This window comes from Conexibacter sp. CPCC 206217, from assembly GCF_030646165.1.
GTDB lineage: Bacteria > Actinomycetota > Thermoleophilia > Solirubrobacterales > Solirubrobacteraceae > Conexibacter.
The window spans coordinates 166,193-393,201 of sequence record NZ_JAUTDO010000006.1 but is presented as its reverse complement, the minus strand read 5'-3'; the positions used below and the strand labels follow the sequence as shown (position 1 = coordinate 393,201).

The 227,009-nt window shown below is 72.7% G+C and carries 201 protein-coding genes (2 of these 201 running past the window's edge); 74 read left to right on the top strand and 127 right to left on the bottom strand.

Annotated features, from left to right (window positions below; translation table 11 throughout):
* Positions 1-315 carry the final stretch of an endo alpha-1,4 polygalactosaminidase gene (locus tag Q7L65_RS18790; protein ID WP_304723458.1) on the top strand. Its footprint begins 492 nt before the window's first position, so 315 of the gene's 807 nt are visible here — the last part of the coding sequence; its start codon lies off the left edge, out of view; the stop codon is at positions 313-315.
* 12 nt (positions 316-327) lie between these two features.
* Here Q7L65_RS18790 and Q7L65_RS18785 read toward each other — a convergent pair whose 3' ends face one another.
* The 3 genes from Q7L65_RS18785 to Q7L65_RS18775 are packed head-to-tail and all read right to left on the bottom strand — an operon-like array spanning position 328 to position 3,539.
* Entirely contained in the window at positions 328-1,644 is a 1,317-nt protein-coding gene (locus Q7L65_RS18785) for a hypothetical protein (protein WP_304723457.1), read from the bottom strand.
* On the bottom strand, positions 1,645-3,126 hold the full coding sequence (gene pelF / locus Q7L65_RS18780; protein WP_304723456.1) for a GT4 family glycosyltransferase PelF: 1,482 nt from the start codon (positions 3,124-3,126) through the stop codon (positions 1,645-1,647).
* On the bottom strand, positions 3,126-3,539 hold the full coding sequence (locus tag Q7L65_RS18775) for a hypothetical protein (RefSeq protein ID WP_304723455.1): 414 nt from the start codon (positions 3,537-3,539) through the stop codon (positions 3,126-3,128). The genes pelF and Q7L65_RS18775 overlap by 1 nt, the downstream gene beginning before the upstream one ends.
* A gap of 407 nt (positions 3,540-3,946) precedes the next feature.
* On the opposite strand from Q7L65_RS18775, the gene Q7L65_RS18770 reads away from it, so the two are divergent.
* The 3 genes from Q7L65_RS18770 to Q7L65_RS18760 are packed head-to-tail and all read left to right on the top strand — an operon-like array spanning position 3,947 to position 5,958.
* Complete coding sequence (locus Q7L65_RS18770) at positions 3,947-4,609, top strand: sensor histidine kinase (RefSeq protein ID WP_304723454.1); 663 nt, start codon at positions 3,947-3,949, stop codon at positions 4,607-4,609.
* Complete coding sequence (locus tag Q7L65_RS18765; RefSeq protein ID WP_304723453.1) at positions 4,609-5,259, top strand: response regulator transcription factor; 651 nt, start codon at positions 4,609-4,611, stop codon at positions 5,257-5,259. Before Q7L65_RS18770 ends, Q7L65_RS18765 begins: the two co-directional genes overlap by 1 nt.
* A 54-nt stretch (positions 5,260-5,313) precedes the next feature.
* Complete coding sequence (locus Q7L65_RS18760) at positions 5,314-5,958, top strand: response regulator transcription factor (RefSeq protein ID WP_304723452.1); 645 nt, start codon at positions 5,314-5,316, stop codon at positions 5,956-5,958.
* Positions 5,959-6,031: 73 nt separating this feature from the next.
* On the opposite strand, the gene Q7L65_RS18755 is transcribed toward Q7L65_RS18760, so the two are convergent.
* Positions 6,032-7,012, bottom strand: a complete 981-nt coding sequence (locus tag Q7L65_RS18755) for a hypothetical protein (RefSeq protein WP_304723451.1) — start codon at positions 7,010-7,012, stop codon at positions 6,032-6,034.
* Between the two features lie 347 nt (positions 7,013-7,359).
* On the opposite strand from Q7L65_RS18755, the gene Q7L65_RS18750 reads away from it, so the two are divergent.
* The 11 genes from Q7L65_RS18750 (at position 7,360) to Q7L65_RS18700 (ending at position 19,394) form a co-directional block, all read left to right on the top strand.
* Positions 7,360-8,952, top strand: a complete 1,593-nt coding sequence (locus Q7L65_RS18750) for a helix-turn-helix domain-containing protein (RefSeq protein ID WP_304723450.1) — start codon at positions 7,360-7,362, stop codon at positions 8,950-8,952.
* A gap of 146 nt (positions 8,953-9,098) precedes the next feature.
* Positions 9,099-9,857: an IclR family transcriptional regulator gene (locus tag Q7L65_RS18745; protein WP_304723449.1), complete on the top strand. Its 759-nt coding sequence runs from the start codon at positions 9,099-9,101 to the stop codon at positions 9,855-9,857.
* Between the two features lie 62 nt (positions 9,858-9,919).
* Positions 9,920-11,569, top strand: coding sequence for a hypothetical protein (locus tag Q7L65_RS18740; RefSeq protein WP_304723448.1), 1,650 nt, complete (start codon positions 9,920-9,922; stop codon positions 11,567-11,569).
* A gap of 13 nt (positions 11,570-11,582) precedes the next feature.
* Positions 11,583-12,617, top strand: coding sequence for a 2Fe-2S iron-sulfur cluster binding domain-containing protein (locus Q7L65_RS18735; RefSeq protein ID WP_304723447.1), 1,035 nt, complete (start codon positions 11,583-11,585; stop codon positions 12,615-12,617).
* 33 nt (positions 12,618-12,650) lie between these two features.
* Positions 12,651-13,763, top strand: coding sequence for an aromatic/alkene monooxygenase hydroxylase subunit beta (locus Q7L65_RS18730; RefSeq protein ID WP_304723446.1), 1,113 nt, complete (start codon positions 12,651-12,653; stop codon positions 13,761-13,763).
* Positions 13,760-14,107: a propane 2-monooxygenase effector subunit MimD gene (gene mimD, locus Q7L65_RS18725; RefSeq protein ID WP_304723445.1), complete on the top strand. Its 348-nt coding sequence runs from the start codon at positions 13,760-13,762 to the stop codon at positions 14,105-14,107. The genes Q7L65_RS18730 and mimD overlap by 4 nt, the downstream gene beginning before the upstream one ends.
* A 22-nt stretch (positions 14,108-14,129) precedes the next feature.
* The gene (locus tag Q7L65_RS18720) at positions 14,130-15,182 is read left to right on the top strand and encodes an amidohydrolase family protein (RefSeq protein ID WP_304723444.1); all 1,053 of its coding nucleotides are present in this window, start codon (positions 14,130-14,132) and stop codon (positions 15,180-15,182) included.
* Positions 15,179-15,925: an iron-sulfur cluster assembly protein gene (locus tag Q7L65_RS18715; protein ID WP_304723440.1), complete on the top strand. Its 747-nt coding sequence runs from the start codon at positions 15,179-15,181 to the stop codon at positions 15,923-15,925. Before Q7L65_RS18720 ends, Q7L65_RS18715 begins: the two co-directional genes overlap by 4 nt.
* A gap of 82 nt (positions 15,926-16,007) precedes the next feature.
* Positions 16,008-17,042, top strand: coding sequence for an NAD(P)-dependent alcohol dehydrogenase (locus tag Q7L65_RS18710; protein WP_304723439.1), 1,035 nt, complete (start codon positions 16,008-16,010; stop codon positions 17,040-17,042).
* Positions 17,043-17,062: 20 nt separating this feature from the next.
* On the top strand, positions 17,063-18,712 hold the full coding sequence (gene groL / locus Q7L65_RS18705) for a chaperonin GroEL (RefSeq protein WP_304723437.1): 1,650 nt from the start codon (positions 17,063-17,065) through the stop codon (positions 18,710-18,712).
* A 31-nt stretch (positions 18,713-18,743) separates the two neighbouring features.
* Positions 18,744-19,394, top strand: a complete 651-nt coding sequence (locus Q7L65_RS18700; RefSeq protein ID WP_304723436.1) for a GPR1/FUN34/YaaH family transporter — start codon at positions 18,744-18,746, stop codon at positions 19,392-19,394.
* A 28-nt stretch (positions 19,395-19,422) separates the two neighbouring features.
* Here the strand turns inward: Q7L65_RS18700 and Q7L65_RS18695 are convergent, their stop codons facing one another.
* On the bottom strand, positions 19,423-20,928 hold the full coding sequence (locus Q7L65_RS18695; RefSeq protein ID WP_304723435.1) for a fused MFS/spermidine synthase: 1,506 nt from the start codon (positions 20,926-20,928) through the stop codon (positions 19,423-19,425).
* Positions 20,929-21,229: 301 nt separating this feature from the next.
* Between Q7L65_RS18695 and Q7L65_RS18690 the strand changes: the two genes are divergently transcribed.
* Positions 21,230-22,117 (top strand): 3-hydroxybutyryl-CoA dehydrogenase, encoded by an 888-nt coding sequence (locus tag Q7L65_RS18690; protein WP_304723434.1) that lies wholly within the window; start codon positions 21,230-21,232, stop codon positions 22,115-22,117.
* 63 nt (positions 22,118-22,180) lie between these two features.
* Here the strand turns inward: Q7L65_RS18690 and Q7L65_RS18685 are convergent, their stop codons facing one another.
* Entirely contained in the window at positions 22,181-22,687 is a 507-nt protein-coding gene (locus Q7L65_RS18685; RefSeq protein ID WP_304723433.1) for a MarR family winged helix-turn-helix transcriptional regulator, read from the bottom strand.
* Positions 22,688-22,770: 83 nt separating this feature from the next.
* On the opposite strand from Q7L65_RS18685, the gene Q7L65_RS18680 reads away from it, so the two are divergent.
* Positions 22,771-23,766 carry an LLM class flavin-dependent oxidoreductase gene (locus Q7L65_RS18680; RefSeq protein ID WP_304723432.1) on the top strand — a complete coding sequence of 332 codons (996 nt, stop codon included), beginning with the start codon at positions 22,771-22,773 and terminating at the stop codon, positions 23,764-23,766.
* On the opposite strand, the gene Q7L65_RS18675 is transcribed toward Q7L65_RS18680, so the two are convergent.
* The 8 genes from Q7L65_RS18675 to Q7L65_RS18640 form a co-directional block, all read right to left on the bottom strand.
* The gene (locus Q7L65_RS18675; protein ID WP_370552592.1) at positions 23,763-24,914 is read right to left on the bottom strand and encodes an acyl-CoA dehydrogenase family protein; all 1,152 of its coding nucleotides are present in this window, start codon (positions 24,912-24,914) and stop codon (positions 23,763-23,765) included. The genes Q7L65_RS18680 and Q7L65_RS18675 overlap by 4 nt on opposite strands.
* Before the next feature lie 97 nt (positions 24,915-25,011).
* On the bottom strand, positions 25,012-27,030 hold the full coding sequence (locus tag Q7L65_RS18670; protein WP_304723429.1) for a GAF domain-containing protein: 2,019 nt from the start codon (positions 27,028-27,030) through the stop codon (positions 25,012-25,014).
* Entirely contained in the window at positions 27,027-27,695 is a 669-nt protein-coding gene (locus Q7L65_RS18665; protein WP_304723427.1) for a response regulator transcription factor, read from the bottom strand. The genes Q7L65_RS18670 and Q7L65_RS18665 overlap by 4 nt, the downstream gene beginning before the upstream one ends.
* 124 nt (positions 27,696-27,819) lie before the next feature.
* Positions 27,820-30,006 (bottom strand): hydantoinase B/oxoprolinase family protein, encoded by a 2,187-nt coding sequence (locus Q7L65_RS18660; RefSeq protein WP_304723425.1) that lies wholly within the window; start codon positions 30,004-30,006, stop codon positions 27,820-27,822.
* 11 nt (positions 30,007-30,017) lie between these two features.
* Positions 30,018-32,120 (bottom strand): hydantoinase/oxoprolinase family protein, encoded by a 2,103-nt coding sequence (locus tag Q7L65_RS18655; RefSeq protein ID WP_304723424.1) that lies wholly within the window; start codon positions 32,118-32,120, stop codon positions 30,018-30,020.
* Positions 32,113-33,744: a class I adenylate-forming enzyme family protein gene (locus Q7L65_RS18650; RefSeq protein ID WP_304723422.1), complete on the bottom strand. Its 1,632-nt coding sequence runs from the start codon at positions 33,742-33,744 to the stop codon at positions 32,113-32,115. Before Q7L65_RS18650 ends, Q7L65_RS18655 begins: the two co-directional genes overlap by 8 nt.
* A 99-nt stretch (positions 33,745-33,843) precedes the next feature.
* Complete coding sequence (locus Q7L65_RS18645) at positions 33,844-34,911, bottom strand: phosphotransferase family protein (protein WP_304723421.1); 1,068 nt, start codon at positions 34,909-34,911, stop codon at positions 33,844-33,846.
* Positions 34,912-34,959: 48 nt separating this feature from the next.
* Positions 34,960-35,454 (bottom strand): VOC family protein, encoded by a 495-nt coding sequence (locus Q7L65_RS18640; protein WP_304723420.1) that lies wholly within the window; start codon positions 35,452-35,454, stop codon positions 34,960-34,962.
* Positions 35,455-35,558: 104 nt separating this feature from the next.
* Here Q7L65_RS18640 and Q7L65_RS18635 point away from each other — a divergent pair, with 104 nt between their 5' ends.
* Together Q7L65_RS18635 and Q7L65_RS18630 are read left to right on the top strand one after the other, a co-directional pair.
* The gene (locus Q7L65_RS18635; protein WP_304723418.1) at positions 35,559-36,275 is read left to right on the top strand and encodes a hypothetical protein; all 717 of its coding nucleotides are present in this window, start codon (positions 35,559-35,561) and stop codon (positions 36,273-36,275) included.
* A 201-nt stretch (positions 36,276-36,476) separates the two neighbouring features.
* Positions 36,477-38,270 carry a gamma-glutamyltransferase family protein gene (locus Q7L65_RS18630; protein WP_304723416.1) on the top strand — a complete coding sequence of 598 codons (1,794 nt, stop codon included), beginning with the start codon at positions 36,477-36,479 and terminating at the stop codon, positions 38,268-38,270.
* On the opposite strand, the gene Q7L65_RS18625 is transcribed toward Q7L65_RS18630, so the two are convergent.
* The 8 genes from Q7L65_RS18625 to Q7L65_RS18590 all read right to left on the bottom strand — a co-directional run bounded on the left by Q7L65_RS18625 (position 38,267) and on the right by Q7L65_RS18590 (position 45,218).
* Entirely contained in the window at positions 38,267-38,677 is a 411-nt protein-coding gene (locus tag Q7L65_RS18625; protein ID WP_304723415.1) for a hypothetical protein, read from the bottom strand. The two genes, Q7L65_RS18630 and Q7L65_RS18625, sit on opposite strands and share 4 nt — an antisense overlap.
* Positions 38,678-38,738: 61 nt before the next feature.
* Positions 38,739-39,146 carry a MaoC family dehydratase gene (locus Q7L65_RS18620; protein ID WP_304723414.1) on the bottom strand — a complete coding sequence of 136 codons (408 nt, stop codon included), beginning with the start codon at positions 39,144-39,146 and terminating at the stop codon, positions 38,739-38,741.
* Positions 39,143-39,601, bottom strand: a complete 459-nt coding sequence (locus tag Q7L65_RS18615; RefSeq protein WP_304723413.1) for a hypothetical protein — start codon at positions 39,599-39,601, stop codon at positions 39,143-39,145. Before Q7L65_RS18615 ends, Q7L65_RS18620 begins: the two co-directional genes overlap by 4 nt.
* A 40-nt stretch (positions 39,602-39,641) precedes the next feature.
* The gene (locus tag Q7L65_RS18610) at positions 39,642-40,715 is read right to left on the bottom strand and encodes an LLM class flavin-dependent oxidoreductase (RefSeq protein ID WP_304723412.1); all 1,074 of its coding nucleotides are present in this window, start codon (positions 40,713-40,715) and stop codon (positions 39,642-39,644) included.
* Between the two features lie 64 nt (positions 40,716-40,779).
* Positions 40,780-41,586: an enoyl-CoA hydratase/isomerase family protein gene (locus Q7L65_RS18605; RefSeq protein ID WP_304723411.1), complete on the bottom strand. Its 807-nt coding sequence runs from the start codon at positions 41,584-41,586 to the stop codon at positions 40,780-40,782.
* Positions 41,583-42,917: an acyl-CoA dehydrogenase family protein gene (locus Q7L65_RS18600; RefSeq protein WP_304723410.1), complete on the bottom strand. Its 1,335-nt coding sequence runs from the start codon at positions 42,915-42,917 to the stop codon at positions 41,583-41,585. The genes Q7L65_RS18605 and Q7L65_RS18600 overlap by 4 nt, the downstream gene beginning before the upstream one ends.
* A gap of 89 nt (positions 42,918-43,006) precedes the next feature.
* Entirely contained in the window at positions 43,007-44,068 is a 1,062-nt protein-coding gene (locus Q7L65_RS18595) for a hypothetical protein (protein ID WP_304723405.1), read from the bottom strand.
* Positions 44,069-44,180: 112 nt separating this feature from the next.
* A complete protein-coding gene (locus Q7L65_RS18590; protein ID WP_304723404.1) occupies positions 44,181-45,218 on the bottom strand; it encodes a zinc-binding dehydrogenase in 1,038 nt (345 codons plus the stop codon).
* Positions 45,219-45,308: 90 nt separating this feature from the next.
* Here Q7L65_RS18590 and Q7L65_RS18585 point away from each other — a divergent pair, with 90 nt between their 5' ends.
* From Q7L65_RS18585 to Q7L65_RS18565, 5 genes are all read left to right on the top strand, one after another.
* Entirely contained in the window at positions 45,309-46,967 is a 1,659-nt protein-coding gene (locus tag Q7L65_RS18585; protein WP_304723403.1) for a class I adenylate-forming enzyme family protein, read from the top strand.
* Entirely contained in the window at positions 46,964-47,410 is a 447-nt protein-coding gene (locus Q7L65_RS18580; protein WP_304723402.1) for a hypothetical protein, read from the top strand. Before Q7L65_RS18585 ends, Q7L65_RS18580 begins: the two co-directional genes overlap by 4 nt.
* A complete protein-coding gene (locus Q7L65_RS18575; RefSeq protein WP_304723401.1) occupies positions 47,407-47,799 on the top strand; it encodes a MaoC family dehydratase in 393 nt (130 codons plus the stop codon). The genes Q7L65_RS18580 and Q7L65_RS18575 overlap by 4 nt, the downstream gene beginning before the upstream one ends.
* A 62-nt stretch (positions 47,800-47,861) precedes the next feature.
* Positions 47,862-48,131, top strand: coding sequence for a DUF1778 domain-containing protein (locus tag Q7L65_RS18570; RefSeq protein ID WP_304723400.1), 270 nt, complete (start codon positions 47,862-47,864; stop codon positions 48,129-48,131).
* Complete coding sequence (locus tag Q7L65_RS18565; RefSeq protein WP_304723399.1) at positions 48,128-48,634, top strand: hypothetical protein; 507 nt, start codon at positions 48,128-48,130, stop codon at positions 48,632-48,634. The genes Q7L65_RS18570 and Q7L65_RS18565 overlap by 4 nt, the downstream gene beginning before the upstream one ends.
* A 29-nt stretch (positions 48,635-48,663) precedes the next feature.
* Here the strand turns inward: Q7L65_RS18565 and Q7L65_RS18560 are convergent, their stop codons facing one another.
* From Q7L65_RS18560 to Q7L65_RS18550, 3 genes are read right to left on the bottom strand one after another with little or no spacing between them, the layout of a single operon-like run.
* A complete protein-coding gene (locus tag Q7L65_RS18560; RefSeq protein ID WP_304723398.1) occupies positions 48,664-49,290 on the bottom strand; it encodes a carboxymuconolactone decarboxylase family protein in 627 nt (208 codons plus the stop codon).
* Positions 49,287-50,081 (bottom strand): hypothetical protein, encoded by a 795-nt coding sequence (locus Q7L65_RS18555; RefSeq protein ID WP_304723397.1) that lies wholly within the window; start codon positions 50,079-50,081, stop codon positions 49,287-49,289. Before Q7L65_RS18555 ends, Q7L65_RS18560 begins: the two co-directional genes overlap by 4 nt.
* Positions 50,082-50,088: 7 nt before the next feature.
* Entirely contained in the window at positions 50,089-50,982 is an 894-nt protein-coding gene (locus tag Q7L65_RS18550) for a CoA transferase subunit A (protein ID WP_304723396.1), read from the bottom strand.
* Between the two features lie 126 nt (positions 50,983-51,108).
* Between Q7L65_RS18550 and Q7L65_RS18545 the strand changes: the two genes are divergently transcribed.
* Complete coding sequence (locus Q7L65_RS18545) at positions 51,109-52,818, top strand: acyl-CoA synthetase (RefSeq protein WP_304723395.1); 1,710 nt, start codon at positions 51,109-51,111, stop codon at positions 52,816-52,818.
* Between the two features lie 95 nt (positions 52,819-52,913).
* Complete coding sequence (locus Q7L65_RS18540) at positions 52,914-53,693, top strand: TIGR01458 family HAD-type hydrolase (RefSeq protein WP_304723393.1); 780 nt, start codon at positions 52,914-52,916, stop codon at positions 53,691-53,693.
* Here Q7L65_RS18540 and Q7L65_RS18535 read toward each other — a convergent pair.
* Positions 53,677-54,450 (bottom strand): SDR family NAD(P)-dependent oxidoreductase, encoded by a 774-nt coding sequence (locus Q7L65_RS18535; RefSeq protein ID WP_304723391.1) that lies wholly within the window; start codon positions 54,448-54,450, stop codon positions 53,677-53,679. The genes Q7L65_RS18540 and Q7L65_RS18535 overlap by 17 nt on opposite strands.
* Positions 54,451-54,583: 133 nt before the next feature.
* Between Q7L65_RS18535 and mftR the strand changes: the two genes are divergently transcribed.
* The gene (mftR, locus tag Q7L65_RS18530) at positions 54,584-55,189 is read left to right on the top strand and encodes a mycofactocin system transcriptional regulator (protein ID WP_304723389.1); all 606 of its coding nucleotides are present in this window, start codon (positions 54,584-54,586) and stop codon (positions 55,187-55,189) included.
* A 32-nt stretch (positions 55,190-55,221) separates the two neighbouring features.
* Here mftR and Q7L65_RS18525 read toward each other — a convergent pair whose 3' ends face one another.
* Genes Q7L65_RS18525 through Q7L65_RS18510 form a run of 4 tightly spaced genes read right to left on the bottom strand, consistent with a single transcriptional unit; the run spans position 55,222 to position 60,211 of the window.
* Positions 55,222-56,790 (bottom strand): sugar ABC transporter ATP-binding protein, encoded by a 1,569-nt coding sequence (locus tag Q7L65_RS18525; RefSeq protein WP_304723388.1) that lies wholly within the window; start codon positions 56,788-56,790, stop codon positions 55,222-55,224.
* A 4-nt stretch (positions 56,791-56,794) separates the two neighbouring features.
* A complete protein-coding gene (locus Q7L65_RS18520; protein ID WP_304723387.1) occupies positions 56,795-57,874 on the bottom strand; it encodes an ABC transporter permease in 1,080 nt (359 codons plus the stop codon).
* A 14-nt stretch (positions 57,875-57,888) separates the two neighbouring features.
* Entirely contained in the window at positions 57,889-59,085 is a 1,197-nt protein-coding gene (locus Q7L65_RS18515) for a substrate-binding domain-containing protein (RefSeq protein ID WP_304723385.1), read from the bottom strand.
* Between the two features lie 13 nt (positions 59,086-59,098).
* A complete protein-coding gene (locus tag Q7L65_RS18510; RefSeq protein ID WP_304723383.1) occupies positions 59,099-60,211 on the bottom strand; it encodes an NDMA-dependent alcohol dehydrogenase in 1,113 nt (370 codons plus the stop codon).
* A 343-nt stretch (positions 60,212-60,554) separates the two neighbouring features.
* Here Q7L65_RS18510 and Q7L65_RS18505 point away from each other — a divergent pair, with 343 nt between their 5' ends.
* Positions 60,555-61,346 carry an SDR family NAD(P)-dependent oxidoreductase gene (locus Q7L65_RS18505; protein ID WP_304723382.1) on the top strand — a complete coding sequence of 264 codons (792 nt, stop codon included), beginning with the start codon at positions 60,555-60,557 and terminating at the stop codon, positions 61,344-61,346.
* Between the two features lie 66 nt (positions 61,347-61,412).
* On the opposite strand, the gene Q7L65_RS18500 is transcribed toward Q7L65_RS18505, so the two are convergent.
* From Q7L65_RS18500 to Q7L65_RS18475, 6 genes are read right to left on the bottom strand one after another with little or no spacing between them, the layout of a single operon-like run.
* Positions 61,413-62,186: a metalloregulator ArsR/SmtB family transcription factor gene (locus Q7L65_RS18500; protein ID WP_304723380.1), complete on the bottom strand. Its 774-nt coding sequence runs from the start codon at positions 62,184-62,186 to the stop codon at positions 61,413-61,415.
* Positions 62,187-62,229: 43 nt separating this feature from the next.
* Complete coding sequence (locus Q7L65_RS18495) at positions 62,230-62,994, bottom strand: enoyl-CoA hydratase/isomerase family protein (RefSeq protein ID WP_304723378.1); 765 nt, start codon at positions 62,992-62,994, stop codon at positions 62,230-62,232.
* A 39-nt stretch (positions 62,995-63,033) separates the two neighbouring features.
* Positions 63,034-64,632 (bottom strand): acyl-CoA carboxylase subunit beta, encoded by a 1,599-nt coding sequence (locus Q7L65_RS18490; RefSeq protein ID WP_304723376.1) that lies wholly within the window; start codon positions 64,630-64,632, stop codon positions 63,034-63,036.
* Positions 64,632-65,138 carry an acetyl-CoA carboxylase biotin carboxyl carrier protein subunit gene (locus tag Q7L65_RS18485; RefSeq protein ID WP_304723374.1) on the bottom strand — a complete coding sequence of 169 codons (507 nt, stop codon included), beginning with the start codon at positions 65,136-65,138 and terminating at the stop codon, positions 64,632-64,634. The genes Q7L65_RS18490 and Q7L65_RS18485 overlap by 1 nt, the downstream gene beginning before the upstream one ends.
* Positions 65,135-66,619 carry an acetyl/propionyl/methylcrotonyl-CoA carboxylase subunit alpha gene (locus Q7L65_RS18480; RefSeq protein ID WP_304723372.1) on the bottom strand — a complete coding sequence of 495 codons (1,485 nt, stop codon included), beginning with the start codon at positions 66,617-66,619 and terminating at the stop codon, positions 65,135-65,137. Before Q7L65_RS18480 ends, Q7L65_RS18485 begins: the two co-directional genes overlap by 4 nt.
* Positions 66,616-68,409: an acyclic terpene utilization AtuA family protein gene (locus Q7L65_RS18475; protein WP_304723370.1), complete on the bottom strand. Its 1,794-nt coding sequence runs from the start codon at positions 68,407-68,409 to the stop codon at positions 66,616-66,618. Before Q7L65_RS18475 ends, Q7L65_RS18480 begins: the two co-directional genes overlap by 4 nt.
* A gap of 64 nt (positions 68,410-68,473) precedes the next feature.
* Between Q7L65_RS18475 and Q7L65_RS18470 the strand changes: the two genes are divergently transcribed.
* The gene (locus Q7L65_RS18470) at positions 68,474-69,076 is read left to right on the top strand and encodes a TetR family transcriptional regulator (protein WP_304723367.1); all 603 of its coding nucleotides are present in this window, start codon (positions 68,474-68,476) and stop codon (positions 69,074-69,076) included.
* A gap of 15 nt (positions 69,077-69,091) precedes the next feature.
* Here Q7L65_RS18470 and Q7L65_RS18465 read toward each other — a convergent pair whose 3' ends face one another.
* The 7 genes from Q7L65_RS18465 to Q7L65_RS18435 form a co-directional block, all read right to left on the bottom strand.
* Positions 69,092-69,895, bottom strand: a complete 804-nt coding sequence (locus tag Q7L65_RS18465) for a hypothetical protein (protein ID WP_304723365.1) — start codon at positions 69,893-69,895, stop codon at positions 69,092-69,094.
* Positions 69,892-70,344 (bottom strand): autotransporter, encoded by a 453-nt coding sequence (locus tag Q7L65_RS18460; protein WP_304723363.1) that lies wholly within the window; start codon positions 70,342-70,344, stop codon positions 69,892-69,894. Before Q7L65_RS18460 ends, Q7L65_RS18465 begins: the two co-directional genes overlap by 4 nt.
* Before the next feature lie 158 nt (positions 70,345-70,502).
* On the bottom strand, positions 70,503-71,504 hold the full coding sequence (locus Q7L65_RS18455; RefSeq protein ID WP_304723361.1) for a hypothetical protein: 1,002 nt from the start codon (positions 71,502-71,504) through the stop codon (positions 70,503-70,505).
* Entirely contained in the window at positions 71,501-72,886 is a 1,386-nt protein-coding gene (locus Q7L65_RS18450) for an MmgE/PrpD family protein (protein WP_304723359.1), read from the bottom strand. Before Q7L65_RS18450 ends, Q7L65_RS18455 begins: the two co-directional genes overlap by 4 nt.
* Positions 72,883-73,116 carry a biotin/lipoyl-containing protein gene (locus tag Q7L65_RS18445; RefSeq protein WP_304723561.1) on the bottom strand — a complete coding sequence of 78 codons (234 nt, stop codon included), beginning with the start codon at positions 73,114-73,116 and terminating at the stop codon, positions 72,883-72,885. Before Q7L65_RS18445 ends, Q7L65_RS18450 begins: the two co-directional genes overlap by 4 nt.
* Before the next feature lie 5 nt (positions 73,117-73,121).
* Positions 73,122-74,120, bottom strand: coding sequence for an alpha-ketoacid dehydrogenase subunit beta (locus tag Q7L65_RS18440; protein WP_304723358.1), 999 nt, complete (start codon positions 74,118-74,120; stop codon positions 73,122-73,124).
* Positions 74,121-75,104, bottom strand: coding sequence for a thiamine pyrophosphate-dependent dehydrogenase E1 component subunit alpha (locus Q7L65_RS18435; RefSeq protein ID WP_304723357.1), 984 nt, complete (start codon positions 75,102-75,104; stop codon positions 74,121-74,123). It lies immediately after the preceding gene.
* Between the two features lie 171 nt (positions 75,105-75,275).
* Here Q7L65_RS18435 and Q7L65_RS18430 point away from each other — a divergent pair, with 171 nt between their 5' ends.
* The gene (locus Q7L65_RS18430; RefSeq protein WP_304723355.1) at positions 75,276-75,887 is read left to right on the top strand and encodes a TetR/AcrR family transcriptional regulator; all 612 of its coding nucleotides are present in this window, start codon (positions 75,276-75,278) and stop codon (positions 75,885-75,887) included.
* Positions 75,888-75,891: 4 nt separating this feature from the next.
* On the opposite strand, the gene Q7L65_RS18425 is transcribed toward Q7L65_RS18430, so the two are convergent.
* From Q7L65_RS18425 to Q7L65_RS18385, 9 genes are all read right to left on the bottom strand, one after another.
* A complete protein-coding gene (locus Q7L65_RS18425) occupies positions 75,892-77,463 on the bottom strand; it encodes an AMP-binding protein (protein ID WP_304723353.1) in 1,572 nt (523 codons plus the stop codon).
* A gap of 37 nt (positions 77,464-77,500) precedes the next feature.
* Entirely contained in the window at positions 77,501-78,238 is a 738-nt protein-coding gene (locus tag Q7L65_RS18420; protein ID WP_304723351.1) for an SDR family NAD(P)-dependent oxidoreductase, read from the bottom strand.
* A gap of 11 nt (positions 78,239-78,249) precedes the next feature.
* Positions 78,250-79,005 (bottom strand): SDR family NAD(P)-dependent oxidoreductase, encoded by a 756-nt coding sequence (locus Q7L65_RS18415; RefSeq protein WP_304723348.1) that lies wholly within the window; start codon positions 79,003-79,005, stop codon positions 78,250-78,252.
* Positions 79,005-80,150 (bottom strand): acyl-CoA dehydrogenase family protein, encoded by a 1,146-nt coding sequence (locus tag Q7L65_RS18410; RefSeq protein WP_304723346.1) that lies wholly within the window; start codon positions 80,148-80,150, stop codon positions 79,005-79,007. Before Q7L65_RS18410 ends, Q7L65_RS18415 begins: the two co-directional genes overlap by 1 nt.
* Entirely contained in the window at positions 80,147-81,184 is a 1,038-nt protein-coding gene (locus Q7L65_RS18405) for a zinc-binding dehydrogenase (RefSeq protein WP_304723344.1), read from the bottom strand. The genes Q7L65_RS18410 and Q7L65_RS18405 overlap by 4 nt, the downstream gene beginning before the upstream one ends.
* A 46-nt stretch (positions 81,185-81,230) precedes the next feature.
* The gene (locus Q7L65_RS18400) at positions 81,231-82,442 is read right to left on the bottom strand and encodes a sugar ABC transporter substrate-binding protein (RefSeq protein WP_304723343.1); all 1,212 of its coding nucleotides are present in this window, start codon (positions 82,440-82,442) and stop codon (positions 81,231-81,233) included.
* A gap of 63 nt (positions 82,443-82,505) precedes the next feature.
* Entirely contained in the window at positions 82,506-84,047 is a 1,542-nt protein-coding gene (locus Q7L65_RS18395; RefSeq protein WP_304723342.1) for a sugar ABC transporter ATP-binding protein, read from the bottom strand.
* Entirely contained in the window at positions 84,044-85,117 is a 1,074-nt protein-coding gene (locus Q7L65_RS18390; protein ID WP_304723340.1) for an ABC transporter permease, read from the bottom strand. The genes Q7L65_RS18395 and Q7L65_RS18390 overlap by 4 nt, the downstream gene beginning before the upstream one ends.
* A 136-nt stretch (positions 85,118-85,253) precedes the next feature.
* On the bottom strand, positions 85,254-85,598 hold the full coding sequence (locus tag Q7L65_RS18385) for a hypothetical protein (RefSeq protein ID WP_304723338.1): 345 nt from the start codon (positions 85,596-85,598) through the stop codon (positions 85,254-85,256).
* Positions 85,599-85,844: 246 nt separating this feature from the next.
* On the opposite strand from Q7L65_RS18385, the gene Q7L65_RS18380 reads away from it, so the two are divergent.
* Together Q7L65_RS18380 and Q7L65_RS18375 are read left to right on the top strand one after the other, a co-directional pair.
* Positions 85,845-86,522, top strand: coding sequence for a histidine phosphatase family protein (locus Q7L65_RS18380; protein ID WP_304723336.1), 678 nt, complete (start codon positions 85,845-85,847; stop codon positions 86,520-86,522).
* The gene (locus Q7L65_RS18375; protein WP_304723334.1) at positions 86,519-86,965 is read left to right on the top strand and encodes a nuclear transport factor 2 family protein; all 447 of its coding nucleotides are present in this window, start codon (positions 86,519-86,521) and stop codon (positions 86,963-86,965) included. Before Q7L65_RS18380 ends, Q7L65_RS18375 begins: the two co-directional genes overlap by 4 nt.
* 9 nt (positions 86,966-86,974) lie before the next feature.
* Here the strand turns inward: Q7L65_RS18375 and Q7L65_RS18370 are convergent, their stop codons facing one another.
* The 4 genes from Q7L65_RS18370 to Q7L65_RS18355 form a co-directional block, all read right to left on the bottom strand.
* Complete coding sequence (locus Q7L65_RS18370; protein WP_304723332.1) at positions 86,975-88,663, bottom strand: diguanylate cyclase; 1,689 nt, start codon at positions 88,661-88,663, stop codon at positions 86,975-86,977.
* Between the two features lie 69 nt (positions 88,664-88,732).
* Entirely contained in the window at positions 88,733-89,641 is a 909-nt protein-coding gene (locus Q7L65_RS18365) for a cyclopropane-fatty-acyl-phospholipid synthase family protein (protein WP_304723330.1), read from the bottom strand.
* An 8-nt stretch (positions 89,642-89,649) separates the two neighbouring features.
* Positions 89,650-91,002 (bottom strand): transaminase, encoded by a 1,353-nt coding sequence (locus Q7L65_RS18360; RefSeq protein ID WP_370552591.1) that lies wholly within the window; start codon positions 91,000-91,002, stop codon positions 89,650-89,652.
* A gap of 613 nt (positions 91,003-91,615) precedes the next feature.
* Positions 91,616-92,122, bottom strand: a complete 507-nt coding sequence (locus Q7L65_RS18355; protein WP_304723326.1) for a hypothetical protein — start codon at positions 92,120-92,122, stop codon at positions 91,616-91,618.
* Positions 92,123-92,208: 86 nt separating this feature from the next.
* Between Q7L65_RS18355 and Q7L65_RS18350 the strand changes: the two genes are divergently transcribed.
* From Q7L65_RS18350 to Q7L65_RS18340, 3 genes are all read left to right on the top strand, one after another.
* Positions 92,209-93,645 carry a sensor histidine kinase gene (locus tag Q7L65_RS18350; protein WP_304723325.1) on the top strand — a complete coding sequence of 479 codons (1,437 nt, stop codon included), beginning with the start codon at positions 92,209-92,211 and terminating at the stop codon, positions 93,643-93,645.
* Complete coding sequence (locus Q7L65_RS18345; protein ID WP_304723323.1) at positions 93,642-94,376, top strand: response regulator transcription factor; 735 nt, start codon at positions 93,642-93,644, stop codon at positions 94,374-94,376. The genes Q7L65_RS18350 and Q7L65_RS18345 overlap by 4 nt, the downstream gene beginning before the upstream one ends.
* A 66-nt stretch (positions 94,377-94,442) precedes the next feature.
* Positions 94,443-94,832 carry a hypothetical protein gene (locus tag Q7L65_RS18340; RefSeq protein ID WP_304723321.1) on the top strand — a complete coding sequence of 130 codons (390 nt, stop codon included), beginning with the start codon at positions 94,443-94,445 and terminating at the stop codon, positions 94,830-94,832.
* A gap of 95 nt (positions 94,833-94,927) precedes the next feature.
* Here the strand turns inward: Q7L65_RS18340 and Q7L65_RS18335 are convergent, their stop codons facing one another.
* The gene (locus tag Q7L65_RS18335) at positions 94,928-95,458 is read right to left on the bottom strand and encodes a helix-turn-helix domain-containing protein (RefSeq protein WP_304723318.1); all 531 of its coding nucleotides are present in this window, start codon (positions 95,456-95,458) and stop codon (positions 94,928-94,930) included.
* 49 nt (positions 95,459-95,507) lie between these two features.
* Here Q7L65_RS18335 and Q7L65_RS18330 point away from each other — a divergent pair, with 49 nt between their 5' ends.
* From Q7L65_RS18330 to Q7L65_RS18310, 5 genes are all read left to right on the top strand, one after another.
* Positions 95,508-96,920 carry an MFS transporter gene (locus tag Q7L65_RS18330; protein WP_304723316.1) on the top strand — a complete coding sequence of 471 codons (1,413 nt, stop codon included), beginning with the start codon at positions 95,508-95,510 and terminating at the stop codon, positions 96,918-96,920.
* Positions 96,921-97,084: 164 nt separating this feature from the next.
* Positions 97,085-97,906 carry an alpha/beta fold hydrolase gene (locus Q7L65_RS18325; RefSeq protein WP_304723313.1) on the top strand — a complete coding sequence of 274 codons (822 nt, stop codon included), beginning with the start codon at positions 97,085-97,087 and terminating at the stop codon, positions 97,904-97,906.
* Positions 97,907-97,988: 82 nt separating this feature from the next.
* Positions 97,989-98,774, top strand: a complete 786-nt coding sequence (locus Q7L65_RS18320) for an MBL fold metallo-hydrolase (RefSeq protein WP_304723312.1) — start codon at positions 97,989-97,991, stop codon at positions 98,772-98,774.
* A gap of 133 nt (positions 98,775-98,907) precedes the next feature.
* Positions 98,908-100,062: a D-Ala-D-Ala carboxypeptidase family metallohydrolase gene (locus Q7L65_RS18315; RefSeq protein WP_304723310.1), complete on the top strand. Its 1,155-nt coding sequence runs from the start codon at positions 98,908-98,910 to the stop codon at positions 100,060-100,062.
* A 168-nt stretch (positions 100,063-100,230) separates the two neighbouring features.
* Entirely contained in the window at positions 100,231-101,817 is a 1,587-nt protein-coding gene (locus Q7L65_RS18310; protein ID WP_304723308.1) for a L,D-transpeptidase family protein, read from the top strand.
* A 44-nt stretch (positions 101,818-101,861) separates the two neighbouring features.
* On the opposite strand, the gene Q7L65_RS18305 is transcribed toward Q7L65_RS18310, so the two are convergent.
* Entirely contained in the window at positions 101,862-102,098 is a 237-nt protein-coding gene (locus Q7L65_RS18305; RefSeq protein WP_304723306.1) for a hypothetical protein, read from the bottom strand.
* Positions 102,099-102,187: 89 nt separating this feature from the next.
* On the opposite strand from Q7L65_RS18305, the gene Q7L65_RS18300 reads away from it, so the two are divergent.
* A complete protein-coding gene (locus tag Q7L65_RS18300; protein ID WP_304723305.1) occupies positions 102,188-102,847 on the top strand; it encodes a hypothetical protein in 660 nt (219 codons plus the stop codon).
* Between the two features lie 138 nt (positions 102,848-102,985).
* On the opposite strand, the gene Q7L65_RS18295 is transcribed toward Q7L65_RS18300, so the two are convergent.
* Both Q7L65_RS18295 and Q7L65_RS18290 read right to left on the bottom strand, forming a co-directional pair.
* On the bottom strand, positions 102,986-104,275 hold the full coding sequence (locus Q7L65_RS18295; protein WP_304723303.1) for a hypothetical protein: 1,290 nt from the start codon (positions 104,273-104,275) through the stop codon (positions 102,986-102,988).
* A 183-nt stretch (positions 104,276-104,458) separates the two neighbouring features.
* Entirely contained in the window at positions 104,459-105,019 is a 561-nt protein-coding gene (locus tag Q7L65_RS18290) for a YceI family protein (RefSeq protein ID WP_304723301.1), read from the bottom strand.
* A gap of 94 nt (positions 105,020-105,113) precedes the next feature.
* Between Q7L65_RS18290 and Q7L65_RS18285 the strand changes: the two genes are divergently transcribed.
* Positions 105,114-105,710 carry a TetR/AcrR family transcriptional regulator gene (locus tag Q7L65_RS18285; RefSeq protein WP_304723299.1) on the top strand — a complete coding sequence of 199 codons (597 nt, stop codon included), beginning with the start codon at positions 105,114-105,116 and terminating at the stop codon, positions 105,708-105,710.
* A gap of 201 nt (positions 105,711-105,911) precedes the next feature.
* Entirely contained in the window at positions 105,912-107,180 is a 1,269-nt protein-coding gene (locus tag Q7L65_RS18280) for an LVIVD repeat-containing protein (RefSeq protein WP_304723297.1), read from the top strand.
* Positions 107,181-107,254: 74 nt separating this feature from the next.
* On the opposite strand, the gene Q7L65_RS18275 is transcribed toward Q7L65_RS18280, so the two are convergent.
* The gene (locus Q7L65_RS18275; protein ID WP_304723295.1) at positions 107,255-107,713 is read right to left on the bottom strand and encodes a hypothetical protein; all 459 of its coding nucleotides are present in this window, start codon (positions 107,711-107,713) and stop codon (positions 107,255-107,257) included.
* A gap of 85 nt (positions 107,714-107,798) precedes the next feature.
* On the opposite strand from Q7L65_RS18275, the gene Q7L65_RS18270 reads away from it, so the two are divergent.
* A complete protein-coding gene (locus Q7L65_RS18270) occupies positions 107,799-108,848 on the top strand; it encodes an NAD(P)-dependent alcohol dehydrogenase (RefSeq protein WP_304723293.1) in 1,050 nt (349 codons plus the stop codon).
* Here the strand turns inward: Q7L65_RS18270 and gndA are convergent.
* Complete coding sequence (gndA, locus tag Q7L65_RS18265; RefSeq protein WP_304723292.1) at positions 108,845-110,299, bottom strand: NADP-dependent phosphogluconate dehydrogenase; 1,455 nt, start codon at positions 110,297-110,299, stop codon at positions 108,845-108,847. The genes Q7L65_RS18270 and gndA overlap by 4 nt on opposite strands.
* Positions 110,300-110,384: 85 nt before the next feature.
* On the opposite strand from gndA, the gene Q7L65_RS18260 reads away from it, so the two are divergent.
* From Q7L65_RS18260 to Q7L65_RS18240, 5 genes are all read left to right on the top strand, one after another.
* Complete coding sequence (locus Q7L65_RS18260) at positions 110,385-111,314, top strand: NAD(P)/FAD-dependent oxidoreductase (protein WP_304723290.1); 930 nt, start codon at positions 110,385-110,387, stop codon at positions 111,312-111,314.
* 60 nt (positions 111,315-111,374) lie between these two features.
* Positions 111,375-111,875 (top strand): carbonic anhydrase, encoded by a 501-nt coding sequence (locus Q7L65_RS18255; RefSeq protein WP_304723288.1) that lies wholly within the window; start codon positions 111,375-111,377, stop codon positions 111,873-111,875.
* A 214-nt stretch (positions 111,876-112,089) separates the two neighbouring features.
* Positions 112,090-112,371 carry a hypothetical protein gene (locus tag Q7L65_RS18250; RefSeq protein WP_304723286.1) on the top strand — a complete coding sequence of 94 codons (282 nt, stop codon included), beginning with the start codon at positions 112,090-112,092 and terminating at the stop codon, positions 112,369-112,371.
* A 70-nt stretch (positions 112,372-112,441) separates the two neighbouring features.
* A complete protein-coding gene (locus tag Q7L65_RS18245) occupies positions 112,442-114,865 on the top strand; it encodes an EAL domain-containing protein (RefSeq protein ID WP_304723285.1) in 2,424 nt (807 codons plus the stop codon).
* Positions 114,866-114,994: 129 nt separating this feature from the next.
* Entirely contained in the window at positions 114,995-119,431 is a 4,437-nt protein-coding gene (locus Q7L65_RS18240) for a right-handed parallel beta-helix repeat-containing protein (RefSeq protein WP_304723282.1), read from the top strand.
* 153 nt (positions 119,432-119,584) lie between these two features.
* Here Q7L65_RS18240 and Q7L65_RS18235 read toward each other — a convergent pair whose 3' ends face one another.
* The 4 genes from Q7L65_RS18235 to Q7L65_RS18220 form a co-directional block, all read right to left on the bottom strand.
* Positions 119,585-121,654, bottom strand: coding sequence for an amidase (locus tag Q7L65_RS18235; protein WP_304723280.1), 2,070 nt, complete (start codon positions 121,652-121,654; stop codon positions 119,585-119,587).
* 98 nt (positions 121,655-121,752) lie between these two features.
* Positions 121,753-123,411, bottom strand: coding sequence for an FAD-binding dehydrogenase (locus Q7L65_RS18230; protein ID WP_304723279.1), 1,659 nt, complete (start codon positions 123,409-123,411; stop codon positions 121,753-121,755).
* Between the two features lie 182 nt (positions 123,412-123,593).
* Positions 123,594-124,820, bottom strand: coding sequence for a CdaR family transcriptional regulator (locus Q7L65_RS18225; protein WP_304723276.1), 1,227 nt, complete (start codon positions 124,818-124,820; stop codon positions 123,594-123,596).
* A gap of 56 nt (positions 124,821-124,876) precedes the next feature.
* Positions 124,877-127,912: a LuxR family transcriptional regulator gene (locus Q7L65_RS18220; RefSeq protein ID WP_304723274.1), complete on the bottom strand. Its 3,036-nt coding sequence runs from the start codon at positions 127,910-127,912 to the stop codon at positions 124,877-124,879.
* 117 nt (positions 127,913-128,029) lie between these two features.
* On the opposite strand from Q7L65_RS18220, the gene Q7L65_RS18215 reads away from it, so the two are divergent.
* On the top strand, positions 128,030-128,410 hold the full coding sequence (locus Q7L65_RS18215) for a hypothetical protein (protein WP_304723272.1): 381 nt from the start codon (positions 128,030-128,032) through the stop codon (positions 128,408-128,410).
* A 75-nt stretch (positions 128,411-128,485) separates the two neighbouring features.
* Here Q7L65_RS18215 and Q7L65_RS18210 read toward each other — a convergent pair whose 3' ends face one another.
* The 3 genes from Q7L65_RS18210 to Q7L65_RS18200 form a co-directional block, all read right to left on the bottom strand.
* A complete protein-coding gene (locus tag Q7L65_RS18210) occupies positions 128,486-129,328 on the bottom strand; it encodes a hypothetical protein (RefSeq protein ID WP_304723270.1) in 843 nt (280 codons plus the stop codon).
* 374 nt (positions 129,329-129,702) lie between these two features.
* Positions 129,703-130,782 carry a GDSL-type esterase/lipase family protein gene (locus tag Q7L65_RS18205; protein WP_304723268.1) on the bottom strand — a complete coding sequence of 360 codons (1,080 nt, stop codon included), beginning with the start codon at positions 130,780-130,782 and terminating at the stop codon, positions 129,703-129,705.
* 23 nt (positions 130,783-130,805) lie between these two features.
* Positions 130,806-132,200, bottom strand: a complete 1,395-nt coding sequence (locus Q7L65_RS18200) for an MBOAT family protein (RefSeq protein ID WP_304723266.1) — start codon at positions 132,198-132,200, stop codon at positions 130,806-130,808.
* 115 nt (positions 132,201-132,315) lie between these two features.
* On the opposite strand from Q7L65_RS18200, the gene Q7L65_RS18195 reads away from it, so the two are divergent.
* Entirely contained in the window at positions 132,316-132,864 is a 549-nt protein-coding gene (locus tag Q7L65_RS18195) for a hypothetical protein (RefSeq protein ID WP_304723262.1), read from the top strand.
* A 66-nt stretch (positions 132,865-132,930) separates the two neighbouring features.
* Here Q7L65_RS18195 and Q7L65_RS18190 read toward each other — a convergent pair whose 3' ends face one another.
* The 6 genes from Q7L65_RS18190 to Q7L65_RS18165 all read right to left on the bottom strand — a co-directional run bounded on the left by Q7L65_RS18190 (position 132,931) and on the right by Q7L65_RS18165 (position 140,065).
* Positions 132,931-135,021 carry a methyl-accepting chemotaxis protein gene (locus Q7L65_RS18190; RefSeq protein ID WP_304723260.1) on the bottom strand — a complete coding sequence of 697 codons (2,091 nt, stop codon included), beginning with the start codon at positions 135,019-135,021 and terminating at the stop codon, positions 132,931-132,933.
* Positions 135,022-135,524: 503 nt separating this feature from the next.
* The gene (locus Q7L65_RS18185) at positions 135,525-136,415 is read right to left on the bottom strand and encodes an ABC transporter permease (RefSeq protein WP_370552589.1); all 891 of its coding nucleotides are present in this window, start codon (positions 136,413-136,415) and stop codon (positions 135,525-135,527) included.
* Positions 136,416-136,420: 5 nt separating this feature from the next.
* Positions 136,421-137,518: an ABC transporter substrate-binding protein gene (locus Q7L65_RS18180; RefSeq protein WP_304723247.1), complete on the bottom strand. Its 1,098-nt coding sequence runs from the start codon at positions 137,516-137,518 to the stop codon at positions 136,421-136,423.
* A 129-nt stretch (positions 137,519-137,647) separates the two neighbouring features.
* Entirely contained in the window at positions 137,648-138,421 is a 774-nt protein-coding gene (locus Q7L65_RS18175; RefSeq protein ID WP_304723245.1) for an ABC transporter ATP-binding protein, read from the bottom strand.
* Entirely contained in the window at positions 138,418-139,539 is a 1,122-nt protein-coding gene (locus Q7L65_RS18170; RefSeq protein WP_304723243.1) for an acyl-CoA dehydrogenase family protein, read from the bottom strand. Before Q7L65_RS18170 ends, Q7L65_RS18175 begins: the two co-directional genes overlap by 4 nt.
* A complete protein-coding gene (locus Q7L65_RS18165; protein ID WP_304723241.1) occupies positions 139,529-140,065 on the bottom strand; it encodes a DUF4242 domain-containing protein in 537 nt (178 codons plus the stop codon). Before Q7L65_RS18165 ends, Q7L65_RS18170 begins: the two co-directional genes overlap by 11 nt.
* A 172-nt stretch (positions 140,066-140,237) precedes the next feature.
* Between Q7L65_RS18165 and Q7L65_RS18160 the strand changes: the two genes are divergently transcribed.
* Entirely contained in the window at positions 140,238-140,894 is a 657-nt protein-coding gene (locus Q7L65_RS18160) for a response regulator transcription factor (RefSeq protein ID WP_304723240.1), read from the top strand.
* A 12-nt stretch (positions 140,895-140,906) separates the two neighbouring features.
* On the opposite strand, the gene Q7L65_RS18155 is transcribed toward Q7L65_RS18160, so the two are convergent.
* From Q7L65_RS18155 to Q7L65_RS18130, 6 genes are all read right to left on the bottom strand, one after another.
* Complete coding sequence (locus Q7L65_RS18155; protein ID WP_304723239.1) at positions 140,907-142,022, bottom strand: PAS domain S-box protein; 1,116 nt, start codon at positions 142,020-142,022, stop codon at positions 140,907-140,909.
* A gap of 82 nt (positions 142,023-142,104) precedes the next feature.
* Positions 142,105-143,661 carry a lyase family protein gene (locus tag Q7L65_RS18150; RefSeq protein WP_304723238.1) on the bottom strand — a complete coding sequence of 519 codons (1,557 nt, stop codon included), beginning with the start codon at positions 143,659-143,661 and terminating at the stop codon, positions 142,105-142,107.
* On the bottom strand, positions 143,658-145,019 hold the full coding sequence (locus tag Q7L65_RS18145) for an adenylosuccinate lyase family protein (protein ID WP_304723237.1): 1,362 nt from the start codon (positions 145,017-145,019) through the stop codon (positions 143,658-143,660). Before Q7L65_RS18145 ends, Q7L65_RS18150 begins: the two co-directional genes overlap by 4 nt.
* Positions 145,016-145,978 carry a hypothetical protein gene (locus Q7L65_RS18140; RefSeq protein ID WP_304723235.1) on the bottom strand — a complete coding sequence of 321 codons (963 nt, stop codon included), beginning with the start codon at positions 145,976-145,978 and terminating at the stop codon, positions 145,016-145,018. Before Q7L65_RS18140 ends, Q7L65_RS18145 begins: the two co-directional genes overlap by 4 nt.
* A complete protein-coding gene (locus Q7L65_RS18135) occupies positions 145,975-146,919 on the bottom strand; it encodes a DUF2877 domain-containing protein (protein WP_304723233.1) in 945 nt (314 codons plus the stop codon). Before Q7L65_RS18135 ends, Q7L65_RS18140 begins: the two co-directional genes overlap by 4 nt.
* Entirely contained in the window at positions 146,916-148,328 is a 1,413-nt protein-coding gene (locus Q7L65_RS18130) for a DUF1116 domain-containing protein (RefSeq protein WP_304723231.1), read from the bottom strand. The genes Q7L65_RS18135 and Q7L65_RS18130 overlap by 4 nt, the downstream gene beginning before the upstream one ends.
* A gap of 25 nt (positions 148,329-148,353) precedes the next feature.
* Between Q7L65_RS18130 and Q7L65_RS18125 the strand changes: the two genes are divergently transcribed.
* Positions 148,354-149,316 carry an AIR synthase related protein gene (locus Q7L65_RS18125; protein WP_304723229.1) on the top strand — a complete coding sequence of 321 codons (963 nt, stop codon included), beginning with the start codon at positions 148,354-148,356 and terminating at the stop codon, positions 149,314-149,316.
* Here Q7L65_RS18125 and Q7L65_RS18120 read toward each other — a convergent pair.
* The 5 genes from Q7L65_RS18120 to Q7L65_RS18100 are packed head-to-tail and all read right to left on the bottom strand — an operon-like array spanning position 149,294 to position 152,976.
* Complete coding sequence (locus Q7L65_RS18120; RefSeq protein WP_304723228.1) at positions 149,294-149,806, bottom strand: MSMEG_0567/Sll0786 family nitrogen starvation N-acetyltransferase; 513 nt, start codon at positions 149,804-149,806, stop codon at positions 149,294-149,296. The genes Q7L65_RS18125 and Q7L65_RS18120 overlap by 23 nt on opposite strands.
* A gap of 4 nt (positions 149,807-149,810) precedes the next feature.
* On the bottom strand, positions 149,811-151,004 hold the full coding sequence (locus tag Q7L65_RS18115; RefSeq protein WP_304723227.1) for an MSMEG_0568 family radical SAM protein: 1,194 nt from the start codon (positions 151,002-151,004) through the stop codon (positions 149,811-149,813).
* Positions 150,997-151,857, bottom strand: coding sequence for an amidohydrolase family protein (locus tag Q7L65_RS18110; RefSeq protein WP_304723225.1), 861 nt, complete (start codon positions 151,855-151,857; stop codon positions 150,997-150,999). Before Q7L65_RS18110 ends, Q7L65_RS18115 begins: the two co-directional genes overlap by 8 nt.
* Before the next feature lie 2 nt (positions 151,858-151,859).
* Positions 151,860-152,486 carry a hypothetical protein gene (locus Q7L65_RS18105; RefSeq protein ID WP_304723224.1) on the bottom strand — a complete coding sequence of 209 codons (627 nt, stop codon included), beginning with the start codon at positions 152,484-152,486 and terminating at the stop codon, positions 151,860-151,862.
* A 1-nt stretch (position 152,487) separates the two neighbouring features.
* Positions 152,488-152,976: an MSMEG_0572/Sll0783 family nitrogen starvation response protein gene (locus Q7L65_RS18100; protein ID WP_304723222.1), complete on the bottom strand. Its 489-nt coding sequence runs from the start codon at positions 152,974-152,976 to the stop codon at positions 152,488-152,490.
* 176 nt (positions 152,977-153,152) lie between these two features.
* Here Q7L65_RS18100 and Q7L65_RS18095 point away from each other — a divergent pair, with 176 nt between their 5' ends.
* The 10 genes from Q7L65_RS18095 to Q7L65_RS18050 all read left to right on the top strand — a co-directional run bounded on the left by Q7L65_RS18095 (position 153,153) and on the right by Q7L65_RS18050 (position 162,966).
* Positions 153,153-153,761 (top strand): cupin domain-containing protein, encoded by a 609-nt coding sequence (locus Q7L65_RS18095; RefSeq protein ID WP_304723221.1) that lies wholly within the window; start codon positions 153,153-153,155, stop codon positions 153,759-153,761.
* Positions 153,762-153,783: 22 nt separating this feature from the next.
* Positions 153,784-154,758, top strand: a complete 975-nt coding sequence (locus Q7L65_RS18090; protein WP_304723220.1) for a carbamate kinase — start codon at positions 153,784-153,786, stop codon at positions 154,756-154,758.
* Positions 154,755-156,314, top strand: coding sequence for a hypothetical protein (locus Q7L65_RS18085; protein WP_304723218.1), 1,560 nt, complete (start codon positions 154,755-154,757; stop codon positions 156,312-156,314). The genes Q7L65_RS18090 and Q7L65_RS18085 overlap by 4 nt, the downstream gene beginning before the upstream one ends.
* The gene (locus tag Q7L65_RS18080; protein WP_304723216.1) at positions 156,311-157,483 is read left to right on the top strand and encodes an MSMEG_0565 family glycosyltransferase; all 1,173 of its coding nucleotides are present in this window, start codon (positions 156,311-156,313) and stop codon (positions 157,481-157,483) included. Before Q7L65_RS18085 ends, Q7L65_RS18080 begins: the two co-directional genes overlap by 4 nt.
* Entirely contained in the window at positions 157,480-157,917 is a 438-nt protein-coding gene (locus Q7L65_RS18075) for an OsmC family protein (protein ID WP_304723215.1), read from the top strand. The genes Q7L65_RS18080 and Q7L65_RS18075 overlap by 4 nt, the downstream gene beginning before the upstream one ends.
* Positions 157,914-159,275 (top strand): FAD/NAD(P)-binding oxidoreductase, encoded by a 1,362-nt coding sequence (locus Q7L65_RS18070; RefSeq protein WP_304723213.1) that lies wholly within the window; start codon positions 157,914-157,916, stop codon positions 159,273-159,275. The genes Q7L65_RS18075 and Q7L65_RS18070 overlap by 4 nt, the downstream gene beginning before the upstream one ends.
* Entirely contained in the window at positions 159,272-159,550 is a 279-nt protein-coding gene (locus Q7L65_RS18065; RefSeq protein WP_304723210.1) for a hypothetical protein, read from the top strand. Before Q7L65_RS18070 ends, Q7L65_RS18065 begins: the two co-directional genes overlap by 4 nt.
* Complete coding sequence (locus Q7L65_RS18060; RefSeq protein WP_304723208.1) at positions 159,529-160,320, top strand: phosphosulfolactate synthase; 792 nt, start codon at positions 159,529-159,531, stop codon at positions 160,318-160,320. The genes Q7L65_RS18065 and Q7L65_RS18060 overlap by 22 nt, the downstream gene beginning before the upstream one ends.
* A 169-nt stretch (positions 160,321-160,489) precedes the next feature.
* Complete coding sequence (locus Q7L65_RS18055; RefSeq protein WP_304723207.1) at positions 160,490-162,331, top strand: histidine kinase; 1,842 nt, start codon at positions 160,490-160,492, stop codon at positions 162,329-162,331.
* Positions 162,319-162,966, top strand: coding sequence for a response regulator transcription factor (locus tag Q7L65_RS18050; protein ID WP_304723205.1), 648 nt, complete (start codon positions 162,319-162,321; stop codon positions 162,964-162,966). Before Q7L65_RS18055 ends, Q7L65_RS18050 begins: the two co-directional genes overlap by 13 nt.
* A 4-nt stretch (positions 162,967-162,970) precedes the next feature.
* On the opposite strand, the gene Q7L65_RS18045 is transcribed toward Q7L65_RS18050, so the two are convergent.
* The gene (locus tag Q7L65_RS18045; RefSeq protein ID WP_304723203.1) at positions 162,971-163,483 is read right to left on the bottom strand and encodes a sulfurtransferase; all 513 of its coding nucleotides are present in this window, start codon (positions 163,481-163,483) and stop codon (positions 162,971-162,973) included.
* A 162-nt stretch (positions 163,484-163,645) separates the two neighbouring features.
* On the opposite strand from Q7L65_RS18045, the gene Q7L65_RS18040 reads away from it, so the two are divergent.
* A complete protein-coding gene (locus tag Q7L65_RS18040) occupies positions 163,646-164,614 on the top strand; it encodes an aldo/keto reductase (protein ID WP_304723201.1) in 969 nt (322 codons plus the stop codon).
* A 70-nt stretch (positions 164,615-164,684) separates the two neighbouring features.
* Here the strand turns inward: Q7L65_RS18040 and Q7L65_RS18035 are convergent, their stop codons facing one another.
* The gene (locus tag Q7L65_RS18035) at positions 164,685-165,254 is read right to left on the bottom strand and encodes a TetR/AcrR family transcriptional regulator (RefSeq protein ID WP_304723200.1); all 570 of its coding nucleotides are present in this window, start codon (positions 165,252-165,254) and stop codon (positions 164,685-164,687) included.
* 49 nt (positions 165,255-165,303) lie between these two features.
* On the opposite strand from Q7L65_RS18035, the gene ilvD reads away from it, so the two are divergent.
* Positions 165,304-167,208: a dihydroxy-acid dehydratase gene (gene ilvD / locus Q7L65_RS18030; RefSeq protein ID WP_304723198.1), complete on the top strand. Its 1,905-nt coding sequence runs from the start codon at positions 165,304-165,306 to the stop codon at positions 167,206-167,208.
* Positions 167,209-167,212: 4 nt separating this feature from the next.
* Here the strand turns inward: ilvD and Q7L65_RS18025 are convergent, their stop codons facing one another.
* On the bottom strand, positions 167,213-169,300 hold the full coding sequence (locus Q7L65_RS18025; RefSeq protein ID WP_304723196.1) for a methyl-accepting chemotaxis protein: 2,088 nt from the start codon (positions 169,298-169,300) through the stop codon (positions 167,213-167,215).
* Between the two features lie 196 nt (positions 169,301-169,496).
* Between Q7L65_RS18025 and xylA the strand changes: the two genes are divergently transcribed.
* Complete coding sequence (gene xylA / locus Q7L65_RS18020; RefSeq protein WP_304723195.1) at positions 169,497-170,657, top strand: xylose isomerase; 1,161 nt, start codon at positions 169,497-169,499, stop codon at positions 170,655-170,657.
* Positions 170,658-170,684: 27 nt separating this feature from the next.
* Here the strand turns inward: xylA and Q7L65_RS18015 are convergent, their stop codons facing one another.
* The 5 genes from Q7L65_RS18015 to Q7L65_RS17995 form a co-directional block, all read right to left on the bottom strand.
* Positions 170,685-171,788, bottom strand: a complete 1,104-nt coding sequence (locus Q7L65_RS18015) for an AI-2E family transporter (RefSeq protein WP_304723194.1) — start codon at positions 171,786-171,788, stop codon at positions 170,685-170,687.
* 90 nt (positions 171,789-171,878) lie between these two features.
* Positions 171,879-173,471, bottom strand: a complete 1,593-nt coding sequence (locus Q7L65_RS18010; protein ID WP_304723192.1) for an NAD(P)/FAD-dependent oxidoreductase — start codon at positions 173,469-173,471, stop codon at positions 171,879-171,881.
* Positions 173,472-173,558: 87 nt separating this feature from the next.
* A complete protein-coding gene (gene cysC / locus Q7L65_RS18005; protein WP_304723190.1) occupies positions 173,559-175,478 on the bottom strand; it encodes an adenylyl-sulfate kinase in 1,920 nt (639 codons plus the stop codon).
* The gene (cysD, locus tag Q7L65_RS18000) at positions 175,478-176,383 is read right to left on the bottom strand and encodes a sulfate adenylyltransferase subunit CysD (RefSeq protein WP_304723188.1); all 906 of its coding nucleotides are present in this window, start codon (positions 176,381-176,383) and stop codon (positions 175,478-175,480) included. The genes cysC and cysD overlap by 1 nt, the downstream gene beginning before the upstream one ends.
* Entirely contained in the window at positions 176,380-177,189 is an 810-nt protein-coding gene (locus tag Q7L65_RS17995) for a Stf0 family sulfotransferase (RefSeq protein WP_304723186.1), read from the bottom strand. Before Q7L65_RS17995 ends, cysD begins: the two co-directional genes overlap by 4 nt.
* Positions 177,190-177,227: 38 nt before the next feature.
* Between Q7L65_RS17995 and Q7L65_RS17990 the strand changes: the two genes are divergently transcribed.
* Together Q7L65_RS17990 and Q7L65_RS17985 are read left to right on the top strand one after the other, a co-directional pair.
* Positions 177,228-178,532, top strand: coding sequence for a sulfatase (locus Q7L65_RS17990; RefSeq protein WP_304723184.1), 1,305 nt, complete (start codon positions 177,228-177,230; stop codon positions 178,530-178,532).
* Positions 178,533-178,609: 77 nt separating this feature from the next.
* Entirely contained in the window at positions 178,610-180,022 is a 1,413-nt protein-coding gene (locus Q7L65_RS17985) for a rhodanese-like domain-containing protein (protein ID WP_304723182.1), read from the top strand.
* A 68-nt stretch (positions 180,023-180,090) separates the two neighbouring features.
* Here Q7L65_RS17985 and Q7L65_RS17980 read toward each other — a convergent pair whose 3' ends face one another.
* The 16 genes from Q7L65_RS17980 to Q7L65_RS17905 all read right to left on the bottom strand — a co-directional run bounded on the left by Q7L65_RS17980 (position 180,091) and on the right by Q7L65_RS17905 (position 200,634).
* Positions 180,091-180,396 carry a DUF2149 domain-containing protein gene (locus tag Q7L65_RS17980; protein WP_304723180.1) on the bottom strand — a complete coding sequence of 102 codons (306 nt, stop codon included), beginning with the start codon at positions 180,394-180,396 and terminating at the stop codon, positions 180,091-180,093.
* Positions 180,393-181,070 carry a MotA/TolQ/ExbB proton channel family protein gene (locus Q7L65_RS17975; protein WP_304723179.1) on the bottom strand — a complete coding sequence of 226 codons (678 nt, stop codon included), beginning with the start codon at positions 181,068-181,070 and terminating at the stop codon, positions 180,393-180,395. Before Q7L65_RS17975 ends, Q7L65_RS17980 begins: the two co-directional genes overlap by 4 nt.
* Positions 181,067-181,786, bottom strand: a complete 720-nt coding sequence (locus Q7L65_RS17970; RefSeq protein WP_304723177.1) for a hypothetical protein — start codon at positions 181,784-181,786, stop codon at positions 181,067-181,069. Before Q7L65_RS17970 ends, Q7L65_RS17975 begins: the two co-directional genes overlap by 4 nt.
* Positions 181,738-184,461 (bottom strand): prenyltransferase/squalene oxidase repeat-containing protein, encoded by a 2,724-nt coding sequence (locus tag Q7L65_RS17965; protein ID WP_304723176.1) that lies wholly within the window; start codon positions 184,459-184,461, stop codon positions 181,738-181,740. Before Q7L65_RS17965 ends, Q7L65_RS17970 begins: the two co-directional genes overlap by 49 nt.
* The gene (locus Q7L65_RS17960) at positions 184,458-184,976 is read right to left on the bottom strand and encodes a DUF4395 domain-containing protein (RefSeq protein WP_304723174.1); all 519 of its coding nucleotides are present in this window, start codon (positions 184,974-184,976) and stop codon (positions 184,458-184,460) included. Before Q7L65_RS17960 ends, Q7L65_RS17965 begins: the two co-directional genes overlap by 4 nt.
* A gap of 135 nt (positions 184,977-185,111) precedes the next feature.
* The gene (locus tag Q7L65_RS17955) at positions 185,112-187,256 is read right to left on the bottom strand and encodes an NEW3 domain-containing protein (RefSeq protein WP_304723172.1); all 2,145 of its coding nucleotides are present in this window, start codon (positions 187,254-187,256) and stop codon (positions 185,112-185,114) included.
* Between the two features lie 153 nt (positions 187,257-187,409).
* Positions 187,410-188,069 carry a hypothetical protein gene (locus Q7L65_RS17950; protein WP_304723171.1) on the bottom strand — a complete coding sequence of 220 codons (660 nt, stop codon included), beginning with the start codon at positions 188,067-188,069 and terminating at the stop codon, positions 187,410-187,412.
* A gap of 154 nt (positions 188,070-188,223) precedes the next feature.
* Positions 188,224-189,390, bottom strand: a complete 1,167-nt coding sequence (locus tag Q7L65_RS17945; RefSeq protein ID WP_304723169.1) for a hypothetical protein — start codon at positions 189,388-189,390, stop codon at positions 188,224-188,226.
* A gap of 418 nt (positions 189,391-189,808) precedes the next feature.
* Positions 189,809-190,237, bottom strand: a complete 429-nt coding sequence (locus Q7L65_RS17940) for a hypothetical protein (protein ID WP_304723167.1) — start codon at positions 190,235-190,237, stop codon at positions 189,809-189,811.
* The gene (locus Q7L65_RS17935; RefSeq protein WP_304723166.1) at positions 190,238-190,924 is read right to left on the bottom strand and encodes a TetR/AcrR family transcriptional regulator; all 687 of its coding nucleotides are present in this window, start codon (positions 190,922-190,924) and stop codon (positions 190,238-190,240) included.
* A 137-nt stretch (positions 190,925-191,061) separates the two neighbouring features.
* Positions 191,062-193,134 (bottom strand): RCC1 domain-containing protein, encoded by a 2,073-nt coding sequence (locus tag Q7L65_RS17930; RefSeq protein ID WP_304723165.1) that lies wholly within the window; start codon positions 193,132-193,134, stop codon positions 191,062-191,064.
* Positions 193,135-193,215: 81 nt separating this feature from the next.
* Positions 193,216-193,923 (bottom strand): hypothetical protein, encoded by a 708-nt coding sequence (locus Q7L65_RS17925; protein ID WP_304723164.1) that lies wholly within the window; start codon positions 193,921-193,923, stop codon positions 193,216-193,218.
* 66 nt (positions 193,924-193,989) lie between these two features.
* The gene (locus tag Q7L65_RS17920; protein WP_304723162.1) at positions 193,990-195,111 is read right to left on the bottom strand and encodes a hypothetical protein; all 1,122 of its coding nucleotides are present in this window, start codon (positions 195,109-195,111) and stop codon (positions 193,990-193,992) included.
* Between the two features lie 215 nt (positions 195,112-195,326).
* On the bottom strand, positions 195,327-196,772 hold the full coding sequence (locus Q7L65_RS17915) for an FAD/NAD(P)-binding protein (RefSeq protein WP_304723161.1): 1,446 nt from the start codon (positions 196,770-196,772) through the stop codon (positions 195,327-195,329).
* A gap of 177 nt (positions 196,773-196,949) precedes the next feature.
* Entirely contained in the window at positions 196,950-197,894 is a 945-nt protein-coding gene (locus Q7L65_RS17910) for a linear amide C-N hydrolase (protein ID WP_304723158.1), read from the bottom strand.
* Positions 197,895-198,156: 262 nt separating this feature from the next.
* A complete protein-coding gene (locus Q7L65_RS17905; RefSeq protein ID WP_304723156.1) occupies positions 198,157-200,634 on the bottom strand; it encodes a protease pro-enzyme activation domain-containing protein in 2,478 nt (825 codons plus the stop codon).
* Positions 200,635-200,832: 198 nt separating this feature from the next.
* Between Q7L65_RS17905 and Q7L65_RS17900 the strand changes: the two genes are divergently transcribed.
* Positions 200,833-201,882 carry an LLM class flavin-dependent oxidoreductase gene (locus Q7L65_RS17900; protein WP_304723154.1) on the top strand — a complete coding sequence of 350 codons (1,050 nt, stop codon included), beginning with the start codon at positions 200,833-200,835 and terminating at the stop codon, positions 201,880-201,882.
* Here Q7L65_RS17900 and Q7L65_RS17895 read toward each other — a convergent pair.
* The 6 genes from Q7L65_RS17895 to Q7L65_RS17870 form a co-directional block, all read right to left on the bottom strand.
* Positions 201,852-202,433, bottom strand: coding sequence for a putative glycolipid-binding domain-containing protein (locus Q7L65_RS17895; RefSeq protein ID WP_304723152.1), 582 nt, complete (start codon positions 202,431-202,433; stop codon positions 201,852-201,854). The two genes, Q7L65_RS17900 and Q7L65_RS17895, sit on opposite strands and share 31 nt — an antisense overlap.
* Before the next feature lie 101 nt (positions 202,434-202,534).
* Positions 202,535-202,930, bottom strand: coding sequence for a PIN domain-containing protein (locus tag Q7L65_RS17890; RefSeq protein WP_304723150.1), 396 nt, complete (start codon positions 202,928-202,930; stop codon positions 202,535-202,537).
* Positions 202,918-203,178 carry a type II toxin-antitoxin system Phd/YefM family antitoxin gene (locus Q7L65_RS17885; RefSeq protein WP_304723149.1) on the bottom strand — a complete coding sequence of 87 codons (261 nt, stop codon included), beginning with the start codon at positions 203,176-203,178 and terminating at the stop codon, positions 202,918-202,920. Before Q7L65_RS17885 ends, Q7L65_RS17890 begins: the two co-directional genes overlap by 13 nt.
* Positions 203,179-203,253: 75 nt before the next feature.
* Positions 203,254-203,739, bottom strand: coding sequence for an SRPBCC domain-containing protein (locus Q7L65_RS17880; RefSeq protein ID WP_304723147.1), 486 nt, complete (start codon positions 203,737-203,739; stop codon positions 203,254-203,256).
* The gene (locus Q7L65_RS17875; protein WP_304723145.1) at positions 203,739-204,158 is read right to left on the bottom strand and encodes a helix-turn-helix transcriptional regulator; all 420 of its coding nucleotides are present in this window, start codon (positions 204,156-204,158) and stop codon (positions 203,739-203,741) included. The genes Q7L65_RS17880 and Q7L65_RS17875 overlap by 1 nt, the downstream gene beginning before the upstream one ends.
* Before the next feature lie 91 nt (positions 204,159-204,249).
* Positions 204,250-204,858: a TetR/AcrR family transcriptional regulator gene (locus Q7L65_RS17870; protein ID WP_304723142.1), complete on the bottom strand. Its 609-nt coding sequence runs from the start codon at positions 204,856-204,858 to the stop codon at positions 204,250-204,252.
* Positions 204,859-204,968: 110 nt separating this feature from the next.
* Here Q7L65_RS17870 and Q7L65_RS17865 point away from each other — a divergent pair, with 110 nt between their 5' ends.
* On the top strand, positions 204,969-205,931 hold the full coding sequence (locus Q7L65_RS17865) for an SDR family NAD(P)-dependent oxidoreductase (RefSeq protein ID WP_304723140.1): 963 nt from the start codon (positions 204,969-204,971) through the stop codon (positions 205,929-205,931).
* Between the two features lie 54 nt (positions 205,932-205,985).
* On the opposite strand, the gene Q7L65_RS17860 is transcribed toward Q7L65_RS17865, so the two are convergent.
* Positions 205,986-210,032 carry a family 78 glycoside hydrolase catalytic domain gene (locus tag Q7L65_RS17860; RefSeq protein ID WP_304723138.1) on the bottom strand — a complete coding sequence of 1,349 codons (4,047 nt, stop codon included), beginning with the start codon at positions 210,030-210,032 and terminating at the stop codon, positions 205,986-205,988.
* Positions 210,033-210,217: 185 nt separating this feature from the next.
* Positions 210,218-210,793 (bottom strand): phosphatase PAP2 family protein, encoded by a 576-nt coding sequence (locus Q7L65_RS17855; RefSeq protein WP_304723135.1) that lies wholly within the window; start codon positions 210,791-210,793, stop codon positions 210,218-210,220.
* A 102-nt stretch (positions 210,794-210,895) separates the two neighbouring features.
* Between Q7L65_RS17855 and Q7L65_RS17850 the strand changes: the two genes are divergently transcribed.
* Positions 210,896-212,125 carry a cyclopropane-fatty-acyl-phospholipid synthase family protein gene (locus Q7L65_RS17850; protein WP_304723134.1) on the top strand — a complete coding sequence of 410 codons (1,230 nt, stop codon included), beginning with the start codon at positions 210,896-210,898 and terminating at the stop codon, positions 212,123-212,125.
* Positions 212,126-212,176: 51 nt separating this feature from the next.
* Positions 212,177-213,550: an FAD-dependent oxidoreductase gene (locus Q7L65_RS17845; RefSeq protein ID WP_304723131.1), complete on the top strand. Its 1,374-nt coding sequence runs from the start codon at positions 212,177-212,179 to the stop codon at positions 213,548-213,550.
* Here Q7L65_RS17845 and Q7L65_RS17840 read toward each other — a convergent pair.
* Entirely contained in the window at positions 213,547-214,716 is a 1,170-nt protein-coding gene (locus Q7L65_RS17840; RefSeq protein ID WP_304723129.1) for a M28 family peptidase, read from the bottom strand. The two genes, Q7L65_RS17845 and Q7L65_RS17840, sit on opposite strands and share 4 nt — an antisense overlap.
* 136 nt (positions 214,717-214,852) lie before the next feature.
* Here Q7L65_RS17840 and Q7L65_RS17835 point away from each other — a divergent pair, with 136 nt between their 5' ends.
* Complete coding sequence (locus Q7L65_RS17835; RefSeq protein WP_304723127.1) at positions 214,853-215,398, top strand: hypothetical protein; 546 nt, start codon at positions 214,853-214,855, stop codon at positions 215,396-215,398.
* A 54-nt stretch (positions 215,399-215,452) separates the two neighbouring features.
* Here the strand turns inward: Q7L65_RS17835 and Q7L65_RS17830 are convergent, their stop codons facing one another.
* The 7 genes from Q7L65_RS17830 to Q7L65_RS17800 are packed head-to-tail and all read right to left on the bottom strand — an operon-like array spanning position 215,453 to position 225,257.
* Positions 215,453-217,597 carry an NAD-binding protein gene (locus Q7L65_RS17830; protein ID WP_304723125.1) on the bottom strand — a complete coding sequence of 715 codons (2,145 nt, stop codon included), beginning with the start codon at positions 217,595-217,597 and terminating at the stop codon, positions 215,453-215,455.
* The gene (locus tag Q7L65_RS17825) at positions 217,594-218,439 is read right to left on the bottom strand and encodes an SDR family NAD(P)-dependent oxidoreductase (RefSeq protein ID WP_304723123.1); all 846 of its coding nucleotides are present in this window, start codon (positions 218,437-218,439) and stop codon (positions 217,594-217,596) included. Before Q7L65_RS17825 ends, Q7L65_RS17830 begins: the two co-directional genes overlap by 4 nt.
* The gene (locus Q7L65_RS17820; RefSeq protein ID WP_304723120.1) at positions 218,423-220,252 is read right to left on the bottom strand and encodes an adenine deaminase C-terminal domain-containing protein; all 1,830 of its coding nucleotides are present in this window, start codon (positions 220,250-220,252) and stop codon (positions 218,423-218,425) included. The genes Q7L65_RS17825 and Q7L65_RS17820 overlap by 17 nt, the downstream gene beginning before the upstream one ends.
* A 59-nt stretch (positions 220,253-220,311) precedes the next feature.
* Positions 220,312-221,676, bottom strand: a complete 1,365-nt coding sequence (locus tag Q7L65_RS17815; protein ID WP_304723119.1) for a sugar ABC transporter substrate-binding protein — start codon at positions 221,674-221,676, stop codon at positions 220,312-220,314.
* 41 nt (positions 221,677-221,717) lie between these two features.
* Complete coding sequence (locus tag Q7L65_RS17810; RefSeq protein WP_304723117.1) at positions 221,718-222,707, bottom strand: ABC transporter permease; 990 nt, start codon at positions 222,705-222,707, stop codon at positions 221,718-221,720.
* On the bottom strand, positions 222,708-224,339 hold the full coding sequence (locus Q7L65_RS17805; RefSeq protein WP_304723114.1) for a sugar ABC transporter ATP-binding protein: 1,632 nt from the start codon (positions 224,337-224,339) through the stop codon (positions 222,708-222,710).
* A 12-nt stretch (positions 224,340-224,351) separates the two neighbouring features.
* The gene (locus tag Q7L65_RS17800; RefSeq protein ID WP_304723112.1) at positions 224,352-225,257 is read right to left on the bottom strand and encodes a 3-keto-5-aminohexanoate cleavage protein; all 906 of its coding nucleotides are present in this window, start codon (positions 225,255-225,257) and stop codon (positions 224,352-224,354) included.
* A 168-nt stretch (positions 225,258-225,425) separates the two neighbouring features.
* Between Q7L65_RS17800 and Q7L65_RS17795 the strand changes: the two genes are divergently transcribed.
* Complete coding sequence (locus tag Q7L65_RS17795) at positions 225,426-226,208, top strand: IclR family transcriptional regulator (protein WP_304723110.1); 783 nt, start codon at positions 225,426-225,428, stop codon at positions 226,206-226,208.
* Positions 226,209-226,295: 87 nt separating this feature from the next.
* Here the strand turns inward: Q7L65_RS17795 and Q7L65_RS17790 are convergent, their stop codons facing one another.
* Positions 226,296-227,009, bottom strand: the end of a protein-coding gene (locus Q7L65_RS17790; RefSeq protein WP_304723108.1) for a GMC family oxidoreductase. The gene runs 954 nt beyond the window's last position; only the last 714 of its 1,668 coding nucleotides appear in the window; the start codon falls outside the window, past its right edge; the stop codon is at positions 226,296-226,298.

Here is a 227,009-nt window from a genome sequence, read left to right as displayed (position 1 = left end):
CTGACCGCGCGCGACCAGCTGCGCTTCAACCGCTGGCTCGCGCAGACCGCGCACGCGCACGGGCTCGCGGTCGCGCTCAAGAACGATCTCGAACAGGCGCGGGCGCTGCAGCCGAGCTTCGACTTCGCCGTCCTGGAGCAGTGCTTCCAGTACCGCGAGTGCGGGCGCGCACGGCCGTTCCTGCGCGCCGGCAAGGCGGTCTTCGACGCCGAGTACGCGCTGCCGCGCGAGCGCTTCTGCGAGCCGGCGAAGCGACTCGGGATCAGCGCGATCCGCAAGCGGATGGGGCTCGGCGCGTGGCGCGACGCCTGCTGAGCGGGCGCGGCGTCACTGAATCCACAGCGCCGTCGCCAGCACCCGCCCCGGAAAGCGCAGCAGGCCGACGAGCGGCGCGAGCGCGAGCAGCGTGCCGACCGTCCCTCCCGCGATCAGCCCGGCGCCCGCGACCGGCGCGCCGAGCCAGTGGCTGACGAGCAGCTCGACCGCCACGCTCGCGCCGGCGCACAGCAGCGCCCAGCGGTCGTAGCCGAGCGACTCCAGCAGGCTGACGAACATGCAGACGAGCGCGGCGAGACCGAACGCGACGAACAGGCTCGGCGCGTCGGTGCCGGAGGTCCAGCGCGAGATCAGCAGCACCACCAGCGACAGCGCGACGGTGATCCCGATCAGCCGCACCAGCGCCTGCAGGACGATCTCCGTCGCCGGCCCGCGCACCATCGAGGCGCTCGCGCGCGACAGCTCGACGCCGCGCAGCCCGCGCGGGATCTCCTCGTGGAACTGCCACAGGTGGTAGCCGCCCCAGAAGCTGCCGACGACCGACGGCACCAGCGTCAGCGCCGGGAAGGTCCCGTGGATTCCCCAGCCGAGGCTCGGGTCGCCGACCAGCAGGCAGCCGAGCAGCCCGCCGATGACGCCGGCGGCCAGCGCCCGCGTCAGCCGTCCCGGCGGCATGACCGCCGTCTCGTGCGCGCTCACGACCGCGTACACGACCGTCGCCAGCGTCACGACCGTCAGCACGACGAGCGACGCCAGCGCCGGCAGCCCGAGCACGAGCCACAGCGCCTCGACGGCCAGCAGCCCGCCGTAGAGCAGTCCCCAGCCGCGCCGCGTCAGGACCGTCCCGCCGCCCCAGATCGCGACGAGCATCGCGGCGATCGGGCCGCCGTCGGGCACGGCCGCGACGCAGGCCGCCAGCGCGACGAGCGCGAGCGTGAGGCCGACGCGGTTCTCCGCCAGGCAGGCGAGGCCGGCGCGGCGGCTGAGGTAGCGGCTGCGGATCGTCCACTGCAGCGCCAGCGTGATCGGCAATGCCAGCCGCAGCGCGCGCTCGAACGTGGTGTCGCCGAGCGCGGCGCTCAGCGGCCCGGCCCAGACCGCGATCGCGAGGATCGCCGCCAGCAGCGCGACGCCCTCGGCGACGACGGCCCTGCGGCCTTCGCGGTCGACCGGCTGCCACCGGCGCGGATCGGTGCAGCGCAGCGCCGGCAGCAGCACGCGCGGCCCGATCCGCAGCGCGGACTCGGCCGTCATGCCGCCCCACGCCTCCAACACGACCGCGGCCTCCAGCACGTCCTGCGGCGGCCGTCCCAGGCGTGCGTGGATGACCGCGCCGGCCCCGTCCGCGCCCACGTCGCCGACGCTCATTCAGGCGACCTCGCAGAGCGCCGCGCGCAGCTCCTCGACCGGCTCACGCGCGGAGGCCGGCGACTGCTCGGCGCGCGGCGCGGCGCTCAGCTGACCCAGCAGCTCGCGGTAGCGCGCCAGGCAGAGCGACTGCGTATAGCGCTCGCAGACGCGGTCGAACGCGCGCTGGCCGAGCTGAGCCGCGAACTGCGGGTCGCGCAGCAGCGTCGTGACGCCGCTGGCGAGACCGTCGACGTCGCCGGAGGGGACGACGACACCGCAGCCGCGCAGCACGTCCGGGACGCCGCCGACACCGGTCGCGACGACCGCGCGCCCCTGCGCCATCGCCTCCAGGATCGCCATCGGCATCCCCTCGGAGATGCTCGTCAGCAGCACCACGTCGGCGTCGCGCAGGACCTCGTCGGGCGTCTGCGTCGACCCCATGAAGCGGAAGCGGTCGCCGAGGCCGAGCTGTTGGCGCAGCTGCTCGCAGGCGCGCGCATAGGCCTCCTGGCCACGCGTCGCCGGGCCCCAGTATTCGAACCGCGCCTGCGGGACCCGCTCGCACACCTCGACCGCAACGTGCAGCATCGTCTGGACGTCCTTGAGCGGGTCGATGCGGCCGATCGAGACGACCTTCAACCCGCCGGGCGGCGCGATCGAGCCGAGCGGCGCGGGGATCCCGTTGTGGATCACGCAGATCTTCGCCGGGTCGACCCCGAGACCGACCTCCCACGCCGCGTTCGCCTCGGTCACCGGGGCGATCACGTCGGCGGCGGCGTACGCGGCGAGGCTGAGCCCGCGCGCCAGCCGCGTCGCGAGGAAGCGCTCGCCGGCGGAGGCGTCTGCGCGTGCGGCGGCCAGATACGCCTCGCGCACGTAGACGCCGTGCTCGGTCAGCAGCAGCGGCGTCCCGCGCAGGTGCCGGTCGACGAGCGCCGGCAGCGCGGCCCAGCCGGCCGCGGTCACGTGCAGCACGTCGCAGGGCGGCGTCGCGACGGCCGCGGTGCGGGCGATCCAGTACAGCCGCTGGTACAGCATCGCCGCGTCGACGGCGTCGAGCTCGGGCGCCGGCGCGGCGTCCGGATGGCGCTCGGCGACGACCAGCTGCAGCTCGGCGACGAACTGCTCCCAGGCCTCGATCGAGCGGAACGTCGGGCGCAGCGCGTCGGGATGGGCGCGCGCCCAGACGAGCCCCTCGACGAGCGCGCGCTGGTCGCCGCGCCAGCCGATCAGCGCGCGTGCGAGGTCGCCCGGCAGCCCGGGCCGCACCTCGCGGCGCAGCCCGGACGTCCGGCGCCGCCGCGGCAATTGCTCGGACCAGACGTCGATCCGGCCGGCCAGCGCGGCGTTCGGTGCCAGCTCGTAGAGCTGGACGGGCCGGCGGCCGCCCGCGTGGATGGGAAGGATCCGCCACGTGAACTCGGGCAGGCCGCCGACCACGACATGGCACCAGGAACTGACCCCGCCCACGGCGAACGGGTAGGTGCCTTCGGTCGTCATCAAGATGCTGGGAGGCACCCGTCGACCCTTTGCAGTGCCACCTCGAGGTCGCGGCACGCATCGACGAGCGCAGTGCGCAGCAGCCGGCACTCGGTCACCAGCTCCCAGACGTCGTCGCCCGGGCCGTCGGAATGGGTCGCGCGCGGGACGACGCGGTCGCGCACGCGTTCGTCCCACGGCCGCTCCGGTTCGCGTGCGGCGCGGATCTTCAGCCGCGCGTTCTCCTCGCGCAGCAGCGCCAGCTCCGCCTCCAGCTGCTCGACGTGCGAGGCGCCATCGCGCTCGTCGGCGCCCGCGGTCGCCCCGCGCAGCCAGCCGCCGGCCTTCGCGCGGCGACCGACGCGACCCGGGGCGGGTGTGCGAGCGTCGTCCGGGGTTGCGCCCCTGCTCGCATCTACCGTCCTGGCCTGCATGGTGCCCGTCACCTCCGGGGGACGACCTCGATGAAGTCCGTCATCGAACGGGAACCAGTGTCGAGGGTCCTCGGAGAAACCCCAATGGGCCGCCTGTCCCATCTGGTGTTCAAGCGCTGAACGACGCGTCCGCACGTCGCGCGAAGCGCCCGATCCGGCGAGTTCGCACGCGCCATCTTCACCCGAAAGGTATGGATCGCGTTTCGATCGCCCCTCCCACCGGTTTCGGGACCGTCGATGCGGTACGGTCGTCCGAAATTCCTCATGGCAGAGGTTGAAGGAGACCGCGAGTGATGGCACGAAGAGTGCTCGCCGGTCGGGCACGATGCTCTCCGAAGGATCGCTTCCAGGACGGCCGACGGGCCCAGGTCAGGCGCGCGAAGCCAAGACCGCGACCACAGGACGCGGTGGCGAAGACCGCACGGCGCGAACGCGGCGCGGCGAAGACCGCACGACGGGAGCGCGAGCGGCGGTCCGCCGCGCTGGCCGAGCAGCGGCGCGCGATCGCGCGCGACGTGCACGACGGCCTCGCGCAGGAGCTGGCGTTCATCGCCGCGCAGCTGCAGCGCCTCGACGGCGCGGCGCCCGATCCCGACCTCGTGCGGGAGCTGCGGGCGGCGTCGCGACGGGCGCTGATCGAGGCGCGGCTGACGATCGACACGCTGCGCGCGCCGTCCGACGTGCCGCTCGGGACGCTGGTGGAGCAGGCGGTCGCGTCGTTCACGGCGCGCTTCGGCGTCGCGGTCGAGCTGCGGCTGGAGCTGGCCGGCGCCGCCGCGAGCGACCGCGCGCGGCGAACCGCCGTCCTGCGGATCCTCGGCCAGGCGCTCGCCAACGCCGTCGAGCACGGCACCGCCGAGCGCGTCCGCGTCTGCCTGCGCACGTGCGCCGGCGGGCTGTCGTTGAGCGTCGCCGACGACGGACGCGGGTTCGCGCCGCCGGTCGGCGCTCCCGCCCCGCGCGGCTGGGGACTCGTCTCGATGCGCGAGCGCGCCGAGCTGCTCGGCGGCAGCTTCCGCGTCAGCGCGCGGCCTGGCGAGGGCACCGAAGTCGCGGTGGTGCTGCCCTGATGGACCAGCCGCGCGTGCTGCTGGCGGACGGTCAGCCGGTCACGCGGCTGGGGCTGCGGATCGCGCTCGAGCACGACGGCCTCGCGGTCGTCGCCGAGGCCGTCGACGCGCGCGGCGCGACCGTCGCCGCGCAGCACCACGCGATCGACGTCTGCCTGCTCGACGCCGGCCTGCCGGGCGGCGCGATCTCGACCGTCGCCGAGATCTCGGCCCGCTGCCCGCGCGCGCGGATCGTGCTGCTCGCGGCCAGACACTCCGACGACGAGCTGCTGGCGGCGTTGCGCGCCGGCGCGGTCGGCTACCTGCTGAAGGACATCGCCCCGGCTCCGCTCGCGCGCGCCGTCCGCGGCGCCGCGCGCGGCGAGGCGCCGCTGTCGCGGACGCTCGTGGCGCGCGTCGTCGAGGAACTGCAGACGCGCGGCGGCGCGCGGCGCGTGCGGCTCTCCGACGGCGCCGTCGTGACGCTGTCGCCGCGCGAGTCCGCATCGCTGGAGCTGCTGCGCCGCGGCCTCTCGACGAAGCAGATCGCGCAGCAGCTCGGCGTCTCGCCGGTGACGGTCCGCCGCCACCTCTCGACCAGCGTCCGCCGCCTCGGCGCCAGCGATCGCGACGCGGCGCTGCGGCTGACAAGCCATGCGATGGCGACGTGAGGCGTGCGCCGTGACGACCGCTGCGAGCGACCCGCGAGGCGGTGGCGACAACCGATGACTGACGCGATCACCGTCGTGTTGGTCGACGACCACACGATCTTCCGCGCCGGGCTGCGCGAGCTGCTGACGGCGCACGACATCGCCGTCGCGGGCGACGCGCCGACGGTCGCCGGCGGCGTGAGGCTGGTGCAGCGCTACGCGCCCGACGTCGCGGTCGTCGACCTCGACCTGCCGGATGGCACGGGGATAGAGACGATCCGCCAGATCGCCGCCTGCGCGCCGGCGACCGCGGCGCTCGTGCTGACCGTCTCGGCGGCGGAGGACGACCTGACCGACGCATTGCTCGCCGGCAGCCGCGGCTATCTGCTGAAGGACGCCGCGATCGAGACGATCGTCGCCGGCGTGCGCGCGGTCGCGGCGGGCGAGGCGATGCTCTCCCCGCGCGTGGCGGCCACCGTGCTCGGGCGGATCCGCAGCAACGGCCGGCCGCACCCCCCGCACGACGACGACCCGCTGTCGCCGCGCGAGCACGACGTCCTGCGCCTGGTCGCCGACGGCAAGGACAACGCGGCGATCGCCGCGCAGCTGTTCATCAGCCCGCACACGGTCAAGAACCACATCTCGAGCATCCTCACCAAGCTGCACGTCGCCAACCGCATCCAGGCGGCGGTGCACGCGGTCCGCGAGGAGCTCGTCTGACGGCCGCGGCCCACGCGGCACGTCCGACCGCCGCCCACCCGGCATCGCGCGGCCCGCTCGAGGCGCCCGCCGCTCAGCCGTACACGCAGTAGGAGCCGGTCGGCTGAGCCGCGACGAACGAACGCGCGTAACGCCACACGTAGGTCGGCCGGCCGCCGTACCAGTAGATCACCTCGAAGACGCCCAGCGCATATGACCGCGCGCCGCCGGGCACGTCGATCGGCCCCCACGTCCACGGGTTCAGCGCACCGGCGGGCTGCAGCCATTGCGCGACGCCGGCCGGGGTCGCGATCAGTTCCAGCCAGCGGCTGGCGTCGCGCCCCCGCAGGCCGAGCCAGCGCCAGCCGCCGTCGGCGGTGTACGAGGCGACCCATGGCCGCACGGCGATCGAGGTCGACGGCGTCACCGTGAAGTTCGGCGCCACCAGATACGCCTGCGCCGGGCCTGGCGAGGCGCATTGCAGGCCGCCGTCGCTCCAGAACCCCGGCGACCACGAGCGGCCGGCTGCGGCGAGCGCGACCGACAACCGCGCCGTCGTGGCGCCCTGGCGCAGCGTCACGCGCCCGAGCGCGGGACTGATCGGCGCGAGCCGTCTCGCGTCGGCGCTGTCGATCCGCAGCCGCACCGCGGCGCGGCCGCCGTGGCAGCCGTACGCCGCGCGCGCCAGCGTCACCGAGCGCAGCGCGGCGACGCTCAGGCTCGCCCGTCCGCTCGCGCCGCACGCGACACGCAGCGTGAGCCGGCCGGCGGCGGTGACCTGCGCACCGCCGTCCACAAGTGCCGGGCCCGCGGGCGCGGGGATCGCGGTCGATGCACCGGGCGCCGGAGCGAGCGGGACGGCGCCCGCCGACGGCGGCAGCGGAAAGCCGGCGCCGGCGCCGGGCGGCGGCCCGGGCAGCGACGGCGGTGACTCGGCGGCCGTCGCGGCAGCAGGCGGCACAGCGTCGGCCGCCCTCGCGGCAGCAGGCGGCAGAGCATCGGCCGCCCCCGCGACCACCGGCATCGCTGCTCCCGCCGCCGCGCACGTCAGCAGCATGACCGCCGCGTGCGCCATGACCGGTCTCGTTCGTCGCACCACGAAGCCTCCATCTTGCGGAGGTCGGCAGCGCCGGCCAAGGGCCCGGACGGCCCCTTCGGCGTTCAACGCCTGAACGCCGGCCGAGCGCGGGCGCTCGCACGCCGCGCGGCTCATGCTCGCCTCATACCGGACGACGGAGTGACCGACGTCGAGCCCTTTCGCGACACGCGGGTTACGCGCTAGAGTCGTTTCAGCGACCATCGCTGACCGCTCAGGCGCGGCGCAGCGGGGTCGAGGAGCGAGGAGAGGGATCCCCGGATGACGCTGTCTCGCCAGGACGTGACCGCTGCTGCGCTCTGTCGTCCCGCGACGGCCGGAGTCACGTGACCGCGAATCCGTGGCTTGCCGTCGACGCCGCGACGGTCCCAGCCAAACGCGCGCGCGAACTGCGCGACGCGTGGGAGGACTTCGTCGCGCAGCCGTCCTCGCAGGCCGACGACGGCCTCGCCGGTGCGGACACGACCGACGGCACCGAGTCGATCCACGTGCGGCTGCCGATCGCCGACTCGTGGCGGCGCTCGCGCGACGCCGGCGTCGACCCCAGCGGCCGTCACAGCGCGCCGTCGGTCGCCGACCTCTCCGACGCCCGCTCGCTGTGGCGCGGCCACCCGCTCGCCGCCGCCGCGCCGATCATCCGCGAGTGCCTGTCGGAGGCCGCGGGCGAGGCCGACCACCTGATGGTCGTCAGCGACGCGGACGGCGTCCTGCTGAGCGTCGAGGGCAGCACGTACACGCGCGGGCGCGCCGCCGACATGATGAACTTCGTCGAGGGCGCGCTGTGGAGCGAGGCGGGCGCCGGCACCAACGCCGTCGGCACCGCGATCGCCGCCGGCCACGCCGTGCAGGTCTTCGCCGCAGAGCACTTCACCGAGCCGGTGCAGCGCTGGACCTGCTCCGCCGCGCCCGTGCGCGAGCCCGAGAACGGCAGCGTGATCGGCGTGATCGACCTGACCGGCGACTTCACCGGCGTGCATCCGCACAGCCTCTCGGTCGTCGTCGCGACCGCGCGCGCGGTCGAGGGGTTCCTGCGGCTGGCGCTGCTGGAGCGCGACGACCTGCTGCGCACCCGCCACGGCGAGCGGCTCGACCCCGGCGCGGTGCGGCGCGCGCTGGTGACCGAGTCCGGCCGCGTCCTGATCGGCCATCCCGAGCACTGGGATCCCGCGCGGCGACTGGTGATCCCGAGCGGCGGCGGTGCGCTGACGCTGCCCTCCGGCGTGCAGGCGATCGCCGAGCCGGTCGGCGACGACGCCTACGTCGTCGCGCGCGCGGACACCTCGGCGCGCGCGACCGCGACGCCGCACGTCAGCGAACTTCAGCTCTCGCTGCTGGGCCCGGAGCAGCCGCGCGCGGTCGTCGACGGCAGAGCCGTCCCGCTGCGCCGCCGCCACGCCGAGCTGCTGGCGCTGCTGACGGTCCGCCCGCGTGGCGCCAGCGCCGAGGTGCTGTGCGCCGACCTCTACGGCGACGATGGCCACCCGGGCGCGATCCGCGTCGAGATGTCGCGCCTGCGCAAGCTGCTCGGCGATGCGCTCGACGGCTACCGCTACCGCCTCTCCCCCGCCGTCAGCAGCGACGCCGAGCGCGTCCGCGCGCTGCTGCGCGCCAGCGACGTGCGCGCCGCGGCGCGGGCGTACACGGGCCCGCTGCTGCCGGACTCCGAGGCGCCGGGCGTCGCGCGCGAACGTGACGAGCTGGACGGCTGGCTGCGCCACGCGGTGATCAGCTCCGACGACGCTGAGGCGCTGTGGTCGTGGGTGCAGTGCGCCTCCGGCACCGACGACCTGCTGGCGTGGTCGCGACTGCTGTCGCACCTGGATGCGGAGGATCCGCGCCGCAGCTTCGCCGCCGCCCGCACGCACGCGCTGCGCGAGGCGCTCAGACAGACCACTCAGCTGCCGCCGCCGTCGCTGTAACGGCCTTGTAACGCCGCCCTGATCGACTGAATCTGCCGGCATCCGCCGGCAGGGGCAGTTCGAGGAGAGGGACGACGATCGACGCGCACGCCACGACCACGGGCGCAATCGCGCCGCGAGCGCGCGGGCTCAGCACGGCACGCGCCGTGCTGCAACTGCTCGCGCTGCTGGGCCGCAGCGAGCACGGGCTGCGCGCCGACGAGGCCGCGCGGGCACTCGGCAAGAGCGTCTCGACCGCCTACAACCTGCTCGACAGCCTCTGCGCGGAGGGCTTCGCGGTTCACGCCGACCGCGGCGTCTACCGCCTCACGCGCGACGCGCTGGAGCTGGGCGCCTCCGAGGCGGCCGCGCCGCAGCCGCTGAGCGGCTTCGCCGACGTGCTCGACAGGCTCTTCGCGCGCACGCGCAAGCGGGCGTACGTCGCGGCCGGTCAGGAGGGGCGGATCGTGATCCCGCTCGTGCGCGGGCGCCAGGGGATCCGCAGGCTGCCGGGCCTCGACGGCGAGATCCGCGGCAACGCGCACGCGCTGGCGCTCGGCAAGGTCGTGCTGGCGCTGCAGGACCGCGAGCAGGTCGAGAGCTACCTCGACGAGGGCCTGACCGCCTTCACCCCGCACACGATCGTCGACCCGGACGTGCTGCTGGCCGAACTGGACGAGGTCCGCCGCCGCGGCGTCGCCTCCGACCGCGAGGAGTTCGGCGACGACTTCTGCTGCATCGCGGCACCGGTCTTCAACGCGCGCCGCCAGGCCGTCGCGGTGCTGGGCATCTCGATGACGACGCACTGCTTCGAAGCCGAGCGCGAGCTGCTGGAGCGCGAGGTCGGCGCCGTCGCGAGCGCCGCCACGGCGGCGCTGTCGGGGGCGCCGGTTCCAACGATCTCGGAATTCGCGGGGCGTTCTTGAATGACCACAGCCGCCACACATAACGTCGAAGTGCCGCGTAATTCGGAGAAGGAGGTCTCACCATGAGTCGGGCGAGCATCACGAAGGCCCACCAGAAGATCCAGGAGCTCTCCTGGGATCCGACGTTCGTCGAGCCGGTCGACAAGTACCCGACCGACTACACGTTCGAGAAGGCGCCGAAGAAGGACCCGCTGAAGCAGGTCCTGCGCTCCTACTTCCCGATGGAGGAGGAGAAGGACAACCGCGTCTTCGGCGCGATGGACGGCGCCATCCGCGGCAACATGTTCCGCCAGGTGCAGCAGCGCTGGATGGAGTGGCAGAAGCTGTTCCTGTCGATCATCCCGTTTCCGGAGATCTCCGCGGCGCGGGCGATGCCGCTGGCGATCAACGCGGTCCCCAACCCCGAGGTCCACAACGGGCTGGCGATCCAGATGATCGACGAGGTTCGTCACTCGACGATCCAGATGAACCTCAAGCGCCTCTACATGAACCACTACATCGACCCCGCCGGGTTCGACATCTCCGAGAAGGCGTTCTCCAACTGCTACGCGGGCACGATCGGCCGCCAGTTCGGCGAGGGCTTCATCACCGGTGACGCGATCACCGCCGCCAACATCTACTTGACGATCGTCGCCGAGACGGCCTTCACCAACGTCCTCTTCGTCGCGATGCCGGGCGAGGCCGCCGCCAACGGCGACTACCTGCTGCCGACCGTCTTCCACTCGGTCCAGTCCGACGAGTCGCGCCACATCTCCAACGGCTACTCGATCATCCTGATGGCGCTCGCCGACGAGCGCAACCGCGCCCTGCTGGAGCGCGACCTGCGCTACGCCTGGTGGAACAACCACGCCGTCGTCGACGCCGCGATCGGCACCTTCATCGAGTACGGCACGAAGGACCGCCGCCTGGAGCGCGACAGCTACGCCGAGTCGTGGCGCCGCTGGATCTACGACGACTACTACCGCTCCTACCTCGTGCCGCTGGAGAAGTACGGCCTCGAGATCCCGCACGACCTCGTCGAGGCGTCGTGGGACCGCATCTGGAACAGAGGCTACGTCCACGAGGTCGCGCAGTTCTTCGCGACCGGCTGGCCGTTCAACTACTGGCGCATCGACGCGATGGACGACAGAGACTTCGAGTGGTTCGAGCACAAGTACCCGGGCTGGTACGACAGATACGGCAAGTGGTGGGAGAACTACGCCGACCTGTCGAGAAAGAACGGCCACAACCCGATCGCGTTCGAGGACGTCGACTACCAGTACCCGCACCGCTGCTGGTCGTGCATGGTGCCGTGCCTGATCCGCGAGGACATGGTCGTCGACGAGGTCGACGGTCAGGTCCGCACGTACTGCTCGGAGACCTGTCACTGGACCGACGCCGTCGCGTTCCGGCCCGAGTACGAGGGCCGCCCGACGCCGGCGATGGGCAGACTGACCGGCAAGCGCGAGTGGGAGACGCTCTACCACGGCGTCGACGTCGCGGAGGTCGTGAAGGACCTCGGCTACGTGCGCGACGACGGCGAGACGCTGGTCCCGCAGCCGCACCTCGACCTCGACCCGAAGAAGATGTGGAGACTGTCGGACCTGCGCGGCAACACGCTGCAGAGCCCGAACGTGCTGCTGAACGAGATGACGCCGGAGGAGCGCGAGGCGCACGTCGCGGCGTACAAGGCCGGCGGCCCCGCCGGCAGACCGGCCCCGGCGACGGCGTAGGCAGGCAGGCGTCATGGGCGAAAAGCACACCGTTCGCCTCGAGCCGGTCGGCATCGAGATGGAGGTCGACGAGGACGAGACGATCCTCGACGCCGCCTTCAGACAGGGCCTGATGCTGATGCACGGCTGCAAGGAAGGGCAGTGCGCGGCGTGCAAGTCGTTCCTGCTCGACGGCGAGGTCGACCTCGATCGCTACTCGACGTTCGCGCTGCCCGACTACGAGGAGCAGGAGGGCTACACGCTGCTGTGCCGGGCGCATGCCCTCACCGACCTCGAGATCGAGCTGATCAACTTCGACGAGGAGGTGCTGCGCTCCGGGGTCCCGCTCCAGGTGCTCAGCGCCCGCGTCGAGGCGATCGAGGAATTGACCAGCGACATCCGGCGCCTGGTGCTGAAGCTGGCGCCGGGCGAGTCGATGGCGTTCCACGCGGGTCAGTACGTCGACATCTCGATCCCCGGCCATCCGCAGGAGCACCGCTCGTTCTCGATGGCGAACACCTGCGCCGCCGGCGACGAGCTGGAGTTCATGATCAAGCTGTACCCCGGCGGCCGCTTCTCCGGGCTGCTGAGCGACGGCTCGATCTCCGTCGGCGACGAGTTGCAGGTGACGGGGCCCTACGGCGTCTTCACGCTGCGCGACAGCTCGCCGCGGCGGCTGGTCTTCATCGGCGGCGGGGCCGGCATGGCGCCGGTCCTGTCGCTGCTGCGCTCGATGGTCGAGAAGAACTGCGAGCGGCCGGCCGTCTACTACTACGGCGCGCGCGGCGAGGAGGACCTGTTCCACCTCGGCGAGCTGCAAGAGCTGGCCGCCAAGCTGCCCGACTTCCGCTTCGTGCCGGCGCTCTCCAACGCCGACACGAACGGCTGGGGCGGCGAGAAGGGCCTCATCACCGACGTCGTCGACCGCCTCGAGGGCGATCTGGCCGACGTCGACGCCTACCTCTGCGGCCCGCCGCCGATGGTCGACGCGGCGATCGCGCTGCTGATGAGACGCGGCACCGCCGAATCGCACATCTACTTCGACAAGTTCACCACCAGCGCGGACTGACGTCCCCGCGTCACGAGTGAGAGGAGATCCCCGATGGCTGAGGACACAGAACCGGCGGTGAAGGAGCGCAACGTCCCCAAGCCGGTCTTCACCGACGCGGAGGCCGGCGCGCTGGAGTTCCCTTCGTCGCGCAGCCGCTCGTACAACTACTTCACCCCCGCCAGACGCCGCGCGAGCGTCTACGAGGACGTCACGGTCGACGTCCAGCCGGACCCGGCGCGGCACCTGTCACAGGGCTGGATCTACGGCTTCGCGGACGGATCGATGGGGTATCCGCATGAGTGGACGGCGTTGAAGTCGTCCAACTGGCATGCCTTCCTCGATCCCAACGAGGAGTGGGAGCAGACGATCTTCCGCAACGGTGCGGACACGGTGCGCCAAGTCCAGGCGTCGCTCGTCAACGCCAGAGCCGCCGATGCCTATCGCGGCTGGAGCCGCAGCTGGGCGAGAATCGTCGAGCGCCACGTCGGCGCGTGGGCCCACGCCGAGCACGGCATCGGGATGCACGTGTACACGTCCGCGCAGCGCGACGGACCGACGAACATGATCAACAACGCGCTGTCGGTCGCCGCGGCGCACAAGCTGCGCTTCGCGCAGGACCTCGTGCTCTACAACCTCGAGGTCAGCGAGCAGGTCGAGGGCTTCGACGGCTCGGCGCACGTGCAGACGTGGCAGTCGGACCCGATCTGGCAGGCGACGCGCGAGAACGTCGAGCGGCTGACCGGGGTGCGCGACTGGGCGGAGGCGTTCTTCGCGACCGCGGTCGTGTTCGAGCCGCTCGTCGGCGAGCTGTTCCGCAGCGGCTTCGTGATGCACGCCGCCGCGCCGCAGGGCGACTTCGTCACGCCGACGATCATGGGCACCGGCGAGGCCGACTGCGCCAGAGAGCAGCGCGGCGCGCGCGCCCTCTTCCGCATGCTCGCCGACGACGAGACGCACGGCGCCGTCAACCGCGAGCTGATGCAGGCGTGGCTGGCGGAGTGGGTGCCGCGCAGCCTCGAGGCGGCCCGCCAGCTGCAGCCGATCTGGTCGCAGCCGGCGGAGAAGCTGGTGAGGTTCGACGACTCGCTCGCGCGCTCGCGCCAGCGGCTGGCGGACCTGTTGGAGGACATCCGTCTCGAAGCGCCCGCGGAGGTGCAGGCATGAGTGCTCAATTCGCAGCCGATCGCAGCTCGTCCAACAAGGCCGGCGTGACGCTGATGAACAACCAGGTGGGCCACGTCGTCGCCCAGCTGATGCAGGAGAAGGGCGACGTCGAGGTCGTCGAGCTGCCGTCGATGATCCGGCTCGACGGCGTCAACAAGATCGACTTCGACTTCGCCGAGATCGCCGAGGCGCTCGGCTGGGCCGACTTCGGCCAGGACGACTTCGAGGAGATCATGTCGACCCACTACGGGCGCATGGTGGTCCTCGACGACCGCGTGCTGCTGTTCGCCAACCCGGAGGACGCCGCCGAGTACATCGGCTTCGACCTCACGCCGGTCGAATAGCCGCGCCGAGAGGGAGATACCCATGTACGAGAAGGACGGCGAGAAGTACTTCGTCCTCGACAGCCATCTGCACTTCTGGGACGCCAGCCCCGCGAACTGGGTCAAGGGGCAGGAGCAGTATGCGAAGGGCTGGATCGAGTGCTTCCATGCCTACCAGTCGCTCGGCCCGCCCGCGACGCACTGGTCGATCGAGCACTTCCAGAAGTACAGCGAGGACGACTTCGAGAAGGACGTCTTCCAGGACGGCCACGTCGACATGGGCATCTTCCAGTCGACCTACCTGAAGCAGTGGTACGAGAAGGGCTTCAACGCGATCGAGCAGAACGCGTCGCTGTTGGAGCGCTTCCCCGGCAGACTGCGCGTCAACGGCCGCTGGGACCCGCGCGAAGGCGAGGCGGGTCTCCAGCAGCTGCGCGCCGACCACGCCCGCTACGGGCTCAAGGGCGTGAAGCTGTACACGGCCGAGTGGCTCGGCAGCTCGCGCGGCTGGACGCTGAGAGATCCCGAGGCGGTGCCGTTCCTGGAGCTGTGCCAGGAGCTCGGGATCAAGAACATCCACATACACAAGGGCCCGACGATCTGGCCGCTGGACAAGGACGCCTTCGACGTCAGAGACGTCGACTTCGCCGCGACCAGCTACCCGGACCTCAACTTCGTCGTGGAGCATGTCGGGTTGCCGCGGATCGAGGACTTCTGCTTCATGGCGACGCAGGAGCCCAACGTCTACGCAGGCCTCTCGGTCGTCGTCGGCGGGCTGATGTACGCGCGCCCGCGCTTCTTCGCGAAGGTGATGGGCGAGCTGCTGTTCTGGGTCGGCGAGGACAAGATGCTGTTCGGCTCCGACTACGGCATCTGGGAGCCGAGATGGCAGGTCGAGGGACTGGTCGACTGGGACTACCCCGACGACACGTTCTCCGACTACCCGCGCTGGACGACGGCGGCGAAGAAGAAGGTGCTCGGCCTCAACGCGGCCAAGCTGTACGACGTCGAGGTGCCGGCCGAGTTCCGGCTTCCCGACGAGGCCGGCACGCCGGCCGCGCGCGATGACGCACAGCTGGTGGAGGGACGCGCGTGACCGCGAAATCCCACGGCCAAAGGCCTCGGATTCCGTTACGGGCACAGGCGCTGGCGGCGCTGGCGACGGTCTACGACCCGGAGCTGGACGAGCCGATCACGACGCTCGGTTTCGTCGACGCGTGCGACGTGTCGGCGGACGGGGACGTCGCGGTGCGCCTGCGCCTGCCGACACCGCAGTGCGCGCCGAACTTCGCCTTCCTGATGGCCGCCGACGCCCGCGACGCGCTGCGTCGCGGCGTGCCGGCGGCTCAGGCGATCAGCGTCGTGCTGCGCGACCACTACACCGGTGAGGAGATCAACGCCGCCGTCGGGCGCGGCGGCGGCTTCGAGGACGCGTTCCCAGGCGAGAGCGACGGCCCGGCCGACTTGGAGGCGCTGCGAGAGCTGTTCCAGCGCAAGGCGCTGCTGGCCCGTCAGGGGCGCGTCGCACAGGCGCTCCTGGCGGCCGGCACCGCGCCCGAGCAGGTCGTCGCCGCGCGCGTCGGCGACCTGCCCGACACGCCGGACGCGCACCGCTGCGTGCAGCTGCGGCGCGAGCTGGGGCTGTCGTGCGACGCCGACGCGCCGGCGCTGGTGGCCGGCGAGGACGGGGCCCCGATCCCGCCCGAGCAGCTCAGCCCGTGGCTGCGGCGCGCGCGGCTGGTGAGCCTCAGCCTGGAGAGCAACGGCGGCATCTGCCGCTCGCTGCTGCAGGTCCGCTACGGCGTCGAAGACCCGACCGAGGAAGGGGTGGCGGCATGACTCGCGCAGAGCGCTCGCATGCCGGGCGCGAACTCGCCCAAGGGCTCGCTCGCGCGTCCCAGCAGACACGGGAGGTGGCGGCATGATCGCCGCGCGTTTGCACAAGTACCACGACCCGCTGACGGTCGAGCAGATCGCCGAGCCGACGATCACCGGCCCGCACGACGTGATCGTGCGGATCGGCGGCGCGGGCCTCTGCCGCACCGACCTGCACGTGCAGGAGGGGCAGTGGAAGGAGAAGTCCGGCGTCGTCCTCCCCTACGTGCTCGGCCACGAGAACGCCGGCTGGGTCCACGAGGTCGGCTCCGCCGTCGACAACGTCGCCGTCGGCGACACCGTGATCGTCCATCCGCTCGTGACGTGCGGCCTCTGCCGCGCCTGCCGCGCCGGTGACGACGTCCACTGCGAGAACAACAGCTTCCCCGGCATCTCCGTCGACGGCGGCTTCGCCGAGCTGCTGAAGACCAACGCCCGCTCCGTCGTCAAGCTCGACCCGTCCCTGCACCCGAAGGACATCGCCGCGCTCGCCGACGCCGGCCTGACCGCCTACCACGCGGTCAAGAAGGCCGCGGCGCTGACCTACCCCGGCACGCGCGCGGTCGTGATCGGCACCGGCGGCCTCGGGCACATCGGCATCCAGGTGCTGAAGGCCCTGACGCCGGCCGAGATCGTCGTGCTCGACCCGTCGGAGGAGGCGCTCGCGCTGGCCAGAGAGTCGGGCGCGGACCGCACGATCAAGGTGGACGGCAGACACGTCGACACCGTCATGGAGCTGACCGACGGCAAGGGCGCCGAGGTCGTGATCGACTTCGTCGGCGAGCGCGGCGCGATCGAGGACGGCGTCGCGATGCTGCGCAACGCCGGCTCGTACTTCGTGATCGGCTACGGCGAGAACGTCAACGTCCCGACGATCGACATCATCTCCCGCGAGATCAACTTCATCGGCAACCTCGTGGGCTCCTACAACGACCTCGCCGAGCTGATGACCCTGACCGCGCAGGGCAAGGTCACGCTGCACACGAGCGCCTACCCGCTCGACGCCGTCAACGAAGCGATGACCGACCTCGACCAGGGGCGGCTGCACGGCCGCGGCATCCTGGTCGCCGACGCCGCCTAGCCGAGCATCGAGGAGATCCCATGGGCAAGATCCTGTACTTCAACCACGACGCGCGCCTGCTGCTGCAGGCCGGCGTCGACGAGCTCGCCAACACGGTCAAGGTGACGCTCGGGCCGAAGGGGCGCAACGTCGTGCTCGAGCGCCTCACGGGCGTGCCGATGATCACCAACGACGGCGTCTCGATCGCGCGCGAGATCGAGCTGAGCAACCAGTTCAAGAACATGGGCGCGCAGCTCGTGCGCGAGGTCGCCGACAAGACCAGCGACATGACCGGCGACGGCACCACGACCGCGACGGTGCTGGCGCAGGCGCTCGTGCGCGAGGGCATGAGAGTGCTCGACGAGGGCGCCAACCCGATGATGCTGCGGCGCGGGATCGAGGAGGCGGTCGAGCTGGTCGTCGCCGACCTGCTGAAGATGGCGACGCCCGTCACCGGGCGCGACCACCTGCGCCACGTCGCGACGATCGCGGCGAAGGAGGACGAGCGCATCGGCGAGGCCGTCGCGGACGCGCTGGAGCGCGTCGGCGAGGAGGGCGTCGTCTCCGTCGAGGAGGCCGACGTGCCCGGGATCGCCGTCGACTTCGTCGAGGGTCTGCACGTCGAGAACGGCCACGCCTCGCCGTACCTGATCCGCGACCAGGTGCGGATGGAGACGGTCTTCGAGAACCCGTACATCCTGATGACGACGAAGCCGATCACGTCCGTGCAGGACCTGATGCCGGCGCTCGACCATGTCATGCGCGACCCGCGCCCGCTCGTGATCCTCGCGGAGAAGATCGACGGCGCCGCGCTCGGGATGATCGTGCAGAACAACCAGCACGGCACGCTGCAGGCGGTCGCGGTGCGCGCGCCCGGCTTCGGCCACCGCCGCATCGCCTACCTGGAGGATCTCGCGGCGTTCACCGGCGGCGAGGTGATCAGCCCCGACGCCGGCCGCTCGCTCGACAGAATCACGAAGGAGAGCTTCGGCAGCGCGCGCCGGGTGATCGTCAACGAGGACTCGACGACGTTCGTCGAGGGCGCCGGCAGCGCGGCCGGCGTCGACGCGCGGATCGGCCAGATCCGCGTCGAGTTGGAGCGCGCGACGCAGGAGAACGACGTCGACGCGCTCAAGGAGCGGCTCGCGCGGCTGGCCAGCAAGCTCGCCGTGATCCGCGTCGGCGGCGCGACCGACGTCGTGCAGAAGGAGCGGCTGCGCCGCACCGAGGGATCGCTCGCCGCGACGCGCGCGGCGATGGCGGAGGGGATCGTGCCCGGCGGCGGCACCGCGCTGCTGCGCGCGGAGCGGGCGCTCGACGGCGTCGAGCTGGACGGCGACGCCGGGATCGGCGTCGACGTCGTGCGACGGGTGCTCGGCGAGCCGCTGTTCTGGATCGCCGCCAACGCCGGCTACGACGGCTCCGCCGTGGTCGACCAGGTCCGCGCGATGGAGGACGGTCACGGGCTCGACGCGCTCACCGGCGAGTTCGGCGACCTGCTGGAGGCGGGCGTGATCGACCCGGTCCGCGTCAACCGCCTCAGCTTCCAGCACGCGGCCTCGGTCGCGGCGCTGCTGCTGACGACCGAGGCGCTCGTCGCCGAGGAGCTGATGGCACAACCCGGCGCGATCATCGCGCCCGGCTTCGGCGACCTCGCCGAGGGCATGGCGCGCCCGTCCTCGCCCGTCTGACCCGAGTCCGACACCAACAGGAGGAGGAGAGATGTCTGCAGTACACGCAGAGACGACCGCCCCTGCGGCGACCGCACCCGCCCAACCCGCCGCGACCCAGGCCGAGGCGCCGCCGGGCGACCCCGCCGTACTCGGCCTGCCGGCGTTCGCGGTCGGCTCGATAGCGCTCGGGCTCGCGCTCGTCGGCTACGTCTCGCCGGCGGCGCAGGGCAGCGCGCTGCCGATCATCTTCGCGATGACCGGCCTCGGCCTGCTGCTCTCGACGGTCTGGGCGGCGTCGCTGGGCCAGACGATGGTGGCGACGATCTTCGGGCTGTTCGCCGGCTTCTGGCTCAGCTACACCGTGCTGATCGCGAGCCTCACGCACGGCTGGTTCCCGGTCCCGCCGGCTGATGTCCAGCACACCGTCGCGCTGTTCCTGATCAGCTGGGCGGTGATCATGGCCGCGCTGGCGCTGGCGACGGTCCGCCTGCCGGTCGCCTTCACCGCCGTCGTCGCGCTCGTCGTGCTGGCGCTCGTGCTGCTGATCTTCGGCACGCTCAACACCAGCGAGACGCTCACGAAGGCTGCGGGCTGGGTCACGCTCGTGTTCGCCGCGCTCGGCGTCTACCTGTTCCTCAGCGCCGCCTCGGCGGCAGGCGGCGGGAAGTCGTACCCGCTCGGGCCGCCGCTGGTGAAGTAGGTCGTCGCGTCGCGTCGTTCGCGGGCCGTCAGGCTCTGGCGTTCAGCAGCTGGTCCACCGGCGCGTTGTCGTCGGTCAGCTGCTGGGCGCCTGCGGCCCACTCGACGAGCGCTCTGCGGTCGTAGGCGGTGCCGCCCTCCGCGGCCGCCCCGCCTATGTCGTCCGGCAGCTTGCGGTCGGACGCGAACAGGACCGCGTTGCCGCCGCCGGGCAGCGTGTCGGGGCCGGGTATCGTCACCAGCTGGACGTCCTCGAACAGCGGCAGCAGCGTCGCCGTCTCCGCCCGCAGCAGGTCCAGCGGCAGCATGTCTATGACGTTGAGCGCGTACAGGCCGTCCGGCCGCAGCACGCGCTTGATCTCCTCGGTCCACTCGCGCGTCGCCAGATGCCACGGCACGGCGTAGCTGCCGAAGGCGTCGCCCACCAGCAGGTCGGCGCTTGCATCCGGCTCGTCACGCAGCGTCATGCGCGCGTCGCCGACCGTCGCCGTCAGCCGCGGCGACGTTCTCAGGCCGAGCCGCTGCTTGTCGAAGTCGACCAGCTCGCCGTCGACCTCCAACACGTGCGCGTTGCCCTGCGGGCGCGTCGCGACCAGCCAGCGCGGGAGCGTGAAGCCGCCGCCGCCGACGAAGACGGCGTCGAGCGGCCGGTTGCGCGGGTAGATCGCGTCGACCGCGTGGCCGATCCACTGCGTGTAGCCGTACACGAGGTTCGTCGGGTTGGCGAGGTCGACGTAGGAGTGGTGGATGTCGTCGAGCATCAGCTCGCGGCCGTTGGGGTTCTGCGCGTCGACGAGCACGCTCGCGCAGTGGTAGGTCGTCTCGGTGTCGCACGGCGAGTCGCGCGTCGCCGCGAGCAGCGCGAGCGCGGCCGCCGTCGCGACCGCAGCGCCCGTCGCACCGCGGCTGAGCGCTCTTGTGTGCCAGCCCAGCAGCAGCCCGACGAGCACCAGCAGCAGGCCGGTCGCGAGCACCGCGGTGCTGACCGACAGCAGCGGCACGAGCACGAAGCCGGTGCCGAACGTGCCGACGAGCGCGCCCGCGGTCGCCCACGCCGACAGCCGCCCGACGATCGTGCCGCTTGCGTGCAGGTCATGCAGCTGGATCCGCGCCATCGTCGGCGAGACGGCGCTCAGGACGGCCGCGCTGGGGACGAGCGCGAGCAGCGTGATGCCGAGCGCGGGCAGGTCGCCTCCCCCACGCGCGCCAGGTCCGAGCGCGCGCACGATCGGGACCGTCAGCAGCGCCAGCAGGCCGCCGCCGATCAGCAGGCCGGCGGCGAGCCGGTGCGGGTCCTGCCGGTCGGAGACCCAGCCGCCGAGCGCGGCGCCGACGGCGATCCCCGCGAGCACGGCGCCGATGATCGACGTCGTCGTCTCGAGCGTCAGCCCGACGTACGGCGCGAGCAGCCGGACGGCGAGGATCTCCAGCACGAGCACGGCGCCCGAGGCTGCGAAGACGGTCCCCGCGGCGATCGCGGGAGCGAGCGCGACGGGGTTCGTTTGAGCACCCTTGCGGGTGGACACGGTGGCCATGGAGGTACGTTAGTGAACTGGCGATCGCTTTGCACGATTTAGTTGCTTTACATCGCGCTTCTTTCTTCGGAATTGCGGGAATTGAATGCCTGTCGAGCCTCGGGCCAGCAGACTCGTCTCATGTTATGCGCCTTTTCGGTCTGTTGAGTCGCTGGATCCCTCCGCCGGCCCGGCGACAACGCACGATCGCGCCGCCCGATCGGTCAGTCGGCGAACCCTCGCACGATTATCGGGGGTGCGATAGTAGGATTCCCTCATATCTGCATCGCAGCGTCCACATCCTGCGGAGGGTGAGCAAGAAATGAGCGATCACGTATCGATCGAGAGCGTCGGCGTCGTCGGCGCCGGGTTCATGGGCTCCGGCATCGCGGAGTCCTCGGCGCGCGCGGGTGCGCGGGTGCTGGTCTACGAGCCGCAGCAGGCCCCGCTGGACCGCTCGCGCGAGGCGATCTCGACCTCGGTCGCGAAGGCCGTCTCGAAGGGCAAGCTGAGCGACGACGAGGGCAATGCGCTGCTGGCGCGGATCGACTGGACGACCGACCTCGGCGCGCTCAGCGCCTCGACGCTGGTGATCGAGGCCGTCGTCGAGGACGAGGACGTCAAGCGAGAGCTGTTCGGCCGTCTCGATGCCGTCCTCGGCCCCGACGCGCTGCTGGCCTCCAACACCTCCTCGATCCCGATCGCCCAGTTGGCCGCCGCCACGAGCCGGCCCGACCGCGTGCTCGGCCTGCACTTCTTCTCGCCCGTGCCGGTGATGAAGCTGGTCGAGATCGTCGTCGCGCTGGACACCTCCGACGCGACCGTCGCGCGCGCCCAGGCGTTCGCGACGGCGATCGGCAAGACGGCCGTGCGCACGAAGGACCGCTCCGGCTTCATCGTCAACATGCTGCTGGTCCCGTACCTGATGGCCGCGGTCAGAATGTACGAGGAGGGCTTCGCCTCCGCCGAGGACATCGACGTCGCGATGCAGCTCGGCGCCGGCCACCCGATGGGCCCGCTGACGCTCGCGGACTTCATCGGCCTCGACGTGCTGTACGCCGTCTGCAACTCGCTCTACGAGGAGTTCAAGCGCGACGAGTACGCCCCGCCGCCGCTGATGAAGCGCATGGTCGCCGCGGGTCGCCTGGGCCGCAAGAGCGGCCGCGGCTTCTACGACTACTCCCCGGCCGCGGTCGCGGCCCGCCCCTGACCCGATCGAACACGGCAGGTTTGGTGTCGTCTGACGACATCAAACCTGCCCTCTTCCCGGAGCTCAGTCCGTGAAGTCGCCGGCTGCTTGGCGCAACTGGCGCAGGACGTCGGTCATCTCTCTCAGGTCGGCGGCTCTCAGGGGGGCTGTGCCGAACCTCTCGCCGTTGAGGGCGGCGGTCGCCTGCTCGGCGACCTCGCGGCCGCGCGCGGTGATCGTCGCGAGCGTCGCGCGGCGGTCGGTCGGGTGCGGTGAGCGGGCGGCGTAGCCCTGCTTCTCGAGGCCGTCGATCAGGCTCGTGACGCTGGTCGGGTGGACCTGCAGCCGCGAACCGATCTTGCCGAGCGGCAGCGAGCCGCGTCTGCTCAGGAACAAGAGCATCAGCGCCTCGTAGCGCGAGAACGACAGCGCGAACGGCGTCAGCAACTCGTTCAGCCGCGCCAGCACGACCTGCTGCACCCGCATCAGCGACGTGACCGCCATCATCGGCGTCGCCGCCGGACCGCCCCAGTGCTTGCGCCACTGGCGGCCGGCTTCCTCGATCGGGTCGAACGGCAGGGGATCGCTCACAGCGCGGGCGAGTGTTGCACACCAAGGCCCGACTGGCGCTTACGCCAGTCCCCGCGGGTGTCGCGGTACAAGAAGGTGGGGCGATGGAGATCGGGTTCATGGTGCTGCCGCGCTCGCTGGAGGAGACGCGAGCGGTCGCGCAGTTGGGCGAGCGGCTCGGGTTCAGCTGGATCAGCGCGGCGGATTCGCCGACGGTCTACCAGGACTCGTACCTGCATCAGCTCGAGATCGCGCGCGCGGCGCCGTCGGTGAAGGTCGGGCCGATGGTGAGTCACGTCGTCGCGCGCCACCCGGTGATCGTCGGCAACCTGCTCTCGACGCTCAACAGCTTCACCGGCGGCCGCGCGATCGGCACGCTCGCGACCGGCAACAGCGCCGCCCGCGGGCTCGGCATGAAGCCCGCCCGCCTCGCCGACCTGGCCGACGCGGTGACCGCGATCCAGGGCTATTGGCGCGGCGAGGGCGGCCGCTTCCGCGACACGCAGATCCCGGTCAGCGGCCTCGTCCGCGACGCCTGCCCGCTCCTGATCGCCGCCGACGGCCAGAAGGGCGCCGAGCTGTCCGGCCAGGTCGGCGACGGCCTGCTGTACGGCGGCACGATGGCGCCGGAGGTGCGGCAGCGGCGGCTGGCGGCGTCGCAGGCGAGTACACCCCGCACCGCCTGGATCGCTCCCACCGTCTCGCTCGCCGAGGACCGCGCCTCCGTGCGCGACGACCTCGGCGCGATGGTGGTCGCGATGGCGAACCGGGCGATGCGCGGCGATCTCGACGAGCGCGCGGTGCCGGCCGCCGTGCAGGCGGACGTGCTGGAGATGCGGCGCGCGTACGACTACGGCTTCCACGCCGACAACTCGCGCCCGCGCAACACCGGCGTCGTCAGCGAACGGCTGACGAACCACCTGATCGACAGCCTCTGCGTCTGGGGCGACGAGGCGCGCTGGGCCAAGACGCTCGACGAACTGGCCGCCGACGGCTGGTCCGGCGTGATGCTGATCCTCGGCCAGGCCGAGCAGATCTCCGTCGTCCAAGCGGTCGGCGAGCGCCTCCAGCGCCTCGGCTGGATCCTGCCGCGCTCCTAGTAGGAGCGCGGCAGGCCCAGGGAGTGCTGCGCGACGTAGTTCAACACCATCTCGCGGGAGACCGGGGCGATTCTCAGCAGGCGGACGATCCACCACAGGTCCGCGAGGCCGTATTCGACCGACAGGCCGTTGCCGCCGTGGGTCTGGATCGCGCGGTCCAGGCAGGATGCGCCGGCGTCGGCCGCCAGCAGCTTGGCCATGTTCGAGGCCTCGCCGGCGGGGGCGCCCGCGTCGTGCAGGACGGCCGCCTTCCACGTCATCGTGCGCGCGGCCTCCAGCCACACCTTCCCCTCCGCGAGCGGATGCGCGACGCCCTGGTGGGAGCCGATCGGGACGCCCCAGACGGCGCGCTCGTTGGCGTATCTCGACGCCTTCTCCAGCGCGTAGCGGGCGATCCCGTTGCAGGTCGCGGCGGCCATGATCCGCTCGGGGTTGAGGCCGTCGAAGGCGACCTTCAGCCCCTCGCCCTCGCCGCCGAGCAGGCGGTCGCCGTCGATCGCGACGTCGTCGAAGAAGAGCGTCCACTGCTGCTCGGGCGCCTGCATCACGGTCTCGATCGGCTGGCGCTGCATGCCGGGCGCGTCGACGTCGACGAGGAAGACCGACAGTCTGCCGCGGCCGTCGGAGCGCTCGCTCGTGCGCGCCATCACGACCAGCAGCTGCGCGTCCTCGACGCCCGAGATGTAGGTCTTCGTGCCGTTCAGGATCCATTTGTCGCCGTCGCGCCGCGCGCGCGTGGAGATGTTGTGCGAGTTGGAGCCGGCGTCGGGCTCGGTGATCGCGAACGCGTAGTGCGCGGCGCCCGTGCCGAGGCCGCGCAGCCAGCGGTCCTTCTGCTCGGCCGTGCCGTGGCGCGTCAGCAGCGTGCCGGCGATGCCGGGCGAGACGAGCAGCGGCAGCAGCGGGCAGCCGGCCGCGGCCAGCTCCTCCCCCACGATCGCCAGCTCCAGCAGCCCGAGCCCGCCGCCGTCGTACTCCTCGGGCACGTTGACGCCGAGGAAGCCGTGCGCCGCGAGTGCTCTCCACAGCTCCGTCGGCGGCTCGCCGGCCTGCGTGACGCGGACGTAGTACGAGTGGCCGAAGTCGCCGGCGATTCCGGCGACCGAGGCGCGCAGCGCGCGGTGCTCGTCGCTCTCCACGAGCGGCAGCGCGGGCGCGGGAAGGGGTGTCTCCTGCATCGTCCCGACGCTAGGTGCGCGGCGGTCGCCGCGGAACTGTCGGCAACGCCAGTCCGCCCGCCGGCCGCTACGCCAGAGCGGTCGGCTCACGCGGCGCCGCGGCGAGATCCGGCGCGCCCGCGAGCGGCACACTCGCGGTCACCCGCGTCCCGCCACCATGCCCGCGCGTCACGCGCAGCGTACCGTCCTGCTCGCGGATCGAGCGCCGCAGGGCGAGCAGACCGTGATGGTGCTCGCCGTCGCCGGCCGCAGCCGCCCCCGCCGAAGCCCGTCCGCAGCCGTCGTCCTCGACCACCAGTCGCAGCCGATCGCGGGGCGCCAGCTCCAGCCGCACGTCGACGTGACACGGCCCCGCGTGCTTCGCGGCGTTGACCAGCGCCTCGCGCGCGACCTTCACCAGCGCGTCGCTGGTGGTTCGCGGCAGCTCGCGCGCCCTCACGGCGGCGTCGTCGTCGACCACCAGAGCAGCCGCGACCGCGAACTCGTCCTCGACGCTCGACACCACGCTTGCCAACCGCGTCCCGATGTCCGCCGCCGGCGGGCTCGACAGGCGGTGGATGACGGTCCGGATCGCGGTGTCGCCGCGGATCAACAGCCCGCGCGCCCGGGCGATCCCGGTCACCGCGTCGTCGTCCAAACCCCCGCGCTGGAGGATCGCGTCGAGGCTCAGCTGCGCCGCGAACAGTATCTGCGCGACGTCGTCGTGGAGGTCGTCCGCGATCCGCTGGCGCTCCTGCATCCGCGCCAGCTCCGCACGCTGGCGCTGGTAGCGCTCGGTTGCGCGCGCGAGCGCGGCGAGGTTCGCCATCCGCGCCAGCGCGCGGCGGTCGGCGCGCGCGAACGGCTCGCCGCGCAGGCGATAGGCGGCGAGCGTCCCCATCCGCTGCCGGCCGAGGTAGACCGGCACGTAGAACGCCGCCCAGCCGGGGTCGCCGGCCTTCTCCGGGCCGATCACATAGGCGCGGATGCCGGGCTCGTCGCCGGCCTCGTCCAGCACGGTCTGCTCCAGCACGACGTCGCGCTCGCCGCGGCGAGCGAGGATCGGCGGCCCGTCGTCGGGCACGATCGCCAGCAGGCTCGCCTCCGTCACCTCGCACAGCTCCTGCAGCGCCGGCACGAGGAAGTCGTGCGCGTCGGCGCCGGAGGCGACCGCGACCGCCACGCGCGCGAGGATCCCCTCCAGCCGCTGCTGGCGGCGCAGGCGGAACAGCGTCGTCGCCAGCTCCACGACGCTCGCGATCCGCGGCGCCAGCGCCAGCGCCCGCTCGACGTCGGCGAGCGTGAAGCCATCGGGCTTGTTGGCGATGTGCAGCACCCCGACCTGGCGCAGCGGCACCGTCAGCAGGCGGTGGATGCCGAACACGTCGACGTACTCCTGGCGGATCCCGGCGTCCTCCTCGGAGGTGTTGCTGAGGTGCGGCTGGCCGGTCGTGAAGACCCGCGCGGAGTTGCTGCGCGGGTCGAAGATCGAGACCTGGTGCGACGCCGCGACCTCTCTGTCGGCGCCGAACGAGCCGGGGATCATCTGCAGCACGTTGCGCTGCGAGTCGGCGACCATGAGGCCGCTGATCGCACCGTCGAACAGCGGCGCGATCACGCCCGCGAGCGCGCTGCTGAGGTCCTCGAGGTTGTGGACGGAAAGGACCAGCTGGTCGAGCTCGCCGAGCATCTCGTCGCGCTCGGGCGCAAGCGCGCCGGTGGTCGCCGCCGGGCGCCGCCGCAGCCCGAACGCGATCGCGACCTGGACGGCGAAGTTCGCGATCAGCGCGGCGTTCTCGAACGGGTCGCCGTCGCGCTTGAGCGCGTGGATCGCACCGAGGCGCTCGCCGTCGTGCACGACCGGCGCGCTCAGCACGCCCTCGAACTCGCGCTGCAGGTACGCCTCGCCGCTGTCGCTGAGGCCGCGCTCCAGCCCGGCCAGCTCGCCCGCCGCCAGCCCTTCGGCCGCGACGACGACGGGCGGCCGCGTGCCGGGCTCGAAGACGATCACGATCGCCTCGCTGCCGAGTGTCCGCCGCGCCGCGGCGGTGAGGCCGTCGAAGCCGGCCTGCCCCTCGCCGAGGGGCGGGGAGACGAGCGTGATCATGCCTCGGGCTGGATCCCTCCGGCCTCGCCGGCCGGCGCGATGAAGCCGGTCCGGATCGCCTTCGCGATCAGCTCGGTCTTCGTGCGCGCCTCGAACTTCGCCTTCAGCTTCTGCACGTGGAAGCGGACGGTCGACTCCGAGATGAACAGCCGGCTGCCGATCTCGTTGTTGGTGAAGCCCTGCGCGGCCAGCTCGAGCACGCGCTCCTGCTGCGGCGTCGGGCGCGCGCCGTCCATCCGCGTCTCGACGAGCGCATGCAGCTGCTTGACGATCTGCGGACCGGCCGCCGCTCCCGGCTTGGTCGTGCCGTCCATCACGCGCTCCAGCGCCGCCATCAGCTCCGGCAGTCCCGCCGCCTTCGTGACGTAAGCGGTCGCGCCGGCCTCCAGCGCCCCGCGCACGGTCTCCTCGCTGAGGTACGTCGTGAGGATGATCACGGCGGTGCTGGGGAAGTCGCGCGTCAGCTCGCGCGTCAGGTCCTCCCCGCGCATGTCCGGCAGGCGCAGGTCCACGAGCGCGACGTCGGGCAGCGTCTGGCGCACCAACCGCAGCGCCGCTCTGCCCGTCGCGGCCTCGCCGACGACGTCGATCCGGGGGTCGCTGGACAACGTCGCACGGACGCCTTCACGGACGATCTCGTGATCGTCGACGATCATCACCCGCATCGCTCTCTCTCCTCCTGCTCGACTGACGTCCCGCCGTTCCTACCGAGCGGTCGGTTCGCCTGCGACCGACCATACAGCGCGGCAGCGGGCGACGCCAGTGGCGCCGCCCGAAGCCGTTCCCCTCTCACACTGCGGCGACCTGCTGCAACATGCTCGCCGCCGGCAGCGTCTCCAGCTCGTCCGTCGCCACGTCGACACCGAGCGACGCCGCGCAGGCCGGGCAGAAGTGCTCGCGCATCGTCACGCGCGGCGCCTCGAGCCGGTCGCGGACGATCATCCCGAGGTCGTCGTAGCGCTCCGCGATCGGGTGCTCCGACAGGATCGCGCCGTCGCGCCAGTTGCCGTCCACGTCGGCCAGCTTCTCGTCGCACGAGGCGCACGACCAGCTGCCGCCCGCGCGCGTCAGCGAGATGCCGACGCTCGGCGGCGCGCTGAGCGGCTTGCTCGGCCTGCCGCCGATCCGCGCGCTGCGGATCTGCTCGCGCCGCTCGCCCGTCTTCTGCTCGTCGACGTTCTGCTCGCCGTCGACGACGACGCCGTAGATCGCGTCCGCGTGCTCCGCCGTCACATAGCCGGCGCGCACGTCCTGCGCGACCAGCGCCGCCGGACGCAGCAGCGGATCGCCGAGGCCGGCGCCGCCGCCGGCCGTCGCGACGAAGACGTCGCCGACCGCGAGGTTGATGTGCGTCAGCTTCGAGCGCACTCTCTCCGCGCGGCCGTCCAGGCGCGCCATCGTCGGCTGCGTGCCGTCCTGCACCAGCGCCGGCACGTTGCTCTCGCGGACCGGGTGGAAGGTGCCGGACGAGCCGGGGTAGCCGCCGCCGACGCCGTGCGGCGGGACCTGCGCACAGGCGTTGAAGCACGGGCCGGCCATGCCGCTGCCCTCGGTGATCGCGTACGCCTGCTCCAGCGACTGGCCGCCGCGGAACTGGCCCGGACCGCCCGAGTTGGAGACGAGCCGGCGCCACAGGAACAGGACCGGGTCGGCGCCCTCGTGGTTCTCGATGTCCGGGATGCCGCCGCCGGTCGTGCAGGTGAGGCCGTAGGCGTCCTGCCCGTCGGCGATCGTCTGCGCGCCGCCGCCGGAGCCGATCGCGTTGTCCGGGTAGAAGATCACCGAGACGCCGCCGTGCTGGTTGGTGCCGAACAGCGCGTTGCCGGGGAAGCCGTCCTGGTGCTGACCGGCGATGCGGCTGCGCAGGACCGGGTCCTCGCTGAGCGCGAGCGCCTGGCAGAGCACGTCCTTGCTCAGCTTGCAGGCGCGCATGCCGACCTCGGAGTGGGCGTTGGAGACCGGCGCCGGCGGCACGCTGTTGACGATCGTGCCGGGGTCGCCGATGTCGACGCTGATCGGGCGCCAGAGCCCGCCGTTGACCGGCAGGTCGCCGTAGACGAGGACGGTCATCAGGCCCGTCATCGCCTGCCCGAACATCGGGCCGCGGGTCGAGTTGACGAACGCGTCGATCTGCGGCACGCCGGTGAAGTAGTAGCGCAGGTCGGTGCCGTCGACTTCGAGGCGGCAGCGCAGCTCCAGCAGCCGGTCGGGACCCTCGTGGCCGTCGAACTCGTTCCAGTCGACCGCCTCGTAGACGCCGTCCGGGATCTTCGCGATGCGGTCGCGCAGCACCTGCTCGGACAGGTCCTTGTTGATCTCGCAGTAGCGCTTGTGGTTCTCGAGGCCGAACTCGTCGATGATCTGGTTGAGCTTGCGCTCGCCCGTGCGGTTGGACGCGACCATCGAGCGGATGTCGTTCAGGACGGCGCCCGGGGCGCGCACGTTGGCGGCGATGTACGTCTCCCACTCGGGGTCGATCACGCCGTCTCTGATGATCTTGACCGGGGGGAAGCGCATTCCCTCCTGGTAGACGTCGTGCGCGCCCGGCGCGTAGCCGGAGATGCCGACGCCGCCGACGTCGAGCACGTGCATGTTCGCGAACGACCAGCCGAGATGCTCGTCGCCGTAGAACGTCGGCATGATGATCGAGACGTCGCCCTGATGCATCGCGCCCGCGGTGTGCGGGTCGTTGACGATCCAGCCGTCGCCGGGGCGCAGGTCGGAGCCGTCGCCGACGAGGTCGATGATCGCCTGCGTCCCGATCAGCGACGAGCCGACGTGGAACAGCACGTAGGAGGAGAACCCGAGGTGCTCGCAGTCCTTGTCCATCAGACAGGTCGAGAAGTCCTTGCTCTCGGTCACGATCGGCGACCCGGAGGTGCGCACGAGCGTGATCGCCATCTCGTCGGTGAGGTTCTGCAACGCCTTGCGGTGGACCTCCGCGGCGATGACGTCGTAGTCGGCAGTGCTGCTCATCTGTCCGCTCCTCACCGTGTCAGGACGTAGTTCATGTACTCGTCGCGCTCCGCGGTGGTTCCCGGGGGCACGTAGATCGTCGTGTCGACCGCGTCGATGATCGCCGGGCCTTCGACGCGGGCGCCGACGGTGAATCTGGCGTCGTCGATCACCGGCACGCGCTCGCGCCGGCGCTCGGCCGGCAGGAACACTTCGCGCGTTTCGCGCACGAGGTCCTCGGCGGGGCCGCCGTTGCGCTCGGCGGTGCCGAGCGCCGGGCGCTCCTGGCGACCCGTCACCGTGACGCTGTAGTTGATCAACGACGCCGGCACGCCCTTCCAGGCCGTGCCCTCGCCGTAGGTGCGCTCGTAGGTGGCGTGGAAGTCGTCGAAGATCTGCTGCGCGTCGTCTTCGGTCAGCGTCCGCGCCGGCATCGGCAGCGTCAGCTCGTACGCCTGGCCCTGGAAGCGCACGTCGGCGCTGCGCTGGACGTCGATCTGATCGCGCGGGAAGCCCTCGGACTCCATCTGCTCGATCGCCTCGGCGACCATTCTCTGCGCGATCGCGTTGACGCGCGCGACGCCCTCCGGCTTGGAGAGGTCCCAGTTGACGCCCTGGTCGTTGCGCAGGACGTAGTCCGAGGACAGCAGCCCCAGCGCGCAGAAGACGGAGCTGTTGGCGGGGATCACGATCGTGTTGATCGAGAGCCGCTCGGCGATCTGCGACGCGAACAGCGGCAGCGTGCCGCCATAGGCGAGGAACAGGAACTCGCGCGGGTCGTGGCCCTTGCCGACGCTGACCTCGCGCACGGCGTTGGCCATGTTGACGACGACGAGGTCGTGGACGGCCGCGGCGGCCTCCTCCGTCGTCCAGCCGAAGCGCTCGCCGAAGACGCTGTCCAGCGCCGTGCGCGACAGCTCCGGCTTCAGCTGCACGCGGCCGCCGAGGTAGTTGTCGGGGTCGATGAAGCCGAGCGTCACCATCGCGTCGGTGACGGTCGGCTGCTCGCCGCCGCGGTCCAGCGCCGCCGGGCCGGGGGTCGAGCCGGCGCTCTGCGGGCCGACCTGCGGCACGCCGCGCTCGGAGACCCAGCCGATCGAGCCGCCACCGGCGCCGACGGAGATCACGTCGACGATGTTGACGCCGGTCATGAACGGACCGAGCTCGAGGTTCTTGTCGATGTGGATCTCGTTGTCGACGATGATCCCGGTGTCGAAGCTGGTGCCGCCCATGTCGCCCAGCAGCACGCGCTTCTTGCCCATCCGCTTGGCCAGCTCGTTGGCACCGATCGCGCCGCCGGCCGGGCCGGAGCCGAGCAGGCCGAGCGGATACTGGCGCGCCTTGTCGAGGCTGATGCCGCCGCCGAGGCCCTGGAAGAAGGCGAGGCCGCCGTCCAGGCCGGAGGAGCGCAGTCTCTCGTTCAGCGAGGTCAGGTAGACCTCGGCGCGGTCCTGCACGAACGAGTTGAGGATCGCCGTCGTCCAGCGGCGCGTCTCGCCCTCGACCGGGAAGACGCGGTGCGACGGCGTCACGAACAGATCCGGGTAGATCTCCTTGACGGCCGCCTCGGCCGCAAGCTCGTGCTCCTCGTTGGCATGGCTCCAGAGGAAGCAGATCGCGATCGCGTCGACGCCGACCTCTTCAACGAGGTGTCTCGTCTGCGCCTTGACCTGCTCGAGGTCGAGCGGGACCAGCACTCTGCCGGCCCAGTTGACGCGCTCCTCGATCTCGGCGATCGCCTTGCGATCGACGAGGTCGGGCACGTTGACCTGGAGGTGGTCGTCGATCTCCGTCGTGCGCGGCCCGCCCGCAAGGCGGAACGCGTCTCTGAAGCCGCTCGTGATCAGCACGCCGACGCGGGAGCCGCGCAGCTGCGTGATCGCGTTCGTCACGACCGTCGTGCCGTTGATGAAGAGCTGCGTGCGCTGCAGCAGGTCCTCCATCCCCAGCTCATAGTTGGAGGCGGCCACTCCGACCGCTTCCAGCACGCCGCGACTGAAGTCGTCGTAGGTGGTGAGCGCCTTGCCGCGCTCGACACGCCCCTCGTAGACGACGGAGACGTCGGTGTGCGTGCCGCCTACGTCGACGCCGATGAAGGCGCTGCGGCCGTTGCCGTTGCCCACGCTGTTACTCATCTCTCTCCTCGACCGATGTTGCGAACATCGACTCCGCCACGTTGGTGAACCGCTCTCGCAGCAGGAACTTCTTCGGCTTGCCGCCGGCCGTGCGCGGAAGCGCATCGACGACGTGGACGACGGCCGGCTTCTTGTAGCCGGCCAATCGTTCGGTGCAGAAGACGATCAGCTCCTCCTCCTGCACGACGTGTCCGTCAGCGCTCTCGACGACGGCGCAGACGGTCTCCCCCCACTTCTCGTGCGGCACCCCGATCACGGCGACGTCCGCCACCGCCGGGTGCTCGCGCAGCACGTCCTCGATCTCGGTCGGGAAGATGTTCATCCCCCCGCTGATGATCATGTCGCCCTTGCGACCGGAGATGAAGAGGAAGCCGTCCGCGTCGAAGCGGCCCATGTCGCCGGTGTGCAGCCAGCCGTCGACGATCTGGCGCTCGGTCAGCTCCGGGTCGTCCCAGTAGCCGGCCGTGACCGACGGGGCGCGCACGAGGATCTCGCCGTCCTTGCCCTGCGGGACCTCGAGTCCCTCCGGGTCGGCCAGTCTGATCTGCACGTGCTGGGACGGCTTGCCGGCCGAGCCGGGCTTCGCGCGCGCGTCCTGGGGGCGCACGAAGGTGACCGAGCCGCCGCCCTCGGTGAGGCCGTAGACCTGGATGAAGTCGGCCGACGGAAACGCCGTCTGGGCGCGCTCGGTCGTCGCGACGGAGACCGGCTGGCCGCCGCACATGATCATTCTCAGGGCGCTGAAGTCGTAGTCGCCGAGCGTCGGCAGGCGCAGGATCTCGTACAGCATCGTCGGCACCCACAGCACGTGCGAGATCCTCTGCTCGGCGACGTAGCGGACGACCTCCTGCGCGTCGAAGCCGCTGGAGCGCTTCACGTGCACGGTGCCGCCTTGGTGCAGGATCGGCCACGTGAAGTCGTGGCGGCCGCCGATGTAATAGAGGTCGATGATCGCGTAGGTGGAGTGCTGCGGCCCGAGCTGGTAGTCGGTCACCTGCTGCAGCGAGTTCCACATCAGCGTGCCGTTGGTCCACACGACGCCCTTCGGCTTGCCGGTGGTGCCCGATGTGAAGATGATCTCGTGCGGGTCGTCGAGCAGGCCCTGGCGCGGCGGGCGCTCCGCCGAGGAGGAGCCGCACAGCTCGTCGTAGGAGAGGTCGCCGGCGCTGCCGTCGAGCGTGATCACGCTGCGCAGGTCCGGCAGCTCGCCGCTGCGGCGCAGCTCCAGGATCGTGCCGAGGAAGCGCTCCTCGACGAAGATCGCGCGGGCGGCGCAGCGGCGCAGCAGGTTCGCCAGCTCGCCGGCGCGCAAGCGCCAGTTGAGCGGGACCATGATCCCGCGCGCGGCCGAGATCCCGACCTCCAGCTCGATGAACTCCAGCCGGTTGGCGCTCAGCACCGCGACGCGGTCCATCTCCTCGATGCCGAGGCCGATCAGCGCGTTGGCGACGCGGCGGGCGGCGTCGCGCAGCTCGCCGTAGGTGCGCGAGCGCTCCTCGAAGACGATCGCCGGCTTGGCCAGGTCGAGGCCGTCGCGCTCCAGCAGGTACGGCAGCGCGAGGTCGTTCCAGCGCGCCGCGCGCGACAGGTCGAGCTTCACGTTCCCCGGGGCCAGTTCACCCATGCGACCCTCCCTCGTCCCAGTCAGCATGCTCAGCGAGCTTGCCAGCGGCTGCCCGTCGCGGCTACTGGCGCTAGTGCCAGTCACCTCGGTCACCTCTGCTCACCAGCCCATCAGCGCGGCGAGGTCCTGCCGCAGGCCGGGCAGCACGAAGCGGCCCCAGGCCATCCGGATGTCGGTCGTCGCGCCGCTGGCGTAGACGTTGATGCCGGTCGTCATGATCGCGAACAGCATCAGCGCGCCGAGCGCGGTGAACGTCCGCACCACTTCCGGGTCCGTCGGACGGCCGGACAGCTCGCTGTAGCGCGTGTGAAACCAGTCGCGCTCGGCGCTGCTGTTGAGCAGTCTCGATCCCGGCGTGGTGAACTTACCGGCGTGGTACTCCAGCGCCATGTAGCCGAGGTCGAAGCGCGGGTCGCCGACCGAGCACAGCTCCCAGTCGAGGATGCCGCTGATGCGACCGCCGTCGATCAGGCAGTTGCCGATCCGGTAGTCGCCGTGCACGAGGCAGGGCGCGACGGGGTCGGGCTCGCGCTCGCGCAGCCACGCGTACGCCTCCTCGACGACCGGGTCGCGCACGAGCCGCATCTGCTGGTAGACGCCCTCCCAGCGGTCGATCGTCCGCTGGAACGTGCGCGGCGTCGCGGCGGTCGCGGCGCGCTCGCCGCCGATCGCATGGATCCCGGCGAGGTGGGCGGCGAGGTCGTTGGCGATCCCTCTCGCGCCTGCCCAGTCCTGCTCCAGCTCGACGCGGTCGCGTCTGCGCCAGACGTTGACGGCGTGGCCGCTGAGGCGGTCCATCACGAAGAACGGGCCGGTGAAGGGCGTCTCCTCGGAGGGCTCGAAGCCGCGTGGGGCGGGCGTCGGCAGCGGCTCGGGCACGAGCAGCTCGAAGACGCGGAACTCCTCGCCGAGGTCGGTGTCCAGCAGCGAGCCCTGCGGCCGCACGCGGACGATGTAGGCCTCTTCGCCCGTCTCGTTCGCGGCGGTCGCCCGGTCCGGGTGCGTCACCCGCGCGGCGTAGGAGTGCCGCGACCAGCCGCCCTCCAGCTGCTCCAGGTAGGTGATCCGGCTGCTGTCGTCCGCGTCGCCGGCCGCGCGCATGGTCGCCAGCACGGCGTCGGCCTTCGCCGCGTCGATGCTGGCGCTCTCCTCCGTCTCCATCGCCATTGGGACGACGGTACCGCCCGCCGGGCGCCCGGCCCATTGGCGAAAGCGCTAGCTGGCGGGTTGCGGCGCTCCCTCCGCGGCGGCCTGCAGCGTGGCGACGTCGAGCTTTCTCATCTCCATCATCGCGGCCATCGCGCGCTGGGCCCGTGTCGGATCGGCGTCGGCGAACAGCTCCGCCATCCCGGTCGGGACGACCTGCCAGGAGAGCCCATAGCGGTCCTTGCACCAGCCGCACTGGCTCTCCTGCCCGCCGCCGGAGGTCAGCTCGTCCCAGAAGTAGTCGATCTCGGCCTGGTCCTCGCAGTCGATCTCGAACGAGACCGCTTCGTCGAATCTGAAGTGCGGACCCCCGTTTATCGCGGTGAAGCGCACGCCGCGCAGCTCGAACTCGACCGTCAGGATCGTGCCGGCCGGCCGCATCGAACCCTCGGTGTAGTGCGTCACGTTGACGATGCGCCCTTCTCTGAAGACGGAGACGTAGTACTCCGCGGCTTCCTTCGCCTCGTTGTCGAACCACAGGTTGGGGATGATCTTCTGGGGCACGGTGGCGTCCTTTCGGTCGGGCTGTGGAGTGAAGACCGGCCGCACGTTCGGAACTCATCGCAGGCCTCGGGTCCGACGACGCGATGAGGGTAGGGTGCGGCGCCATGTTCTCCGCGACCGCGACGCGCCCGCCGGAGCCCGGCACCGCCGCGGTCGACCTGTTCTGGCTCCCGCTCGGCGCCGGCGGGTGGTTCGTGCGGCGCAACGGCCGCGCCTACGAGGCGCTGATGGCGCGGATCGAGCACCGACCTCGCTTCGACCTGTACCACTCGGCGTTGGAGGTGCGGGTCGACGGTGAGCGGTTCGTGATCGAGATGACCCCGGTGCGGGATGACGGTGGCGATGGCCATGTACGGCGCGGCGGTGCGGGCGATGACGCGCGGCGCGGCGCCGTTGGCGGCGACCACGTTGATGGCGCCCGGCGGCGCGGCGCGGTTGCCGGCGGCGCCGTCGGCAGCCGCTGGGCCGGGCGGCTGCGGATCTTCCGCTACGAGGTCCGCCGCTGGCGCGACGGGCTCATTCCCGACGTCGGTGAGGCGGTCGACAGCCCGCGGCGGCTGTCAGCGGATCCCGTCGTCGCGCGGCGGGTGCTGGAACTGGTGCTGCAGGTCCCGACCCCCGTCTGGGGCCGCGACGAGCTGCGCGCCGGCGACATGTGGAACTCGAACTCGCTGATCGCCTGGCTGATCGAGTGCAGCGGGCTCGATGCGGCGTCGATCGAGCCGCCGGTCGGAGGCCGGGCGCCGGGGTGGGACGCGGGCGTGGTGGTCGCGGGCCGCAGCCGCGCCGCGGCACGCGTCCCGCCGCCCGATCAGCCGTGAGGAGCGGTGATCCACGGCACGCCCCCACCGCCCGGTCAGCGGCGAGGAGCGCCAATCTACTGCTGTAGAGCAGCAGTAGATTGGCGCTCCTCCCCGTGCTCGGCTGACGGCGACGCGCAGGGCTGGCGCCGCGGCGCTAGGATCGCCGCGCCTGGCCGGCCATCACCCGCGATGGCGGCCGCGAGGAGGAACCGCGTCCCCATGTCCGAGTACGCCATCGCCACGCCCCAGCTCGACGCGACCGCCGCCGGCGTCGCGGCGTTCGACGCGGGCGGCAACGCGATCGACGCCGCGCTCGCCGCGGCCGCGACGCTGTGCGTCACCTACCCCCACAACGTCGCGCTCGGCGGCGACCTGTTCGCGCTCGTGCGCACGCCGGCGGGCGAGACGACCAGCGTCAACGCGAGCGGCCCGGCGGGGCGCGCGGCGGATGCGGAGACGTTGCGGCGGCGGATTTGCGGCGGTCCGACGACAGGGTCACCGCGCGTTAGCGCCGCGGCGCCAGGTCCGAATGCGAAAGGGTCAGGGGCGCGAGAGCGCGAGGCCGGCCGGCCCGAAGCGCGCCGACGTGACGGTGCCGCGATGCCCACCTACAGCCCGGACGCGATCACGGTCCCCGGCCTCGTCGCCGGCTGGGAGGCGCTGCACGGGCTCGGCGCGACGCGGTCGTGGGCGGACACGCTCGGCGCCGCGATCGGACATGCCGCGGATGGCTTCGCGGTCGGCCGCTCGCTGGCGGCGGCGATCGACGCGGCGCGCGGCGCGCTCGACGGCGATCCCGGCCTGCGTGCGCTGTTCGTCCCGGGCGGCCGCCAGCTGGTGGAGGGCGACACGCTGCGCCAACCAGCGCTCGCGAGCACGCTGCAAACGCTTGCCGCCGAAGGTCCGCGCGCGTTCTACGAAGGAGCGCTGGCCGAGCGTCTGATCACGGGGCTGCGCCGTGCGGGCTGCTCCCTCGACACCGGGGACCTCGCCGCCTTCGGCCCCGAGCTGACTGCCCCGCTGCGCCACCGCTGCGGCGATCTCGACCTGCTCACCAGCCCGCCCAACTCGTCCGGCGTCCTACTGTTGCAGGCGCTCGCGGCGTTGTCATCGGCCGGCGTTCCCGACCCACTCGGAGCCGACGCCGCTGTCCTGGCCGAGCTGCTGCGCCTCGGCGCCCAGCAGCGTGACGACGCCCTCGGCGATCCGCGTGCTGTCTCGGTCGAGTTGGAGGCGTGGCTGGGATCGGAGCGGATCGCAAGGTTGGCGGAGGCGGCGCTGGCGCGGGTCGCGGACGGTGCAGGTGCGGCGGACGTGGCCGGGTCGGACGTGGCCGGGTCGGACGTGGCCGGGTCGGACGTGGCCGACAAGGGCGCGGCCGGCACGGGCGCGAGCGCCGCAGCCCAGACCGCTCGCGGAGAGCGGTCGCCCCATCCCGACGGCGACACGATCGCGATCGTCGCGGTCGACGGCGAAGGGCGGGCGGTGTCGTTGATCCAGAGCGTCTTCCACTCGTTCGGCGCGCGTCTGCTGGAGCCGGAGACGGGCGTGCTGATGCACAACCGCGGCTCGTTCTTCTCACTCGTCCCCGGCCACCCGAACGAGCTGGCGCCGGGCCGCCGCCCCGCCCACACGCTGATGCCGGTGATGGTCGAGAGCGACGGCGAGCTGCGCCACGTGCTCGGCACGATGGGCGGCAAGGCGCACGCCCAGATCCACGCCCAGGTGCTGCTGCGCCTGCTCGCCGGCGAGCACCCGCAGGCGGCGGTCGCCTCGCCCCGCTGGATCGTCGGCGGCGCAGACGTCGGCGACCCCGACGACACGGTCCTGATCGAGGACGACGTCACCCCCGCCGCCCGCGCGTCGTTGCAAGCGGCTGGCATGCGCCTCGTCCCCGCCGGCACCCGCAGCGAACGCTGCGGCCACGCCCAGGCGATCGCCTTCACCCCCACCGGTCTGCAGGCGGGCAGCGACCCTCGCGCCGACGGTGCCGCGGTGGTCGGCTCGCGCTAACCCGGCAGCGGCGCCGCGAGCGCGGCCTGTTCGCGGTCGGTCAGCTCGCGCAGGACGTGCTGGACCGCGGTGCGGGTCTCGTCGGCGGGGTCGCGCGGGAGGGCGGCGAGCAGGTCGGCGACCGCCTCGCCCAGCTCGACCCCGTTCGCAGCGACCGCGATCCGCTCGCGCGCCTCGCCGACGCGGGCGCGGTCGTCGCCTCTGAGCGCCGTCGTCAGCTCGGCGCGGGTCCACGCGAGCAGCTCGGTGGCGCCCGCCAGCTCCGCCGCCAGCAGACGCGTCACGCTGTAGGCCGACAGGGTCTGGCTGCGCTGGTAGTCCTCGAGCGTGCCGTTCGCGTCGGCGGCGGACCGCAGCACGCGGCCGACCCCGACGAGCAGTTGCTCGGAGCTGAGAGCGTTGAACACGCCCGTCATCTCATCGCGGACGGCGCCCGCGTGCAACTGGCGGATGCGCCAAAGGGGCTGCTCACCCCCGCGGCACGAGACCGCGCGGGGCGATCACGAGCGCCTGCAGGATCTCTTCGCCGCGCTGGTTGGTGCAGACCAGCGGGAGCGTCACGGCGGCGGCGTGGTCGAGCGGGTCGGCGGTCGCGCGGCAGGTGACGGTGTCGCCGGCGCGGACCGGTCCGCGCAACGCCACGTCGACGACGACGCCTGGCGGCAGGCGATCGTGGCCGAGCCAGCGCGCGACCGCGTCGAAGATCGTCTGCAGGCCGATCGGGCCGTGCGCCACGATCCCGCCGAACGGGCCGGTAGCGGCGTACTCGGGATCGACATGCAGCGGATTGCGGTCGCCGGACAGCTCGGCGTAGGAATCGATCGCCGCCTGGTCGATCGTGCGCGCGAGCTCGGGGAACGGCGCCCACGTCGTCATCTGCGGCTCGCTTCGTCCGGCGGCGCCAGGATCGTCCACTCGACCGTCGCGGCGAGCGCGCCGGCATGAGCGGACGAGCCGCCGCCTTCCGGCGAACGGACGCCGTCTGCCGCGCCCGTACTCGCGAGCGCGAACGTGAACGTCGTCGCGAGGCCGCGCGGTCGCTGCTCCTGCGCGGTCACGACGACCTCCGCGCTCAGCACGCACTCCGCCGGCAGCTCCACGTGCGCCGCGAAGCGCTGGCGCAGCAGGACGCCGCCGGGCGGGATCCCGTCGAGCGCGCGGCGCAGCACGCGCAGCGTCACGAGCGGCAGCACGCCTGCGCCCAAGCGCTCGCTCACCTCCGCGCTCACGCGCTCCTCGAACGGCCCGAAGCGCTGCCCGAGCGACAGCTGCTCGTAGCGCAGCTCGGACAGCAGCGGGACGCCGGCGAGGGTGTCGACGCGCTCGCTCACGGCAGCCGCGGCAGACCGGCGCGTGTGTCGCAGCTGCGGCTCACGCCGGCCGAGCGCCGATCGCGTCGCTCCCCGCGTCCAGCGCCACCGGCGCGTCGGTCGCGCAGGCGTCGATCAGCGCCAGCGCGCTCTCGCGCACGCGCTCGGGTGAGAGCGTGAACGAGGGGGTGTAGAGGATCGCGTGGTCGAGCACGCCCTCGTAGCGGCGCAGGGCGCAACGGACGTCGTCCGGCGTGCCGGCGACCGCGAGCGCGTCGACCATCGCGTCGGGGACGGCGGCGATCATCGCGTCGAGGTCGCCGCGTGCGAACGCCTCGCGGATCGTCTCGCCGACCTGTGCGAAGCCGATCGTCTCCAGCAACGGGGCGTACGTCTTCGCCGACGCGTAGAAGGCGATCTGCGCCGCGACCTCGCGCCGCGCAACCTCGGCGTCCTCGTGCACCGACGCGAACAGGAGGCTCGCCAGCTTGATCGAGGACGGATCGCGCTCGGCCCGCAGCGCGCCCTTCTCGATCGCGGGCTTCACCACGTCCTCGATGTATCTGACCGTGAAGAGCGTATGGCCGAGCAGGCCGTCGGCGACCCGTCCCGCGACCTCGACCATGCGCGGGTTGACGCCCGCGGTCCAGATCGGGATCCGCTCGCGCAGCGGCGGCAGCAGCTCGCCGGTCGGCGCGATCCTCACGCGGTAGAAGCGGCCCTCGTGCGCGACCGGGCCCTCGTGCAGCCGCCACAGCCGCCGCAGCAGCACGACCAGCTCCTCCATCCGCACCGCCGGCGCGTCGCCGTCGAGGCCGTGCCAGTCGGCGATCATCCGGCGCGTGCCGTTGCCGAGGCCGAGCACGAGCCGGCCGTCGGAGAGCTCGTCGAGGTCGCGCGCCTCCGCCGCGAGCGTCAGCGGGCTGCGCCCGACGCCGTACGCGATCGCCGTCCCAACCGTGCAGCGCGTCGTGCGGTGCGCCATCTCCGCGAGCGTGATCGTCGCGGAGCGGTTGTACAGCTCGGGCGTCCAGGCGGCGGTGAGGCCCGCCGCGTCGGCCGCGGCCGCGATCTCGCCCATCGCGCGGACCGACGTGCCCTGCGGCTCGATCCCGACCGTCAGCGGGCCGGTCATCGCGCGACCGCCACGCGCGAGCGATTGGCGCGTGACCCGTGACCGGCGCGCGTGCGCACCACCATCACCGCGCCGTGAACGTCGCCGGCCGCTTCTCGCGGAACGCGGCGAGCGCCTCGCGGAAGTCGTCGCCGCGGGTCGCGAGCGTCTGGCCGCGGTTCTCGACCTCGACCGCCTGCGACAGCGAGCCGGCGTCGACGTTCGCGTTCAACACGCGCTTGGTCAGCGTCACGCCGAACGGCGTGTTCGAGGCGATCTGCGAGGCGAGCTCGAACGACTCCTGCAGCAACGACTCGGCCGGCACGACGCGGTTGACGAGCCCGATCGTCGCCGCCTCCGCGGCGTCGACGAAGCGCCCGCTCAGCATGATCTCGGCCGCGTGCCCGAGCCCGACGACGCGCGGCAGCGACCACGAGACGCCGACGTCCCCTGCCGACAGGCCGATCTTCACGAATGCGGCGTTGAAGCGCGCGGCCGGCGAGGCGAGGCGGATGTCGGCGGCGAGCGCCAGACCCAGCCCGCCGCCGGCGGCAGCCCCGTTGACGGCCGCGATCACCGGCTGCGGCAGCTCGTGGAAGTTGACGAACGCGCCGGCCCAGTACTGCTGGCCGAGCATCATCTCGTGCGGGCTCATGTCGGGCAGGGTGACCGCGTCGTCGAGGTCGAGGCCGGCGCAGAAGCCTCTCCCCTCCCCCGTCACGACGACGACGCGCGCCTCGCGGTCTCTCAACAGGCGGCCGCAGACGTCGTGCAGCTCGTCGAACATCTCGAACGTGATCGCGTTCATCCGCTGCGGGCGCGCGAGCGTGATCAGCACGACGCCGTCGCGCGGGCGCTCGACGCGCAGCGTCGCGTAGTCGAACTCGCTCATGCCCGCTGCCCCGCGCTCGCGCCGGCACCGTTGGAGCCGGCAGCCGGCGCGCCGCCCGCGGCCGCGGCGGCGGCCGCGATCCGCGCCGGCGGACCCCAGCCGGCGTCCGGCCCGATCCCGTCGATCGGCTGGACCTTGCGCAGCTCCATCCGCGCGATCACCTGCTTGTGGACCTCGTCGGCGCCGTCGCCGATCCGCAGCATGCGGTTGTAGCGGTACATGCCCGCCAGCGGCGTGTCCTCCGAGACGCCGGCGCCGCCCCACACCTGGATCGCGCGGTCGATCACTCTCAGCGCCATGTTCGGGACCGCGACCTTCGTGATCGACAGCTCCTCGCGCGCGAGCCGGTTGCCGACCTGGTCGAGCTTCCAGGCGGCGTGGGAGGTGACGAGCCGCGCCTGGTCGATCTCGATCCGCGAGGTCGCGATGAACTCCTGCACGAACTGCTTGTCGGCGAGCGTGCCGCCGAACATCTCACGCGACTTCGCGCGCTGGCACATCAGCTCCAGCGCGCGCTCGGCGACGCCGATCAGCCGCATGCAGTGGTGGATGCGGCCGGGGCCGAGGCGGTCCTGCGAGACCTTGAAGCCGCCGCCGCGCGGGCCGAGCGTGCACAGCTCGGCGGGGACGCGGCAGTTGTCGTACTCGACCTCCCAGTGGCCGGGTCCCTCGACGTGGCCGAAGTTCGACAGCGGCCGCACGAGGTTGAAGCCGGGCGTGTCGGTCGGGACGAGGATCATCGTCGCGCGACCGTGCGCGGGCGCGTCGGGATCGGTCACCGCCATCACGATCGCGACCTGCGCGCCGAGCGCGTTGGTCGTCCACCACTTGCGGCCGTTGATGACCCACTCGTCGCCGTCGAGGGTTGCCGCGCAGGCGAGCCCGGTCGGGTCCGAGCCGGCCGTGTCGGGCTCGGTCATCGAGTAGCAGGAGCGGATCTCACCCTCCAGCAGCGGCTGCAGCCAGCGCTCGTTCTGCGCCTGCGTCGCGTGCTCGCCGAGGATCTCCATGTTGCCGGTGTCCGGCGGCTGGCAGTTGAAGGCGTACGGCGCGACCAGCGTCGCGCGGCCCATCTCCTCGCTCAGCACGCCGTACTCGGCGTTCGTCAGGCCCGGGCCGTAGCGCTCGTCGGGCAGCGCGAGGTTCCACAGGCCGGCGGCCTTCGCGCGTTCGCGCATCTCGACGATGATGGCCGGGAAGGGCGTGTCCGCGTCGACCTCGCGATCGAGCGCCGCCTCCGCCTCGCGCTCGTTCGGGTACACGTGCGCGTCCATGAAGTCGCGCACCCGTTCGAGCAGCGCCTTGCAGCGATCCGTCGGCTCGAAGTCCACGGTCGGGTCCTCCTCGGGTCGTCTCCCTCTCGGCATTGACCCTATTGGCCCCGCCGAAGCGGGGCCATTGGCAGAAGCGCTAGTGGTCGCTAGGCGGCCGCGAGGCTGACGCTGCTCTGCAGCGGGACGGTGTTGATCAGGGTGACCCCCGTGGCGGTGATGGCGACCGCTACGACGCCGACGGTGCCGGCGGAGATCGGGATCGCCAGACCGCTCGTCTGGCACGAGGAGACGATGCCGCCCGGAAGGCTGCCGGTCAGCTGCGGCGCGGCGATGCAGATCGCCCCGGGCACCGGCGTCAGGATGGTGGAGCCGGCGGGCGCGGTGAACAGCTGCGCCTGGATCGTGACCGTCGTGCCGACGAGGTTCAGCGCGGCCGTCGTGACGAACCGCCCCGTCATGTCCGTCAACGTCGCGTCGCGCGGAAAGCTCTGCGTCTGCGCCTGCACGTCCGGACCGGACAGGACCGGGCCGGACAGGGGCACGACGGGCGCCTCGCCGAGCTGGCCGGACAACGGCAGGACGCCGACGCCGCCGACGAGGCCGCCGGCGACAGTCGACGGCGCGGTGTGCCCGCCAGCGGTCAACATCGCGCCCGTCCCCGGGGCGCCCTGCGGGCCCGGGGCGCCGTCGTCGCCCGGCGCGCCCTGCGCCCCTCTCTCGCCCTGCGGTCCTCTCTCGCCCTGCGCGCCTCTCTCGCCCTGCGGCCCTCTCTCGCCCTGCGCGCCTCTCTCGCCCTGCGAGCCCGCCGGCCCGCGCTCGCCCTGTGCGCCGCGCTCGCCCGGCGAACCGGCGGGCCCCGGCGCACCGGCCGGGCCGGCATCGCCGCTCGGGCCGGCCGGCCCGACGGGACCGGGGGCGCCCGCGGGCCCCCGCGCGCCGGCGGCGCCTCTCGCGCCTCTCGCGCCGGTGAGCCCGCGCGCCCCCTCCGCGCTCCACGAGATCTTGTGCTGACCTGGCGCGCATCTGCGCGTCGCGGAGGAGAGGTTGAGCGTGCCGTACCGTGCGGTCACGCAGGCGTAGATCTGCTCAGGCGGCCGCGCGCTTGACGTGACCCGATCGGCAACCGCGTACGCGGATCCTCCCATCAACAGGAACAGCGCCACGAATGCCAGCACGTGGCGGCGGACGAGCGTCAGCAACTTCGACATGTGGGGCCCTCCAAAGGCCGTTGGCGTGACGATCGCCCCTGCGACCGCACCCGCCGTGCGAAAGAATCGCTGGCACGCTACCGCTCGCGTGACGCTGCGTCGAACTCGTGCCTCAGACGAGTCGCACGACGACCTTCCCCGTCAGCCTGCGCGACTCGATCAGCTCGTGCGCGTGGGCGATCTGCTCAGGCGGCAGGACCGTGATCTGGGGGCGCAGGCGGCCGGCGCGGACGCGCTCCTGGATCGCGTCGAAGGCGCGCTGGGGCTCGGCCGGATCCTGCTCGGCGACGCGCGCGACGACGAAGCCGGCGATCGTCTGGCCGCGCGGCATCAGTGCGCGCACGTCAAGCGTCGCGGGCGCCTGGCTGGCGGATCCGGCGACGACGTAGCGGCCGTTGAAGGCGAGCGCGCGCAGGCTCGGCGTGAAGAGCGGGCCGCCGACGCCGTCGATCACGGCGTCGGCGCCGCGACCATGCGTCAGCCCGCGCACCTGCTGCGCGAGCGTGTCCGGGTCGGAGATCAGCGTGTGGGCCGCGCCGTGGTGCTCGCGTGCGATCGCGAGCTTCTGCTCCGTCGAGGCGGTCGCGATCGTCGTCGCGCCGTGCTCGGCGGCGAGCTGCACGGCGAGACCGCCGAGGCCGCCGGCGGCGGCGTGGACCAGGACCGTCTCGCCCGCTGCAAGCCGGCCGTAGCGATGGACCGCGTACCAGGCGGTCACGCCCTGGGTGAAGATCCCGGCCGCGGTGACGTCGTCGACGCCGTCGGCGACCGTGTAGACGTGGTCGCGCGGGACGACGACCGCGTCCGCGTAGCCGCCGCCGTGCTCGGTGAAGGCGACGACGCGGGTGCCGGGGGCGAGCGGCTGCCGGCCGTGCGCGGGATCGCCGCCGGCCGCACCGCGCGAGTCCTCGCCGGCCGGCGCTTCGACCACCCGCCCCGCCACCTCGAACCCGGGCGTGAACGTGAGCGGCTGCTCGCGCCGGTACTCGCCGCGGCGCACCATCGTGTCGCCGAAGTTGACGCCGATCGCCTCGACCGCGACGAGCACGTCGTCCGGTCCCCGCGGCGGGACGGGGCCGTCGTCCCAGCGCATCACCTCGGGCGGACCGAAGCGGTCGAGCACGATCTGGCGGCGGGTCTCGATCTCCATCTGCCGCACGCTCGCAGACGCCGCCGCTGACCCACAACTGGCGCTTGTGCCAGCGGCGCCGGGCCCCGCCGGCACCTAGCGTGCCCTCCCATGACGGACGTGACGAACCTCTCAAACCGTCGCGCGGTGGAGCGCTGGGAGCGCGTCAGCGTGGGCGACCTGTTCGAGCGGCTGACGTGGAGCTACCCCGACAAGGAGGCGATCGTCGCGTGCGACGGCGCCTTCGCCGACCCGGCGCTGCAACGCGTCACCTATCGGCAGGCCGACGCGATCGCCAACAGGATCGCGAACGCCCTGCTGGCGCGCGGCCTGCAGCGCGACGACCGCGTGCTGCTGTTCTGCGAGAACTCCGTCGAGGCGTATCTGACGAAGTTCGGGATCGCGAAGGCCGGCCTCACCTGCGTGCCGATCAACCCGCTGCTGGCGCCGGACGTGATCGGCCACCTGATCGACCGCGTGCAGCCGCGCTTCGCGATCGTCGACGCCGTGCTGTGGCCGAAGGCGCAGGAGGCGTTCGCCGCGCACGGGGTGAATCCCGACGTGACGATCGAGATCGGCGGCGGGATCGTTCCCGGCGGCGTCTCGTTCCGTGAATTCATCGCCGACGCAGACACCGCCGAACCGGATGTGGAGATCCACGCCGACGACGTCTGGCAGATCATCTTCACCTCCGGGACGACCGCGCTGCCGAAGGGCGCGATGGTCTCCCACAACTACAGCTACCTCGCCGCCTACTCGTTCGCGCTGACGCTCACCCGCGGTCTGAAGTTCGAGTGCGACCTGCGGCTGTGCAGCTTCCTGCCGCTGATCTACCACATCGCCGACCAGATCTTCAGCTTCCCCGCGTTCCTCTCCGGCGGGACGCTGATCATGGGCCGCGGCTATGACCCGGCGAAGATCGCCAGCGCGGTGACGAAGGAGCGCGCGACCGCGCTCTGGAGCGGCTCTCCCGCGATGCTGACCGACCTCGTCGCGGTGCTCGAGCGCGAGCCGCTGTCCTACGACGTCAGCAGCCTCACGACCGCCGTCTACGGCTGGACGGCGGCGCCTCCCGGCCTCCTCGCGGCGCTCAAGCGCCACTGCGGCGACGACCTCGTCGTGTGCGAGATCCTCGGCCAGACGGAGGCGATCTCCTGTCACCGCTTCTGGCCCGACAAGTGGCGCGACACGTTCCTGGCGACCTCGCCGGCGCATAATTACGTCGGCGTGCCGAACCCGCTCGTGGCGGGCGACGTCGTCGACGACGAGGGCCGTTCGCTGCGCGACCGGCCGGGCGTCCCGGGCGAGGTCGTCTACCGCTCGCCGGTCGTGACGGCCGGCTACTACAAGGACGAGGCGGCGACGCAGGAGGCGTTCCGCGGCGGCTGGTTCCACTCCGGCGACGTCTGCGAGTACGACGCCGACGGGCTGCGGATCATGGTCGACCGCTCCAAGGACATCGTCAAGTCCGGCGGCGAGAACGTCTCCAGCCTGCGCGTCGAGGCGGTGCTGCACCAGCATCCGGACGTGCAGAAGGCGGCCGTGGTCGGCCTCCCGCACGAGCACTGGGGCGAGGCGGTGACGGCCTTCGTCGTCGCCGCGCCCGGCAGGGCGCCCGATCCCGACGCGCTGATCGCGTGGTCGCGCGGGACGCTCGCCGGCTTCGAGGCGCCGAAGCGGATCGTGCTGGTGCAGGAGCTGCCGGTGACCGTCGGCGGCAAGGTCCTGAAGTACAAGCTGCGCGCCGAGAACAAGGAGCTGTACGAATGAGCGACGCCCCCGCCCTGTCGGCGATCACCTACGACGAGCTGGTCGTGGGCGAGCGCAAGGGCCCGTACGCGGAGTCGGTCACGGCCGACCTCGCCGGCCGCCTCGCCGGCCCGATCGGCACGCCCGTCGCGGTCGCCGCCGCTCCCCCGGCGGTCTTCCCGGTGCTGTTCCTGCGCGCGCTGCGGCGTGCGATGGGCGGCATCCCCGCCGGCGCGATCCTGGCCAAGCAGGAGCTCGAGTTCCACGCCGTGTTGGCAGTCGACTCCGAGGCGAGCGTGACGACGTGGGTCGGCGCGAAGGAGGTCCGCCGCGAGCGCCCGTTCGTGACGATCGAGTTCGACATCCGCGACGCGGCCACCGACGAGCAGATCGTGACCGGCCGCAAGGTGATCGTCTGGCCGACCGGTCCGGGCGAGACGGCGAGCACGGAGGCAAAGGCATGAGCACGCGCGGAGAATTCACCTCGGTCACCGACACGGTGACGCAGGCGTCGATCGACGCCTACGCCGAATTGTCGGGCGACTTCAACCCGCTCCACGTCGACCCGGTCGCGGCCGCCGCCTCCGAGTTCGGCGGCATCATCGCCCACGGCCCGATCGCACTCCATTCCTTCTTCCGCTCCGCGACCGACTGGCTCGGCACCGACGCCCTGCCCCCCGGCAGCAGCGTCCAGATCACCTACCGCGCCCCCACCCGCCCCGGCGACGCGGTCGCGTGCGAGGTGACGTCGTCGGAGGACTCCGAGGACGGAACGACCACGAAGGTCGAAGCCGCCTGCGTCAAGCAGGACGGCACGACGGTCGTGACGGTGAAGGCGACGCTGCCGAAGTAGAGGTCGTCCCGCGCCGCCGATGCGGTACCGTACATCTGTACGGTACTTCGAGGAGGCGTGGAATGGCGACGAAGGCAGAACGTGTGGAAGCCCGACTGACGCCCGTCCAGCGCCGGCAGATCGAGCAGGCCGCCGCGCTCTCAGGCGAGTCGATGTCGGCTTTCATGGTGCTGGCGGCGCTCGAGCGAGCTGAGACCGTTGTCGTCGAACAGGCGACGACGGTCGTCCCGGCCGCGTACTTCGACCGGCTCGTGGCTTCGCTCGACCAGCCCGACGATGCCCCGCGCCTCGAGCGGGCAGCGAGATCCGCCAGCCGGATCAAGGCGGCGTGAGCTACCGGCTCGCACCGCTCGCCCCTGAACACGAACTCGACGACTTCCGCTGCGGTGAGCCAGCGCTCGACGAGTGGCTGCGCAAGCACGCGCGAAACGCCGCGGGCCAGGGAACGCGCACGTACGAGCTGCTGAACGAGCGGACGAACGGGACGGCCGGCTACTTTGCGATCGCACCGCACCTGCTCGGCCGCGAACAGGCACCGAGACGCATCGGCCGCGGTGCCCCAGCCCGCATCCCGGCGATCCTGCTTGCGAAGCTCGCGCTGGACGCTCGCCTTCACGGCGAGGGGCTCGGTGCGGAACTGCTCGTGCACGCGCTGCGCGTGATCGTCGGAGCGGCACGCACGGCGGGCGGACGCATCGTCGTGGTCGATGCGATCGACGAGGACGCGGCCGCCTTCTACGCGGCGCACGACTTCACGCCGACACCGAACGATCCGCTGCGGCTGGTGATGAAGCTCAGCACGGCGGCCAGCGCGCTGGGACTGCCTTGGCCGTAGGCCGTAGACCGTAGACGCGCGGGCAGCGCCTACGTCGCCGGTCTGAGCGGGTCCAGTTCGATGCCTGCGGCGTCGATGACGCCGGCGAGCATCGCGTAGAAGCCGACGAGGACGAGCAGTTCGAGCCGCTCTTCGTCGTCGTGGGTCGCGCCGAGCGCGGCCCACGTTGCGTCCGTGACAGTGCGCTCGGTCGCCAGCTCGTCGGCTGCTCGCAGGAGGGCGGCGTCGGCCGGGCTCCAAGGGTGAGCGGTGGCGGGCGAGGCGTCCGCGTCCGCTGAGGCCGTGCGCTCGACGGCCAGCGCGGCCTCGATCTCTTCCGGCGTCAGTCCAACCGCCGCGCCGATCGTGCGGTGGTGCTCGGCTTCGTAGGTGCTGCCGGTGAGCGCTGCGGTGCGCAGGACGACCAGCTCGCGGTCGCGCGCCGGCAGCTTGCCGTGGACGGCGAAGTAGCCGCCGAGGCCGTTGACGCGTCTCAACAGCCGCGGGACGTGCGCCAGCGTCGCGAAGATGTTCAGCGGCGTGCCATCCGTGCGCGGGAGCGCCTTCGCGAGGGCGGCCGCCTGGTCCGCGTCGGGGGTGGTGACGGGCGGGATGCGGGGCGTCGCGACCACGCCCCGCGGCGCGAGCGGCTCGCCCCGCGGAAGCTGCTCGCTCAAGCCAGTGTCCCGTGCACGTCCACGCGCTCGCGCAGCAGCGCCAGCTCCTCGGCGGTCGGCGCCGGCGTCGTCGGGACGTCGTCGGGGATCTGGAGGTCGAAGCCGGTCTTCTCGCGCACGTCGTCGACGCTCACGCCTTCGTGGAGGCTGCGCACGCGCATGTCGCCGTCGTCGCCGAAGTCGAACACGCCGAGCGGCGAGAGGACCATGCGGATGCCGCCGCCGGGGAGTCTCAGGCGCGTGCGCTCGCTGCGGTCGCCGAGGGCGGAGATCAGCGCGACTCGCTCGACGAACGTGCGCGGGTCGTGGCTCGGCATCACGACGTAGTAGCCGCGGCAGTGGGCGCTCATCGTCGCCAGCGCGATCGAGCCGGGGCCGCGCATCTTCCAGCCGCCGTCGCCGTCGGGGATCCCGAACAGGTTGAGGTTGCCGCGCTTGTCCAGCTGCAGGCCGCCGATGAAGAAGACGTCCGGGCGGCTCATGTCGTCGAACACGCGCCCCTGGTACATCAGCGCCTCGGCCGCGAGCGTGCGCGGGTCGAACACGAACGGGTGGACCGCCGGCGGCGGCGCGCCGTCGCCGAGGTTCTGCACGCCGAGGCCGATCAGGATCCGCGCGTCGGGATGCGTCGTCAGGTTCGCCAGCACCGCCGCCGCGCGCGCCATCGGCATGTTGGCGCCGACCATGATCGTGCGGTCCTCCGGGCGCAGGTCGCGCGCGAGCAGGATCGCGAACAGCTCGTTGGTGGAGGCGGTCGCGGCAGCAGCAGTCGTCTCGGTCATCTCGCTCATCTCCCGCTCACACCAGCAGCGAGGTCAACCGGCGGATGCCGATCGCCTCGAGGTAGTCGTCGTGGTCGGCCGTGTCGCGGACATGGCGGGCGAGGTACTCGTCGAGCGCCTCGCCGCCCGCGCGGCCGGCTTTCGCGAACGCGCGCAAGTGCTGCTCGTCGGCGGCGATGTGGGCGTTCGAGTACGGGTGCGTGCCGAACGGCGCGCGCGTGACGACCGTGTCGCGCCAGTAGACGGTCCGCTCCGGCTGCGCGCGGATCGTCTCGTTGGAGACGATCCTGTCGACCTGCAGCAGGACGCGCTCGGCCGCCGCGCCGAGCAGCTGGTCCATGTGACCGGTACCGATCCACTGGGCGTTGCCGTAACGATCGGCCGTCTCGGCGTACAACAGCGCGAAGTCGAGTCTGATCGCGGGGATCGCCAGCAGCGGCTCGCCCGCGACCGGGTCGTCGAACTCGATCAGCGTCGGGTTGAGCTGCGGAAAGGACGTCCCGACCCCGCCGCGCCACGGCAGGAACGGCAGCTCCTGCCCGGCCGCGCGCAGACCCTGGACGCAATGCGCCTCGTCGAGGTCGATCACCTCGACCTCGCCGGCCTCGACAGCGCGCCGGAAGACCGGGCCGACGCCGGCGACGACCTCGATCCCGACGTAGGAGCCGATCACCGCTCTGACGCTGCCGGCGGCGATCAGCAGGTCGACCTCGATCCCGCCGGTCGGCGCGACGAGCGTCAGGTCCCTCGCGCCGCGCCGCGCGAGCGCGCGCACGAGCGCCATCGGATGCCCGGCCGTGACCGCCCCGCCGAGTCCGACGACCGCGCCGTCGAAGATCTGCGCGACCGCTTCCTCCAGCGTCGCGACGACGGGGCGACGCCCGCCCGCTCCCTCTCCCGCTCCACTCATGCGAAGCACTCCACTCCAGCGGGGCGCCCGCGGCCACTGTCAGTTCCGCCAATACGCTCGCTGCGGCGGGGCGCTAGCGTCGTCTGGGAACCTGGTTCGCGTACGACGCGAGGAGAGACTGCACCGATGTCCGAGCACCCACGGCCCGACCGGTCGGCGCCACCGAACATGAGCTCCTACGAGCAGACGCGCGCGGCCTACGCGCCCGTCGTGCCGGAGCGCTTCAACCCGGTCGTCGACATCGTCGAGCGATGGGGCCTGGAGGCGCCGGACGACCTCGCGCTGGTCTCGCTCGGGCCGGCCGGCGAGACGGTCGCGGAGCACACCGCCGCGCAGCTCGCGGAGCTGGCCCGCCGCGCCGGCCGCGCGCTGCTGGCGCTGGGCGTTGAGCCAGGTGACCGGATCTTCGTGATGCTGCCGCGCGTGCCCGCCTGGTACGCGGCGATGCTCGGCGCGATCCGCATCGGCGCGGTGCCGATGCCGGGCACCAACCAGCTGACCGCGCGCGACATCGGCTACCGGATCGAGGCCGGCGGCGCGGTCGCGGCGATCACGAGCGCGGAGGGCGCCGCGAAGCTCGGCGCGGCCGATCGCGACATGCCGACGCTGCGTCACCGGATCGCGTGGGAGCCCGGCGCCGCGGCGACCGCGGCCGGCTGGCACGACTTCGACGCGCTGATCGACGCGGCCGGCGACGGCGACGGCGCGTCGCCGCTGCCCGGCTCGCCGACGGCGAAGGACGATCCGCTGCTGCTGTTCTTCACCAGCGGCACCGTCAGCTACCCGAAGATGGTCATCCACTCGCAGGGCTACGGCCTCGGCCACGTCTCGACCGCGCGCTTCTGGCACGACCTGCGCCCGGGCGACCGCCACTGGACGGTGACCGACACCGGCTGGGCGAAGGCGGCCTGGGGCGGCCTCTTCGGCCAGTTCCACGAGCGCGCCACCAACGTCCAGGTCGCGCTCGGCAAGCCCGACGCGGACACGATCCTGAGACTGCTGAAGGACGCGCGGATCACCTCGTTCTGCGCGCCGCCGACGCTCTACCGCCTGCTCGTCCAGGCCGACCTGAGCGCGTACGACCTGTCCGGCCTGCGCCACTGCACGAGCGCCGGCGAGCCGCTCAACCCCGAGGTGATCCGCGCGTGGCGCGAGGGCACCGGCGGGCTGACGGTGTATGACGGCTACGGCCAGTCGGAGACGACGGTGCTGGTCGCCAACTACCGCACGATGGACGTGCGACCGGGCTCGATGGGCAAGCCGGTGCCGGGCTGGACGGTCGACGTGCTCGACGAGAGCGGCGCGCCCGCGCCCGACGACACCGTCGGCGCGATCGCGGTGAAGCTCGGCGCGACGCCGCAGGAGCGCCCGGTCGGCCTCTTCACCGAGTACGTCGACGACCCTGACGCCAACCGCGGCGCCTTCCGCGACGGCTGGTACTACACCGGCGACAAGGCGTGGCGCGACGGCGACGGGTACCTCTGGTTCGAGGGCCGCGACGACGACGTGATCACCTCCTCCGCCTACCGGATCGGCCCGTTCGAAGTCGAGTCGGCGCTGATCGAGCATCCGGCCGTGATGGAGGCGGCGGTGGTCGGCAAGGACGACCCGGAGCGGACCCAGATCGTCTGCGCGTTCGTCGTGCTGGCGGCCGGCTACGAGGCCGGCGACGAGTTGTCGGCCGAGCTGAAGCGCCACGCGAAGGAGCTGACCGCACCGTACAAGTACCCGCGCGAGATCCACTTCGTGACGGAGCTGCCGAAGACGGTCAGCGGCAAGATCCGCCGCAGCGAGCTGCGCGGCTGGCTGCGCGACGGAGCGCCGGCGGGGGCGTGACACGCGCCGAATCGGGGAGGACCGCAGGATTACTGCCGTAGAGCGGTAGCAATCCTGCGGTCCTCGGCCGTTTCGACGCGCTAGCGTGATCGCGCATGGACGTGCGCGCGATCCTGCTGGACATCGACGGGGTGCTGTACGTCGGCGACGAGCCGATCGAGGGAGCACACGCGGCGTTGGACGAGCTGCGTGCGCTGGTCGACGGGCGGCTGCGACTGGTCACCAACACGACCTCGAAGTCGCGGCGGGAGATCGTCGAGCATCTCGGTGAACTCGGCTTCACGGTGTCGCCCGAGGAGGTCCTGACACCGGCCGCGATCGCGCTGCAGCTGTGCCGCGAGCGCGGGTTCGAGCGGGTCGCGCTGCTGGTAGCGGACGGGCTGCGAGCGGACCTGGCGAAGCTGCGGGAAGCGGGCGGCGATCCTCCCGACGCCGTCATCCTCGGCGACCTCGGCTCCGCCTTCGACGACGCGATCCTCAATCGCGCGTTCCGCTGGTTGATGGATGGCGCCGAGCTGGTCGCGCTGCAGCACAACCGCTTCTACCGCCGCGGCGGCGGGCTCGTGCTCGACGTCGGCGCCTACGCGGCGGCGCTGGAGTACGCGACCGGGCGCGAGGCGATCGTCGCGGGGAAGCCGTCGGCGGCGTTCTTCGGCGCGGCGCTCGCGGCGGTGGGCGTCGATGCGCCAGACGCCGTGATGGTCGGCGACGACGTCGAGGCCGACGTCGGCGGCGCGCTCGACGCCGGACTCAACGGGATCCTCGTCAGAACCGGCAAGTACCGCGTCGAGCTGATCGACGCCAGCGGCGTCTCTCCCACGGCCACCGTCGGCTCGATCGCGGACGTCGCGGAGCTGCTCAAACCCCCGTCGTGACGCCGCCGTCGACGGAGATCGCGGCTCCGGTCACGTATCTCGACGAGTCACCCAGCAGGAAGTGGACGACGTCGGCGATCTCCTCGACGGTGCCGTAGCGCTTCAGCGCCGTCGTGCCCTCGAACATCGCTCTGGCGACCGTCGGGTCGGTGGGGCTGACGAGCTCTTCGATCCCGCGCATCAGCGGGGTGTCGACCGGGCCGGGGCAGACGCAGTTGGCGCGGATCGGGACGTCGGCGTTCTCCAGCGCGATCGAACGCGTGAGGCCGAGCAGGCCGTGCTTGGACGCGGTGTAGCCGCCGAGCATGCCGTAGCCCTGCAGGCTCGCGGTCGAGCCGATGCTGACGATCGCGCCGCCGCCCTGCGCGCGCATGATCGGGATCGCGGCGTGGACCGCGTAGAAGGCCGACAGCAGGTTGGTCGCGACGACCTGCTCGAACTCGGCGATCGCGTACTCCTCGATCCGCGCCGAGCGGCCGTTCATGCCGGCGTTGTTGACGAGCCAGTCGAGTCTGCCGAAGCGCTCGGCGGTGTCGCGGACCCAGGCCTGCACCTGCTCGGCCTCGGTCACGTCGAGCGAGGTGAAGAACGCGGTCCCGCCCTCGTCCTCGATCTGCGCGACGGTCTCGCGCCCGCCGTCCTCCCCGCGTGCCGCGACGGCGACCGCCGCACCCTCGGCCGCGAGTCGTAGCGCGATCGCGCGCCCGATCCCACCGGACGCCCCGGTGACGGCGGCGACATGCTCGAACTGCGGCACGGACTTCCTCCTCGCTCCAACGAAAACCGGTCGCACGACGCTATCCCGCGCCTCGTGCGGCGGACACCGGCGCTTCCGCCAGTTCCCACGTCTGTCGGGTCGAACACGACCCGCGCGCGGTTACGCTGCGGGCATGAGAGCGAACGGCACGCCCGTCGCACGCGGCCGCCCCAAGCGCACCACCCCTGCCGAGGTCTCGCGCGCGGCGCTGGAGCTGTTCGCCGCCAACGGCTTCGTCGAGACGACGGTCGACGACATCGCGTCCGCGCTCGGCGTCGGGCGGCGGACGCTGTTCCGCTACTTCTCGTCGAAGAACGACACCGTCTGGGGCGACTTCGACTGGGTCCTGGACCGCCTTCGCGGCGAGCTGGCGAAGAGCTCGCCGGACGAGCCGCTGATGGGGGCGCTCGGCCGCGCGATCGTCGCCTCCAACAGCTATCCCTCCGAGGAGCTGCCGCAACTGCGGCTGCGCATGACGCTGATCACCGCCGTGCCCGCTCTGCAGGCGCACTCGATGCTGCGCTATCAGGCGTGGCGCGAGGTCGTCGCCGAGTACGCGGCGCAGCGGCTCGGGCTCACGCCCGAGCACCACGTCCCGCAGACGATCGCCCACACCGCCTTCGGCACCTCGATGGCCGCGTTCGTCACCTGGGTCGGCGACCCGGACGCGGACCTCGAGGCGTCGCTGCGCGAGGGCTACCGGCTGCTGGCGACCGGCTTCGACGTCACCGGCAGCTGAGCGGCGCCGCGCGCGCCGCTCAGCGCCGAACGTCAGACGCCGGCCGGCGCCAGCCGACCCGGCGCCTCCTCCCCCAGCGAGGCGTGCCCGATCGCGGTCTCGCTGATCTGATCCGATCCCAGCTCGTGCGTCACGACGCCGCCGCGCATCACCAGCACGCGGTCGCTCATCAGCGCGACCTCCTCGACGTCGGACGACGACAGGATCACCGCCACGCCTCTCGCCGCCAGCCCGCGGATCAGCTCGTGCACCTGCGCACGCGCGACGACGTCGATCCCCTCGGTCGGCTCGTCGAACAGGAAGACGCGCGCGTCGTGCATCAGCCAGCGCGCCAGCACCGCCTTCTGCTGGTTGCCGCCCGACAGCCCGCCGATCGCCAGCCGCGCCGCGTGTTTGGGCTCGATCTGCAGCTCCGCCAGCGTCGGCGCGACCGCCGCCCGCTCGGTCCGCGGACCGATGAACGGCAGCGCCGGGAACGGCCGCGCCGGCCGCTTGTCCGGCAGCGTCACGTTCGACGCGACCGACATCCGCGGGATCACCGCCAGCCGCGCGCGATCCTCCGGCACGTGCGCGATCCCGGCCGCGATCGCCTTCTTCGGCGAGCGCGGCGTGACGTCCTCACCGTCGATCAGGACGGCGCCCGAGTCGGCCTTCTCGACCCCGCAGATGGTCCGGATCAAGCTCGTGCGGCCGGAACCGACGAGCCCTGCCAGGCCGAGGATCTCACCAGGCCGCACCTGCAGGTTGATGCCCGCGATCTTGGGGCTGCGCGTCAGGTCCCGGCATTCCAGCCGCGGTGCGGCGGACGTGTCGACCGCCAGCGCGCCCTCGCGCCGTCTGGGCTGCTCGACGACGCCGCCGACCATCAGCCCGGCGAGTCTGCCGGTGGTCGTCTGCGACGCCTCCTCGGTCGCGACCAGCTGGCCGCCGCGCATCACCGCGATGCGGTCGGCCAGCGCCAGCACCTCCGGCAGCCGGTGCGAGATGTAGACGATCGTCTGCTGCTCGGCGCGCAGCGAGCGCAGGATCTCGAACAGCCGCTCGACCTCCGCGCCCGCGAGGATCGCGGTCGGCTCGTCGAGGATCAGCAGGCGCGGGCGCCGCAGCAGGCCGGCGCCGATCATCAGCAGCTTCAGCACCGCCGGCGACAGCTCGCGCGCCTTCACGTCGAGGTCGACCTGCAGGCCGAGCCGTCTCAGCACGCCCTCGATCTCGCCCTCGACGTCGCCGAGGCGACGCCCCTCCCCCGGCAGCCGGCGCCGCTTGTCGAGCCCCAGCATCAGGTTCTCGCGCACCGTCAGGTTCGGCACGACCGAGAGGTGCTGGGAGACGAGCACGACGCCGTTGGAGATCCCGTCGGCGGCCGAGCGCAGCGAGACGCGCTCGCCGTCGACCTCGAGGTGCCCGGAGTCCGGCGACTCGCCGCCGGAGATCATCCGCATCAGCGTCGACTTGCCGGCGCCGTTGGCGCCGACGATCCCCAGCGTCTCGCCGCGGCGCACGTCGAGCGTCACGTCGCGGACCGCCCTCACGCCCGGGTAGCTCTTGGAGATCTGCGCGATCCGCAGGATCGGTCCCGCCTGCGCCTCAGGAGTGCTCACGCGATCACATCCCCTGCGGCGATCCGGTCCGCGCGACGATCCGCGCGAACAGCAGCGCGACGAGCAGGATCGCTCCCTGGAAGATGTAGACCGCCCACGAGGCGACGTTGATCAGCAGCAGGCCGTTGTTGATGATCGACGCGATCAGGATCCCGACGACCGTGCCGGGGATGTTGAACTCGCCGATCTTGAACGCGGCCGCGCCGATGAAGACCGCCGCGAACGACGGCAGCAGCACGTTGAGGCCGGTCAGCGGATAGGCGACCGCCTGCTGGCCGGCGTAGAGGATGCCGGCCGCCGCCGCCAGGCCGGAGCAGAGCATGAAGCCCAGCAGCCGCACCTTGCGCACGTCGATGCCGGCGATCCGCGTCGCCTCGGCGTTGCCGCCGATCGCGCGCATGTTGCGCCCCAGCGCGGTGCGCTCCAGCATCACCCAGATCACGACGGCGATCGCGATCGCGATCACGAACAGCGTCGGTATCGGGCCGATCATGCTGCGGGCGAAGCTGACGAAGCCGGGCGGGAAGCCGCTGCTGATCTGCTGGCTGCCCGCGAACGCGAACTCGAGCCCGTTGAGGACCGAGCCGACCGCGATCGTGACGACGAGCGCCGACATCCCGATCCACGCGACGAGGATCCCGTTGAAGAAGCCGATCCCGAGCCCGATCAGCAGCAGCAGCGCGATGCCGACGATCAGCGGCATGCCCTCGCGTGCGATCAGGACGGAGACGACCGTCGTCGCAAAGCCTGCGACGGCCGCGATCGAGAGGTCGAAGTCGCCCATGATCAACGGGACGGTCAGGCCGACCGCGACGATCAGCGACAGCGCCGACTGGCGCAGGATGTCCTGCAGGTTGGCGCTCTGGAGGAAGTCGTCGGACAGCAGCGAGAAGACCGCGATGATCACGAGCGTGATCGCCGGGACCCCGAACGGCCCGAGCTTCTGACGCAGCGCCGCGCCGCGGTCGGCGGCGGCGGCGTCGCGCGGCTCGGCGCGCACGGCCTCGGTGGTCGCGCGCGCCCGGTCCTCGCCGGGTCCCGAAGGACCCGGCGAGACCGCTTGGGTGGATGGAATGTCGGACACTGGTCTCTCCTCGCTCAGGCGAACTTCTCGCCCCATTCCGCGATGAAGCCCTCGCGGTAGGTGGCGCCGCCGAAGACCCACGTCGTGCCGTCGCCGGGGATCTGCTCTCTGATCGTCGGACGCGCGAGGACCGTGACCGGCACCATGTTGGTGTAGGACGCCGTGCGCTGGACCTCGTTGCCGGCGACGACGTCGAGCATGTAGCCGATCGTCGCGTAGGCGGTGTAGATCAGGTCGATCCACGAGGTCGCGCTCATCGGGCTGTTGGGGTCGCGCAGCGCCTCGATGCCGGCGGCGTTGGCGATGTGGCCGTAGACGCCGACCTGTCTGACCTTGTTCTTCTGCGCGATCGCGTTCGCCGCGGCGACCGCGGAGTTGGGGTAGTTGGCCCAGATCGCGTCGAGGTCGGGGAACTGCGTCAGGAACGACGACGCGATTCTGGACGAGCTGCCGTCCGGGTCGGCGAGGTCGATGTTCTGCGCCCCGACGATCTTGACCTTTCTGTACGCCGGAAGTCTGACCAGCGCCTCCAGCAGCTTCGTGCGGCCGACGACGACGTCGAGGTCGGAGTCGACGAGCGCGACCTGGATCTCGTCCTTGTCCGCGTGAAGGGTGCTCAGCTCCGTGAGCATGTAGAAGTCGAGCGGGACCGAGTCGCTCTCCAGCACGGCCGCGTAGTCGAACTGGATCAGCGGATCCAGCGGCGCGGCGGTGAAGCCGCCGATCACGGGGATGCCGGCGTCCTTCGCACGCTGCAGCTCCGACTGCACGAGCCGCGGCGGGATCCCCTCGAGGTAGATCAGGTCGACTCTCTTGGAGATCAGCGACGCCAGGCCGACCTGCGCCTGGTTGGGCTTGCCCTGGCCGTCGACGACGTTGAATCTCCAGCCGAGGCCGGCGCGTCTGTCGGCCTCCTCGAACGTCTGCTGTATCAGCGAGGCGTTCGGGTCGGCGAGCGTCAGGTACGCGCAGCCGATCGAGAGGCCTCTGTATCTGTCGCCGACCGGTCTCGCCGCGGCGGCGCCGGCACCGGCGCCCGCCGTCGTCGAACCGCCCGCGTCGCCGCCGATCTGCGAGTCGACGGAGGCGTCGCTGTCGCCGCCGCAGGCGGCCAGCAGGCCCGCGGAGCCGATGCCGGCGCCGAGCAGGCCGGCGGCCCTGAGGAAACGGCGGCGATCGACGCCCGCCGCGTTGTCGTCATCTGAATTCATCGGACGCCTCTCGTCAGTGCTCATGGATGATCACGCCGCGGACGTTCTTGCCGTCGAGCAGGTCCTGGTAGCCCTGGTTGACCTCGTCGAGTCTGTAGCGGCGCGTGATCGTCTCGTCGAGTTGCAGCTTTCCGGCGCGGTAGAGACCGACCAGGCGCGGGATCTCCTCGAACGGGTTGCCGCTGCCGTACAGCGAGCCCTGGATGCGCTTGTTGAAGAGCGTCAACTCGAAGCCGTGCACGTGGATGTTGCGCAGCTCCGCGTCGGCGACGGAGGTGACGACCGCCGTGCCGCCCTTCGCGAGCACGCTGAAGGCGGAGCTGACGACCTCCTCTCTCAGCACGTCCATCGTGATGATCGACTGGTCGGCGCCGACGCCGTGGGTGATCTCGTGGACGATCTGCTGCGCCTCCTCCGCCGTCGCGGCGACGTGCGTGGCGCCGAAGCGGCCCGCAGCCTCGCGCTTGAACGGAATCGGGTCGACCGCGACGATGTTCTGCGCGCCGGCGTAGGCCGCGCCCTGCACGGCGTAGTTGCCGATGCCGCCGGTGCCGTAGATGACCGTCGTGTCGCCCGGCTGCACCTCGCCCGCCTTGACCGCGCTGCCCCAACCGGTCGGCACGCCGCAGCCCAGCAGCACGACGACGTCGAGCGGCAGGTCCTTGTCGATCACGATGCACGAGTCCTCGCGGATCACGGCGTACTGCGAGAACGTGCCGAGCAGGTCCAGCGCGCCGAAGTCCTCGCCGTCGGCGTGGAAGCGGAACGTCCCGTCGGGCATGCTGCCCTCGAGGATCGTCGCGCCGAGGTCGCACAGGTAGCTCTTGCCGCGAGCGCAGAAGCGGCAGTGGCCGCAGACCGGCAGGAACGAGCAGATCACATGATCGCCGACTCTTACGCGTGAGACGCCCTCACCGACCTGCTCGATCACGCCCGCGCCCTCGTGGCCGCCCACGATCGGGAAGCGCACGTCGAGATCGCCGTGACGGATGTGCTCGTCGGAATGGCACAGTCCTGCGGCGACGAAGCGGATCAGCACCTCGTTCGCCTTGGGCGCGTCGAGGTCCGCTTCGATCACCTCCCAGTCCTGTCCGACGCCGCGGATGACCGCTGCCTTCGTCTTCATGAACTCTCCTCTGGAGTCGTCGACCGGGCGGCACCGTACAGGGAGTGAAAAGTGATGGTCAAGCCTTCCGAGCGGTAGGCGTGAAGTGAACGGATCGGTCCCGGGGAGCGTTCTGGAGCCGATCGCGGACGGGGATCTCTGGCACCAAGTGCCGTAAATGCCCGATCTACGGCGAAATCTGGAGTTCCGGGATTCTGGACCGACCCTCGGAGAAGCTCGCCGAGCGTGTCTCGGAAGGGCGAGAGCTGGAACCGAGGACTATCACTAGCGATAGGCGACTGAGGGGTAGGCTCGCGCCGAGCCACGACGGACTTGAATCGATCAATCGAGGAACGGGAGCACGATGTCAACGCAGTCATCGAGCCTTGCGGGCAAGGTCGCGATCGTCACCGGCGCGGCCGGTGGCATCGGCGGCGCCAGCGCGGCCGAGATCGGTCGCCACGGCGCGAAGGTGCTGCTGGTCGACAACCGCGACGACGCGGTGCGGCAGAAGGCCGACGAGCTCGCCGCCGAGGGTCTCGACGTCGCCGCCTTCACGGCCGACGTCAGCGACGTCGCGCAGGTCGACGCCTACGTCGCGGACGCGATCGCGCGCTGGGGCAGAATCGACCTGTTCCACAACAACGCGGCGATGGAGGGTCCCTTCCTGCCGATCCAGGACTACGACGTCGACGTCTTCGACCGGCTCGTCGCGGTCAACGTGCGCGGCGTCTTCCTCGGCCTGCGCGCGGTCCTGCCGAAGCTGCTCGCTCAGGATTCCGGCGCGATCGTCAACACCTCCTCGATCGCCGCCTGGGTCGGCTTCGGCAACCTCGCCGCGTACACCGCGACCAAGCACGCCGTCGCCGGCTTCACGCGCGCGGTCGCGGCCGAGATCGCGACCACGAACGTGCGCGTCAACGCCGTCTCCCCCGGCGTGATCGAGACGGAGTTCGTCAAGCGGATCGAGCGCGTCGTCGCCGCGCCGGGTGACCCGACCGAGGGCCACGGGCTGTTCATGCCGTCGGTGCCCAAGCAGCGCTACGGCCAGCCGGAGGAGATCGCGAAGGTCGTGCGCTTCCTGCTGTCCGACGACGCCAGCTACGTGCTCGGCGCCAACTGGCTCGCCGACGGCGGCATGCAGGCGACCGGCTGAGCCGAGCGGCGCGCGCCCGGCGGGCGACCGGACGGTCGGCCAGCCGCCGCGGCGCTGTCCGGTTCGCTACCGATCCTGGTACATCAGCGACCCGGGCGTCGTCAGGTCCTCGCCGGTCTCGAGCAGCGTCTTGAGGCCGGAGAGGATCATCGGCCAGCCGCCGTAGAGCTGGTCGTTGGCCCCCTCGCGCAACTGGTCGTGCGTCACCGTGAGGCGGCACGAGTCGCCGACGGGCTCGATCTCCCACGTCACGCGTGACGTCCCCTCGGCCTTGACGTCCTCGCCCCACAGCGCGTTGAAGCTCTGCACCAGCCGGCGCGGCGCGTCGACCTCGAGGTTCTCCCCCGCGCTGATCGGCACCTCGCCGTTGGCGCCGTCCTGCGCGGAGGCGCGGTAGGTCGACCCGGTCGTCCAGTCCGACTCGACGCCGGCGCCGAACGTGTAGCGCGCCCGCAGCGCCGGATCGGTGATCGCCTCCCACAGCCGCTCCGGCGTCGTCTTGATGTAGATCTCGAACACCTTCTCCATCAGGCCCTCCGTTTCGAGGTCGCGCTTGAGACCGGTGAGCGTCGCCGCCCACGGCTCGGCGTATTTGCTCACCCAGCGGTCGTGGACGAGCCGAATCGGGACGGGGTTGAGGAAGTGGAGCTTCTCGCGACCGCGCCGCCTGGTCGTGATCAGCCCCGCCTGCTCCAGCACTCTCAGGTGCTTCATCACGCCGAAGCGCGTCATCGACGCATGCTGCTCCAGCGCGCCGAGCGTCTGGCCGTCCTCACGCTGCAGCTCGTCGAGCAGGCTGCGGCGGGTCGGATCGGCCAGCGCTCTGAAGACCTCGTCCATGGCGAGGAGAATAGGTGACCTTTTGGTCACATGTCAAGCGGCGCTACTTGCCCTGCCACACCGGCGGTCGCTTCTCCTTGAACGAGCGCGGGCCCTCCTGGGCGTCGTCGCTCATGTAGACGGGCTCGTAGAGCGCGTCGGCGGCTTCCAGCGCGGCGCTCCAGCCATGCTCGGCGGAGAGGTACACGAGCGCCTTCGCGGCGCGCACCGACAGCGGGGCGTTGGCGGCGATGCCGCTCGCCATCTCCAGCGCCGCGGCGCGCAGCTCCGCGGCCGGCACGACCTTGTTGACGAGGCCCAGCTCGTACGCGCGCTGCGCCGTGATCGGCGCGGCGGTGACCATGATCTCCATCGCCGCGCGCGGGCCGATCAGCCACGGCAGCGGCGCCGCCCACGGCGAGCCGCGGCCGACTCTCGCCTCGGTGATCGCGAACTTCGCGTGGTCGGCGGCGATCACCAGATCGCACATCTGCGCGAGCAGGAAGCCGCCGGCGAACGCGACGCCGTTGACGGCGGCGACGATCGGCTTGTCGGTTCTGACGCTGCGCTGCAGGTACGGCAGGAAGTCCGGCGGCGGCACCTGCATCGCGTTGTCGGACATCTCCTTCAGGTCGCCGCCGGCGCAGAACGCCTTCTCGCCGGCCGCCGTCAGGATCAGCACGGCCGCGTCGTCGTCCGCGGCAAACCGTCTGAAGCCCGCCCACAACCCGTCCCGGACCGCCTTGGAGAGCGCGTTGCGCGCCTGTGGCCGGTCGATCGTCAGCCACGCGACCTTGTCCGCGACCTCGTACTTCACGACGTCGTTCATCCGTCTCTCCAGTTCTCGTTCAAGCCGCTCGGTGTCAACTCAGATCCGCAGCACGCCGCCGGGCGCGCGCACGATCGGTGCGTTGAGCACCGCCGAGAGCGACATGCCGAGCGTGTTGCGCGTGTCGGTCGGATCGATCAGGCCGTCGTCGCGCAGGTCCGACGTCAGGTAGTACGAGTGGTAGGTCTGCTCGAAGTAGGCCGTCACCTCGCGTCTGATCCCGCCGATCTCGTCGGGCGACGGCTCCTCCCCGCGGCGCCGCAGCCCCGCGACGCGCACCTGCGTCAGCACGTCGGCGGCCTGCTCGGGCCCCATGATCGAGGAGCGCGAGTTGGGCCACGCGTAGATCAGCCGCGGATCCCAGGTGCGGCCGGCCATCGCGTAGTTGCCGGCGCCCTGCGAGGCGTGGCAGAGGACCGACAGCTTCGGCACCGTCACGTTCGCCTGCACCATCAGCATCTTCGCGCCGTCCTTCGTGATCCCGCGGCGCTCGTACTCGCGCCCGACCATGAAGCCGGTCACGTTGTGCAGGAACAGCAGCGGGATCCCGTCGCGGTCGCACAACTGCATGAACTGCGTCGCCTTGTTGGCGGCCTCGCTGAAGATCACGCCGTTGTTGCCGAGGATCCCGACCTTGAAGCCCCAGATGAACGCCCAGCCGCACACCATCGTGTCACCGTAATGCGGCTTGAATTCATGGAAGAGGCTGCCGTCCACCATGCGCGCGATCACCTCGCGCATCTCGAACTGCTTCTTGACGTCGTCGGGGATGATCCCGTACAGCTCGTCGGGGTCGTGGAACGGGTCCTCCGGCGTGCGCCGGTCGGAGTCGGCCTTGTCGCGCCGCGCCCACACGCCGACGACGTCGCGCGCCAGCGCGAGCGCCTCCGCCTCGGAGTCGACGGCGTAGTCCGCCACGCCCGAGACGGTCGTGTGCATGTCCGCCCCGCCCAGCTCCTCGGTGCTGACCTCCTCGCCCGTCGCGGCCTTCACCAGCGGCGGCCCGGCGAGGAAGATCGCGCCGCGCTCGCGCACCATGATCGTCTGGTCGCACAGCGTCGGCGTGTACGCCGCGCCGGCGGTGCAGTAGCCGAACACGACCGCCAGCTGCGGGATGCCGGCCGCGCTCAACTGACACTGCTGCTTGAAGATGTGGCCGGCGGTCGCGTAGATCTCGTCCTGCAGGTGCAGATTGGCGCCGCCGCTGTCCAGCATGTGCACGACCGGCAGCTTGTTCTCCAGCGCCACCTGCAGCGCGCGCACGATCTTGCGCGTCGTGATCGGGTACCAGGCGCCGCCCTTCAGCGACGAGTCGTTGGCGACGACCATCACCTCGCGGCCGCTGACGACGCCGATCCCGGTCACCAGCAGCGCCTGCGGCGCCTCGCCGTCGTAGTGACGGTTGGCCGCGAGCGACATCAGCTCCAGGAACGGCGCACCGGGATCCAGCAGCAGGTCCAGCCGCTCGCGCACGGTCAGCTTCTGCTGCTCGGCGAGACGGTCCAGCGCCCGCTGCGGGCGCTCGTGGCGGGCTCTGTGGAGCGTCTCGCGCAGCTCGGCCGCGAGCCCCAGGTTGTGCTCGCGAAAGGCGCGGTAGGTCGGCGACGTCGTGTCGACGTGCGTCTCCAGACGGTGCATCAGTCCTCGTCTCCGTCGTCCTCGGCCACCAGCGCGACGAGCGCGGCGCCGCGGTCGAACGTCTCGCCGACCTCGACGTGGACGCGCTCGACGACGCCGTCGCGCGCGGCGACGATCTCGTTCTGCATCTTCATCGACTCGATCACCAGCAGCTGCTGGCCCTGCTCGACCGCGTCGCCGGCCGCGACCGCGACGCTGATCACGGCGCCCGGCATCGGCGCGGTCGCGACGTCCTCCGACGGGCCGCCGCCGCGGGCGCGCTCGACCGGGTCGATCACGCTCAGCTGCCAGGCGCGCCCGAACGCGTGTACGTGGACCGTGTCGCGCTCGACGACGATCCACATCGGCTCGGTGCGGTCCTCCAGCGTCAGCTCCCAGCCGTCGCCGGCCGGGCGCAGGCTGCCGTGGTAGTCGTTGCCGTCGATCGTGACGGTCGCGCGGTCACCGCGCCGGGCGAGCCCGACGGTGTGCGCGGAGCCGCCCTCCAGTGCGATCTCGTAGCTCATCTCCGCCATCCCCCCATCGAGGCGAGCGGTTCCGGTACCGAGAGCCGCTGGTCGAAGCGCGGGCTGGCGAGCGCCGCGGCCGCGACGAGGCAGCGCTCGGCGTCCTCGTCCGCCACGGCGCCGTCGCCGACGAGCGCGTCGCTGTGCTCCTCGATGAAGCCGGTGTGCGTCTCCCCCGCCGCAAACGCCGGCTGCGCCAGCACCCGTTCGAGGAAGGCGGTGTTGGTGATCGTGCCGAGCAGCACGGTGTGCCGCAGCGCGTCGCGTCCGCGCGCGATCGCCTCCGCGCGCGTCGGCGCGTGGACGGCGAGCTTGGCGATCATCGGGTCGAACGACGCGCTCACGTCCTGCCCCTCGACGACGCCGTGGTCGACGCGGATCCCCTCGCCGGCCGGGAAGCGCACGAGCTTCAGCGGGCCGGTCGCGGGCACGAAGCCGGCGTCGGCGTCCTCAGCGTAGATGCGGCACTCGATCGCGTGGCCGTCGAAGCGCACGTCCTCCTGGCCGAAGCCGAGGCGCTCGCCGGCCGCGACGCGCAGTTGCTGCTCGACGATGTCGATCCCCGTCACCAGCTCCGTGACGGGGTGCTCGACCTGCAGCCGCGTGTTCATCTCGAGGAAGTAGAAGTTCGCCTGCTCGTCGACGATCAGCTCGACGGTGCCGGCGGAGACGTAGCCGACCGCTCTCGCGAGCGCGACGGCCGTCGCCCCCATCTCCGCGCGCTTGGCGGCGTCGACGAACGGCGACGGGCACTCCTCGACCACCTTCTGGTAGCGGCGCTGGATCGAGCACTCGCGCTCGCCCAGGTGCAGGACCGTGCCGTGGCCGTCGGCGAGCACCTGCACCTCGATGTGGCGCGGGCGCTCGATGAAGCGCTCGACGAAGACGCGGCCGTCGCCGAAGCTGGCGAGCGCCTCGCCGGAGGCGCGCGTGAACGCCTCGCGGCATTCCTCGACGTCGTAGGCGATCCGCATGCCCTTGCCGCCGCCGCCCGCGCTCGCCTTCAGCAGCACCGGGAAGCCGATCCCCTGCGCGATCGTCGCCGCCTCCTCGGCGCTCTCGACCGCGCCGTCAGAGCCCGGCAGCGTCGGCACGCCGGCCTGCTCGGCGAGCCGCTTGGACTCGATCTTGTCGCCCATTGCGCGCATCGCGTCCGGCGGCGGGCCGACGAAGGTGATGCCGGCCTCGGCGAGCGCCTCCGCGAAGCCGGCGTTCTCCGACAGGAAGCCGAAGCCGGGATGGACCGCGGTCGCGCCGGTGCTCTGGCACGCGGCGACGATCCCGGCGACGTCGAGGTACGCGCCGACCGGCGTGTCGCCGAACAGCTCGACGGCCTCGTCAGCCTCGCGCACGGCGCGGCCGTCGGCGTCCTCGGCGTGGTAGACCGCGACGCTCGCGATCCCCAGCCGCCGCAGCGTCCGCATGATCCGCACCGCGATCTCGCCGCGGTTGGCGACGAGGACCTTGGCGGGGAGGTTCATGCCCAATCCGCCGGGACCAGCATCGGCAGCTCCAGCAGCATCGCCGCGAAGCTCTTGCCCTGCGGGTCGAAGCGCAGCGTCGAGGTGCCGCCCTTGCCGCCGAGCGCGCCGTCGAGCACGAAGTTGACGGCGCCCAGGCCCGGCAGCTCCCAGCGTCTGACGCCGCCGGTCAGGTACTGCGCGAAGAAGTCGCCGACGCGCGTCGTGCTGAGCTGCTGCTGGATCAGCGCGACGAACTCCGGGCGGCGGGCTATCACGCCGATGTTGGCGTTGTTGCCCTTGTCGCCGCTGCGCGCCCATGCGAGCCGCCGCAGCGGGACGGTGAAGCCGCCGCCGGAGAGGTCCACGGGCGCGCCGCCGGCGGCCGGATCGGCGTCCGGCAACTCCGGCGTGCCGGCGACCGGGCCAGGGGCGCCCGCCGCGACGGCGACCTCGAACGGCTCGTCGTCGTCGAGGTGGACGCGGACGGGAGTCGCGCTCTTGTCGACCAGCAGGTGGTAGACGGAGATCGCCGGCGCGGGCCGCGGACGGCCGCCGAAGAAGCCGGTCATGCCCTGCGCGACGAGCGCCATCGGCGCGTACTCCATCGCGAAGATCTCCAGCGCCGCTCTCTGCGGGTGGCGCGCGGCGATCTTCACGACCGCCTCGGTGACGGAGTCGTCGCGATGGTCGGGACCGTGCGTGTCGCCGGCGCCGATCACCTCGATCGAGGACTCGCTCAGCGGCACGTGGCCCGCCTGCGCGATCAGCCGCTCGGTGCGGCTCAGCAGCGCCTGCCCGGCGCGGCGCGCCTTCGCGCCGGCGTCGAGGCCGCTGAACATCGCGGTCGTCATCACGCGATAGCCGTCGGCGTGGGTCGCGGTCACCTTGTAGGTCTGCGGCGGCTTGGTGCCGCGCGCGCCGGAGATCCGCACGCGGTCGGTGCCGACCTGCTCGAGCGCGATGTCGCGCCAGTCGCAGACGACGTCGGGCATCACGTAGGCGCCCGGGTCGCCGATCTCGTAGAGGATCTGCTCGCTGACGGTGGCCGGGCTGACGAGCCCGCCCGTGCCGGCCGGCTTGGTGACGACCGCGGAGCCGTCGGCGTGGCACTCGATCACGGGGAAGCCCATGTCGTCCCAGCCGGGGACCTGGTCCCAGTCGGTGAAGTTGCCGCCGGTGCACTGCGGGCCGCACTCGACGACGTGACCGGCGAGCGTGCCGGCGGAGAGCAGGTCGTAGTCCTCGTCGCTCCAGCCGAACTCGTGCATCAGCGGGCCGAGCAGGACGGCGGAGTCGACCGCGCGGCCGGTCACGACGACGTCGGCGCCGGCGTCGAGCGCGGCGGCGATCGGCCGCGCGCCGAGGTACGCGTTCATCGTCATCGGGTCGGCCGGCAGCGGCTCGCCGCTGAACATGTCCCTCGGGGCGCCCGCGAGTATCTGCTCGCGCCGGCCGCTGAGGTCGTCGCCCTCGACGGCGGCGACCTTCAGCTCCACGCCCGCGGCCGCGGCGGCGTCGCGGAAGGCGTGCGCGCACGCGACCGGGTTGAGCGCACCGGCGTTGGTGACGATCTTGATGCCGCGCGCCTTGATCTCGGCGAGGCGCGGTTGCAGGACCCGCACCGCGTCGGGCACGAAGCCCGCCTCGGGGTCCTTCGCGCGGGCGCGCGCGAGCAGCGCCATCGTGATCTCGGACAGGTAGTCGGCGACGAGGTAGTCGACGTCGGCGCCGTCGAGCAGCTGGTCGACGGCCACGCTGGTATCGCCCCAGAAGGCTGCCCAGCAGCCGAGGCGCACGGGATCTCTCATGAGAGAAGAAGCTAAATAATCGTTTAGTTGATGTCAAGGGGCGCGGCTGCCAAGATGTGGTCGGATGGCACGGGGAAACGCCGACGTGACGCGCGAGAAGCTGCTGAGAGCGGCCCACGACCTGCTGGCCGAGCGGGCCTCGGGCGCCTCGGTCAGCGAGATCTGCTCGCGCGCAGAGGTCAACGTCGCGATGGTCAGATACTGCTTCGGCTCCAAGGACGGCCTGCTCGACGCGCTGCTGGAGCGCGTGCTGGAGGGCCTCTCGGACGAGATCGAACGGCTCGCCGCGCTGGACCTGCCGCCGTCGGCCAAGCTCCAGCGCCACGTCAGCGAGATCGTCCGCAACTACGTCCGCTACCCGTACGTCAACCGCCTGATGAACGAGCGTCTGTTGTCGGCGGAGCCCGAGGCGGTCTCCGGGATCGCCCGCAGCTTCGCTCTGCCGGCGCGCGACTGGTACGCGGAGCTGCTCGCCGACGGCCGCCGCGAGGAGGGCTGGCGCGAGCTCGACCCGACGCTCTTCTTCTTCTCCGTCGTCGGCCTGTGCGAGTTCCTCTTCTCCGCCCGGCCGCTGCTGGAGCGCGGGTTCGGAGAGCCGCTCGACGACCGCCTCGTCGAGGCCTACAGCGCGCACGTCACCGGGCTGGTGACGGCGGGGATGCGGTAAATCGTCGTCGTCGCGTCAGCGCGGCGGGCAGGGCGCCCGCGCCTTCGCGCTGGCCGTCGTGCCGTCCGCGAACACGAAGTCGCCGCGGAACCGCATGCCGGCTGCAGGGCAGCGGCTCGGGAGTCCGATCCCGTCGGGACGGTAGCGACGGACCTTGCCGGCGACGGTGCGGCGGTAGCGGATCGTGGAAGCCGCGATCGTCGCATCGACGCCGAGCAGCGCGACGCTGGCGTCGGCATACGGGAGATCCGGGATCGGCGGCAGCGATATCGAGATCGCGCCGCCGTAGGGCGGCCGCGCGGGCGTGAGCGCGCCGCTGTAGGCGAGCAGGACGCCGAAGGGGTTGACGCCCTCGACGAGGCCGACGAGTTGCAGCTGACCGGGTTGGAGCGGGCCGGCGAGGATCGTCATCAGCGCGGTCTGGCGAATCGTCAACGTGTCGAGCCGGACCTCGCCGTCGGCCGTTCCGGTCGCGATCACGGAGTTCGCCGGGCAGGCCGCTCGCCCGGTGAGCGGGATCATCACTCTGGCGAAGTCCTCGGGCGGGCGGCGGCACTCGTCGAGCACGAGACCGCTGGTGGCGATCTCCAGTCCCTGCGCATAGCGGATCCGTATGCGCGTCACCGGCGACGGGAGGCGTCGGCTGATCGACAGCTGCAGGCGCAGCGAGGTCGGCTGCCCCAAGCGCGCGTCAGGACCGAACGACGCGGCGAGGTGAGCCGGCGCCGCGGAAGCGGAGGCGGAGCCTGAAGTCGCGAACACGACGAGCCCGAGCAGCGCGAGCGCCGCGCCTGCTCGTCGTGCGCGGTTTGCGGTCAATAGGTGAGCGAGCCGGTCGCGTGGACGGTGGTGGCCCACGTCGAGCGGTCCAGCGTGCCGGTGAATCTCGCGCTGCCGCGTGCGCCTCTGTAGCGGCCGGTGCCGGCGACGATCGTCATCGTGCCGCTGGCCGTGGTCTTGCCGCGCTTGGAGCCGGTCGGCCGCCCGTTGATCGTGAGCGTGATCGATCCCTTTTCGGGCAGCAGCGTGACGGTCCCGGTGATGCTCGTGAGCGAGACGGTGAAGAGCGCGACGACGGGGCCGGGCAGGGTGCCGGTCGCGGTTCCGCGCTCGCGCAGCTGGTTGCCGTTCTTGCCGTTCTTGACGAGGTGCAGCTTCGCGTCCGCCTCGATGGCGATCGTCCGCGCCGTCGCGACGGTCGGTGCGGCGAGCGCGACCGCGGTTGCGATGACGAGCGCGAGCGCGATCGGACGGCGCTTGCGGGCCATGGTCAGGAATCTGAGCATCCGGCGTCCCCTTCGATCCATTTCGACTGCCCCGGACGGCAAGCCCATTCGCCGCTCGCCGTCGACGTCGCAACCTACCGAGGACCGGTGCGGCGCGCGGCGGTTGCTGGCTGCTGCGTGCTTGCGTCAGAGCTGACGCGCTACGCGGTCGGCGCGGGAGGAGCGTCGCCGCTCAGCGGGACGCGCGACTGGAACTCGACCGTGCCGGCGCCGTGGCGGCCGTCGGTCGTCGTGCTGGCGTAGAGGCAGCGGTCGATCCAGGCGGTCATCGCGGTGCCGTGCTCGTCGCGCATCGGGAAGCGCAGCGGGATCACGCGCAGCAGCTCGGCCTCGCCGGTGATCGCATGGCGGGCGCTCTGGAGGTCGAACGACCAGCGCTGGGGGCGCGGTGCGCGGTCGCGGGGGGCGAAGGTCGCGCGCTCGGCGAAGCTCGTCAGCGGATCCGCTTCGCCGCCGGCGTAGATCGCGCCGTCCTGCAGCCACTCGTCGCCGTCGAAGGTCGCGCGCCACAGCGACGCCTCGGGGCCTTCCGGGAACAGCAGGTCGGCCCAGCGCCAGCCGTGCGGACGGGCCCAGTCGCGCTGACCCCACGAGTGGTCCTTGCAGCCGCGGGCGTCGATCTCGTAGGTCGTGCCGTCGACCGTCAGCGTCCCGGTGACGCGGCCGACCTCGTCGACGTGGCCGTCGAAGAGGCCGTCCCAGGCCGGGTTCTCTCTGTAGATGTGCGCCGGCTGCTCGGGGGTGAAGAGGAGGTCGTAGGAGACGGGAACGGAGCTGGAGTCCGCTGCTCTCACCGCGCGCGGATCGCAGCCGACCGCGCTGCCGCCGTCGTTGAGGCGGCCGTCGAAGCGCAGCCGCCAAGGGCCGAACGGCTCCACCGGCTCGTAGCTGAGGCCGCCCGCCGGATGCGGGACGGCATGGTCGGGGGCGTGATCCAGCTCGGAGGCGACGAGCGTCGGCAGCTCACGGCCCCAGATGATGTTCAGCGAACCGGAATGGCCTCTCGCCGGCCGGTAGCCGATCGTCGAGTCGCCACCGAGCTGGTGGTTGAAGTCCCAGAACTTGAAGTAGAACGACTCCCGCCAGCGCGGCCGCGCGAGGTCGGGGGCGTGCATCAGGTCATGGAGCGGATCGACGGTCATGCGGCCTCCTGGGGCACCGTCTCACGCACGAGCGTGCCGACGTCGGGCAGTTCGAAGACGTCGCGCACGGCCTGCTCCAGCCGCCCGCGCGCGGCGGGCGCGATCGCCATCTCGCCCGCCATCCGGGCGGCGTTGGCGCGCACTCCCTCCCACTCCCAGCCGTAGGTGGAGGCGTCGGGGAGCAGCTCGCCGGCGAGCGTCGTCGTGGCGGTGCCGGGCGAGCCCGCGCCGGTGTCGCGGCTGGCGGTCACGTCGACCTCCACCCGCGCGCCGAGCGGCGGGATCCGCTCATCCCCGCTCACGTCCGTGACGCCGATCAGACGCGCCAGCTGCGGATCCTCGAATCCGCGCAGCCCCGCGAGCGTCGCTGCGCGGTCGCGCAGCGCCATCGCGACGCAGTACTCGGCGCTCATCAGCGTCGCGCCGACGTCGCGGTAGGGGCCGCGGTTGACGGTGCCGGGATAGGTCCGATCGTTCACGTTGAGATGAACGCGCACGGCGCTCACCGTCTCGGTGTCGAGATCGTGCTCGCGCGTCAGGCCGAGCCCCACCTCGACCGCGCTCTGCAGGATCGCGCAGACCGGATACGGCTTGTAGGTCACGTCGAGCAGGCGCCAGCGCTCGCCCAGCTCCCACGAGTCGGATGACGCCTCCTGCACCCCGCCGAACGCCCGCGCGAACCCGGCGGCGCCCTCGTACCAGTGCACCGCGCCGCGCTGGCCGCCGGCGGCCAGCGAAGCCGCCAGCACGCCGTTGCGGGCGGCCATGCCCAGCTCGATGCGGTATTCGGACGAGCCGTCGATCCAGGTCTGGTTGAGGCCGCCGCTGAAGCTCGATGCGATCGCGATCGCGTGGGCGGTCGCGCCGGCATCCAACCCCAGCACCGACGCGCACGCCGCCGCCGCGCCGAGCGTGCCGAAGACCGGCGAGGCGCGGAAGCCGCGCACGGTCGACGCCGCCGCGTGGCGCTCGCCGACGGCCGCCGCGACCTCGCAGCCGGCGACGACCGCGGTCGCGAACGCCGCGCCGCTGACGCACTCGCGCTCGGCCAGCGCGAGCGCCGCCGGGATCACGGCCGCGCCGACGTGCGTCTTGGCGGCGAAATGCGTGTCGTCCTGCGCACGCGCGTGCATCAGCTGCGCGTTGGCGAACGCCGCGTGCTCGGCGCTGACGTGCGTGCCCTCGCACAGCAGCGTCGCCTCGGCGGGACGGCGGTCGCGCACCAGCGGCCACACCTCCGCCCCGACCGGGTACGCCGCCAGCGTCACCGCGAGGTCGTGCAGCAGGTTGCAGCGCAGCTTCTCCTGCACGGCCGGCGGCAGCGCGTCGGCGCGCAGCGCGGCGACCCAGCGCCCGAGCTGCGCTCCCGCCGGCTCGCTCATCCCTCCAACACCACCAGCAGGCTTCTCGACGGCACGACGTCGCCCTCGGACACGAGCACCTCGGTGACCGTGCCCGCGGACGGGGCCTCGACGTCCATGTTCGCCTTGTCGGTCGAGACCTCGAGCAGCACGTCGCCCTGCTCGACCTCCTCGCCGACCTCGACCATCACCTCGACGACCTCGATCTCCTCGTGGCTGCCCGGATCCTCGATCGCGACCTCGACGCGCATCGGCGTCACGCTCCCCTCATGACGGTGCGGACGGCGTCGGCGACCGCGTCGGGACCGGGCGCGCGCGACTCGGCCAGCGGCACCGGCGTCGGCACGTTCACGAACGGCGAGGCGACCCGCACCGGCGGCGCCTTCAATGCGGACAGACACTGCTCGACGACCACCGCGCAGACCTCGGACGCGAACGAGAAGCCCGCCGTCGCCTCCTGCGCGACGACCAGCCGGCCGGTCTTCTTGACCGACGCGACGATCGTCTCGGTGTCGAGCGGCGCGAGCGTGCGCGGGTCGATCACCTCCGCTTCGATCCCCTCCGCGGCCAGCGTCTCGGCCGCCTCCAGCGCCCGGTCGACCAGCCGTCCGATCGCGACGATCGTCACGTCGCTGCCGGAACGCCGCGTCTCCGCGACCCCGATCGGCAGCACGAAGTCGTCGACCTGCGGCACGTCGCGACGGGTCGTCAGCAGGCCCAGCGTCTCGATGAAGAGGACCGGATCGTCATCGCGGATCGCCGCCTTCAGCAGGCCCTTCGCGTCGGCCGCGTTGGACGGCATGATCACCTTCAGGCCCGGCACAGCGCAGTACCACGACTCGAAGTTCTGCGAGTGCTGCGCGCCGTTGGGGCCGCCGGCGCCGCACATCGTGCGGATCACGAGCGGCATCGACTCGCCGGAGAAGTAGCGGAACTTCGCCGCCTGGTTGACGATCTGGTCCATCGCGATCATCGCGAAGTCGAAGAACATGATCTCGACGACGGGGCGCAGGCCGACGGCGCCGCCGCCGACGCCGAGCCCGACCAGCACGGCCTCGCTGATCGGCGTGTCGCGCACGCGCATCTCGCCGAAGCGGTCCTGCAGCCCGCGCGTGACGCCGTAGGGACCGCCCGGCTTCCCGACGTCCTCGCCGACGAGCACGACGCGCTCGTCGCGCTCCATCTCCTCGACCATCGCCTGGTTGACGCCCTGCCAGAACTTCAGCGCCTTCGTCGGCGCAGCTGTGGCGCTCATTCAGCTCACCGCCCAATGGTCGATCGCGAGTGCGTCAGGCCCTGTCACCGCGCTGCGCTGCGCGAACGCGAGCGCGGCGGAGATCTCCTTCTCGACGTCGGCGTCGAGCGCCTCCGCCTCGGCGGGGTCGAGCGCGGCGCGCGCCTTGATCAGCGGATCGCCCGCGCGCCCGGTCTCGACCTCGTTCTCGTCGCGGTAGGCCGCGCGGTCGCCGGCGTAGTGGCCGAACCAGCGGTAGGTGACCGCCTCGATCAGCGTCGGCCCGCCGCCGCCGCGGGCGCGCTCGATCGCGTCGGAGGCGGCCTCGTGGACGGCGTCGACGTCGTTGCCGTCGACGCGCACGCCGGGGATCCCGAACGACTCGCCGCGGCGCCAGATCTCGCCGGCGACGTGGACGCTCTGCGGCGTCAGCTCGACGTACTGGTTGTTCTCGCAGACGAACACGAGCGGCAGCGACCACAGCGCGGCGAGGTTGAGCGCCTCGCCGAAGACGCCGGCGCCGGTCGCGCCCTCGCCGAAGAAGCAGACGGTCACGTCGTCGCGGCCCTGCGCCTGCATGCCGTAGGCGGCGCCGGTCGCGATCGGGATGCCGCCGCCGACGATGCCGTTGGTGCCGAGCAGGCCGATCGAGGGGATCGCGACGTGCATCGAGCCGCCGCGCCCGCGCGAGTAGCCGGTCGTGCGGCCGAGCAGCTCAGCCATCAGGCGGTCGGCTCTGGCGCCCTTCGCGAGGCAGTGGTGATGACCGCGGTGCGTCGAGAGCACGGCGTCGGTCTGCCGCAGCCCCCAGCAGGCGCCGACCGCGACGGCCTCCTGGCCGATCGACAGGTGCAGCGGACCGGGCACCTGCCCGTCGCCGAACTGGTCGTGGACCGTCTCCTCGAAGCGGCGACTGAGCCGCATCATCCGATAGCGCCCCGCCGAGCCGCGCGCTTCGCCGGTGCCGGCGATCGTCCCCGCCCGCCCCGTATGAACCTCCGCCATCCGGTTCCTCTCCTTCCGCAAGACATAGAAACTCCCTACCGGTCGGTAGGCTATCCTATTTGTCATAGGCGATTACGACAAGTTGCCTACCGATGAGTCGATCGGATCCAGCCAGTATTCTTGTTAAGGAGCGGATGACTCCGCTCCTCATCCGACCCCCTTGGAGCGCGCGTGTCACGAACCGCACCCACCCCGTCGACCGGCGGCGGCCCTCCGCCGAAGGTCCGTGCGGACATCATCGAAGCGGCCACGCGCGTCTTCAGCGAGCGCGGCTACCACGCCGCCTCGATGGCGGAGATCGCCGAGCTGCTCGGGATGCGCAAACCGAGTCTCTACCACCACGTGCGCAAGAAGGAAGACCTCCTCTTCGCGATCCACGAGCAGCTGATCGACGAGCTGATCGACGAGACGATGGGCGTCCTGTCGACCTCCGGCGATCCCGCCGAGAAGGTCCGCGGCGTGCTGCGCGTCGCGCTCAGCTTCGTCGCGCGCCACCGCGACGGCGTCACCGTCTTCCTGCAGGAGCGCCAGGCGGTCAGCGGCGAGCGCTGGAACGAACTGGTCGTCAAGCGCGACTTCTACGAGCAGATGGTCAGCCGCATCATCGCCGAGGGCAGCGCGACCGGCACGTTCGTCGCCGTCTCCCCCACGATCGCGGCGAAGGCCGTGCTGGCGATGGCCAACTGGGGCTACACCTGGTTCCAGCCCGACGGCGCGCTGAGCGCCGAGGAGGTCGCCGACACCTTCGCCGAGATCGCGTTGCGGGGGTTGGAGGCGCGTTAGCCCATCACCCGCTCGGCGTCGCCGCGTCCGCGAGCGCTCTGCGCAGCACGTCCTTGCGGACCTTGCCGATCGACGTCTTCGGCAGCTCGTCGACGAACTGCACGACGGTCGGGACCTTGAACTTCGACAGGTGCTGGCGGCAGTGCTCGACGATCTCCTCCTCCGTCAGCCCGCCCGGCGCGGCCGCGACGACGATCGCCGCGACCGCCTCGTCGCGGATCGCGTCCGGGACGCCGACGACGGCCGCCTCGGCGACGCCGGGATGCGACACGAGCGCGCCCTCGACCTCGATCGCGGAGACGTTCTCGCCCGCGCGCTTGATCATGTCCTTCTTGCGGTCGAAGAAGTAGAGGTAGCCGGCCTCGTCGGCGTACGCGTTGTCGCCGGTGTGCATGCGGTTGCCGCGCAGCGCGCCCGCGGTCGCCTCCGGGTCGCGGTAGTAGCCGAGCATGATGTCGCGGCCGGGCGTGCCCTCGACGACGACCTCGCCAACCTCGCCCTGCGGCACCTCGTTGCCCTCGGGGTCGAGCAGCAGCAGGCGACGGCCCGGTGACGGCAGGCCGATCGACGGCCAGCGGCGCGGGCCGACGACCGGCGCGCAGGTCAGCAGCGTCATCGCCTCCGAGAGGCCGTAGCCGTTGATCAGCGAGATGCCGAAGCGCTGCTCGAACTCCGTCTTCTCCTCGTCGGTGACGTTGATCGCGTAGAACAGCCGGCGCACCTGGTGGTCGCGCTCGGCGGGGTCCGGCGGCTGCGCGATCAGCGTGCGCAGCTGCATCGCGACGATGCACGTCTGCGTCGCGCGGTGCGCGCGCACCTGCGACCAGAAGCGCGACGCTCTGAACTCCTCGATCAGCACCAGCGTGCCGCCGACCGTCAGCGTCGCCAGCACCGACATCGCCTGGCCGTTGACGTGGAACAGCGGCAGCGCGGTGAGGCAGCGCTCGCCCTCGTCCAGCCACAGGCAGTGCACCGCATCCAGCCCGGATCGGATGCAATTCGCGTGCGTCAGCATCACAGCCTTGGGCTTTCGGGTGGTACCCGAGGTGAAGATCAGCTCCGCCAGGTCCGAGCCGCTCAGCGACGACGGGCGCGGGGCGCGGCGGTCGTCGGTCAGCAGGTCCTCGAAGCGCTCGCGTCCGTCGGCCGTCCCGCGCGCGACGACGACGGACACCGCGTTGCCGCTTGCCGTGATCGCGCGGTCGACGGTCTCCAGCAGCGACGGCTCCGTGATCGCCAGCCGCGCGGAGGTGAACGAGAGGATGTGCTCCAGCTCGCCGACCGTGTTGGCGACGTTGGACGGGATCAGGACCGCGCCCAGGCGCGCCAGCGCGAACCAGGCGATCAGGAACTCGGGGCTGTTGCGCAGGTGCAGCACGACGAAGTCGCCCTGCGCCACGCCGCGCTGCGAGAGCCCGCGCGCGCAGCGCTCCACGCGCGCGTCGAAGTCGCGGTAGGTCAGCTCCGAGATGGTGCCGGCACCGTCCTCGAAGACCAGGAAGGTGCGCTCCCCGTTGGCCGCTACGCGCTCCTCGAGCAGATCGGTCAGGGTGCGGTCGCCGAGCGGATCGAGCACGGAGGGTCCTCTTGTTCGTTGTCGAAGGTGGAGCGGCTCATGCCATGTACATGCCGCCGTTGACGTCCAGCGTCACGCCGTGGACGAAGGCCGCGAGGTCGGACGCGAGCACGACCGCCATCCGCGCCTGCTCCTCGGGGCCGCAGTGGCGGCGCAGCGGGGCGCGCTCGACGGCCTCGGCGCGCGCCTGCTCGCCGAGGATCGAGGTCATCGGCGTGACGGTGAAGCCGGGGTGAAGGCAGTTGACGCGCACGCCGAGCGGGCCGGCGTACTGCGCGACGTGCTTGGTGAGGCCGGCGACGCCGGCCTTCGAGGCGGCGTACGGCGCGCTCGCGCGCAGGCCGCCGGTGCGAGCGGCGAAGGAGCCGAACAGCACGATCCGCCCGTCGCCGTGCTCGCGCATCAGCTCGACCGCGCCCTGCGACAGCAGGAACGAGCTGCGCAGGTTGACGTCCATCACGAGCTCCCACTCGGCGTCGCTCACCTCCGGCAGCTGCGTGACGCGGTAGATGCCGGCGCAGTGGATCAGCACGTCGAGTCTGCCGAAGCGCTCGCGCGTGGCGGCGAGCACGCGCTCGACCTCGGGGCGGGTCGAGAGGTCGGCGGTGATCTTCAGCGCATCAGCGACCTCGACGCTCGCCAGCGCCTCCTCCTGGTTGTCGCACAGCGCCAGCTGCGCGCCCTCGCCGGCCAGCAGCTCGGCCGTCGCGCGGCCGATGCCGTTGCCGGCGCCCGTCACCAGGCAGACGCGCCCCTCCAGTCCACTCTCAAGCATCCAGATCCTCCTCAGTAGCCCTTGAACGCCATCCAGCCGCCGTCCACGAACAGCGTGTGCCCGTGGACGAACTCCGCGGCGGGACTGCAGAGGAAGATCGCGGGTGCGGCGATCTCGTGCGGCTGCCCCCAGCGTCCGAGCGGCGTGTTGGCGGTGATCGCGGCGATCATCCGCTCGTCTCTGAAGTACGGCGCGCTGAGCGGCGTCTCGACGATCCCGGGCGCGATCGCGTTGCAGCGGATCCCGCTCGACGACATCTCCGCGGCGATCGACTGCGTCAGCGCGATCACGCCGCCCTTGGAGGCGTTGTAGGCCGCGCGCTCCTTCAGCGCGATCGCGCCGGCGATCGAGGCGAGGTTGACGATCGAGCCGCCGCCGCGCGGCAGCATCAGCGCGATCGCCGTCTGCGCGCAGAGGAACGAGCCGGTCAGGTTGACGTCGAGTGTGCGCTTCCAGACGTCGAGCGGGTGCTCGGCGAACGGCGCCTGCGCGCGGATGCCAGCGTTGTTGACGAGGAAGTCGAAGCGGCCGAACTGCTGCGCGACCTCGCCGAACGCGCGCTCGATGCCGGGCGCGTCGGTCACGTCGCCGGTCAGCCCGAGCGTCGCGCCGCCGATCTCCGCGGCCGCGTCCTGCGCGCCGGCGGTGTCGAGGATCGCGACCTGCGCCCCCGCGGCGGTGAACGCCTCCGCGATCGCCCGGCCGAGCCCGCGCGAGCCGCCGGTGACGACACCGGCTCTGCCTTCCAGAATCCCTGTCTCACTCATCAGCTTGCGGCCTCCCCCAGCAGGTCCCGCGCGATCATCCAGCGGTGGATCTCCGCCGTGCCGTGGCCGATCCGCCACAACCGCACCTGGCGGAAGAAGCTCTGCACCGGCGAGTCTCTCGCGTAGCCGCGGCCGCCGAAGACCTGGAGGCAGCGGTCGGTGACGCGCTGCGCCATCTCGGTCGCGAACAGCTTCGCCTTGAAGGCCTCGGTGCGGACGTCGTCGCCGCGGTCGGCCGCCCACGCGGTGCGGTAGACCAGCAGCCGCGCGGCATCCAGCTCGACCGCGCTGTCGGCGAGCATGAACTGGATCGCCTGGCGCGACGCGATCGGCCGCCCCCAGGTCGTGCGCTCCTGCGCCCACGCGACCGCCAGGTCGATGCAGCGCTGCGCGATCCCGAGCTGGTAGGAGGCGATCTTGAGGCGGCCGTGGCTGAGCTGATGGTCGGCCGTCGCGAAGCCCTCGTCGACCGCGCCGAGGCGCTGGGAATCGGGCACGCGGCAATCCTCGAAGCGCAGCTCGCACGGGTCCCACGCGTCGCCCATCGTCGGGATCGTGCGCACGACCTCGTAGCCGGGCGTGCCTCTGTCGAGCAGGAAGACGGTCACGCCGCGCGCGCCGCGAGCAGGGTCGGTCGAGGCGAACAGGATCAGGAACTCGACCCGCTCGGCAAGGCCGATGAAGAGCTTCTGCCCGTTGATGACCCAGTCGTCGCCGTCGCGGACCGCGGTGGTCTGGATCGCGCCGAGGTCGGAGCCGGTGCCGGGTTCGGTGAAGGCGTAGGCGCTGCGCTTGTCGCCGGAGACGACGGCGCCGAAGTAGGCGTCCCACTGGTGCGGGGCGCAGTGGTAGAGGACCGGCTCCGGCGCGCCGCCGGTCTCGAACATCATCGGGTGCTTGTTGAGCTCCTCGTGCACGGCGCAGACGGCCAGCTGGCCCATGCCGAGGCCGCCGTGCTCCTGCGGCACGTCGATCGCCCACAGCCCGTGCTCGTCGCGCGCCTGCGCCTGCAGTCTCGGACGCAGCGGCCACGGCACGTTGCCGTCGGCGAGGAACTGCGGCTCCAGCGGCGCGAGCACCTGCTCGCGGAAGTCGCGCGCTCTGGCGACCAGCTGCTGGACGTCCTCGGGAAGGTCGAAGTTCACGTGCGCTCCTGCTGCTCGAATCCGGGTTGGAAGAGGGTCCGCACGGCCGTCAGCGCGCCGGACGCGTAGTCCTCGAAGGCGCCTGTCAGGCCGTCGAAGCCGACCCGCTGCTGCACGAGCGGCGCGAGGTCGGCGGCGCCGCTGCCGACCCACTGCGCGACGTCGGCGAAGTCGCCGTCGGAGTAGCCGAACGAGCCGGCGATGCGGGTCTCGCGCCAGACGACGGTGCTGACCGGCAGCGGGATCTCGTCGGAGAAGATCCCGACCAGCATCACGAGCCCCTGCGGTCGCACCGCCTGGACCGCGTTGGCAAAGGTCTCCGGACGTGCGACGCAGTCGAGCGCGAGGTCGAAGCCGTCCACGGGGCTGTCAGGCGCAGCCGCCCGCAGGCCCAGCGCCTCGCACAGCGCCCGCCGCTCCGCCCGCGGCTCCAGCACCAGCAGCTTCCCGACCGCCCCGATCCGCCGCCGCGCCGCCAGCGCCGCGCCGATGCCGATGATCCCTCCGCCGATCACCAGCACCGCGTCGCCGGCCGCCGGCGCCGCCAGCCGCACGGCATGCGCGCCGACCGACAGCGGCTCGACCAGCGCGCCGACCTCGATCGGCGTGCCGGGCGCGAGCACGTGCAGCTTGCGGCGCGGCACCACGACGGCCTCCGCGTAGCCGCCCGCCGCCGCCGGCGTGCAGCCGTAGACCGTGCGCGCGTCGCAGAGGTTCTCGTCGCCCGCGCGGCAGGTCGGGCAGTCGCCGCAGCCGGCGATCGGGTCGATCGCGACCGGCGTGCCCGGCGCGAGGTCGCCCGCGCCGGGTCCGCCCAGCTCGACGTGACCTGCGACCTCGTGACCCATCACGAGCACGTCGCCCTCGCCGAGCACCACGTCGCGGCGGTCGTTGACGCCGCTGACGCCGTACACGTCCGACATGCAGAGGCCGGTCGAGTGCACGCGCACGCGCACCTCTCCAGGCCCCGGCACGGGCGCCGGCACGTCGTCGACGGCAAGCGCGCCGCTGCCGCGGTAGCTCAGCTGAAGCATTCGTTCTCGTCCTGAGTCAGAAGGGTCGGAGGTCCGGTCCGGGCGCCTAGAGCCCGAACTCCGTTCTCCACTTGGCCGTGAAGTAGGCCGGGATGTCCCATTCCGGTCTGACGTACTCGCCTCTGGGCGGCAGGTCGTCCTTCGTGACGATTCTGTAGGTGAACGGATCGCCGATGCCCGGGTAGGTGGGCTGGTTGTCCGTCATGAACGGCGTTCTGCGCGCGAAGAACTCGGCCATGTTGTCGGCACCGATCCACACGCCAGCGTCGTAATTGACCTCAGAGGTCATGTCGATGTCGCCCTTGCGCATCAGCTCGATCGTGCCGAGGTCCGCGTGGAAGGTGACGACCAGCGGCTTGTCCGGGAACTCTCTGCCGGCGTATCTGGACTGCACGACCTGACCGGCGACCTGGCCGGCGGTGTCGAACGAGACCCAGAACGCCTTCAGGTCCGGGTTCTGCGTGATCTGGTCCGCGACCGTCTTGCGCGTGAACGGGACGAGGTTGGCGCCGTCTGTGACGGTGTCGGCGTCGATCTTGACCTTGTCCTGGTCTCTGAGCGCGTCACGCAGCGCGTCCGTGCGGGTTCTCGCCCAGCCGGCCGGGAAGTCGTGAATCGCGATCGGGACGGAGTCGCCCGGCAGCGCGTCGAGTCTCGGCAGCAGCGCCTCGGTCAGCACCTGGCCGGCCTTGTACTCGTCCGGGCCGTAGTTGCCGTCATAGCCGTCGGGCACCGCGCCGCCGCCGGTCTGGATCACCGGGACGCCGGCCGCTCTGGCCTTCGTCAGCACCTGCTGCACCTGGCCGGGCTCGATCGCGACCATCACTATGCCGTCGACGCCGCGGTCGAGCATCTGGTTGCCGCACGCGACGAACTGCGTCGGCGTGCCTCTGCCGTCACACGTGATCGTTCTCCAGCCAAGGATTCTGGCTGCGAGCTCGTTCGTCGAGACGAGCCGGTCCGACGACTCGATCCCGTTGAGGAAGTTGACGATGCCGATCGTCTTGACAGGCAGTCTGACCGGTGCGCCGGCCTCTCTGCCGGCGGCGACGCCGGCGGTCGTGGCTCTCTCTGCATCCGTGCCGCTGCCGGCGCGGATTCCCTCGCCCTTCGTCTGCGACGAGCTGCTGCCCGAGCCGCTGGTACTGGATCCTCCGTCGTCGTCACTGCTGCTGCCGCACGCTGCCAACAACGTGGCGGCGCACACCAGCGTCACCGCGAGCAGCAGCAAGCGGCGCATCTGCGCGAGTCCTCTCATCGTCCTCTCCTCCCTCGCCGTTTCTCTCGGCGAGTGACGCGGCTCACGCCGCGCCGTCGGAATTCAGTGGCTGTAACAGGACGCCACAAGTGCGGCGTCGCTGATCGCCTCTCCCTCGAACTCCTTCACCAGCCTTCCGTCCCGCATCACCAGCACGCGGTTGCAGACACCCACCAGCTCGGTGAATTCGGAAGAGATGAAGATCACTCCCCGTCCCTGGTCTGCCAGCTTGGCCATGAGGTCGTAGACCTCCTCCTTGCCTTCGACGTCGATCCCGTGCGTCGGTTCGTCGAAGATGTACACGTCGGCGCCGGAGTCCAGCCACTTCGCCAGCACGACCTTCTGCTGGTTGCCGCCGGACAGGTTCAGCGCCGGCTGCTCGACGTCGGCCACCTTGATGTTGAGGCGGCCGACGAGGTCCAGCGCCGCGGCGCGCTCTCTGCGCTGGTTGGGCAGCGGCAGCGGCGGCGCGACGCGGTAGCGGCTCATCGCCGGCAGCGTGATGTTCTTGCGCACCGAGAAGTTCATCACCGCGCCCTGCGTCTTGCGGTCCTCGGGCAGCAGCACGATCCCGGCCGCCATGCCGTCGTGCGGCGAGCGGATGCGGCGCTCCTGTCCGCGCACGGTCACGCGTCCGGCGGCGGCGCGGTCGGCGCCGCTGACGAGCCGCATCAGCTCCGTGCGACCGGCCCCGACGAGACCGGCGATCCCCAGCAGCTCGCCCGCTCTGAGCGAGAAGCTCGCGTCGTGCACGATGCCGGGCTGCGACATCCCCTCCACGCGCAGCACCTCCTCGGTCCCCTGCGGGGAGACGCGACGGCGGCGCTGCTCAGGCGCGACGACGTGCGTGCCGGTGATGTGCTCGATCAGCTGCTGCTTGTCCAGGGCGGAGGTCTCGCCGTGGAACACGTCGCGGCCGTCGCGCATCACGGTGACGCGGTCGGTGACGGCGAAGATCTCGTCGAGCCGGTGGCTGACGTAGACGATCGCCACGCCCTCGTCGCGCAGCGTGCGCAGCACTCTGTGCAGGTGGGCGATCTCGTCGTCGGTCAGCGACGCGGTCGGCTCGTCGAGCACGAACAGGCCGGCGTTCGCGGCCAGGCCGTGCGCGATCATCACGAGCCGCCGCTGGGCGATGCTGAGCCGCGACAGCGGCGTCGAGGGGTCGATGTCGGCCTCGAGCCGGTCCAGCACGGTGCGCGCGTTGCGCTTCAGCACGCGCCGCTTGACGATCCCGCCGGGATAGGTCGGGTAGCCGAGGCCCAGCCCGACGTTCTCCGCGACCGACAGGTTCGGCACGTCGGCCAGCTCCTGGTGCACGAACGAGAAGCCGAGCGCCGTCGCGGCGTGCGGGTCGTGCAGCGTGATCGGCTCGCCGTCGAGCACCATCTCGCCCGCGTCCGGCTGCACGACGCCGGCGAGCAGCTTGATCAGCGTGCTCTTGCCGGCGCCGTTCTTGCCCAGCAGGCCGAGGACCGAGCCGCCCTCGATCGTCACGTTCGCGCCGTCGAGCGCGACCACGCCCGGGTACTGCTTCAGCAGGCCGCGGACCTCGACGCGCTCCAGGCGCGCTCTCGGCGGGGCTGTCGGGGCGGCGGCCGTCATCGCCGCGACATCCCGAGCCGGCTGATCAGCACGGCGGCGATCAGGATCCCGCCCTGGACGAGGTTGATCACCCAGGTGTCGAGGTCGAGCATCGTGAGCCCGGTCTGGATCACGCCGAGGAACAGCACGCCGACGACCGTGCCGAGCACGTTGAACTCGCCTGGTCGGAAGACGGCGGCGCCGAGGAACACGGCGGCGAACGCCGGCAGAAGATACGAGGTCCCGCCGTTGGGCGCATACGACGCGCTCTGCGAGGTGATCAGGATGCCGACCACCGCCGCCGCCACTCCGACGATCACGAAGCCGAGCATCCGCAGGCGCAGCACGCGCACGCCGGACAGGCGCGCCGCCTCGGGGTTGCCGCCGATCGCGTACATGAAGCGCCCGATCTCGGTGCGGTCCAGCAGCCCCCAGATCACGATCGCGATCACCGCCGCTATCCAGATCTGGTTGCTGAGCCCGAGCAGCTCGCCGCTCGCGAGCTTGACGTAGCCGGCCGAGATCCCGTCGTAGACCGTTTCCTGGTCTGTCAAACCGAATTCGACGCCGGTCAGCACCGTGCCCATCGCGAGCGTGATGATGAACGACGACCCGCCGAGGTAGGCGACCATGTAGCCGTTGGCGATGCCGACGAGGACGCCGATCAGCAGCACGACCACCACGGCGACCTGCCATGCCCAGCCGTGATTCACCATGAACGCCGTCGCGGCGCCGCCGGCGAGGCCGATCATGCCGCCGAAGGAGAGGTCGAAGTCCTGCATCACGAGCACGACCGTGAGGCCGACCGCGATGATCAGCGACGGCGCCGCCAACGTCAGGATCGACTCAGCGTTGCGCCACGTCGGGAACGTCGACGAGCGCGCGACGCTGAAGACGACCACCGTCGCCAGGAACGCGATCAGAAGCCCGTACTTTGCCGCCAGCTCTGCTGACGCGCTGCGACCCGGTGCAGCTGTCGGCGCGGCCTCATGGCCACCGCCGGCGTTCTTTCCGGGGCCACTGGAACCCGTTGCGACGGCGTTGCCGTCGAGCGCTGCAGCCTGCGTCGTAGCCGGCACGTGCTCAGACATGCTCGTCCCTCCCGTGCGGCGCACCTGCGTGCGATCCCATCACGCTCCCTCTCCTCTCAAGGTCCGCTCCATCTTGTCGAGCGTGGGAGCCGGGAGCTACTAGCGCATCCGCTAATCGCTGCAGCGCTGTGTCCGTTCAGCGCGCGAAACGGGCGCCGTGGTGCAGCGTCGGGACGTCGTTCACCACACGCGCGTGCGGGAAGGTGAATTCAATGTCGGTCCGTTCTGCGCCGACCGGCTCGCCCTGCACCCGCACGCCGACGGCGAACAGCAGCGCGCAGCTGGGACAGTAGTAGCGGCGCGCGAGCACGCCGCCGCCGGTGGAGTCGCCCGGCGCGCTCGCTTCCACGACCAGCTGCTCGGTCGTGACCGCGCGCAGACGCGGATCGCGCCCCGCCGGCCCATAGCTGTAGCCGCACTCCGCGCAGTCGACGTGGGTGCGGTCGTCCTCGCCGTGCCGCAGCACGAGCGTCTCGGTCATCGCTCTCCTCCTCGCCCGCCGCAAGCGCCTACCGCTCGGTCGGCCAGACGAGGCGACACTACCACCCGCGTGTAGGCGAACGCAATGGCTGTTGCCTACCGTCAGGTCGACAGTCGTGCCGGACCCGGCGCAATCGAGCGACCCGCGGTGGCGTGGAGCAGCCGCCTGGCTGCCGCGCTCCGCCCCGGCCACGACTGGCGCTAGCGCCAACCACATGCCCTGCGCCCGCGCCCTAGAGTCGCCGCGATGGCACGCGACTTCCAGGCCCCTTTCACGCTGCCGGCAGGCGCCGTGCAGCTGCTGCTGGTGCGCCACGGCTCCTCCGCGCGCGTCGCCGGGGAGCAGCCCGGCGCGCTCGTCGACGGGCACAGCGACCCACCGTTGTCGGACGCCGGGCGCCGGCAGGCGGAGCTGGTCGGCGAGCGGCTCGCGGGCGAGCGGCTCAGCGGGCTGTTCGTCACGCCGCTGCGCCGCACCGCCGAGACGGCCGCCCCGCTCGCGCGGAAGCTGGGGCTGGCACCGGTCGTGATCGGCGATCTGCGCGAGGTCCACCTCGGCGCCTGGGAGGGTCAGCTGCACGCGCGCCTCGCCGGCCGCGACCCGCTCACCGGCGAGGTCTTCGCGGCCGAGCGCTGGGACGTCATACCCGGTGCCGAGGCGATGGAGGCGTTCGCCGCGCGGGTGCTGCGCGGGATCGACCACGTCGCCGACGTGACCAAGCCCGACGAGACCGCGGTCGCCGTCGTGCACGGCGGCGTGATCGCGGAGGCGTGCCGCCAGACGACCGGCAGCACCCCGTTCGCCTTCCTCTACGCCGACAACGCCTCGATCACCCGCCTGATCCGGCTCCCCAGCCGCCGCTGGGCGCTCGCGGGCTTCAACGACGTGGGGCATCTGAGCGCGCTGCGGGAGCCGGTGCGATGACTGACCTCGAGAGGGTTCTCGCCGAGCGCGCCTGCGAGCGGCTGATCGTCGAGTACGCACGCCGCGTGGACTTCGGCGAGGCGAGCGGGATCGCCGACCTGTTCACGGACGACGGCCGCTGGCAGGGGACCGAGCTGGTGCTCGACGGCCGCGAGCAGATCCGCGCGTGGTTCACCAGACGCGAGGGCCTCGCCCGCCGCGTCTCGCGCCACGTCTTCACGAACCTCGCGGTCGAGCTGCTGTCGGCCGACGAGGCCGTCGCCACCAGCTACATGGTCAACTACCGCCACGATCGTGCCGACGGCGACACCAGCCTGCCGGTCCCGGCGCGCGCGCCGAAGTACGTCGGCGAATGCCACGACCGCTTCCGCCGCACCCCCGACGGCTGGCGCTTCGCCGAGCGCCGCGTCGAGGTCAGCTTCGTGCGCCCGCGCGGCGGCTGAGCGGCCGGCTCAGGTGATCGTCAGCTGGCCGTGATGGTGCGGGCTGGCCGCGACGATGCGCGCGCGGCCGGCCGCCTTCGCGCGGTAGAGGGCGGCGTCGGCGGCGCGGTGCAGTTCGTCGACGCCGGTCGCGTGGGCGTCGCTCTCGGCCGTGCCGGCGCTGAAGGAGACGTGGAACAGCTCGCCGTCGTCGGCTTCGAACTGCTCGCGCGAGAACGTGTCGAGCAGATCCTGCAGCCGGCGCATCGCGTCGCCGGCGCCCATCCCGTACATGCCGACGACGAACTCCTCCCCGCCCCAGCGCCCGACGACGTCCTCGCCGCGGAACGCCTGGCGCAGCAGGTCGCCCATCCGCCGCAGGACGGCGTCGCCGAGCGCGTGTCCGTAGCTGTCGTTGACGCCCTTGAAGCCGTCGAGGTCGATCACCGCGAGCGACAGCGGCTCGCCGAAGCGGCGCGCGAGCTGCACGAGCCGCTCCAGCCGCTCCAGCGATGAGCGGCGGTTCGGCACGCCGGTCAACGCATCGGTGTCGGCGAGCAGTTGGTGCAGCCGCCCGCGGTCGAGCCGGTTGCGGATCCGCGCGAGCAGCTCCGCCGGCACGACCGGCTTCGTCAGGTAGTCGTCGGCGCCGGCGTCGAAGACGCGCTGCAGCGTCTCGGGGTCCGCGTGCTCGGTCAGGAACAGGACCGGGACGGTCGCCCAGCGCGGGTCGTTGCGCAGCACGCGGCAGAGGTTGATCCCGTCGACGCCGGGCATGTCGACGTCGAGCAGCACCACGTCCGGGCGCGTGCGCTCGATCTGCTGCCAGACGGCCAGCGGATCGTCCTGCGCGACGACGTCGATCCCCTGCGGCGCCAGCAGCGTCGCGATCGTGTCGAGCACGACGCGGTCGTCGTCGACGGCGAGCAGCGTGACGACGTCGCGGCGCGTGCGCTCCAGCAGCTGCACGACCTGGTCGAAGACCTGCGGCACCGGCACCGACCGCGGCGCGAAGCCGCGACCGCCGCGGCGCGCGACCTCGACGCGGTCGACGAAGCTGTCCTGCATCGTCAGCACGATCACCGGCACGCTCGCGGGCTCCGCCGTCAGCTGCGACAGCAGCTCCAGCGCGTCCTCCGTGCCGTCGTCGAAGGTCAGCCCCAGCAGCGCCGCGTCCGGCCGCTCCTGCGCCGCCAGTCGCCGCCCCTCGGCGGGCGAGACCGCGATCCGCGGCCGCAGTCCGCGCAGCATCCCTTCCGCGGCGAAGCGCTCGGCGAGATCGGCATCGCCGTCGATCACGAGCACGGTCGCGGTGCGGCCGGCCGGCCGCGGCTGCTCCGGCAACGGCAGCGAGACCGCCGGCGGCTCCAGCAGCGCGTCGCGGATCCCGAGGATCAGCTCGTGCGCGTGCTGCGTCTGCGCGGGCTCGAGCGCCGCCGGTTGCGCCAGCAGCCGCTCCAGCTCGATCGCCGCGGCCGTCGTCTGCGGGAAGCCGAGCGTGCCGAGCGAGCCGGCGAGCTTGTGCGACGCGCGCACGGCGCGCGCGCACTGCTCGCCGTCGACGCTGCCGCGCCGCAGCGCCAGCACGGCGTGCTCGATGACCGCGACCTGCCGGAAGATCGTCGCGCGGTGACGCAGCCAGATGCGCCCGAGCGGGGACGACGCCTGCGGATGGTCCACCGCAGTCGCATCCGGCTCACCGTGCGTGGGACCTGGCATCGAACCTCCGAGACGACGTCGAGGACTGGACTCTAGCCCCACCCTTCCCCGAAGTCGCGTTCGGTGTTCTCACACAGCCGGCTTCTCGAACACCATCCGGTGGTGTTCGAGCAGCTCGCGCTCGAAGCAGACGCTGTTGGCGCTGACGCCGGAGGTGAAGGCGAGGCGGAAGTCGGCGCTCGTCAGCCAGTGCGGCAGCAGGCGCAGCTTCAGCAGCAGCTTCTGCGGGCTGCGCTCGCCGAAGCGGCTGCGCCATTGCTTGATCGTCTCGATGTAGTCGAGCCGGCCGCTGACGCTCGACACCAGCGTCAGGCTCGGCGCCGCGGTGCGGACGATCTGCTCCTGACCGAACGGCAGGAACGAGCCCGGGAACTGTCTCTGCATCAGCGCGACGTACCAGGCGTCGGAGTCGCGCGGAGCGTCGATCGAGACCTCCTCGATCGGGATCATCTGCGGGCCGAAGACCATCGTCTGCAGGTACAGCCGGCCGCCGGGCGGCAGCAGGCCGGCGATGTTGGCGAAGAGGTCGCGGTAGACCTGCTCCTGGCGCCCGGCCGCGTAGTCCTGCGGAGAGCAGAAGTGTTCGAACGCGCCGAGGCTCGCGACCGCGTCGAAGCCGCCGCCGAAGGTCTCGGCCGTGACGGTGCGCGCGTCGCGCAGGTGGACGTCGAGGCCGTGGCGTCTGCACGCCGCGGCCTGGGCGCTGGAGAGCGTCACGCCGACGCCGGTCGCACCGCGTCTGCGGATGTCGTTCAGCAGCGGGCCCCAGCCGCAGCCGAGGTCGAGCACGCGCCGGCCGGGGCCGATCCCGATCTGCTCGGCGACGTAGTCGTGCTTGCGCGCCTGCGCCTGCTCCAGCGTCAGCGAGAAGTCGCCGTCGTACTTCGCGCCGCTGAAGTCCGCCAGCTCGCCGAGGCTGAGACGGAAGATCCGGTCGATCAGCGAGTAGGAGAAGTCGAGGTCTCTGCTGTCGGCCATCCGAGCCCTCACCTACCCACAAGTTCGCCGATCGCCTCGGCGAATACGGCGTGGTGGCGGTCGACGTCGGCGACGGAGGTCTGCGGGCACATCAGCGCCATCGCGTGAAACGGCGTCAGCAGGACGCCGCGGTTGGCGAGGTAGACGTGCAGGAAGTCGTCGAGGTCGGGCTGGTGCGCGGCGTTCGACTCGCCGCCGTTGCGCGGCGCCGGTCGCGCGAAGCGGTACTCGGCGCGAGCGCCGAGCTGCTGGATCGACCACTGCAGCCCGTGCTCCTCGATCACCTGCCCGACGCCGGCGGTGAAGCGCGACGCGAGCGCGATCATGTGCGCGAACGCGTCCGCGGTCAGGACCTGCTCCAGCGTCGCGCGCATCGCGGCGATCGAGATCGGGTTGCCGGCGAGCGTGCCGCCGACGCCGCCCATGTCGACGAGGTCCAGCTCGGTGTGGCGCGCGATCTCGGCCGCGAGCTGCTCGGAGAGCCCGTACGCGCCGCACGGGATCCCGCCCGCGAGCGCCTTGCCGATCGTCAGCACGTCGGGCTGCAGGCCCCACGCGGCGGTCGCGCCGCCGGGGCCGGCGCAGAAGGTGTGCGTCTCGTCGTTGATCAGCAGGGTGCCGTGCGCGCGCGTGATCTCGCGCACGCCCTCCAGGTAGCCGCGCTCGGGCAGCACGATCCCGATGTTCGTCAGCGCCGGCTCCATCAGCACGGCCGCGACGTCCCCGTGTCGGAGTTCGCGCTCCAGCCGCTCGAGGTCGTTGTACTCGGCGACGCGGCTGGTCAGCGTCACGTCGCACGGCGCGCCGACGTTGCCCTCACGGCTGGCCGCCTCGCCGTCGGGTCCGATCACGATCAGCGACTCGTCGACGGAGCCGTGGTAGCAGTACGAGTTGACGAGGATCTTCGGGCGCCCGGTGATCGCCCGCACGAGCCGGATCGCCCAGCGATTGGCGTCGGTCGCGGTCAGCGAAAAGCTCCAGTACGGTAGCCCGAAGCGCCGCGCCAGCTCCGCCCCCACCCACTCCGCGTCCTCCGTCGGCAGCATCGCGGTCGCCCCGCCCAGCTCCGCGTAGCGCCGCTGCACGGCGGCGACGGTGGCCGGCGGCGAGTGCCCCGCCATCGCGCCCGTGTCGCCGAGGCAGAGGTCGACGTGCTCGTGCCCGTCGAGGTCGGTGACATGCGCGCCCTGGGCGCGATCGAGATACAGCGGGAACCCGGCCGCGGTCTTGTTCATCCACGTCATCGGCACGCGTCCGAAGAGGTGGTCGGCCGCGTCGTAGGCCGCGCGCGAGCGCGGATTGCGCGCGGCGAACTCCGCCCGCTCGCGCGCGAGCAGGCCGTCAAGGCGATCGGGGGAGATCACATGCGCACGCTATCCGCGCGACGGCACCGTCCGCAACTCTGCCTCCCGCGCGCGGCGTCGACCGGCGTGGCGCGTGCAGGGCCCGCGCGCTCCGACCCGTGGAAGGGCAGGACCGCTGACGATGAAGACCGCGGCGAATCGCCGCGCTGCTCGCGGCTGGGACGTTGCTTGCGCTGAGACGCCGCCGCTCAGACGAGCGGCAACGCAAGCGGCTGCGGACGGCGGGCGAGCCGCCAGACGGCGAGCGCGACAGACCGCTCAGCAGCGCCGCGCCGATCCCCAGCGCGGCCCACACCCACGCGGGCGCCGTTGGACGGCTGGGCCGGGCCGATCGGCGGCGTCTCGTGCGTCAGCTCCGAGGCTCGCGCCGACCGGCTGGACCGCCAGTCTGACCGAGCGCAGCGCCAGGCTGCGCGTCAACCGGCCCGGCAGCCGCACCGTCTCGGGCAGCGCCTGGCGGCTGACGCGCGTGTGATCGCCGGCGCCGTGTTGGACAGCAAAATCCCGTCCGTGCTGGCGCATCGGCGGTGGGTCGGCTGGGGAGCACCGGCACTTCTTGGTCGCTCAACGACCAAGAAGTGCCGGTGCTCGCGCCGTCGGCCGATCTCGCTCAGATCGTCAGCGCGGCGCTGCAGACCTCGCCGGACGGGCTCGTCGCGCGGGCGCTGACGCGGTCGCGGCCGGAGCCGTCGGCGAGCTTGCGCTCGACGGAGAAGGAGCCGCTGCGGGCGTTCGTCGTCGCGCGCGTGGAGACGGCGACTCTGCCGTTGCGGCGCAGCACGACGTTCCAGGTGACGCCGCTGCGGTTCTGATCGACCTCGAACTCGGCCTCCAGGCGGCCGTCGTCGGGCTTGACCTTCAGCTTCGCGGTCGAGCCGTCGGTGCAGCTGCCGACGACGAGCTTGCGACCGCGGTTGCCGCCGCCGTTGTCGTCGCCGCCGCGACGGCCGCCGTTGTCGTCGCCGCGCCTGTCGTCGCCGCCACGGCCGCCGTGGTCGTCGCCCGCGTCGTGGTTGGGGCCGTCGTCGGCGCCATGCTTGGCGAGCGCTGTAGCGGGCACCGCGGCGGTCGTGAGGATGGCGAGGCCGAGCGCCAGTGTGCGTGAGGTGGAAAGCATGTCGTCTCCGATCCGAGGGGAACAGGTCGAACGTCATGCTGCCCCGCGGCGGGTCGCGGTCACAATGGGACTTAGGTCGCAGTGCCGTGCGGACGGCCGCCGCGACGGGCAACATGGTCGGGGTGCAGCGGACGACCGACACCGACGGCAGGCGAGCGCGACGCGGCCGCCGCGGCGCGCGCGACGCCGCTGCCGGCCGCGGGCGCGCGTCCGCCGCCGACGCTCCCCCGCGCATCGGCGCCGCCGTCGCCCGCTTCATGCTCGGCAGCCTCGTCGCGATCGCCGTGATCGTCGTCGGCGGCTACTTCGCGCTGCGCCAGGTCGCGATCGACGAGGCGGAGCGCGACACGCGCGAGCGCGTCGAGGCCGCGGGGCGCGTCGTCGAGGCGGCCGGGCTGACCGACGGCGTCCTGCGCGGCGATCGCAGAGCGCTGCAGAGACTCGACGAGCTCGTGCTCGGCCAGGTCCTGACCGGCTCGATCGTGCGCGTCAAGCTGTGGACGCAGGACGGCACGATCCTCTACTCCGACGAGCCCGCGCTGATCGGCAGACGGTTCCAGCTCGGCGAAGAGGAGCGGGAGCTGTTCACCGACGGCGGCGCCGACGCGGAGCTGAGCGACCTGTCGCAGCCGGAGAACCGCTACGAGCGCGCCGAGGACAAGCTGCTGGAGGCGCACACGACGATCCGCACGCCGGACGGCACGCAGGTGCTGTTCGAGATCTACCAGCGCTTCAGCTCCGTCAGCGCCAGCGGCGAGCGGCTGCTGCGCGCGTTCGCGCCGCCGCTGCTGGCCGGGCTGCTGGTGCTGCTGCTGTTCCAGCTGCCGCTCGCGTGGTCGCTGGCGCGGCGGCTGCAGCGCGGCCACCGCGAGCGCGAGCAGCTGCTGTCGACCGCGATCGAGGCCTCCGCGCAGGAGCGCAGCCGGATCGCCGCCGACCTCCACGACGGCGTCGTGCAGGATCTCGCCGGCGTCGCGTTCGGGCTCGCGCCGCTGGCCGCCGAGGCCCGCGCGCGCGGCGACGAGGGCGACGCCGCGGTGCTCGGAGACGCGACCGCGCGACTGCGCCAGGGCGTGCGGGACCTGCGCACGCTGCTGGTCGAGATCCACCCGCCGAACCTCGACTCGGCGGGGCTGGAGGCCGCGTTGAGCGACCTGCTGAGCCCGCTCGCGAGCGCCGGCGTCGCGACCTCGCTGGAGATCTCCGACGCGGCGGCCCAGACGGACGGCGACAGCGCGGCGCTCGTCTACCGGGTCGCGCGCGAAGCGGTCCGCAACGCCGCCGCGCACGCTGCGCCCGGCAGCGTGCGGATCGAGCTGACGCGGCCGGTCGCGGGGTCGGTGCGGCTACTGATAGCCGACGACGGCCGCGGCTTCGCCCACGCGACCCGCGAGCGCGGCGCCGCCGACGGCCACCTCGGCCTGACCCTGCTCGACGGTCTCGTCGCGCAGGCCGGCGGAAGCTTGGAGGTCCGCTCGCACGAGGGCGGCGGAACGCAAGTCGAACTGGAGCTGCCGGCATGAGCGGCCCGCGCGGCGACGCGCCGGACGACACGGGCGGCGGGCGCGAGCCGGGCGGCGCCGGAGGCCTCGGCGATCGACGCGAGGCGAGCGGCGGCGCACCCATCCGCGTCCTGCTCGCCGACGACCACGGCGTGATCCGCGACGGGCTCGGGCGGTTGATCTCGGCGCTCGACGGGCTCGAGCTGGTCGGCGTCGCGGCGGACGGCGCGCAGGCGCTGGCGCAGACGCTGCGGACCGAGCCCGACGTCGTCCTGATGGACCTCGAGATGCCGGTCATGGACGGGATCGAGGCGACGCGCCGGATCCTCGCGCAGCGGCCGCAGACGGCGGTGCTCGTGCTGACCTCCTTCTCGGATCGCCCGCGGATCGTCGGCGCGCTGGAGGCCGGCGCGTGCGGCTACCTGCTCAAGGACGTCGACGCCGAGCAGGTCGCGGAGGGGATCCGCGCCGCCGCGCGCGGCGAGTCGCCGCTTGACCCCCGCGCAGCCCGCACGATGCTCACGGCCCGCACGGCGCCCGACCCGCTCGCCGCGCTCTCGGCCCGTGAGCGCGAGGTGCTGACGCTGCTGGTCGAGGGGCTGCCGAACAAGCTGATCGCGCGGCGACTGGAGATCAGCGAGAAGACGGTCAAGTCCCATCTCACGAACGTCTTCCGCGCGATCGGCGTCAGCGACCGCACGCAGGCCGCGCTGTGGGCGGAGCGCAACGGGCTGCGCGGCGGGGGCGGCTGAGCGCACCCCGACCAAAGTCCCATTGCATCGCGGACCGCCGAGGCGCCACCGTGGTAGGCGATCCCGTTGCTGCGCCCCGTTCTCATCCTCTCGCTCGTCCTGGTCGCCCTCGCGGCACCGACCTCCGCGTCCGCCAAGCACGGCGGCGGCGACGAGGCGCGAATCGAGGCGACGTGCGGCAGTGGGGTCTCAGCCGAGCTGCGCGCGAAGGCGAAGGACGGCGCGATCGCAGTCGAGCTGCGGATCGACAGCCGCCGCTCCGGGGAGCGCTGGCGCGTCGTGCTCGTGCACGAGCGCCGTGTCGCCTGGCGCGGCACCGTCCGCACCCGCGGCGGCGGCGACCTGCGCGTGCGCCGCACGCTGCCCGACTTCGGCGGCGCCGACGAGATCACCACGCTCGCCTCCGGTCCGCGCGGCGTCCGCTGCCAGGCGACGGCCGTGCTGAGCGGGTCCTAGCGCGCCCCCGCGAGGTTCGTGACGAACGACGTGTCGATCTCGATCTCGCCGACGGGCAGGCGCTGCAGGTGGGCGAGCGACGCGCAGCCCGTTCGTCAGGTGGACGGCGCTCCGAGCTCCAGCGGCTGCAGCAGCCGCCGCGGCGCGCTCAGCGCGCGGCTGACGAGGTCGTCGCGGCCGCGAGCGGGATCGGTGCGCTCCGTCTCGACGTCCTGCGGCGGCGGGACGAGGCCGCAGGCGGGACACGCGCCGCCCGGCTGCAGCTCGCTCCCGCACCGCGCGTGACGGTGGCTGCGGGCGGGGCCGCCGTCGCCGGCGCGGTCGGCGCCCCAGCGCATCAGCGCATGCAGCGCCGGCCACAGCGCGCGCCCGTCGGCGGTCAGGCGATAGCGCGGGCGGCCCGCATGGCCGGGGTCGTCCAACCGCTCCATCAGCCCTTCGTCGACCAGCGATCTGAGCCGTTGCGACAGCACCGCGCGCGGGATGTCCAGCCGCGCGGCGAAGTCGCCGAAGCGCTCGACGCCGTAGAAGGCGTCGCGCACGATCAGCAGCGTCCAGCGCTCGCCGACGACCTCCAGCGCGCGCGCCAGGCCGCAGTCCTGGCCGTCGTAGGTCTTGCCGAGCATGCACGGAAGTCTAGTGATTGAACTGATGCGGTGGTAGGGTGACCGACGCATGAGTTCAGTGATCGAACCGCGGTCGGAGAGCAGCGCGGCCGGCACGAGCGGCGCGGCCGAGGCAAGCGCCGCCGCCCGCATCGTCCTCCCCGTCGCCCTCGCCGCCACCCTCCTGGTCCTGATCGCCTTCACGAGCGCGATCACGACCGTCGGCGAGACGGCTGCGACGCTGGACGCGGGGATCTCGTGGCAGACCTGGGTCCTGTCGGCGATGAGCCTCGGGCTCGCGACCGCGCTGCTGAGCACCGGCGCACTCGCCGACCGCCACGGCCCGCGCCGGATCCTCGCGCTCGGCGCGCTCGGGCTGCTCGCCGCGTCCGTGCTGGCCGCGGCCGCACCGACGATCGCCGTCTTCGTCGCCGCGCGAGTGCTGCAGGGGGTCGCCGGCGCGGCGGTGCTCGTCGCGACGCTGGGGCTGATCGGCCTCGCCTTCGCCCCCGGTCCGCAGCGCGCGCACGCGACCGGTCTGTGGGGCGCGATGGTCGGCGGCGGGATCCTGCTCGGCCCGCTGCTGGCGGGCGCGCTCGCCGACGTCGCCGACTGGCGGCTCGTGCACTGGCTGGAGGCCGCCGGCGCGCTCGGGATCGCGCTCGCCGCCGCACGCCTGCCGGACCTGCGCGCCGACCGCCGCCACCCGCTCGACCCGCCCGGCGTGGCCGCGCTCGCCGGCTCGATGGCCGCGCTCACCGCCGGCCTGATCTGCGGCCGCTCCAACTGGACGAGCACCGTCACGATCGCACTGCTGGCCGGCGGCGTCGTGTTGCTCGGCCTGTTCGTCGCGATCGAACTGCGCCGCAGCGCGCCGATGCTCGATCTGCACCTGTTCCGCGCGCCGCTGTTCGTCGCCGCCACCGCCGGCTCGCTGTTCCTCGGCCTCTCGACGATCGCGACGATGAGCTACCTGCCGCTGATGACCCAGCGCGCGCTGCACACCTCCGTGCTCGGCAGCGCCGCGGTGCTGGCGATCTGGTCCGGCACCTCGACCGTCGTCGCCGCGCAGGCGCGGCGCCTGCCGAAGCGGTGGGACGGCCGCCACCCGCTGATCGTCGGCTGCCTGCTGTGCGCGGTCGGCCTCGTCGCGCTCGCCTTCCTGACGACCGACTCGACGTGGGTCGCGCTCGCGCCCGGGCTGCTGATCGTGGGCGTCGGCAGCGGGCTGTCGAACGCCGCGCTCGGCCGGCTCGCGGTCGAGGCGGTCCCGCCCGAGCGCGCCGGCATGTCGAGCGGCGCCTCCAACACCGCCCGCTACCTCGGCGGCGCGGCCGGCGTCGCGCTGACCGTCGCGATCGCCACCGGCGACGGCACCTCCCACGCCGACCTGATCGCCGGCTGGAACCATGCGGCGCTCGTCGGCGCGGCCCTGATCGCGCTCGGCGCGGTCGTCGCGGTGCTTGCGAACCGCCGGCGCTGACGGCGCTCCCGACCAGTCCGGTCGCGATCGTGAACTTTTCCCCGCGGACCCGTCGCCCCGCGCGATGATGCAGGCATCTGACTGACGCCGCGCGACCAGGTCACGTCCAGACTGGTCATGTGACCGCGCGCCGCCGGCGCGACGACCGACCAAGGAGCGCCACCGTGAGCACGATCACCGTCAGAGACGGCACCGAGATCTACTACAAGGACTGGGGTGCCGGCACACCGGTCGTCCTCTCCCACGGCTGGCCGCTGAACTCCGACAGCTGGGAGGCGCAGGCGCTGTTCCTCGCCGCCAACGGCTGCCGCGTGATCGCGCACGACCGGCGCGGCCACGGCCGTTCGACGCAGACGTGGGGCGGCAACGAGATGGACACCTACGCCGACGACCTCGCGGAGCTGATCGAAGCGCTCGACCTGCAGGGCGTCACGCTCGTCGGCTTCTCGACCGGCGGCGGCGAGGTGGCGCGCTACGTCGGGCGCCACGGCACCGCGCGCGTCGCCAAGTTCGTGCTCGTCTCGGCGGTCCCGCCGTTCATGCTGCAGACCGACGACAACCCCGGCGGCGTCCCGATCGAGGTCTTCGACGGCATACGCGCGGACTCGATCGCGGACCGTTCGCAGCAGTACAAGGACTTCGCCGACGGCCCGTTCTTCGGTCGCAACAGAGGCATCGAGGTCTCGCAGGGCGTCCGCGACTCGTTCTGGCTGCAGGGGATGACCGCCGGCCATCGCAACGCGTACGAGTCGATCGCGGCGTTCTCGGCGACCGACTTCCGCCCCGACCTCGACAAGGTCGACGTCCCGACGCTGGTGATCCACAGCGACGACGACCAGATCGTCCCGTTCAGCGTCGGCGGCGAGGCCTCGGCGGCCCGCATCAGAGGCGCCCAGCTGAAGGTCTACAGAGGCGGGCCGCACGGCATCACCGACACGCACAAGGAGCAACTCGGCGCCGACCTGCTCGAGTTCATCACGTCGTAGACCCACGACGCACCGTGCAGGAAACGATCCAACAACCGCAAAGAGGGGCACCATGAGCCGCGACGGAGCCCGAGGCGGCCTCATGACGATCCGGCTCACGCACATCGGCGGGCCGACGGCGCTGATCGAGGTCGGCGGCTGGCGGCTGCTGACCGATCCGACGTTCGACGCGCCCGGCCGCAGATACGACTTCGGCTGGGGCACGTCGTCGCACAAGCTGACCGGCCCGGCGATCGCGGCCGACCAGCTCGGCCCGATCGACGCGGTGCTGCTGAGCCACGACCACCACGGTGACAACCTCGACCCCGCGGGACGCGCGCTGCTGCCGTCGCTCGGGGTCGTGGTCACCACCGTCCCCGGCGCCAGACGGCTCGGCGGCAGCGCGCGCGGACTGGCGCCGTGGGGCACGACGCGGCTGGAGGCGGAGGGCAAGCCGACGCTGGAGATCACCGCCACGCCGTGCCGTCACGGCCCGCCGTTGAGCAAGCCGATCGTCGGCGAGGTCGTCGGCTTCGCCGTGAGATGGGAGGGTCAGCAGGACGGCGTCCTGTGGATCTCCGGCGACACCGTGCTCTACGACGGCGTGAAGGAGGTCGCGCAGCGGCTGCGGGTCGACACCGCGATCCTCCACCTCGGCGGCGTGAGGTTCCCGATCACAGGCCCGCTGCGCTACACGATGACCGCGGCGGAGGCGATCGAGCTGATCGGCCTCGTGCGCCCGCGCACCGCGATCCCGATCCACTACGAGGGCTGGAAGCACTTCCGCCAGGGTCGCGACGCGATCGAGCAGGAACTGGCCGGCGCGCCCGCCGACGTGCGCGAGCGGGTCCGGTGGGTGCCGATCGGGGAGCCGGTCGAGCTGGCGTAGGGCGGTCGCGAGCTGCGCGCCGGGTTGGCGGCGCGTGAACCGCCCACGTGCGGCTGCAACTTCACCTGCACAGGCGAGCGAATCGACGGGGCGCTGGTAGCTTGGCCAGCGGCCCCGACGTTCCCTGTCGCACGTGCAGACCACCCCCGTCACCTTCCGCTGGCGCCGTGCCGGCGCGCTCGCACTCCTGCTCGCCCCGTTCGCGGCGGCGCCGGCGAGCGCTGGTCCGAGCAAGGGCGAGCTGCAGCAGCAGCTCGGCACCGCGCACCAGCACGAGCAGACGCTGCAGGGCACGATCGACCGCGAGAACGCGCGCATCAACGGCTTCCAGGGCACGATCGACGACCTCACCACGCGCGAGCGGGCGATCCAGGCGACGCTCGACCGCGAGAGCGAGCAACTGCACGAGACGCAGCGCGACCTGCGCGACGCGCGCGCCAAGCTGACGAGGCTGCGCACGCAGCTGACGCACGACCGCAAGGCGCTCGCCGAGCAGCTCGTCGCGCAGTACGAGCTGCCGCAGGAGGACATCGTCTCCGTCGTCGTCAACTCGCACGGCTTCAGCGGGCTGCTGGAGCAGATCGACGACCTCGACCGCGTGCGCGAGCAGAACGTGCGCGTCACGACGCGCGTCGGCGAGGCGCGGCTCGCGGTCGCCGAGCAGACCCAGCGGCTGTCGAGAATCGAGGCCAGACGCAAGCTGATAGCCGACGCGACGCTGGTGCAGCGCGACCAGGTCGCACGGCTCAGAATCGCCGTCGTCGACCGCCAGATGGCGATCGTGCGCGAGCGCTCGCGTGACCGCGGACAGCTCGGCGCGCTGCAGGACCGCGCCGCGGCGCTGCAGGGGTCGCTGAAGAAGATCGAGCGCCAGGAGGCCGCTGCCGCCGCGCGCGCCGCAGCCGCCGCGGCAGCACCGTCGGCGCCGGCAACCGGCGCCGCGCCCGCGCCCGCGAGCGCCCCGTTCGCCTCGCACGGCGGCTCGACCGGCTTCTTCCAGGCGCCTGGGACGAACTACAGCGTCGGCGTCGAACCGACGCTCGCGGCCCGGCTGGACCAGCTCGGCAAGGCGCTCGGCCTGCACCTCGAAGGGATCTCCGGCTACCGCACGCCGCAGCACTCGGTCGAGGTCGGCGGCTTCCCGAACGATCCGCACACGCGCGGCGAGGCGTCGGACACGCCCGGCGTCGAGGGTGTGCCGGAGGCGACGCTGAACGAGTACGGCCTCACGCGCCCGTTCGGCGGCGCCGCCGAGGCCGACCACATCCAGCTGCTGGGCGGCGGTTGAACGATGTCAGCGAATGTGAGCGCCCGGTGAGAGTGGCTTGACGGACCGCGCGATGACCGTCACGGTGAAGGAAGGTTGAGCATGGAGGCGTCACGAACGATTGCCAGCGATCGTGTGCAGATCGCCCCGGGCGGACGGCGCCGCGGTCGCGTTCGAGTGCTCGTCGGCATGCTCTTGCTGGCCGTCGTCGCCGTCGTCGGCCTGATCGCCGCCGTGCTGCTGCTCGGCGACGCGAGCCTCGTCCCGGACGCCGGCAACGGCCTCGCGACCGTCGACGTCGAGGCGCTCGGCGGGACGCTCGTCGGCGCGACCGCGCATGACGCGCACGGCCACGCCGTCCCGCTCGCCGTCCACGACGGCCGCATCGTGCCGCGCTCCCACGTCGCCCCCGGCGCGCTGCTGACGGTCACCGCGACCGTCAGACGCCCGAGCTGGACCGGCTGGGCGCTCGGCAAGCAGTCGCGCCAGAGACTGACGATCCGCACCCCGAAGGCGGGGCTGCGCACGAGATGGACGACGGTCAGATCGGGCTCCGGCCTGCGCGTGGCGTTCGCCGCGCCGGTCGCGCGGCTCGCCTACGGCACCGCCGGCCACATGCACCACGTCGTGCTGCACCATCCGCGCCGCGTCGTCGACCTCGGCGGGCAGGCCGCGGCCGGCACGCTGCTGGTGAGCGGCGCGCCGCGCACGTGGGAGGGGCTGCCGAGAGCGGCGCCCGTGACGTGGTTCCCGGCCGGCAGCGCGACGACGGCGGTCGTCGATCCCGCACCCGACGCGTCGATCTCCCCCACGTCCAAGCTGACGCTGACCTTCTCCAAGCCGCTCAGCGCGCTCGGCTCCGCGAGACCCACGTTCGCCGCGCCGGTCGACGGCACGTGGAGCCGCCGCGACAGCCACACGCTCGTCTTCACGCCGAGCGGGGTCGGCTTCGGCCTCGGCGCGCACGTGCAGCTGACGCTGCCGGCGGGGGCGCAGCTGGTGAGTGGAGGCTCCACGACCCAGACCATCTCGGACACCACCGCCCCGAGCGGCGCCACGGTCTCCTGGACCGTCCCGCCCGGGTCGACGCTGCGCCTGCACGAGCTGCTCTCGCAGCTCGGCTACCTGCCGCTCGACTTCCACTCCGACGCCGCCCCGGTCGCCGCCGGCGACGGCGCGCAGCTGCGGGCGGCGATAGATCCGCCGAGAGGCAGCTTCGACTGGCGTTGGGACCTGCCGAGCCAGCTGACCTCGCAGTGGAACCCGGACACCGAGACGGCGATCACGAGAGGCGCGCTGATGGCGTTCCAGAGCGATCGCGAGCTGACCGTCGACGGGCTCGCCGGGCCGGACGTGTGGAGCGCGCTGATCGCCGCCGCGCGCGAGCACAAGACCAACGCGCACGGCTACAGCTACGTGCTCGTCCACCGCGACGCCGCGCAGCAGACCGCGACGCTGATCCACAACGGCAAGACGATCATCACGACGCCCGGCAACACCGGCGTGCCCGCGGCGCCGACCGAGCTGGGCACCTTCCCGGTCTACCTGCGCTACGACGAGACGACGATGTCCGGCACCAACCCGGACGGCTCCAGATACGTCGACCCGGGCATCAAGTGGGTCTCCTACTTCAACGGCGGCGACGCCCTCCACGCCTTCGACCGCGCCTCCTACGGCTCGCCCCAGAGCGTCGGCTGCGTCGAGCTGCCCGAGTCCGCCGCGGCGAAGATCTACCCCTACACCCCGATCGGCACGCTCGTACAGATCGCGGCGTAGGCCGCGCTGTTCGCGACCGATCGGTAGGACGACGCGCCGGGTCCTCAGGGATCGGGCAGCGTCTCCAGCTGCGTCAGCAGTGCCGCGAGGCTGTCGCGGTACGGCGGCGGCGGGTCCTTCATGAAGTAGCCGCCGTCGCGCTGCTCCAGCAGCCCGATCCGGACGAACCCCTCGACGTGCTCGTCGATCCCTCCGTGGGGGCTGACGCCCGCTGCGCGGGCGAGGCGCGCCTTCGACCAGCGCTCGCCGGGCGGCTCGCTCAGGAGCGCCTCGAGCGCCATCCGCCGCGGCCGCGAGCCGAACAGCCAATCCCGTCGTGTCAGGGGTTTTGCACCACGCCGCGCTGTCATGTAGAATCTATTTCTACAATATGGACCGCATCGGCAACAGCGCGACCGCATCGAGACCGACGCTCCGGGCACTGCCGGGCGGGCTCTACGACGCGGCCGCCGACGGGCGCGACGGGCAGCGCGGCGGACGGACGAACGGGCATGCCATGGCGTCGGCGCCGGGCGAGTGCGCCGTCAGCCGCGGTGCCGTGCGCGCCGGGGAACGCAACGAGCCGTGGACGCTCGCCGCCTCCCTCCCCCTGCGCAGGCTCGCCGGCGCCGCCTATGCCATCGGGATAGACCTCGAGCTGGCGCTGCGGATCGCGCTCGAGAGCGAACTCGCATGCCGGGATCTGCGCGACGCGGGGGTCGACCCGGCCCTGCTCGACGCGGCCGCCGCGGCGCAGCGCGTCGACGGTCAGCTCGACGCGGCCGCCAGCGCGTACCTGCGCCGGCTGACCCACGAGCGCGACAGCCCGCGCCGCGACGTCGACGACGCCGTCACCGTCGGCCTGCCGGCGCGCCTCTCAGCGCGACTGCTGCGGGCCGACCTCGACCACCTGCTGAGCACCGCCGACATCGCCCGCGCGATCAGGTGGGAGACCGCGGCCGTGCTGACCGGCCGCACGATCAGCGAATGGGCGCCGCTCGCCGCCCTGCGGCTCGCCGCGCCCGCGCCGCCCAGCCCGGCCGCGGCATAGCCCGAGCGCTCCGACCGAGGAGCGGGGACCGGCGCCCGAGGACCGAAGGACTACTGCTGTAGAGGAGCGGCAAACTTGCGCTCCTCTCGGGCGTGGCCGCGCCGCCCGTGCCGCACGCGCCGCACGGATGGGCCGCGGCTATGCGTCGAGCCGCATCGCCGTGTCGGCTGCGGCGGCGCGGCGGGTGCGCGCAGCCGCGGCGACGGCGGCCCAGCCGGGCTGCAGCGGAGCGAGGGCGAGTTGGCGGCGGATCGCGTTGGCGCGCCCTATGCGGGCGGCGAGGCGCTGCTCGTCGATGATCGGGACCAGGCGCGTCGCGTCGCGCGCCTCGGCGGCGAGCTGCCAGGCGTTGTGGCGCAGCGCGGCGCGGCGCCTGCGCGGCGGCTCGTGCAATGGGTGCTCGCCGCAGCGGCAAGGGTGGCGGACGAACAGCCATTCGAGCGCGTCCGCGGCGTGCGGGCCCGGTGGAACCGTGCCGAGGATCGCGGGATGGAAGACCTCGACCGCGATCCCCGTCACCTCGTCGCCGTCGATCGCCTTCGGCGGGAAGCTCGCGCCCGCCGCGCCGCCTCCGGCGCACGTCGCCGCGACTCCGCTCGCCAGCAGCGCCTCGTGCAGCGACGCGATCCCGGAGACCGTCACCGGCCGCCCCGTCGCATGCTGCAGCCCGAGCGCCAGCTCCGCCACCGCCCCCAGCTGCGCGCCCGAGCCGTCGGCGTCGAAGACCGTCAGCCAGTAGCCGGACACGTCGAGCGGCGCGTACAGCTCGATCAGGCGATCGACGACGTCGCCGCCGGCACGCCCACGCGCCACCGCACCGCCCGCGCCCCCGCCCGCCGGCGCCCCAGCCACGCCGTCGCGCGCCGCCGCGCCGCCCACGCCATCGCGCGCCGCCGCATCGCCGCGGGCCGAACCAGCCACCAACCCCCTCCCCCGCACCGCGATCCCTGCGAACAGCTCGCGCGGCGGGGCGTCGGGGCGCTGGGGCGGCGGGCGCCAGGCTTGGCGTTCGTGCCAGGCGGCGATCGTCGCGTGGGCGAGGCCGAGGTCCTGCTCGCGGCCGTACGACAGTTCCGCGTCGCAGACGTGGGCCGGCGTCGTCGCGAGCGTGGCGCCGGCGGACAGCTGGGCGTCGAGGAACGCCTCGGCGTAGTCGGCAAGCGCCGTCGCCGACATCCGCGTGCGCTCGACGTGCAGCGGATACGGCTGTGCGAACGGCAGCGCCGCGAAGCCGCGGCCGCGAGCGGCGACGGGCAGCTGGTTGAGGTGCGCCTGCCCCGCCAGCACCACCCCCAGGCCCTCGTCGGCGGCCCGTGCGATCAGCGCCGTCTCAGCCGCGGCCTGGCGCAACGGCAGCGCGATCGCGCCGACGACGTCGCGCTGCTCCCGCACCACGTCGAAGCCCGCACGCGGCGCCGCCCACGCCACGAGGGAACGCCGATCGATCCGCGGATGCCGCGGAGCCTCGCTGTCACGACCACCACTCACAGTTGCAGGAACGATGGCAGCGACGGCGGACGCGAACGTGCCAGCGATCCCCGGCTCGAGCTGGTGCGACGGAGGCGGAGGCCGACTACCGCCTGCCGACCGACGCGCACCAGTTCACGCTGCTCAACCGGCCTGCCGCGCCGCCGCCTCGGCCGGCACCAGCTCGACCTCGACGACGAGGTGGGCGGGGTCCTTGATCATGCCGGCGCGGTTCCAGGTCATCCCGACCTGCTCGCGGGTGACGGTGGTGCGACCTCTCAGCCGCAGGCGCCCGGCCGCGCCGGGGACGGCGGTGACGGGGAGCTGAAGGCGGACCGTGCGGTCGCGCACCTGCAGCCCGCCGACGACGAGCAGCGTGCCGTCGGCGCTGCGGGTGATCTCGGAGGCGGTGAACTCGACGGCCGGGTGGTGCTCGACGTCGAAGTAGTCGGGCGAGCGCAGGTGCTCGTCGCGTCTGGCGTTGCCGGTGTCGAGCGAGTCGGCCTCGATCGACAGCGACGCGGAGATCCCGTCGTGCCTCACGTTCAGCGCGCCCTCGAAGCGCGCGAAGCTGCCCTTCACGTTCACGAGGCCCCACAGCGTCTTGACCTCGAAGCCGACGCGGCTGCGGTCGCGGTCGGCGCGCCATCTGCCGAGCGCAAGGCCCTCGTTCGTCGTGATCGCGTCGCTGACGTCCTGGCTCATCTCACCCTCCGGATATCCGTGCGGACCGTTGGTCCGATTCTTTGCACGAACGTAGCACAAGCGGACTGACAGTCCGCATCGGTAGGATGATCAAGTGACCGACGACGTCCAGCCGCTCCCGCTCGCCGGCGTCGTCCCCGAGCGCGCCGACGCCGCCGCGAACCGGCTGCGGATCCTCGCCGCCGCGCGCCGGCTGATCTCCGAGCGCGGCGCGGAGCACACGTCGATGGACGACATCGCGGCCGCGGCCGGCGTCGGCAAGGGCACGCTGTTCCGCCGCTTCGACAGCCGCGCCGGCCTGACGCAGGCGCTGCTGGACGAGTCGATGCGCGCGTTCCAGGACGCGTTCCTGACCGGCCCGCCCCCGCTCGGCCCCGGCGCGCCGCCGGCCGCGCGCCTCGAGGCGTTCGTCGACGAGCTGATCGGTCTGCTCGACGAGCAGCTCGACGTGATGCTCGCCGCCGACTTCGCCGCCCGCGGCGGCGACCAGCCGAGCCCGTTCGGCACGCTCACCCTCCACGTCCGCACGCTCGTCAGCGAACTGAACCCGGCGCTCGACGCCGACACCGTCGCCGACCTCCTCCTCGGCGCCCTCGCCGCCGGCGTCGTGCACCGCCTCAAACGCGACCGCGGCGTCGACCTCGCGACCGTCCGAGCATCGGCCCGCGCGCTCCTGCGCGGGCTCACCTGAGGCAGTCGTCACCTCGTTCGCGGCCGCAGCGCTTCCCCGCTACCCTCGGCCGACCGAGCGCTCCGTGAAGCTCCTGCAAACGTTTGCCATCCGATCCGTTCCGGCATAGGATGCGGCGCGAAGGCGGTCCGGCCTTCGCACCACACCGGAAGGGATTACCGAGATGCTCCAGGCATGTTCCGACCGCGATCGGCGGGTCGCATGAGCGCGACGGCGGGCACTGCGACCGACGCGTTCACCGACAACGTCGAGTTCGTCGGCTACGACGATCTCGACGGGCGCTCGGGCTTCAAGCTCGCGCTGCACGAGGCGAACGGGCGCTTCTACCTCTACGTCGCCGCGCTGTGGCACTCCGGCTGGAGCATCGTCGACGTGACCGACCCGCGCGCGCCGCGCTTCGTGCGCTGGATCCCCGGTCCGCCGAACACGTGGACGATCCAGGTGCAGGTCGCCGACGGCAAGATGGTCACGAGCCTCGAGCACATGCCGCCGGCCTGGGGCGGACAGCCGGACCCCGCGCCGCAGGAGGGGATCCTGATATGGGACCTCGCCGACCCCGAGGACCCGCAGCTGCTGGGCCACTGGAGAGGCGGCGCGCGCGGCACGCATCGCAACTTCTACGCCGGCGGGCGCTATGTCCACGCGACGACGACGCTGCCCGGCTTCCACGGCCATCTCTACGGCATCGTCGACATGGAGGATCCGAGCGAGCCGCAGCTGGTCGGCCGCTGGTGGTGGCCCGGCCAGCACGTCGCGGGTGGCGAGCAGCTCAGCGCGCACGACGCCGCGAAGGGCAGGGAGTTCGGCAGAGTGCCGGCGATCTCGCTGCACGGCGCGCCCTACGTCGAGGGCAACCGCGCGTACGCCCCGTGGATGCGCGCCGGCCTCGTGATCCTCGACGTCGAGGACGTGACCGTCCCCAAGCTCGTCGGCTCGCTGTCGATGTCGCCGCCGTTCGGCAGCCGGATCGCGATGCACAGCGCGATCCCGCTGCCCGGCCGCGACCTCGTCGTGATCAACAGCGAGGCGATGAAGGAGCGCTGCGAGGAGCCGCTCAACTACGCCGGCATCGTCGACGTCAGCGACGAGACCGACCCGGTCCTGATCTCGCTCTTCCCCGTCCCCGACGTGCCCGAGGGCTACGGCCACGAGACGTTCGCCGACAAGGGCGGGCGCTTCGGTCCGCACAACCAGCACCAGCCGCAGGGCCAGCCGGTGCTGGAGCGGATCGGCGACCTGATCTACCTGACGTACTTCAACGCCGGCCTGCAGGTCTACGACATCAGCCGCCCGATCGCGCCGAAGCTCGTCGGCCACTACATCCCCGGCGACCCGGCCGAGCGCCGCGGCCTGCTCCCGACCGAGCTGGTGACGCAGGTCGAGGACGTCGTCGTCGACCGCCGCGGCTACGTCTACCTGTCGGAGAAGAACAGCGGCGTGACGATCGTGCGGTACACGGGCAACGACTGAGTCAGCGCGGCGTCGCCAGCGCGCGGGCCTGGGCGGCGGTCGCCTCGTGCGGCCATCGTCGGCGACCGCCCGCCCTACCTCCAGAGCATCCGCAGCACGTCGTCGCCGCCGTTCTGCAGCGGGCCGAGCGTCTCGCGGACCTCGGACAGGCCCTTGCGCAGCTCCGGGTCGCCGACCTCGACGGGCAGCAGCGAGTCCTGCAGCTCCGACAGCACGTCGTCGGCCGTGCCGGCCTCGTCGACGGCGTCCTGCACGAGGCTGCGGGCGCCGTGCCAGGCCGCGGGCGGCGGCGGCTGGACGAACGTGCGCGACGGCAGCCGTCTGCGCTCGGCGAAGTCGGCGTGGACGCGCCGGGCGCGGCCGTAGGCGCCCTGCAGCGGGCGGAACAGCAGCCGTTCCAACTCGTCGCCGCGCGACTCGTCGAGCTCCTCGTAGGCGACGCCGAGCCCGGCGATCGCGCGCCCCAGCCCGTCGATCGCCTCAGCGAGCGTGTCCAGCAGCTGCTGCTGCCCCTCCGCCGTCGTGTAAGCCATCCTCACAGCCTACGCCGCGACGATGCCGCGTTCGCCCCCTCGCCGGGACGCCACCCGCGCGCACACATCGTTAGCGTCCCGCGGCATGGCCCTCACGACCCCGGCGTACAGCGCCCCATCCACTGGTGTCACGCCGCAGCCGACGACGATCGAGCGGCGCGACGTCGGCCCGACCGACGTGCTGATCGACATCAGATTCTGCGGCATCTGCCACACCGACATCCACCAGGTCAACAGCGACTGGGGCAGGGGGATCTTCCCGATGGTGCCCGGTCACGAGATCGCCGGGATCGTCGCGCAGGTCGGCGCCGAGGTGACGAAGTTCGCCGTCGGCGACCGCGTCGGCGTGGGCTGCTTCGTCGACTCCTGCGGCGCGTGCGAATACTGCCGCGACGGCGAGGAGCAGTTCTGCGCCAGAGGCGCCGTGGCGACCTACGGCGGGCGCGACTACGACGGCAAGCCGACGAAGGGCGGCTACAGCCAGCAGATCGTCGTCAAGGACCGCTTCGTCGTGACGATCCCCGACAGCCTGCCGCTCGCCGACGCGGCGCCGCTGCTGTGCGCGGGCATCACCACGTACACGCCGCTGAAGCACTGGAACGCGGGTCCCGGCAAGCAGGTCGCGATCGTCGGGATGGGCGGGCTCGGCCACGTCGGCGTGCAGCTCGCGAAGGCGATGGGCGCCGAGGTGACGGTGATCAGCCAGACGCTCTCCAAGCGCGAGGACGGCCTCAGGCTCGGCGCCGACCACTACTTCGCCAGCTCCGACCCGGCGACGTTCAAGACGCTGCGCAACCGCTTCGACCTGATCGTCAACACGGTCGGCGCGAACATCGACCTCGACGCGCACCTGTCGCTGCTGCGCGTCGACGGCACGCTCGTGCACGTCGGCCTGCCGGCCGCGCCCGACTCGCTGCGGCTCGGCTCGCTGATCGGCAAGCGCCGCAGCATGGCCGGCTCCAACACCGGCGGCCTGCGCGACACGCAGGCGATGCTCGACTTCTGCGCCGAGCACGGCGTCGCGCCGTGGATCGAGCTGATCGGCGCCGACGAGATCGCATCCGCCTACGACCGCGTCGTCGCCAGCAAGGTGCGCTACCGCTTCGTGATCGACGCGGCGACGTTCTCGCATTAGTGCGTCGAAGGCTCCGTCTCGATCTCCGAGCGGTCGCCCGACCACAGCGTGTGGAAGACGCCGTCTCTGTCGATCCGTCTGTAGGTGTGCGCGCCGAAGAAGTCGCGCTGGCCCTGGATCAGCGCAGCGGGCAGGCGCTCGGAGGCGAGCGAGTCGTAGTAGGCGAGCGCCGAGGAGAAGCCGGGCACGGGGATGCCGGACAGCGCCGCGGTCGCGACGATCCGGCGCCAGGCCGCCTCGCCGTCGCGCACGGCCGCGGCGAAGTAGGGATCCTCGAGCAGCGTCGCGAGGTTCGGGTCGTTGTCGTACGCCTCGACGATGCGGTTGAGGAAGCGCGCGCGGATGATGCAGCCGCCGCGCCAGATCTTCGCGATGTTGCCGAGTCTGATGTCCCAGCCGTACTCTCTCGCGCCGGCGATGATCGCGTCGAAGCCCTGCGCGTACGCGACCATCTTGGAGGCGTAGAGCGCCGCGGCGACGTCGTCCTCGAAGTTGTCGCCCGGCTGCTGGATCTCGGGCCGCGACTCGACCGTCGCCTGCACCGCCGCGCGCTGCTGCGGCTTGCTCGACACGGCGCGTGCGAAGACGGCCTCCGCGATCCCGCCGACCGGCACGCCGAGGCCGACCGAGTTCTGCACCGTCCAGACGCCGGTGCCCTTGGAGCCGGCCTCGTCGCGGATCACGTCGACGAGCGGGCCGCCCGTGGCGGCGTCCTTCTGCCGCAGCACCTCGGCGGTGATCTCGATCAGGTAGGACTCGAGGTCGCCCTTGTTCCAGGCCGCGAAGACGTCGGCGATCGCGTCGACGTCGTGGCCGCCGACGCGGCGCAGCAGGTCGTAGGACTCCGCGATCAGCTGCATGTCGGCGTACTCGATGCCGTTGTGGATCATCTTCACGAAGTGGCCGGCGCCGTCGGTGCCGACGTGCGTGACGCACGGCTCGCCCTCGGCGACGGCGGCGATCGAGGCGAGGATCGGCCCGAGCGTCTCGTACGCCTCGGCGGAGCCGCCGGGCATGATCGACGGCCCTCTCAGCGCCCCCTCCTCCCCGCCCGAGATGCCGGCGCCGACGAAGTTCAGGCCGCGCTCGCGCAGGTCCTTCTCGCGGCGGATCGTGTCGTGGAAGTTCGCGTTGCCGCCGTCGACGATGATGTCGCCGTCCTCGAACAGGCCGGCGAGCTGCTCGATCACCGCGTCGGTGCCGCTGCCGGCCTGGACCATCACGATCGCCGTGCGCGGCTTCGCGAGCGAGTCGACGAACGCCTCGATGCTCTCGCTCGCGACGAACCCGGCCTCGGGATGCTCCTCGACGAGCGTGCGCGTGCGCTGCGGCGAGCGGTTGTACACCGCGACCGTGTTGCCCTCGCGGCTGGCGAGGTTGCGCGCGAGGTTGGACCCCATCACGGCGAGGCCGACGACACCGATGTTCGCGGACGATCTGTTCTGACTCATGGGCTCATCCTAGAACGGCCGATCGGGTTTGCCGGTATGGCAAGAGGGCTTGTCGACCGCCCTGCCGTTCGCGAGACTCAGTCTCATGGAAACGACCTGGGACTGCACCATCGTCGGCGGCGGAGCGGCCGGGCTGAGCGCCGCGCTGATGCTCGGGCGAGCGCGCCGCCGCACGCTGCTGATCGACGCCGGCGAGCCGAGCAACCGCCACGCGCACGGCGTCGGCGGCCTGCTCGGCCACGACGGCCGCCCGCCGGCCGAGCTGTACGCGCTCGGCCGCGAGCAGCTGGGGAGATACACGAGCGTCGAGGTGCGCGACGGGGAGGTCGTGGGCGGGGAGCGGATCGGCGACCGCTTCACCCTCACCCTTGCCGACGGCAGCCGCGAGCTGACCCGCCGCGTCCTGCTCGCGACCGGGATGGACTACCGACCGCCGGCCGTGCCGGGCGTGGAGCAGCTGTGGGGGACGACCGTCTTCCACTGCCCGTTCTGCCACGGCTGGGAGGTGCGCGAGCGCCCGCTCGGCGTGCTCGACGACAACCCCGACAGCGGCGTGCACCGCGCGCTGCTGCTGCGCTTCTGGAGCGACGACGTGGTCCTCTTCACCAACGGCCCGTCGACACTCGACGCCGCCGCGCGCGAGCGCCTCTGGGCCGCGAACGTCGCCGTCGACGAACGCCGCGTCGAGCGCCTCGTCGCCGACGACGCCGGCGCGCTCGCCGCGATCGCCTTCGCCGACGGCACGCAGGCAGAGCGCAACGGCCTGCTCGTCCCCGCCCCGCTGCACCAGCGCTCCGCCCTCGCCGAACAGCTCGGCGCCACCCCCTCCCCCGAGCCCGGCCCTGTCGCCGTCGACCCGGTCGCCGTCGACCAGATGTTCCTCACCGCCGCCCCCGGCGTCTTCGCCGCCGGCGACCTCAGCGGCACGATGCCCTCGGTCCCCAACGCGATGGCGGCCGGCGCGACGGCCGGGGCGATGGTGGTGCAGAGCTTGATGGCGGAGCAGCGCGGGTAACTACACTATTTCAGTCGTCTTTATTGGGTTTTCCGCGCAGGCAACCGCACAGGAGGCACCGTGAGCGTCACCGACGAGCTCGTCCGCAACGCCGAGGCGTACGCCGCCAGCTTCGACAAGGGGGCGCTGCCGCTGCCGCCCGGGCGCAGAATCGCGATCGTCGCGTGCATGGACGCGCGGCTCAACCCCTATGGGCTGCTGGGGCTGTCGGAGGGTGACGCGCACGTGATCCGCAACGCCGGCGGGGTCATCACCGACGACGAGATCCGCTCGCTGACGATCTCGCAGCGGTTGCTCGGCACGCGCGAGATCGTGCTGATCCACCACACCGACTGCGGCATGCTGACGTTCACCGACGACGCCTTCCGCCGCGAGGTGCAGGACGACACCGGGATCAAGCCCGAGTGGGCGCCGGAGTCGTTCACCGACCTCGACGAAGACGTGCGCCAGTCGCTCGCCCGCATCCACGCCTCACCCTTCATCCCCCACAAGGAGTCGGTCCGCGGCTTCGTCTACGACGTCGCGACCGGCGCCCTGCGCGAGGTCGAGCGCACGCCGTAGCGACCGCCGACTGGCCAGTCAGCCAAACTTCTCAGGAGGCGGCACGAAACTGTCACCGCGGCAGTTTCGCGCCGCGAAAGCGCCAGCATCTTTGGCGCACCTGATTGCCGACGATGTAGTGATGGCACGGTCGCGGATGCGGAATCGCGGAGAGGGAATGATCTCTCTGCTCAGCACGCGGCGCCAAGGGTCGGCAGAAGGGGTCGAGACCAGCATGATCACACGCTCGGAGAGTTCAATCCGGGTCGGCTCGACGTACGAGCTGGCCGCCAAGATGGACGCTGCCGCGCTCGTCGCGCGCGGGCTGGAGGACGTGGGGTTGTCGCTGTCGCTCGACGCCGCTCCCGGCGGTCGCGTGCGGATCGAGCTGCGCAGCGCCTCCGGCGAGCCGCTGCGGGAGCTCTCCTACGCGGAGCTGTTCGGCCTGTTCGACCTCGCGCCGAGCGAGCTCGACGCATGGGCCGCGAGAGCCGTCCACGACACGTCGTTCGCCTGAGCGCGTCGGTCAGGAGGCTGGCGCCATGTCGCCCATCGAGGTGGCGCAACATCGCTCTATGATCGACCGCGTGGCCGCTTCGCACACCACAGGCGAGGCGCAGGCGAATCTGACGACGACGGGCGTCGACCGGGATGCGCTGCTGACCGATGTCGCGCAGCACCTGATCGCCGTGGCCGGCGTCGCGGGCGCCGACGGCGCCAAGGTCGCGCTGCCGGACCTCGACGGCCGCCTGACCGTCGTCTCGGCGGCCGGATCGGCCTGCGCCGCGGTCGGCACCCACCTGCCGCTCGACCTCGCCGCCCTGCGACTCGCTCCGGCGGGCGCGCCCGCGACCGTCGTCATCGACGACTGGAGCGTCGCGCCCGACCGCACCTACGCGCGCTGGATGGAGGCGCGCGGCGTGCGCAGCAGCGTGCTCGCGACCGTCTGCGCCCCCAACGAATCGCTCGGCCTGATCGCCGTCCACTCGCGCGCGCACCAGGCCTTCGACGCAGGCGATGCGGGGCGCGTGAGGCTGCTCGCCCAGCTCGTCGGCTCGGTCGTGCACCACGCCTGGCTGGAGCGCAGCGTCGAGCGCCACGCGCTGCTCGACGAGGTCACCGGCATCCCCAACCGCGTCGCGCTCGAGCGACGTCTCGCCGAGACGATCGCGAGCACCGGCGACAGCACGGAGTTCGCCGTGATCGCGATCGACATCCACGGCATGGCCGACGTCAACGACGCGCTCGGCCATCGCGCCGGCGACGCGGTCCTCGCCGACGCCGCGCGCCGGCTCTCCGGCGCGCTGCCGGCGGCCTTCTTCGGCCGCATGGCGGGCGTGCGCTTCGTCGCGATCGTCGAAGGCGTGCGCGGCGAGATCGCGGCCCGGCGCGTCGCGCAGTCGATCCTCGACGGGCTCGGTGCCGTGCACGCCGGCGACGGCACGCCGGTGCGTCTGAGCGGGCACGCCGGCGTCGTGCTCGGCCCAGCCGGCAACGTCGAGGCAACCGAGCTGCTGCGCGACGCCGACATCGCGCTGCGCGAGGCGAACGCCGACGACGACCGCCGCATACACGTCTTCACGCCGCGCGCGCGGGAGCGCCTGCTGACGCAGCTGCGGATCGAGCGCGAGCTGGCGGTCGCGCTCGAGCGCGACCAGCTGGTGCTGCACTACCAGCCGATCCTGTCGGCCGCCGGCGGCGAGACGATCGGCGTCGAGGCGCTCCTGCGCTGGCGCCACCCGGAGCGCGGGATCGTCGCGCCGGGCGAGTTCATCCCCGTCGCCGAGGCGACCGGGCAGATCGTCGAGATCGGCACCTGGGTGCTGGCCGAGACCTGTCGGCAGATCGCGCGCTGGATCGAGCAGGATCCCGAGCACGACCCGCCGCCGGTCTCGGTCAACCTGTCCGCCCGGCAGCTCGCCGACCGGACGCTTCCAGGCCGTCTTGCGACCGCGCTCGCCGCCACCGGCATCCCCGCGTCGGCGCTCACGCTGGAGCTGACCGAGTCGAGCGTGATCGACGGCGCCGGCGACCCCGTCGAGATGCTGACGATGCTGAAGCGGATCGGCGTGAAGGTGCTGCTCGACGACTTCGGCACCGGCTACTCGTCGCTGGCCTATCTGCGGCGGCTGCCGGTCGACGGCCTCAAGATCGACCGCTCGTTCGTCCAGAGCATCAAGCGCGCGACCGACGCGACGCCGATCATCGACGCGATCGTCGGGATGGGCCACGCGCTCGGGCTGACGGTCGTCGCGGAGGGGATCGAGACGGAGGAGCAGCTGACCGCCGTGCGCGCCGCCGGCGTCGACGCGGTCCAGGGCTTCCTGTTCGCGCGGCCGTCGGTCTCCGGGCGGACCGTCACGCGCCCGCGACCCGCCTCGTTCGCGCCCGGCCTGCGCCCGCTCGCGCGCACCGACGTCGACGACACGATGACGCTGGGCGCGGTAGCGCGCGTGCTCGGCGTCTCGCCGAGCACGATCCGGCGGCTGGCCGACGAGGGGGCGCTGCGCGGCGTGCGCACCAGCGGCGGCCATCGCCGCTTCCGGCGCCGCGACGTGCAGGAGCTCGCCCGTCGCCGCTCCGCCGGGGCGCTGCTGAGCGCACAGGAGCTGCCGGACGGCGCGATGGCCGCGACCGCCGACCTGCTCGCGCGCAGCGGCGACGCGCTGATGGAGCGCGCCGCGCGCGTGACCTACGACGCTTGGAGCAGCGGCTGGTTCGCCTCCGCGGCCGGCCAGGAGCTGGGCCGCGAGTGGCTCGCAGCGCTCGGCGCCGCCGTCCGCACCGGCGCTCAGCGCGACGCGCTCGAGGCAACCGTGCGGTTCCTCGACGCGGCGGCGCTCGCGGGCGCGCGGCTGGCGGAGTGCAGCCGCTTCGTCTCGCAGCTGTCCGCGCTCGTCGTCGCCGAGCTGGTGCGGCTGCGTGCGCCCGCCCAGGAGGTCGCGAACGTGCGCCGGCTGCTGCCGCAGGCGCTCGAAGCGCTCCTCGAGCACGTCGATCCGGCTCGCTGAGAAGCTCGCGACGCCGGGCTGAAAGCTGTCAGGCAGGCGTGGCTCCGGCCAGAAGCTCCCACTGTCTGACCGCTCCCGCACCGGCCGTCGATGCCATCCGGGATGGGATCACGACGGAAGGGAACGCAGGTGCGCAGACGAGCTTGGACCACCGGCCTCGCGCTCGCGGCGCTGCTCGCAGTGCCGCTCGCCGCGACAGCCAGCGCGACAGCGGCGACGTTGACAGTCAACGACGACGCGGGCGGAGCCGGGCCCGCGGGCGCCACCTGCGCGCAACCGGACTTCAGCGGGATCGCGGCCGCGGTCGCCGCGGCCGGCGCGGGCGACGAGATCCTCGTCTGCGACGGCACCTACGCCGGCGCGGTCACGATCGCGACGCCGGGGCTGACGATCGCCGGTGGTGGCGGCGTGACGATCACCGCGCCCGGCAGAACGGCGATCACGGTCGCCGCGGGGGCCGACGGCGTGGCGCTGCGCGGACTGACGCTGACGGGCTCCGCGAACGGCCTGCTCGTCACCGGCGCGGTCTCCGACGGGCTGCTGCAGGACCTCGCCGCGACCGGCAACGCGCAGGCTGGCGTCGAGGTCAGAGGCGGCGGCGCGATCTCCGGCTGGCGCCTGGAGCGCGTGCGCGCGAGCGGCAACGCGCTGGGCCTCAGCGTGCGCGGCCACGCGAGCGGGCTGACCGTCTCCGGCAGCAGCTTCGACGCCAACAGATACGGGCTCTACGTCGACGATGCCGGCAGCGACGTCGCCGGCGTCTTCGACCATGTGCAGGTGAGCGCCACCAGCTTCGACCGCAACCAGCAGGGCGGGATCTATCTGGAGGCGCTGAACGACGTCGCGTTCGACGGCGTCACCGTGCAGGACACGGGCGCCGGCGTCGCGCAGCCGACCGGGTCGCTCAACGGCATCGACGTGAACGTCAAGTACGGTGACTTCGCCGGGCTTCGCGTCGCCGACGCGATCGTGCGCGGCAACGGCGGCCCGGGCTTCGCGATCAAGGGCCGCAACGACGACGCGTACGCGAGCGATCCCGCGACGCTGCGCGACGTCGAGCTGCGCAGCGTGCTCGCGACCGGCAACAGAAGCGGGGCCGAGTTCGGCAACGCGGTCAGCGGCGTGCGCGTGACGCAGTCGCGCCTCGACGGCAACGCGACCGTGGGCATCAAGAGCTATGCCGATGCGACGAGCGGCGGCGGTGGCGATGGCGGCGGTAGCGGTGATGGCGGCGGCGACGGCGCGGCCGTGACGATCGACGCGCGCGGCAACTGGTGGGGCTGCGCGGCCGGGCCCGGTCACCCGGGCTGCGCCGACGCGCTCGTCGAGGACGGGCACGCGTCGATCGACGCGGGAGATCCCGCTCCCGCCCCGCTGCTGGCAAAGCGGCACGTCAGCGTCGGCGGCGACGACGCGGGCAACTTCTGCCTCTCCCCCGCGCACCCGTGCGCGACCGTCCAGCATGCGATCGACGTCGCCGTCGAGCGCGACACGGTCGCGATCGCCCCGGGCAGCTACCAGGAGGGCCGCACCGACTTCAGACCCGGCGGCCGCTACGGCATCGCCGGGACGCAGCGCTACGGCCTCTTCCTCGACAAGCCGCTGACGCTCGAGGGCGTCGATGCCGGCGGCGCGCCGATCGTGGACGCCGACGCGGTCGCGGCGACGATCCTCAGCAGATACCAGGCCGGCTACGGCACCAACATCGCGGTGATGGCGCGCGACGTGCACGTGCGCGGACTCGAGATCACGCCGACCGCCGGCACCACCGCGGAGGTCAACAAGGTCTTCGAGGTCCACGCGAGCGGCTTCGAGCTGCGCGACTCCGTCGTCACGGCCGGCACGACCGCGGCCGGCGCGCCGGCACCGTCAGCGTCGGCGGTCTACTTCAACGGCAACGCGACGCCCGGCGAGCTGGAGGCGGCGACGGTCGCCGGCAGCCGGCTGCGCGGCAGCGTCACGCTCACCAACGGCGCGGGCGCCGAGTCGTGGACGCGCGGCGACTCCGCGATCGTGCTCGACGGCAACGCGATCGACGGCGACTACCTGCCCGCGCTCCGCGTCGACTCGCGCGTCGGCGCCCAGTCGTGGCTGCAGGGCGAGACGGGCCTGCCGGCGCTGCGCGGCAACACGCTCGCGGCGACCGGCGACGACGGCCGGCTCGCGCTCGTGCGCGGCGACGGGCTCGCCGACGGCGGCAACATCAGCCAGGCGCAGCTCGACGCGTTCGTCGACGACCTCTACGCCGACAACAGCGTGCCCGGCGCGAACCTCGCCGACGGCGGGCACGTCGCGACGACGCCGGACCCCGCCACCGGCACGCGCCAGGCCGAGGTCTTCGGCACGCTGCAGGCGGCGATCGACGCGGCCGGCGCAGGCGGGACCGTGCGCGCCGGCGCCGGCACCTTCGCCGAGCAGCTGGTCGTCGACAAGCCGCTGACGCTGCGCGGCGCGGACGCCGGCGCGGACGGACGCGAGCGGGCGGGCGCGGCGGGTCGAGCGGGCGCGGCGGGCGGAGCGGCGCGCTTCGGCGCGAGCGGTGCGGCGCGGGCGCACGACACGACGCACGCAGTCGCGGCGGCCGCCGACGACGGATCCGGCGCGACGGTGATCGCCGGGCCGGCGGACCATCCCGGCGCGGTCGTGCGGGTCGCCGCCGACGGGGTCACGCTCGACGGCTTCACGATCACGCCCGGCGGCGCGGGGGCGCCGTCCGGCGTCGCCGTCGACGGCAGGGACACGCGGATCGTCAACGACGTCGTGACCGGCAACGGCTACGGCGTCAGCGCCAGCGGGCGCGACGTCAGCGGCCTCGTCGTCGCGGGCAACGCGTTCGTCGCCAACGACCGCCGGCCCGACGCGCACGCGGTCATGCTGGCCGGCGTCTCCGGCTCCGGCGTCAGCGTCACCGGCAACGCCTTCAGCGGCACCGGCGACGGCGCCGGCGCCAGAGCGGCGATCGCGCTGAGCGGCACGCCCGGCGATCCGATCGCGGACGTGGACGTGAGCGGCAACAGCAGCCGCGGCGACGGCTCGTTCGTCGTGCTCGGCGAGGTCGCTGGCGCGACCGTCAGCGGCAACGACGTGCGCGAGGCGACCGGGCCCGCGATCCTCGTGTCGGGCAGCGCCAGAGCGCTCGCGATCGAGGACAACGCGCTGCGCGACGGCGGGTCCGGCGTGGCGCTCGGCGATCCCGGCGGCAACGGTGCGCCGACGTTCGAGGGCGTCACCGTGAAGGGCAACACGATCAGCGGCATGAGCGGCGCGGGCGTCGAGATCGCCGCCGCGGCGAGCTTCGGCGAGCAGGCGCTGAGGCTGGAGGGCAACGACCTCGCCGGCAACGGCGCCACCATCGCCAACCAGTCGCCGACGCCGCTCGACGCGACGAACTCGTGGTGGGGCTGCAACGCCGGTCCGGATGGCGGAGCGGGCTGCACGGCGCTGCCGGGCGGCACGATCGCCGCGCCGTGGACCGTGATGTCGCTGAGCGCGGCCGACACGATCGTCGGGCCGGCGCGCCAGACGACCGTCACCGCCGACTTCACGCGCAACTCCGCGGGGTTCTCGATCCCCGGCGGCGGAGTGCCCGACGGGACCGTCGTGACGTTCGCGTCGAGCCAGCCGGGCTGGACGGTCAGCGCGACCGCCGCGACGGTCGGCGGCAGAGCGACCGCGACGCTCGCCGCCCCCGCGGCGATCGGCGCGACGAGCGTGCAGGCGACGCTCGGTGCGCAGGTGCTGGCGACCGAGGTCGCCGTCCCCGGGCTCCTGCCCGACGCCGAGTCGATCGCCTTCGGCACGCAGGCGCGCACGACGCTCGGTCCCGCCCGGCCGGTCGTGCTGACGGCCGCGGCCGGCCCGCTGGAGCCGACCCGCGTGCGCGTCACCGGCGCCGCGGCGAACGAGTTCCTCGTCTCGTCCGAGTCGTGCAGCGACGCACCGCTCGCGATCGGCGAGAGCTGCACCGTGTGGATCCGCTTCGCGCCGAGCGACAGCGGCCCGCGCGCGGCGCAGCTCCACGTCGCCGTCGCGACCGGCGCAGCAGCCGAGGTCACGCTCAGCGGCGTCGGCGGTGAGCTGCCGACCGGGCCGGAGGGACCGACCGGGCCGGAGGGACCGACGGGGCCCGGCGGAACGCAGGGACCCAGCGGTCCGCAGGGCACCGACGGTCAGCCCGGGCCGGCGGGTGCGCAGGGCCTCACCGGGCCGCAGGGAGCCGGCGGCCCGAGCGGGCCGGCGGGCGCCGTCGGTCCGCAGGGACCTGGCGGCGCGGCCGGCAAGACGGGGCCGCAGGGCAGACCTGGCCGCGACGCGCGCGTGAGCTGTCGCGTCACGCGCAGCGGCGGCCGCCAGCGCGTGACGTGCACCGTCAGACGCGGCGGCAGCGCCAGAGGCGCCGCCGCGACGCGCGCCGGCACGCGCGCACGGCTCATGCGCGGCCGGCGGACCTACGCGATCGGGACCGTCGCGCACCTGCGCACGACGCGCCCGATCGCCCGCGGCCGCTACCGCCTGCAACTCGGCGGCGGCGCACGCGCGGTCGTGGTCCCGGTCAGCGTGCGCTGAGGCGACGGGCGCACGCGCGGTGGTGATCCCGGTCAGCGTGCGCTGAGGCAGCGGCGCACGCGCGGTCGTAATCCCGCCAGCGTGCGCCGCAGCGCGCTCGCGGCCCGTCGCACCAAAGGCGACGGGCCGCGAACCTGCGGCGTGCGGGCCTCCTCAGTCCAGCGCCGGGAACTCCGCCGGCGGCTTGCGACGGTGGGTCGCCGACTCGTACGCCCCGCCGATCTCGAACAGCGTCTGCTCGCTGAACGGCAGGCCGAGGAACTCGATCCCGACCGGCAGCGCCTCTCTCTTGGGCGGCAGCAGCGCGCCGTCGGCGCCGCGGTCGTAGACCTGCGTCGTGAAGCCCGCCGGCACCGTCATCGCCGGGAAGCCCTTGCTGCTGATGTTGGACCACGACAGGCCGCGGTCGTTCACCGTCGGCTCGGCCGGCGACGTCAGGATGCCGGGCGGGATGTTGCCCGACGGGTAGACGACGGCGTCGAGTCTCATGTCCGCGAAGCAGTTGTAGATCACCGTCTGCCACGCGATCCGGGTCTGCTGCGCGCTCGCCGTGGAAAGCGTCAGCGCGGCGTCGGTTCTCTCCAGGCTCGACTTGCGGTTGGGGAACTTCGGGTCGACCCAGAAGTTCGCCTTGTTGATCAGGTCGGTGAGACTGTGAATCGAGGCGTCACCACGCTCGCGGATGTACGCGTTGAAGTTGTAGCGCGCGTCACCCACGTCGGTGCTCGTGCCGGGGATGTTGCGGGCGCTCGGCCGGCCGGTCGCCGTATGCGGCACCAGCGACTGGTCGAAGTACATGTCCAGCAGCGTCGAGATCTGGTCGCTGCCGGCCGCGAACGTCTCCGGGAACTGCGGGATGAACTGCTGGTTCATCCACTTCGGCACGTATCTGTCGACGCATCTCTGGAACAGCGCGCCGTGCACGCCCGGGTCGACGATCGTCGCGCCGAGCTGCCGCAGATTCGTGATCGCTCTGTCGACGAGGTCGATGCTGTCACCGTCAGCGAGCGTGAACGCGTCCTTGTCCATGTACTCGCGCACGACGCCGATGCGGTACCCGTCCAGGCGCGCCTTGCCCCCGGTGCTGTACGAAGGCTTCGACGCGATCCGGCCGGTGCTGAACGCCGTCATCTCGTCTCTCGGGTCGTAGCCCGCATAGGCGCTCAACATCTTCGCCGTGTCCGCGACGCTGCGACAGATCGGCCCCACGCGCGTCGCCAAACCCTTCTGGATCATGCCGGCCGCGCTGACCAGCTCGCGGGTGGGCGCCATGCCGACGGTGCTGGCGAAGCGGGCCGGCTTGAGGATCGAGCCGCCGGTCTCCTCGCCGATCGAGCAGGTGACGAGGTTCGCGGCGACCGCGACCGCCGAGCCGCCGCTGGAGCCGCCCGGATCGCGCTCGGTGTCGTAGGCGTTGCAGCCGGTGCCGCCGAACGAGCTGCGGGCGTCGCCGCCGGCGTACTCGTCCATGTTCGCCTTCGCGATCACGATCGCGCCGGCCGCGCGCAGCCGCGCGACGACGGTCGAGTCGGCCGGCGGGCGGTCGTTGGCCCAGAAGGCGTCGGCGCCGGACGTCGTGCGCATGTCGAACGTGTCGTACTGGTCCTTGATCGCGACGACGACGCCCTGCAGCGGCAGCAGCTTGCCCGTGCGGGCGAACTGGGCGTCGAGCTTGGCGGCCGTCTCGAGCGCGTCCGGCATGTTCGGGTCGTTGTCGGTCGCGTCGGTCATGCTGCGCGCCTTGCGGTCGTCGAAGCCCCACGCTCTGCGCGCGGCCGGCCGCAGGTTGAGCGTCATCAGCGCGTTGACCTTGCCCGCGTTCGGGATCATCGTGATCGGCCCGAGGACGCCGTCGGGCTGGCTGACGCAGGTGCCGTTGTAGGCCTTGATGCGATCGAGGTAGTCCTCGACGATCTCCGTCGTCGTCACCTTGCGCCGCAGCAGCGCCGTCTGGATGTCGTCGATCGACGCCTCGGCGACCTGGAAGTCACTGTGAGGCGATCTATGAGGCGATCTGTGGTGATTGTCACCGTGACCGTGATGGTGATCGTCGCGGCCGCCGTGCCCCCAGCCGCCGCGATGGTCGTCATGCGCCGAGTGCCCCTTCGGCTTGCCATGCGCGCTGGCGCTCTGGGCGGCGAGTCCCAGACCGACCAGCAATGCGAGCAGGGCGACAAGCGTCGCCCTGCCCCAGGTCCGTTTAATTGCAGGGGCTTTCCTCACGTGCATGCCGCCTCGCTTCTATGAATTGGGCCTTCGAGAGAGCGGCGATCGTATTAGTACGGTGAGAGCCTGACTATGGACCGACGGTCCAATGCTGCTCAGGAGACTGCTCTGGCCGCAGCGCGACCCGCGACGCGGCCGGAGAAGAGGCAGCCGCCGAGGAACGTGCCCTCCAGCGAGCGGTAGCCGTGCATTCCGCCGCCGCCGAAGCCGGCGACCTCGCCGGCCGCGTAGAGGCCGTCGAGCACGCTGCCGTCGGCTCGCAGCGCGCGGGCGTCGAGGTCCGTGTGCAGACCGCCGAGCGACTTGCGCGTCATGATCGACAACCGCACGGCGACCAGCGGGCCCGCCTTCGGGTCGAGGATCCGGTGCGGCGCCGCCACGCGCGTGACCTTGTCGGCGAAGTAGGCGCGAGCGCCGTGGATGCCGGTGATCTGGCCGTCCTTGGAGTACGGGTTCTCGATCTCGCGGTCGCGCGCGTCGATCTGCGCCTTCAGGTCGGCGAGGTCGATCAGCTCCTCCCCCGTCAGCGCGTTCATCCGCCGCACGAGGTCCGGCAGGTTGCGTTCGACGACGAAGTCCGCGCCGCGGTCCATGAACGCCTGCACCGGCGACGGCGGCCCGCTGCCGAGCCGCTCCTTCAGCACCGCGCGCCAGCTCTTGGAGGTCGTGTCGGGGTTCTGCTCGGAGCCCGACAGCGCGAACTCCTTCTCGATGATCTTCCGGGTCAGCACGAACCACGTGTAGTCGTAGCCCGTCTGCTGGATGTGCGCGAGCGTGCCGAGCGTGTCGTAGCCCGGGTAGAGCGGGCCCGGCAGCCGCTTGCCGCGCGCGTCGAACCACAGCGACGACGGCCCAGGGATGATCCGAATCGCGTGCTTGGGCCAGATCGGGCTCCAGTTGTCGAGCCCCTCGACGTAGTGCCACATGCGATCGCCGTTGATCTCGTTCGCACCGGCCGTTCTGGCGATCTCCAGCATCCGCCCGTCGACGTGCGCCGGCACCCCGGACAGCATTCTCCGCGGCGGCGCGCCGAGCCGCTGCGGCCACTTCGCCCGCACCAGCTCGTGGTTGCCGCCGATCCCGCCCGTCGTGACGATCACCGCCTGCGCGTGCAGTTCGAAGTCGCCGGCCTCGGTGCGGCTCGAGGCCGCCCCGCGCACGACCGTGCTCGGCTCCAGGATCCGGCCCGCGACGCCGTCGACCGCGCCGCCGCTGACCGACAGCGCGTCGACACGGTGGCGGAAGCGCAGCTCGACGAGCCCCTTCGCGACCGCCTCGCGCACGCGCCGCTCGAACGGCGCGACAATGCCGGGCCCGGTCCCCCACGTGATGTGGAAGCGGGGCACGGAATTGCCGTGGCCGTCGGCGTGATAGCCGCCGCGCTCGGGCCAGCCGGGGTTCGGGATCCAGCGCATCCCCTGCGCGTGCAGCCAGGCGCGCTTCTCGTGCGTGCAGAAGGCGACGTACGCCTGCGCCCACTTGCGCGGCAGCTCGTCCTCGGCGCGGTCGAACGCGGCCGTGCCCATCCAGTCCTGCAGGGCCAGCTCGTAGGAGTCCTTGATCCGCATCCGGCGCTGCTCGGGGCTGTCGACGAACATCAGGCCGCCGAGCGACCAGAACGCCTGCCCGCCCAGGCTCTGCTCCGGCTCCTGATCCAGCAGGACCACCTTGCGCCCCGCATCGGCCAGCTCCGCGGTGGCGACCAGCCCGGCCAGCCCACCGCCCACGACGATCACATCCGCATCCAAGCTCATCCCCGGCACGCTAGGGCGGCGCGGCCCGGCGCGCGACGGTTGGGGCGACCACGGCGCGCGGCGCGCAATGTGCACGATGCACACCCGAGGACTGACCGATCCGTGAGGACCGACGATCTACTGCTGCTGTGTGACAGCAAACTTGCGCTCCTCCGCGGAAGCGGTCGCGCGCGGCGGCGCGGTCAGAACGGGCCGGCCGGTGCGCGGGAGGCGAGCCAGATCGTGCCGCGGTCGGCCGGGTCGTCGAGGTCGAGTGCGGTCAGCTGCTCGATTCTCGCGACCCGCTGCAGCAGCGTGTTGCGGTGGACCGGCAGCGCGGCCGCGGCGGCCGAGCGCTCGAAGCCGCTGGCCGCAAGCGCGCGCAGCGTGTCGGCGAGGTCGGGCCGACCGACCGCGAGCAGCGGCCCGAAGACGCGTGTGTGCAGCCGTTGGGCGAGCCACGGTGAGCGCGCCAGCAGCAGCTCGGGCAGCCACGCGTCGGGATCGATCACGCCGCGCTGACCTGCGGCCACCGCGAGAGCGACGACCGTGCGCAGATCGGCGAACGTCTCGCCGAGGCTTCCCCGCTCGTGCGGTTCGCCCTGCACCAGCAGCAGCCGCTCCCCCGCCGCCAGCCGCGCGAGGTCGAGCGGCAGGTGCGCAAGCCCGACGACGCGCTGGCCCTCCGAGACGGCGAGGACGTCCGGACCGCGCAGGTGGGCGGCGAGCTGGAGGAGCTGGGCAGCGGGGGCGGCGGGCTGCGCGGGCGAAGCGGCGGGCTGCGCGGACGACGCGGCGGGTCGCGCGGGCGCGGGCCGCGCCGCCGCCAGCGCCGCCACGAACGGTCGATACCTCCCCGCCAGCCGGAATCCGAGCGCGTCGGCAAGGCGTTGGCCGTCGGCACCGGGCTCGTCTTCGGTGAGGATCAGCTCCAGCAGTCGGCGCGCGCGCCGTTCGTGCTGGGAGACGAGCGCGTCGCGCTCCTCGGCGTAGGCGTGCTCGAACACCTGCGAGACGATCTCCAGCCACTCCAGCAGCAGGTCGAAGGCGCCGCCGAGGGCGGCCCGCTCGCGTTCGTCGGCGGCTTCGAGCACGACCTCCCAGCCGGCCCGCATCGCTCGGCGGTAGACGGCGAGGCCCTCCTCAGGCGGCCGGCCCTCCGCGGCGCGCACGCCGATCAGCTCGCGCAGCCGCGCGAGCTCCTGCGGTCTGGGAGCCGCGCCGTCGTCGACCGCCCAGCGCAGGAACGCCTCCAGGTTCCAGCGGATCCCGGCCGGGCCGCGGTCGTCGAGCTGCGTGCGGCCCTCGACGAAGCCCTGGTACTCCGCCATCTCCTCGATGCTCCGCTGCACGCGCGCGACGCACTCGGCCATGTCGATCCGCGCGACCAGGCCCTTCAGCAGCGCGCGGCTCTCCTCGTCGACGGCCATCCCGAGCAGGATCCCACTCCGCCGGGCCGGCCGGCGCCGGCAGCTCGCGCCGGAGCTCAGCCTGCCGGATCCGCGGCGAGCGCGTCCGCCAGCTCGTCGCGACCGCTGATGCCGAGCTTGCGGTAGGCGTTGGCGAGGTGGAACTGGACCGTCTTGGGGACGATCACCGCCTCCCTCGCGATCTCCCTGTTGGTCAGTCCGAGCGCGGCGAGGCGCGCGATCCGTCGTTCGCTCGGCGTCAGCGCCGCGACGCCGGCGGTCGCCACACGACGTGTCCGCGCACCGGTCGCGCGCAGCTCCGCCGCGGCCCGCTCCGCCAGCAGCGTGGCGCCGATCTCGGTCGCGAGCGCGAGGCCTTCGCGCAGGCTGGCGCGGGCGTCGTCGGCCCTGCTCGTCGCGCGCGCGCCATCCACCGCCCCCGTTGCGGGCGCCGCGTCAGCCCCGTTCGTCGCGCGCGCGTCATCCACCGCGGACGCGCGCCGCAGCGCCGCCCCCAGCTCCACCAGCGCGCGGGCGCGTTCCAGGCGGGCTGGCGAGTCTGCGAGCGCGGCGGCCGACTCGCGCAGCAGCGCGAGGCCGGCTTCCCCGCCGGCGACGACGCCCGCCGCGCGCAGCGACGCGCCGAGCGGGCGTGCGAGGCCGATCGCCCGCGCCAGCGCGACCTCCTCCTGCGCCAGCTCCACAGCGCGCTCGCGGTCGCCCTCCTGCAGGTGCGCGAGCGCGGCCTGGGAGCGCCACGGGCAGAACGGATGGCCCGTGTCCATCGCGGAGATCAGCGCCCCGCACGCCTCGAACGCCTGCGCTGCGGCCCGGCCGTCGCCGCGTATCAGCGCGAGCCGCCCCTGCGCCTCCAGCAGCATCGCGTAGGGGATCGAGCCGGCCCATTTCTCGGCCGCGTCGGGGACGTCGAGCGCCGTGTCCGCCTCGACCACGTCGCCGCGCTCGATCGCGACGAGCGCGATCACCGCGCGCGCCGACGGCTCGTACATCTTCCAACCGGGCGTCGCGAGCGCGACGCGAGCGTCGGCGTCGGCCGCCGCGAGCCGGCCGCAGTAGTAGTGCGGCCACGCGCGCAGATAGGCGGCGGTCGCAAGCTGGTGGGCCGCGCCGTTGCGCTCCGCATGCGCGACCGCGGCGTCGAGCACCTGCTCGGATTCGTCGAGCGCGTCGGACCAGGTCAGCGTCGCCGCGATCTGCGACAGCACGATCCCCTGCGCGTCCAGCTCGTCGAGCACGCGCCCGTGCGCCCACGCCCGCAGCGCGAGCGCGATCGCCTGCTGCGGCGGCGCGCAACGGATTCCCTGCTCCAGCGCGACCTCCGCCAGCAGCGCCCGCTCGCCGCGCGTCGTCCCGTCCGCCATCGTCTCCAGCAACGGCGCCAGCCGCCGCTGCGCCTCCGGCCGCAACGAGGTCTCGAAGCGCGCCGCGCTGATGTAGCCGGCACGCAGCTCGGTCTGCAGCTCGGCGAGGATCGCGTCGGCGGCGGCCGGCCGCGCGCCTGCGCTCGCAGCGGTGCCGATCACGCCCGCGGCGTCGAGCACGTCCAGCCCGCGATCGAACGCCTTCGCCGCCTCCAGCAGCGCGCCGCCCGCGAAGCGGGTGCGGCCGATCCACAGCAGCGCCTCGGCGCGCTCGCGCGGGGTGTCGAGCAGGTCGAGCGCGCGCGTCAGCGTCTCGGCGGCGTCGGGGAGGCCGGCGGCGGCCTCGGCGCGGCCCAGCTCCAGCAGCGTCTCGGCCAGCTGCCAGTCGGGCGGCGGCTCCTCCAGCGCACGGCGCAGGTAGGCGATCGCCGACTCAGGCACCGCGCGGGCGCGTGCCTGTCGCGCCGCGGCGTGCAGCAGCTCGACAGCCTGCGGATCGCGCGCCGGCAGCGCCCGCATCAGATGCGCGGCGATCCGTTCGCTGTCGGCGCGGTCGGCCGCGAGCTGCCGCGCCGCGGCCGCGTGCAGCCGTCCGCGGCTGGCCGGCTCGAGATGGTCGTGCAGCGACGCGCGCACGACCGGATGCGCGAACGCGAGCGGCTCGACCTGCGCCAGCACGCCCGCCTCCAGCAACCGGTCAGCCGCCGCGGCGGCGCGGTCGAGGTCGGCGCCGCACAGCCGCGCCGCCTGCCGCAGCGACGCCCCGTCGCCGAGCACCGCGGCCGCCAGCGCCAGCTCGCCGGCCAGCGGCGGCAACCGCCCGAGCTGCGCCTGCACGTACCGCGCGATCGCCAGGACGCCGCCCAGGTCCGCCGCGCCGCCAACGCCCGCCGCGCCTGCCGGCCCGCCGCCCGCCGCGCCCCCAGCGGCCAGCTCGACAGCGGCCTCGCCCAGCTCCCCTCGCGTCGCCACATCGCTCAGCAGCGCCTTCAGCAGCAGCGGATTGCCGCTGGTCACCTCCACGCACGCGGTCAGGAAGGTGTCGGGCGCGGCGGCGAGACCGGCGGCGGCCGCGAGCCTGGCGATGTCGCGAAGCGGAAGCGGGCGGGGGCGCACGACGGTCGCCGCCGGCTCGAAGCGGAAGCGCTCAAGACCGGCCGGGTCGGCGGGCGGCTCGCCCGCGCGCAGCGCCGCGGCGACCGCGATCGGCTGGCCCTCCAGCCGCGCGGCCAGGTGCGCGAGCACCCGCAGCGAGCCGGCGTCGACCCACTGCAGGTCGTCGACGACCACCAGCAGCGGCTGTCGCGCGGCGGCGTTGGCGAGCAGCCGGTAGGCGCCGTGCGCGAACTGCTGCGCCGCATCGGCGTGCGCGAGCGGCCGGCCCGGCGACAGCAGCGGCTCGATCAGTCTGGCGGCGCCGGCGAACAGCTCGGCGCGCTCGGCGCCGGTCACGTCGGCGAGCGGCTCGACCAGCTCCAGCGCGATCCCGAAGGCGACCTCCGTCGCGAGCGGGTCGGCGCGCGCTGACAGCACCCGCAGCCCGCTGCGCCGCGCGACCGCGTCGATCTCGCGCAGCAGCCGCGTCTTGCCGATCCCGGCAGCTCCCTCCAAGACGAGATGCCGGCCCTCCCCGCGACGGGCGCCGTCGAGCAGCTCGACGAGCGCGTCCAGCTCCAGGTCGCGGCCCAGCAGCGGATCGCTCGTCGCTGCGGGACGGAGGTCGGCGCGCACGGGCGGCATCTTAGAACGTCGCTGGCGCGATGACACCCTATGGCGGTGTGACAGGTGAGGATCTAGGATCCGGCAGTCTGCGCTGGGCAGGCCCATTCGATCAGGGAGGACCTTCACATGAACCGTCGGCAGCTTCGCGCTCTCGCCGTCACCGGAGCGCTCGCGCTCGCGAGCCTCGGTGCATCATCGGCCGTCAGCGCCGCGCCCGTGGCGAAGGCGGCGAAGACCTGCAGCGTCAAGGGCAAGGAGCAGACCTACGGCCCCAGCTACGTCACCTCGCTGAGCGTGACCGGGGTCAGCTGCGGTGAGGGCGAGAAGGTCGTGCGCGCGTACTACAGATGCCGCGCGGTCAACGGCCCCGCCGGTCGCTGCGTGAGAAAGGTCCGCGGCTTCGCCTGCACCGAGCAGCGCGCCGGGATCGCGACGCAATTCGACGCAAGAGTGACGTGCAAGAAGAGAGGCGCGACCGTCCGCCACTCCTACACGCAGAACACGTAGGCCGCGCAGCGCTCCTGCCGCGCACGACCGCGCGCGGCATGCGCCCGGCGTCTGGCGCGGGGCGGGCGGCGCGGTCTACCCGACCGCACCGTCCGCCCGCATCGCTCTGATCAACAGGCTCGTCGCGATCTCGTTGCCGGACCAGGACAGGTGGTAGCCGTCGGATTCGCGCACGGTGACCCAGCGGCCGTCGTATTCCATCGCGGAGCGGAAGTGGCCGCCGGGGGTGAAGACCGGGCGGATGTCGATCACTCTGACGGTGTCCGGGAAGCGTCTGGCGGCGCGGACGATCGCGGGGTTCACGGCCGCGACGATCCCGGCCAGTTCGCCGGAGGACGGGGTCGGCAGCGTGAACCAGTAGACGCGACCGCGGCCACCGCGCGAGAACGACCGCATCATGTCGGCGACGCGCCGCTCGTAGCCGGCGATCCAGTCGCCGCCGCAGCAGTTGACGCTGCGCCCGTCCTTGGGCCGCGGCAGCGGGAAGCCCTCGTTGCCGCCGATGTAGACCACCGTCACGTCCGGGCGAAAGCCGTCGGCCATGCCGCGCGCATGCGCGTTCCAGTCGAACATGAACGGCTTCGAGATCCCGGTGCTGACGTGGGCGTCGCTCTTCACGTCGGCGCGGCCCCGCAGCGATGCGGCGAGGATCTCGTCGATCCCCTGTATCTCCGAGTCGCCCGTCGCCAGCAGCCGCGCGCGCCCCGGCGCGACGACCGTCTCGGCCCGCAGCTTCTGCCATCTCGTCGTCGCCTCGACCCCCCAGACGCCTCCGCGCGGCGGCGTCAGCCCGACCGTCGTGCTGCGCTTGCGCCCGTCGAACTCGACGACTCTGCAGATCGCCGCGGCGCCGGCGGTGCTCGCGCACACCTGCGCGCGCAGCTCGCCGCCGCCGTGCCAGGCATCGGCGACGCGCACGCGGATCGCGCTGTGAACACGTCCGCGTCTGGGTGCGCTGAAGCTGAGACGGTCGGCGCAGGAGGGGGTTCTGACGGACGCGCTGACGGTCTCCTCACCGACGCGCGCAACGAAGCGGCGTCCTTGACGATCGCATCGCCACGGCGTGGATCTGCGGAGCGTGATCGTGCCAGAGGAGGGAACTGTGATCGTTCGGATCAGCGCCTGGCGACTGCGCACCCGCTCCGTGAGCGTGACGACTGCCCCAGGGTCACCGTTGACCTCGAGCGCAACCCATCCTTCTCTCCCTGCCGCAACGAGTCTGATCGGCGTGGGAGCGGCCGCCCCCACCCCGACGACGACAAGTGCCGCCGCGGCCATCAGTGCGGCCGTTCTCATGGCTCGAAGTCCTCCCCCAGCGCACGCTGGACCTCGTCGGCGGCGACTTCGGCACCGGCCTCGTTCAAGTGGATGCCGTCGGATTCGCGCACCAGCGTCGACGTGCCGTCGACGTCGATCGCGTCCTCGTAGCGCTCGCCGGGCGTGAAGACGCCGACCATGTCGAGCACCCGCACCTGGTTGGCCCACGGCTGCGCGGCGACGTCGATCGCGGCGTTGACCGTGCGCGCGATCGGCTGGCGGTCTCTGTCGCGCGGGGTCGGGAGCGTCAGCCAGTAGACGCGCGCGGCGCCGGCGCGGCGGTAAGCGTCCATCATCGTGCGCACGCGCGTTGCGTAGACGGCGGCCCAGTCGGCGCCGCAGCAGTCGAGCTGCCCGCCGCCGGGACCGTCCATCGGGAAGCCCTCGTTGGCGCCGATGAAGACGACGACGGCGTCCGCCGCTCTCGCCGCCTGCTCGTGCGAGAGCTTGCCCCAGTCCAGCAGCGCGGTCTTCGAGATGCCGGTGCCGACGTGCGCCTCGCGCAGCACTCTGACGCCGTCGCCGACGAGCCGGCGCGCGAGCACCGCGTCGAGCGGCATCGCGAGCGAGTCGCCCGTCACCAGCAGCGTTCTCAACTGGAGCTTCGGCGGCGCTCTCTCGCCCAGCTCCGAGGCGGTGAAGGCGTCCGGCGAGACCGGCGGGACGCCGAGCGGCTCGCCGCCGGCCGCTGGGCCCGCGCCGGAACCACCAGCCCCAGCCGCCACCGTCGAGAACCCGCCCGCACCCCCGCCGAGGTCCGCATCCGGCGACAGGAACGCGGTCGCGCGACGACTCGCGTCCTGGAATGGGAGCCGGTCCGCGATCGCGCCGACCGGCTTGCCGACGCCCTTGACGACCGTGCGCTCCAGGCCCGGCTGCATCTCGTCCGCGTCGTGCAGCAGCGAGCCGCCGCCGAACAGCGCCAGCAGACCGACGAGCAGGAGCACGGCGAGGACCGAATCGCGGGCCGAGAAACGGCGCAGGCCGAGTCGGTCGAAGCGGTTGAGGCGGCCGTCGCCCTCCAGCTCCAGCTGCTCCCCCTCCCTGTCCCCCATCGCGCGCATGCTGACCGACCCCCTCAGAACTGGAAGTAGATGAACGGCGGGACGCCCTGGCTGGGCACGGTCGCCATCACGAACACGATCACGACGGCGACGCCAGCCGCCAGCACGAGCGGGTTGAGCCGCTCGATCCGCACCTGCGTCGCCTCGATCCAGCGCGGTGGCAGCAGCTGCAGCCCGACCACGAGCACGACGACGCCGACCGCGGTCGCGCTCCACAGCGTCGGCGCGGAGAAGACCGTCAACTGGTGCAGCAGCGCGCCGACGACGTCGAGCCCCTGCGCGCGGAAGAGGATCCACGCGAACACGACGAGGTGGAAGGTGAGCAGCCAGCGCAGCCAGCGCGGCACCCGCTCGATCCGCCTGCCGATCGCGTGCTCGGCGACGAGGCCGACGCCGTGGAACGCGCCCCACAGCACGAACGTCCACGCCGCGCCGTGCCACAGCCCGCCGAGCACCATCGTCAGCAGCAGGTTGCGGTAGGTCTTCCAGCGCCCGCCGCGGTTGCCGCCGAGCGGGATGTAGAGGAAGTCGCGCAGGAAGCGCGACAGCGTCATGTGCCAGCGGCGCCAGAACTCGCGCAGGCTGAGCGAGCGGTACGGGCTGTCGAAGTTCTGCGGGAAGACGAAGCCCATCAGCAGCGCGAGGCCGATCGCGATGTCGGTGTAGCCGGAGAAGTCGCAGTAGATCTGGGCCGCGTAGGCGTACGAGGCCAGCAGCACGTCGAGCGCGCCGTACGCCTCCGGCACGCTGAAGACGGGATCGACGACCGTCCGCGCGAGGAAGTCGGCGAGCGCGACCTTCTTCACCAGGCCCAGCGCGATCAGCGCCAGGCCCGAGCCGACCGCGACCTTCGACGGGTCGCGCGGCCGCGCGAGCTGCGGCAGGAACTCTCTCGCGCGCACGATCGGGCCCGCGACGAGGTGCGGGAAGAAGCTCAGGTAGATCGCCACGTCGAGCGTCGAAGACGGCACGATCTCGCGCCGTCTGACGTCGACCACGTACGAGATCGCCTGGAACGTGAAGAAGCTGACGCCGACCGGCAGCGCGATCGTCAGCAGCGGCAGCGGCATGCCGAGGCGGATCGCGTCGAGCGCGTCGCCGACGTCCTGGACGAAGAAGGCGTAGTACTTGAAGACGCCGAGCAGCAGCAGGTCGCCCGCGACCGCGACCCGCACGATCCAGTTGCGGCGCGCGTCGTCGTCGGTGCGGTGCAGCAGGACCGCGCCGAGCTGGTTCCACCCCGTGACGAGCGCCAGCAGCAGGCAGAACTTCCAGTTCGCGCCCGCGTAGAAGGCGTAGCTGGCGAGCACGATGAACGGCTTCCACAGCCCCTGACGCGGCATCAGCCACCACGACAGCGCGAGCACGATCGGGAAGAAGATCGCGAACTCGACGGTTGGGAAGAGCATCTCTCGTGGGTCCGGTTCCGTGTCCCGCGCGCGCGGCTGCGTATGCGGCGCGGGGATCCTGTCAGAGTCCTGACGCATGCGCCTCACCGCTGCAGTCTTCGCGACCGTCTCGGCCTTGACCCTCGCCGCTGCGCCCGCATTCGCCGACTGCGGCAGCGTCCACGAATACCCCGCCAGGAAGGACATCGGGCCGGGTCTCGCGCCGCTGGCGATCGGCGACTCGGCGATGCTGCTGGCGCTGCCGGACCTCGCGCGCGCCGGCTTCGACGCCAACGCGCACGGCTGCCGCGACATGCACGAGGGACTCGCGCTGCTGCGCGCTCGCGCCGCCGCCGGCGCGCTGCCGGACGTCGTCGTGATCGCGCTCGGCGCCAACGCCTCGATCGACGCGCGCCAGGTCAGCGCCGCGCTGCACCGGCTCGGCAGAACGCGCCGGCTGGTGCTCGTCACCCCGCGCGAGCTGGGCGGCTGGTCGGGCGAGGACGCGCGCACGGTGCGCGCGTTCGGCAAGCGGCTGCCCAGACGCGTCGGCGTGCTCGACTGGGTCGCCCACAGCCGCGGCCACACGAGCTGGTTCCAGCCCGACGGGCTGCACCTGACGTTCGACGGCGCGCGGGCGTTCACGAAGCTGCTGGCGCGGGCGCTGCCGAGACGCGGGCGCTGATTCGGCGCAAGCGGCGCGGCGCGGCGCGACCGTCTCCGGCCGCGCCACGCGTGCCGCCCGCTGCGACTACGCCAACGTGAACTGACCGACGAGCCGTTCCAGCTCCTCGGCCGTGCGCGCCAGCTCCTGTGCCGAGGCCGCGATCTCCTGCGTCGAGGCGCTCGTCTGCTGCGTCGAGGCGGAGACCTGCTCGGTCGATGCGCTCGACTGCTCGGCGATCGACGCGACGTCGGCCATGTTCTCCTCCATCTGCGTCGCGCGCTGCGCGATCTCCGTCACCGCGCCGGCGATCTGCGCGATGCGGCCGTTCATGTCCTCGACGCTCGACCCGATCCGGTCGAACGCGAGGCCGGCCTGCTCGACCGTCTGCGCGCCGTGCTCGGTCTGCCGCGCGCCGTCCTCGACGACGTCGACAGCCCGGCCCGTCTCGGACTGGATCTCCTTGATCAGCTCCGAGATCGAGCGCGCCGCCTGCTGCGACTCCTCGGCCAGCTTGCGGACCTCCTCGGCGACGACCGCGAAGCCGCGCCCCTGCTCGCCCGCGCGCGCCGCCTCGATCGCGGCATTCAGCGCAAGCAGGTTCGTCTGCTCCGCGATGCCGGTGATCGTGGCGACGATCCCGCCGATCTGCTCGGACTTCGAGCCCAGCTGGCGGATCGTGCCGGTGACCTCCGAGGACGACGCGCGCACCGCGCTCATCGCCTCGGTCGCCTGCCGGATCGTCTCCGCGCCCTCCGCCGCGACCGCGCGCGCCTGATCGGCGGCGTGGGCGGTCTGCTCGGCGTTGTCGGCCGACTGGCGCGTCGCCGAGACGACCTCGCCCGTGAGCGTGCGCGCCTCGCCGACGGTCCGCACCTGACGCTCCGCGCCAGCCGCGACCTCGCCGACCGCGGATGCGATCTCGTTGACCGCGCGCCCGGACTCGTCCGACGTCGTCGCCATCTGCTGCGACGCCGCCGCGACCGCCTGCGACTCGCGCGCGATCTGCTGCAGCATCTGCGCCACACGCGCGCGCATCGCGTTGTAGCTGGAGATCGAGCTCTGCGTACGGCCGAGCATCCCGTTGAAGATCGTCGCCAGGCGGCCCGCGTCGCGGCCCTCCTCGGCGTCGATCGTCCGCGTCGCGATCGCGACGTCGACGGTCAGGTCGCCGTTGGCGACGGCCGTCAGCGCGAGCTCCAGGTCGGCGAGGTCGCGCATGCTGAGCGAATCCATCCGCTCGATCAGCGCGTCGAGCGACGACTGGTCGCCGAGCGCCGCCCGCAGGTCCGCCGACATCTCCTGGAACGCGAGCCCGAGCGCGTCGCGCTCGGACTTCGGCAGCACCTCGACGGACAGGTCGCCGGCCGCGATCCGCCGCGCCGCCTGCGCCATCTCCTCGAGGTAGGCGATCATCTCTCTGAACGCCTCCGCGGTCTCGCCGATCTCGTCACGCGACTTGACCTCGACGGTCTGCTCGACGTCGCCCTTCGCGATCCCGCGCGCCGCGCGCATCATCTGCCCGACGCCGCCCGAGATCTGCCGCGACAGCAGCATCGCGATCAGCAGCGCGACGACGACCGCGACGACCGCCAGCCCGATCAGCAGCGTGCGAGCGCTCGACGCCGTGTCGCCGGCGTCGGTGACGGCCGTCGCCGCGTTCGCGACCTGCGAGGCACGGATGTCCTGGACCGCCGCGTCGATTCTCGCGGTCGCCTCCGCCGCACCCTCGCTCGAGTAGACCGCGAGCGCCTCGTCGATGCTGCCGGCGTCCGCGAAGTCGCGCACCGGCTCCACCGCTCTCAGATACGCCTGCCACGCCTCGTCGAGCGCTGCCCATCTGGCGAGCAGGTCCGCTCTGCCGGCGTTGAGCTTGACCGCCGCGTCGATCCCGCCGTCGGCGGCGTCGACGTCACTGCCAAGCTCGCTCGCGACTCTGCCGGTGTCGCCTCTGCGCTGTGCGACGCCGATGTACTGCGGGACGTCGCCCATGTAGGCGTTCATCCCGTTGCTCGCAGTCAGCAGCGCCTGCGAGCGCGGGATGATGTTGTCGCCGAGCGTGTCGGCCGTGCTTCTGACGCTGCCGATCTTCGCAACACCCACGATCGAGACGATCACGAGCAGCGCGACGACGACGAGGAAGCTTCCGAGCAGCTTTGTCCTGACGCTGAGTCGCACCTCTCACCCCCCTTTGGAGTCGATCCGGAAATGCACACGTTTGCATCCCGTCGTGCGCACTCCGCTTGTTCTGGCTGTCAACCGCGGATGATCGGACGCTTGCCGCCGATCTGAAGCCGGTTGCTCGAGAACGCCGTCGCGCCAGATCCACGGGTTCGAGGAGCATCGTCCGGAAACCCGGCCGCCGCGGCCCAGACGTCGATCCTGCTCGACGCGAACGAGAGCCCCGCCCCGCCGCTCGCGCTCGCGGGCCGCGCGCTCGCCGCCAACCGCTACCCGGAGCCGCAGCCGCGCGAGCTGCTGGAGCGGTTCGCCGTCGCGTACGGCGTCGAACCCGGCGGGCTGCTGCTGACGCGCGGCGCGTCGGAGGGGATCGACCTGCTGGTGCGGGCCTTCTGGACGAGAACGACGCGATGCTGGCAGCGTTCAGCGACTACGCCTCGGCGGCGACGGCGATCGGGGCCGTGCGGGGCTGAGCGGCGGCAGGCGCGCGACGCGCCCGCTCAGACGAGCGCCATCGGGGCGTCGGCGGGCGAGGCAGCGAGCGCGACGGATGCCGGCCGACGGCGCCGGCGCGGTCTCAGCAGTGTTTGGGCGAGCGCGTCGAGGGCGAAGCCGAGGATGCCGATCGCGACGATCACCGCCATCAGGTCCTCGTAGGCGAGCTGGTCGCGGGCGTTGAGGACGGCGTAGCCGAGGCCCGACTGGACGCCGAGCATCTCGGCCGGGACGAGCACGATCCAGGCGACGCCGAGCGCGAGCCGCACACCGGTCAGCACGTGCGGGCGGATCGCGGGCAGCACGACCCCGCGCAGCAGCTCGTGACGGGCGGCGCCGAGCGCGCGCGCCGTCAGCAGCCAGTCGGGATCGGCCGCGCGCACGCCCGCGGCCGTGTTGAGCGCGATCGGCCAGATCGCGGCGGCCGCCACCAGCGCCTCGACCGGCCGGCTGCCGACGCCGAGCGCGATCACCGCGATCGGCGTCCACGACAGCGGCGAGGTCATCCGCAGCAGTTGGAACAGCGCCCCGGTCGCCCGGTCGAAGATCCGCACGCCGCCGACCAGCAGGCCGAGCGGGATCCCGATCAGCGCGGCCGCGCCGAGGCCGATCGCGAGCCGCGCCGAGCTCGTCGCCGCGTCTTCGACCAGTGTCCCGTCGCGCACGAGCGAGACGAGCGCCGGCAGCGCCTCCTCCGGCGAGAACGCGTGCGCGATGCTCTGCGGCGCCGGCACGACGTCGGTCGCGACCCACCACAGCAGCACCGCGAGCGCGAGCACGGCGAGCTGGAGCGTCAGGGTCGTCGCGGCGGTGCGCAGGCGCACGACGGCGGCGCCGCCACCGCGGCTCGCCTTCGCACGGCCGTCGATCGGGTCGACCACGGCGTCGGACCGCAGCGGCGTCACGGCGCGATCTCCTCGTGGCGGCGGTAGCTGTCCGGGAGGCCGAAGGCGCGGGCGCCGCCGGCGGCCTCGATCGCTCTGCGCACGAGCGCGTCGTCGACCAGCTCGGCGTGCGCGTCGGCGGCGTCGAGGCCGTCCAGGAACGAGAGGTCGCCGTCCACGACGGTCGTGCGCAGCTGCTCGATCAGCGCCGCGGTGTACGACGGGAACGGGTAGCCCTGGAAGTCGATCCGGCGCTCTCTCCAGCGCGGGTGCGTGATCGCCGCGTCGCGCGTGTAGGCGGGGTCGGCGTCGTGCGTCAGCGCCCACTTCACGACCGGATCGGGCTGCGGCAGGTAGCGCTGCTGCGTCAGCGTCGCGGCGGCCCGCGCGGGATCCTCGCGCGTGGCCCTCTGCGCGTCCACGACCGCGCCGACGAAGCCGGCCGCGACGTCCGGGCGCTCCTCCAGCAACCGCTCGTCGACGGCGACGACGCAGCAGGCGTGGTCGCGCCAGACGTCGCCGCTGAAGCGCAGGATCTTGCCGATCCCGCTCAGCTCCGCGGCCGCGTTGAACGGGTCCGCGACGATGTAGCCGGCGATCGAGCCCTGCGCCAGCGCGGGCGGCATGTCGGGCGGGGCCATCACGATCAGCTTCACGCTCTTCGCCGTGCGCGACGCGTCGCCGGAGACGATCGCCGTGAGGCCCTCGGCGCGCAGGATCATCTGCAGCGCGATGTTGTGGACCGAGAACCAGCCCGGGATCGCGACCGTCTGCCCCGCCAGCTCGCGCACGCTGACGACCTGCGGCCGCACCGTCAGTGCCGAGCCGTTGGTGTGGTTCCAGGCGATCACCTTCGCGGGGAACCTGCGCTGGAAGCGCAGCTGCAGCGCGAGCGGCATCAGGATGTGGACCGCGTCGACCGCGCCGCCTTGGAACGCTTCGGCCAGCGCGGGCCACGAACGCAGCAGCGTCGGTCTCGGCACGTCGACGCCGTGTCTGTCGTAGAGCCCGTCCGCGTGCGCGACCAGCAGCGGCGTGGCGTCGGTGATCGGCAGGTAGCCGACCTTGACGACCCGATCGCTCGCCTTGGCGCCATTCGTACTCGTGGGGCGCACCAGCGAGCCACCATCGACACCGCTGTTGCCGCACGCAGCCAGAACACTGGCGCTGGCGACGGTGATCCCAGCGGCGGCGGTGCGGCGGAGGAAGTCTGTACGTGTCAGTTCGTTCATCGTGTCCTCCGCTCAGGCGGCGGCGGTCGTGGTCGTCGGCGCCTGAGCGGGGCGGGCGCGGACGCCGGTCTCGTAGAGGGCGAGCAGCTCGCGGCGAGCGGGCAGGTCGGGCAGGTCGCAGCGCTCGGCGCGGCCGGCGTCCCAGACGGGGCCGATGCCGGGGACGCCGCGGCGCAGCAGGCCGACGCGGTGGCCGAGGTGGAGCGCCTCGTCGGGATCGTGCGTGACGAGCACGGTCGTCTGGCCGCGCTCGCTCGCGAGGTCGCGCAGCCAGTCCTGCATCGAGCGGCGCGTCGCGGGGTCCAGCGCCGCGAACGGCTCGTCGAGCAGCAGCACGTCGGGATCGGTCGCGATCGCGCGGGCGAACGCGACGAGCTGCTGCTGTCCGCCCGACAGCTCGTCCGGGTAGCGCGCGGCCAGCGGCGCGATGCCGAAGCCGCGCAGCAGCTCGTCGGCGTCGATCCGCCGTGCGGCGTCGCGGTTGGCGGCGAAGCGGTGGCCGAGCCGCACGTTCTCGCGCACGTCGAGCCACGGCAGCAGCGCCGGCTTCTGCAGCACCAGCGTCGGGCGCCGCGTCGGATCGGCCCGTTCGATCGTGCCCGCGACGAGCGGCTGCAGCCCGGCCAACGCGCGCAGCAACGTCGACTTCCCGCACCCGCTCGGCCCCACGAGCGCAAACGTCTCCCCCGCGGTCAGCTCCAGCTCGACCGCGCTGAAGACGTCCTGCGGACTGCCCGGATGGCGCGCGCGGGCACCGCGCACGCGGATGGCTGGGGCGCCGCTCACGCGCCCCGGCGCAGCTCCCACCTGAGCTGCCCCTCCGTCGGCGACTGGACGGGCAGGAACGCGGCTTCGCGCAGGCGGCGCGCGGTCGGGCTGCTCGCGACGTAGCCGCGGCCGCCGGCGACCGCCGACTCGATCCGGACGGCGTCGCGCGCGAGCAGCGCGACGTCGAGGCGCAGGCGCACGAACGCGCGCAGCGGTCCCTCCTCGCCGGCGAGCGCGGTCGCGCGCTCCTCTATCGCCGCCAACCGCTCGCTCGCGTCGGCGTGGTCGGAGGCGAACTCGGCGCCGAGCCCTTGCAACGCCGGCTCGCCCGCGGCCAGCGACGCGCGCGCGAGGCCGCTGCAGAAGGCGCTCTGCAGGAGCAGGAACGCCGGCCGCACGCGCGCCGCGAAGGCGGGGAACGGCTCGTCGAGCAGGGTCTCGGGCGAGACGCTGACGCCGTCCAACTCCAGCTGGCCTGAGGCGGTCGCGTCCAAGGCGAGCAGGCCGCGCGCCGGCCGCACGGTCACGCCCGCGGCGGCGACGTCGACGGCGACCGCCGTCAGCGCGCCGTCCTCGCGCTCGGCGGCGAGCACGACGAGCGCGTCGGGGTGCAGGTTCGACGCCCACGGGATCCGGCCGTCGAGCACGAAGCGACCTGCGCGGCCGTCGCGCAGCCGCACCGGCGCCGGGCCGAGCCCGACCGCCGCCTTGAAGCCGCTCGCCATCGCGGAGCTGCCGATCCGCGCCAGCGGCGCCAACTGCGCCAGCTCCGGCCGACCGGCGAGGTACTCCAGCGCGATGCGATGGCCCCAGGCGCTGAACGCGGTCGCCATGCAGCGCTCGCCCAGCGCGGAGATGACGGCGAACTGGTCCGCGAGCGTGCCGGCGGCCGCGCCCTCCAGCCCGAGCGTCAGCAGCCCGACGCGCGCCAGCCGCTCCAGCGCCGCCCGCGGCTCACGCAGACCGGCGTCGACGTCGGCCGCCCGCCCGGCGACGAGCTGGGCCAGCTCGGCGGGGAGCGCGGCGACGGGTCGCGCGGGAGCGAGCGGCTCGTGCTGCGGCGCGTCGCCCGCGGGCACGGCGGCGGGCTCGCGGACAGCCGCCGCGGCGCTCAGCGCCCCCGCCTCAGCGGGCATCGCCGTCGAGCGCGTGCAGGCGCGTGATCGGCGTCGAGACGACCTCGCGTGCGCGGCGCACCTCCTGCTCGCCCGGCGCGTCGTAGAGGCACAGGCACTTCTGCATGTCCTCGCGCACGTAGGTGCGCAGGAACGAGACCTCCGGGACCTGCTCGTACAGCGGCGTCTTCTCCTGCTTGCGCGCGAGGTAGCCGTCCATCGTCAGGTCGGCCGGGAAGTCCCACTCGACCAGGTAGCGCGCGGACGCAGCGTCGCGCGAGGCGCGCACCGCGTCGATCGTCGCGCCGACGAGGCGGACCTCGTCGGGGCCGGTGAAACGCAGGCCGGTGGCGCGCGCGGCCGCGACGGCCGCGTCGCGGTCGTCGCTGACGAGCACGACGAACGCGCGGGCGTGGTCGCCGGTCACGTTCGCTTCGAGCAGCTCGGTGCCGGTCGCGGTCGCGGCGTCGGCGACGGCGTCGAGCGCGGCGTCGGCGGCCTCGCGGTGGGCGCCGTCGATGGTGACCTCGATCAGATGCAGGGCCATGGTCGATCGTCCTTGTCGGGTGCGTTGCAGAAGATCGCTCCAAGATCGCAGCGGCCGATGCCTCGCCACAGACGTGCTTCCGGACTGCTCGTGTCGGGTTCTCCCGACACCGCGCGGGCGCATCGCCGACACCGCGACGCCGACGCCCGCGGCGCTGGCTAATGTGCGGGCGATGCCACCGCTTCGCGTGCTGATCGCCGAGGACCAGGTGCTGCTGCGCTCAGGGCTCGCGCGGCTGCTGGAGGACGCCGGGATGGAGGTCGTCGCGGAGGCCGGCGACGCGCCCGACCTGATCCGCAAGGTGCGCGCGCACAAGCCCGACATCGCGATCGTCGACGTGCAGATGCCGCCCGACCACACCGACGACGGCCTGCGCGCCGCGATCCAGCTGCGGCGGGAGCTGCCGGAGGTCGCGATCGTCGTGCTGTCGCAGTTCCTCGAGGAGCGCTACGCGCTGGACCTCGTCGGCGAGGACGCCAGCCGCGTCGGCTACCTGCTGAAGGACCGCGTGATCGACGTCAGCTCGTTCGTCGACGCGCTGCAGCGCGTCGCGCGCGGCGGCTCGGCGCTCGACCCGGAGGTCGTCTCGCGGATGGTCGGCCGCCGTCGCAGCGACGACCCGCTCGACGCGCTCACCCCGCGCGAGCGCGAGGTGCTCGGCCTGATGGCAGAGGGCAAGTCCAACCGCGGCATCGCCGAAGCGCTCGGCGTCACCGGCGCCGCGGTCGAGAAGCACGCGACGCGGATCTTCCACAAGCTCGGCGTCACCGACGAACCGACCGAGCATCGCCGCGTGATGGCGGTGCTGAGCTTGCTGCGGGCGAGCTGAGCACTCGCCCGCTCACCCCAGCGGCAGCTCCGCCTCCAACCTCGTCCCGCCGCCGGGCGGGCTCGTCACCGTGAGGCGGCCGCCGGCCGCGCCGACGCGGTCGGTCAGGCCCTGCAGGCCGTGGCCGGGTGCCGCGGTCGCGCCGCCGGTGCCGTCGTCGCTGACGGTCACGCGCAGCAGCGCGCCGTCCTCCTCCACGACGACGGACGCGCTGTCGGCGCCGGCGTGCTTGGCGACGTTCGCGAGCGACTCGGCGATCAGGAAGTAGGCGGCCGCCTCCACCTCGGGCGCGTACCGGCGGTCGGGGACCTCGAAGCGCGTCGGCAGCGGCATCCGCCCGGTCAGCGACTCGACCGCCGCGCCGAGCCCGCGGTTGGTGAGGATCGACGGGTGGATCCCCGCCGCCAGCTCGCGCAGGTCCGCGATCGTCGCACGCACCTCGGCGAGCGCGTCGAGCAGCCGTGCCGTCGCCTCTCCGACCTCGTCCGCGACGCCGGCCCCGCCGGCCGCGCCGTTGCCGCCGGGCGCTCGCGCCAGCGCGGAGAGCCCGCCCTGGATCCCGAGCGCGACGTTCATGAGCCGCTGCTGCGCGCCGTCGTGGATGTCGCGGCCGAGCCTGCGCCGCTCCGCGTCGGCCGCCGCGACGATCCGCGCGCGCGACGCCTGCAGCGCCTCGGCACGGGCACGCTGGACGGTCTCGCGGCGGCTCGCGGCCTCCGCCGCGCGCCGCTCGGTCGTGTCGCGGAAGACGACGACGGCGCCGCGCCCCTCGGGCGCCTCGACCGGCGCGGAGGAGTAGGCGACCGGCACCATCGAGCCGTCGCGGCGGACGAACCAGTCGTCCTCGACGCGCACCGGTCTGCCGGTCGCGCGCGGCAGCAGCAGCGGGCACTCGTCCTCGGGATAGATCCCGCCGCCGGGATGATGGGAGTGGATCGTCGCGTGGCTCGGCGCACCGAGCAGCTCGTCCTCGTGCCCGCCGTCGTAGCCGAGCACCGCGAGCGCGGCCGCGTTGGCGAACCGCACGCGGCCTCTGTGGTCGACGAGGTAGACGGCGTCGGCGACGCTCTGCAGCAGCCCGTCGAGCAGCTGCGCCGGAAGCGCCTGGCTGTGCGGCAACGTGGTCACGCGATCCAGGGTACGCCGGTCATGCAGCACGCGCCGGCCGCACCCGACGCGCCGGCCGCACCCGCCGCGCCGGCCGCGCCCGTCACGCCGCCGCGCGCTCCCTCGCCAGCGCGACCAGCGCGCCCTCCGCCGCGGCGATCCGCTCGCGGTCCTGCTCGATCCAGGCGGCCGCGGCGTCGAGCGCGCCGTCGCAGTCGCGCAGCATCGTGTCGAGCTGGCCGCGCGCGGCGCCGCCCGGGACCGTGCGGGTCGCCAGCGCGGCGACGGGGTCGAGCGCGTCGGCGACCTGGGCGTCGGTGAGGCCGAGCGGGCGGCCGAGCAGCTCCTGCGCGACCGCGTCGAGGCCGGCGGCCGTGAGCGCCTCGGGGCCTCTGCCGGCGTCGCCGGCGCCCGCGACCGCGCGCCCGACGACGCGGTAGGCGGAGCGGTAGTCGATCCCCGCGACGTGCGTGACGACCTCCGCCAGGTCGGCCGCCTGCGTGAACTCCTCCGTCGTCGCGCGCAGCATCGCGGCGCGGTCGACGGTGACGCTCTCGGCCGTCGCGGCGGCCAGGCGCAGCAGCCGCGCGGCCAGCTCGACCGACCCGGTCAGCTCGCCGTAGGCGTACATGAAGTTGTCGGTGCGCCCCGACGAGGTGCGCTGCGTCGCGAGCAGGCCGGTGGAGCGGCCGATCAGCGTGCCGGCGCCGCCGCGCAGCACGACGAGCGCGTACGGGTTGCGCTTCTGCGGCATCAGCGCGCTCGCGCGGCAGAGCGAGTCGCCGATGCTCAGCAGGCCGAACTCGCTCGTGCCGTACAGCTCCAGGTCCTCCGCGAAGCGGCTCGCGCCGACCGCCGCGAGCGCCGCGTGCGAGCCCAGCTCCGCGAAGCCGTCGACCTGCCACATCGCGTCGCGCGTGTGCGCGATCTGGTCCGGGAAGCCGAGCAGCTGCGCCAGCCGCTCGCGGTCCAGGCGCATCCGCGAGCCGTTGACGCCACCGGCTCCGGCCGGGCTGCGGTCGACCCATGCGAGGTCGCCGCGCAGCCGCTCGAGGTCGCGCAGCACGGGATAGACGAACGACAGCACCCAGTGGCCGACGGTCGTCGGCTGCGCCGCCTGCAGGTAGGTGTAGTCGGGCATCACCGTGTCGCGCTCACGCGCCGCGAGGTCGGCGAGGCCGCTGCCGAAGCGCACGCACGCATGCGCCAGCTCCAGCACGCGCCCGCGCAGCGCCAGGCGAAAGGCGATCCGCCCCGCCTCGCGCCGCGGCCGCCCGGCCGACAGCCAGCCGGCGACCGGTCCGATGCGCCGCTCCAGCCAGCGCTCGCGGACGTTGGAGAGGTCGCCGTAGCGGCTGTCGACGTCGAGCCGGTTGGGCGGCAGCTCGTGCAGCTCCAGCAACGATCTGAGCAGCGTCGCGGCGTCCTCGACGGGGATCTCGCCCTGCTCCTGCAACGCGATCACGTGCGCGAAGTCGGCCAGCCCGAGCCCCTGATGCAGGAGCCACATGTCGGCCAGCTCCAGCTCGTAGCCGGCCTCGATCAGCTCCGGCGCCGGCCCGCTGCGCACGCGCGCCTCGGCGCCGAGATAACCCTCCGGCGGTGGCTCGGGATCGTGGTGGGCGGCGTGTCGGGACGGGAGGTCGTGCACGTTGGTCATCGTCGTTCCGGGTCGGGAGTCAGCACTCGATCGATCAGCTCGTCGACGGCGCCCAGCGCCCGTTGCGCCCGCAGCAGTTCGTCGAGCGCCGCGGCGTCGAGGTGGCGGACGACGTCCGCGTCGGCCAGCAGCGCGTCGCGCAGTGTCAGGCCGGCGGCGTGGCCGCTGCGTGCGGCGGCGTGCACGAGCGCGTGGGCCCGCGGCTTGCCGACATGCTCGGCGAGCGCCAGCATCACCGGCTCGGCGAGCACGTAGCCGCGCTGCGCATCGACGTTGTCGCGCATCCGCACCGCGTCGACCTGCAGACCGTCGAGCAGCCGCACGCCGAACGCCAGCGCGGCGCCGGCCGCCGTGCACGCCTGCGGCAGGAAGATCCACTCGCCCTTCCAGGTCGCGCCGTCGCGCTCGTGCTCGCCGACGAGCCCCTCGAACGCGGGCACCAGCGCGGCGCGCACGACGCGCGCGAGCGTCACGAGCTGCTCGGACAGCTCCGGATTGCGCTTCTGCGGCATCGTGATGCTGCCGACGACGTCGCCGTCGACCGCCTCCCTCAGCTCGCCCAGCTCGGGCCGCTGCAGGTTGTAGACCTCGTTGCCGATCCGCGCCAGCGCGCCGGTCGCGAGCGCCAGCAGCGAGACCAGCTCGGCGACGCGATCGCGCGCGGTCAGCCAGCCGATGTCGGGCAGCGCAAGCCCGAGCCGGTCGAGGAAGGCGCGCTGCAGCAGCGGCCCGCGCGCGCCGAACGACGACTGCGTGCCGACGGCGCCGGCCAGCTGCCCGACCGCCAGCCGCGGCCGCGCCTCCTGCGCCCGCAGCCGCGTGCGCCGCAGCTCCGCCGCCCAGCCGGCCGCCTTGAAGCCGAACGTGATCGGAAGGCCGGGCTGGCCGTGCGTGCGGCCGAGCATCGGGTCGCCGCGGTGGCGGTCGGCCAGGCAGAGGAGCGTCTGCTCGGCCGCGGCCAGGTCGCGCTCCAGCAGGTCGAGCATCGTGCGGGCGACGAGCCCGGTCCACGTGTCGGCGACGTCCTGCACGGTCGCGCCGTAGGAGACCCAGTCGCGCGCGGCTTCCGGCAGCGCGCGCTGCAGCACGCGGATCAGCCCGAGCGTCGAGTGCCCGCTGCGGCGCGTCTCCTCTCCGACGGCGTCGAGGTCGATCGCGCCGGCGTCGGCTGCGGCGGTCGCGATCGCCTCGGCGGCGGGGCGCGGCACGATCCCCAGCTCCGCCTGTGCGAGCGCGAGCGCCGCGAGGATCTCCACCCACGTCGTCGTCCGCCCGCGATCGTCGAACAGCGCCCGCGTCTCGCCGGTCGCCCAGAGGTGGCCGAAGACGACGGAGTCGGCGAGCGTGACGCCGGTCATCGGGCAGCTCCCGCGACAGACCCCGGTGCGGCTGGATGGGCACCGAGCGGCTCCGGCTGAACCGCCCGCGCCCGCGCCGGCTCGGCCGGCAGGCCGCACAGCAGGCGCAGCGCCGTGCGGACCTCGTCGAGGTTGGCGCCCCAGGGGACGAGCATTTGACCGCCGTCACGCTCGATCCCCCGCTCCAGCAGGCAGCATCTCGACAGCGTCGTGGAGCCGTCGTCGGGGACGCGAACGCGCGGACAGAAGTCGACCCGCTCGCGCGGCTCGCGCCCGTACATCGCGACATGGATCTCACGCGAGCGCTCGCAGCCGACGAGCGTCCACGACGGGTCGTCGGCCGGACCCTCGTCGAGGAACTCGACCGGCAGCGCGGGATCGATCCCGCCGCTGCGGCACGGCAACAGGTAGCGCGGGGCCGGGTTCTGCGCGATCAGCGTGCGCAGGTCGATCGCGACCAGTTCGAACGCGATCGGCGGCAGGTCCTCGTCGACCTCGACCATCGCCCGCGCCATCTCCAGCAGCTTCGGCGGCTGCGGCGGCACCGCCTCGACGACCCGGATCGTCAGCGGCTGCGGATCGACGATGAAGTTGACGTGCTGAAAGCGGCCCTGGACGACGTGGATGCGGGCGCCGGCAGCGGCCGCGCCGAGCGCTGCGCGCGCGAGCTGCGTCGCGTTGCCGACGTCGACCCGCTCGTCGTCCACGAACACGACCTCGTCGCCGCTCGCCACCACCTCTGCGTCGCGGACGGGGACGAGGATCCCGTCGCCCTCCGCGCGCTCGATCCGCACGACCGCCCGCTCGCCGCCGCACTCGGCGACGACGAACTCGGTCCGGCGATAGACCCGCCGGCCCAGCAGCCGCTCCCGCAGCGCCGTCGGCTCGACGCTCGGCACGCGCTGCACGCTCACGCCGCGGTACGGACGGACGATGAAGTTGGCGGGGAGGTCGATCACGCGGCCGTCTCCGCGACCCCGGCCGCGATCCCCCACAGCAGCGCGCTGCCCGAGCTGGCGCCCCAGCCGTCGAGCGCGCCGGCGGCGCGCGCGGCGCCAGCGCGGTCGCCGCGGCGGACAGCGGCGAGCACGCGGGCGGCGACGACCGGCAGCTCGCCGCGCTCGGCGCATCGCAGATAGGCGAGTGAGAGCGGCGAGGTGCGCGGTGCGGCGGCGAGCGAGAGCGCTGCCGGCCCGGCGGCGGCGCGCGACGCGGACGGGTTGTCGGGATCGCGCCCGGCGGCGGGCGTCGCGGCCGCGCGCTCGGCGTGGCACCACGCCGCGTAGCCCGCAAGCACGTCGTCGCCGGCCGGAGTGAGTCCCGGACCGCGGCCGGCGAGCAGCGCGACCGCCTCCGCGCGACGGCCGTTCGCCAACGCCGCGAGTCCCTCCTCCAACTCCGCCGACGGCCGCGGCCGAACCGCGAGCGCCGCGGCGAGTGCCGCGTGGACGCCCGTCGCCGCCCGTGCCGGGGCGCGCGGCGACTCGACCGGGCGCACGCCGCCGAGCTCGACCATCACGCCATCGAGTTCGATCCGCTCACTGCCCACCACCACGACGCGGTCACCCGTCGCGATCCGGTCGACTGGGAGGCCGTCCACGAGCAGGGTCAGGGGACCGATCGGAGAGCGCGGCGGAGCGAGCAGCAGCCAACCGCCGGGCAGCTCCAGGTAGGCGCCGTCGTGCAAGCGCAGCGCGACAGTCCCCTCGCCGCCGGCCGCGAGCGCCCGCAGCGCACCCGGCCCCGCCCAGCCCGCGCGCGCCGGGCGCAGCGCGAACGAGCCGACCCACCCCGGCCGCGGGAGATGAGCGGAGACCGGCACGGCCGCGTCGGCCGCATCCGTTCCCGCGACCCGGGCGCTCGCTGCGAGCGCGCGTGCCGTGTCCGCCCGCTCCCTCACGACCCCTCGTCCAAGCGCCCCGCCAGCGCCGCGACCGCCGCGCGGAACGGCTCGACGGGCTGGTGGGCGACGCCGGCGCCGATCTGGCCGACGCCGTTGGAGCCGTGCAGGACGCCGGTCGTGATCTGGGGGGTGATCGACAGCTCGGCGACGAGGCGGGCGTCGATGCCCACCGGGGTGCCGGCGCCGCCCTTGTTGACGAGGCGGAAGCGCTCGGACTCGGTGACGCAGATCTCGCCCATCCGCTCGGTGCTCGCGAGCGCCGCGGCCGCGTCGCCGCCGAAGAAGGCCGCGACGATCGGCGCCGCCGCGAGCGCCATGCCGCCGATCCCGACGCACTCGATGATCGCCGAATCGCCGATGTCGCGCGCGGCGTCCGCGGCGGTGTAGCCGTCGCGCAGCAGCGCGTCCTGGACCTGCGCGGCGGGCGCGACGAACCACTCGCCCGGCAGGCCGGCGAGCTGGACGCCCATGTCGGTCCCATTGCGCGACATCACCGTCACGACGCTCGATCCCTCGACGCCGACCGCCGCCAGCGACGCGCACTTCGCGGCCGCCATCGTCAACGTCAGGAAGAAGTGGTGGTTGCCGGCGAGGAAGCGCGCCTCCTGCTCGGCGCCGGCCGCGGCGAGCCCGCCCGCGAGGTCGCGCAGCAGCAGGTTGCCGGTCGCCTGGCTGCGCATGTGCAGCTCGTCGCCCATGCTGAGGCCCTGCGCGACGAGGCCGAAGACGTCGATCGGACCCTCTCTGCGGATCAGCTGCGACAGCGTCGGGCCGAGCTGCTGGCTCAGGAAGCGCAGCCGCTCGACCGCCTCGTCGCCGCCGACGCCGAACCAGAGCGTGTCGCCCGGCCCCTCGTTGAGCGTCGAGTACGCGACCGTGCCGCTCGCCTCGTCGGCGACGACCCAGACCGCCATCGACGGCGAGCAGACGCCCGTCATCGGCCCGACGTGGCCATGCTCGTTGCCGGGCTCAAGCACGATCGACCCGTCGGCGAGCATCCGCGCGGCGGCCTCGCGATCGTCCGCCCAGCCCTCGAACACGGCCGCGGCGACGAGCGCGCGCCGCTGCGGATCGCAGACGCGCTCCCATGCGATCGGCGGGCCGGAGTGCAGCAGCACGCGGTCCTCTCTCAACGCCTCGATCACCTCGCCGGCGCGCGCGACGTCGATCGCGCGCGGCGCGGCGGCCTCGATCCGCGCGACCGCGTCGGCGTTCGCCTGCGCGACGCGGTCGCCGTGCGCGCCCCACAGGCGCGTCAGCTGCGCGATCACCGTCGGATCGCCGCCGGCCGGGGGCTGCCAGTCGACCTCGGCGACGCGCGCGCCCTGGTCGCTCAGCGCCGTCGCGAACATCGGCAGGCCGAGGTTCACCGCGACGACCTCGCGCAGCACGTCAGGTTGATTCATCTACTTCATCTCCATAATCGAAGTCATGACTCAGCAAGAACTCGACGCGCTGGCCGCCGCCGTCCGCGACGCGCCCGGCCTCGACGGCAAGCGCGACCTCGACGTCGTCGCCGGCCTCGACGCGGGGATCGACGGCGACGACGGCGCGCTCGTGGGGCTCGGCGACGCGGCGCGCGACGGCGAGCAGCTCGTCGTCTGCGGCGAGGCGATCGCGCCGAGCTTCCTCGCGGCCGACCCGTTCGCCGCGGGCGCCGCGGCCGTCGTCACGAACGTCTCCGACGTGCGCGCGATGGGCGGCCGCCCGCTGGCGATCGTCGACATGCTCGTCAGCCCCGACCGCGCCCACGCCGAGCGCGTGCTCGGCGGGCTGCGGTGGGCGTCGCAGCTGCTCGGCGTGCCGGTCGTCGGCGGCCACACGACGATCGGCCACGCGGCCGCGCTGTCGGCCTCGTGCACCGGGATCGTGCGCGCGCCGCTGCGCGCGGCCGCGGCCAGGCCGGGCGACGTGCTGCTCGCCGCGTTCGCGCTCGAAGGCCGCTACGCGAACGACACCAGCTTCTTCTTCAGCTCGCTGCGCGACCGTCCCGCGCAAGCGCTGGGGAGCGACGGCGACGCGCTCGTCGAGGTCGCCGAGGCCGGCCTCTGCCATGCCGCACGCGACGTCTCGATGCCGGGCGCGGCCGGGTCGCTGCTGCAGCTCGTGGAGGTCGCCGGCTGCGGCGCTGTGCTCGACGTCGAGCGGCTGCCGCGCCCCGGGGGCGTGCCGCTGGAGCGCTGGCTGCTGACGTTCCCGAGCTTCGGCTTCCTGCTCGCCGCCCCGGCCGAGCGGGTCGGGGAGGCGTGCGCGGCATTCACCCGCCGCGGCCTCGCCTGCGCGCCGTGCGGCGCGTTCGAGGCCGGCGGCGTGCTGCGCCTCGCCAGCGGCGAGCTGACCGCCGACGTGTGGAACCTCGCGCACGAGCCGCTCACCCGCCTGACGGCGACGTGAGCGGGATCTCCATCCCCTGGTGCTCGACGTCGTGGAAGAGCGTGCGGGGGCCGGTCTGGCACCAGCCGAGCCGCTCGAAGAAGCGCACGTTCGGCGCCTGCACGGTCGCGACCATGCGGATCCCGCCGGCCTCGCCCGCGAGCTGCACGGCGCAGCGCACGAGGTCCGCGCCCAGCTGCAGCGCGCGCGAGCGCGGCAGCACCGCGAGCCGGTCGCCCTTCCACAGCCCGCGTCCGTCGAGCCGGTAGAGCCGCACGGCGCCGACGACCTCCGCGCCGGCGAGCCCGACGACGTGCAGCGTCGCCGGGTCGTCGTCGTAGGCGTCGCGGTCGTCGCGCTCGAACAGCTGCTGCGCCTCGACGAAGATCCGCCGCCGCACCTCGAAGTGCGCCGCCAGCTCGCGCCGGTCGGCGACCGGCCGCACGACGCTCTCGCGGACGAGTTCGAGCCTGCGCGCGCTCGGCGCGGCGGCTACCTTCGGCGTCTGCACGCCCTCAGGTCCGCACGCTGAAGAAGTCCGCCACATCGGGCGACTCCTCCTTCTTCGTCAGCCGCTCCCACGCGGACAGGCCCGAGCAGGCCTGGCAGCGGGCGCAGCCGGCCTTCGCGGCGGTGTGGTCGAGGCCGGCGTCGGCGATCATCGCCGAGACGGAGCGGTACATCGACGCGACGTAGTCGGCGTCCGGCGGCTCGGCGTTCTCCATCAGCGTTCCGGGGACCGGGCGCAGCGGGACGACGAACGGGTAGACGCCCATCTCCGTCGCGCGGCGGCAGCCCTCCTCGATCAGCGCGGGGTCCTCCCCCATACCGAGCAGCACGTACGTCGTGACGGCGCCGCGGCCGAACACCTCGACCGCGCGCTCCCACGTGCTGAAGTAGCCCTCGACGCCGCATTGCGCCTTGCCGGCCGCGACGCGCGCGAGCACGGCGGGGTCGAACGTCTCGATGTGGATCCCGACCGCGTCGACGCCGGCGCGGTGGACCTCGTCGAGCACGCGCAGGTCGTCCGGCGGCTCGAACTGGACCTGGATCGGCAGGCCCGAGGCCTCCTTCACCGCCGCGGCGCAGCGGCTGATGTAGAGCGCGCCGCGGTCGCGGCGGTTCAGCGAGCCGGTCGTCAGCGTCACGTCGACGGCGTGGTCGAGGTCGCGCGCGGCGGTGCAGACCTCGGCCAGCTGCGCCGGGGTCTTGACGGGGATCGTCTGCTCGCCGCGCGTCAGCTCGATGCCGCAGAAGTGGCACTGCTCCGGGGTCCCCCAGTAGATGCATCTCTGCACGACGGTCGAGGCGATCGAGTCGAGGTGCAGCAGCGCGATCTTCCAGTACGGGATCCCGTCGGCGGTCTCCATGTCGTAGATCCGCGGGCGGCGCGGCAGCCGCACCGGCCCGACCAGCTCCTCGCCGCGGTACAGCAGGTCCGTCCCGCCGGAGCTGCGGATCTCGTACGGCGAGCCGCCGACGTAGCCCGAGTGCTTGGGGACCGTCAGCGGCAGCCCGCGCACCCACAGGAAGAGCGCGTCGGACGGCCCGGCCCCGCCGCGGCGCGACGACGGCGCGCCCGCGGCCATCTCCACGAGATCGAGATCGACCTCCTCCGCCACCCGCACTCCGAACGACTGCAGCTCGACCAGCAACTGCCGATCGTCGAGATCGAGCAGGTCGTGGGAGCGTGAGGCGTGGTCAGGCATCGGTCCCGTAGGCGCGCTCGTAGTTGCGCCAGAAGACGTTCTCCTTCAGCTCCTGCGAGATGTCGCGGACGCCGTTGAGCTTCCAGTACTCGGAGTCGAAGTCCGACCACGGCTCGTCGGAGCCGAAGAAGACGCGGTCGCCGCCGACGCCGGTTCTCTCGATCTCGGTCAGCAGCCAGCGCGCGCCGAAGCCGACCGCCCACGACGTGTCGGTGTAGACCTTGTAGCCGTCCTGCACCCATCTGAGGAACTTCGGGACGAGCTTGATGTGGCCGGAGACGCCGCCGCCGAAGTGGACGAGGTAGATCTTGCAGCGTCTGCCGTAGCGCTCGACCAGCGGGACGAAGTTGTTGATGTCCGAGTTGCCGCCGGGGCTGGTGTGGAAGTGGAACATCAGGTCGTGCTGCTCGCAGACGTCGAAGATCTCGTCGGCGAGTCTCAGCGTCTCCTCGTCCCATGTGCCGGGGTCGGGGTTGCCGCCCAGCAGGAAGGTCGTCTTCAGCGCGACGACGCGCTTCTCCGACGCCAGCTTCAGCGCTCTGCGCGTCAGCTCCGCGTTGCGCGGCAGGAACGAGACCCAGATCGCGCCGAGGATGCGGTCGTTGCTGGTGACCGCGTCCATCACGACGTCGTTGAGGTCGAACGACAGCTCGTGCACCGGCACGCCGTAGTTGGAGATGGCCAGCGCGCGCTCGATCTTGAAGTAGTCCATGTGCCGCTTGACGAACGTTCTCGTGTCGGCGTAGTCGTAGACGGTCGGCTTGACCGGGTGCTCGAGGTCGTAGAACTTCCACGGCGGGATCTCGCCGATGTGACAGTGCGCGTCGATGATCTTCTTCGGGTGGGTGGCCACCGTCAGCTCCTTCTGAAGAGGAGCCGCGCCGCAGCGATGCGCGCCTCCCATTCCTCGCGGTTGTCGTAGGTGGCGGTCGGCATCAGGGGCGGCTGGTCGAGCAGCCACGCGCCGTCGCGCGGGTCCAGCTGCACGACTTCGAGCGTGAATCTCGGCCGGCTGGCGTCGAGCGGCAGCTCGGAGGCGGCGTGCAGCGCGCGGCCGGAGGCGACGTGCATCTCCAGCACGTGCGAGCCGACCGGCGTGACGTCGTCGAACAGCACGACCCACTCCGCGCCGCTGCGCTTGGCCTGCTCCAGCCGCTCGCGCGCCAGCTCTCTGCCGAGCTGGCGTGTCAGCTCGCGATGACGGTGGCAGAAGGCCGCGTCGCGCACGGCCTCCAGGTCCATCAGCGGCGTCATCTGCAGCGACGAGCGGGCGACGACCTCGCGCACGAGGTCGTGCTGCTCCTGCCACGCGGTCACCAGCGACTGCTCGTCGGTGACCGCGCTCAGCTCCTGCGAGACCGCTTGCACCACGGTCACGTACTCCTGATAGAGGCCGGCGTTGACCATCACCGACGGGTAGATGCGCGACTCCGCCCGGCGCCAGGCCGCGACGGCGGCGTCCCGGTCCAGCACGGCCGTCATCTCACAGCGTCCAGGTGTTGAGCTGGAACGCCTTGTCGCGCCACGCCGTCAGCGCGCAGTCGAGCACGTCGAGCGGGTGAAACGGCGTGATCCCCTCCATGAACAGGTTCTCGGGGAAGCCGTACAGCGCGCCGGCCGCGAAACGACAGGCGTAGATCGTCGCGCCCTCGTCGATCAGCGTCTGGAGCTGTCTGTTGATCGCCATGTGACCCGGGAAGGCCTCGTCGCCGACCTTCGGGAAGCCGCGGCTGGCGGACGCCATCAGGACGGCGGGCCCGTACAGGACGAGGTGCGTTCTGAAGCCCTTGCGCTGGACGCGCGTGGTCGTCATCAGGTTGACGAGGCCGACAGAACCCTCGTACGGGACCGTGTGCATGAACGTGTAGGCGCTCTCGCCCTCGTTCGCCTTCACATCCGGGAACAGCTTCTCGGAGGTGTCGAACAGCTCGTCGCCCACCGCGGGTCGCTGGATGCTCTCAGACTTCGCCACTGGAGAATTCCCTTCGTGCCGTGAACAGATCCCGTATCGGATCGGAAACAAGACACTAGGGAACTCACCGCGGATTCGTCAAGAGATCCCCACAAACTGCCTTAAGAAGCGAAGAAATCCCTCAACACCGTCCCCAAGAATCATCTACCATAGGAAATGTCATGAGGAGAACCGCGATGCCGAACGAGATCTCAGACGGGCCCGAGAGCACCGCCTCGATGCCTGAGATCGAGGCGGCCGTGTCCGCGATCGGCGCGAAGGTCGCCGCCGAGCGCGCGGCCCGCGGCTGGACGCTGGCGCAGCTGGCGCAGCGCGCCGGGATGTCCGCCGGCGCCGTCCACAAGATCGAGAAGAGCGGCATGACGCCGACGATCGCGAGCCTGATGAAGGTCGCGGCCGCGCTCGGCAAGTCGGTCGCCTACTTCATCGACGAGACCGACGCCGACCGCGAGGTCAACGTCACCCGGCACGACGCGCGCAAGCAGATATCGACGTCGAAGCAGGGGCTCGAGCTGTACGACGTGTCGGGCCGCTACGGCCCGTTCCTGATCGCCGGCGCGGAGGCGACCGTCGCCCCGCGCGCGGACAGCGGGCCGGTCCCGATGCGCCACGTCGGCGAGGAGCTGGTCGTCGTGCTGGAGGGCGAGCTGACGTTCACCGTCGCCGGCCAGGTCCACAGATTGGCGACCGGCGACTCGATCCACTTCCGCACGCATCACCCCCATTCCTGGTCAAACCCCAGCGACCACCCGACCCGAGCCATGTGGTTCGTCGGGCGGTCCTGAGTCTTCGAAAGCGAGTCCGTACGTGCGCATCGTCGTAGCGATCGGTGGCAACGCCCTCATTGCCGAGGGCGAGGAGGGAACCTGGCCGCAGCAGCTCGCGCACGCGCGGGTCGTCGCCGAGCAGCTGGTCGACCTCCGCGAGGCCGGCCACGAACTGGTTCTGACGCACGGCAACGGACCGCACGTCGGGCTGCTGCTGCTGCAGCAGGCGCTCGGCTCCAGCGAGGCGCCGGAACTGCCGCTCGACGCGCTGATCGCGATGACGCAGGGGGAGGTCGGCTACCTGTTGGAGACCGCCTTCGGCGAGGTCGATCCGCAGGTCCCGGTCACGACCGTGCTGACGCGCGTCGTCGTCGATCCGGCGACCGCCGCCCCGCCGACCAAGCCGGTCGGGCCGTTCTACACCGAGGCCGAGGCCGGTCGGCTCGCGGTCGAACGCGGCTGGGACGTCGCGCCCGACGCCGGCCGCGGCTGGCGCCGTGTGGTCGGCAGTCCGCGCCCGCTGCGGATCCTCGGCTGCGAGCAGATCCGCTCGTTGATGGACGCCGGCACCGTCGTGATAGCCGGCGGCGGCGGCGGGATCCCGATAGTCGAGGACGACGACCGCTCCCATCCGCAGGGCTTCGCGGGCGTGATCGACAAGGACCGCTGCTCGGCCGAGCTGGCCGTCGCGGTCGACGCCGACCTGCTCGTGCTGCTGACCGGCGTGCGCCGCGTCGCGCTCGACTTCGGCACGCGCTGGGAGCGTCAGCTCGCGCGCGTGACCGTCTCCGACGCCGTCCGCGGCCTCGCCGAGGGCGAGTTCCCGGCCGGCAGCATGGGCCCGAAGATCGAGTCCGCCACGCGCTTCATCGAAAGCACCGACGGCGCCGCCGTGATCGCCTCCGCCGAGCACCTCGCGGACGCGGTCGCGGGCGAGGACGGCACGCGGATCGTCGCCGACCGGCACGGGCCTTCGGTGGTGGCGCAGAAGCTTTGCGTGGAGGTGGCGCGATGAGCTGGCAGGCACGGGTCGTGCGCAACCGCTACGTCGACAGCGTGCGGCTGATGGCCGTCGCGCAGTCGCTGCGCGAGCGCGACGGGGTCGCGGCGTGCGAGGTGCTGACCGGCACGCCGGCGAACCTCGAGCAGCTCGCCGCGCGCGGGATCGCCGCTGACGCGGCGCCGACCGACATCGTGCTCGCGGTCGACGCGGGCTCCTCCGAGGATGCGGCGGCCGCACTCGACGCCGGCGAGCAGGCGCTCGCGGCCGATCCGCCACGCGCGGGCGGCGACGGCGGCTCCGTCTCCGCTCCCCCGCGCACGTCGGTCAGCGCGGCGCGCGCGCTCGGCGGCGCGAACGTCGCGCTCGTCTCCGTCCCGGGCGAGTACGCCACGCTCGAAGCGCACCGCGCGCTCAGCGAGGGGATGCACACGTTCCTCTTCTCCGACCACGTCTCGCTCGACGACGAACTGGCGCTGAAGCGCCGCGGCGCCGAGCGCGGACTGCTCGTGATGGGTCCCGGCTGCGGCACCGCGATGCTCGGCGGCGCCGGGCTCGGCTTCGCCAACGTCGTCCCGAGCGGCCCGGTCGGAGTCGTCGCCGCGGCCGGCACGGGCGCGCAGGAGGTCGCCGTGCTGCTGGCCGGCGCGGGCGTCGGCGTGTCGCAGATCATCGGCGTCGGCGGGCGCGACCTGCACGCCGAGATCGGCGGGATCATGTTCAGAGCGGCGATGCGGACGCTCGCCGAGGACGACGAGACCGAGACGCTGCTGCTCGTCTCCAAGCCGCCGTCGCGCGAGGCCGTGCAGGCGCTCGGCGACGTCGACGTGAAGGGCAAGCGCGTCGTCGCCGCGTTCGTCGGCTGGGAGGGCGGCGACGCCCCGTTCGAGATCCACCCGACGCTCGACGCGGGCGCCTTCGCCGCGGCCGGCGCGACGCCGCCGAGAGTCGACGCGCTGGAGCGCGCGATCACGGACGCGGCGCGGCGGCACAGCCGCGGCGGCGCGGTCAGCGGCGGCAGCGCCGGCGCGGCCGCCGGCAGCGGCCACGCGGACGGCGACGACGGCGACGGCCGCGCCGCGCATGTCCTCGGCCTCTACTCCGGCGGCTCGCTCGCGTACGAAGCGGTCACGCTGCTGGAGCCGCTGCTGGGCCCGGTCGGCGGCAACGCCGGCCACGGCGACGACGACGAGCGCCACGCGATCTTCGACCTCGGCGAGGAGGAGTACACGCAGGGTCGCCCGCACCCGATGGTCGACCTCGAGACGCGCCTCGGCTTCCTGCGCGAGCGCGCCGCGCGCGACGACGTCGCCTGCGTGCTGCTCGACGTCGTGATCGGCCACGGCTCGCACGCGGACCCGGCCGGCGGACTCGCCCCGGAGCTGGGCCGCCTGGCCCGCTCGCGCGTCGTGATCGCGCACGTCTGCGGTACGGAGCTGGACCCGCAGGACGTCCGCCGCCAGGAGAGAACGCTGCGCGACGCGGGCGTCTTCGTCGCCCCGACGAACGCCGCGGCCGCCCAGTTGGCGGCGCACGCGGTGGCGGTCTCCAACCGTCGAGTCACCGCATGACACGGATCGCGATGCTGACCTACTCGGTCAAGCCGCGCGGCGGGGTCGTGCACGCGCTCGAAGTGTCCGAGGCGCTGGCGCGGCGCGGGCACGACGTGACGCTCGTCGCGCTCGCGCGGCCGGGCGAGGCGCTGTTCCGGCCGGCCGCGGTGCCGGTCGAGCTGATCCGTCACGTGCCCGATCAGGACGCGCCGTTCGACACGCGCATCGAGGCGATGCTCGTCGCCTACGCCGACGGGCTCGCCAGGGTCCTGCCGCAGGGCGACTTCGACGTCGTCCACACGCAGGACTGCCTGTCGGCGAACGCGGCGCTGGACCTGCGCGACCGCGGCCTGATCCGCGAGGTCGTGCGCACGGTCCATCACGTCGACGACTTCACCTCGCCGTCGCTGGTCGACTGCCAGCAGCGCTCGATCGCCGGCCCCGACCACGTCCTCTGCGTCTCCCAGCCGTGGGCGCAACGGCTCGCCGACGACTTCGCCGTGCATGCGCAGATCGTCGCCAACGGCGTCGACCGCGCCCGCTTCCGCCCCTCGCGCGACAGATACGAACGCGCGAGCGAGCGCGCCGCCAGCGACCTCGGCGACCGCTGCGTGGTCCTCACCGTCGGCGGGATCGAGCCGCGCAAGGGCTCGCTGACGCTGCTGCGCGGCTTCGCCCGCATGCGCGCGCTGTCGCCCGAGCGCGACCCGCTGCTGCTGATCGCGGGCGGGACCACGCTCTTCGACTACCGCGACGAGCTGGGCCGCTTCGCAGCGCTCGCGCGCGAGCTGGGCGTGACGGAGCACGTGCGCGTGCTCGGCCCGCAGACCGACGCCGAGATGGAGCGCCTCTACCGCGCCACGGACGTGTTCGCGTTCCCGTCGGTGAAGGAGGGCTTCGGCCTGGCGGCGCTGGAGGCGCTGTCGGCCGAGCTGCCGCTCGTCGCCTCCGACCTCGACGTCTTCCGCTCGTTCCTGACCGACGGCGTCAGCGCGCTGCTGACGCCGACCGGCGACGGCGAGGCGCTCGGCCGCGCGCTCGCGCGCGTCGCCGACGAGCCGCTGCTGCGCGAGCGCCTGATCGCCGGCGGCCGCGAGGTCGCCGCGCAGTATTCGTGGGAGGCCGCGGCCGTCTCGCACGAGCGCGCCTACGAGCAGATCCGCTCGTTGGAACGGGACGCGGCATGAGCGACACGAGAGCGATCGCCGTCGAGGCCGTCTACCGCGGCGGATACAGCGCCGAGGTCAGCGCCCGCGGCCACCGCATCACGGTCGACGAGCCCGTCGCCGACGGCGGCGCCGACAGCGGCCCGATGCCGACGGAGCTGCTGTGCGCGAGCATCGCGAGCTGCTTCTGCCTCGCGCTCGGCCACGTCGCCGCCAAGCACGACGTGACGCTGCCCGAGGACGTGCGCGTCGGCGTGCGCGCCGAGCGCGACGGGCGGGCGCTGCGCTACGGGCGCTTCGCCGTGACCGTCAGCTCGTCGCTGCCGCGCGCGGCGATGCAGCCGCTCGTCGCCCGCGCCGAACGCTACTGCTGGGTCTCGAACACGCTCGCGCTCGCGCCGGCGCTCGACTTCAGCATCGAAGAAACCGCGAAGGACACCACGGAGGTCCCATGAGCCAGCGTCTGATCGTCATCGGAGGAGGCGGCGCCGGCACGGCTGCGGCCACACTCGCCAAGCGCTTCGACCCGAGCCTGAGAGTGACGGTCTTCACCGAGTTCCCCGACATCGCCTACTCGCCGTGCGGGATGCCGTTCGTGCACGGCAAGGAGATCCCGAAGTTCGAGGACCTCTTCCTCTCGACCGTCGACCGCTACCGCGAGGACGGGCTCGACATGCGGATGGAGACGGCGATCACCGACATCGACCTCGACCGCCGCACCGTCACCGCGCGCAACACGCACGAGGGCTTCGACAAGCTCGTGATCGCGAGCGGCTTCGTGTGGGAGAAGCCGACCGTCCCCGGCTCCAACCTCGACGGGCTGCACTACGTCAAGGACATCCGCGCCGCGATGGAGTTCGACAAGCAGCTCGACTCGATGAGACGCGCCGTCGTCTTCGGCGCGACGCCGATCGGGATCGAGATGGCCGGCAACCTCGGCAACCGCGGGCTGCAGGTCGACCTCGTCGACGAGGGCCCGTGGGCGCTGTCGGAGATCCTCGACCCGGACGTCGCCGAGCCGGTCCACAGATCGCTGGAGAAGCACGGCGTCACGCTGCACTTCGGCACAAAGGTCGAGGGTTTCGTCGAAGGCAGAGACGGCCGCGTCGGCGCGGTCCAGACCTCCAGAGGCGAGCTGCCGTGCGACGTCGTGATCGTCGCGCTGCACAAGCAGCCGAACGCGACGCTGGCGGAGGCCGCGGGCCTGACGATCGGCACGACCGGCGGGATCATGGTCGACGAGCACATGCGCACGAGCGCGAGAGGCGTGTGGGCGGCCGGCGACGTCGTCGAGGTCCCGCACGGCCTCACGATGCTGCCGATCCGCGGCCTCACCGGCGCGCACGCCTACGCGCAGGGCCGCACGGCCGCGTTCGACATCAGCGGCCGCGGCGGCGTCTACGACCCGGTCTGGATCCCGTGGGGCATGGTCGCCGGCGACTACACGATCGGCGGCTTCTCGCTCGGCGAGACGCTCGCGACGGCGATCGGCGTGCCGTACGTGCTCGCCAGAGGCGTCGGCGTGAGCCGCGCGCGCTACTACCCCGGCGCGACGATGACGCACGTCAAGCTGCTGGCCGAGCCCGACACGCTGAAGCTCGTCGGCGGGCAGATCCACGGCGGCGAGGGCGTCAAGGAGCGCTGCGACTTCCTCGCCTTCGCGGCCAAGCGCGGCGCGACGCTGGAGGACCTCGCGTGGATGGAGAACATCTACTCGCCGCCGATCGGCGCGCTGTTCGAGCCGATCGCGATCGCGGCGCAGAACGGGCTGGCGGCGCTGCAGCAGCCGGCCCGCGCGAAGGCGGCGGCGTGAGCGGCCTGGCCGACCTCAAGCTGCGGCTGCGCGAGCAGGCCGAGCATCATCTGCTGATCGACTCGACGCGGCGGCTGCGCAGAGGTGCGCCGAGCACGGTCGACCCCTACCGCGGCAGCGGCGACCGCTTCTGGCGGCTCGTCTTCGTGCCGCTCTACCGGCGGCTGCCGTGGGGCGTCAAGCGGCGCGCGATGACGGCGACGAGAATGACCGCGCAGGGCTGGACCCCGCCCGCACGCAAGCCGGGCGAGCCGTGGCGACCACCGTCCAGATGAACGAAGCCGGCTGGGAGGTCTTCCCCGACCTCCCGCGGCGCGCGGCCAAGCCGCGCGCCGAAGGGCTCACGTCGGTGCTCGACGCCGGGCTGTCGCTGGCCGCCGTCGACGGGCTGCTGGAGGTCGCGGGCGACGCCGTCGACCTCGTCAAGCTCGGCTGGGGCACGGCGCTGGTGACGCAGAACCTCGCCGCGAAGCTCGCGCGCTACCGCGAGCGCGGGATCGCGGTCGTGCTCGGCGGGACGCTGACGGAGCTGGCGATCGTGCACGGGCGCGTGCCCGCGTTCGCGGCCTGGCTGCGGCAGCTCGGGCTGCGGCACGTCGAGGTCTCCGACGGCACGATCGACCTCCCGCACGCCGACAAGCTGCGCCTGATCGAGCAGCTCGCAGCCGACTTCACCGTCCTCTCGGAGGTCGGCACCAAGGACGACCGCGCGCTGGAGCCGGCCACCTGGGTGCGGCAGGTCGAGCGCGAGCTGGAGGCCGGCGCGACGAAGGTGATCACCGAGGCGCGCGCCTCCGGCACGACCGGGATCTACGACGCCGACGGCGCCGTCCGCGTCGAGCTGATCGAGCGGATCGCGGACGCGGTCGGCAGCGAGCGGCTGCTGTTCGAGGCACCGCGCACGCAGCAGCAGGTCTGGTTCGTGCGTCGCTTCGGTGCGAGCGTCAACCTCGCCAACATCTGCCCCGCCAACGTCGTCTCGCTCGAGACGATCCGCCTCGGCCTGCGCGCCGACACGCTCGCGCAGCCCGCGCGCCTCACCTGACCCCGCGGCCGCCCCTCGATCGCCGACGAAGCCAGTAGGCTCACGCCGCACGGAGCGCGACCAGGACGGCCGGCGCGGGGTCGCGATGCACTTGGGTTCGAGCGTACGAAAGCCAGGCCGGTCCAACCTTGGATCGCGCCCACACCTTCCGCTGCTGCTCCTGCTCGGCGTGGCGGTCCTCGCGCTGTGCGGGATCGAGGCGGCGCTGCTGCTCGACGACCCGCCGTCGTGGGTGCTCGTGCTGTTCCCCGTCGCGGCGCTGACGTGGTTCGCGGCGGGCGCGGTCGCGACGCTGCGGCGGCCGGGCAACCGGATGGGCGCGATCATGATCGCGGGCGCGCTGGTGTGGATCGGGGCGGGGCTGTCGAACGTCGCCTACCCCTCGCTCGCCGCGGTCGGCGTCGTCGTCGCGACGCTGCCGCTGGGTCTCGTCGTGCACCTGCTGCACGCCTTCCCGTCCGGCCGGCTGCGCGGCAGGGCGAGCCGCGCGATCGTCGCCGGCGTCTATGCCGCGGCGCTGCTGCTGCATGCGCCGATCTACCTGTTCCTGCCCGACGGCTTCGGCGCTCCGCTGCAGCTCGCCGACCGCCCGGATCTCGCGCGCCTCGGCCTCAACGTCCAGGAGGCGATCGGCGGCGGCCTGCTGATCGCAACCGCGTTCGTGCTTGCCGCGCGGCTGCGCGCCGCGACCCCGCCGCAACGACGGGTGCTGGCGCCGCTGTCGGTCTGCGGGATCGCCGTCGTCGTGCTCGTGCCGCTGCTGAGCCACCTGCGCGGGCCGCTGCTCGGCGACGATCCGTTTGCATTGTTCGCCGCGCAGGCGGTGCTGCTGAGCCTCGTCCCCGTCGCGTTCACGAGCGCCGTGCTGCGCGGCGGCTTCGCGCCGACCGCCGGCGTGCAGGAGCTGAGTGCCTGGCTGGGCGCGGCCGCCGCCGACGGCGAGCGCGCGACCCTGCGCAATGCGCTCGCCGACGCGCTCGGCGACCCGTCGGTCGAGCTGGTCCTGTGGGCTGGCGAGCGCGACGGCTGGCTCGACCCCCACGGCCGCCCCTTCCCCCTCCCCGACCCCCGCTCGGGCCGCGCCGTCGTGACGGTCGAGGCAGAGGAACGGCGCAGCCGTGCGGGCGAAGCGGTCGCTGCGGGCGAGGAGCGGCGGGTCGGCGTGAGCGGCGAGCCCAGCCGACACGGCGTCGCGGCTGCGCCCGCGAGCCGCCGGATCGGCGCGATCGTCTACGACGCCGGGCTGATCGCCGATGCGGCTCCCGTGCGCGAAGCGGCGCGCGTGATCGCGCTGGCGCTGGACCGCGAGCGGCTGACCGCGCAGCTGATCGCCAGCCGCGAGGGGCTGCGCCGCTCGCGTGCGCGGATCGCCGCCGCGGCCGACGACGAGCGGCGGCGGATCGCGCGTGACCTCCACGACGGCATGCAGGGCCGCCTCGTGCTGCTGGCGATGCGCGCGAACGAGCTGGCGCGGGGCACCGACGGTTCCGCATCGGCGCGCGCGGACGCCGACGCCGATGCGGACGCGCTGCGCGGCGAGCTGGACACGGCGCGCTCCGAGGCGGACGCGCTGCGGGCGGAGCTGGAATCGGCGCTCGGAACGCTGCGCGAGCTGGTCCACGGCGTGCTGCCCGCAGCGCTGGTCGAGCGCGGCCTCGGCGCCGCGGCCGACGAGCTGGCGGACCGCATGCCGATCCCGACGACGGTGCACGCCGGCGACGAGCGTTTCCCGCCCGCCGTCGAGAGCGCGGGCTGGTTCGTGATCGCCGAGTCGCTCGCCAACGCCGTCAAGTACGCCCACGCGCGGACACTCGGAGTCCGCGTCGAGCGCACCGCCGTGGGACTCCGGGTGGAGGTGCGCGACGACGGCGTGGGCGGTGCCGGCGCGAGCGGCGGCACCGGCCTGCGTGGGCTCGCGGATCGGGTCGACGTGCTCGGCGGGCGCCTCACCGTCGACAGTCCCGCCCATGACGGGACGCGGGTCGTTGCGGAGGTTCCGTGCGCGTCGTGATCGGCGAGGACGAGGCGCTGATGCGCGAGGGGCTCGCGGTCGTGCTGATGCGCGGCGGGTTCGACGTCGTAGCGCTCGCGTCCGACGCGGACACGCTGCTGGCGGCCGTTCGCGCCGAGCGCCCGCAACTGGTCGTGACCGACGTCCGCATGCCGCCGACGCAGACCGACGAAGGCCTGCGCGCCGCGCTGACGATCCGCTCGGAGCTGCCCGAGACGGCGGTCCTCGTGCTCTCCCAGCACGCGCAGCGCCGCTATGCCGGCGAGCTGCTCGCGCACGGGTCGGCCGGCGTCGGCTACCTGCTGAAGCAGCGGATCGTGGACGCCGAGACGTTCTGCGCCGACGTGCGCCGGATCTGCGACGGCGGCATGGTCTTCGATCCCGAGCTGGTCAGCACGCTGCTCGCGCGCGCCCGCCCGCAGGACGATCCGCTGCACGACCTCACCGAGCGCCAGCGCGAGGTCCTGGCGCTGATGGCCGAGGGCCGCAGCAACGCCGCGATCGCCGAGCGCCTCGTGGTCACCGAGAAGGCCGTCGTCAAGCAGGTCTCGCAGGTCTACGACCGACTCGGCCTGCTGCCCGACAGCGACGACCACCGCCGCGTGCTCGCGGTCGTGCGGTACCTGTCGCGGTAGGGGCTCAGACCTCCGCCGGATCCAGGACCGCGTCGCCGAAGCTGCCCCAGCCGCTGTGGGAGCCGTCGTCGTAGGCGGCGCTGAAGTCGGCGTCGCCGGGGCGGGCGGTGAAGCGCTGGGGGTCGTAGGCGGGCGGCTCGGCGGAGAGCGGCTTGCCGGCGGCGATCCAGCCGTCGCGGTCGTGCTCCAGCAACCAGACGTCGTCGTGGCCGTAGTACTTGAGGTACCAGAAGGTCGTGGCGGCGAACCAGTTGTCGCGGTCGCCATACAGGACGATGCGATGCTCGTTGGAGATCCCGTGCGCGCCCAGCAGCTCGCCGAAGCGCTCGGGGCCGAGGAAGTCGCAGCTCGCGCGCGCCTGCAGGTCGCGGCGCCAGTCGAGCCCGATCGCGCCGGGGATGTGCCCGCGCGAGTAGAGCCCGACGTCCTCGTCGACCTCGACGACGCGAACAGTCGGATCCTCCAGGTGCTGCTCGACCCACTGCATGTCGATCAGCACGTCAGCATCGTTACCCACGGCGCCACCTCCTACGAGTCCTGCGGCAGACGAGCCCTCTCGGAAATGGAGCCTCTCGCAGCGCGCAGGCCGCGCCTATGCCTGTCGCTGGACAGCCGATGTCCGGTTTTCGGACATCGCGACAGATCGAGGTCGATCGAACTCACGAGTACGATCGATCGCATGGTCAGAGATGGAAAGATCCCGAGCCGCGCGATCGGCTCACTGCAGGTCGGCGCGATCGGCCTCGGCTGCATGACGATGGCGGGCGCGTACGAGACCGACGTCGACGACGAGCGCTCGATCGAGGCGATCCACCGCGCGCTCGAGCTGGGCGTCACGCTGATCGACACCGCCGACGCGTACGGAGCCTTCTCCAACGAGCGCCTGCTCGGCCGCGCGCTCGTCGGTCACCGTGAGGCCGCGGTCGTCGCGACGAAGGTCGGCCTGGTCCCGCACGGCCCCGCGGACAGACGGACGTTCACGCGCGACGGCTCGGTCGCGCACGTGCGCGAGGGGATCGACGGCTCGCTGGAGCGGCTCGGCGTCGACCACGTCGACCTCTACCAGCTGCACCGCGTCGATCCGGAGGTCCCGCTGGAGGAGACGTGGGGCGCGATGGCGGAGACCGTGCAGTCCGGCAAGGCGCGCGAGATCGGCCTCTCCGAGGTCGGCGTCGAGGAGCTGGAGCGCGCGCACGCGATCCACCCGGTCGCGTCGGTCCAGTCGGAGCTGTCGCTGTGGGAGCGCGGCGCGCTCGCCGAGGTCTTGCCGTGGTGCGCGGCCAACGGCGTCGCGTTCATCCCGTTCGCCCCGCTCGGCCGTGGCTACCTGACCGGCACGATCGCCCCGGACGCGACGCTCGCCGCCGGCGACTGGCGCACCAGCAACCCGCGCTTCACCCCGGAGGCGCTTGCGGCCAACGCCCCGATCGTCGAGCGCGTCCGCGCGGTCGCGCAGCGGCTCGGCGCGACCCCGGCCCAGGTCGCATTGGCATGGACGCTGGCCCAGGACGACGGTGTCGTCCCGATCCCCGGCACCCGCCGCCCCGAGCGGGTCGAGGAGAACGCCGGCTCGGCGCTCCTGACGCTCAGCACCGAGGATCTGGCGCAGTTGGACGCGCTTCCGGCGGTCGTCGGCGCGCGCTACTGACCGGGCTGTGCTTCGAGGAGCGGTCGTTCACTGGTCTGGGAGACCAGCAATCGACCGCTCCTCCCCTGCGTCAGGACGTGGGGGCGACGCCGCGCATCCCGCGCAGCACCAGCTCCGCGAGCCGGTGCGCGCCCTCGGGGCCGATGCCGGCGAGTTCGCGCAGGGAGCAGAAGAGGAGGCGCAGGTCCTCGTGGCTGGCGTCGTCGCCGAGGACGCCGGTCGCGCGGACGCGGTCGACCATCTGGGCGAGCGCGTCGGTCGCGCCGGCGCGGGCGGAGCGGACCGACTCGTGCGCGAAGGCGGCCTCGTCCCAGGCGGTCTGCGAGAGCGCGTCGGCGATGCAGTCGTCGACGGTCTCGTGCGTCGCCTGGCGCAGCGCGTCCCACGGATCCGGATCGTCGAGCGTCGCCAGGAAGCGCGCGCGCAGCGTGGTCGCGCGGGCGATCACGAGTGCCGCGATCACGTCGTCCTTGGTGCCGACCTGGCGGTAGATGCTCCCCACCCCGGCGCCGATCGCGCGCGCCAATACCGGCATCGGCACGTCGATCCCCTGGCGCGCGAACAGCTCGTCGGCGACGTCGAGCGTGCGAGTCCGCTTCTGTGCGGCGGTGAGCGATGCCCATGGCGGCGGAACGGCCATTCCGCTAGTCTACTGATTCCCTCCCGCCCCGCCCACGAGGAGACCCGAGATGCCACCGTTGAACTCCCGCACCGTCACCCACGGCCGCAACATGGCCGGCGCCCGCGCGCTGCTGCGCGCCGCCGGCGTCGCACGGGAGGACTTCGGCAAGCCGATCGTCGCGGTCGCGAACTCCTACACGCAGTTCGTCCCGGGGCACACGCACCTGCAGCCCGTCGGCCAGGTCGTCGCGGACGCGATCAGCGCCGCCGGCGGCGTCCCGCGCGAGTTCAACACGATCGCGGTCGACGACGGGATCGCGATGGGCCACGACGGGATGCTCTACTCGCTGCCGTCGCGCGACCTGATCAGCGACAGCGTCGAGTACATGGTCAACGCGCACTGCGCCGACGCGCTGATCTGCATCTCCAACTGCGACAAGATCACGCCCGGGATGCTGAATGCCGCGCTGCGGCTGAACATCCCGACCGTGTTCGTCTCCGGCGGCCCGATGGAGGGCGGCACCGCGGTGCTCCAGGACGGCACCGTGCGCAAGCGCGTCAACCTCGTCAGCGCGATCGCCGACGCCGTCGCCGACGAGGTCAGCGACGCCGACATCGCGCTGATCGAGGAGGCCGCCTGCCCGACCTGCGGCTCCTGCTCGGGGATGTTCACCGCCAACTCGATGAACTGCCTGACGGAGGCGCTCGGCCTCGCGCTGCCCGGCAACGGCTCGACGCTCGCGACCCACACCGCGCGCAAGGAGCTGTACGAGGACGCCGGCCGCGCGGTCGTCGAGATCACGCGCCGCTACTACGAGGAGGACGACGCGTCGGTCCTCCCCAGATCCGTCGCCACGCGCGCCGCGTTCGGCAACGCGATGACGCTCGACATCGCGATGGGCGGCTCGACCAACACGATCCTGCATCTGCTCGCCGCCGCGCAGGAGGCCGAGCTCGACTTCACGATGCAGGACATCGACGAGCTGTCGCGTCGCGTGCCGTGCCTCTGCAAGGTCGCGCCGAACGGCACGTACCTGATGGAGGACGTCCACCGCGCCGGCGGGATCCCCGCGATCCTCGGCGAGCTGCGCCGCGGCGGCCTCTTCGACGACAGCGTCACGACCGTGCACGCGCGCACCGTCGACGAGTGGCTCGGCGCGTGGGACGTGCGCGGACCGAAGCCGTCGGAGAAGGCGATCGAGCTGTTTCACGCCGCGCCCGGCTGCAGACGCTCCGCGACCGCCTTCTCGCAGTCGGAGCGGTGGGAGTCGCTCGACGTCGACGCGGCCGACGGCTGCATCCACGACGTCGCGCACGCCTACTCGGTCGACGGCGGCCTGGCGATCCTCTACGGCAACGTCGCCGAGCGCGGCTGCGTCGTGAAGACGGCCGGCGTCGACGAGTCGATCCTCAGATTCAGCGGGCCGGCGGTCGTCGTCGAGTCGCAGGAGGACGCGGTCGAGACGATCCTCGGCGGCGGCGTCAGAGCGGGCGACGTGGTCGTGATCCGCTACGAGGGACCGCGCGGCGGGCCGGGCATGCAGGAGATGCTGTACCCGACCTCCTACCTGAAGGGCCGCGGCCTCGGCAAGGCCTGCGCGCTGATCACCGACGGCCGCTTCTCCGGCGGCACCTCGGGCCTTTCGATCGGCCACGTCTCGCCCGAGGCGGCCTCCGGCGGCGCGATCGCACTGGTCGAGAACGGCGACACGATCGCGATCGACATCCCCGCCCGCTCGATCACGCTCGAGGTCGACGACGACGAGCTGGCCTCGCGCCGCAGCGCGCTGGAGGCCGGCGGCGGCTACGCCCCCGCCGCCCCCCGCCCCCGCAGAATCACCCCCGCCCTGCGCGCCTACGCCGCGATGGCGACCTCCGCCGACACCGGCGCCGTGCGCGACGTCGACGCGGTCGAGCGCGCCGTCGCGGCGCAGGCGGAGCGCGACGCGGCGGCGCGCCAACCGGTCGTGTGAGCGCTCAGCGCACCAGCGTGAACTGCGCCACCAGCGCCTCCAGCTGCTCCGCTGTGCGCGCCAGCTCCTGGGCGGACGCCGCGATCTCCTGCGTCGAGGCGCTCGTCTGCTGCGTCGAGGCGGAGACCTGCTCGGTCGAGGCGGAGGACTCCTCCGCGACGGCCGCGACGTCGAGCACGTTCGCGCGCACGCGGGCGGCGCTGTCGGAGATCTCGCCGACCGCCTCGGCGATCAGGCTGACGCGGCGCGTCATGTCCTCGACGCTGTCGCCGATCGCGACGAACGACGCGCGCGCCTGCTCGACGGTCGCGACGCCGTCGGTCGTGCGCTGGGCGCCGCTCTCGACGACCTCGACCGCGTGGCCGGTCTCGCGCTGGATCTCGGCGATCAGCTCGGCGATCGAGCCGGCTGCCAGCGCCGACTCCTCGGCCAGCTTGCGCACCTCCTCCGCCACGACCGCGAAGCCGCGCCCCTGCTCGCCCGCGCGCGCCGCCTCGATCGCCGCGTTCAACGCCAGCAGATTCGTCTGCTGCGCGATCCCCGTGATCGTGTCGACGATCCCACCGATCTGATCCGACTTCTCGCCCAACGTGCGGATCGTCGACGTGACCGCGGTCGAGGAGGCCTGCACCTCCTGCATCGCGGCGGTCGCCTCGCCGATCGCGGCGGCGCCCTGCTCGGCGACCGTGCGCGCGCGGGCGGCGGCGTCGACCGTCTGGCGCGCGTCGTCGCGCGATCGCCCGGTCACGTTCGCGACCTCGTCGGTCAGCTCGCGCGCCTCGCCGACGGAGCGCGCCTGACGCTCGGCGCCCGCCGCCAGCTCGGCGACGGCGTTGGCGATCTCGCCGGTCGCGCGGCCCGACTGCTCCGACGTGGACGCCATCTGCTGCGAGGCGGCCGCGACCGCCTCCGACTCGCCCGCGATCTCGCGCAGCATCCTCGCGACCTTCGCGCGCATGCCGTTGTAGCCCTCGACCGACGCCTGCAACTGCGCGAGCATCGCGTTGAAGATCTCCGCCAGGCGGCCGGGCTCCAGGCCGTGCTCGACCTCCAGCCGCCGCGTCGTGCTGGGCGCGTCGACCGTCAGGTCGCCGGCGGCGACGGCGGCCAGCGCGCGCTGCAGCGCGGCGAGGTCGTCGTTGGAGAGCTGCTCCATCCTCTGCACGAGCGCGTCCAGCGACGATCTGTCGCCCAGCGCCGCGCGCAGCTGCGTGCTCATCTCCAGGAAGGCGTTGCCGAGCGCGTCGCGGTCGGACTTCGGCCGCACGTCCACGGCGAGGTCGCCGGCGGCGATCCGGCGCGCCGCGCTCGCCGTCTCGTCGAGATAGGCGACCATCTCCCTGAACGCGTCGCCGGTCTCGCCGATCTCGTCGCGCGAGCGGATCTCGATCTTCTGCTGCACGTCGCCGAGCGCGATCCCGCGCGCAGCGGTGCGCATCTGCCGCACGCCGTTGACGATCGCGCGCGACAGCAGCAGCGCGACCGCGAGCGCGAGCGCTGCGGCGACCGCCAGCAGCACGAGGATCTCCGCGCGCGTGCGCGAGACCGTGTCGTCGGCGTCCTTCGCGAGCGCGGTCGAGGAGCTGCCGCGGAAGGCGGTCGCCTCGTCGAGCGCGACTCTGACGGCGTCGAACGCGTCCTTGCCGGGGCCGGCGGCCATCAGCTCGATCGCCGCGCGCTGGTCGCCGCCGTCGGCGAGCGATCTGTAGTTCGCGGTCGCCTCGACATAGGCTCTCCAGGCGTCGACGAGCCTGCTCATGTTCGCGACGCCGGTCGCGGAGGTCGCGAGCGCGATGCCGCGGCTCAGCCCGGTCTCCATGCTTCTGAGGTCGGCCTCGACGTTGGCGGCCATCTCCGCTCTGTCGGCCTCGTCGAGCGCGGTCGCGTAGCGCAGCTGATCCTTGCGGTACCCCTGCGTGTTGTTGTTGAGCAACGCGTAGTTCTGCAGTGCCGGGACCGCGTTGTCCCCCAGGTCGTCGGTGATGTCGTCGATCGATTCGAGCTTGAGGATCGCGATCGCCCCGACGACGACCATCAGTGCGATCACGACGCCGAAGCCGCTCAGCAGCTTGGTCCGGACGGTCGCCTTCAACGTGTACCTCCTGGAGACGGGGCCTGACCGGCTCGAGAGCGCCGGCGCACGACGAGCTACGCCCTGTGGATCGACGTCAAGGCGGCCAACTGAAGCGAGCGGCTTCGTGCCAGGTGTGGAGACCCGAACGGGCGGGCGACGCGAGTGCGAGCGCGAGGCGCCGAGCTGCAGCGCTGCGCGTGCTAGATCTTGTGCGATGAGCCACGATCTCCAGCCGCGTCCCGAGGATCGCTTCACGTTCGGCCTCTGGACGATCGGCAACCCCGGACGGGATCCGTTCGGCCTGCCGACGCGCGCGGCCGTCGATCCCGCCGACTCGGTGCGGCGGCTGGCCGAGCTGGGCGCCGCGGGCGTCAGCCTCCACGACGACGACCTGATCCCGCACGGGACGCCGGCGGCGGAGGCGGAGCGCATCACCGCACGCTTCGCGACGGCGCTGCGCGAGACCGGGCTGCACGTCGGGATGGCGACGACGAACCTGTTCGGCCACCCCGCCTTCAAGGACGGGGCGTTCACGTCGAACGACCGCGGGGTGCGGCGCGCGGCGATCGGCAAGGCGATGCGCTCGATCGACCTGGGCGCGCGGCTGGGCGCGAAGGTCTACGTCTTCTGGGGCGGGCGCGAGGGCGTCGAGGCGGGCGTCGCGAAGGATCCGCGCGACGCGCTGGAGCGCTACCGCGAGGCGATCGACACGCTCGCGGACTATTCGGTCACGCAGGGCTACGGCCTCAGATTCGCGCTGGAGCCGAAGCCGAACGAGCCGCGCGGCGACATCTTCCTCCCGACGGTCGGCCATGCCCTGCACTTCATCTCGACGCTGCAGCGCCCGGAGATGGTCGGCGTCAACCCCGAGGTCGCGCACGAGACGATGGCCGGCCTCTCCTTCCACCACGCGGTCGGCCAGGCGCTGTGGGCTGGAAAGCTGTTCCACATCGACCTCAACGCGCAGCGGATCGGCCGCTTCGACCAGGACTACCGCTTCGGCGCCGAGGACCTGAAGGAGGCGTTCCTGCTCGTGCGGCTGCTGGAGCGCGCCGGCTACGACGGCCCGCTGCACTTCGATGCGCACCCGTACCGCAACGAGGACGCCGACGGCGTCTGGGACTTCGTCCGCGGCTGCATGCGCACGTACCTGCTGCTCGCCGAGCGCGCACGCACCTTCGACGCCCTCCCCGAGGTGCGCGAGGCGCTCGCCGCCGCCGGGGCGGACGAGCTGGCGCAGCCGACCGTCGCCAGCGGCGATTCGCCCGACACGCTCGAGCGAGCCGCCGACGAGCTCGACACGCTCGCCACCCGCGGCTACGCGAACGAGCGGCTCGACCAGCTGCTGGTCGAGGTGCTGCTGGGGGTGCGCTGAGGCAGGGTGCGCGCCGCCGCCCGCACGTCAGGCCGGCTCGGGTGCTGCGGCCGGACCCGGCGGCGCGTCGTCGTTGCCACCACCGGGCTCCAGCTCCGGCGGCAGCTCGCCCTTCGGCAGCTGCCGGATCCGCCACCACTCCCGCACCGCGATCTGGATCGTTGCGGCGGCGGGGATCGCCAGCAGCGCGCCGAGCACGCCCAGCAGCGACGCGCCGGCGAGCACGGCGAGGATCACGAAGACGGGGCGCATGTCGACCGCCTTGCGGTAGACGAACGGGCCGATCACGTGCGTCTCCAACTGCTGGTAGACGATCCAGAAGACGATCCATATGAGGACCGTCTCCAGGCCGGCGAAGGCGGCGACGAACGCGATCACGGCCGCGCCGACGGTCGAGCCGACGAGCGGGATGATCGCGAACAGCGCCATCTGCGCCGCCAGCGGGACCGCGAACGGGATTCCCAGGATCGTCATCGCGACGAACGAGACCAACCCCGCCAGCAGCGCGACCGCGAAGACGCCGCCGACGTAGCCGCCGACCGCCGCCGCCGACTGCTGCGTCAGCCGGCGCGCCTGCTCGCGCCGGTCCTCCGGCAGCGCCTGGCCGAAGACGAAGTCCAGCAGCCGCGGCGCGTCGAGCAGCAGCAGGAACGCGATCGCCAGCACCGCGATCAGCTCGACGACCCGCTCCAGCACGCCGACGGTGACCGCCTCCAGCTCGCCGAGCGCGCCGCCCAGCAGCGACGGCAGCTGGTTGACCTGCTGTTCGAGCTTGTCGACGAGGTCGTACTGCTTGTCCCATCTGGCGATCAGCGCTGAGTCCTCGAGCTGGCGCACGTATCTCGGCAGCTGTCTGAGGAAGTGGTCGAACTCGGTCACGAACGGCGGCACGATCAGCAGCCCGAGCCCGATCAGGATGCCGGCCAGCCCGAGGTAGACGAGCAGGATCGCGAGTGCGCGCGGCACTCTCAGCCGCCGCTCCAGCAGCCCGACCGGCCCGCTCAACGCGACCGCGACGAAGCCCGCCAGGATCGCCAGCAGCACGATGTCGCGCAGCAGATAGCCGACGTAGATCAGCCCCGCGACCAGGGCAGCGGTGAAGACGTTGCGCGCTACCTCGGTCGCTCTCACAGCGCGGCAGACTAGCGACGCGGGAAGACGCCTCCGCTGCGCAGGCGCCGATGCGACCGTTCACTCGATTGCAGCGCGCCGGCAGCGGCTTCACTGCCGCCGCAGCCCGCCGACCCGCCACGGCCGCAGGCGCCGGTCCTTCAGCAGCGCGTGCGCGGCGCCGCGGCCGCTCATCCCGTGCACTGCGCCGCCGGGGTGCGTCGAGGCGCCGGCCACGTAGAGGCCGCGCAGTGGCGTGCGGTAGCGGATCATGCGCGGGTCGGGACGGAAGACGAGCTGCTGGTCCAGCTCGTAGGAGCCGCCGCCGAGATCGCCGCCGACGAGACTCGGGTTGTCGCGCTCGGATTGCGCGGGCGAGCGCGTCGCGCGCGCAAGGACGATGTCGCGGAAGCCCGGGGCGAAGCGCTCCAGCTGCGCCTCGATCCGCTCCGCGACCTGCTCGTCGGACTCGGGATAGCGCGCCGGCACGTGGCCGTAGACGTAGAGCGTGTGCCGGCCGGCCGGCGCGCGCGTCGGGTCCAGCAGCGACTGCTGCCCGACGACCAGCGCGGGCCGCCACGGCAGCTCGCCGCGGCTCGCTTCCTGCGCCGCGGCCGACAGCTGCTCCAGCGCGCCGCCGACGTGCACCACCGCCGCCTCGCGCGGTTCCAGCGCCGTCCACGGCACCGGCGCCGAGAGCGCGTAGTCGAGCTTGAACGGCGCGGTCGCGTAGCGCCAGCGCGCGAGCCTTCGGTGCAGGCGCCCGGGCAGCGCGCCTGGCGGCAGCAGCCGCGCGAGCAGGCCCGCGCTGACGGTCGAGACGACCGCGTCTGCGGCGATCTGCTCGCCGTCGTGCAGCTCGACGCCGGCGACACGGCCGCGCCCGTGCGGGACGGCGCCGCCCAGCGCGCCGCCGGAGCGGCCACGCGAGATCAGCACGCTTCTGACCGACGCGCCGCAGCGGACATGCACGCCCTCGCGCTCGGCGCGGCGCACCAGCGCAGCGGTCAGCTCGCCCATCCCGCCGCGCGGCAGCGGCCAGCCGTGGCTGTGCGCGAGCAGCTGCAGCAGGAAGCCGAACGCGCCGCTGAGCGTCGTCGAGGGCGGCAGGCCCGAGTGCTGCGCGGAACCCGCCAGCCATGCGGTCGCGCGGCGGTCGCCGTCGAACAGGTCGAGCCCGAGCGCCTCGACGGAGCCGAGCATCCGCCGCGTCCATTCGACCAGCTCGCGGTTGAGCCCGGCCGCGACGCGCGTGCCCTGCACGGCCGCAGGCAACGGCGACAGCACGCTCTCCACCAGCGGCGTGGCGATCGGCAGCATCCGCGCCATCGCCGTCTTCCAGCCGTCGGCGGCGCCCGGACCGGCGCCGCATGCGAGCGACTCGCACGTCGCGCCGACGTCGCGCCGCAGCGCGATCGCGCTGCCGTCGTCGAAGGGGTGGGCGAGGATCGTCGGCGGATCGATCCACCGCAATCCGTCGTCATCGAGGCGCAGTTCCTGGATCGCCGGCGAGGCGGCCGCCATCGGCACGAACGCCGCGCAGTGGTCGTGGACGAAGCCGGGCAGCGTCGCGGCCGTCGAGGAGGAGGCGCCGCCGGGATGCGGGGCGTGCTCCAGCACCGTCACGTCGAGGCCGTGCGCCGCCAGCTGGATCGCGGCGACGAGACCGTTGTGACCCGCGCCGATCACGAGCACGCAGCTCATCGCCCGCGTCGCTGGAGCCGCATCGGCCTCACCTCCTCGTCGCTCGGTTCGCTGCCTTGCCTGCTCGCTACCCGTGAGCGGACCGTCCTACGCTGCGCGCACCAGCTCGACGATCCGCGCAACCGCGGGCGCGACGTCGATCTCCGCCGTCGGCACGTGCAGCTCCGGCGTCTGCGGGCGCTCGTAGGGGGCGTCGACGCCGGTGAAGCCCTTGATCTCGCCGGCTCTCGCGCGCGCGTAGAGGCCCTTCGGATCGCGCCGTGCGCACTCCTGCACCGACGTGTCGACGAAGACCTCCACGAACGCCAGCCCGGCGGCGTCGTGCAGCTCGCGCACGGCCGCGCGATCGGCCTCCATCGGCGACACGAGCGAGACGACCGCGACGGTGCCGGAGTCCGCGATCAGACGCGCGACGTGGCCGACGCGGCGGATGTGCTCGGCGCGGTCGCCGGGCGAGAAGCCGAGGTCGTCGGAGAGGCCGTAGCGGATGTTGTCGCCGTCGAGCAGGTACGCGGGCTGGCCGGACTCGACCAGCGCGCGCTCCAGTTCGACCGCGATCGTCGACTTGCCCGATGCCGGCAGTCCCGTCAGCCAGACGGTCGCGCCGCGGTTGCCGAGCGCCGTCCAGCGGTGGCCGCGATCGAGCGCCGACGGGTGCCAGGTGACGTCGCGGCGGCCCTCGCGCGGCGGCTTGACCTCGCGCGCGCTCAGCACGAGCCCGGCTGCGACGGTGTCGTTGTCGTGCTCGTCGATCAGCACGAAGGCGCCCGTCACGCGATTCTCCGCATACGGATCGGCGAGCACGACCGAGCTGGTGCGCAGCGTCACGCGGCCGATGTCGTTGAGCGCCAGCGCAGCCGGCTCGCGCTCTGCCAGCAGCGTCTCCGGATCGATCCGCTCGTGCAGCGCCTGCACGGTCGCGCGCACGGTTCGCGTCGTGTGCTTGAGCGCATAGCGGCGCCCCGGCCGCAGCGGCTCCTGCGCCATCCAGCAGATCGTCGCCTCCAGCTCGCGCGCGGCCGGCGGCTCGGAGCCGGGTGAGACGAGCACGTCCCCGCGGCCGACGTCGATGTCGTCGGCGAGTTCGACGGTCACCGAGAGGGGCGGGACGGCGACGGCGCCATCGCTCGACGCCGCCGACGCGCCATCGGCCGCGCCGCTCGCGCCGGCGGTGGCCGCTCCGCCCCCCGCCGCATCGTCAAGCGTGTCGACCGCCGTCACCGTCGTGCGCGTGCCCGCCGGCATGACGATCACCGGATCGCCGGCGCGCAGCGTCCCCGCGGCGAGCTGGCCGGCGTAGCCGCGGCGGCGCGAGCCCGCCGGCCGCGCGACCCACTGGATCGGCAGGCGCAGTCGCGCGAGGTCGCGGTCGGCGGCGACGTCGACCTGTTCGAGGTGCTCCAGCAGCGGCGGGCCGTCGTACCAGGGCGTGTGCGGGGAGCGGTCGACGACGTTGTCGCCGTGCAGCGCGCTGATCGGCAGCACCAGCGGGTCGGCGATCCGCAGCCGCTCGGCCAGCTCGCGCACGTCGGCCGCGACGGCGTCGAAGCGGTCGCGATCCCAGCCGACGAGGTCCATCTTGTTGACGCACGTGACGACGTGGCGGATCCCCAGCAGCGCGGAGATCTGCGTGTGGCGGCGCGTCTGCGTCACGACGCCGTGGCGGGCATCGACCAGGACGATCGCGAGGTCCGCCGTCGAAGCGCCCGTGAACATGTTGCGCGTGTAGCGCTCGTGGCCGGGCGTGTCCGCGAGGATGAACGACCGCCGCGGGGTCGCGAAGAAGCGATAGGCGACGTCGATCGTGATCCCCTGCTCGCGCTCGGCCCGCAGGCCGTCGGTCAGCGCGGCGAGGTCCGGTCCGTCGCCGTTGCTGCCCGAGACCGCCTCCAGCTGGTCGCTCAACAGCAGCTTCGTGTCCAGCAGCAGCCGGCCGAGCAGCGTCGACTTGCCGTCGTCGACCGAGCCGGCGGTGGCCAGCCGCAGCAACTCCCGTGGTTCGCTCACTAGAAGTAGCCCTCTCGCTTGCGGTCTTCCATCGCGGCTTCGGAGGTGCGGTCGTCGGCGCGGGTCTCGCCGCGCTCGGAGACGTTGGAGGCGACGATCTCCTCGATCACGGCGGTGATGTCGCGCGCCTCGGAGCGGACGGCGCCGGTCACCGTCAGGTCGCCGACGGTGCGGTAGCGGACCGAGAGGTCCTGCACCTCCTCCCCGGCCTCCGGCTGGACCCACTGCGACCACGCCAGCAGCATCCCGTCGCGCTCGATCACGCGGCGGTGATGGGCGAAGTAGATCGACGGCAGCTCGAGGCCCTCTGCCTCGATGTAGCGCCACACGTCCAGCTCTGTCCAGTTCGACAGCGGGAACACGCGCACGTGCTCGCCGCGGCGGATGCGGCCGTTGTAGATCGCCCACGGCTCGGGCCGCTGCTGACGCGGCTCCCACTGGCCGAACTCGTCGCGGAACGACAGCACGCGCTCCTTCGCGCGGGCGCGCTCCTCGTCGCGGCGCGCGCCGCCGAAGGCCGCGTCGAAGCGGTGCTCCTCCAGCGCGTCCAGCAGCGTGCGCGTCTGCAGCCGGTTGCGCGAGGCGCCCGGTTCCTGCTCCTTCACGCGGCCGGCGTCGATCGAGTCCTGCACGGAGGCGACGATCAGCCGGTGGCCGGCCTCGGCGATGCGGCGGTCGCGGAACTCGAGCACCTCGGGGAAGTTGTGGCCCGTGTCGACGTGCAGGACCGGGAACGGCAGCGGCGCCGGCCGGAACGCCTTCTCCGCGACGCGCAGCAGCGCGATCGAGTCCTTGCCGCCGCTGAACAGCAGCACCGGCCGTTCCAGCTCCGCCGCGACCTCGCGGACGGCGTGCACGGCCTCGGCCTCGAGCGAGCGCAGCAGCGAGACGCGTGTGGCCGTCACACTGCCACCCTGGAGCGGGCTTCCCGATACCGCTGCGCCCACTCCCGCGACGTCGCATCGCGCTGGCGCGCGAGCGCCGGCTCGGGCAGCTGCTCGGCGACCGGCAGATCGAGCAGCCGCAGCACCTGCGCGACGCCCTCCTGCGGCGCGCTTCTGAGCTGCTCGTAGACGAGCGTCAGCGGCGTGCGGCCGGTCGCTTCGAACCAGCGCAGCCAGGCGGCGTCGTCGCGTTCCAGTAGCGCGACCAGCTGGTCGATCGCGCCGAAGTGGTATTCGGCGGGCGCATCGGGTACGCCCCTGTCGTGCCGCCACGACTGCGTCTGCATGGCGCGCCAGAACGAAACGGCCTGCGCGACCTTGTCCTCCCGCCGCACGTGGACGAGCCGCACCTCGCCGAGCAGACGGTCGAGCACCGTCGACAGGTCCGCGTCCGCCAGACCGGGCAGCAGCGACGCCCGCGCGACGAAGTCCTCGGTGTGGTCCCACATCAGCTTTCCGCCCCAGATCCCGTTCGGCGTCGTCCCGTCGCGCACGATCCGCGCCCACCACGCCGCCGCCGGCTCGGCCCCGAGCGTGCGGGCCGGGTCGACCGGCGCGGGCGGCGGCAGCAGCGCCTCGATCGCGGGATCGCTCACGCCCGCGAAGTGCTCCTGCGCCTGCCGCGGGCGCCCGCTGTGGCGCAGCAGCTCGAAGTGCTCGAAGGGTCGACCGGCGATCCCGGTGGCGCGCAGCGTCTCGCACAGCACGGTGCTGCCGCTGCGCTGCGTGGCGCAGACGAGATACGCAAGTTCCGGCATCACGCTCATCGGCATCTACACTTTCCCGGTCGGGATCCAGAACAAGCATGAAACAGCCAAACATCGTCTATGTCCACTCGCACGACACCGGCCGGTACGTGCAGCCCTACGGACACCAGGTCCAGACGCCGAACATCCAGCGGCTCGCGGACCAGGGTCTGCTGCTGCGCCAGGCGTTCGCCGCGGCGCCGACCTGCTCCGGCAGCCGCGCCGCCCTGCTGACCGGCCAGTACCCGCACGTCAACGGCATGACGGGGCTCGCCCACCGCGGCTGGGCGCTGAACGACTACGGCCGCCACATCGTCCATCCGCTGCGCGAGGCCGGCTACTGGTCGGCGCTGATAGGCGAGCAGCACCTGTCGCAGGACCCCGGCGTGCTCGGCTACGACCACGTCGTCGACATCGGCACGACGAAGGTCCACTCGATCGCGCCGGCTGCGCAGCAGCTGCTGCGCAGCCGGCCGCCGCAGCCGTTCTTCCTGTCGATCGGGTTCTTCGAGACGCATCGCGAGTTCTTCGAGCCCAGCTCGGTGCGGGACGCCCTCTACGGTGCCCCGCCGCCGCATCTTCCAGACACGCCGGAGACGCGCGCGGACATGGCCGCGTTCAAGGCCAGCGCGCGCTCGTTCGACCAGGGCGTCGGCGCGATCCTGCAGACGCTCGACGAGCAGAACCTCGCCGACGACACGCTCGTCGTGCTGAGCACCGACCATGGCCTGCCGTTCCCCGGCGCGAAGGGAACGCTGACCGATCGCGGCCTCGGCGTGCTCTGCATCCTGCGCGGTCCCGGCGGCTTCATGGGCGGCCACGTCAGCGACGCGCTGATCTCGCAGCTCGACGTCTACCCGACGCTGTGCGAACTGGCCGGCGCGCCGCTGCCGCCGGACCTCGACGGCAGCTCGCTGCTGCCGCTCGCGCGCAGAGAGGTCGCGTCGGTGCGCGAGGAGCTGTTCGCGGAGCTGACGTTCCACGCCGCCTACGACCCGCAGCGGGCGATCCGCACCAACCGCCACAAGCTGATCCGCCACTGGGGGCCGCGGCGCGAGGTCGTGCTGCCGAACGTCGACGACTCGCCCTCGAAGGACCTGCTCGTCGCCGCCGGCTGGGCCGAGCAGCCCCGCCCGGAGGTCGAGCTGTACGACCTGCTCGCTGACCCCGGCGAGATGCGCAACCTCGCCTACGACCCCGCCTTCGCCGACGTGCGGCAGCGGCTCGACGGACGGCTGCGCCAGTGGATGTTCGAGACCGACGACCCGCTGCTGGACGGCGACGTGCCGGTCCCGCCGGGGGCGTTCGTGAACGACCCCGCGGGCTTGTCGGCGCGGGAGCCGTTCCTCGGCGCGGTCGACTAGAGCGGGGTGCGCATCGAAGCCGTCGTCGTAGTGTTCTAGTCTGAAACCCGACTTTCTCACTCGACTAAGGGACCGTGATGATCTTCCGGCAGCTGCTCGACCGCGACCTCGGATGCGCCTGCTACCTGCTCGGGGACGGCGGCAGCGGGGTCGTCGTCGATCCCGGGCTCGACGTCGAGCGGATCGTCGCGGCGGCCGAGCAGGAGGGGCTGGAGATCGAGCTGATCGCCGAGACCCACGTCCACGCCGATCACGTCTCCGGCCGCGCCGAGCTGGCGCAGCGCACCGGCGCGCGCGTGCTGCTGCCGGCCGGCGGCGACTACGACGACGGTGCCGGCGAGCCGCTGCGCGACGGGCAGACGCTCGACGTCGGCAACCTGCGACTGACCGCGCTCGCCGCGCCCGGCCACCGCCCGGAGCACACGGTCCTGGTCGTCGCCGATCGCTCCCGTTCCGACGCCCCGTGGCTGCTGCTGAGCGGCGACTCGCTGCTCGTCGGGGACCTCGCGCGGCCGGACCTCGCGGTCGATCCGGGCGAGGGAGCGGCGGCGCTGCATGCGACCCTGGCGCGCCTCGGCGAGCTGCCCGACGGCGTCGAGCTGTGGCCGGGCCACGTCGGCGGCTCGCTGTGCGGTGGGCCGGGCCTGTCGCGCAAGCCCAGCTCGACGCTCGGCTACGAACGCGCCGTCAACCCGCTGCTGGCGGCCGACCCCGAGGAGCTGACCGCGCGGCTGATCGCATCGCTGCCCGACCGCCCGCCGACCGTCGAGGCGGTCGTCGCGAGCAACCGCCGCGCGGTGCCGAGCGCGCCCGCCGAGGAGAGCCGTGTGGCGCCCGCCAGCTTCGCCGGCGACCGCCGCGTCGCCGCCGCCTTCGCCCCCCTCGCCCGCCTCTCCCCCGCCGCGCTCGCGGATGCGTACGCCGACGGCGTGACGCTGATCGACGCGCGCGACTCCGCCGCCTTCGACGCCGCCCACGTCCCCGGCTCGCTCAGCCTCGCGCTGCGCGGCAACGGGCTCGGCACGCGCGCCGCCTGGGTTCTCGATCCCGCCGACGAGCTGGCGGTGCTCGCCGACGACGAGGCCTCCGCGCTGGAGTTGGCGCGACGGCTGCGAGCGGTCGGGCTGGCGCGGGTGCGGGGGATCGCGGGTGGCGATGTGGAGCAGTTCGGACTTCCGTTGGAGACCGTCGCGCCGATCGCCGTCGCCGAGCTGCCAGACCTCGTCGACGAGCTGACCGTCGTCGACGTGCGCGATGTGCCCGAGTGGCGCGACGGGCATCTGCGCGACGCGCTCCACCTGCCGCTGCCGCGGATGCGCGCGGAGGCGGCGACGCTGCCCAGCGGCCCGCTCGCGGTGCTGTGCGCGAAGGGCCCGCGCGCCGCCTTCACGGCCAGTTGGCTGCGCGCCCAGGGCCACGACGCCCGCCGCGTCGCCGACGGCGGGATCCCCGATCTGCCGGGCGTCGGCCTGGCGCTGACGACCGCCTGAAGCGAGGAATGCCTCAGAGGAGCGGTCGTTTGCTGGTCCGTGAGACCAGCAAACGACCGCTCCTCCGTTCAGGGCGCTCTTCTGTTCGGGTCGACGAGGACCAATGTGCCATCCGGCAACTGGTAGACCTGCCCAACGGCTCTCCCTCTCCCCGACGCCGTTCTTCTGCTGTCGGGTGCTCTGACGGTCGTTCTCGCGCCCGCCTGCGCGGGATCTCTGTCTCTTCTCGGCAGCACTCTGCTCATCCCGAGGCCCGCGATCAGGAACGCGATCGCCAAGACGAGGCCGACGTCGAAGAGGTTGACGAGCCCGTCGAGCGGATCGCCGCCGTCGGCGTCGAGCTGACCGTGCCGTCCGAGTCCGACGCGGCTCATGTCGAGTGATCCCCCACCGCGGCGACCACGCGCTGGTGCGGCGGCGCGCCCGCCGGGGCGAATTGCGCGACCGCGCGCTCCAGCGCCGCGAGGTCCTCGGTGTAGACGCGCGTGCGGAACAGTGTCAGCGCGAACGCGCCGGTCCCGACGAGGATCCCGACGACGGTCGCCGCGAACGCGATCTGCAGGTCGGCCGCGAGCTGCTGGAAGTCGCCGTCGCCGAGTGCGGCGAGGCCGGGCGCGAGCGGGATCAACGTCCCCATCAGGCCGAGCGCCGGCCCGGCGCGCACGAGCATCCGCGTGTGGTCGAGCCGCCGCTGGATCCGCAGCTCGTAGTCGGCGAGCGCGTTCTCGACCGCGTCCTGGCGCTCGGAGCCGGCCGCCGCCGCGAGGTCGACGACGGTCCGCTCGGCCAGCGGACCGGGCGCCGCGCGCGCGAGCGCGGCCGCGTGCGCGGGATCCTCCAGCGCCCGCCGCGTGACCTCTTGCAGGCCGGGATTGCTCGGCCGCACGCGCCGCCACGCCTCCGTCGCGACCTTGCCCAGCTCGAGCGCCAGCAGCGCCAGCAGCACCACCGCGGCGGCATGGACGACGCCCTGCAGCCCGCTGGTCAGTCCGGCGAGCGCCTGCCCGGCCGGATCCTGCGCCGCCGCCACGAGCGGGATCAGGCTCATCTGCCTGCCCTGAACACGCCCTCGAAGTGCCAGCGCCCCGTGAAGTCGTTGAACGGGCCGCCGACGATCTGGCTCGTCCAGGTGATCTCGTATCTGCGCGTTCTCGGGTCGTACGTGCCGCTGACCGCGCGCGTCTTGCCGGGCAGTCTGCCGTTCGGCTTCGGCGCGCCCTGGTTGAAGTAGATCGAGTTCCACGAGGCGGTGAAGCTGCGCAGGTCGCCGGTCAGCTTCTTGCCGTCGGCCCAGATCGACGGCAGCGTCGTGACTCTGACGCCGCTCTGCTGGTCGACGTCCGCCGTCGAGAGGCTGAACTTGATCCCGGCGAACAGCAGCGGCTGCACGATCCGGTTGGCGAGCGAGAAGCCGTTGGGGGCGAACGCCGGGGTCGGCTGCGGTTGGTAGGAACCGGTCCGCAGGCCCTTGTCGATGCCGGGCTTGAAGAGCGTGTAGGTCTTGTCCTTCGAGGTCGAGTCGGAGTTGTCGAAGAACGGGCCTCTCACGTACGGATCGCCGTTCGGATAGGTCATGCGGAAGTACGAGCCGGTCACGTGCGCCTTCGTTCTCCCCTTCGCGGCGACGTATCTGCCGGGCGCGAGCTGGAAGGTGCCGATCAGCGGCGTTCTGGCCGCCGACGCCGTCGCGGCGAGCGCGAGCGCAGGCGCCGCCGTCAGACCGGCAAGGCCAAGCGCGACGGCTGCGAGCTTGTGTCGGTGCATGGAAGGTCCTCGTTGGTGTCGTGGTGGTCGGATGGCGGTGACGGGCGCGCGGGCTGCGGCCGGCGGCCGGCCAGCAGCGCCAGCGCGATCGCGAGCAGCCCCGGCACGACGAACAGCCAGGGGAACAGCGGGAACGGGGGCAGCGCGGCGACGGCGCGGTAGTTGACGACGTTGTCGCTCATCACGCCGATCATCGGCGTGAGGTTGTTGAGGATCGCCGTCCAGCGTCTCTGCAGCCGCATCGACGCCGGCAGTTGCTGTCTCAGTCTCGCGTCGCTCCAGCCTCTGGCCTGCAGTCTCGGCACCAGCTCGGTGCGGATCGCGCCCTGGCCGACGGCGATCGTGCCGAAGTGACCCTGCACCGTCTGCACGGTTCTGCGCGTCTCGATCGTTCTGAACGCGTCGACCATGCGCCCGCCCTGCGGCGCGCGCGTGAACATCTGGAAGGCGACCGGCGCCAGCACGAGCCCGACGCCGAGCGCGATCGTCGCGCGCCGCAACGGGATCCAGCTCGCAGGCCGGCGCCGGCCCAGCAGCAGCCCGGCGAGCGCGAGCACGATCAACAACGCCCCGGGCACGACGAAGAACCACGGGAACAAGGTGAACGGCGGCAGCGCGGCGACCGCGTCGTAGTTCGCCTTGTTGCCCTGGATCGTGCCGAGCAGTCTCGTGAACGTCCTGTGCACGTCCGGCCACTGCTGCGAGAAGAGCGCGACCTGCGGCGATCTGGTGAGGAACTGCTGCTGGCGCTGCTGCGGATCGGAGACGCCGGGAACGAAGATCTGCGGCGCCTTCGTCAGCGCCTCGTCGGCGTACTCGTCGACCTCGCGCACGTCGCGCTGGAAGCTGGCGAGGCGCTCGCTCGTCATGTACGGCGCGAACGCGTCGATCATCGTCGCCCCCTGCGGCGCGCGCTCGAACATCTTCGTCGCCGCCGGCAGCGCGATCAGCGCCGCGCCGAGCGCGAGCACCAGCAGCAGCGGCCAGCGCCGCCGCGCGACCAGACGCCGCCCGCTGGCCGGATCGCGCACGCCCGCGCCGCCGAGCTTCGCGGCGCCGCGCACGACCGGCCGCGCCGCCGCCTGCACGCCGGCGATCGCCTCGGTCGAGAGCGGGCGCGCGCCGGTCGGGCGCGGGCGCAGCCGCTCCGTCGCGATGCCCGCGAGCAGCAGCAGGCCCAGCAGCGCGCCGACCGCGATCGTCGCGCGCTGTCTGTTGGTGAGGCCGGAGTCGTCGGCGCCGGCTCTCGTCTGCAACGGCGGCCCCGACGACGCTCTCACGACCGCGCCGCTGACCTCGTCGCCGCCGGCCGCGGCGGGCGGATCCGATCTGTCGCCCGCTCTGTCCGCGGCGCCGCCGCTCTGCGCGTCGGCTCTGTCGGCGCTCGCGGATCTCTTCGCGTCGTCCGGCGCCGATCTGGCGTCCGGCCCCGCGGCACCGCCGCCGGATCTGCCGTGCGCCGCGTCCTCGTCGTCGTTGCCGCCCGCGGTCGCTCTCTCGAACGCGCCCGGATCGTCGGCCGCGCTCGTGTCGCTGGACGCGTCGCTGCTCGTCCCGCTGCTCGCACCATCCGACGACGTGCCGGTGCTCTCGCGCTTCTGCGAGTTGTCGTGCTTGGCTCTGTCGGCCGCGCGCTTCTTCGCGTCCGCGCGCTTGCGCGCGGCGTCGGGACCGCCGCTCGTGCTGCGCACGACCGGCAGCTGCAACGAGACGCCGTTGAAGGCGGGAAACGCCTGCGAGGTCTCGACGACCGACGGCGCGACCTGGCTGTAGATGCCGCCCTTGGAGGTGAGCCCGCCGCTGGACTGCTGCTGGTACTGCGTCAGACCCTGGCGCTCGGTCTTGCCGGTGGAGGTGCGGATGCTGCCGAGGCCGAAGGCGTTCAGCGCCTGGATCGTGTAGGCGGTCGCGGCGACCGAACCGCCCGCGCTGGCCTTGTCGACGCGCGTCGACTCCGCGATCGCGCCGTCGTTGACCTGGGCGTTGCGCAGGTAGGCGAAGCCGCTCGTGACCTGCGGCGTGTCGCGGTTGGCGACGCCGGTCGCGGCGAGCGCCTGCAGCACGAGCGCGGTCGAGGCCGAGTCGGCGTTGCCGTCCGGTCCCCACGCGCCGTCGGAGGTGGTGCTCGCCAGCAGCGACTGCGCGGCGCTGCGCGCTGTGGCGCGCGCCTGTCCGTTGTCGGCCGACAGCAGCCCGAGGATGGCGAACGCGACGCCGCGCGGGTCGGCTCTGACGGCGCTCTCGCTGAGCCGCGGTCGCAGCCTGTCGAGCGGCCGCCCGAACGCGCTGGCCCCGAGTCTGCTCGCGTTCTGCACGAGCGCGAGCAGCCCGAGCTGCTCCAGCGACGAGTAGGAGGCGGCGTGCGCGACGAGGTAGTCCTCCGCGCTGCGGCCGTTCTTGAGGAACTCGTCGCGCGGGTTCTTGCCGGCCGCCAGCAGCGCGGCCGACGCCCACAGCGTCGCGAGCGGATCCGACGCGCCGCCCTTCTGCGCGCCGAAGCCGCCGTCTCTGTTCTGCGCCTCCTCGATGAAGCCGACCGCGCGCGAGGCGTTGCCAGCGGCGCAGGCGCGCGCGACGAGCGGGCCGACGAGCAGCGTCGCCGCCAGCAACGCGAGCAGCGCGACGCCGGCACGGGTCCGCGAGGACGCCGGCCGACGTTGCTCCCGCCGTGTCACGACACCGGCGGCGCCGGAGCCGAAGCCTTGCGCGCGCCCCAGATGTCGTTGCAGCGCTCGCAGACCTCCTCCGGGATCACCCCGGCGCGGATCAGCAGCGCGAACGCCTGGCAGCCGAGGCAGAACCCCGCGAACGACTCCAGCGACGCCGCGACGACGAGCGCGCCGAGCACGACGTACGCCGCCGTGTCGAGCCCGAACGCGAAGAACAGCAGCGCGGCGGCGGTCGAGAACGTCAGCCCGATCGTCTGCGCGAACCGCTTCGGCGGACCGGGCACGAGCTTCGCTCTGAACGGCAGCCGCGGCACGATCACGCGCGTCGCGAGCAGGCCGAGCGGACTCAGCTTCGGCCCCGCCAGCACCCGCAGCAGGAAGCCGACCGCGATCACGACCGAGAGCCACGGCTGTTGCAGCACGATCGTGAGCACCCCGAGCAGCACGACGCCGCCGGCGACCACGCGCGCGGCGACCTCGTTGACGGGATTCGGAAACGAGAACAGCTCAGAAGCAGTCATGGGTTCGAAAAACAATACACGCTTGTCTACCGGCTTTGTCGGGTTTAAGGTCTGCGGCGGCGTCCATCCGCTGACGGACGCCGCCGCCCCGCCCACGGTCCTCCCCATCGGACCGCACCCCCTGAGCAGATCGATCTAGCGCACCACCCGCACCGTCACCGTGCGCTCGAGCGTCTTGGAGCCGAGCTTGAGCTTGACCGTGACGCGGTGGCGGCCGAACGTCGCGTTCGCACCGACCTTCACCGGTACCGTCACGGTTCGTGTCCTGCCAGCCGCCAGCGCCTTCACCGTGACAGCCTTGCCGTGCTTGGATCGCAGGCTCTTCGGCGCGCTGAACGTCGCAGACGACTTCGCGAGCCTTCCGCTCGTCGCGTTCTTCACGGTGAAGCGCAGCGAGGCCGTCTTGCCGCGTCTCGCCTTCACCGTCGTCACCTTCGCCGCAAACGTCACGACGCCGTTTCTGCCGGCGGTGCCTCTGGGGCCGGTCGCGCCTGCCGGGCCGGCGGGACCGGTCGGACCCGCGGGGCCGGCCGCACCGGGCGCTCCGCCCTCGCCCTTGTCCCCCTTCTCGCCGGGCGTGTTGCCGGGCAACTCGACGCCGAAGCCCGACAGCGGCAGCGTCGCCGTCTCGCCGTCGCCGCTCAGCACGAGCGTCGCGAACCGCTCGCCCGGCTCCGACGGGAAGAAGCGCACGAAGACGAACAGGTTGTCGGTCCCCGTCGGTCTCCCCGTCGCAGCGGTGACCGTGATCGGCAGTGCCTGGGCGTCGGAGAAGCTGCCGCTGTTGTTGAACCCGGCCAGCTCGAAGTCGCCGGCGTCGGGTCCCGTGATGCGGATCCGCGTGACGGTCGTCGAGTCCCCGATGCTGAGGAACTGCGCTCTTCCGAGCGGGCTGGCCGTCCCGACCGCGTGCGTGAAGAACGGCAGGCTGTCGTTCTGCGGGGAGCGCAGCGTCGTCTGCGTCGGAGCGATCTGGACGCTGCCGCTGGATCCGACACCGAGCCACGGCACGCCCTTCAGACGGCCGACGCGCTGCGGGATCTCCGTCCCGACCTGATCGGCGACGCCCGGGCTGCCGTCGTAGGGGAGCGCGAAGTCGTAGTCGGGCGCGGCGGTACCGGAGCCGAGCTGGCCGGTGCCTCCGTCGCCCCACGCGAGCACGCGGCCCGCGATCCCGCCGCCGCCGGCCGCGGCGATCGCGTACGTCGTGTTCTCCGCCGCGCTGATCTGCGTCAGTCTCGGGTAGCGGTCGGGGTGGGCGGCCGTCACCGCGGGCAGCGGCTCGGTCGGCACGAGGTCGTCGCCCGTGCCGTCGCCGAGGCCGAGCTGGCCGTAGCTGTCATAGCCCCACGCGGCGAACGTGCCGTCGTCGTAGAGCGCGTAGCTCGAGCGCGCCCCGGCACTGAGCGCCGTCACGCGCTTGGCGTTCCCGGCCGGCGGGGCGATCACCCGCAGCGGGTCGCCGACGGCGACTCTGGTCCCGTTGCCGACCTGCCCCCGCGCGTTGGCGCCCCATCCCCACACGCTGCCGTCGCTCAGCAGCGCCAGGCCGTGCTGTCGCCCGGCGGCGATCGCCGTCGCTCTCCCGCCGGCCGGCAGCGCGACCCGCTGCGGCGTGCCGGTGTCATCGCCCGCCACCGCCGCGGTGCTGCCGAGCGCGACGTTGTCGCCCCACGCCCAGACGCTGCCGTCGGCCTCGAGCGCGAGCGAGAAGTTGCCGCCGGCCGCGACGGCGGTCACGTCGGCGACGCCGGCGATCGGCGTCGGCGTCTCCGTCGAGCTGCCGACGGTGCCGCCGCTGGCGCCGAATGCGTTGAGTCCGAAGCCGAGCAGCGTGCGGTCGGCCCGCAGGATCAGCGTCGCGTCGGTGCCGGTCGAGACCGCGGTCGCGCCCGCCGTGCCGGGAAGCGACGTGAAGGGAAGGCCGGTCCCCGCGCCGGGAAGCCCCAGCCAGCCCCCGCCGGCAGCGAGCACGCCGCCCGGCGTCAGCACGAACGACGCGAGCGGCCCGATCGCGGCGGCGGTCGCCGCCGACGCCTCGGGGATCGGCGTCGGCGCGACCGGCGATGGCAATCCCGTGGTGCCGAGACCGACCGCCGCGGCGTCGCCCCAGCCGGTCACGGGCAGCGTCTCCGCCTGCGCGGCAGGGACCGCGAGCAGCGCGAGCGCACTGGCGAGGGCGACGGTGCCGCCCGCTCCGAGCAGTCGGCGACGGCGGTGCGCGCGGTGAGGCGAGCCGGGCGAGGAAGCGGATCCTGGGCGCGGGGAAGTCAGGGACATCTTGGGGGGAGTTCCTTGGTCGGTGGCGGAATACGGGAAGTCGGGAGGGGGCCCGGCCTGAGCGTGGGCCACGGGGGTTCCCGCGGCCCACGCCGGTGGTGGTGCGTGGTGCGTGCTGCCAGCGGCGAGCGCGGCGCGCTCACCGCGCCTGGGTCACGGCGTGTACGTGCCGACCCAGTGGAACTGCGCGCGGAAGCCGGAGAAGCCGGGCTCCGTCAGGTCGCTCGTCCAGTCGAGCGTGATCGTCGCTCTGTCGGTCGCGTCGCCGGTGATCGAGCCGGTCAGCGCCGCGGTGTGCTTCGGGAATCTGACGAGGTTGCCGTCCTCCGTCGTGCTGACGTCGTACGGGCCGCCCGGGTAGCTGATCCGCAGGCCGCTGAGGTCGCCGGCCGTCAGCGTCCGTCTGACGACGTCGTCCGCGTCACCGGTGAACGTGAATCTCGGCGTCGAGCCGGTGACCGTCAGGCCGTCGAAGTCGGCCGCCGTCAGTCTGGTGGCGCCGAACGCGGTCAGCGGCCCGAAGATCCCGCCCGCAGGCTGTGCTCTGCCGAGCTGCAGCCCCGTCGATCTGCTGCCGTTGATCGGCGTGTACTCGCCGCTCGCCCCGGTCGAGGCCGCGTTGTCGAAGTAGCTCGTCCCGTCGTCGGTCGGCAGCTTGACCCACGAGCCGCTGGACGGCGGCGTGCCGGTCGTGCTGCCGTCCTGCAGTCTCAGCGTGCCGCTGCTGAGCGTGAAGTCGGCGTTGGCGACGCCGGTGAAGGCCGTCAGGCCGAGGCCGGCGAGCCCCACTGCGAGCGCTGTCCGCAAGGACACGCGCCGATGTGATCTACTGCTCATGTTGATCCCCTAGTGCTGTGGATTGACGATTCGGATGCGCGCTGCAGTCGAGCATCCGGGTACTCCTCGCCCCGTGGCCTCCAACAGCCACGGGGCGAAGCTTTGTCTGGTGTCCGCGCACCGACGGGCGTCACGCCGCCGGCTCGAACGTCCCCTCGAGGTGCCATTCGCCGAGGAAGCCGCTGAACGGGCCGCCGACGATCAGGCTTCTCCACGTCAGCACGAAGTGCCGGCTGGCGGCGTCGTATCTGCCGCTCAGCGGCGTCGTACGACCGCCGGAGGGGCTGACGGGAAGGGTGCCGTCGGGCTTGGGCGTCCCCTGGTTGAAGGAGAGCCCGTTCCACTGCGCCGACCACGCGGTGATCTGACCGCCGAGCGTGCCGTTGTCGTTGACGATCCCCGGCAGCGGGTCGGGCAGGCTCAGCTGCGGGTCGGTCGGCGCCGTCACGATGCTGAAGGCGGTGCTGAAGAACGTCTGCGGCCGCACGATCCGATTGGCGAGCGCGTCTCCGCTGGGGCCGCCGCTGACCGGGTCGGTGCCGGCGAAGGCCGGTGTCGGCGGCACCTGGTAGACGTCGGTTCGCAGGCCTCCGTCGGTGCCCGGCCGCAGCAGCGTGTAGCTCTTGTCCAGCGCGGTCGAGTCCGCGTTCACGATCCCCATGCTGAACCAGGTGCCGGTGAGTCTTCCGCTGATCGCCTGTCTGCCCTCGTCGAGCCGGAACAGCCCCACGAGCGGCGTCCCCTGCGTCGGAGCCGGCGGCGTCGGCGTGCTCCCCCCGCCGTCGGGCGTGGGGGTGCCGCCGCCCGGCGTCGGGGTGCTTGCGCCCCCGCCGGGCCCCGGCGTCGTCGTTCTTCTCGTCACGACTCTCACCGTGAGCGCGCGGGTGGTCGCTCTGCCGGAGTTCTTGCCGCCGATCGTCGCGCGGACGGCGAGCGAGAGCCTGCCGGTGAGCTTTGTCGCACGCGTGAGCTTGAAGGCGCGCTTGGCGTCGATGCCGGCGGCGAACCGTTCCGTCTTGCCCTTCCCGTCCTTCAGCGTGAACGCGACCTTCGTGCGTCTGCGCTGTCTCGCGGTGTTGCTCGGCAGCGTGACGGCGCCGCGGATCGTCACCCTCTGCCCAGCGACCTTCAGCTGCGTCAGCGTGACCTTTGCGGCTACCGGCTTCGCGGCACGCTTGACGGCGGCGTGCGCCGACGGGGCCGCGAAGGCGGTCGCGACGAGGGCTACGAAGGCGAGGAAGAGCGCGGTGACCGCGCTCCGCCCCGCCGGCACGACGAGGGACAGACGTCTCGACACGGGTGATGCTCCTGACGAAAGTGGATGAACTGCGTGCCAGGCGCCCCGTCCGTCCGGCTCACGACCAGCCGTCGAGCAGCGCCTCGCAGGTTCGAAAAACAATACCACCTTGTCTACCGGATTTATCGGGTTTTCACCCGAGCGACCACGACCGACACTGCGACGACCCCTGCTGCTGCGCACGGCGAACGACCCCCTGTAGATGCGGCGGCAGAGCCGGGGCCGGCACTGCGTCGGCGTCGATGGGCGACTCGTCCCACCCCGCTGCGCGTGCCAGCCGCTCGGCTCGAAAAACAATCTCTCATTCTCGACCGGATTAGTCAAGATTAGAATTCGAGCATCCCCTGCGGCGCTCGAGAACGGCCGGGCACGGCGGCGCGGGGCCGCGCCGGCCGCCGGGCCTGCGGGGCCGCTCAGCTCAGCGGGTGATCGGCGCGGCGCGCCAGAGGATCGTCGCGAAGGTCTGCTCCGCGGCGTCGAGGTCCGGCGGCGTCGCGCCGGCCTTGATCTGCGCGCGCATCGACGCGTGGATCATGTTCAGCAGGAACTCGCCGTGGAGCGAGTCGGGCGCGTCGTCACGGGTGCGCGCCATCAGCGCGAGCAGGCGATCGCGATGGCGCACGCGCGTCTGCAGCACGCGCGAGTCGCGCATCGTCGCGACGAAGTGCAACTGCAGCGCGTTCGGGTTCGAGCGCATCTCCGTGTAGCACGCGAGCACCGAGCGGTACAGCCCGGCCTGCCACGTCGGAGCGTCCGCGATCAGCCCCCGGCTGCGCTCGTAGACGCGGTCGAGCACGCGCTGATAGTCGGCGAGCGCTGCGGGGTCCGGTGTCGGATCGCGGCGCATCTACTCGGGACGGGGATCGGACGCGTGGCGGAACAGCATCATGCAGAAGCCGTGCAGGTCGTCGAGCAGATCGGGCAGCTCGCTCGCCTGGCCCGCCGCGATCCGCTTGTAGACCACGTCGTAGACGGCGCCGACGATCCCCTCGGCCGTCAGCGGCGGCAGCGGCGCGCCGTCGTGCTCGCGCGCGATCTCGTCGAGCAGCCCCGCGAACGCGCGCATCTGCGTGTCGCGATGCTCGATCGCCTGCGGCCCCGCGGACAGCACCGCAACGACGCACAGGTGCGCCACGCGCGGCTCGGACGCGAGCCCGTCGAGCAGCGCCTCCAACCCCGCGTGCAGTTGCTCGGAGGCGCTCGTCCCGCTCGCGCGCCGCGCATCGACCTGCGCGAACAGCCTCGCCCCCGCCTCGTCGCAGGCGCGCAGGAAGACGTCCTCCCTGCCCTCGAACTGCTCGTAGAAGGTGCGGCGCGAGACGCCCGCGCGCGCCGAGACGCGCTCGACGGAGGCGGCCTGGTATCCGAGCGAGAAGACGACGTCGACGAGCGCGTCGACGATCCGATCGCGCTGGTTCGCGGTCACGAACCTGGGTGCAAGCCCGTGACGGCCGGACGGCAGCTGCTGCTCGTGCGGCGCCGTCGACCTGCGCTTGCGCCCCGGCATGCCGGCGTTGGGCACCTTCTCGGGCACGCGGCGGACCATACCTGACCCCATGTGCGAATCTTGACTCCCCCAGTCGTGAATGGCAAGGCATGGCACGTCGGCGCGATCGGCGGCCCCGACGATCGACCCGCGCGCCCGCTGGTGGAGCGGGCGCGCGGCCTCGCTCAGCGCACGACCCGCACGTCGACCACGCGCGTGAGCGTCCGCCCGGGCAGCTTCAGCCGCACGCCGACCCGGTGGACCCCCGGCTTCGCCTTCGCTCCGACCGCCACGCGCAGCGTGACCGTGCTGCTGCGACCAGCCGGCAACGCCCGCACGCGGACCGCGCGCGCCCGCTTGCCTCCCAGCGCCTTCGGCGCGGTCAGCGACGCCGTCGCCTGCGGCAGCCGGCCCGTCGTGCCGTTGCGCAGCGTGAGGCGCAGCAGCGCGACCTTCCCTCGTCTCACCGTCGTCGCGCGCTTCGCCGCGAACGTGACGACGCCGTTTCTGCCGTTCCTCCCGTTCCTGCCGTTCGCCCCGCTTCTGCCGTTGGTCCCGTCTCTGCCGTTGACGCCGTTGAGCGCGGGCGGGCCCGCGGGGCCGGCCGGCCCGGCCGGACCTGCCGGGCCGCCGGTCGGCTCGGTCCCGAAGCCGTCCAGCGGGATCTCGGCGACCTCGCCGTCAGCCTCTGCCACGAGCGTCGCGTTGCGCTCGCCCGCCTCGGAGGGGGCGAAGCGAATCTGGACCGAGAGCGAGTCGGTGACGGGCGCCAGCGTCAGCGGGAAGGTCGGGTCGCCGCCGATCCCGACGATCAGGAAGTCGCTCGCGTCGGGCCCGACGATCCGCACGCGGCTGACCGTCGCGGGATCGCCGACCGCAGCGAAGCTCGAGACGCGCGGTCTGCTGAGCGTCCCGACCTGCTGCTCGAAGAAGCTCGGCTCCGAATTCGACGGCTGCAGCGTCACCGCCGTGCGCACCACCTGATGGCTGCCGCTGCTGCCGACCGCCAGCCATGGCACCTGCTTGAGCTTGCCCGCGCGTTGGGGGATCTCGGTGCTCGTCTGCGGATCCTCGGTCGCGGCCGGATACGGGAAGCCGTACGCGAACGTCGTCGAGCCGAGCTGCCCGGACCCGTTGTAGCCCCACGCGAACACTCTGCCGTCCGCGGCGATCGCATACGTGGCGAGCGCCCCGGCGCTGACGTGCGTGAAGCTTGGGCGCTGCGGAAAGAACGGCAGCGCCCCGGGGTTGACCGCCGTCGGGACGCTCACGTCCTGTGCGCCGTTGCCGATGCCGAGCTGACCGACGTAGTTGCTTCCCCACGCCAGCAGCGTCCCGTCGCTCAGCAGCGCGAAGCTGTCGCTGTCGCCCGCCGAGATCGCGCTGACGGACGCCCCGCCCGGCAGCGGAAGTCCTGCGACACGTGCCGGGTCGTAGCGCGCGTCGGTGGAGCCGTCGCCGAGCGCGCCGCTGGGGTTCTCGCCCCAGGAGGCGATGCTGCCGTCGCTCAGGAGCGCGAGCGCGTGCCGGGAGCCCGACGCGATCGCCGTCGCTCTGAGGCCGTCCGGCAGCGGAACCTGGACCGGCACGGCCGTGTTGCCGGCGGCATACGCCGCCGTACTGCCGAGCGTCTCTCTGTTCCCCCACGCCCAGACGCTGCCGTCCTGCTTCAGCGCGAGGCTTCCGCGATCGCCGGCGCTGACCGCTCTGACACCGGAGAGGCCGGGAATCGTCGTCGCGGCGAGCACGTTCTGGCCGAACGTCTCGCCGTCGAGCCGGTTGTCGACGCCGGCCCCGAAGTAGAAGTTGCGCCCGAAGCTCGCGACCGTGCCGTCGTTCCTCAGCACCAGCGCGGCGTCACTGCCCGCTGCAACCGCCGTCGCGCCCTGCGTGCCCGGAATCGGCGCCAGTTCCGCGCGCGTGCCCGATCTGTCGTCTCCGAGGCCGCCCTCCGTCGCCTCGCCCGCGCCCAGCACACCCGTCGGCGTCACGACGAACGTCTGCCCTGGCGAGACGGCCGCCGCAGTCACCGTGACACCCTCGGAGCCGTGGACCGGAGCCGGCACGAACGACGAGTTGCCGTTCGCCAGCTTGCCGACCGTGTCCTCCCCCCATGACACGAGCTGCACGTCGGCCGCCAGCGCGGCTGACGGAGCGAGCGCTGCGACGGCGACGGCGAGCGCCGCCAGCGTGCCGGCGCGTGCGCCCCGGCGACGCGACTGCGCGTGTGGACGAGGACGGGGGGAAGCGAGATGCATGAGGTTCCTTTTGCGTGTGGACATGACGATCGGGAGGGGACGGCTCGTTGGAGCCGTCCCCTCCCTGCGAGACCGGTGGACCTATAGGTCGGTGATGGCGGCCTCGATGTGCCAGTAGCCGTTGTTGCCCGCGAACGGCCCGGCCGTTATCGGCGCGATCCAGTCGAGCACGATCGTGCCTCTTCTCGTCGTTAGGTTGTACGTGAACGACGTGGGCGTTATCGGCGCGGTCGTTCTATTGCCCTGCCAAAATATCTGGTTGTTCCAGTACGCCGTCCAGGCGCCCACTATCGCTCTTATCGTCGGTATCGGTCTCACTAGTAGGTTGATGACGATCGACACCGGGTCGTTTCTCAGTCCGGTGTTCGGGTCGAACTCCGGCGTGGCGACGCTGAAGTTCACGCCGTCGAAGCCGGTCGGCAATATGATCGAGTTGGCGAGCGCGTTGCCACCGCCGTCGAACGCTGGTCTGGGACCGTTTAGGAACGCTAGGAGCGGAAGCCCCGTTCTCCCTCTCGTCAGCAACGTGTACGTCTGGTCGACCGTGTTCGCGGAACTTCTGTTGCTGAAGTAGCCAGGGGCGACACCGAGGCGGAACCACGATCCTGTCGGCGGAACTCCTGCTCTTGCGGAGGGAGACCCCGACGTGATTAGGAGGGTGTCGACCAATAGGGTCTCGGTTGCACGTGCCGCCGATGCGGCGAACGCCGCCGCGAGTGCGACCAGCGCAGCCGCGAGCAGGACGACCCTGAGCGGCGCGCGCCAGAGCCCGTCGATGGACTTGCTCACTGCGATCACATCCTTTCGATGTGTGTGGATTGTTTGAACTGTCACCGCGGTGGTGACAGCTGACTGCTATGGGGACGTCTGAGCAGGTCTGAACGTTCCGGTCAAGTGCCAGAACCCTATGAACTTGTCGAACGGCCCGGTCACGATCAGGCTCTTCCACTCGAGCAGGAAGCGACCCGTCGCCGCGTCGTAGGTGCCGCTCACCGGCGTCGTCGCACCCGGCACCGTGCCGTCGGGCTTGGGCGTGCCTTGGTTGAACCAATTGCCGTTCCACTGCGCCGCCCACGCCGTCACCTGGCCGCTCAACCTGCCGCCGGAGTCGACGATCGCGGGCTGCGGGTCGGCGACGCCGAGTTGCGCGTCCAGCGGCGCGGTGACGATGCTGAAGTACTGACCGAAGAACTTCGTCGGCTGGACGATGCGGTCCGCCAGCGCGGCGCCGGTCGGATCGAAGGCGGGCGTCGGCGCGGGCTGGTAGGCGTCGGTGCGCAGGCCGCCGTCGGTGCCGGGGTCCAGCAGCGTGTACTCCTTGTTGCGCGATCTCGAATCGGCGTTGACGAAGTTGGTGCCGGCCGGTGTGATCATCTGAAACCACGAGCCGGTGTGGGACCCGTTGACGTAGGAGACGCCGGGCTCGAGCGCGAACGTGCCGACGAGCGGCGTGCTCTGCGCAGCGGCGGGCCCCGGGCCGCTCGGCGTGCCGCCGCCGGGAGCAGGAGCCGTTCCCCCGCCCGCCGGCGGCGCCGAGCCCCCGCCCCCGCCGCCCGCGCCCGTTCTTCTCGTCGTCGTCCGTCTGGTCGCCGCTCTGACGGTGAGCCTGCGGCTGACCGATCTGCCCGACGCCTTCCCCGCAATCGTCACCCGCGCGGTCAATGACAGCCGCCCTCTGAGCCGGGTCACACGCGTCAGCCCGAAGGCCCGTCTCGCATCGATCGACGCGCCGAACCGCTCCACCCCGCGCCCGGCGTCCTTCAGCGTGAAGGCGATCCGCGTGCGTCTGCGCTGCCTGACGCTGTCGCCCGGCAGCGTCGTGCGGCCCTGGATCGCCACCCGCTGGCCGGTCGCGCTGACCTGCGTCAGCGTCAGACGCGCCGCCGCCGGTCTCGCCACACGCGAGGCACCCGCCGCCGTCGGCGAGAGCGCGCCGAGGATCGCGAGCGCAAGCAGGACTGTGGAGCGACTCGGCACGTGCATGACTCCTGACGGAAACGGTCGGAATGTGCGGATCGCCGATCTCGGCATCAGCCCGGGGACAGCAGGCGCTCCGCTTGTTCGAAAAACAATACTACATTCTCTACCGGTTTAGTCAAGAATAGATTTCGGCCTATCGATCTGTGCCTCAACCGAGTGATCCGCCAGCCCGGCCGCCACGCCGCGCGAGGCGGCGATCGCGAAGGTGGCGACTACCCCGCGATCGCGTGCGCGACCGTCTGCGCCTGGTTGCGGATCTCGCGCATCGCGGTCGTCTCCCACAGCTCGCCGCGCCGCAGCGGACCGAGCAGGTGCAGATGCGGCTGGACCGTGCCGTCGGCGGCGAGCAGCGCGCCGTCGGGCGTGGCGCGCAGGCCGAGCGAGAGCGGGTCGGCGCTGGCGACACCGCTCGCGAGCATGCCCTGCAGCAGCGGCGACGACGCGCGGCGCACGTCCGTCCCGGCGCCCGCGCAGAGCACGACACGGTCGGCGCGCAGCGTCCGCAGGTCGTCCCCGTCGCCAGCGACGAGCACCTCGACGTTGCGCTCCAGCGCGCGCACCGCGACGACTCTGCCGGCGCGCACCAGCAGCTGCCCGGCGTCGAGCAGGCGACGGACGCGGCGGGCGCTCTCGGGCGCCATGCGGTGGCGGCGCAGCTCCCACGCGCGCCCGTGCTCGCGCACGAAGCGGCGCTGCTCCTCCGGCGGCAGCGACTGCCACAGCCGCGGCACGTGCGGGCGCACGCCGTCGACGACCTCGCGCCAGTCGTGCCCGGCGCCGCGCATCGAGCGCACGTGACGCTCGAGCCAGTTGCGCACGCCGTCGGCGCTCGCGGGCGCCGCCGGCAGCTCCGGCGCCGGCACCGCCGCGCGCACGCCGGGAAGGTGCTCGTATGGCAGGCAGCCGCCGCGCGATATCGCGATCGCGCGACTGCGATCGCTCCTGCCGCACAGCGACAGCGCGACGTCGACGCCGGTCAGCCCCGAGCCGATCAGCAGCGACGTCTCGTCGCCTCCGATCTCGTCGAGCGCTCCCGGCGCCCACGGGGCGGCGATCACGCGCGGATCGTCGGGCAGCGCCGACGGCCGCGCGGCCGGCAGCGATCCGAGCGCCAGCACGATGTCGTCGGCGGCGATCCGCCGGCCGTCGGCGAAGACGACCGTCGCCCCCGTCGCGTCCGCTGATGCCGCTTCCCCCCACGCACCGGTCGTCGCGTCACCGGCGCCGAACGCGGCCGCCGCCGTGACGGCCTCGGCGGCGGTCGCGCCACGGGACCCCGGCTCGACCGCGACGACCTCCCCCACGACGCGCTCCAGGCGACATCGGCCGCGCGCGCCGCGCTCGGCCGCGTCGAGCAGGTCGCGCAGGTAGGCGCCGAAGTGCGCGCGCGGGAGATACGCGCCGGGCGCGGTCGGGCCGACCGTGCGCTGCGCCCAGTCGGCGAAGTGGCCCGGCTCGTCCTCGAACGCGCTCATCCGCTCCGCGACGACGTTGAGCCGGTGGCGCTCGTCGGTCGTCGAGTACGCGACGCCGGGCCCGAACGTGCCGCTGCGCTCGATCAGCACGACGCGCGAAGGGCCGTCGCCGCGGCGCAGCAGGTTGACCGCCGTGAGCGTGCCCGCCGCCCCCGCGCCGACGATCGCGACAGTTCGCGTCACGCCAGATCCCATATGACTTCGAACGACTTCTCCTGCACGCGCGCCGGCACTCCTTGTCTCCCATGCAGAGCGAGGTGGTCAACTTATCGTCCCACGCAACCCAGATGGCGCACGATCGATGCGGTGGTGCGTGCGCGTTCGACCTCGTGGTCCGCGACCTGCGCGTCCCGGCGCGCGTCAAGCGACCGCCCAGTCCAGCTCCGCCGGCTCCAGCGCACCCGCGATCGAGCCGCTCAGCGTGACGTCACGCGGGTCGAGCGCACGCACGCCGCTGCCCGGCGAGAGGTCGAGCGCGTCGAGCTCCAGCCAGACGACGTTGGGGGCGCGGGTCGACTGGAAGTAGTAGGTGCGGTTGGTCAGATCGGTCGCCGACGCCCACCAGGTCGGGTAGGTGTCGAAGCGGCTGTCGGGCGCGCCGTAGGGGACCTGGCAGTTGCGCACGACGCCGAAGACGCCCGCGATCGCCTCGGCGGCGTCGGCCGGCGCGGGCAGGTGTGAGCGGTAGTAGGTCGCGCGCACGAAGCGCTCCTCGGAGACGATGTCGCCGGGGATCCCGAGCGCTCCTCCCCATGGTCTGTACAGCTTCAGGTTCGCGACCTGCTCGTCGTACGGCGGGTCGTTGGCGACGACGTCGTACCGGCGTCCGTGGTGGACGGTCGCCTTCCCGTTCAGCAGCTCGATCAGCGCGCTGTCGCCGCTGGAGTCCTCCAGCAGCAGATGCGCGCCGAGGTGCTGTCCGCGCATCGGCAGCGACGCGACGCGGACCTCGGCAAGGCCGGCGACCGCGTCGGACACGGTCGCGAAGTTGTCGGCGGCGTACTGCGCCCAGACCAGGTTCGCGACGACCGGCCGGTCGTCCGCCGGCTCGTAGTCGGTCGAGCCGAGGTAGAGCACGCGCGCGGAGAGGCCGGCGTCGTTGACGGCCTCCGTCGTCGTGCAGGCCCAGCCCTGCATCGCGACCGTGCCGTACTCGGCGGTCCACTCGATCGCGTGCGGACCGGCCTCGGGGCCGGAGTCGCGCCGCGTCCCACGCGGGATCGCCCACAGCCGCGGCTCGTCGCTCGTCTCCCAGTCGAGCGTGCGCCCGCAGACCATCGCGACCCCGTTGTCGTTCCAGAACACCCGTGTGCACATGCTCCGGCTATCGGCCGCCCTCCGACCCTGCTTGAGCAGGCGGTGTCGCTGCGCGGCGGCTCATGCAGCCGTCGAGATTCGCGCGGGTGTGGCGAGGCGGCGGGCAGCAGGGTCATTGCGGTGGCTCCTGAACAGAGGATCGATGGGCTCCCGCGGTGCGAGCCGGTCGCTCGCACCGCGTCATGACCGCAGTCTTCTGCGCAGGCGCCGCCGCGACATCAGTAGCGCGACTGCATCTGTCTCCCCACCGCTACCTAACGGCCCCCATCCGCAGCACGACGCTCGTCGTGGTGGTCGTCGTCGTGCCGTTCGCAAAGCGCGCGCTGAGCGTCAGCGTCGTGCGCAGGCGACGTGCTCTCGCGGCGAGGATCGCGCGGCGACCCGCTCTGCTCACGTTCACGACCACGGTGCGCGTGCGGCCGGCGGACAGCGGCTGCGGGCGGGTCTTCGCGAGCACGAGCGTGCGCGATCTCTTCCCGCCTCTGCGGCCGACTCTGGCGCTGAGCGTCACGCCGGCAGTGCAGCCGCCGGCGACCTTCGGGCAGCTCAGCAGCAGTCTCGTGCGCCCGCTGGACGCAACCGTGAAGACGCGCTGCGGCAGCGTCCCGAGCCGCACGCGCGTGCTCGCGGTCGCCTGCGGCAGGCCCGCGCGCGCGGGCGGCGCCGGCGGCGGGAGGATCGCCTGCGGCGCGGGCGCGACTGTCAGTGTGAAGCTCTGCGTCCCGGCGGGCGCGATCCCGTTGGCGGCGCCGACCGTCAACGCGTACGTGCCGGCGGAGCCCGCGGCGGGCGTGCCGGCGATCGTCGCGCTGCCGTTGCCGGCGTCGGTGAAGGTGACGCCCGCCGGCAGCGTGCCGGCGACGGTGAGTCTCGGCGCGGGCGCGCCGGTCGTCGTCACGGTGAAGCTTCCCGCCTGGCCGACGGTGAACGCGGCGGTCGCGGCGCTGGTGACCGACGGCGCTGCGATCCCGCCGCACAGCCCGCTCTGCACGAGCCGGCCGATCGGCGTGCCGAGGCCGCTCGCCATGTCGTAGCCGGGCGCGGCCGGGAACAGGCCGTTGTTGGTCCCGAGGTAGTCGTTGTCGCCGACCGTGACGTCGTTGAACGGCGAGGCCGTGCTGCCGGCGAGCTGGTACAGCGCCGGGTTCAGCAGCCCGACGCGGCCGCCGCGCGCCTGGCACTGCGGCGACTGCGTCGTGAGCGCCGTCATCGAGGCCCACAGCGGGGTCGCGGCGGAGGTCCCGCCGACCGTCATGACGCCGCCGTTGTAGGCGATCACGTAGCCGGTGTCGGGATCGCCCAGCGCGGAGAGGTCAGGCACCTGGCGGCAGTTGACGTAGACGAAGTCGCAGGCGGTGCCGTTCGTGAACGGTCCGATCACGCCGGGCCCGGACTGATAGGCCGGCATCGGCCAGTTCTCCGACTGGCCGCCGCCGCCCGCGCCGTTGAGGCTGGCGACGCCGTCGTTCCAGACGTGCTCCACCGGCGGGTCGGTCGGCTGCACGAGCGTCGTGCCGCCGACGCTCGTGACGTTCGGCTGGCTGCCCGGATCGTCGACGTTGAGCTCCGTCAGCGTCGGGGTGTCTCTCGACCAGCAGTCGGTCGAGCCGTCGTCGCCGGCGGCCGCGAGGACCGTCTGCCCCTGCGAGGCCATCTGCTGGAAGATCGCGGCCTCCGCGAGCACGTCCGACTGGTCCAGCTCGTCCTCGCAGTTGCCCCAGCTGGTGCTGACGACCTGCGCGACGTTGGCGTCGGCGATCGTCGAGTACATGTCGGCGTTGGAGGTGCCGTTGTCGGCCGAGTAGACGACGATGTCAGCCTCCGGCGCGAGCCCGATCAGCACCTGGATGTCGAGCGCCGCCTCGCCCTCGCCGGGCCCGGTCCCCGGGCCTCTGCCGATCGTCACGTTCGTGATGCTCGTGTCGGTTCTGTAGCACTCCTGGAAGTTCGCGATGTCGCCCGGCAGATACGGCTCGAACTCGACCAGCGCCACGGTCGCGCCCGCGCCGGCGTTGCCGGCGCCGTAGAAGCTGCCGAAGTCGTACGCGTCGGCGATCTGCCCGAAGGTGTAGACGCCCTCTCTCTGCGCGAAGTCGGCGATCCCGCTGCACGCCTCGGGCCCCGACCAGCCGGACGGGAGAGCGGCTGCGGAGCTGCCGGAGGTCTCGATGGCACCACTGCGGACCCCGGCCTTCACGACCTGCGGCCGCGGCCGCGTGCGCGTGTCGAGCCCGACGATCGCCTGCACGTCTGGCGCGATCGCTCTCGCGAGGCGCGGCGCGCTCGTGGCGGCGAGCCCGGTCTCCCCCGACGGCAGCCGGTAGCTGGCGATCTGCGTGTGCAGCGCGGCCTCGGCCTCCGCGACGGTCGTCGTGACCGGGATGAAGAGCCCGCTGCGCGACGGCGTGCCCGGCGTCAGCCCGGCGCTGCGCAGCGCCGCGCGGACCGCGTCGATCGTCGCCTGCGTCGGCCCGAAGCGCCCGCGGAACTCGCCCGTGGCGAGGTAGTCGCCGTAGAACGGCGACCCGGGCGTCGAGACGGCCGTGACGAACGCGTCGAGCGCCTGCGGATCGCGCGGCACCAGCAGCACGTCCGGCTCGATCGTCTCCCCACCCGGCGCGTCGCCGACGTTGCGCGCGTCAGGCAGCCGCGGCGGCGCCGAACCGACCGCGGCGGTCTGCGAAAGCGGCGGGGGGCGTCGCAGCCCCCGCGGCGGCGGGCGCCGCAAGCGCGACGAGCGCGAGGGCGGCGGTGACGACGGATGACGGACGCATCGAACGGGACTCCTTGGCGCAAGAGACAGACACTCAGATCTGATCGGCACGCGCGCGACGGACCTGAACGACCTGCGTCAGCGCGGCCGACTGGCGTGGAACTGGCGCTTGCGGCAGGCGACGCGGCGCGGGCAGGGTGATTGGGTGCGGGAATGGACCGTGCACCGCTGGGCATCTCCGTCTTCGCCCCCGAGCTGCGGCAGACGGTCGCGCTCGCCGCGGCGGCCGACCAGGCGGGGATCGACGTCTGGACGAGCGAGCTGTTCAACCGCACCGCGACGGTGCCGCTGGCGGTCGCGGCGCATGTCACCTCGCGGGTGCGGATCGGCTCATCGGTGATGTACGGCGTCGGGCGCTCGCCGCTGATGCTGGCGGCGGAGGCGCGCGACCTCGACCAGCTTTCCGGCGGGCGCTTCGTGCTCGGACTCGGCAACGGGACGCGGCGGATGATCTCCGACTGGCACGGGCTCGACCCGGCGGCGCCGGCACTGCGGATGGAGGAGCTGATCCCGCTGCTGCGGCGGCTGTTCCGGCTGCACCTGGAGCCGGTGATCCACTCCGGCCGCTTCTACTCGGTGAAGGTGCACCCGATCGCCGACGGCGCGCCGCCGCTGCGCGAGCAGGTCCCGATCGTCACCGGCGGCGTCAGCCCGCGCATGATCGAGTCGGCCGGCCGCGTCGCCGACGGCTTCATCGGCCACCCGATCATGTCGGCCGACTACCTCGACGCGGTCGTGCGACCGGCGCTGCAGCGCGGCGCCGCGGCGACCGGGCGCGCGCTCGCCGAGGAGCGTTTCGAGCTTGCCGCGATGGTGCTCTGCTCGGCCAACGACGACGAGCGCACCGCGCGCCTCGACGCCGCCAGCCAGCTCGCCTTCTACGGCACCGTCAAGTCGTACGACAGCGCCTTCGACCACCACGGCTTCGGAGCGGAGACGACCGCGATCCGCACCGCGTTTCGCGCGGGCGACCTCGACGCGATGCGCGCCGCGGTGTCAGACCGGATGATCGACACGCTCGCGATCGCCGGCACGCCGGAGGACGTCGCCGCGCGCCTCTGGGCCCGCAGCGCCGCACTCGACCACCTGATCGTCTCGGGCCCGACGAACGGGGTGCCGGCGGAGCGGGTGGAGGCGAACCTGCGGGGGTTGATCGCGGTGTTGGGCGAAGATCAGTACGCCCGTACCGCGATTCCCGGGTAGTCGAGGATCAACCCCGCCGCGTCGTACGCGAGCAGGCCCCGGAAGTCGAACCGGGGCGACGTGTAGTCGTAGCGCTCACCCGCGCCGTCGTGAGGGAGACGCACGTAGCCCTGCTCCAGCCGCTCGACCGCGCCGTCGAGACGCACGTACGCGGCCGGCGCCGGCGCGTCCTCGCCGACGGAGAGCGCGAGCCGCCGCACCGGCAGCGCGTTGGTGCAGGCCGACGCTTCCAGGTCGACGTCGAGCACGCCGTCGAGGTGTGGCGCGGCGACCCCGTCGACCGTCCACGTGCCCTCTCCGTCGCCCTCGACCGACAGCTCGTACGTACGCTCCGGCAGGCGGCCCCATATCCGCGCGTTGCGCGTCCGCACCCGCGCGTCGGTCGCGATCACGTAGCGGACCGCGTGCGGGAGTCCCTCCTCGACGGCGCTGACATGCCCTTCCAACCGCAGCCCCGTCGCGTCCGCGCGCATGAAGACGACCTCGAAACCGTCGCGCGCGTCCCGCTGCGTCCAGGCCGCGACGGCGGGCAGTTCGGCGTGTCGATCCATACGTTCAGGCTCCTTCCGGACGGACGGACGGGCGGACGGGCGGTCGGTCGTTCGGCGCAGCGTCGCATTCGATGCGGTCGGCGCAGACGTCGCGATGCCGCTCAGCCGACCGCCGCGAGTTCGAGCCCGGGAACGCGGGCGAAGTCGCGGGTGTTCGTGGTCGCGACGGTGTAGCCGTGGGCCAGCGCCGTGGCGGCGATCCAGAGGTCGTGCGCGCCGATCGGCGTGCCCGCGGCGTCGAGCTGCGCCCATGCCGCGGCGTGCGCGCGAGCAACGCGGGTCGTGATCGGGATTGGGTCGAGCGCGGCGAGAATGTGCTCGACGAACGCCTGGCGGCGCGCGCGGGCGCGATCGTTGACGGCGCGGTGGACGCCGTGCAGCAACTCGCTCGCAGTGATCACGCTGACGGCGCGCTCCTCCTCGCCGATGGCGGCGTCGAGCGCGGTGCGTCCACGCTCGACGTCGATCAGCACCGAGGTGTCGATCAGGACGGCCATGCGGCGTCCGGCGGGCCGACAGCCTCACGGGCGCGCGCGACGTCGCCGGCGAAGTCGTCGTCGACCGCCGGCGCGCTCGCCATCAGCTCGCGCCAGCGCTCGGCCGACAGCGTCTGACGACGCGGCGCGGGACGCAGCTCCGCGACGGGAACGCCGTTGCGGACGATCTCGATCTCCTCACCGGCATCGACGCGGTTCATCACCGCCGAGAAGCTGCGTGAGACGTCTGTGGCGGTCAATCGCACCATCGGACCGAACATATCAGACAAATCAGATTCGGTCCGCACACGCGGTGCGCCCGCCATCATCCGCCACCATGACCATCACCCCGCCAGCAACGCCTCCATCTGGCCGATCGACTGGCGCATGCCCTCGTCCATGCCCATGTTCACGAGCTGCTCCATCTGCTCGCGGGAGGCGAAGGTCGAGCGCAGCTCCATGCGGGTGCCGCCGTCGTGGTCGATCAGCTGCATCCGCATGGCGGTGACCGGCATCTCGGTGTTGGGGGTTCCTTCGGCGTCTGCGAAGCCGTCGGTGAACTCCAGCGAGCGCGGCGGGTCGACGGCGGTGATCCGCCACCAGCCGTGGAATCTCTCGCCGTCGGGACCGGTCATGAAGTAGGCGACGCCGCCGCCGGGGGTCAGGTCATGCTCACCGACGGTCGCCGGGTGGGTCGGCGGACCCCACCAGCGCTCCAGCTTGCGCGGGTCGGCCCACAGCTGCCAGACGCGCTCGGCCGGAGCGTCGAAGTCGGCGACCAGGGTGAGGGTCAGGTTGTCGAGGTCCTTGTCGACGCTGGTGACACTCATCAGTCATGTCCTCTCGTCCGGCGGCCCGCGTGGGGGCGATCGCCATGGTCACGGTCATGGTCGTCGCCGTCGCCGTCGCCGTCGCCGTCGCCGAGCAGGTCAGCCATCCGCTCCACCCGCCCGCGCCAGGCCAGCTCGAGCTGGTCGAGCGCCTGGCGCGCCCGGCGCACCGCGTCGGGCTCGGTGCGCACGAGCTGCTCGCGCCCGCGTCGCACCTTCGTGACGAGGCCCGCCCGCTCCAGCACCGCGACGTGCTTCTGCACCGCGGCGAAGCTCATCGGGTACGCCTCGGCCAGCCGCGACACCGACGCCTCGCCCTGGACGGAGCGGCGCAGGATGTCGCGGCGAGTGGCGTCGGAGAGCGCGTGGAACAGCTCGTCCACGGCCTGCTCGGGCAACGGCGGCTCAGCTACAACCATTCGGTTGTACGTTACCCGATCACGTGCCGCTCCATGCCGCTCCACGCACGCACGCTTGCGCGGGCGGCGTATCCGCGCGTCCGCTGGCCGCTCAGGTTGGCGGCGCGCTCGCCGTGGCCGGCGCGGCGGCCACGCCCGTCGCGCCGTGGCGCAGGCCGTCCATCACCAGCGCGAGGACGCGGCGCCCCTGGCCGGGCTGGTCGGGCATGTAGAAGATCGAGGCGGTCGCTCCGATCACGTCGTCGGCGGTGACGTCGGGGCGGATCGTGCCGGCGGCGGCGCCGGCCTCCAGCAGCGTCGTGAGCGTGCCGACGATCTGGCGGCGCGCCTCGGCGAAGATCTCCGAGCCGGATGCGACGAACGATCTGAGCGCGTCGGCCATGCCGCGCTTGGTCGCCGCGTAGTCGACGAAGCCGCCGAGCCATTGCTCCAGCGCGACGTCGGCCGGCTGCGTGCGCAGCAGCTCCTCCCCGCGCGCGCAGAGCTGCTCGGCCTCGTTGCGGTAGACCGCCTCGACGAGCGCGTCGTGGGTCGGGAAGTGCCGGTAGACGGTCCCGATCCCGACCCCCGCGGCCTTCGCGACCGCGGCCAGCGAGACGTCCGTGCCCGCGTCGGCGAACAGGCGCGACGCGGTCGCCAGCAGCCGCTCGCGGTTGCGGCGCGCGTCGGCGCGGATCGGTCTGTCAGCTCGCTTCGTCATCGTGGCGTGAAGAAACGGAATCAGATTCCGTTTCGGTGGTACATTCGAGTCCTATCCGGAAGATGATTCCGTTTGACTCTTCAAGTGTAGGCCCGATGCCCGGAGGACCCATGTCAGACAGCAGCCGCATCACCACCCCGTTCGGCTTCGAATCGACCGCCGCCGAGGTCGCGGCCGGGATCGACCTGCGCGGCAAGCGCGCGATCGTCACCGGCGGCTCGTCCGGGATCGGGATCGAGACGGCCCGCGCGCTGGCCGGCGCGGGCGCCGAGGTCACGCTCGCCGTGCGCGACACCGACGCCGGCGATCGCACCGCCGCCGACATCATCGCCACGACCGGCAACGACGCGGTCCGCGTCGGCCGGCTCGACCTCGCCGACCAGGCCTCGGTCGCCGACTTCGTCGCGGCGTGGGACGGCCCGCTGCACCTGCTCGTCAACAACGCCGGCGTGATGGCGCTGCCGGACCTGCAGAGAACGCCGCAGGGCTGGGAGCTGCAGTTCGCGACCAACCACCTCGGCCACTTCGCGCTCGCGCTCGGCCTGCACGACGCGCTCGCGGCCGGGGCCGCGGACGGCACGAGCGCCCGCATCGTCTCGCTCAGCTCCGTCGGCCACCAGCGCTCGCCGGTCCTGTTCGACGATCCCGGCTTCGAGACGACGCCCTACGACACGATGGTCGCGTACGGGCAGTCGAAGACGGCCAACATCCTCTTCGCCGTCGAGGCGACGCGCCGCTGGGCGGTCAAGCGGATCTTCGCCAACGCGGTCCACCCCGGCGCGATCCTCGACAGCAACCTCTCGCGGCACATGGATCCCAGAGTCCTCGCCGACCTGCGCGCGTCGGGGACCTACACCTTCAAGACGCTTCAGCAGGGCGCCTCGACGAGCGTCCTCGTCGCGACGTCGCCCCAGCTGGAAGGCATCGGCGGGCGCTACTTCGAGGACTGCAACGAGGCCGCGACGATCGAACCGAGCGAGCCCTACGCTCCCGGTCCCGGCGTGGCGAGCTACGCGCTCGACCCGGCGAACGCCGAGCGGCTGTGGGAGCTGTCGCTGAGACTGCTCGGCTGAGCGACGCGGCCGCCCCTCGACACCTCCGAGGGGCGGCCGTTCGCGTCGTCGTCGCTACCGCAGTCGCACCGGCAGCGTGAGCGTGCCGACGCGCAGCGTGTAGCGGGCGCCGCGCGTGACGCGGTGCGTCGTGCGCAGGGCGCCGAGGCGGCCGCTGGCGTAGGTGCGGCCGTTGCGGACGAGGCGTGCGCTGGTCGTCGCGCGCGCCTTTCTCGCCGACTTGCCGCCGGATCTCGCGAGCGTGACCGCGCACGAGACCTTCTGGCGGCCTCTCGTCGCCATGATCCGGCACGTGACCTTCGCGTCGCGCCCGGGCGCGCCTCTGTCGCCCTTGGGACCCGTGGCACCCCGGTCGCCCTTGGCGCCGGTATCGCCCTTGTCGCCCTTGGCGCCGGCATCGCCCTTCGAGCCGCCAGCGCCCACCGGGCCGATCGGACCTGCCGGACCGATGTCGCCGTTCGGACCCGCAGGGCCGACCGCGCCGGTCGGACCCGCGGGACCCGCCGGCCCTGTCGGACCCGTGTCCCCTCTCGCCCCGTCAGCCCCGCTGTCGCCGGTCTCGCCTCTCTCGCCGGCATCTCCTCTGGGCCCCTGCGGCAGCCCTGTGCTGGTCGCGCTCAGCACGACGCTGCTCGACCCCGACGGCGTGTTGTCGCTCAGCGTCAGCGTCGCGTGCGAGGTCACGTCGGAGCGACCCGGTGCGAAGCGGATCATCACGTCGCAGGTGTCGCGCGGTGCGACCGGGCCGTCGCCGCAGGTCTCGTCGGCGAGCAGGAAGTCGCCGGTCGAGAGACCGTCGGCGTCCTTGATCCGCACGCGCGTGACCGTCAGCGGCGAGACGCCGCTGTTCTGCACCGTCACCCGCTGCACCGGCCCGGTCGTGCCGACCGCCTGGTCCGGGAACGCCGGCACGGTGAATTCGCTGTGCGGCGCGGTGTCGACCGGCTGCGGCACGCTGATCGTGTGGCTGCCGGATCCGACGTCTGCGTGCAACTGGTCACCGTCGACCTCGGTCGCGACCGCGACGCCGTCGACCAGCAGCTCGTCTCTGCCGCCGACCACGCGCGGCAGCGTCACCTCGGCGACCGTGTTGGCCGGCGAGGTCAGCTGCAGCACGAGCCCGTCCGCAGCGCTCCTGTCGAACGAGGCCGTGACCGGACCGCGCACCGTCGGCGTCGTCAGGCTCGCGTGCCCGAGCGTGCCCGGCTGCGGCGCGACCTTGAAGCGCGCCCAGCCCGGCGCCGTCGGCTCGAGCCCGAAGATGCCTCTCGTCACGTTCACGACGGGGCTCGAGGCCCACGGGTGCGAGAACGACGTGTTCGGCTTCAGCGCCGGATCCCACGCCTCCATCACGGCGCCCGCGCCGAGGTCGATCATGTGCAGCCAGGAGCGCTGCGCGGTCGAGGTCATCATTCTGATCGACGCGTCCGCACGGCCCGCGTTCGTCAGCCCCTGCAGCACGAACTGCGCGCAGAAGACGCTGCACTGCATCCCGCGGCTGTCGAGGTAGGCGGCGCCGCGCGCGGCTCTGTCGGCGTCGGCGAGGCCGAACGCGAGCGCGAACGTCGTCGCATGGACGGCGAAGTGGTCGATCGGGTTGCCGTCGTCGGTGAGGCCGTCGCGGTAGGCGCCTCTCGTGTCGTCCCACAGTCTCGCGTTGATCCCCTGCTTCAGGCGCGCGGCCGCGTCGGCGAAGGTCGCCGCGTCGTCCCCGCCGCCGAGCGCGCCCGCGATCTGCGCCATGTCGGTGAACGCTCTGTACGCCCACGCGTTGATGACGGTGTCGGTCTGCGTCATCACGTAGCCGTCGCGCTCGCCCGCGGGCCAGTCGACGAGGTCGTCGACGCCGCTCACCGACGTCGGCTTCTTCACGAGGCCGTCGGCGGTGATGTATTTGAGCGGCAGGAACCCTCTGAGCGTGTCGTACTGGCGCCGCAGCGACGTCAGGTCGCCCGTGTGCATCCAGTCCTCGTAGGCGGCGAGGATCGTCGCGTAGCGCCACTCGCTCGGCCAGGACGGACGGAACGCCGTGTACTCGGTCGACCAGCGCGCGAGCGCGCGGTCGGAGCTGAGTACGTGCTCGGCCATCAGGTTGATGTAGGTGTCGCCGCCGTACTCGGCGCTGCGCTCGCGCGTCGCGGAGTCCATGAAGGCGTCGAAGTCGAGGCCCTCGATCGAGTTCTTCGTGAACTGCCAGACCTCGTCCAACAGCGGGTCGTCGGACTCGAAGCTCGACTCGCCGCGGTCGAACGGCGTGCGCAGCGAGGTCGCTGCGATGTCGTCCGCGGTCACGCCCTCCGGCAGCCCGGTCAGCTCGACGTAGCGGAAGACGCGGTAGCCCCACTGCTGCAGCGTCTGATCGCCGTCGCGCAGGGTGAACGTGTCGCGGTAGTTGTTGCCGGTGCGCATCTGCCAGCGCACCGTGCCGTCGCCGCCCAGCTCCTCGCCGAGTCTGACGTCGACCTGGTCGCCGGCGGTGCCGTCGGGGATGTGCAGCTTGATGCCGCCGATCCACGCGCGGCCGAAGTCGACGACGACGCGGCCGTCCTCGAGCGTCGTCAGTCTCGCGACCGGCTCGTCGTACTGCTGCGGGTTGACCGTCTGCGCGCCGACGAGGCCGCTGATCGGATCCTTCTCGACGACCGGCTCCCACGTGCTGTCGTCGAAGCCGACGTCCTCGAAGCCGAACGGGAAGCTGCGCGCGTCGATGTTCTCGGCCGGCGCGGCGAAGAAGCTCGTGCCGATCGAGCCGCCGCCGTTGAACGCTCTGTAGCCGGCCCAGCCTCTCCACGAGGCGGCACCGGTGCCGAACGTCGCCGTCGTGCCGTCGGCGTAGGTGACGTCGAGCTGGCCGAGGAAGCGCTGCTCCTTTCTCGTGTACGCCTGCGCGGCGATCACGTTCTCGGCGCCCTGTCTCAGCAGGCCGGTGACGTCGTAGCCGGCGTAGGCGGTCGTGCCGCTTCTGGGCGCGACCGTCGGGCCGAGGCCGACGAGCCTGCCGTTGATCCAGGCGCGGTAGACGAACTGGCGGATGTCGTCGCGCGAGGTCGCGGTCGCGTACAGCGTCGCGGAGTCGATCGGCTTGTCGGCGAGCTGCAGGTCGCTGCGCATGAACGCCCAGTCGCCCGCGGCGCCGCGGATGCAGATGCCGGAGAAGCCGACGGTCAGCACGCCGCCGTTGACGGTGCCGCAGGTGATGTCGCCCGCGGAGCCGCTGAAGTCGTTGCCGTAGAGCACGTCGCCGTTGGTCGCGGTGACCGTCAGGTCGTCCCATCTGGCGATCTCGGTGCGGCCGTTGCGGAAGCCGACCGTGCCGTTGGCGAAGCCGCTGATCGTGCGCTGGTCGACCTGCGTGCCGTCGACCGTGGTCGTGAACGTGCTGCCGGTGGCGTTGACCGCAACGGTGTGCGTCTGCCCGTCGCCGAGGTTGATGGGAGCCGGCATTCTGATCGCGGCGCCGCTGGTCGCGTAGGTGCCGTTGGTCTGCGTGTGCGGGACGATCGTGTTGTCCGCGCGGAACTGCCACATGAGGCTGTTGCGGTCGTCGCGCGCGCGCAGTTGCAAGCCGCCGGCGACGGCGTTGATGTTGACCTTCGCGCTGACGGTGTAGTCGCTCCAGCTCGCGCTTCTGTCGCTGCTGCCGAGCCAGATCGGCGCGGCGCTCCAGCTCGTCAGGCCGGTGCCGAACTGGGCCGGCGCGGACCAGCCGCTGGGGGTGCCCTGCTCGGCGGCGTCGGCGCCGCGCGCGGCGGTCCAGGTGCGGACCGACCAGCGGTAGCGCATGCCGGGTCTGAGCGCGGGACCGGCGTAGGCGACGCCGGTCGAGTCGGCCGACTCGACGCGGCCGGAGTCCCACAGCGGCGTGCCGCCGTCAGCCAGGTCGGCCGCCGTCGTGGCGACGCGCACCTGGTAGGCGCGCTGGACCACGTCGGCCGCGTCGGAGCGGACGTGCCAGGCCAGCTTCGGCCCGGTCAGGTCCTCGATCACCATCGGCTTCGGCTGCAGCTCGACGTTCAGCGCCGTCGGCGGCGGCGCGGACGGGGGGTCCTCGCCGGATGCGGCCACGGGCAACGCGACGATCGCGACAACGGTCGCTGCCACGGCAGCGCCGCGCAGCAAACGGGGGACGACCAAACCTGCTCCTCTCCTCACGGCCGGGTCGCCACGCGAACGCGCTGGCGACGCCGATCCAACAATCTTGCCGAGAGCTTACGGTCAGATTCGGTCGATTTCCACCACTAACGTTCCATTTCGATCAGGACGGAACTGTTAGAGCGATGAGCGATTTACTGGTGCTTTGCCGCGCTGCGACGGTCGAGCGCGTGTGCGGTGAGCTGGGCGAGCACCGTCCCGATCAGCGCGCCCGCGACGACGTCGCCGGGATAGTGGACGCCTGTGTGCACGCGCGAGTAGGCGACCAGCGCGGCGAGTCCGCGCAACGGGATCGCAGCGGGCGGGAGCACGTGGCCGACGCCGGTCGCGAACGCGAACGCGGCGGCGGAGTGGCCGGACGGGAACGAGGTCGACGACGGCATCCGCACGTGCCGCGCGACGGGGACCTGCCGCGCCACGCGATCGGGGCGCCTGCGGCCGCCGAGCGGCTTCGCGACGACGTTGACGATCGTCGCCGTGACGCCGATCGACGCGAGGCCGCGGCCGGCGGCGCGACGGCCGCGCGCACCGCCCGCGGTCGCGAGCAGCGCCGACGCCGTGAGCGACAGACGCGAGTAGTCGGCCGCGTCTGACAGCCGCGCCATCGCGCGGTCGAGCGTCGGCGTGGGCGTCTGCGCGATCGCCGCGTACAGCGCGACGTCGATCCGCTCGGCGTCCTGGAGCCAGCCGGCCTTGGAGTCGGAAGCCATCGGCGAATGATCCTACGAGCCCCGCGCACTATGCTGGTCGAAGAGATGGTTGCAGCTGCACGGATCTCCTCGGCGGTGTTGGCTCGCCTCGCCGGTGGACGCATGAGAAGGCTCCCGTTCGCGGTCGCGTTCTGGGACGGCTCCGTGCTGCCCGCGGGCGAGACGCCGTCGATCGGCACCGTGCGGGTGCGGCGGCGCGCGATCGCGCACCTGCTGCACGAGCCCAACCAGCTCGGGCTCGTGCGCGCGTTCGTGCTCGGCGACCTCGACCTGGACGGCGACATCGAGGCGCTGCTGGCGCTGCGCGGGCGCTTTCGCGGCGTCGAGATGTCGCACCGCGACGTCGCGCTGGGGCTGGCCGGCGCGCTGCTGCTGGGCGGGCGCGGCGCGCTGCGGCCGCCGCGAGCGCCCGCGTCCGAGCTGCGCGCGGAGGGTCACCGGCACTCGCTGCGGCGCGACCGCACCGTCGTCCAGCACCACTACGACGTCTCCAACGCCTTCTACCGCCGCCTGCTCGGCCCCACGCTCGTCTACTCGTGCGCGTACTTCGAGTCGCCCGACGACTCGCTCGAAGCGGCGCAGGAGCGCAAGCTGGAGCTGATCTGCCGCAAGCTGCGGCTGCAGCCGGGCGAGCGGCTGCTGGACGTCGGCTGCGGCTGGGGCTCGCTGCTGCTGCACGCGGCCGAGCGCCACGGCGTGCGCGGCGTCGGCATCACGCTGTCGGAGGAGCAGGCGGCGCTGGCGCGCGAGCGCGTGCGCGACGCCGGCCTGCAGGACCGCATCGAGATCCGCGTCGCCGACTACCGCGAGGTCGACGACGGGCCGTACGACAAGATCGCCAGCGTCGGCATGGTCGAGCACGTCGGGCTCGCGCAGCTCGACACCTACGCCGCGACGCTCGCGCGCCTGCTGCGGCCCGGCGGCCTGCTGCTGAACCACGGGATCGCGCAGCTGTTCTCCCAGCCCGCCGGCGAGAAGTCGCTGATCCAGCGCTACGTCTTCCCCGACGGCGAGCTGCCGCAGCTCGGCGTCGTGATCGGCGCGCTGCAGTCCGCCGGCCTGGAGCCGCGCGACGTCGAGTCGCTGCGCGAGCACTACGCGCTGACGCTGCGCCGCTGGCTGGCGAACCTCACCACCGAGCGCGACGGGATCGTCGCGGAGGTCGGCGAGGAGCGCGAGCGCGTCTGGCGGCTCTACATGCTCGGCTCCGCACTGGCGTTCGAGGACGACGACATCAGCATCTTCCAGGTGCTCGCGACGCGTCCGGGCGCGGCGCACGAGCTGCCGCTGGTGCGGGCGCAGGCGGTCGAGCCGGCGGCGGACGCCCTCTGACAGCAGTCGGACGGCGGTTCGTGGCGCATTGGCGCACTATGCTGCGGCACGATGTCGGACACGAAACGACTCGAGACCGATGTCGTCGTCGTCGGCGCCGGCCTGGCGGGGCTGACGGCGGCGCGCGAGCTGGTGCGCGGCGGGCACGACGCGATCGTGCTGGAGGCGCGCGAGCGCGTCGGTGGGCGGACGTTGAACGAAGCGGTCGGACCGGCGTTCGAGCAGGTCGTCGAGCTGGGCGGAGAATGGCTCGCGCCGACGCAGCACCGCGCGCTCGCGCTCGCGGCGGAGCTGGGACTGGAGACCTTCCCGACGTACTCGACAGGCGCGAACCTGCTCGAGCGCGACGGCAGCATTCATCGGTACAGCGGCACGATCCCGTCGCTGGGACTGCTGCCGCTCGCCGAGGTCGGGATCGCGATGGCACGGCTCAACCGGCTCGCGCGCGGGATCGACACGGCCGCACCGTGGACCGCGCGGATCGCGCCGCGGGCGGACGAGCAGACGGTCGCCTCCTGGATCCGCCGCAACGTCCGCACGCGCGTCGCGCGCGAGGCGATGCGGATCGCGGTCGAGGCCGTCTGGGCCGCCGACCCCGCCGACGTCTCGCTCCTGCACGCGCTCTTCTACATCCGCTCCGGCGGCTCGTTCGAGCGCCTGCTCGACACCGAGGGCGGCGCCCAGCAGGACCGCATCGTCGGCGGCTCCCAACTGCTCGCGCTGGGGTTGGCGCAGCAGCTCGGGGAGCGGGTGCGGCTGGGGGCTGTGGCGGAGCGGATCGAGCATTCCGCTCAGCTGCTCGATGTGATCGCCGCGGACGGCCTGCGCGTGCGCGCGCGGCGCGTGATCGTCGCACTGCCGCCGACCCTGGCCGGGCGGCTGCGCTACGAGCCGGCGCTGCCGGCCGTGCGCGACGGGCTGACGCAGCGGATGGCGATGGGCGCCGTCGTCAAGTGCATGGCGATCTACGACGAGCCGTTCTGGCGCGCTGACGGACTCTCCGGCCACGCCACGAGCCTGGCCGGGCCGGCCGCGATCTTCTACGACAACTCGCCGCCCGGCGGCAGCCCCGGCGTGCTGCTCGCGTTCCTCGAAGGCCGCGCCGCGCGCGCGACGCTGCGGCTGAGCGCAGCCGCGCGCGAGGCGCTCGTGCTCGACGGTATCGCCCGTCTGTTCGGCCCCCGCGCGCGCACGCCGCAGCGCTACGTCGAGCAGGCGTGGAGCGACGAGCCGTTCAGCGGCGGCGGCTACGCCGGCTACTTCCCGCCCGGCGCCTGGACCGACCACGGCCCGGCTCTGCGCGCCGCGATCGGCCCGCTGCACTGGGCCGGCACCGAGACCGCGACGGTCTGGAACGGCTACATGGACGGCGCGATCCAGTCCGGCCAGCGCGCGGCCCGCGAGGTCGCGGACGCGCTGGGTTAGGCCACGAGTTCCCGCGCCGTCGCCTCCGCCAGGTCGAGGCAGCGGGCGACCGAGCGCCAGTCGACGCGGTCGGCGGTGTCGGTCGGCAGGTGGTAGTCGCTGTAGCGGCCGTCGGCAGCGACCGACAGCAGCGAGACCGCGCGCAGGCCGGCGAAGCGGGCGAGGATCGGGTCGGTGTAGGCGCCGATCCGCCAACGCTGCGGCGGCTCCAGGCCGGCGCGGCGGGCGGCGGCGTCGACGAGGTCGTTGTCGCGCGCGGCGTAGCGGTGCGGCAGCAGCACGCCCTCGGCGCGCGCGACGATCGGCTCACCCGCGCCGAGCGTGTCGAGGCCGAGCACGAACGTCGTCGCGGGGTCCAGCGCGTCGCCGTGCGCGGCGAGGAAGGCCGCCATCCCGCCCATCCCGGGCTCCTCGCAGCCGGGCGCGAGCAGGATCGTCTCCAGTCCCTCGGGCGGATCCGCCGACAGCCGTCCCGCGAGCGCCAGCAGCGCCGCGACGCCGGTCGCGTTGTCGGATGCGCCCGGAACGGTCGGCGAGCGCTTCACGTCCGCCATCAGCCCGACCGCGGTGGCGGCCAGCGTCCCGCCGAGCACGCGGCCAGCGCGGGTGTCGCTGGCGGCGGCGAGCGCCATCAGCGCGAACGGCCAGCCGGTCGGCTCCATCGCCCGGCGCCGCAGCCGCAGCGCCGCGCCGCCCTCGCTCAGCGCCGGATTCCAGATCAGCCCGGTGTGCGCGGCGTCGTGGTGGGCGACGACGACGAGCGTCGCGCGCTTGGGCCCGCGCGCCGGCAGCCGGCCGATCGCGTTGGCGCCGTCGCCCCGCGGCAGCCAGCGGCGCAGCCACTGCAGGCGGCCGCTGACGTCCAGCTCGTAGGAGGCGAGCGCGGCGAGCGCCAGCACCCCGCCGCGACGCCCGCCGAGCACCGCGCCGGCGCCGATCGCAGCGGCATGCAGCGCGTAGGCGTGGGTGTACGTCGGGGTGTAGCGAAATGGCTCGATCCGCACGTCCTGCGCCCCGGCCCCGCGCAGCCGCTGCGCCACCCACGCGGCGGAGGCGCGCTCGCCGGCGCCAGCCGAGTCGCGCCTCATCGCGGACAGCTGCTCGACGTCGGCGCGCAGCGCGGTGTCGGGCGCCGCCTGCTCGCTCGCCTCGGTGATCTCCGTCATGCGCGCACCCTATCCGCCGCCGCACGCGGTCCACGCCCGGCGGCGATCGCGTCGGCTGCACGCGACCCTGGGACCCCCTCCAGACTTTCCGGCAACCGCTCGCTCCCGCGGCGCGCACGCTCTAAGGTCGCCAGCCATGATCCGACTCGCCTCCGCCGCCTCTCGCGCCGCCGCGTGCCGCCCCGCGCGAGCGGGGCTCGCCGTCGCCGTCCTCGCCGCGGTCACGCTCGCCGCCCCCGCCTCGCAGGCGCTCGCGAAGGCGCCGCGCGCGCAGGTCGAGAGCTGCAGACGCCTCAAGGGCTCCGCCAAGAGAGCGTGCGACGTGCGCAACGCGGCCAACAGAACGGTCCTCAAGAAGCTGCTCGACTCGGAGCTGATCGGGGTCCGCGGCGACGGCGCCGAGGTCGACTGGACCTTCTGCGCCACCGGCCGCTTCGTCCTGGGCACGACCAGCGGCGGCTCCACGGGCGTCTCCAGAGGCATGACCTGGCAGGTCGAGAACGCGCGCGTCAGACAGGGCGGCAGATGGTTCGACGCGATCGTCACCGCGCCCGGCGGCCTCGCGGTCGCGGTCGCGATGCGCGGGGGCAGATGGCAGGTCGGGATCGAGTCCTTCGACGAGGTGAGCCAGCTCGGCCCGGTCACGCGCACAAGCGCGAAGGTGGCCTGCGCGACGGACTGACAAGCGCGTCGCGCCGCTCGAGCAGCTCTGCGGACCGCCTGAGCGCGTGACCGCTCAGCGCGCCAGCAGCGCCCTCGCGCCCTCGCGCACCGCGGCAGAGGCGTCGCGCGGGGCGAGCGCGTCGCCGACCACGACCACCTCGCAGCGCTCCCCTTCGAGCGCGGCGGCCAGTTCGATCCCGGCCGGCGTACGTCGCGTGGCGGCCACGACGACGCCGGCTTCCAGCCGCCGCACGACGCCGTCGTAGACGTTCTCGACCAGCAGCACGCCGTCCGCGAACGAGACCGCGCGATGGTCTCGCACGAGCCGGGCGCCGGCCCGCTGCAGCCGCCGGTAGAGGTCGGCGAACGTCGCGCGGTCCAGCTCGGCGCCGATCGCGGGCGACGGCGTCACGACCGTCACCTCCGCCCCGCGCGCCGTCGCCTCCAGCGCCGCCGTCCACAGCGGCGCGCCGGCTGAGCCGTCGTCGACGAGCGCGATCGGCCGCCACGCCCGCGGATCGATGCGCGCAGCGTCCCGCCGAACCGGCGCCGCCCCCTCGTCGCCCGCGCCACCCGGGTCGCCCGCGTCGCCCTCGTCGCCCGCGTCGCCCTCGTCGCCCGCGTCGCCCGCGTCGCCCTCGTCGCCCGCGTCGGCGCCGCCCGCGAGGAACGCATCGATCGTGATCGCGCCGCGCAGCGACGGCGCCGACGGTGTCGAACCCGTCGCCACCACCACGAGGTCGGGTGCGAGACCGACGAGCGCGGCCGCATCGACGTGCGCGCCGAGCACGACGGTCGCCTCGCCGCAGCGCAGCTCGCGCTCCAGCCAGGCGACGTAGCGCGCCCACTCCTCGCGCCAGCGCACCGCGGCGGCCAGCACGAGCTGACCGCCGAGGGCCGCGCCGCGCTCCAGCAGCGTCACGTCACAGCCGTCGAGCGCCGCCGCGCGCGCTGCCTCCATCCCGGCGACGCCGCCGCCGACCACCACGACGCGCTGGCCGGCGCGCTCAGACGAGCGCCGCAGCTCGCCGTCCCCGACGAACGGGTTGACGGCGCAGCCGACCGGCAGCGCGTCGATCAGGTTGCCGAGGCACAGCTGGTTGCAGGCGGTGCAGGGCCGGATCTCCTGCGCGCGGCCGCCCAGCGCCTTCGCCGCCCACTGCGGCTCGGCGATCAGCTCGCGCGCCATCCCGAACGCGGCCGCCTTGCCCTCCGCGATCAGCCGCTCGCCGTAGTCCGGTGAGCGCAGCCGCCCGAACGCGATCACGGGCAGCGACACCTCCGCGGACAGACGCGCGAACGCGTGCTCCGCGTAGCCTTCGGGGATCGACATCGGCGCCGTCACGCGATCGATCACGGCGTTGATGCCGACGTCGGAGGAGATGTAGTCGGCGAGGCCGCTCGCCTCGACCGCGCGCGCGAAGGCGATCCCGTCGTCGAGGCCGTAGCCGCCGGGCACGCACTCGTCGAGCACCAGACGCACCCCGATCGCGATCCCCCGGTCGACCTCGCTGCGGATCCGTGCCAGCAGCTCCAGCAGCAGCCGCATGCGGTTCTCGCGCGTGCCGCCGTAGGCGTCGCCGCGATCGTTGGTGAGCGGCGAGAGGAACTGGCGCACGAGACCGTCGTGGGCGGCCTTCAGCTCGACCGCGTCGAAGCCGGCGGCCGCGAACGACGCAGCGCCGGCGGCGAAGTCGTCGGCGATGCGGTCGACCTGCGCGGTGCTCAGCGCGACGCAGGGGTTGCGCGTGCCCGGGTCCGGCAGGCGTGACGGACCGAGCAGCGCCTTCCCGGTCACGCGCGCGTCGCCCTGGTTGCCGTAGTGGGTCAGCTGCCCGCTGATCGCCGCGCCGGCCGCGTGCACCGCGTCGGCGATCCGCCCGTAGCCGTCGATGCAGCGCGGGTCGCTGGAGACGATCAGCGGGCCGCGCTGGCGTCCGTCGAGCGAGACGACCGACGACTCGACGCAGACGAGCCCGACGCCGCCACGCGCCCGCGCGGCGTAGTAGTCGCGGTGACGGTCGGTCGGCACCGGCGCCGCGTGGTCGGCGTACAGCAGCCCGTGCGGCAGCAGCACGATCCGGTTGCGCAGCCGCATCGGCCCGAACGCGACCGGCGAGGCGAGCAGCGGGAAGGGAGCGGCGTCGCCCGGCGCGGCGGCACCGCCCGAGGCGCCGGCAGCGTCGAGCGGGCCGGCAGCGGGATCGAACCCGCTCATGCCGCCCGCACCACCCCTCCGTCGACGCCCCACTCCGAACCGGTCACGTGGCCGGCGGCGTCGGAGGCGAGGAAGACGATCGCCTCGGCGACGTCCTCGGGGCGGCCGACGCGGCCGAGCGGGAGTCTGCGGACCTCCTTCGCGAAGTGCTCGACCGCCGCCTCGCGGCCCATCCCATAGCTGTCCGCGAGTGCGTCGAGGAAGCCGCCCGGCTCATCCCACAGGCGCGTGCGCGTCGGCCCGGGCGAGACGACGTTGACGCGCACGCCGGCCGGGCCGAACTCGTTCGCGAGCGACTTCGACAGCGACAGCAGCGCCGCCTTCGAGGCGCTGTAGTCGACCAGGAACGCATCTGGCTGGCGGCCCGCCTCGGAGCCGACGTTGACGATCGCGCCGCGACCGGCCCGCACCATCGCCGGCAGCACCGCGCGGCAGGCGCGCACCGCGGCGTAGAGGTTGAGCGCGAAGACGCGCTCCCACTCGTCGTCGCCGAACGAGAGGAAGCCGTCGCGGAAGCTGCCGACGCCGGCGTTGTTGACGAGCAGGTCGACCCTGCCGAATCGCTCCAACGCGGCGTCGACGAGCGCGGCGGGACCGTCGGGCCGGGAGAGGTCGACGGCGACGCCGACCGCGGAGCCGCTCGCAGCCGCTGCGTCGCCCGGCGCACAGGACCGGTCGGCCGCACGCTCGACCGTCTCGCCGAGCGCATCCACCGCCCCCGGCTCGCGCGCCCCGCCGACCACGTGCGCCCCCTCGCGCACGAACGCCGCCGCGGTCGCGAGGCCGATGCCGGCGCTGGCGCCGGTCACGACGACGACGCGGCCCTCAAGACCGAGCTGCATCGGGATCACCGTCCTCCTCCACCAGCAACGGCACGATCCGCTGCGCCGCCACCTGCACGAGTCCCTCGGGCACGAGCCGCAGCTCGCCGATCTCGACCGGCAGGCCGACGAAGCCGAGCGTCGAGAACGGCTCCGGCATCTCGCAGCCGAGCGCGGTCGCCGCCGCGGTGACCGCGCGCAGGCCGTCGACGACCTGCTCGAACGGCAGCTCCGACAGCAGCCCGAACAGCGGCAGCTCCAGCAGCGCCCGCACCTCCCCGCCGTCGACCACGACGAAGCCGCCGCCGCAGTAGCGCAGCGTGTTCGCCGCAAGCGCCAGGTCGCCGTCGCCGGCGCCCACGGCGACGATGTTCTGCTGCTGGGAGTTGAACGTCGTCGCGATCGCGCCGGAGCGCAGGCCGAAGCCGCGCACGAGCCCGACGCCCGTCGCACCCGTCCCCTGCACGCGCTCGATCGCGGCGACCTTCAGCACGTCGCGCGCCGGATCGGCGGCGATCGAGCCGCCCGCGACCTCCATCCGCACGTGCGCCTCCTCGCTCAGCACCGTCGTGCCCGAGGCGACGATCACGCGGGCGAGCGCGGGGCCGTCGGGCGCGTCGACGGCGACGCGGAAGTCCTCGGCGCGCATGTCGCGCGGCAGCTTCACGGTCGCGCGAGCCCACGCCGGATACGACGGCGGGGTGCGCGGCGACACCAGGGCGCCGTCCTGCGCGACGAGTCTCCCGTCCGCGACCATCGCGACGACCTCGAACCGCTCCAGCGAGTCGACCAGCGCCACGTCGGCCCACTTGCCCGGCGCGATGCTGCCGTGGTCGGCGTCGACGTGCAGGCACTCGGCCGCGTTCAGCGTCGCCATCTGCAACGCGGCCATCGGCGCCACGCCGCACGCGATCGCCTTGCGCACGAGGTGGTCGATGTGGCCGACCTCGACGAGCCGCTCGGCCGACAGCACGTCGGTGCAGAAGCAGAAGCGGCGCGGGTCGGCGCCGTGTCTGGTGATCGCCTCGACGACCGCCTCGAGGTTGTAGATGCCCGAACCCTCGCGCACGGCCACGCGGATCCCGAGCCGCGCCTTCATCGCCGCCTCCAGGCCCGTAACCGACTCGTGGTCGTCGAGGTCGCGCACATAGCCGACCCACGCCGACGCCTGCGCCTCGCTGACGCCGGAGCCGTGGCCGGAGACCTTGATCCCGGCCGCCTGCGCGCCATCGACGACGTCGAGCATCGTCTCGTCGCCGGCCGTCAGCCGCAGCGCGAACGTGTCGCTGATCCCGTACGTCTCGGGCCAGCGCAGCAGCTCGTGGAACTGCTCGCGCGTCGGCCGGCCGGAGTGGCCGAACGGCCGGTTCTGCACGTAGCCCGGCACGCCGCCCAGCAGCCACACCTTCAGCGCCGAGCCGCGCGCCAGCTCGACCGACGCGCGCACCGCCTCGATCCCGCCGACGACCAGCTCGCCGTAGAAGTCGGTCGCCAGGCCCGCGGTCCCGTGCGGCAGCGCGGCCGCCGCGAACTCGCCGATCGTCAGCTGCGACTCGTGCACGTGCAGGTGCTGGTCGATCAGCCCCGGCACCAGCACGCGCCCGCGCGCGTCGAGCGTCCGCGTGCGCGGACCGCGCGTGCGCGCGACGTCGCCGACCGCCGCGATCCGGTGTCCCCGGATCGCGACGTCGGCCTCGATCAGCTCGCCCGTGAAGACGTTCGCGACGGTGCCGCCGGCGACGATCAGGTCGGCGTGCGCGCGGCCCTGGGCGACCTCGACGACTGCCCGCAGCAGCTGCCGCTCCTGCGCGTCCGGAACCTTCGAGCCTTGCATCCGCGTCCTCTCCTCCGTCGCCGCCGCTCAGGCCCGCCCGCCGCCGGCACTGCGGGCGCTCATGCGCCCGCCGCCGCGTCGAGCTGCTCGAACAGCGTCTTTCTCGTCCGACTCAGTCTCGCGACCTCCGCAAGCGCGAATCTTCTGAGCTGCTGCGCGTACTCCGCGTCGACCTCTCTGCGCTGGCCCGCGGCGGCCGCTCTGGTGTACTCCTCGGGCAGCTCGTAGCCGTTGGGCTTCGCGACGCCCTGCGCGACGCCCCAGTACTCCTCCGGGTCGAACGTGCGCAACGGCCACTGCGGATCCCAGTCGTCGGGGTGCTCGATGCGCGACATCAGGCCGTAGTCGAACAGTCTGCCGGCGGCGCCCTTCGCCAGCGCCTGCTGCTTGAACGCCGTCGCCGACGCCTTGTTGTCGATGATCAGCAGGTCCTGGTACATCAGCGTCTCGGTCGGCTTCGGTCTGTGCCCGGCGGACGCGTCGAGCGCCTGCACGAGCGTGTAGCCGCCGCCGAAGATCGGCGCCGCGCCCTCGGTCCCGAACGCGCGGCCGTCGATGATCGCGTCGATGAACTCCGGGATCCCGTCCGCGCCGGCGACGAGCGTCTTGCCGACGAGGTTGCGCTCGCGCAGCGCGTCGAGCGCGCCGACCGCCTCGTCGTCGCTCTGGCAGTAGACGGCGTCGACTCTGCCGCCCGTCTTGGAGAGGATGTTCGTCATCACCTGGCGCGACTTCTCGCGGTTGTACTCGCCGTACTCGCGCGCGACCAGCTCGATGCCGGGGTACTGCTTCAGCGCTCTGTCGACCGCCTTGTCCTTCGCCGGCGAGGTCGACACGCCGCCGGAGCCCGACAGGTGCGCGAACGTGCCTCTGCCGCCCATCTCCTCGAACATGTTCACGCACATCACGTACGCGCCGTCGGCGGGGTTGGCGAGACCCTGGTAGTGGAACGCGATCTCCGGCTCGCACGGCACGACCCACGGGCCCATCGTCGCCCACGAGCTGAGGTACGTTCTGTTGCGCACGCACGCCGTCGCGAGCTGGCGCGCGAGGCCGCCGTCGAGGATCAGCGTGTTGATGCCGGTCACGCCGAGCGTGCCGAGCTGGTCGATCTGCGCCAGCTGCTTGTCGGAGTCGCCGTTGTAGTTGACCTTCTTCAGCTCCAGCCCGAGCTGCTGGGAGACGGCGCCGGCGGCCGCCTCCAGCTGGTCGCCGATCACCCAGGCGGTGAGCGGGCCCTGGTAGGCGATCGGGCCCTTCAGCTTGCCGCCGGGGTTGCCGGCGCCGCCGCCGGACGGGCTGCTCTCGCTGCTGCTGCCGCAGGCCGCCAGCAGGCCGCCGCCGGCCATCACCGTGAAGCCGGTGGCGGCGGAGCGGGTGATGAAACTGCGGCGCGACAACTTCGCCGCTCGCTCGTGCGACATCTCGTCCTCCTCCGTTGATGGTGAATTACGTGCGACGTGTGCTACTTGACGACATCCGACAGGCGCCGGATCGTCAGCGCCGAGGCGACGATGATCACGAGGCCGCGGATGATGATCTGGTACTGCGCGTCGACGCCCGCGAGCGTCATCCCGTTGTCCAGCACGGTGATCACGAGCGCGCCCAGCAGCGTCCACTGCACGCCGCCGATGCCGCCCGACAGTGACGTGCCGCCGACGACGACCGCCGCGATCGAGGTCAGCAGGAACGGGTCCCCCATCGTCGGGGTCGCCGCCGAGGCGCGCATCGTCAGCATCAGACCCGCGATCGACGCCAGCAGGCCCGACAGCGCGAACGCCGCGATCTTCACGCGCGTGACCGGCAGCCCTGACAGCCGCGAGACCCGCTCCGCCCCGCCGATCGCGTACATGTAGCGGCCATAGCGCGTGCGCGCGGTGAAGACGATCACCAGCGCCAGCACGACGATCCCGATCAGCACCAGGTAGGAAACGTTCTGTCCCAGCAGCGCAACCTGGTTGGAGCCGATCTTCGTCGCCAGCTCGCCGGTGAACGGCTGCGGGACGCCGCCCATGATCACCTGCGCCAGGCCCGTGAAGGCGAAGTAGGAGCCGAGCGTGACGAGGAACGAGGGCAGGCGCCCGACGGCGATCACGAGCCCGTTGAGCGTGCCGGCCGCGATCCCGATCAGCGGCGCGACCAGCAGCCACGCCTCGCCGTGCTTGGCGGCGAGCGTCGCGCTGACGCCGCCCGCGAGCACGACCACGCCGGCCAGCGAGAGGTCGATCGAGCCGAGCAGGATCGGCAGCGTCGCGCCCGCGCCGACGAGCATCAGCACCGGCAGCGCGTTGATGATCGAGTCGAGGTTGCGACTCGTCAGGAAGCCGGTCGTGCCGGCGAACACGATCACCAGCAGCAGCAGCGCCGTGAACGGCACCGCCTTCGGCACCAGCGTCTTCCACTGAGGCCGTGGCGGCGCGCCCACGGGCTTGGCGGTCTGTACGTCAGCGCTCATCTAGACCATCTCCGCGATCAGAAGTTCCTCGGACGGCTTCGCCTGCGGCGCGGCGTCGAACCAGCGCCCGCTGCGGCCGTCCTTCATCACGACGATGCGGGAGCTGAGCCCGATCGCCTCCGCCAGGTCGTCGGTGATCAGGACGATCCCGTGACCCTCCGCGGCGAGCTCGCGCAGCAGCGCGTAGATCTCGCCCTTCGCGCCGGCGTCGACGCCGCGCGTGGGGTTGTCGAGCACGATCGCGCGCACGCCCGTCTGCAGCACGCGCCCGAGCACGACCTTCTGCTGGTTGCCGCCCGACAGGTCGCCCATCGGCGTGTCGGTCGAGCGGGTGCGGATCGTCAGGCGCTCCACCCAGCCCTGCGCGACCTCGCGCTCGCGACGGCGGTCGACGAACGGCCCGCGCGCGATCGGCGCCTGCGCCAGCGAGGTCAGCGAGACGTTCTCGGCGACCGAGAACAGCTCGACCGCGCCCTCGTTCTGGCGGTCGCTCGGGACGTAGCCGACGGCGCCGGCGCGCGCGCCGGGCGTGCCGCCGCCGCTTGCGCCGTCGCCGCCCGCGCCGTCCCCGCCCGCTCGGTCGCTGCCGCCGCCGGCGCGCGTCACCTCCACCCGCCCGCGCGTGGTCTTCGCGGCGCCCGCGATCGCGCGGCCGAGCTGCTCCTTGCCGGAGCCGACGACGCCCGCGACGCCGACGATCTCGCCCGCGTGGACGGTCAGGTCGACGCCCTCGAAGCCGCTGCCGGCGAGGTCCTCGACGCGCAGCAGGACCTCGTCGGCGGCGGTCCGCTGCTCGCCCTCGCGGTAGTAGTCGGCGATCCGCTCGCGGCCGACCATCAGTCTGTGCAGCTCCTCCTCGCCGGTGCCGGCGGGGACCTCCGCGACGACGCCGCCGTCCTTCAGCACGTAGGCGCGGTCGCAGTAGTCGTTGATCTCCGCGAGGCGGTGCGAGACGAACACGAACGAGGCCTCGCCGCGCAGCCGCCGCAGCGTCTCGAAGAGGATCGCGAGGTCGTCGCCGACGAGCGCGGCGGTCGGCTCGTCGAGCAGCACGAGCGGGTGCTCGACACCGAGCAGGCGGCTGGCGAACAGCGCCCGCAGGATCTCGATCGCCTGCTGCGTGTTGCGATCGCAGCTGGACATCTGCTGGCTGGGCGAGACGAGCCCGGCGAGCGGCTCCAGCGCCTGCTCGACGGCCCTCTGCAGCGCGCCGCGGCGGATCAGCCCGCCGCGTGTGAACGCCGTCTCGACGCCGAGCGCCATGTTCTCGCGAACGCTCAGGACCGGCACGAACGCCGGCTCCTGGTAGACGCGGAAGACGCCGCGGCGCATCGCGTCGCGGTAGGAGCGCGGTGCGTAGTCGGCGCCGTGCACCGTCAGCGTGCCGGCGTCGGGTCGGACCGCGCCGCAGATCACGTTCAGCAGCGTCGACTTGCCCGCGCCGTTCTCGCCGATCAGCCCGACGACCTCGCCCTCGCCGACGCGCACGCTGACGTCGTCGAGCGCGCGGAAGGCGCCGTAGGTCTTCGTCACGCCGCGCAGATCGAGCGCGGCGGGGCGCGCGCCGCCGTCGGCGCGCGCGACGCTCACGCGTCCGCCGCCGGCATGCTCGCTGTGCGCTGCTGCCGCCATCGTCTCGCTCCTCTAGCGCGCCGCGCCGGCCGTGCGGGCTCTGACGGCGTTGAGGCCGGTGATCTCGCGCGCCTCGGCGGGCGTCGCGACCTCGCGGCCCATGCCCTCGGCGATGCGGACGACCTCCTGCACCAGCTCGGCGTTGGTCTTCGCCAGCTCGCCGTTGGGCAGGTAGGGGTTGTCCTCCCAGCCGACGCGGACGTGGCCGCCGAGCGCGACGATCGTCGGGATCAGCCGCCACGAGTGGACCGGGTCCATGATGCTCGTGTTCCAGTTCACGTTCGGCGGCAGGTGGTTCCTCATGTAGGTGACCGCCTCGACCGTCGGCGGGGTCCATGCGCCGCCGGCCCAGTCGAAGAACAGCGTCGCCCAGACCGGGTCCTCGAGCAGGCCCATGCGGCGGATGAACTCGAGGTTCCAGTAGGCGCCCGTGTAGAAGCACTCGACCTCGAGCTTCACGCCGTGCTCCAGCGCCGCGCGGCTGGCCTCCTCCAGCTCGTCGCGCGGGTGCAGCGCGTACATCTCGTTGGCCGGCAGCGACGGGTCGGGCTGGAAGTACTCGTCGTGGACGTTGAAGGCGTAGGACATCATGTCCGGGCCCTGCTTCATCAGCTCGATCTTGTCGGGCAGCCGCGCGCTCGCGATCCCGTACTGGACGATCGCGTCGGAGCCGCCGCGGATCGCGTCGGTCATCCGCTGCCAGCCGTCGAAGTCGATCCGCGACAGCTTGCGACCGTCGTCCTGCATCTTCTCGTCGAGGTAGTGGATGCCGTGGTGGTGACAGATGCTCGCGCCTGCCTCGACGGCGCCCAGGTACTGCTTCGCGATCGCGTCCGTGTCCTCGATCGGCGGCATCAGCGGGTTGCCGGGATACGACATCGTCGAGTCGACCGTGACGGTGATGACCAGCTTGTCCATGACCCTCCTCAGAGCCCTGCGGTTGCGTCACCCGCACCACAGTGTTGTGCGCAACACGCAACGTGGTGCGTATAGCCCAACATTCTCGCAACGCCCCTCAGTTGTCAAGTAGGAATTTGCTACTCTGTTGCGCGATACGCAACATCAAGAAGGGGTACTGTGCCAACCGTGCCGACAGCGAAGAGATCACCGCCCACCGAGGAGCCGCGCCCGCGCGGCTCACAGCTCGATCGCGGCCTGCGCACGCTGGAGCTGCTCGCCGCGCAGCCCCGCAGCGCCGCCGAGATCGGCGCCACGCTCGGCGTCAACCGCAGCACCGGCCTGCGCCTGCTGCAGGACCTCGAGAGCCTCGGCTACGTGCGGCGCAACCTCCGCACCAAGCGCTACGAGGTCGTCGCCGAGCGCTTCCTCTCACTCGCCTCCTCCGACCATCACAAGGACTGGCACGAGACGATCAACCCGATCCTCGAACGGATCCGCGACGAGGTCGGCGAATCGACCCTGCTGGCGACGCCCGCGACCGGCGTGATGGTCTACGTGACGTTCTTCGGCTCGACGCAGACGGTCGCCGTGCGCGAGAACCTCGGCACGGTGCGCCCGATGCACGCCTCCGCGATCGGCAAGGCGTGGCTGTCGTCGCTGCCGGAGGCGCGCCTGGACGCGGCGCTCGGCGAGATCGACTACGCCGGCGGCACCGAGCACGCCCCGAGAGGCCCGCTGGAGCTGCGTGCACGCGTGCAGGAGGCGCGCGAGCGCGGCTTCGCGACCGACTACGAGGAGTCGCTGCCCGGCGTCTCGTGCGTCGCGGTGCCGGCCTGGATCGGCCGCACGCCGGTCGGCTCCGTCGCCGTCTCCGGCCCGGCCGTGCGGATGGGCGAGGACGTCCTGGAGCGCACCGGCGCGCTGCTGATCGACGCGTTCGCGCCGCTGCGGGACGACTCGGCCAGCTAGCCGGTCGGCGCGCGCGTCGTGCGGACGCCGCCCACGATCGCCGCAGCCCCGCCGCCGCTTGCCGGCCACGCTCGCACCGACCCGCCGTCAGCCCGCCGCCAACAGCTCTGCCGCGCGCTCGGCGACCATGATCGCCGGGATGTTCGTGTTGCCGCGCGGGACCGCCGGCATGATCGAGGCGTCGACGACGCTGAGTCCCTGCAGGCCGTGCACGGCGCAGCGCGGATCGACGACCGCGCCGTCGTCGGACGCCGCGCCCATCCGGCACGTGCCGGCCGGGTGATAGGTGCCGAACGTCCGTCTGCGCACCGTCGCCGCCGCCCATTCGCGCGTGCGCATCCGCTGCTCGTCGACGTCGCGCTCGGCGATCCCGTACGTGATCATCAGCCGCCGCAGCTGGTCGGGGCCGTCGAGCAGGCCAGCGATCGCGCGCGTCACGAGCAGGTTCGCGAGTCCCGGCTGGTTCAGCCGCCGCACGACGCGCGAGAAGCCCGCCGCGAACAGCTCGTGGCGCAGCCCGCGCACCGCCTCGTCGCCCATCAGCTCGACCGCCAGCTGCAGCCCCGCGACCATCCGCTCCATGTCGCGCGGATCGGTCAGCATGCGGAAGCGGACGTCCGGCGCGGCGCCGTCGTGATGCGCGGAGGTCGCCGCCACGCTGCCGCGCGAGTGCGGCGCGACGAGGCAGGTCCCGACGCTGGCGACCGCCTCGCCGAGGCCGTGCCAGGAGGACTTGTTGATCACCAGCGTCATCATGTCGCCGTCGCTGCCGCCGTCCAGCGCCGAGCTCCAGCGCAGGCC

Excerpts from the sequence above, each read along its gene's own strand:
- Q7L65_RS18575 (WP_304723401.1), top strand. The coding sequence starts at position 47,407 with ATGAGCACGCGCGGAGAATTCACCTCGGTCACCGACACGGTGACGCAG.
- Q7L65_RS17850 (WP_304723134.1), top strand. The coding sequence starts at position 210,896 with ATGAGAAGGCTCCCGTTCGCGGTCGCGTTCTGGGACGGCTCCGTGCTG.
- Q7L65_RS18305 (WP_304723306.1), bottom strand. The coding sequence starts at position 102,098 with ATGGCGCTCGAGGCGCTCCTGAGCGAGCCGCCCGGCGAGCGCTGGTCG.
- Q7L65_RS18545 (WP_304723395.1), top strand. The coding sequence starts at position 51,109 with ATGTCCGAGCACCCACGGCCCGACCGGTCGGCGCCACCGAACATGAGC.
- Q7L65_RS18170 (WP_304723243.1), bottom strand. The coding sequence starts at position 139,539 with ATGCCCGCTGAGGCGGGGGCGCTGAGCGCCGCGGCGGCTGTCCGCGAG.
- Q7L65_RS17995 (WP_304723186.1), bottom strand. The coding sequence starts at position 177,189 with ATGAGCGTGATGCCGGAACTTGCGTATCTCGTCTGCGCCACGCAGCGC.
- Q7L65_RS17980 (WP_304723180.1), bottom strand. The coding sequence starts at position 180,396 with ATGAGCCGCGTCGGACTCGGACGGCACGGTCAGCTCGACGCCGACGGC.
- Q7L65_RS18695 (WP_304723435.1), bottom strand. The coding sequence starts at position 20,928 with ATGGCCACCGTGTCCACCCGCAAGGGTGCTCAAACGAACCCCGTCGCG.
- Q7L65_RS18380 (WP_304723336.1), top strand. The coding sequence starts at position 85,845 with ATGGCACGCGACTTCCAGGCCCCTTTCACGCTGCCGGCAGGCGCCGTG.
- gndA (WP_304723292.1), bottom strand. The coding sequence starts at position 110,299 with ATGAGTCAGAACAGATCGTCCGCGAACATCGGTGTCGTCGGCCTCGCC.
- Q7L65_RS18415 (WP_304723348.1), bottom strand. The coding sequence starts at position 79,005 with ATGAGTGAGACAGGGATTCTGGAAGGCAGAGCCGGTGTCGTCACCGGC.
- Q7L65_RS18655 (WP_304723424.1), bottom strand. The coding sequence starts at position 32,120 with ATGAGTAACAGCGTGGGCAACGGCAACGGCCGCAGCGCCTTCATCGGC.
- Q7L65_RS18670 (WP_304723429.1), bottom strand. The coding sequence starts at position 27,030 with ATGATCACGCTCGTCTCCCCGCCCCTCGGCGAGGGGCAGGCCGGCTTC.
- Q7L65_RS18035 (WP_304723200.1), bottom strand. The coding sequence starts at position 165,254 with ATGGCCGTTCCGCCGCCATGGGCATCGCTCACCGCCGCACAGAAGCGG.
- Q7L65_RS18645 (WP_304723421.1), bottom strand. The coding sequence starts at position 34,911 with ATGGCGATGGAGACGGAGGAGAGCGCCAGCATCGACGCGGCGAAGGCC.
- Q7L65_RS17845 (WP_304723131.1), top strand. The coding sequence starts at position 212,177 with ATGTCGGACACGAAACGACTCGAGACCGATGTCGTCGTCGTCGGCGCC.
- ilvD (WP_304723198.1), top strand. The coding sequence starts at position 165,304 with ATGCCACCGTTGAACTCCCGCACCGTCACCCACGGCCGCAACATGGCC.
- Q7L65_RS17985 (WP_304723182.1), top strand. The coding sequence starts at position 178,610 with ATGATCTTCCGGCAGCTGCTCGACCGCGACCTCGGATGCGCCTGCTAC.
- Q7L65_RS18580 (WP_304723402.1), top strand. The coding sequence starts at position 46,964 with ATGAGCGACGCCCCCGCCCTGTCGGCGATCACCTACGACGAGCTGGTC.
- Q7L65_RS18785 (WP_304723457.1), bottom strand. The coding sequence starts at position 1,644 with ATGAGCGTCGGCGACGTGGGCGCGGACGGGGCCGGCGCGGTCATCCAC.
- Q7L65_RS18310 (WP_304723308.1), top strand. The coding sequence starts at position 100,231 with ATGCTCTTGCTGGCCGTCGTCGCCGTCGTCGGCCTGATCGCCGCCGTG.
- Q7L65_RS18660 (WP_304723425.1), bottom strand. The coding sequence starts at position 30,006 with ATGAGCAGCACTGCCGACTACGACGTCATCGCCGCGGAGGTCCACCGC.
- Q7L65_RS18650 (WP_304723422.1), bottom strand. The coding sequence starts at position 33,744 with ATGGGTGAACTGGCCCCGGGGAACGTGAAGCTCGACCTGTCGCGCGCG.
- Q7L65_RS17880 (WP_304723147.1), bottom strand. The coding sequence starts at position 203,739 with ATGAGTGTCACCAGCGTCGACAAGGACCTCGACAACCTGACCCTCACC.
- Q7L65_RS18390 (WP_304723340.1), bottom strand. The coding sequence starts at position 85,117 with ATGTCTGAGCACGTGCCGGCTACGACGCAGGCTGCAGCGCTCGACGGC.
- Q7L65_RS17955 (WP_304723172.1), bottom strand. The coding sequence starts at position 187,256 with ATGTCCCTGACTTCCCCGCGCCCAGGATCCGCTTCCTCGCCCGGCTCG.
- Q7L65_RS18345 (WP_304723323.1), top strand. The coding sequence starts at position 93,642 with ATGAGCGGCCCGCGCGGCGACGCGCCGGACGACACGGGCGGCGGGCGC.
- Q7L65_RS18115 (WP_304723227.1), bottom strand. The coding sequence starts at position 151,004 with ATGCCTGACCACGCCTCACGCTCCCACGACCTGCTCGATCTCGACGAT.
- Q7L65_RS18435 (WP_304723357.1), bottom strand. The coding sequence starts at position 75,104 with ATGGCGGAGGTTCATACGGGGCGGGCGGGGACGATCGCCGGCACCGGC.
- Q7L65_RS18105 (WP_304723224.1), bottom strand. The coding sequence starts at position 152,486 with ATGACGGCCGTGCTGGACCGGGACGCCGCCGTCGCGGCCTGGCGCCGG.
- groL (WP_304723437.1), top strand. The coding sequence starts at position 17,063 with ATGGGCAAGATCCTGTACTTCAACCACGACGCGCGCCTGCTGCTGCAG.
- Q7L65_RS17870 (WP_304723142.1), bottom strand. The coding sequence starts at position 204,858 with ATGACGAAGCGAGCTGACAGACCGATCCGCGCCGACGCGCGCCGCAAC.
- xylA (WP_304723195.1), top strand. The coding sequence starts at position 169,497 with ATGAGCCACGATCTCCAGCCGCGTCCCGAGGATCGCTTCACGTTCGGC.
- Q7L65_RS18550 (WP_304723396.1), bottom strand. The coding sequence starts at position 50,982 with ATGAGTGGAGCGGGAGAGGGAGCGGGCGGGCGTCGCCCCGTCGTCGCG.
- Q7L65_RS18330 (WP_304723316.1), top strand. The coding sequence starts at position 95,508 with ATGAGTTCAGTGATCGAACCGCGGTCGGAGAGCAGCGCGGCCGGCACG.
- Q7L65_RS18490 (WP_304723376.1), bottom strand. The coding sequence starts at position 64,632 with ATGCACCGTCTGGAGACGCACGTCGACACGACGTCGCCGACCTACCGC.
- Q7L65_RS18445 (WP_304723561.1), bottom strand. The coding sequence starts at position 73,116 with ATGCGCGTCGAGGTCGCGATCGAGGATCCGGGCAGCCACGAGGAGATC.
- mftR (WP_304723389.1), top strand. The coding sequence starts at position 54,584 with ATGAGAGCGAACGGCACGCCCGTCGCACGCGGCCGCCCCAAGCGCACC.
- Q7L65_RS17840 (WP_304723129.1), bottom strand. The coding sequence starts at position 214,716 with ATGACGGAGATCACCGAGGCGAGCGAGCAGGCGGCGCCCGACACCGCG.
- Q7L65_RS18355 (WP_304723326.1), bottom strand. The coding sequence starts at position 92,122 with ATGCTTTCCACCTCACGCACACTGGCGCTCGGCCTCGCCATCCTCACG.
- Q7L65_RS17805 (WP_304723114.1), bottom strand. The coding sequence starts at position 224,339 with ATGGCGGCAGCAGCGCACAGCGAGCATGCCGGCGGCGGACGCGTGAGC.
- Q7L65_RS18630 (WP_304723416.1), top strand. The coding sequence starts at position 36,477 with ATGTCCGAGTACGCCATCGCCACGCCCCAGCTCGACGCGACCGCCGCC.
- Q7L65_RS18010 (WP_304723192.1), bottom strand. The coding sequence starts at position 173,471 with ATGAGCTGCGTGCTCGTGATCGGCGCGGGTCACAACGGTCTCGTCGCC.
- Q7L65_RS18555 (WP_304723397.1), bottom strand. The coding sequence starts at position 50,081 with ATGAGCGAGATGACCGAGACGACTGCTGCTGCCGCGACCGCCTCCACC.
- Q7L65_RS18125 (WP_304723229.1), top strand. The coding sequence starts at position 148,354 with ATGACTCAGCAAGAACTCGACGCGCTGGCCGCCGCCGTCCGCGACGCG.
- Q7L65_RS18495 (WP_304723378.1), bottom strand. The coding sequence starts at position 62,994 with ATGAACGACGTCGTGAAGTACGAGGTCGCGGACAAGGTCGCGTGGCTG.
- Q7L65_RS18290 (WP_304723301.1), bottom strand. The coding sequence starts at position 105,019 with ATGAGCCAGGACGTCAGCGACGCGATCACGACGAACGAGGGCCTTGCG.
- Q7L65_RS18475 (WP_304723370.1), bottom strand. The coding sequence starts at position 68,409 with ATGAGAGATCCCGTGCGCCTCGGCTGCTGGGCAGCCTTCTGGGGCGAT.
- Q7L65_RS17890 (WP_304723150.1), bottom strand. The coding sequence starts at position 202,930 with ATGGCCGTCCTGATCGACACCTCGGTGCTGATCGACGTCGAGCGTGGA.
- Q7L65_RS18130 (WP_304723231.1), bottom strand. The coding sequence starts at position 148,328 with ATGAATCAACCTGACGTGCTGCGCGAGGTCGTCGCGGTGAACCTCGGC.
- Q7L65_RS18165 (WP_304723241.1), bottom strand. The coding sequence starts at position 140,065 with ATGGCCCTGCATCTGATCGAGGTCACCATCGACGGCGCCCACCGCGAG.
- Q7L65_RS17820 (WP_304723120.1), bottom strand. The coding sequence starts at position 220,252 with ATGCAAGGCTCGAAGGTTCCGGACGCGCAGGAGCGGCAGCTGCTGCGG.
- Q7L65_RS18275 (WP_304723295.1), bottom strand. The coding sequence starts at position 107,713 with ATGGCTTACACGACGGCGGAGGGGCAGCAGCAGCTGCTGGACACGCTC.
- Q7L65_RS18205 (WP_304723268.1), bottom strand. The coding sequence starts at position 130,782 with ATGGGGGACAGGGAGGGGGAGCAGCTGGAGCTGGAGGGCGACGGCCGC.
- Q7L65_RS18665 (WP_304723427.1), bottom strand. The coding sequence starts at position 27,695 with ATGCGGGTGATGATCGTCGACGATCACGAGATCGTCCGTGAAGGCGTC.
- Q7L65_RS18755 (WP_304723451.1), bottom strand. The coding sequence starts at position 7,012 with ATGGCGCACGCGGCGGTCATGCTGCTGACGTGCGCGGCGGCGGGAGCA.
- Q7L65_RS18500 (WP_304723380.1), bottom strand. The coding sequence starts at position 62,186 with ATGGACGAGGTCTTCAGAGCGCTGGCCGATCCGACCCGCCGCAGCCTG.
- Q7L65_RS17940 (WP_304723167.1), bottom strand. The coding sequence starts at position 190,237 with ATGCGCCGCGATCCGACACCGGACCCCGCAGCGCTCGCCGACTATCAG.
- Q7L65_RS18215 (WP_304723272.1), top strand. The coding sequence starts at position 128,030 with ATGAACCGTCGGCAGCTTCGCGCTCTCGCCGTCACCGGAGCGCTCGCG.
- Q7L65_RS18230 (WP_304723279.1), bottom strand. The coding sequence starts at position 123,411 with ATGAGCTTGGATGCGGATGTGATCGTCGTGGGCGGTGGGCTGGCCGGG.
- Q7L65_RS18450 (WP_304723359.1), bottom strand. The coding sequence starts at position 72,886 with ATGAGCGAGCCGGCGGGAGCGCAGCTCGGGCGCTGGGTCGCCGCGCTG.
- Q7L65_RS18585 (WP_304723403.1), top strand. The coding sequence starts at position 45,309 with ATGACGGACGTGACGAACCTCTCAAACCGTCGCGCGGTGGAGCGCTGG.
- Q7L65_RS18455 (WP_304723361.1), bottom strand. The coding sequence starts at position 71,504 with ATGACCGTCGATCCGCTCCATGACCTGATGCACGCCCCCGACCTCGCG.
- Q7L65_RS18250 (WP_304723286.1), top strand. The coding sequence starts at position 112,090 with ATGATCACACGCTCGGAGAGTTCAATCCGGGTCGGCTCGACGTACGAG.
- Q7L65_RS18075 (WP_304723215.1), top strand. The coding sequence starts at position 157,480 with ATGAGCGACACGAGAGCGATCGCCGTCGAGGCCGTCTACCGCGGCGGA.
- mimD (WP_304723445.1), top strand. The coding sequence starts at position 13,760 with ATGAGTGCTCAATTCGCAGCCGATCGCAGCTCGTCCAACAAGGCCGGC.
- Q7L65_RS18070 (WP_304723213.1), top strand. The coding sequence starts at position 157,914 with ATGAGCCAGCGTCTGATCGTCATCGGAGGAGGCGGCGCCGGCACGGCT.
- Q7L65_RS18760 (WP_304723452.1), top strand. The coding sequence starts at position 5,314 with ATGACTGACGCGATCACCGTCGTGTTGGTCGACGACCACACGATCTTC.
- Q7L65_RS17885 (WP_304723149.1), bottom strand. The coding sequence starts at position 203,178 with ATGGTGCGATTGACCGCCACAGACGTCTCACGCAGCTTCTCGGCGGTG.
- Q7L65_RS18440 (WP_304723358.1), bottom strand. The coding sequence starts at position 74,120 with ATGAGCGCCACAGCTGCGCCGACGAAGGCGCTGAAGTTCTGGCAGGGC.
- Q7L65_RS17930 (WP_304723165.1), bottom strand. The coding sequence starts at position 193,134 with ATGCATCTCGCTTCCCCCCGTCCTCGTCCACACGCGCAGTCGCGTCGC.
- Q7L65_RS18335 (WP_304723318.1), bottom strand. The coding sequence starts at position 95,458 with ATGCTCGGCAAGACCTACGACGGCCAGGACTGCGGCCTGGCGCGCGCG.
- Q7L65_RS17975 (WP_304723179.1), bottom strand. The coding sequence starts at position 181,070 with ATGAGCCTGATCCCGCTCGTGGCGGCGGCGCAGGATCCGGCCGGGCAG.
- Q7L65_RS18610 (WP_304723412.1), bottom strand. The coding sequence starts at position 40,715 with ATGACCGGCCCGCTGACGGTCGGGATCGAGCCGCAGGGCACGTCGGTC.
- Q7L65_RS17835 (WP_304723127.1), top strand. The coding sequence starts at position 214,853 with ATGATCCGACTCGCCTCCGCCGCCTCTCGCGCCGCCGCGTGCCGCCCC.
- pelF (WP_304723456.1), bottom strand. The coding sequence starts at position 3,126 with ATGACGACCGAAGGCACCTACCCGTTCGCCGTGGGCGGGGTCAGTTCC.
- Q7L65_RS18300 (WP_304723305.1), top strand. The coding sequence starts at position 102,188 with ATGGACCGCATCGGCAACAGCGCGACCGCATCGAGACCGACGCTCCGG.
- Q7L65_RS18420 (WP_304723351.1), bottom strand. The coding sequence starts at position 78,238 with ATGCTTGAGAGTGGACTGGAGGGGCGCGTCTGCCTGGTGACGGGCGCC.
- Q7L65_RS17895 (WP_304723152.1), bottom strand. The coding sequence starts at position 202,433 with ATGGATCGACACGCCGAACTGCCCGCCGTCGCGGCCTGGACGCAGCGG.
- Q7L65_RS18225 (WP_304723276.1), bottom strand. The coding sequence starts at position 124,820 with ATGGCCGTCGACGAGGAGAGCCGCGCGCTGCTGAAGGGCCTGGTCGCG.
- Q7L65_RS18680 (WP_304723432.1), top strand. The coding sequence starts at position 22,771 with ATGGAGATCGGGTTCATGGTGCTGCCGCGCTCGCTGGAGGAGACGCGA.
- Q7L65_RS18590 (WP_304723404.1), bottom strand. The coding sequence starts at position 45,218 with ATGGAGATCGAGACCCGCCGCCAGATCGTGCTCGACCGCTTCGGTCCG.
- Q7L65_RS18460 (WP_304723363.1), bottom strand. The coding sequence starts at position 70,344 with ATGGCCCGCAAGCGCCGTCCGATCGCGCTCGCGCTCGTCATCGCAACC.
- Q7L65_RS18690 (WP_304723434.1), top strand. The coding sequence starts at position 21,230 with ATGAGCGATCACGTATCGATCGAGAGCGTCGGCGTCGTCGGCGCCGGG.
- Q7L65_RS18395 (WP_304723342.1), bottom strand. The coding sequence starts at position 84,047 with ATGACGGCCGCCGCCCCGACAGCCCCGCCGAGAGCGCGCCTGGAGCGC.
- Q7L65_RS17800 (WP_304723112.1), bottom strand. The coding sequence starts at position 225,257 with ATGGACAAGCTGGTCATCACCGTCACGGTCGACTCGACGATGTCGTAT.
- Q7L65_RS18405 (WP_304723344.1), bottom strand. The coding sequence starts at position 81,184 with ATGCTTCAGCTGAGCTACCGCGGCAGCGGCGCGCTTGCCGTCGACGAC.
- Q7L65_RS18720 (WP_304723444.1), top strand. The coding sequence starts at position 14,130 with ATGTACGAGAAGGACGGCGAGAAGTACTTCGTCCTCGACAGCCATCTG.
- Q7L65_RS18260 (WP_304723290.1), top strand. The coding sequence starts at position 110,385 with ATGGAAACGACCTGGGACTGCACCATCGTCGGCGGCGGAGCGGCCGGG.
- Q7L65_RS18080 (WP_304723216.1), top strand. The coding sequence starts at position 156,311 with ATGACACGGATCGCGATGCTGACCTACTCGGTCAAGCCGCGCGGCGGG.
- Q7L65_RS18145 (WP_304723237.1), bottom strand. The coding sequence starts at position 145,019 with ATGACCGGCGTCACGCTCGCCGACTCCGTCGTCTTCGGCCACCTCTGG.
- Q7L65_RS18400 (WP_304723343.1), bottom strand. The coding sequence starts at position 82,442 with ATGAGAGGACTCGCGCAGATGCGCCGCTTGCTGCTGCTCGCGGTGACG.
- Q7L65_RS18710 (WP_304723439.1), top strand. The coding sequence starts at position 16,008 with ATGATCGCCGCGCGTTTGCACAAGTACCACGACCCGCTGACGGTCGAG.
- Q7L65_RS17830 (WP_304723125.1), bottom strand. The coding sequence starts at position 217,597 with ATGAGCGGGTTCGATCCCGCTGCCGGCCCGCTCGACGCTGCCGGCGCC.
- Q7L65_RS17825 (WP_304723123.1), bottom strand. The coding sequence starts at position 218,439 with ATGCAGCTCGGTCTTGAGGGCCGCGTCGTCGTCGTGACCGGCGCCAGC.
- Q7L65_RS18635 (WP_304723418.1), top strand. The coding sequence starts at position 35,559 with ATGTTCTCCGCGACCGCGACGCGCCCGCCGGAGCCCGGCACCGCCGCG.
- Q7L65_RS18085 (WP_304723218.1), top strand. The coding sequence starts at position 154,755 with ATGAGCTGGCAGGCACGGGTCGTGCGCAACCGCTACGTCGACAGCGTG.
- Q7L65_RS18365 (WP_304723330.1), bottom strand. The coding sequence starts at position 89,641 with ATGGCCGACAGCAGAGACCTCGACTTCTCCTACTCGCTGATCGACCGG.
- Q7L65_RS17810 (WP_304723117.1), bottom strand. The coding sequence starts at position 222,707 with ATGAGCGCTGACGTACAGACCGCCAAGCCCGTGGGCGCGCCGCCACGG.
- Q7L65_RS18095 (WP_304723221.1), top strand. The coding sequence starts at position 153,153 with ATGCCGAACGAGATCTCAGACGGGCCCGAGAGCACCGCCTCGATGCCT.
- Q7L65_RS18150 (WP_304723238.1), bottom strand. The coding sequence starts at position 143,661 with ATGACCAACGTGCACGACCTCCCGTCCCGACACGCCGCCCACCACGAT.
- Q7L65_RS18700 (WP_304723436.1), top strand. The coding sequence starts at position 18,744 with ATGTCTGCAGTACACGCAGAGACGACCGCCCCTGCGGCGACCGCACCC.
- Q7L65_RS18320 (WP_304723312.1), top strand. The coding sequence starts at position 97,989 with ATGACGATCCGGCTCACGCACATCGGCGGGCCGACGGCGCTGATCGAG.
- Q7L65_RS17960 (WP_304723174.1), bottom strand. The coding sequence starts at position 184,976 with ATGACTGCTTCTGAGCTGTTCTCGTTTCCGAATCCCGTCAACGAGGTC.
- Q7L65_RS18730 (WP_304723446.1), top strand. The coding sequence starts at position 12,651 with ATGGCTGAGGACACAGAACCGGCGGTGAAGGAGCGCAACGTCCCCAAG.
- Q7L65_RS18595 (WP_304723405.1), bottom strand. The coding sequence starts at position 44,068 with ATGTCGAAGTTGCTGACGCTCGTCCGCCGCCACGTGCTGGCATTCGTG.
- Q7L65_RS18505 (WP_304723382.1), top strand. The coding sequence starts at position 60,555 with ATGTCAACGCAGTCATCGAGCCTTGCGGGCAAGGTCGCGATCGTCACC.
- Q7L65_RS17855 (WP_304723135.1), bottom strand. The coding sequence starts at position 210,793 with ATGGCTTCCGACTCCAAGGCCGGCTGGCTCCAGGACGCCGAGCGGATC.
- Q7L65_RS18280 (WP_304723297.1), top strand. The coding sequence starts at position 105,912 with ATGAGCGCGACGGCGGGCACTGCGACCGACGCGTTCACCGACAACGTC.
- Q7L65_RS18480 (WP_304723372.1), bottom strand. The coding sequence starts at position 66,619 with ATGAACCTCCCCGCCAAGGTCCTCGTCGCCAACCGCGGCGAGATCGCG.
- Q7L65_RS17815 (WP_304723119.1), bottom strand. The coding sequence starts at position 221,676 with ATGTCGCACGAGCGAGCGGCGAAGTTGTCGCGCCGCAGTTTCATCACC.
- Q7L65_RS18620 (WP_304723414.1), bottom strand. The coding sequence starts at position 39,146 with ATGACGACGTGGGCGCCGTTCCCCGAGCTCGCGCGCACGATCGACCAG.
- Q7L65_RS17900 (WP_304723154.1), top strand. The coding sequence starts at position 200,833 with ATGGACCGTGCACCGCTGGGCATCTCCGTCTTCGCCCCCGAGCTGCGG.
- Q7L65_RS18200 (WP_304723266.1), bottom strand. The coding sequence starts at position 132,200 with ATGCTCTTCCCAACCGTCGAGTTCGCGATCTTCTTCCCGATCGTGCTC.
- Q7L65_RS18470 (WP_304723367.1), top strand. The coding sequence starts at position 68,474 with ATGGCACGGGGAAACGCCGACGTGACGCGCGAGAAGCTGCTGAGAGCG.
- Q7L65_RS18540 (WP_304723393.1), top strand. The coding sequence starts at position 52,914 with ATGGACGTGCGCGCGATCCTGCTGGACATCGACGGGGTGCTGTACGTC.
- Q7L65_RS17865 (WP_304723140.1), top strand. The coding sequence starts at position 204,969 with ATGTCAGACAGCAGCCGCATCACCACCCCGTTCGGCTTCGAATCGACC.
- Q7L65_RS18775 (WP_304723455.1), bottom strand. The coding sequence starts at position 3,539 with ATGCAGGCCAGGACGGTAGATGCGAGCAGGGGCGCAACCCCGGACGAC.
- Q7L65_RS18385 (WP_304723338.1), bottom strand. The coding sequence starts at position 85,598 with ATGACCGAGACGCTCGTGCTGCGGCACGGCGAGGACGACCGCACCCAC.
- Q7L65_RS17970 (WP_304723177.1), bottom strand. The coding sequence starts at position 181,786 with ATGCACCGACACAAGCTCGCAGCCGTCGCGCTTGGCCTTGCCGGTCTG.
- Q7L65_RS18765 (WP_304723453.1), top strand. The coding sequence starts at position 4,609 with ATGGACCAGCCGCGCGTGCTGCTGGCGGACGGTCAGCCGGTCACGCGG.
- Q7L65_RS18485 (WP_304723374.1), bottom strand. The coding sequence starts at position 65,138 with ATGAGCTACGAGATCGCACTGGAGGGCGGCTCCGCGCACACCGTCGGG.
- Q7L65_RS18570 (WP_304723400.1), top strand. The coding sequence starts at position 47,862 with ATGGCGACGAAGGCAGAACGTGTGGAAGCCCGACTGACGCCCGTCCAG.
- Q7L65_RS18735 (WP_304723447.1), top strand. The coding sequence starts at position 11,583 with ATGGGCGAAAAGCACACCGTTCGCCTCGAGCCGGTCGGCATCGAGATG.
- Q7L65_RS18605 (WP_304723411.1), bottom strand. The coding sequence starts at position 41,586 with ATGAGCGAGTTCGACTACGCGACGCTGCGCGTCGAGCGCCCGCGCGAC.
- Q7L65_RS18740 (WP_304723448.1), top strand. The coding sequence starts at position 9,920 with ATGAGTCGGGCGAGCATCACGAAGGCCCACCAGAAGATCCAGGAGCTC.
- Q7L65_RS18370 (WP_304723332.1), bottom strand. The coding sequence starts at position 88,663 with ATGCCAGGTCCCACGCACGGTGAGCCGGATGCGACTGCGGTGGACCAT.
- Q7L65_RS18515 (WP_304723385.1), bottom strand. The coding sequence starts at position 59,085 with ATGAATTCAGATGACGACAACGCGGCGGGCGTCGATCGCCGCCGTTTC.
- Q7L65_RS18160 (WP_304723240.1), top strand. The coding sequence starts at position 140,238 with ATGCCACCGCTTCGCGTGCTGATCGCCGAGGACCAGGTGCTGCTGCGC.
- Q7L65_RS18270 (WP_304723293.1), top strand. The coding sequence starts at position 107,799 with ATGGCCCTCACGACCCCGGCGTACAGCGCCCCATCCACTGGTGTCACG.
- Q7L65_RS17875 (WP_304723145.1), bottom strand. The coding sequence starts at position 204,158 with ATGGTTGTAGCTGAGCCGCCGTTGCCCGAGCAGGCCGTGGACGAGCTG.
- Q7L65_RS17990 (WP_304723184.1), top strand. The coding sequence starts at position 177,228 with ATGAAACAGCCAAACATCGTCTATGTCCACTCGCACGACACCGGCCGG.
- Q7L65_RS18510 (WP_304723383.1), bottom strand. The coding sequence starts at position 60,211 with ATGAAGACGAAGGCAGCGGTCATCCGCGGCGTCGGACAGGACTGGGAG.
- Q7L65_RS18040 (WP_304723201.1), top strand. The coding sequence starts at position 163,646 with ATGGTCAGAGATGGAAAGATCCCGAGCCGCGCGATCGGCTCACTGCAG.
- Q7L65_RS18375 (WP_304723334.1), top strand. The coding sequence starts at position 86,519 with ATGACTGACCTCGAGAGGGTTCTCGCCGAGCGCGCCTGCGAGCGGCTG.